Raw genomic sequence first — 230,686 nt, 5'->3', positions numbered from 1 at the left:
CGCAGGTGGTGAGGCCCTTCAGGCCGTGGAGGGCGTGCATGGCCTCGCCGGCCTCCTCGGCGACCTTGCCGACCTGGAGGCTCTTGAGTTCCTCGTCGGGCAGGTGGGCGCCGGCCGTTCGGCAGACGGCGGAGAGCTTCTCGATGTCGTCCCACAGGGTGTCCACGGCGGACCTCCGGTCGATGGTCGATAGGTCGGTTATCGCTGGGCGGGGCGTCCGAGCTGGCGTACGGTCCATCCGGCCATGCGCCAGGCGTCGGCGTCGATGAGGTTGCGGAGGTCGACGAGGACCGGGTCCGCGACCAGGGAGGCGAGGGCCTTGGGGTCGGCCTCGCGGAAGTGGGGCCACTCGGTGGCCAGGACGATCAGCTCGGCGTCCCGGACGGAGTCGTCGAGGGTGTCGGCGTAGTCGAGTTCGGGATTGCGGCGCAGCGCGGTGTGCACGGCATGCGGGTCGTGGACGGTGACGGTGGCGCCGCGCTGGTGCATCAGGGCGGCCACCGCCAGGGCGGGCGATTCGCGGACGTCGTCGGTGCCGGCCTTGAAGGAGGCGCCCCAGACGGTGACGCGGACGCCGTCGACCGGCCGTCCGAGGGTCTGCTCGATGAGCTTCAGGGCGGCGGCGGGACGGGATTCGTTGACCTCTTCGGCGGCCCGCAGGAGGGTCGCCGCCTCGGTGGCGCCGAGGGTGCGGGCGGAGGCGGTGAAGGCGCGGACGTCCTTGGGGAGGCAGCCGCCGCCGTAGCCGGGTCCGGCGTTCAGGCCGCCGCGGCCGATGCGCGGGTCGAGGCCGATGGCCTCGGTGAGCTGCTGGACGTCGGCTCCGGCCGCGGCGCACATGTCGGCGACGCCGTTGATGAAGGAGATCTTCATGCCGAGGTAGGCGTTGGCGGCGCCCTTGATGAGTTCGGCGGTGGCGGGGTCGGTGACGAACAGCGGGATGCCGTTGGCCAGGAGCGGCGCGTAGACCTCGCGTACGGCGTCCTCCGCGCGGGGCGAAGGGACGCCGACGACGATCCGGTCGGGCCGCAGCGTGTCGTCGATGGCGTGGCCCTCGCGCAGGAACTCGGGGTTCCAGACGACCTCCACCTCCTCGCCGGCCGGGGAGAGCCGGGCGAGGAGGGCGGCGAGGTCGCGGGTGGTGCCGACGGTGACCGTGGACTTGCCGATGATGACGGTCGGGCGGGTCAGGTGCGGGGCGAGGGCGCGGGCGGCGCCGAAGACCTGGCCGGTGTCGTAGCTCCGTCCGTCGGCGTCGATCGGGGTGCCCACGGCGAGGAAGTGGACGTCGGCGAACTCGGCGGCCTCGGCCAGCCTTGTGGTGAAGCGCAGCCGCCCGGAGGCGGTGTGGGCGGCGAGGAGTTCGGGCAGCCCCTCCTCGTAGATGGGACTCTCACCGGCGTTGAGACGGTCGATCCTCGCCTGGTCCAGGTCCACGCCGATGACCTCGTGGCCGATCTCGGCCATAGCAGCGGCGTGCGGGATGCCCAGGTGGCCGCAGCCGATGACGGATACGCGCATGGGGCCGACGCTCCTTTCCCTGTTCTCGCCCACCCGGGGAGTCCGGGCCGGCCGGGTGCGTCACGCTAGCGCCCGCATCCGGCGCAGCCCTCTTCGTGCAGGTGGATCAACCGGTCTGCTGCTTGAGGAGGTTGACGAGCGCGGGCAGCGCCTCGGCGGCGGTCGCCCGGCACACCAGGTCACCGTCCTGGGGCCCTTCCAGCGGGTACGGCAGGAACGCGCCGTCGTGCCAGAACCCCTCCGGGTCCAGGTAGACGACCTTCATGCCGCGCTCGCGGGCACGGGCCTGGACCCTGCGCCGGTCGGCGTGCAGGCCGACCACCAGAAGGGCCTTGGCGTCGTTGACCCACTCCACGTCGGGCACGGCCTGGTCGTAGCGGCGCATGAAGCACTCGTCGAGCCCGGCACGGGCGGCCAGGACGTCGAAGTTGTGGGTGATGACCGGCCCGACGAGGTGACCGGCGTCCTTCAGTTCCTTCAGCGCCCACAGGGCCGGGGTCGGCTCGGCCAGGAAGCAGGCGCGGAACATCTCCACGAACTCCGCCGTCTTCTCCTCCGGCTCGGTCAGCACCTCGTGCAGCAGGGCGTCCGCGGCCGGGGAGAGGGTGAAGCGGTGCTCGCGCGGCTCGTGCCCCTGCCGGTCGGTGACCCGGTAGATCTCGTGGAGCCGGTGCAGGGGCGGGATGCCGGCCTCGACCGACGTGCCGCAGCCGATCTCCACCTGGAACGGCCGCAGGTCCGCGAGCACGGACAGGTCCGGTATCCGCGTGGCCGTCCCCGGCCGGTCCTTGACCCGGATCCCGGTGGACAGCACGTTCCAGGGGAGCTGCCGCACCGAGGGCGGGGGCGCGTACGCGGCGGAGGTGATCCGTACGTCGAGCGTCCGGTATCCGCCCGGGAGCGCGCGTCCGGCGGCGGCGTCCTGCGGGTGGACGTCGTGCTCGGTGATCCGGCACCTCAGGTCCCGCCGTGTCCAGAGGGCTCCGCCCGGCGCCGTCTTCCAGCCGCCGACGGCGAGCGAGGCCCACAGGGCGTCGTGGTGGGCGGTGATCTCCCCGGCCGGGGCGGACGCGGAGTGGTAGAGGTACAGGTCGGTCAGGCCGATCGCCGGGGCGGCGGTCGTCGGCACCAGGCCGTACCGGTACCGGTAGTGGATGATCCGCCGCCGGGCGTCCCCGGAGCCCGCCCAGCCGGACTGGCCGGCGGTGGCCTTCTCCTGGGTGCGGCGCCAGATGCCCTCCTCGACGTAGCGGGGACGGTCGGCGTCGCCGAAGTACGCCTTCCAAATCTGCTGCTGATCGGGGTCGAGCTGGTCGACGACGATGTACGGGATGTCCACGAACCCTCCCTGGGGAATCACGCGTGGATGTTCCAGGACCGTGCGAGAGGTACGAGCCGCCCCACCCCCGGCAGCCGAAGCCACGGGGGCCGCATGGGAGCGGGGCGGTTTCCTGCGCGCCGCCCGGACGGGAGGGCGGCGTGGAGGGCTCCGGCGGCCGGGCACGGGGAGGCAGCTCGGGCGCCGGAGCGGTCTCAGTGGCCGAAGGCGCGTCTCAGCGGCTGGGGACGAGGTGAGGCAGGCTCGCGTCCGGAGCCGCGACGGCGGGCCGGTGGCTCATGTCGCCGACGAGCTGGACGGCCTGGTCGCGAAGGGCCCAGGCCGGCCCCACCAGACCGGCGAGGGCCAGAAACACGAGCGCGAACCGGTCGCTGCGGTCATGCCGTACGAGGGTGGCAGACCGCGCCTGACGGCGACGGGTCCCGCTCACGAGGTGCCGCCCAGGGCGTTCTCGTGCGTGTCGAGGAGGCGGCTGGTCTGCGCGTACAGCCGCTCCAGCTCCACCGAGGTGAGGACGAGGGCCGCCTCGCAGGTCGAGCCGTCCTCGAAGTGGAACTCGACGGGCACCGAGCCCTGGCGGGCGCGCGGGTCGTAGATCGCGTCCCGGCCGGGCATCAGCGTCGCGTGGGTGGCTCGCGCCGGTACCGGGCGCAGCGTCGTGCCGTCCGCCGGCGCGGTCCAGGCGGGCCCACCGCCGGGCGGACGCAGGTGGTAGGTCGTGGTGGAGCCCTCGCCCGGCAGCGCGACGACGACGCCGACACGGCCGTCCCGGGCGGTGTCGGCGGCAAGGTCTCCGAGCTGAGGGAGGAAGGGAGCCGCTGTCCCTAACTCGGCTCCCTGCGAGGGAAGATGGGGAAGAAGTCGTCCGGTCATGCTCCGAAGGTAAGGACGGGAGAACCCCTGAATATGAGCCGGAGGAATACGACCCCTGTCCGCCTCCGGTCCGCCCCTATCCGTCCAGGTGGAAGCGGTCGGACATGCGCCGAAGCTTCTCGCGCGTGGCGGATCGCTCGGCGTAGACGATGCCGCGGAGCGTCGAACGGGCGATGGGGTGGTTCCGTACGAGCTGGGGCGCGATCCGCTCGGCCCGCTCCAGCTCGCCGAGGGCCTTGTCCCGGTTGCCGTCCCACAGCCACGCGCGCGCGATGTCCATGTGGTGGTGACCCTGGCGGGAGTGGGGCAGCGCCCCGACCAGCTCGGGGCTGGTGCGGCGGTTAATCTCAAGAGCCTTGCCCTGCTCGCCCATCTCCAGGGCGACGCTGATCGCGTGGATCTGCACGTTCCCGGCGGAGAACGTCAGCGAGTGCCGGTCGTACACCGGCGCCCCGGCGTACGTGTCCATCCGCTCGGCGGCGTCCTTCGCGTACCCGATCCGGTCCTCCGCCTCCGAGGCGCGTCCGGCGCGGGCGGCCGAGACCGCCGCCCGGAGCTGGAGGGTCCCCCAGGCCCGTACGGCCAGCGGATCGCCTTGCTCGTACGCCTGCTGCACCGACCCGATCGCCTTGTCCGAAAGCGTCAGCGCGTCCGCCCAGTCGGCCGTGGCCCACATGTCCCACACTCGCATCCAGTCCGCGACCGCCGGCAGCACCGGGTCCCCGGAAAGGCGGGCCGACCACGCGGCCCGCTCGCAGGCCATCGCCACCAGCTCGGGGTGGCCGAGGGAGTGGGCGGCGGTGTGGGCGAACTTGCAGCACACCGCGTAGATCGCGTACGCCTCCTCCCGCCCGTGCCCCTCCGACACCTCCGCCAGAGCCCGGGCCTCGCGGAACAGGTCGGGCAGGATGCGGAGGATCGCTACATTGGAGGCGGTGTCCCGCAGCCGGTGCAGCCGCGTCACCTCCCGCCACAACTGCGGCGCCGGCCGGGGCGTGCCGTCGAAGACGGGGGCGAGGTCGTAGCGGCGCAGCTCGCGCAGGATCGAGGAGGCGGCGACCTGCCACTGGTTGTCGTCCGGGGAGCTGCTGTACGGGCGCCCGATCAGGTCGTTCGGATGGACGTGCAGCTCGGCGGCCACCTGGTTGAGCAGCCCGACCCGGTCCAGCTCGATCAGGCCCCGCTCCATCTTCGACACCCAGCCCTGCGACTTCCCCAGGGCCGTCGCCAGGTCGGCCTGCGGCATCCCGAGCCGCAGCCTCGCCCTGCGAACGCGCCGACCGATCTCCTCGGCTTCCTCCAGCATCAGGACACCTCCCCAACCGTCGGACGTCCGTGCGGGGTGCGCCGGTCTGTCCGTGCAGAGTTCGTCATCAGCACGGTACCGAGGACACTGCGTGCGCGTGGGAGAGTTGCCGAGCCGACGGTCCTGCGCGGCGCTTCCCTTCTCGGGGATCGCTCCCGGCTCCGCCCGGAAGCGATCCCGAAGACCTTCTGCCATTCCTCGTCGGCATGATGCCGGGCTCTGTCCCTCCGAAACCTCCCGCGCCCGCTCACGCACCCACACCCGCACGAAGAAGCGCCCCGCCCGGTAGAAACCGGTCGGGGCGCTCAGCCGCAGGTCAGGAGGTTTCTCCTGCCCCGCCTTTCGGTAGGCCGTGTGGGACTCGAACCCACAACCAACGGATTAAAAGTCCGCTGCTCTGACCAATTGAGCTAACGGCCCGTGGACAAAGACACCCGTGCAGCATAGCCCGAGAGATCCCCGGAGCCGATCGGGTATCCGACACCGGCCCTGCCGGGCGCCGGTCGACGGGTGTCGGAGCCAGGCGGAGAGGTCGGGTGCCGGGGTTCGACAGGTAGGGCCGGTATCCATGAGTGCCGGCGGCTGTCGGCCGGCACCGACGGAGACCGGAGGCCGGTGCCGGTACGGATCGCGTTTCCGTACCGGCACCGGCACCGGCACCGGCCCCGGTCGTCAGGACAGCGTCTTGTACATCTGCCAGCCGCCGCCGATCTGCGCCCGGCCGGCGAAGGCGCCCGCGCCGGTGCCCGCGTACCGCCACAGCACGCCGGCCGTGTCACGGGCCACGAGGTCCGCCTTGCCGTCGCCGGTGAAGTCGCCGATGCCCGCGAGCGAGTCGTACGCCTGCCAGCCGCCGCCGATCTGCGAGCGGGCCGACAGCGTGCCCTTGCCCGTGCCGTAGTAGCGCCACAGCACGCCGGCCGTGTCCCGGGCGAGCAGGTCGCCGATCTTGTCGCCGTTCAGGTCGCCCGCGCCGACGATCGTGTCGAACATCTGCCAGCCGCCGCCGATCGGCGTCCGCGCCCCGAACTTGCCCGTGCCGTTGTCCGGGTAGAGGAACAGCTCGCCGGCCGGCGTGCGCGCGAGGAGGTCCGCCCGGCCGTCGCCCGTCAGGTCGCCCGGAGCGGTGAGGCTGTTGAACATCTGCCAGCCGCCGCCGAGCGCCGTCCTCGCCCCGCTCGGCGCGAACGCCTTGCCGCAGCCGCCGTCGTACCGGGCCAGCGCGCCCGCGGCGTCCCGCACCAGGAGGTCGTTGCAGCGGTCGCCCGACAGGTCTCCGAACGGCACCACCGTCGAGGTCGCCGGCCAGCCCGCCGCCGAGGCGCCCGTGTCGAGGCCGCCGGTCCCCGTGCCGGTCCGCACGACCAGCGTCCCGTTCGGCGCGAGGGCCAGCAGGTCCCCCTTGCCGTCGCCGCTGACGTCGCGCCAGGCGGGCAGCGGCTTCTGGGGCGCGGCGGGCGCGGTGGTCGCCGTGCGCAGCTGGAAGGCGTCGCCGACGCTCTGCTCCCACGCGGCGACGGGCCGGCCGGCCGCGTCGGCGGTCACCCGGCCGAGCGCGTAGCCCTCGGTGTTGGTGCTCAGCGGCGTCGGGGTGGCGGACCAGGCGCCGTTCACCCGGGAGGACGCCATCACCTTCCGGTGTTCGCCGATGCCCTGCGTCCAGATCGCGTGGACGCCGCCGTCCGGGCCGACCGCGAGGTCGAACTGGTCGTCCGGGACGTAGCCCGTGGACAGGGACTTCACGGGGGACCAGGTGCCGGTCGCCCCGGACCGGGTGACGGTCCGGGCGTGGAAGCCGGAGGCCTCGTCGTACGGGACGCTGAGCAGGGTGACGTCGCCCTCGGGTCCGACGACGACCTGCCGCCAGCCGCCGGCCGTGAAGCCGCCGGTCGGCTCCTCGGCGCTCCAGGCCGTGCTTCCGGCCGCGCGCTGGGCGAACGCCTGGGTCGTCTCCGAGCCGCCGGGGGCGTTCCGGTTCGACCAGACCAGCACGGCACGCCCGTCCTCGCCGAGCGCGAGGGTCGGGGCGCTCGCGTAGACGTCCGGGTTCGAGACGGTGACCGGCGCGGTCCAGGCCGTGCCGTCCGCGGGCAGTTCGGTGACCTTCACCGCGCCCTTCTCGCCGCCGTACTGGCCGAAGGCCACGGTCGCCGTGCCCTGGTCCGAGACGGCCAGCTCCGGCTCGTAGACCAGTTCGGCGTCCGGGAGGTCCTCGCTCAGCCGGACCGGGTCCGACCAGGCCTGGCCGGGGGCCGTACGGACCGACGCGTACACGGCGCTCGTGCGTCCCGACGGCTTGCCCCACACCGCGACGAGCCTGCCGGACGGGGAACCGGCCACCTTGACGCCGAGGGAGCCCGGGGCCGGGACGTCGGTCACGGCGGACCAGGTCGTGGCGCCGGCATCGAGCACGGACATCCGGAACGTGTCGCCCGCCGCCCAGGGGGTGCCCCCGGACCACGACGCGACGACGGCGCCGTCCGCGGAGACGCCGAGCCGGGCGCTCTGGGGGTACTCGGCGGTCGTGCCGAGGAGCTGCGGGGCGCCCCAGACCGTGCTGCCCGCCGGGCGCACCAGGGCCTTCAGCTCGTACGTCTTGTGGTCGGCGGTCCCCCGGTAGGTGAGGGCGACGACCGCGCCGTTCTCCGCGGTCACCAGGTCGAGCACGCCGTCCTGGCCGGTGCCGTCCGACAGCGGTGTGGACGCCGCCCACGGGTCGAGGGCCGTGGAAGCGGCGGCGGCGGAACCGGCCGGGGCGGCGAAGGCGGAGGGCGCGGCGGTCGCCACGACGCCGATGCCGACGACGGGTACGAGCGCGGCGCCGAGTACGCGGCGAAGAGCGGCCCTCCGGGGCCGAACGTGGTGGTTCACGTCGTCTCCATGCATGAGATGGGCGCACGGAGGGGACGCGGCACCTCGTGCCGCGGTCGGCAACGCGCGATCGCGTGCCCCGTCCTTGCGAACCCCCCGTGCAAGTGAGGGGAGCGTAACAGCCCCTTCACGCAGGGGAAAAGAGATTTTCGAACGGGTTCAAAGGAACAGGGCCCGTACGGCACCGGAGTGCTGTACGGGCCCTGTTCAGGGTCCTGCGGGGGCCTCGCGCGGGAGGTCAGCCGTTGCGCTTCCAGCGCGGCTTGTCGTCGCGGCGGAAGGAGCCGCCGGCCGGGCCGGAGCCGCGGTGGTCGTCGCGGCGGCCGTACGGGCGGTCGCCGCCCGAGCGGAAGCCGCCGGCCGGACGGTCGTCGCGGCGGTCGCGGTTGAACGGACGGTCGCTGCCGCGGTGGCCGCCGGAGGGGCGGTCGTTGTCACGGCGCTCGAAGGAACGGCCGCCGCGGTCGTCGCGGTTGAAGCCGCCGGAGGGGCGGTCGTCACGGCGGAAGCCACCGGACGGACGGTCGTTGTCACGACGCTCGAAGGAACGGCCGCCGCGGTCGTCGCGGTTGAAGCCGCCCGACGGACGGTCGTCACGGCGGAACCCGCCGGACGGACGGTCGTCGCGACGGAAGCCACCACGGTCACCGCCCCGGTCGTCGCGGTTGAAGCCACCGGAGGGGCGGTCGTCGCGGCGGAACCCGCCGGACGGACGGTCGTTGTCACGACGCTCGAAGGAACGGCCACCGCGGTCGTCGCGGTTGAAGCCGCCCGACGGACGGTCGTCACGGCGGAAGCCACCGGACGGACGGTCGTCGCGACGGAAGCCGCCACGGTCACCGCCCCGGTCGTCGCGGCGGAACCCACCGCGGTCGCCGCCACGGTCGCCACCGCGGTCGCGGCGCTCGAAGTTGCCCCGCTCGTCGCGGAACGACGGACGCTCCTCGCGGCGCTGCTGCTCCTCGGCACGCGCGGCGCGCTCGGCCTCGACGGCCGCGGCGGCGACCTCGGCCTCGGCGGCCTCGGTCACCTCGGCCACGGCGGCCTCCGGGTCCTCGCCGCGCTCGCGGGCGGCACGGGCCACCAGGCGGTCGGCCTCCTCGCGGAGCTCGACGGCGCGGCGCTGGAGGCGCTCCAGCTGCTTGGTGAGGTCGACGACCTCGCGCTCGGCCTGCTTGGCGGAGTTGTTCGCGGAGTCGGCCTGGACCTCGGTCAGCGAACGGGCGCCGGTGATCTCGGCGACCTCCGGGTCGAAGGCGCCGGCCCCGCCGACGATGTGGCGCGAGGCGTCGACGCCCGCGTCCTCCATCAGGCGGAAGATCTGGCGGCGCTGGTGCGGCAGGGCCAGGGAGACCACGACGCCGGAGCGGCCGGCACGGGCGGTGCGGCCCGAGCGGTGCAGGTAGTCCTTGTGGTCGCCGGCCGGGTCCACGTTCAGGACCAGGTCGATGCCGTCGACGTGGATGCCGCGGGCGGCGACGTCGGTCGCGACGAGCGCGTTGACGTAGCCGTCCTTGAAGTCGGCCAGGGTCCGCGTGCGGGCGCCCTGGGTCATGCCGCCGTGCAGCGCGTCGGCCTTCACGCCCGACTCGCGGAGCTGCTCGGCGATGCGGTCGGCACCGAGCTGGGTGCGGACGAAGATGATCGTGCGGCCCTTGCGGGCGGCGATCGCGGCGGTGACCGGGGCCTTGTCCTTCGGCTTCACGACGAGGACGTGGTGGGTCATCGTGGTGACGGCGCCGGCGGACGGGTCGACCTCGTGCGTGACGGGGTCCACCAGGTAGCGCTTGACCAGGCTGTCGATCTCGTTCTCCAGGGTGGCGGAGAAGAGGAGGCGCTGGCCGCCCTCGGGGATCTGGTCGAGCAGCTCGGTGACCTCGGGCATGAAGCCCAGGTCGGCCATCTGGTCGGCCTCGTCGAGGACCGCGATCTTCACGGCCTCCAGGGAGCAGGCGCCGCGGTTGATGATGTCGCGGAGGCGGCCCGGGGTGGCGACGAGGATGTCGACGCCGCGCTCCAGGGCGTAGATCTGGTTGCCCATGGACGTACCGCCGCAGACGACCTTCATCTTGAGGCCGAGCACGTCGCCGTAGGGCTGGAGGGCGTCCGCGACCTGCATCGCGAGCTCACGGGTCGGGGTGAGGATGACGCCGCGGGGCTTCTTCTTGTCGGTGTGGCCGCCCGCCAGGGTGGCGAGGAGCGGCAGACCGAAGGAGAGGGTCTTGCCGGAGCCGGTGCGGCCGCGGCCGAGGATGTCCTTGCCGGCCAGGGCGTCCGGGATGGTCGCCGCCTGGATCGGGAAGGGGGTGGTCACGCCGTTCTGCGCGAGCTTGCGCACGACGCCCTCCGGCAGACCGAGGTCCGCGAAGGTGATCGTGGGCTCGGCGGGCTCCTCGGACTCCTCGGCGGAGTCGTCGGCCCGGAGCTCGGCCTCGGCCTCGGCGAGGGCGTCGGCCTCGATCAGGGCCTGGGCCTCGGCCTCGATCGCGACGGTCTCGGTGGCCTCCGCGGCCTCGACGATCTCGTCGTTCTCGGGCATGACGGCGTGGTCAGAACTGAAAATGGACATGCGAAATGCGAAACCTTCCGGAGTCTCGGCACGCGCCCGTCAACTCCGTGTTTTCGCAAATCGACCGCCTCGATGCGGTCCAGCCACGGCTAGGGAGAGTACGCGCCACACGGCGCTCTTCTGTGTCGGCGCCGGGCAATGGGATCAAACGATCTACCACCATACGCACTCTCCCCCACCTATGGCAAATCGGACTCCGTCACACCGGTCCCACCTGCGGGGACGCCACCGGTTCGGAGGCCACCTCGGCGCCCTCCTCCGCCCCCGCCGCCCGCATGGCGCCCAGCTGGACGTCCGGGCCGGGCACCGGCGGATCGGTCGGGTCCGAGGTCGGCTCGGGCGTCGGCTCCGGGGTCGGGGCCGGCGGCTCGGGCGTGGGGTCGACGGGCGGCGTCGGTTCCGGGGCGGGCGTGCCCCCGCCGCCCGGCCCCCCGGTCCCGCCGCCGGCTCCGCCGCTCCCGCCGCCCGCGCTCCCGTCCCCGCTTCCGCCGGTCCCGCCGCCGCTGCCCGTACCGCCGCCCGCCGTCTCGTGGCCGCCGCCGGACGGCTGCGGCTTCGCCGTCCCGCCGGACGGGCCGACGCCCGGCGGGAGCGAGCCCTCCGCGGAGTGCGCGCTGCCGGACGGCGAGCCGCTCGGCACCGGCGCCCCCTCGCCCGATCCGGTCACGTCCGGCCCACCCCCGTCCGACCGGCCGCCCCAGGAACCGCCGCCGTCCGGAAGCCCCCCGCCACCGTCGGACTCGGCCGCCACGCCCCGCTTCCCGCCGGACGCGCCGGGCCCCGGCTTCGCCCCGTCGTCGCTCACGCTCATACAGCCGCTCAGACCGGCACAGGCCGCGACGGTCAGCGCGGTGGCGATCCATCTCGCCGGGGTGGGCAAATGGCGCACGGGGGGCACCTCCAGGGCACAACAGGCAGGAACGGAACGCGTCGCACTGCCCAACTCCCCTGCCCCCGCAAGGGACACGGGCCCCCGCCCAAGGGAAACGGAGCCCGCGCCCCCATTCGTGGAGCCGCTCCCGCCCCGCGCGGGGCCGCTCCCCGCGCGGAAGACCGCCCCCTCCGGCCGCACGCGTCAGCCGTGGCCGCCGACCGCAGAGCGCCCTGGCCGTCGGCCGTGACGCCGTGCGCGTCAGCCGTAGCCCAGCGCGTGGAGCCGCTCGTCGTCGATCCCGAAGTGGTGGGCGATCTCGTGCACCACCGTGATCTCGGTCTCCGCGACCACGTCCTCGCGGGACTCGCACATCCGCAGCGTCGGCCCCCGGTAGATCGTGATCCGGTCCGGCAGGACCCCGGCGTACCACTCGCCGCGCTCGGTCAGCGGCGTCCCCTCGTAGAGCCCGAGCAGCTCGGGATCGTCGGAGGGCGGTTCGTCCTCCACGAACACGGCGACGTTGTCCATCAGCCGCGTCAGCTCCGGCGGGATCCGGTCCAGGGCTTCGGCGACGAGCTCCTCGAACTCCTCACGCGTCATCTCCAGCACGCGCCCATTCTCCCCCGGGTGGAAACCGTTTTGGCGATAGCGGCCGACATCCCATATGCTTCTCACGTCCCCGACGCGCTGATGAAGCGCCCAGGTGAGCCCCTAGCCCTCATCGTCTAGTGGCCCAGGACGCCGCCCTTTCAAGGCGGTAGCACGGGTTCGAATCCCGTTGGGGGCACGCAGTACCGTGTGCGAGACTAGTGATCGCGCACAAGCTTGGCTCTGTGGAGCAGTTGGTTAGCTCGCCACCCTGTCAAGGTGGAGGTCGCGGGTTCAAGTCCCGTCAGAGTCGCTGAAGCTGGAAACAGCTTCGTGGCTGGGTAGCTCAGTTGGTACGAGCGATCGCCTGAAAAGCGATAGGTCGCCGGTTCGACCCCGGCCCCAGCCACAAACAGAAGGCCCCGTTCGAAAGAACGGGGCCTTCTTCGTGTACCGGGAGATCCGAGAAGCCACGAAGGATACGGCGAAGGACCCGACGAAGAACACGGCGAAGGATCACGACGGCAGGACGAGGAACGGCGGCGGTACGGGGAAGGCGCCCGCGCCCCTCCCCCGTGCGCGTCACGCCTCCTCGCGCTCCTCCGTACGGCTCCTCCACCGGCCCCGCAGCGCGAACAGCAGCGCCACGGCCACGAGCGCGGCGAGCAGCGCCCAGTCCGGCACCGCCCGGCCGAGCGCGGCCACCCGCTCCTCCACGGCGAACGAGTCGTCCACCGACAGCGGGCCCGGCAGCGCGGTCGTCCCGTCGAAGACCAGGAACAGCGCGCCCAGGAGCACGAAGAAGAGGCCCGAGAGCACCGAGGTCGAGTGGAGCGCGAACCGGCCGACGCGGAGGGGCCGTCCGCGCAGCCAGCGCCGCCGGCCCAGGTCGTACCGCTCCCAGAGCAGCGCCAGGACGAACAGCGGCACCGCCATCCCGAGCGCGTACACCGCGAGGAGCAGGCCCCCGTACGCCGGGCTGCCGCTCAGCGCCGCCACCGTCAGGACGCTGCCGAGGATCGGGCCCGCGCAGAAGCCCGCGAGGCCGTAGACCAGGCCGAGCGCGTAGACGGAGACCGCCGACGTGGGCCTGATGCGGCCGCTCGCCTCCGCGATCCGGCGGGAGGCGAAGCCCAGGCCGAGGATCTGGAGGACGCCGAGTCCGATGATCATCCAGCCGCCGACCGTGACGAGCAGGTCCCGGTGGCCGTAGAAGAACCGGCCCGCGAAGGAGCCGGCCGCCCCGAGCGGGACGAGGGTGGTCGCCAGGCCCGCGTAGAGGATGCCGGTCCTGGCGACCAGCTTCGCGCGCGTGTCGACGGAATACGCGAAGAAGGCCGGCAGGAGCAGGGCGCTGCACGGACTGAGCAGGGCGAGCAGCCCTCCGAGGAAGGCGGCGAAGTAGCCGATGCCGGAGGTCACTGCCCGGCCCCGGAAGCGGCGCCGGTCCCGGACGGGGTCCCGGACTGGGTCCCGGACGGGGTCCCCGCGGCGGAGGGCTTCGCGGGCTGCTTCTTCGCCGTCTTCGCCGTCCTGGCCGCCGCCTCGATCGCCTCCGTGAAGGCCTCCAGGGGCTGCGCGCCCGCGATCGGGCGCCCGTTGACGAGGAAGGACGGGGTGGAGGTGGCGCCGAGCGAGTAGCCCTGCTCCTGGTCCTCGCCGACGGCCGCGCGGGCCGCCGCGCCCTCGGAGTCCTTCGCGAACCGGGCCGCGTCGGGGACGCCCGCCTCCTTCGCGAGGGCGGCGAGCCGGTCCTTCCCGAAGCCCTTCTCCTTGGCGCCCTCCGCGTAGGCGGCCCTGTGGAACTCCCAGAACCGGCCCTGCTGCCCGGCCGCCCAGGAGGCGCGGGCGACGGCCTCGGACTCCTCGCCGAAGATCGGGAAGTTGCGCCACTCGATGCGCAGGGTCCCGTCCTTCACGTACTTCTCCACCAGGACCGGCTCGGTGTCCCGGGCGAACTTCCCGCAGTAGCCGCACTTGAAGTCGGCGTACTCGATGAGCACCACGGGCGCGTCGGCCCGGCCCAGGGCGAGCCCGTCGGAGGCGTCGCGGCGCGCGTACGCCTCCAGCTCGGGGTAGACGCCGGCGGCCGGGTCGGCGGAGACCTCCGCGACGGCGGACGAGCCGGAGGCACCGGGGGACGCGGGCTTGGTGGCGGTGTACGAGACGACGCCGAGCAGCATGGCGGCGGCCGCCACCCCGGCGACGATCGCGACCGGCCGGGACTTGGCGGAGGTCTTGGAGGAGGACGTGGACATGCGGAAGCGCTCCTGAGGCGTGAGGAGTGGGGAAGGAAAGGGGAAGGACGGCGGAGGAGGGCCGTCCGTCTACACCCTCAGGACCGACAGCTCCACCGGCGACGGCGGTACGAGGTCGGGCGGCTCCCGCCCCGGCGCCGGTTCCCGGCCGTCCGCGGCCACGCACCGGGCCCCGCCCGGCGCCCGGTCGGCGGCGAGGGCGGGCAGCAGCTCCGCGAAGCCGTGCGCGCGCGGCGGTACGACGGGTCCGTCGGCGCCCGCGACGACGGACCGGCCCGGATCGCAGCCGGGCACACCGTCCCCCGGAGCGGAGACCGGAGGACCGGCGGAGGGCACGGAAGGACCGGCGGGAGCGGAAGCCACGGGACCGGCGGGAGCCGCGGAAGGACCGGCCGAAACGGAGACCACGGGGCCGGCGGGAGCGGAAGCCGCGGGACCGGCCGAAGCGGGAGCCACAGAAGCCACAGGACCGGCGGCGGCCGTGGACGCGGAGGCCACGGGGCCGGCGGAAACGGCGGAAACCGCCCGCTCCCCCCGCACGCCCCCCACCAGGAGCCCCAGCCCCAGCACCAGGAGCGCGGCGAACGCCGTCGGCGCGCGGGTGGTGCGGAACATGCGAAACCTCTCCGGTCCGGTCGGCGTGCCCGAAATAGTACGCACTTCCCCCCTCCTCCCTCCCCGCCGGGAGCCGCGCCCCGCCCCTCCGTAAATCGGTTCGCCGCTTCTCGTCCGCAGGTGCGATCCTGGATTCCGTATGTCTACTTCCTTCGCCGCCCTCCAGTCCGTCCTGGCCGGGGTCTCGCTGCGGGACTCCCACCGGCTCGGCCGCCGTCTCGAAGGCGCCCGCCGCATCCGCAAGCCCGAGGCCCGCGCGGCCGTCCTGGACGAGATCGCCGCAGAGGCGGCCAAGGCCAAGGAACGCGTCGACGCGCGCGCCGCGCGCGTGCCCGCCGTCACCTATCCCGAACAGCTCCCCGTCTCGCAGAAGAAGGACGAGATCCTGGAGGCGATACGCGACCACCAGGTCGTGATCGTCGCCGGTGAGACGGGCTCCGGAAAGACCACCCAGATCCCGAAGATCTGTCTGGAGCTGGGCCGGGGCGTCCGGGGCATGATCGGGCACACCCAGCCCCGCCGGATCGCCGCCCGCACGGTCGCCGAGCGGGTCGCCGACGAGCTGAGGACCCCGCTGGGCGAGGCCGTCGGCTGGAAGGTCCGCTTCACCGACCAGGTGAACCCCGAGGCGACCTTCGTGAAGCTGATGACGGACGGCATCCTGCTCGCGGAGATCCAGACGGACCGCGAGCTGCGCGCGTACGACACGATCATCATCGACGAGGCCCACGAGCGGTCCCTCAACATCGACTTCCTGCTCGGCTACCTGGCCCAGCTCCTCCCGAAGCGCCCCGACCTCAAGGTCGTGATCACCTCCGCGACCATCGACCCGGAGCGCTTCTCCCGCCACTTCGGCGACGCCCCGATCGTCGAGGTCAGCGGCCGTACGTACCCCGTCGAGGTGCGCTACCGGCCGCTCCTCGAAGAGGACGGCGAGGAGGCCGACCGGGACCAGATCACGGCGATCTGCGACGCCGTCGACGAGCTCCAGGGCGAGGGCCCCGGCGACATCCTGGTCTTCCTCTCCGGCGAGCGCGAGATCCGCGACACGGCGGACGCCCTCCTCAAGCGGAAGCTGCGCAACACCGAGGTCCTCCCCCTCTACGCGCGCCTGTCGCACGCCGAGCAGCACCGCGTCTTCCAGGCCCACTCCGGCCGCCGGATCGTCCTCGCCACCAACGTCGCCGAGACGTCCCTGACCGTCCCCGGCATCAAGTACGTGATCGACCCGGGCACCGCCCGCGTCTCGCGGTACTCGCACCGGACGAAGGTGCAGCGGCTGCCGATCGAGCCCGTCAGCCAGGCCAGCGCCAACCAGCGCAAGGGCCGCTGCGGCCGTACGTCCGACGGCATCTGCGTCCGGCTGTACTCGGAGGACGACTTCCTGTCCCGTCCCGAGTTCACGGACGCCGAGATCCTCCGGACGAACCTGGCCTCGGTCATCCTCCAGATGACCGCCGCCGGTCTCGGCGACATCGAGAAGTTCCCCTTCATCGACCCGCCGGACCACCGCAACATCCGGGACGGCGTGCAGCTCCTCCAGGAGCTGGGCGCGATCGACCCGGCCGAGAAGGACCCGAAGAAGCGGCTCACCGAGCAGGGCCGGAAGCTGTCCCAGCTCCCCGTGGACCCCCGGCTCGCCCGGATGGTCCTGGAGGCGGACCGGAACGGCTGCGTCCGCGAGGTCATGGTGATCGCGGCGGCGCTCTCCATCCAGGACCCGCGCGAGCGGCCGGCGGAGAAGCAGGCGCAGGCCGACCAGCAGCACGCCCGGTTCAAGGACGAGACGAGCGACTTCCTCGCCTACCTGAACCTGTGGCGGTACGTGCGCGAGCAGCAGAAGGAGAGGGGTTCCAGCTCCTTCCGCCGGATGTGCAAGCAGGAGTACCTGAACTTCCTGCGGATCCGCGAGTGGCAGGACATCTACGCCCAGCTGCGGACGGTCGCGAAGCAGATGGGGATCCACCCCAACGAGGAGGACGCGCCGGAGCAGTCCGTGCACGTGTCCCTCCTGGCGGGACTCCTGTCCCACATCGGTCTGAAGGACGTGAAGGACGCCGGGGGGGAGGGCGGGAAGAACACAGCGAAGAACGACTACCTCGGCGCCCGCAGCGCCAGGTTCGCGATCTTCCCCGGCTCCGCGCTCTTCAAGAAGCCCCCGCGCTTCGTCATGTCCGCCGAGCTGGTGGAGACCTCGCGCCTCTGGGCCCGGGTGAACGCCCGGATCGAGCCCGAGTGGATCGAGCCGCTCGCCCAGCACCTGGTGAAGAAGACGTACAGCGAGCCGCACTGGGAGAAGGACCAGGCGGCCGTGATGGCGTTCGAGAAGGTGACCCTGTACGGCGTCCCGATCGTCGCCGACCGCAAGGTGAACTACGGGCGGATCGACCCGGAGGTCTCCCGGGACCTGTTCATCCGGAACGCGCTGGTCGAGGGCGACTGGCGCACCCACCACAAGTTCTTCGCCGACAACCGCAAGCTGCTCACCGAGGTCGAGGAGCTGGAGCACCGGGCCCGGCGCCGGGACATCCTGGTCGACGACGAGACGCTCTTCGACTTCTACGACAAGCGGGTCCCCGAGCACGTCGTCTCCGGCGCGCACTTCGACTCCTGGTGGAAGCACAAGCGTCACGAGGAGCCGGAGTTCCTCGACTTCGAGCGCGAGATGCTCATCAACGAGAAGGCGGGGGCGGTCACCAAGGACGACTACCCGGACTCGTGGCGGCAGGGCCCGCTCAAGTTCCGGGTGACGTACCAGTTCGAGCCGGGCGCGGACGCGGACGGCGTGACCGTCCACATACCGCTCCAGGTGCTCAACCAGGTGACGGACGAGGGCTTCGAGTGGCAGATCCCGGGCCTGCGGGCCGAGGTCGTCACGGAGCTGATCCGCTCCCTGCCGAAGCCGATCCGCCGCCACTACGTCCCGGCGCCCAACTTCGCGGGCCGCTTCCTCGACGCGGTCGTGCCCGTGCAGGAGCCGCTGACGACGGCGCTGGCGCGCGAGCTCCAGCGGATGGTCGGAGTGCCGCTGACGGCCGAGGACTTCGACTGGGCGAAGGTGCCCGAGCACCTCAAGGTGACCTTCCGGATCGTCGACGAGCGGCGCCGGAAGCTGGCCGAGGCCAAGGACCTGGAGACGCTGCGGCTCGCGTTGCGCCCGAAGGCCCGCCAGGCCCTCTCCAAGGCCGCCGCGGCGGCCACGGGCGGCCCGGACGGCTCCGGCCCCTCCCTGGAGCGCTCGGGACTGAAGGACTGGACGATCGGCACGCTCACGAAGGTCTTCGAGACCAGACGGGCGGGCCAGCCGGTCAAGGCGTACCCGGCGCTCGTGGACGAGGGCGACACCGTGGCCGTGCGGCTCTTCGACACGGAGGCCGAGCAGGCGCTCGCGATGTGGCGGGGCACCCGGAAGCTGATCATGCTGAACATCCCGGTGAACCCGGCGAAGTTCGCCTCGGACAAGCTGACCAACCAGCAGAAGCTGGCCCTGTCCTCGAACCCGCACGGTTCGATCCAGGCCCTCTTCGACGACTGCGCGACCGCCGCCGCAGACAAGCTGATCGCGGACCACGGCGGCCCGGCCTGGGACGAGGAGTCCTTCCGGAAGCTGTACGACAAGGTCCGCGCGGACCTGGTGGACACGACGGTGCGGACGGTGGGCCAGGTCCAGCAGATCCTGGCGGCCTGGCAGGCCTGCGAGCGGCGCCTGAAGTCCACGGGCAGCCCGGCGCTCCTTCCGAACCTCCGGGACGTGCGGGCGCAGCTGGACTGGCTGATGCCGGCCGGCTTCGTCACCCGTACGGGCCTGAAGCGGCTCCCGGACCTGATGCGCTACCTGGTGGCGGTGGACCGGCGGCTCCAGCAGATGCCCACCGGGGTCCAGCGGGACACCACCCGGATGGAGAAGGTCCAGGAGATGCAGGACGAGTACGCCTGGCTGCTCGAACAGCTCCCGAAGGGGCGGCCGGTGCCGGCCGAGGTCACCGACATCCGCTGGATGATCGAGGAGCTGCGGGTGAGCTACTTCGCGCACGCCCTGGGGACGGCGCACCCGGTCTCGGACAAGCGGATCGTGAAGGCGATCGACGCGATGGTCCCGTAGCCGGACCGGCGCGGACCGGCGGGAAACGCCCTGCCGGATCCGTGCGGGCCGGTGACCGGGGCCTCGCGGTCGGTGAGTTCGACCGGACCCGCTGACCTGCTGTACAGTCTCTCTCGCAGCCGCTTGAACGAGGGCTGCGAGCAAGGTCCTGTGGAGCAGTTGGTTAGCTCGCCACCCTGTCAAGGTGGAGGTCGCGGGTTCAAGTCCCGTCAGGATCGCCTCGAAGAACGAAGGCCCGCATCGTGAGATGCGGGCCTTCGTTGTGTTCGCACGTCTTGACGGGGGCCCGTGCCCGCCGGTACTCCGGACTTCAGGGAATCGGGGGCCCCGACTGGAGGTGGTCGCGCATGGCCGCGGCGTCCGCAGCACGGCACGACACACGAGCACTGCTGCGCGCCCATCTGGCGGCCGCGTCGCGGTACGGGCACCTCACGCGCCACTGCGTGGTCTGCCACCGCCTCCTGAGGCTCGCCATGGAGGTCCCGGAGGCCTCCGAGGCCGAGGAGCAGGCGTCGGCGGCGGAGGACGAAGGTCCCGTCGACCCGTGACCAACGGCGGGCGGGACGCCCTCCTCGAAGTGGCAGGCTTGACCTTGGCAAGGGCCCGCGCGTGTGACGGGTGTCACTGAAAGAGTTTCAGAAACCACTTCACTTACACCCTCCCTACACCGGTCCCATTTAATCGGTGCAATTGCACGACTGTCCGCCGGGCGGAGTCGGGCACAAAAAATCGCGCTGGACCCGGCGGAGTCCAGCGCGATCATGTGGCGAAGACCTGTTGGGGCAGGTGTGCGCCGGCAGAGCTAGGGGTGGGCCAACGGATTGGGGGATCCGACGGGGCCCGGTGTTACGGGGTACTGCGGGGTGTCACGCGACCTCAGGCCTCGCTGCGCTGCTGCGGAATGCCCGCCAGCAGCGCGCGGACCTCGGCCTCGCGGTACCGGCGGTGCCCACCCAGGGTGCGGATGGACGTGAGCTTGCCCGCCTTGGCCCAACGGGTCACCGTCTTCGGGTCCACACGGAACATCGTGGCGACCTCGGCAGGGGTCAGCAGCGGCTCGGCATCAGGGGTGCGAGCGGTCATGAGCGGCCTCCTCGGGAGAACCGAACCAATCTCGGTTCTTTCCTCTAAATTCTGCACCTTGACCCGCGTTGCCCGAAATGGCAGAAGCGGGCCGAGTCGGTTATAGGACGAACGGCTTGTCCTCGGCACTACAACTACACCATCCGTCCAGCCACGTCGGCCAAACCGATGGAATTGCCCTCGCAGGTGTTCATCAGCGGCGGAAGTCGATGGACCATGCCATAACGGACAGTCACGCGTCTGTGACGATCAGTCACAGGGCGATCAGGAGTCCTCAGACCCCCCATAGAGTGCAATGCTGAGCGTTCCGCCCAAAGTTGGGCGGAAGGAACCCTCCCCGGACTCCTTGTCCTATTTTGGCACGAGGATGGGTGATCGGCGCAAGGGTGCGTTAAGTGCTGTCCGTCACGCTTGAGCCAAAGGCCCGGATCGGGACCAACGTCCCCCGCCGAACGGGAGCCGAAGTCCCCGTGGACCGGGGAGGAGAGCGCGGAGGGACCCGGGAGCCGTCGGCTCCAGGGGCCTTGAAGATCATTTACACCGGTCGGACATGTCTTGTCGATACCGACCTGACGAAGATGCCCGACTGATGTCAGTTCGCGCACGGAGGCTTCCGGCCACGGTTACCGGTTCTCGACGGCCGGACCGCTCCGGACCGGCCACGGTTGCCGATCGACGACGGCCGGGCCCCCGCTGTCGACGGCCGGGCCCCCTCGACGACGGCCGCCTCCTCTCGACGACGGCCGGCTCGTCAGGAGGGCGCCCCTCCCCTCCACGAGGGCGTCAGTTCGCGAACCGCAGGTCCCTGATCGCCCGCCAGCGCTCGGCGAGCCGTCCGTACGCCTCGCTCGCCGCCTCGCCGTCCCCCGCCCGCAGCGCGGCGATCCCCTCCGCCAGCCGGGCCGCCGACCGCTCCTCCGCCAGCCACTCCTCCGGCACCGCGTGCACCAGGCCGCCGAAGTCCAGCTCCACCATGGCGCGCGGATGGAACTCCTCCAGCCAGCGCCCCACCTCGATCAGGGCCTCCGTCATGGGACCTTCGTCGATCGACTCCCGCAGCGCCCGCAGGGCCCGGGCGAGCCGGCGCCGCGCCTGGGCCATCGTCGTGCGGTACCGCAGCACCGGCGCCCGGCCCGGCTCGTCCCCCTCCTTCGGGACACCCGGCTCGTACTGCCGGTCCTCGTCGCCGAAGAGGGCGAACCAGCGCACCGGCACCTGCCACACCGCCGTACGGATCCACGGGCGCGCGTCCGGGTTCCGCGCCAGCCAGCGCTCGTGGTCCGCCGCCACCTGGGCGCGCACCACCGGCGGCAGCATCGCGTCGAGCACCGGCCCCGGATACCCCTCCGCCACCAGCTCCTCCAGGGCCAGCCAGCCGCGCAGCCGGGTCCGCCACGGGCAGATCACCACCACCCCGTCCAGATGGGCGACGAAGGCCTCGCCGCTCTCGTGGACCGGCACCGGCACCGGGGGCGTCGGCAGCAGGTCCGCGAGCGACCGGCGCAGCTCCTCCTGCGCCCCCGGGGTGCGGGGCCGCCGCGCGTACCGGGCCCAGTGGGACCGCTCCGGCTCGGGGAACGCGGCCAGCGGCTCGTACACCCGCAGGTAGGACGCGTAGGGGACGGGGACCGAGGAGGGGACCGACATGTCGCGATCCTTCCACGGAGGCACTCCCCGAGGGGGTGATCCTGCGCACGGAGGCTGATCTACGCCCAGGTAGCGCTTACCCTCTTGCCGAACCGGTCCCTCCCCCACCCGCAGGGAGGGCCCGAAACCGCCGCTTCGTACTTGGGAGTCACCACCGTGACCGATGTGACCGGCGTTCCTGTCGATCCCGCAGACGTGCTGCACACCCTCTTCCGTTCGGAACAGGGTGGCCACGAGCAAGTCGTGCTCTGCCAGGACCGCGCGACCGGCCTCAAGGCCGTCATCGCCCTCCACAACACCGCCCTGGGCCCGGCCCTCGGCGGCACCCGCTTCTACCCGTACGCCACCGAGGCCGAGGCGATCGCCGACGCGCTCAACCTGGCGCGCGGCATGTCGTACAAGAACGCCCTGGCCGGTCTCGACCACGGTGGCGGCAAGGCCGTCATCATCGGCGACCCGGAGCAGATCAAGACGGAGGAACTCCTCCTCGCCTACGGGCGCTTCGTCGCCTCCCTCGGCGGCCGGTACGTCACGGCCTGCGACGTCGGCACCTACGTCGCCGACATGGACGTCGTCGCCCGCGAGAACCGGTGGACCACCGGCCGCTCCCCCGAGAACGGCGGCGCCGGCGACTCCTCCGTGCTCACCGCCTTCGGCGTCTTCCAGGGCATGCGCGCCTCCGCGCAGACCCTGTGGGGCGACCCCACGCTGCGCGGCCGCAAGGTCGGCGTCGCGGGCGTCGGCAAGGTCGGCCACTACCTCGTCGAGCACCTCCTGGAGGACGGCGCGGAGGTGTACGTCACCGACGTGCGCGAGGAGTCGGTGCGCCGGATCACCGACAAGCACCCGCAGGTGAAGGTGGTCGCCGACACCGACGCGCTGATCCGCGTCGAGGGCCTGGACGTCTACGCGCCGTGCGCGCTCGGCGGCGCCCTGAACGACGACACCGTGCCGGCCCTCACCGCGAAGATCGTCTGCGGCGCGGCCAACAACCAGCTCGCCCACCTCGGCGTCGAGAAGGACCTGGAGGAGCGCGGGATCCTCTACGCGCCCGACTACGTGGTCAACGCCGGCGGCGTGATCCAGGTCGCGGACGAGCTGCACGGCTTCGACTTCGACCGGTGCAGGGCGAAGGCGACGAAGATCTTCGACACCACGCTCGCGATCTTCGCACGTGCGAAGGAAGACGGGATTCCGCCGGCCGCGGCGGCCGACCGGATCGCCGAGCAGCGCATGGCGGAGGCGCGGCGCGGCTGAGCCGGGCCGGGGGGCGGCCCGCCTCCGGAAGGGCGCCGGGGAGACTTCCCTCACCCTTGTCGGCGGGTCGTACCCCCAGAAGAGGTTAAAATCGCGACTGACCAGCGAGGAAAGGGCACCTCGAAGGTTCTGTACCGGGGTATGTGATGCGCACGGCGTACCGTAGACCCACGGAAACAGGTACCGTTGAAGCCCTACGGGCCGGTCTCTCCTTCGAGAGCCCGCTCCGAATCATGAACGCGTGTCAAGACTCTGGGGCCATCGAGCCCCGTCACCGAGGGGGTCGAGCCATGGGGCGCGGCCGGGCAAAGGCCAAGCAGACCAAGGTCGCCCGCCAGCTGAAGTACAGCAGCGGCGGGACGGACCTGACGCGTCTGGCCAATGAGCTGGGCGCTTCGACTTCGAGCCAGCCGCCGAATGGCGAGCCGTTCGAGGACGACGACGAGGAAGACGACCCGTACGCCCAGTACGCGGATCTCTACAACACGGACGACGAGGACGACGACGACCAGTCCGGTCCCTCTTCGTCCTCCTCGCGTCGCGCTTGACCTTCTGAACCACCGAAACCCGGTCCGGTACACCCGGCCGGGTTTCTGTGCTGTCCGCGTGCGCATACGGAAACAGCGGCGGAGACGGCGATCGGGGGCGCCCCTGAGGGCGCCCCCGATGCGTACGTCGTCTACGGGTCAGTTCGCGTAGTCCCCGACCAGCTCGGCGCCGGTGGTGCGGTCGCCGCGCTCGGTGATCTCGCCCGCGACCCAGGACTCGACCCCGCGGTCCGCCAGAGTGGCCAGGGCCACGTCCACGGACTCGGCCGGCACGACGGCCATCATGCCGACGCCCATGTTCAGGGTCTTCTCCAGCTCCAGGCGCTCCACCTGTCCGGCCTTGCCGACCAGGTCGAAGATCGCGCCCGGGGCCCAGGTCGACCGGTCGACGGTGGCGTGCAGGCCGTCCGGGATCACCCGGGCCAGGTTGGCCGCCAGGCCGCCGCCCGTGATGTGGCTGAAGGCGTGGACGTCCGTGGTCCGGGTGAGGGCCAGGCAGTCGAGCGAGTAGATCTTCGTGGGCTCCAGGAGCTCCTCGCCCAGCGTCCGGCCGAGCTCGTCGACCCGCTGGTCGAGGGCCATGCCGGCGCGGTCGAAGACCACGTGCCGCACGAGCGAGTACCCGTTGGAGTGAAGGCCGGAGGAGGCCATGGCGATGACCGCGTCACCCGTGCGGATGCGGTCCGCACCGAGCAGCCGGTCGTACTCCACGACGCCCGTGCCCGCGCCGGCGACGTCGAAGTCGTCCGGGCCGAGGAGGCCCGGGTGCTCCGCGGTCTCGCCGCCGACCAGGGCGCAGCCGGCCAGGACGCAGCCCTCGGCGATTCCCTTGACGATCGCCGCGACCCGCTCCGGGTGGACCTTGCCCACGCAGATGTAGTCGGTCATGAAGAGCGGCTCGGCGCCGCAGACGACGATGTCGTCCATGACCATCGCGACCAAGTCGTGGCCGATGGTGTCGTAGACGCCCATCTGACGGGCGATGTCGACCTTCGTGCCGACGCCGTCGGTGGCCGAGGCGAGCAGCGGGCGCTCGTAGCGCTTGAGAGCGGAGGCGTCGAAGAGGCCGGCGAAGCCGCCGAGGCCGCCCAGGACCTCGGGGCGCTTCGTCTTCCTCACCCACTCCTTCATCAGCTCGACGGCGCGGTCGCCCGCCTCGATGTCGACGCCCGCGGACGCGTAGCTGGCGCCGCCTTCGGCACTGAGGGACTCAGACATGCTGGGAACTTTCGTGTCGTACTGCGGTTGCAGCGGGGTCTTACGGGCTGTTGACGGGCGTTGACGCGCCGCTACGGACGACGGAGCGCGTCGGAGGCCGCGGTGGCGGCCGGGCCGGCGGCCAGCTCGGTCTCCAGGAGCTGCTTGCCGAGCAGCTCGGGGTCCGGGAGCTCCATCGGGTACTCGCCGTCGAAGCAGGCCCGGCAGAGGTTCGGCTTCTGGATCGTGGTCGCCTCGATCATCCCCTCCAGGGAGATGTACGAGAGCGAGTCCGCGCCCAGCGACTTGCCGATCTCGTCGACCGACATGCCGTTGGCGATCAGCTCCGCGCGGGTCGCGAAGTCGATGCCGAAGAAGCAGGGCCACTTGACCGGCGGGGAGGAGATCCGGATGTGGACTTCGGCCGCACCGGCCTCGCGGAGCATCCGGACCAGGGCCCGCTGGGTGTTGCCGCGGACGATCGAGTCGTCGACGACCACGAGCTTCTTCCCCTTGATGACTTCCTTGAGGGGGTTCAGCTTCAGCCGGATGCCCAGCTGGCGGATGGTCTGGGAGGGTTGGATGAAGGTGCGCCCGACGTAGGCGTTCTTCACCAGGCCGGCGCCGAAGGGGATGCCCGAGGCCTCGGCGTAGCCGATGGCGGCCGGGGTGCCGGACTCCGGGGTCGCTATCACCAGGTCGGCCTCGACGGGCGCCTCCTTCGCGAGGCGGCGGCCCATCTCCACGCGGGAGAGGTACACGTTCCGGCCGGCGATGTCGGTGTCCGGGCGGGCCAGGTACACGTACTCGAAGACGCAGCCCTTGGGCTTCGCTTCCGCGAACCGGGAGGTGCGGATGCCGTTCTCGTCGATCGCGATCATCTCGCCCGGCTCGACCTCGCGGACGTAGCTGGCGCCGCAGATGTCGAGGGCGGCGGACTCGGAGGCGACCACCCAGCCGCGCTCCAGGCGGCCGAGGACCAGCGGGCGGATGCCCTGCGGGTCGCGGGCCGCGTAGAGCGTGTGTTCGTCCATGAAGACGAGGGAGAAGGCGCCCCGGACCTCGGGGAGGACCTTCGCGGCGGCCTGCTCGATGGTGAGCGGCGCGCCGTCCTCGTCGACCTGGCCCGCGAGGAGCGCGGTGACCAGGTCGGTGTCGTTGGTGGCGGCGACCCGGGTCGCGCGCCCTTCCTTCTTGGGCAGGTCCGCGACCATCTCGGCGAGCTGCGCCGTGTTCACCAGGTTGCCGTTGTGGCCGAGCGCGATCGAGCCCTGGGCGGTCGCCCGGAACGTCGGCTGCGCGTTCTCCCACACGGAGGCCCCGGTGGTCGAGTAGCGGGCGTGACCGACCGCGATGTGACCTTGGAGGGAACCGAGAGAGGTCTCGTCGAAGACCTGGGACACGAGGCCCATGTCCTTGAAGACGAGGATCTGGGAGCCGTTGCTGACCGCGATTCCCGCGGATTCCTGGCCCCGATGCTGGAGGGCGTAGAGCCCGAAGTACGTGAGCTTTGCGACCTCTTCACCCGGAGCCCAGACACCGAAGACGCCGCAAGCGTCCTGGGGGCCCTTCTCACCGGGAAGCAGGTCGTGATTGAGTCGACCGTCACCACGTGGCACGTTTCCGAGTGTAGACGGGCTCGACCACTGGTCCGAATTGAGGAAAAGCGGGATCGGCCGCACTCGTGCGATCGCACGAAATGATCATCTCGTGCTTGGAGAGGGCTACAAACCAGGCGGGGGAAGGGATTCCGGCTCCGGGGCCGTGGAAAGCGGACGCTCGTACCGTCCCCGGAGCCGTCCCGCGATGTGACGGAGTTCGCAATCGGAGCGGATTCGAACCCCGGACGCTACGCGCGTCCGGCCGGTTCGGCGGTGGCGGTCAGTCCTTCTCCGGAGGCGTCGGCGAGCGTCAGGGTCCGGTGGTCGACCCGGTAGGTGAGCGGCCCGTCGAGGAGCTCGTACAGCTTGGTCTCCAGCTTCATCTGCGGGCCCGTGCACATCATCCGGGTGGTGGCCGCCGGGCCCTCGACGGTGAGGGTCGTGCCGTCGGTCTTCGCGGTCGCGGAGAAGTTGTTGCAGCCCAGGTTCCCGGTGACCTTGCCGTCCTCGCCCAGGACGATCCGCGCCTTGCCCTCGCTGCCGGCGGGCAGGGAGGACGCGGTCTTCCCGGAGAGCAGGCCGTCGACCTTCCACGCGGTGCCGCGCAGCGGGGCGGGGCGCTCGGCGGTGAGCGCGAGGACGTTCCGCCCGTCGGGGGAGGTCAGGGTGAGCGTGTCGTTCTTCAGCGTGCCCTTCAGCTCGCCGGAGAACGCCTCGACCAGCTCCTTCTCGAACCTCATCCGGTCGTCGGAACAGGCGATCTCGGTCATGGGCCCCGGGGAGGCGGTGAGGGTGTCGCCCTTCACGGCGACGGTGGCGTTGAAGGTGTTGCAGCCTCCGCTGCCCGTGACGCGCCCGTCCTTCCCGAACGCGACGCGGGCGTCGCGCGGGGCGTCGGACGCGCTCCCGTCGACGGTGACTTCGTCGACGGTCCAGTGCGTGCCGGTGAGCGGAAGGTCCGGGGAGACGGTGCCCGCCCCGGACCCGGAGCCTTGACCTCCCTCCGTGCCGCACGCGGTGAGCAGGAGGGCCGGGAGGAGCGGGACCAGGACGACGAGTGCTCGTGGCTTCGACATGGAAATGGGACGGACGAGCGGACGAGTCGGTTCCACGGCCCCCGCCGGCCCCCGGCGGACCTGCGGCGACCGGCCGTCAGCCCACGCCGTCAGCCCATCAGGGGCAGCAGGTCCGCCAGGTCGGCGCGTTCGCCGCTCGCGCTCACCAGGGCCGCGTCCAGCTCCGTCGCCCACTCCACGCGCCCGGTCGCGAGCCGGATCCAGGTCAGGGGGTCCGTCTCGACCACGTTGGGCGGGGTGCCCCGGGTGTGCCGGGGGCCCTCCACGCACTGGACGACGGCGTACGGCGGGACCCGCACCTCGACCGCCCCTCCGGGAGCCCGCGCCGCGAGGACGTCGGCGAGGAGACGGGTGCAGGCGGCGAGCGCCTGCCGGTCGTACGGGATGCCGGCGCCGGTCGCCTCGTTCAGGTCGTCGGTGTGGACGACGAGTTCGACGGTCCGGGTGACGAGGAAGTCCCCGAGCGTCATGGCCCCGAAGCTCAGCGGCAGGAGCCGCCCGTCGGACGCGCCCGCCACCGCCTCCTCGTAGTCGTCCTGCACGCGCGCGTAGAGCCCGTGCAGGTCGGAGGCGTCGGTCCCGCGCGCGTCCGCGTCGATCCGTTCGGCGGCCGGGGCGGTCCTGGACGGCCAGTCGAGCAGGGCCAGTTCCCTCGCGGCCGGCGCGGGAGCGGCGAGCAGCCGGGGCACGGAGTCGACCATCCGCGCGAGGTGCGCCGCCAGGTCCCGCACGGTCCACTCCCCGAGCCGGGTCGGCCCGTCGAGCTGGACCGGCGTGAACGCCTCGACGGCCGCCCGTACGTGCCGGAACTGGGCGTGGACCGCGGCCCGGGTCTTGGCGGAGTCGTAACTGCGGGTGCGCTTCTTGGCCGGTGGCATGGGGTGAGGGTAGTCGGCGACGGTGACGGTCGACGGCGGACGCGTCGGGGACGGAGACCGGGCGGGTGGGGCTCGACGGGTGGGGGCTCGACGGATACGGGCTCGGCAGGTGGGGGTTCGATGGGCGGAGCCTCGATGGGCCGGGGCCCGGCAGGTGAGGGCTCGACGGTTGGGAACTCGGCGGGTGGGGCCGCCAGGGGCGGAGGCCCGGCAGGTGGAGGCGGTTCGGACACGGGAGGCCTGGCAGGCGGGGTGGCGGGCGGAGGTCAGGCGGGGCGGCGGGGTGGCGGGCGGAGGTCAGGCCGTCGGGCGGGCCGGGCCCGGTATCGCCTCGAACGTCTCCCCGTTCTTCGGCACGCCGACACCGCGCCAGGTGAAGGGCACGCCCCTGGCCGTGTCCAGGTCGGGGCCGTTCATGAGGTGGAAGTGCACGTGCGGTTCGGTGGAGTTGCCGGAGTTTCCGCACCGGGCGAGCTCCTGGCCGGCCGTCACCCGGTCGCCCGCCCGGACGGCGAGCGAACCCCGCCGGAGGTGGGCGTACACCGCGTAGGTGCCGTTCCCGAGGTCGAGTATCAGGTGGTTCCCGACGATCCGCCGGGCTCCCGCGAGGACGCGGGCGGTGGCCTCGAAGAGCAGCAGATAGAGGAAGCCGGGCAGCGAGTTGCGGCTGAGGTGGTCGCGCTGGCCGTCCTCGGCGTGCGCGACGGTCGCGTCGGCGACCGCGAACAGCGGGGCGCCGAAGGCCGGGAAGTCCTCGTTCCGGCGGGTGACCGGCCACAGCCACGCGAAGGAGGGACGGGGCCGCTCCCCGTCTCCCGCCTCCGCCAGGATGTCGATGGCGTACGTCTGGCCGTACTGGTGGGTGCCGTGGCTGGGCGTCCGGTCCGCCGGGCTGTTGAGCGCCGACCAGCGCCCCGCGACCGGCGGATCCACCTCGACCGGGGGCAGCGCCGCCGCCCCGACCTGCTTCCGGGTGTGCAGGGCGAGCGCGATCCCGACCGCCACGGCGGCGACCAGCGGCAGCCAGCTCACCGCGTACGAGTAGGGCAGCCCGACGGTGAACGAGACGATCAACTGGACGAAGAACAGCAGCCAGAGCGTGCGGTGGAGCACCACCGCGGACTTGCGCGTGAACATGGGCGTTCCCCCTGAACGATCGTGGTCGACGGCTGTGACCGGAGGACGGGCGGCTGTGGTCGAGGGCTACGGGTGGGCCGCCGTGAAGGCCACCAGGAGCGGGACGACCCGGGCCGCCGGGACCTCGTAGCGACCGCGCCCGGTCGTGTGGAGCCAGCCCGCGGCGGTCAGTTGGCGCAGGTGGTGGTAGATCTGGCCGGTCGTGCCCGTCTCCGGGAGCTCGGCCAGCTCGGCGGCGGTGTGGCGGCCGCCGAGTATCTCCCGCAGCAGCCGGAGCCGTACGGGATGGCCGAGGGCGGCGAAGGAGTCCGCGGTCTCGGCCCAGTCCTCGTCGAGCAGCCGCTCGGTGAACGCGCCGAACTGCCACTCGTACCGCTCCTCGGTGGGCAGGCGGACCGAGCCCGTGAACAGCACTCCTCCGTCGGCGCCCCGCGGCCCCGCCTCGGCCAGTTCGCCCTTGAAGCCCTCCAGGGCCCAGAGGCGTCCTCCGGCGGTCTCGGGGCGCCCGGGGGCCTCCATCCCCTCCAGCGCCGCGATGCGCCGCTCCAACTCGGTGAACCGCTCTTCCAGCTCCATGCCCATAGATTACGTAACTACGTAACTCCGTGCAAGGGTGAATCCGGGGCGGCCGGGAAGAGGACGCGGAAGGGGACGACGAAGCCCCCGCCCGGACCCGAAGGTCCGGACGGGGGCTCCCTTACGTACTGCCGCTCGCCACTCCGAGGAGGCGATCGTCAGGCCAGCAGGCCCGGGATCGTCGCCTCGTGGGCCGTGCGCAGTTCCTCCAGGGAGAGCGCGAACTCGCCCTGCACGTCGACCGCGTCCCCGTCGACGACACCGATCCGGGTCGCCGGCAGGCCCCGCGCACCGCACATGTCGGTGAAGCGGAGCTCCTCGCTGCGCGGGACGGCGACGACCGCGCGGCCCGCCGACTCGCTGAAGAGGAAGGTGAAGGCGTCCAGGCCCTCCGGGACGACCAGGCGCGCGCCCTTGCCGCCGCGCAGGCAGGACTCGACGACCGCCTGCACGAGACCGCCGTCGGACAGGTCGTGCGCCGCGTCGATCATGCCGTCGCGGGAGGCCGAGATCAGGATCTCGCCGAGCAGCTTCTCCCGGTCGAGGTCCACGGCCGGCGGCAGACCGCCGAGGTGCTGGTGGATCACCTCGGACCAGGCCGAACCGCCGAACTCCTCCTTGGTGTCGCCGAGCAGGTAGAGGAGCTGGCCCTCTTCCGCGAAGGCGATCGGGGTGCGGCGGTTGACGTCGTCGATCACGCCGAGGACGGCCACGACGGGCGTCGGGTGGATCGCCACGTCACCGGTCTGGTTGTAGAGCGAGACGTTTCCGCCGGTCACCGGAGTGCCCAGCTGGAAGCAGCCGTCCGCGAGACCGCGGGTGGCCTCGGCGAACTGCCACATCACGTCCGGGTCCTCGGGAGAGCCGAAGTTCAGGCAGTTGGAGATCGCCAGCGGCTTGGCGCCGGAGGCGGCGACGTTGCGGTACGACTCCGCGAGCGCGAGCTGCGCGCCCGCGTACGGGTCGAGCTTCGCGTACCGGCCGTTGCCGTCGGTCGCCATGGCCACGCCGAGGTCGGTCTCCTCGTCGATGCGGACCATGCCCGCGTCCTCGGGCTGCGCCAGGACCGTGTTGCCCTGCACGAACCGGTCGTACTGGTCCGTGATCCAGGACTTCGAGGCCTGGTTCGGGGAGGAGACGAGCCTGAGGACCTGGTCCTTCAGCTCCGCGCCGTTCGCGGGCCGGGGCAGCTTGCCGGCGTCGTCGGCCTGGAGCGCGTCCTGCCACTCCGGACGGGCGAACGGACGCTGGTAGACCGGGCCCTCGTGGGCGACCGTGCGCGGCGGCACGTCCACGATCTGCTCGCCGTGCCAGAAGATCTCCAGGCGCTCGCCCTCGGTCACCTCACCGATGACGGTGGCGATGACGTCCCACTTCTCGCAGATCTCCAGGAAGCGGTCGACCTTGCCGGGCTCGACGATCGCGCACATGCGCTCCTGCGACTCGCTCATGAGGATCTCCTCGGGCGAGAGCGTCGCGTCGCGCAGGTGCACGCGGTCGAGGTCGACCCGCATGCCGCCGGAGCCGGCGGAGGCCAGCTCGGAGGTGGCGCAGGAGAGTCCGGCGCCGCCGAGGTCCTGGATGCCCGCGACCAGCTTCTCCGCGAAGATCTCCAGGGTGCACTCGATGAGGAGCTTCTCCTGGAACGGGTCGCCGACCTGGACGGCGGGGCGCTTGGTCGGCTTCGTGTCGTCGAAGGTCTCGGACGCGAGGACCGAGACGCCGCCGATGCCGTCGCCGCCCGTGCGGGCGCCGTACAGGATCACCTTGTTGCCGGCGCCGGAGGCCTTGGCGAGGTGGATGTCCTCGTGCTTCATCACGCCGATGCAGCCGGCGTTGACCAGCGGGTTGCCCTGGTAGCAGGAGTCGAAGACGACCTCGCCGCCGATGTTGGGCAGGCCCAGGCAGTTGCCGTAGCCGCCGATGCCGGCGACGACACCGGGCAGCACGCGCTTGGTGTCGGGGTGGTCGGCCGCGCCGAAGCGCAGCGGGTCGACGACCGCGACCGGGCGGGCGCCCATGGCGAGGATGTCGCGGACGATGCCGCCGACGCCGGTGGCCGCGCCCTGGTAGGGCTCGATGTACGAGGGGTGGTTGTGCGACTCGACCTTGAAGGTGACCGCGTACCCCTGGCCGACGTCGACGACGCCCGCGTTCTCGCCGATGCCGACGAGCATGGCGTCGTTGGCGGGGACCTTCTCGCCGAACTGCTTCAGGTGGACCTTGCTGCTCTTGTACGAACAGTGCTCCGACCACATGACGGAGTACATGGCGAGCTCGGCGCCGGTGGGACGGCGGCCGAGGATCTCGCGGATGCGCGCGTACTCGTCCTCCTTGAGGCCGAGCTCCTTCCAGGGCTGCTCGCTGTCCGGCGTCCCGCTCGCGTGCTTGACGGTGTCGAGGCTCATCAGGCGTTGACCAGCTTCTTGAGGATCGAGGTGAAGAAACCGAGACCGTCCGTCTTTCCGGTGCCGATCAGCGGCTCGACGGCGTGCTCGGGGTGCGGCATGAGGCCGACCACGTTGCCGGCGGCGTTGGTGATGCCCGCGATGTCGCGCAGCGAGCCGTTGGGGTTGACGTCCAGGTAGCGGAAGGCCACCCGTCCCTCGGCCTCCAGCTCGTCGAGCACGCGCTCGTCGGCGACGTACCGGCCGTCCATGTTCTTGAGCGGGACCTCGATCTCCTGGCCCTCGGTGTAGTCCGAGGTCCAGGCGGTCTCCGCGTTCTCCACCCGCAGCTTCTGGTCGCGGCAGATGAAGTGGAGGTGGTTGTTGCGCAGCATCGCGCCCGGCAGCAGGTGGGCCTCGGTGAGGATCTGGAAGCCGTTGCAGATGCCGAGGACGGGCATGCCCGCCTTCGCCTGCTCGATGACCGTCTCCATCACCGGCGAGAAGCGGGAGATGGCTCCGGCCCGCAGGTAGTCGCCGTAGGAGAAGCCGCCGGCGAGGACCACGGCGTCGACCTGCTTGAGGTCCTTGTCGCGGTGCCAGAGCGAGACGGGCTCGGCGCCCGCCAGGCGGGCGGCGCGCAGCGCGTCCTGGTCGTCGAGCGTTCCGGGGAACGTGACGACGCCGATGCGTGCGGTCACGACGAGGCCCCGGCGGTCTCCGTGGACTCCACCTTCACGGTGAAGTCCTCGATCACGGTGTTGGCGAGGAAGGTTTCGGCCATCTCGTGGATGCGGGCGAGGGCGGCGTCGTCGACCGGCCCCTCCACCTCCAACTCGAAGCGCTTCCCCTGACGGACGTCGGCGATTCCGGCGAATCCCAGGCGGGGCAGTGCACGCTGCACCGCCTGCCCCTGGGGGTCGAGGATCTCCGGCTTGAGCATGACGTCGACTACGACGCGTGCCACTGGCACTCCCGGTGGTGTGTTGCGAGGGCGGTTCCTTCAGCGTACCTGCCTCCAAATTCTACGCGGGTAGAGATCTGAAGGATCCTACAAAAGACGGGTTCCCGACGACCTCTCCGGCCACGTCACGCCCGACCCTCCACGGCAAAATTCACGTGAAATATTGCGGACCGCATTGCGCCGGGACACGCTGAAACAATTGGTAGGGCTTCACAATGCGACACCTGCCGCTGTAGAAAGGCTTCAAGAAGAAAGCAGCATTGTTCCGGCACAGCCGAACGGTCGGCATCGTCGCACGTCAGGAGCGCCACAAGCGCTCCCCACGACCTCGGCGGCCGCAGGAAAGGACCGATATCCGTGGCTCAGCGTGTGGTGGTCACCCTCTCCGATGACATCGAGGGCGGAGAAGCAGCTGAAACGGTCGCGTTCGGCCTCGACGGGAAGATGTACGAGATCGACCTGAATGCTGCCAATGCAAAGAAACTCCGCAAGGCCCTCGCGCCCTACCTCGCGGCCGGCCGCAAGATCCCCGCGCGGATCGGCGCGGGCGCCGACGGCCGGATCACGGCCGCGACGTACACGCACACCGACCTGGCCCCCGACCCGGCGGCGGTCCGCGCCTGGGCCCAGTCCAACAAGATGGACGTGCCCGCCCGGGGCCGGATCCCCAAGCGGGTCTACGAGGCTTTCCGCGAGGCGAGCTGAGGCGGGCCGCCCGTCGGGCGGAGCGCGGGAACCGAGGCGGGGTGCGTCCGGTGGGACCGGGGCGTCCGGGCGGGCCGGGGATGCCCGGGCGGGGCCCAGGGCGTCCGCGGGACCGGGGGCGTCCGGCGGGGCCGAGGATCTCCGGCGGGACCGGGAGCGTCCGGCGAGGCCGAGGGTGTCCGGTGGGACCGGGGGCGTCCGACGGGAAGGGCCCCCGCCCCCGTCGGCCCGTCCGTCCTCGCAGGCCGAGCCGATTTGCATTGCACCCCGGGTGATCGGCTAGAGTCTGGATCACGCCGAGGGGCGAGGCCGGAAGGCCCCACTCCAAGCAGCGTGCGGGTGTAGTTCAGTAGCAGAACAGCCCCCTTCCAGGGGGAAGGCGCAGTGTGCAATTCCTGTCACCCGCTCTGCATCGCATGACCGTCCACTCTTGTGGATCAGGTACAGTGGTGCTCGCACCGCCCGGTGAAAGCCGGTCGGGAGCAATGCGGACGTGGCTCAGTTGGTAGAGCATCACCTTGCCAAGGTGAGGGTCGCGAGTTCGAATCTCGTCGTCCGCTCAGAGTACGAAGGCCCCGGTTCTCAGGAACCGGGGCCTTCGACGTGTTCCCTCTTCCGCGCCCTCGTCCTCATGACATTTGTCAGCAGGGATCATGACAGTGCGCACTGCCGGGGAGGTGCGGACGCCGGGAGTCTGGACGCATGACACCTGCGATCGAGGCGACCGACCTGCGCCGTACGTACGCCGAGGGATCCGGCCGGAAGTCCGGCGGCGGCTTCGAGGCCGTGCGCGGAATCTCCTTCGCCGTCCCCCGGGGCGAGATCTTCGCCCTCCTCGGGACCAACGGCGCCGGCAAGACCTCCACCGTCGAACTCCTGGAGGGCCTCGCCGCACCCAGCGCCGGCACCGCCCGCGTCCTCGGCCACGACCCGTACCGCGAGCGGTCCGCCGTCCGCCCCCGGATCGGCATCATGCTCCAGGAGGGCGGCTTCCCCTCCGACCTCACCGTGGCCGAGACCGTACGGATGTGGGCGGGCTGCACCAGCGGCGCCCGCCCCGTCGGGGAGGCGCTCGCCGCCACCGGCCTCACCGGCCGGGAGCGCGTCCGGATCAAGCAGCTCTCCGGCGGCGAGCGGCGCAGGCTGGACCTGGCGCTCGCCCTGCTCGGCCGCCCCGAGGTGCTCTTCCTCGACGAACCCACCACCGGCCTCGACGCGGAGGGCCGCCGCGACACCTGGGACCTCGTCCGGCAGCTGCGGGACGGCGGCACCACCGTGCTCCTCACCACGCACTACCTGGAGGAGGTCGAAGCCCTCGCCGACCGCCTCGCGATCATGAACCGGGGCGAGATCGTGCTCTCCGGCACACCGGCCGAGGTCACCGCCGCGCGTCCCGCCCGGATCCGCTTCACCCTCCCCGAGGGCGTCCTGGCCGCGCACCTCCCGCTGCGCCTGCGGGCCGCCGAGAGCGGCGGCCGCGTGGAGATCCGCACCCGCGACCTCCAGGAGGACCTCTCCGTGCTCCTCGCCTGGGCAGGCGACGGCGGCATACGGCTCGACGGGCTCGACGCCCGCTCCGCCTCCCTCGAAGAGGCGTTCCTCGACATCGCCTCGCGCGAAGGATCCGCGCGGGACGGCCTGGACGGCTCGGACGATCCGACCCGGGACGGCCCGCAGGGCGCCCCGCCGCACGACACCGCAGCCCGCACCGACCGGCAGGAGGCCGACGCCCGATGAGCACCGCCACGACCACGCCCCCGGCCGCCGGGCCCGTCTCCACCGTCCGCAGCCGGCTCACGGCTCTCGGCCGGGCCGAGCTGACCCTCCTCGTGCGCAACCGGAACAATCTCTTCATCGCCCTGCTCATGCCGCTCCTCATGGTCTTCCTGCTGCGCTCCTCGCTCAGCCAGCTCGACGCGGAGACCCTGCCGATGGGCGCCGGGGCGGCCACCCTCATCGGCGGCACCGGCATGGTGCTGCTCCTCGTCGCCTACATGAGCCTGGTCTCCGCGCTCGTCGCCCGCCGCGAGGAGCTGGTCCTCAAGCGGCTGCGGACCGGCGAGGCGAGCGACGCGGAGATACTCATCGGCTGCGCCCTGCCCGCCACCGCCATCACGCTCGCGCAGTGCGCCGTCCTCACGGCCGGCGGCATCGCCGTCCTCGACGTGTCCGCCCCCGCCCGGCCCGACCTGCTGCTGCTCGGCGTCGCCGCCGCGATCGTGCTGCTCGCCGGGCTCGCCGCGCTCACCACCGTGATCACCCGCACCGTCGAGAGCGCCGGTCTGACGACCCTGCCGCTCTTCCTCATCTCCTGTTTCGGCTCCGGCCTCTTCGTGCCCCGCGACGCCCTGCCCCCGCTCGCCGCCGACCTCTGCGGGCTGCTGCCGCTCAGCGGCGTGATGGAGTTCGTGCGGGCCGGCTGGCTCGGTACCGCGCAGGCGGAGAGCCTGGTGGGCGCCGGGCTCAATACAGTGGCCTGGGGCGTCCTGACGGCGTGGGCGGTCCACCGGTGGTTCCGCTGGGAACCGCGACGCTAGACCTCGGGAGGGGGCGGCCTGATGTCCAGGCTGACGGGATGGTGGTCCCGGCGCAGCAGCGCCGAGAAGGTGGAGCTGTACACGCGGTGGACCTTCCACCTCTTCGTGCCGATCGAGCTGTTCGTGCTCGGCGGCACCCCGTTCAACCACGACGGGGAGAGACCGCTCCCCCCGCAGGCCGCGGTCGGACTGCTCCTGTGGATCGGCGTCCACGCCGTGCTCTGCGCCTTCCTCGCCTCCCGCGCCCTGGACCACACGACCGGGAAGCGGGAGCGGCCGGTCCGGCTCGCCGTCGCGGTGGCCGGCGTCACCCTCGCCGTCGACCTCGCCCTGAACCTCCTGTGGGCGGGCGGAGCGCTGCCCGATCCGGCGGTGAACGTGAGCGTCCTCGCCGGGACCTCGATCTTCACGCTCTGCGCCCTCGTCCTCTGCCTCGGCCCGGTGCGGCACGTGGTGTACGCGGTGCTCGGCACCGCCGTCGCCACCGGAGCCCCGATGGCGGCGGTGGGCAACGGCCTCGACATGGCGGCCGGTTCGGCGGTCGGCATCCTCGTCGGCGGCGTCTTCATCTCCATGACCAGCGGCTTCTCCTCCTGGCTGCTCCGGATCGTGCAGGAGCTGGAGCGCTCCCGGGACCTCAAGGCCCGGCTGGCCGTCGCCGAGGAGCGGCTCCGCTTCGGACGGGACCTGCACGACGTCATGGGGCGGAACCTGTCGGTGATCGCGCTCAAGAGCGAGCTCGCGGTGCAGCTCTCCCGGCGCGGACGCCCGGAGGCCGTGGACCAGATGGTCGAGGTGCAGCGGATCGCGCAGGAGTCGCAGCGGGAGGTGCGCGAGGTCGTGCGCGGCTACCGCGAGGCCGACCTGCGGGTCGAGCTGGAGGGTGCGCGCGGAGTGCTGGGGGCCGCCGGGATCGACTGCGCCGTGGACGCCCCGGCGCTCGACCTGCCGTCCGAGGTGCAGTCGGCCCTGGGCTGGGTCGTCCGGGAGACCACGACGAACGTCCTGCGCCACGGGGACGCGCGCCGGTGCGCGATCGTCCTCCGGGCCGAGCCGGGGGCGGTGCTGCTCACCGTCGAGAACGACGGGGCGGAGGAGGCGGGCGCCGGAGACGGGACGGGGACGGCCGACGCCTTGAGCAGGGCGGGGCGCGGGTCCGGGCTCGCCGGGCTGCGGGAGCGGCTGGGCGCGGTGGACGGCACCCTGGACGCGGGCCCGGCGGCGCCGCACTCGTTCCGCGTGACCGCCCGCGTCCCGCTGCCCCGCACGGGACGGAGCGGGGCGGCGCGGACGCCCGCGGTCCCGGCACGGGCCGTGCGTGGGGAGAACGAGGAGTACGGGGAACACGGGGGGCACGAGAGGCACGGCAGGCACGAGAAGGAGGAGACGGTCGCGTGACCGTACGCGTACTGCTCGCCGACGACGAGCATCTGATCCGGGGGGCGCTCGCCGCCCTGCTCGCCCTGGAGGACGACCTCGTGGTCGTCGCCGAGGCCGCGACCGGACCCGAGGCACTCGCCATGGCCCGCGCCCACCGCCCCGACGTCGCCGTGCTCGACCTGCAGATGCCGGGCATGGACGGTGTGATGGTGGCCACTGCCCTGCGGGACGAACTCCCCGACTGCCGCGCCATGATCGTGACGAGCCACGGGCGCCCCGGGCACCTGAAGCGAGCCCTTGCCGCGGGCGTCCGAGGCTTCGCCCCGAAGACCGTCAGCGCCCAGCGGCTCGCGGAGATCGTCCGTACCGTGCACGCCGGAAACCGTTACGTGGACCCGGAGTTGGCGGCCGACGCCATAGCGTCCGGAGACTCGCCGCTGACCGTCCGGGAGGCCGAGGTGCTCGAACTCGCCGCCGACGGGGCGCCCGTCACGGAGATCGCCCGGCGCGCCTCGCTCTCCCCCGGGACCGTCCGGAACTACCTCTCCTCGGCCGCCGCGAAGCTCGGTGCCGAGAACCGTCACACGGCGGTGCGTCTCGCGCGGGCGAAAGGTTGGGTATAGTGGGCTGCGCGCTACGGCGCATGCGGACGTGGCTCAGTTGGTAGAGCATCACCTTGCCAAGGTGAGGGTCGCGAGTTCGAATCTCGTCGTCCGCTCCACGAAGAAGCCCCCGGTCGGACCGACCGGGGGCTTTCTCGTTCCCGGCTAGCTCCAGGCGTTGCCGGTGAGGAGTTCGTAGGCCTCGGTGTACTTGGCGCGGGTCGCGTCCACGACCTCCTGCGGGAGGGCCGGCGGGGGCTGCTCGCTCTTGCGGTCCCAGCCGGAGGCCGGGGAGGTCAGCCAGTCGCGCACGAACTGCTTGTCGTACGAGGGCTGGGCGCGGCCCGGCTGCCACTGGTCAGCCGGCCAGAAGCGCGAGGAGTCCGGGGTGAGGACCTCGTCGGCGATGACGAGCCGGTCGCCGTCCGGGGTGCTCTCGAAGCCGAACTCGAACTTGGTGTCGGCCAGGATGATCCCGCGCTCGCGGGCGATGTCCCGGGCCCGGGAGTAGACGGCGAGGGTCGTCTGGCGTAGCAGCGCGGCCGTCTCGGCGCCGACCTGGCGGGCGACCTCCTCGTACGACACGTTCTCGTCGTGGTCGCCCACGGCGGCCTTGGTGGCCGGGGTGAAGATCGGGGCGGGCAGCTCGGAGCCGTCGCTCAGGCCCTCGGGGAGCGCGAGGCCGCAGACCGTGCGGGACGCGTCGTACTCGACGAGGCCGGAGCCGGTGAGGTAGCCGCGGGCGACGCACTCGACCGGGACCATGTTCAGGGACTTGCAGACCAGGGTGCGGCCCGCCCAGTCGGCGGGGGCGCCGGCGGGCAGCTCGGTGGAGAGGACGTGGTGCGGGACCAGGTCGGAGAGCCGGTCGAACCACCACAGGGAGAGCTGGGTGAGGACCCGGCCCTTGTCGGGGATCTCGGTGGGCAGGACCCAGTCGTACGCGGACAGGCGGTCGCTCGCCACCATCACGAGGTCACCGGCCTCGTTCCGGTACAGGTCGCGCACCTTGCCCGTGTGGAGATGGGTGAGGCCCGGGACCTGGACGGGCTCGGGCTTTTCTACGAATCCGGACACGGTTCCTCCGCGTAGGTTGATCCAGGAGCGCTTCGATTCTCTCGCACCCGCGTGGACCACCGGTGGGCGGCCTCTCCGTACGGGCCTCCCGGCCCCTCCCCGTACCGGTCAGTCCCTCTTGCAGATCCGGTCGAGGAGGTTGGCCGTGGCGCGCTGGACCCGGGAGTCGACGTGGCCGGGCCGGTCGAGGGCGGGCGACCAGGCGAAGGTGCCGGAGGCGAAGACCCAGGCGCCGGACGGGGCCCGGTAGAGCGAGGTCTCCTGGTGGCGCAGCGCGCCGTCGCCGTCCCGGTAGGGCGAGTGGGCGAGCAGGATGCGGCTCTCGTGCTCGGGGAGCGCGGTGCGCGGGAAGTACCGGTCGGCCTCGCTCGCGACCAGGCCGGGGATCTCGTCGCCGTCCCCGGCGCCGGTGGCCTCCCAGAGCCAGTGCCCGGCGTTGCGCACGACCAGCGGATGCGGTTCGGGCACCCGGCCCGCGTACTGGACGCCGAGGAGCTGCTGCTCGGGCCGGTCGACCTCGCGCCAGAGCGCGGGACGTCCGGGGCCCTGGCGCTTGCGGCAGGTGAGGAGCCGGTCGGGCGCGCCGGAGGCCGAGGGGCCCAGCTCCACCTGCCAGTACATGGTGTTGGCGGAGAGGAAGACGAGGGAGGTGCCCTGGTCGCGGGCGCGTTCGGCGGCCTGGCGCATCGGCGCCGACCAGTACTCGTCGTGGCCGGGGAAGACCAGGCCCCGGTAGCGGCCCGGGTCGACGCGGCCCGCGTGCAGGTCGCGGGTCTCGGCGTACGCCAGGTCGTAGCCGTAGCGCTCGGCCCAGCGGATGAAGTCGTAGGCGTGGCCGACGTGCAGCGGCAGCCCCGCGCCCGCGTAGGGGCGGTCGAAGGAGACGGTGACGGCCGCGTCCTCCTCGCCGAGCAGCCGGCCGTCCTCGTCCCAGGCGTGGTAGAGGCTGGCGCCGGTGTGCCCGTCCTCCGGATAGAGGTTGTACGCCTGCCAGGTCACGTCCGGGAGGACGAGGAGCAGGTCCGCCGGGTGGTCGTCGCGGACCGTGAAGGGGATGTGGGAGCGGTGCCCGTCGGCGGTGGTGAGGACGGCGACGTACGCGCCGATCGCCCAGTAGCCGGGGACCTGGAGCCGCCAGGACTGCCACCAGTGGTGACAGGAGACCGTGCGGTCGACGATGAGCGGGGCGGGCTGGACGATCCCGGAGAGGCGCGGGCTGGTGATGATCTTCGCGGCGCCGTGACCGCCGTAGTGACCGATCCGATAGATGTCGACCGAGAACTGCTGCGGCGGGTCCACCGTGATGTGGAAGTCGATCGAGTCGCCCGGCGCGACGGCTCCGCCGGACGCGAAGCCCTTGATCTGGCGCCGGACGTCGTCGGCCGTGCGGGGGCCGCCGGTGCCGCCCCGGGCCAGGACCTCGTCCGCGTACCAGGGCACCATCTGGCCGGTGTCGTCGAAGTAGTTGTCCGAGCCGCGCAGCCAGGGCAGCGGGCCCTGGCCGAAGGGATCGGAGACGGCGTGCGCGAGCGCGCCCGACTCCCACCGCCTGATCTGATCCGCCCCCATGCTGCGCCCCTCCCTCGACTCCCCCGGTCGGCCGGTCAGTGCCCGTGGATTCGTGCTTCTGTCAGTGATGGCCTCCAGCACATCACATAACGCACGCACTCCGTCACCGTTCGTCGTGAATTGACGAGAGTGGAAGACGAGATTCCGCATGTGCCGTCGGTCTATGCCGGGGGCTCGCGACGGAACCGCGTCCGGGGCGCTCCGGAGTACGGGGTCGGCGGCGGGCCGGGCGGGCAGGTCGGGCGTAGGGCCGGCGGTGGCGCCGACGGCGGGTCAGACGAGCCGTACGGGCTTCTCGGGGCGGACGCCGGTGCGCGCGAGCCAGTCCCGCAGCGGCTCGGGGTCGCCGTCCTCGACGAGGGAGAGGACGCGGGGGCCGAGGTCCGTCGCCCGCTCGCCGCCGAGGAGCAGGGCGGGTCCGTCGAGCCAGTCGAGCCCGGGGGCCGCCTCGGCGGTGTCCACGGCAGCGCAGCAGACCATCGCGGTGACGTGGTCGGCGAGCAGGTCGTGGCCGCTGCGGGGCGGCTGGAGCGGGAAGAGCGGCAGGGGGCCGTCGGGGCCGCTGACGCCCTCGTACGCGGTGGCCCGGTCCGCCGCCGGGGCGGCGGCCGCCTTCTGGCCCCGGGCGCTCTCGGCGGCGAACCGGGCCTCCCGCGCGGCCTCCTCACGGGCGAGCAGGGCGCTGAGGGCCCCGGCGAGCGCGTCGGCGGCGGGGTTGACCGGGAGGTCGTCGTCGAGGTCGTCGCAGTCGTCGCGGTCGTCCGGATCGCCGAAGTCGACGAGGCCGTCACGCCCGGCGAGGTCTGCGGGGTCGGTGCGGTCTGCGAGGTCGGCGGGGTCTGCGGGGCCGGCGAGATCGGCGAGGTGGTCGCGTCCGTCGGGGTCGGCGGGGTCGGCGGGGTGGTCGCGTCCGTCGTGGCCGGCCGGGGCGGTGGCGGCTTCGGCGGGTGCTCCCGGGGCCGGTGCGGGTGCCGTCGCCGTGGACGCGGCCGTCGGCGCCGTCGTCAGGCGGTCGATCACGCGGGTCAGGGTCGGGCCGTCGGCCGGGGGCGGGGCGCCGGGGGTGGCGGCGGCCGCGTCGATGCCGTCGAGGACCCGGTGGAGACGGGCCGCGTCCGTGCGCCACTTCCGGTCGACGACCTCTTCCGGGTACTGGCTCCACTCCACCGGCGACCAGTCGGGGCCGGGCGCGGCCGGGCCGCCGTGGAAGAGGCGGGCGGCGAGCAGCGAGGTGGCCTCGTCGACCGCGCCCGGCTCCTCCAGGAGGTCGCAGGCCGGGCGCTCGCCGAACCGGGAGGAGAAGCCGTCCGCGAGCCGGTCGCGGCGGGACAGCTCGGTCAGGGCGGAGACCACGCCCGCGTCGAGCTTGGCGGGCCAGCGGCCCATCCGCCAGGCGGGCAGCGCGACCCGGGTCAGGAGGCGGTCCCAGCCCGCGTAGGCCAGGCCGACCTGCTCCTGCGCCACGATCCGTACGCCGTAGTCGACCTCCTGGGCGCGCTCCGATCCCGCGGCGGCGACTCCGCGCTCCATCTCGGCGGCGTGCCCGCGACAGGCGCGCAGCAGCACGCGGGCGACCTGCCCGACGCCGTGGGCGCCGAGGCGGCGGACCGGGTCGAGGCCGGGGTCCCGGGGCACGGCGATCGCGGCGTCCAGGCCGCGGACGAAGCGGCGGGCGGCGGCTATGTCGGGATGGGCGGCCGGGCCCGTGCCGGCGACGACGGGGGCGAGGACCGCCCGCAGCTCGCCGACCCGCATCCACCAGAGGAAGGGCGAGCCTATGACCAGGACGGGGGCGGCGCCGGCTCCGCCGCCCGCGCGGCGGGTCCGGTGGGCCCGGTGCGTGCGGTCCTCCAGCCAGCTGTCGCAGTCCGGGGTCAGGGCTATCGCGGCGGGTGCCGGGACGCCGAGCCGGTCGGCCAGGTCCCGCACCAGCCGGTACAGGTCGGGGGCGGCGGTCTCGGCCAGCTCCACCGTCGGCGTGGCGGCCGGGCGGGCCCGGGCGACGACGAGGGCGACGGCCGTGGCGGCGAGGAGGACGACGACCGCGAGGACGGTCACGATCCAGCGGGCCGTGCCCCATCCCGTACCCGAGAAGTGGCCGGTGACCTCGCCCGCGTACAGCACGACGGCCACCGCGGCGGGAAGCACCGCGAGGCCCAGTGCCCTGCCGCGGACGCGGAGGACGGCGAGGGCCCGGGAGCGCGCGGCGCGCGCACCCCACTCCTCGCCGACGGCGGAACCGGTGCCGGACACGCCGCTCATCATCCCCTCCTGCCCTGGTCGGGACTGCCTGTGGCGGTGTTGGTCACTCCCCCACTGTGGCACCCGTCACTGACATCGCAATGCCGGTGGGCCAAGTGCCGGAACGCCTGCGCCGCACCCTAGTTGGGGTGGTGGCGGGCGTCATCCGGATGGCTCATCCGTCACTCGATGGAATGGCTTTGGGCAAAGGTGATGGCGATCGTGGGGCCGTGCGGTGCACCGCACGGCCCCGTGGAGCGGTCGTGCGAGAATCAGGCCCCGGCGGCCTTCCGCGCGATGTCCGTGCGGTGCTGGGAGCCGTCGAGCCGGATGCGGCCGACCGCCGCGTAGGCGCGCTCGCGGGCCCGCGCCAGGTCCGTTCCGGTGGCGGTGACCGAGAGGACACGGCCGCCCGCGCTCACCACGGCGTCGCCGTCCCGCTTCGTACCGGCGTGCAGCACGTACGCGTGCGGGGCGTCGAGCTCCGCGATCTCCTCCAGGCCCGTGATCCGGTCGCCGGTGCGCGGGGTGTCCGGGTAGTTGTGGGAGGCGACGACCACGGTGACGGCGGCGTCGTCCCGCCAGCGGAGCGGCGCCTGGTCGGCGAGCGTGCCGTTGGCGGCGTTCAGCAGGACGCCGGCGAGCGGGGTGGCGAGCCGGGCCAGGACGACCTGGGTCTCGGGGTCGCCGAAGCGGGCGTTGAACTCGATGACCCGGACGCCGCGGCTCGTGATCGCCAGACCGGCGTACAGCAGGCCGGAGAAGGGGGTGCCGCGGCGGCGCAGCTCGTCCACGGTCGGCTGGAGGACGGTCTCCATGACCTCGTCGACCAGCTTCGGGTCGGCCCAGGGCAGCGGGGAGTAGGCGCCCATGCCGCCGGTGTTGGGGCCCTCGTCGCCGTCGAGCGCGCGCTTGAAGTCCTGCGCGGGCTGGAGCGGCAGGACGGTGGTGCCGTCGGTGATGGCGAAGAGGGAGACCTCGGGGCCGTCGAGGTACTCCTCGATGACCACGCGGTCACACGCGAGCGCGTGCGTCCGGGCCTTCTCCAGGTCGTCGGTGACGACGACGCCCTTGCCGGCGGCGAGGCCGTCGTCCTTCACCACGTACGGGGCGCCGAAGGCGTCGAGCGCCTCGTCGATCTCCTCGGGAGTGGTGCAGACGTAGCTGCGGGCGGTGGGCACGCCGGCGCCGGCCATGACGTCCTTGGCGAAGGCCTTGGAGCCCTCCAGCTCCGCCGCCTCCCGCGAGGGGCCGAAGACGGGGACGCCGGCCGCGCGCACGGCGTCGGCGACGCCGGCGACGAGCGGGGCCTCCGGGCCGACGACGACGAGACCGGCGTCCAGCTCGGTGGCGAGGCGCGCGACGGCGTCGCCGTCCAGCTGGTCGACGGCGTGCAGCTCGGCGACCTCCGCGATTCCGGCGTTGCCGGGCGCGCAGTGCAGAGCGGTGACGTCGGGATCGAGGGAGAGAGAGCGGCACAGGGCGTGTTCGCGGGCGCCGCCGCCGATGACGAGGACCTTCACGCAAGCCAGAGTAGCCCGCGGGACGGGATGCCCTTCGTACGGGCCACCGAGCGAGACGCCCCTACTCGTTCGTGTATTCCTCCACGACCGTGGCGCCGAGCTCGCGCACGATCAGGTCGTGCCCGGAGAGGGCCGAGTCGACGAGGTCGGGATCGTCCTCCTCCGGAACGTCGTCCTCCGGCGCCACGGGCCGCGGCGCGGGCGGGGCGTACGCGGGCGGGGACGGGTCCTTGGCGGGCGCGGGCTGCTGCGGCCGGGCGGGAGCGGGGGCCGCCTGCGCGGGCGGGGGCGGCGGGGCCTGCTGGAAGGAGGGCGCCGGGGCGGGGGCCGGGGCCGCCGGACGGCCGCCGAAGTTGGCGGCGGCGGGCGGCGGTGCGGCACCGCCCGAGGGGTCGACGATCGCCTCGACCTTCCAGTTCACGTTGAACTGCTCGGCAAGGGCCTGCTTCAGGACGTCCTCGCTGCCGCTGCTCGCGAAGTTGTCCCGGGCGCCGGCGTTGAGGAAGCCGAGCTGGAGGGTGGTGCCGTCGAACCCGGCGACCTGCGCGTTCTGGCTGAGCAGGATCCACGTGAAACGGCGCCGGTTCTTGACGGCGTCGAGGATCTGCGGCCACAGGTTCCGCACCTGGGCGGTGTCTCCGCCGGTGGGAGCGGGGGTGGAGGCTGGCGCGGGCGTGGGCGCGGCGGCGGGCGCGGGGGCCTGCGGGGCCGGGGCGGAGGCTCCGGGCCAGGCACCGGGGGCGCTGCCGCCGCCGGGCGCCGCGGCCCCGGGCCAGGCACCGGGCCGGGGCCCGCCCGACGCGGCGGGCGCGGGAGCCTGCGGCTGCGGCGGCGTCTGTACGGGTACGGGCGGGGGCGGCGGCGGGGCCATGGGGGTGTGGGCGTCGGGTCCGGGGACGTATCCCATGGCGGACGCGGGGGGGCCGGCGGGTCCGGGGGTGAAGACGGGCGCGGGGGCGGAGGCGGCGGTGGTCGTGGCGCCGCGCTCCAGCCGGTCCAGGCGCGCCTGGACGGAGCGCTCGTCGTCGTAGGCGGCGGGCAGCAGGACGCGTGCGCAGATCAGCTCCAGCTGGAGCCGGGGGGAGGTGGCGCCGCGCATCTCGGTGAGGCCGGCGTTCACGAGGTCGGCGGCCCGGCTGAGCTCGGCGGCCCCGAAGACGGACGCCTGCGCCTGCATGCGCTCGACGACGTCGACCGGGGCGTCGATGAGGCCCTTCTCGGCGGCGTCCGGCACGGCGGCCAGGATCACCAGGTCGCGCAGCCTCTCCAGGAGGTCGGCGACGAAGCGGCGGGGGTCGTTGCCGCCCTCGACGACCCGGTCGACGACCTCGAAGGCGGCGGCGCCGTCACCGGCGGCGAAGGCGTCGACGACGGAGTCGAGCAGCGAGCCGTCCGTGTAGCCGAGGAGCGAGGTGGCCATGGCGTAGGTCACGCCGTCGTCGGCGGCGCCGGCCAGGAGCTGGTCCATGACGGACATCGAGTCGCGCACGGAACCGGCGCCGGCGCGCACGACGAGGGGCAGCACGCCCTCCGCGACGGGAATGCCCTCGCGCCCGCAGACGTCGCCGAGGTACTCCCGGAGGGTGCCGGGCGGCACGAGCCGGAAGGGGTAGTGGTGGGTCCGCGAGCGGATGGTCCCGATGACCTTCTCGGGCTCGGTGGTGGCGAAGATGAACTTCAGGTGCTCCGGGGGCTCCTCGACCACCTTCAGGAGGGCGTTGAAGCCCGCCGAGGTGACCATGTGGGCCTCGTCGATGATGTAGATCTTGTACCGGCTGGAGGCGGGCCCGAAGAAGGCCTTCTCCCGCAGGTCGCGGGCGTCGTCCACGCCGCCGTGCGAGGCGGCGTCGATCTCGATGACGTCGATCGACCCCGGCCCGTTCCGCGCGAGGTCCTGACAGGACTGGCACTCGCCGCAGGGCGTGGGCGTCGGGCCCTGCTCGCAGTTCAGGCAGCGGGCGAGGATGCGCGCGCTGGTCGTCTTGCCGCAGCCACGGGGCCCGCTGAACAGGTACGCGTGATTGACCCGGTTGTTCCGCAGGGCCTGCTGCAGCGGGTCGGTGACATGCTCCTGACCGATGACCTCGGCGAAGGACTCGGGGCGATAGCGGCGGTAGAGCGCGAGAGACGACACGTGTACGAGGTTATAGGCGCGCACCGACAACTCGGGAAAAACGTGGGGGGGCGGGGGCTCGGGGCGGTGGGGGCCGGCCGGCGGGCGGCGCGGGGCCGACTGGTCCTGGCCCGGCGGCTGGCTGGTCCTGGCTTGACTGGTCCCGGCCCGGCGGCCGGTTGGTCCTGGCCCGGCTGGTCCCGGCTTGGCCGGTCCTGACGGTGGCACCGGCCCCAGCCCTGCTCCTGAGCCCCGGGAGCCCGGGAGTTCCCGGGAACGCAAGCGCCCCCCACGCACCCGCCAGAGCCGACCTACCCTTGCTGCCTTCCGGCCCTGGGGGAGTTCAGTCAGATAGCGCCGCGTGAGGGGCTCCGCCCAGACTACCCGATGCCGACGGCACCGGGACCCCACACCTCCCGTCCGGAACCCTCGGCCGACCCCACCTGCGATCGGGTTCGCGAGCACCCCCCTCGGTCATGTAATGTTCCCGGCGGAGGATTCGCCTAGAGGCCTAGGGCGCACGCTTGGAAAGCGTGTTGGGGGCAACCCCTCACGAGTTCGAATCTCGTATCCTCCGCCAGTGCCTCACCGGGCACGATGTCGAAGGGCCCCACCGTTCGCGGTGGGGCCCTTCGACGTTTTCCGTCCGTCAGCACCTTCAGTGAGCCGCGCCACATTGGGCGGGGTACGCAGGGCCGCCGCGCCCCTTCGGTTGACGGATATGCGGGCTGCGAGGGAAGCAGCTGGTTGACGGTGTCGGCGGGGAGCGCCAAAGGGGCGATTGAAAACCAGGGCACTCACGCTTCATGGGCACCCCAGCGATCACCCTCATGGAGTAGGGGCAGCCAGGAGCGTTTCATTCACTGGATCAGAGGGTTGTGGGCAGGGAGGGACGTTCCTGCGGCGTTCGACAGGTAGCGATGCGGATACGTTCTGTGACGATCAGTCGGCACGCGACCCAACAGAGGTTATTCATGAAGAAGTTGGCTGCAGCAATGGTAACTGCAGGACTGTTCTTCGGGGGGATGGGGACGGCAATGGCCTCCTCGGAGAGCAAGTTGGTTCTGAGGACGCCAGGAGCTGCGCTTGTCGGCACGTACCAGTGGCAGCCCACAAGCAAGGCTCCGAGTGGGCTTCACGTAAAGGGAACGCTGCGTGACGAAGCCCCGAACGACGGCCACAACGTCTACCTCCGGTCCAAGGTGGAGGGCTACTCGTGGCGCCAGCTCAAGGGCGTTCAAAGGAAGAGCATCAAGGTCGACAAGGTGTTTTACGACGGCGCGGTTCTGAAGACCAAAGAAGTTCGACTGCAGGTGTGCCTTGACCGCGGCTCCTTCCGGCCGGACAGCTGCTCAACCGAGCAACTGTTCGCACGGCGGTAATCGACCCTTGGGGAGCCGCCGGAAGGCGGCCCCCGTTCTTCAGGAGGCACACCAAATGGATGTCATCCTTCACGCCGAAGGCGTGGACCTCTTCTACGGAACCCAGCAGGCCGTCTTCGGTGTCGACTTCACCCTCAAGCGCGGCGAAGTAGCCGCCATCATGGGCAGCAGCGGGTCGGGCAAGTCGTCCCTGCTGTACTGCCTCGCCGGGGTTCTGCCGCCCACCAACGGGTCGGTGACCTTCGACGGGGAGCGGCTGTCCTGTCTTTCCGACGGGGATCTCAGCGCGCTGCGGCGCACGCGGTTGGGCTTCGTCTTCCAGTACGGGGAGTTACTGCCGGAGCTGACCGTCGAGGAGAACGCGGCGCTTCCTCTCCGGCTCGCCGGGATCAGCAAGGACCACGCTCACGTCATGGCTGGCCAGGTGTTGAAGCGGCTCGGGATGAGCGAACTGGCGCGGCGCAGGACCTCGAAGCTGTCGGGTGGCCAGAGTCAGCGCGTGGCGGTCGCCCGGGCCTTGGTCCACCGGCCGGACGTGGTGTTCGCGGATGAGCCCACCGGGGCGCTCGACAGCGTCAACGCGGCTGCTGTGCTGGACGAGTTTCTTCAGCTTGCGCGGCGGCAGAAGACTGCGGTGGTCATCGTCACCCATGATGCGGACGTCGCGGCGAAGGCCGATACGCAGTACACGATGACGGACGGTGTTCTGGCGCAGCGGGTGGCGGTGTGAACCCGTTCCTCCTCGGGATGCGCCTGCTGTGGAGCAGCGGACGCAGGGGGCGGATCCGTTTTCTTTTGATGTCGCTCGGGTCGGCGCTCGGGGTGGCTTGTCTTGCCGTCGTATTGACCATTCCGTCAATCCTTGCCGCTCATGACGCTCGTACGGCCGCCCGGGAGCCGCGGCCGGGTACAAGCAATGTCGTTTACCGCGAGCTCCGGGACCCCTACGGTTCGCAAGTACTCCATCGAGTTTTCGTTGCTCTCACCGCCCCTGGCCCGACACCAATTCCACCGGGCATCGAAAGGCTTCCCAGCCCTGGTGAAGCAATTGTTTCGCCGAAACTGGGCGAGGTCTTGGCAGCCAACCCAAAGGCAGCTGGGCTTGTCCCGGGCCGTGTGACCGACACTGTCTCACCAGAGGGGCTGGGCAGCTCCGATGATCTGTACGCCTACATCGGCACCACCCCAGCCAGCCTGCCCGAAGCAGAGACGCTCGGCAGCTTCGGCACAGGGCGAACATGGCAGCCGGTCGTTGAGCCCTCGACCCTGGAAATCCTGCGGTTCGTCCTCGGGTGCATCGTGCTACTGCCCTTGGTCATCTTTCTGTCCGTATGCGCACGCCTCTCCGGTGAGTCTCGTGCACGCCGGCTTGCAGCCCTTCGACTTGTTGGACTCAGTGTGAAAGACACACTGCGAGTGAACGCCGGGGAGAGCGTGGTCGCTGCTCTCGCTGGAGCCGTAATCGGGATCATCGGGTATCTCGGACTCAACGAGGTGATGGCTCGGGTCGGGTTGCCTGGACTCCACTGGTACCCAGAGGACGGTCATCCCGACGGGATGACCGTGGCTGTATGCCTGGTGGGCTGTCCGGCACTTGCTTGGATCGTGGGGCAGTTCAGTGCGCGACGGGCCGCAGTGTCACCGATCAGCGTGCGACGGACCGGTGAACGGAAGCTGCCGAAGAAATACGCCTCTTTGCTACTGATTCCCGGGCTCGGAGTGATCAGCGGGTACTGCGCACTTGGTCTGATGGGACGAGACCCGTCGGAGGGATCAGCCAATTCTGTGCTGGTTCCCAGTGCCGTGCTGATGACCGGCGCCGGACTTGCCTTCGGGCTGGCACCGATCACCGCGTGGTTGTCACAGCGGTTGGCGGGGATGGCGAAGTCGCTGCCGGTGGCGTTGGCAATGCGGCGTACGGAAGTGGATCCGGGATCATCCTTGCGGGTGGTCGCCGGGCTTGTGCTGTTGGTCTTCGGGGCTTCGCTTACGCAGGGAGTGCTCGTTGAGCTGGACCAGATCAGTCGGCGAACAGCTCCCATTCAGGAGTACAACATCCTCTTGAACGAGATCTCACCTGCGCAGCGGAAGGCCATGGCCGAGGTCCACGGTGTACAGGCGGCGGTCATCTCGTACAACTCCTGGGATCCACTGGACGGAAGTGATGTAGGACACGCCGACCTGGTGGTCGGCACCTGCGCGCAGCTTGCCATCTATACAGAGCGGGCCACGGGCTGTGTAGACGACCGAATCATGCAGTTGCGGGACGATCGCACCACATACGAGTACGACCCGAAGGCCGGAGAGCGGTATCCCTTCGCGCTGAAGGATGGCCGGAAAACCATGTTCGCCGTACCTGACGAGCGAATCGATGTGCATCCCTGGGATCTGTCCGTCTTCGAGTCGGGCACTCTGCTCGTACCTCCCTCACTCGTTCCCTCCGACTTGGCGGACACCGACGGCACCCTCACCCTCTTGAGCGACGCCGACCCCACCACCATCCGCTCCGTCCTCGACAGCATCGGAGCCATCGCCCCCACCGCGTCCGTGGAACCCGTCGGTATCGTGATCGACTCGCTCGCGCAGTTGACCGTGATTCGGAGTCTGCTGGTGGTCGGGATGGTGCTCGGGCTGGTCATCGGGGTGGCCGCGTTCGTCGTGTCCGTGGCCGATCGGGCCATGGAGCGGCGGGGGCAGGTGACCGCGCTCGCGTTGTTGGGGGCTCGGGCCGGGACGTTGCGGGTGGTGCAGGTCGTGCAGGTGGTGTTGCCGTTGGTCGTGGGGCTGGGGGCGGCGATCGTGGCCGGGTGGCTCGCCGAGTCCAGTTATCTGATCACCGGGGGCGGAGCGGTGCACTGGGACTGGGAGGGGCTGCCCCTGCTCCTCGTCTGCGCGCTGGGCGTCGTGCTCGCCGCCGCGCTCGCCTCCGTGCCCATGGTGCGGCGGCACGTCGATCCCGAGCACATCCGGCGGGACTGACCGGGAAGGGAGCGATGAGTTTCCGGTGGGCCGGCGGTCTTCCCTGCGACAACCGCCCGAACCGGTACAGGAGATCACCGTGGCCGAGAACGTCGTCAAGGGTCCCGCCAGCTACTTCCCCTCCATCGAGAAGAAGTACGGCCGTCCGGTCGGCGAGTGGTTGGAGGTCGTCCGCTCCTCCCCGCTCGACAAGCACATGGAGCTGGTCTCCTGGCTGAAGGCCGAGCACGGCCTGGGTCACGGGCACGCCAACGCGCTCGTGGCCCACGTCCGGGCCGAGAAGGGGAAGCGGTGATCCCTCACGCCGCCAGTTCGTGCTTCGTGCGGCGTTCGATCCCCTTCGCCAGCGCCGGCGTCCCCGCCGCCGCGGCCGCGCCCGCCACCAGGGCCGTCCACCACAGCACCGCCGGGCCCAGGGCCGTGTACACGGTGACGCCCAGGGTCAGGGCCGCGAAGCGGGCCGTGCCCCACGTCCAGCCGAAGGCGCCCTGGTAGCGGCCGCGGGCGTGCGCCGGGGCCAGGTTCGCGACGACGCTCGCCGCGATGCCGGCCACCACCACCTCGCCGAGCGACCAGACCACGACCGACACCGCGTAGCCGGCCACCCCGTCCGCGAGGCCGGTGAGCGCCACGCCCACCGCGATCAGCGCGCTGCCCGCGCTCTGCACCGCCAGCTGCGGCAGCCTCGCCAGCCACGCCGTCGCGAACGGCTGGAGCGCCACCACCAGGACCGCGTTGACCGCTGCCATCGCCCCGTACACCGCCGGGGAGAGGCCGCTGTCGCGGATCGCGAGCGGCAGGGCGACCTCGGTGAGCGAGTAGACGAAGAGCTGGACGCCGAAGAGGGGCAGGGTCAGGAGGGCCAGGCGGTCCCGGAGGACCACTCCGTAGCCGATTCCGTCCTCCGCCCTCCGGTCGTTCCTCGCGGGGCGCTCCGGTTCCCTCAGGCGGAACGTCACCACCAGCGCGTACAGGAGCATCGAGCCCGCGTCCACCGCGAACAGCAGCCAGTAGCCGCGGGCCGCGAGGCAGCCGCCCAGCACTCCGCCGACCGCCGTCCCGATGTTCACGCCCCAGCCGAAGAGGGCGTACGCGCGCCGGCGCCGTTCGCTGTCGACCGCGTCCGCGAGGAGCGCGTACGCGGCCGGCGAGACGGTGCTGCCCGCCGCGCTGATCAGCAGCGCGGCCGCCGCCATCGTCCAGACGCCGGGGGCGAGGAACAGGGCGCCCTGCGCCGCCGCCGCGCCGATCAGGCCGATCAGCATGGTGGGACGGCGGCCGATGCGGTCGGCGAGGACGCCGCCGACGGCGGGGCCGAGGAGGTGGCCCGCGCCCAGGGCTCCGAGGACGTAGGAGGTCTCGGAACCGGTCACTCCCCGCGACGCGAGGAAGAAGACCAGGAACGGGGTGACGAGGTAGCCGAGGCGGTTGACGATCGTTCCGGCGAAGAGCGTCCAGACGACGGGCGGGAGATTGCGGAAGGTGGAGGGCATGGGGGGAGGTTGCTCCCCGCCCGGGCCGCCCCTCGAATGATTAAGGTGGGGCCGAATCCATTCGGGGTTCGGTCGCCGTCTCGTCGCTCCGGGGGTACGCACGCATGGAAACCGAGCTCAGTTTCTCCGCCGCCGACCTCGCCCAGACCCGGTTCGCCGTCTCCCCGCTCTGGGAGGTCGTCACCAGCTTCCGGGTCCTCGCCCAGCGGTCCGACTCCGCCCCGCACCAGCGCTGGGCCGCCCAGGTGCGGCCCCGGATCGTCCGCGCCGGGCTCGACCGCGGACGGCTCGCCGCCCTCGTGCCCGCCCACGGGTACCTCGCGGACTTCCTCAACCCCACCCCCGCCGGCCCCTTCCCCGCCCTCGGCGCCGAACTCGACGCCGTCCGCCGCACCCCCGCCGGGCAGGTGCGCGAGGAGCTGCGGATGCTGGCCGCGGACGGAGGCGGCGGGCGGCTCCAGTCCCTGTACGACGACCCCGAGGCCGTCCTGCCGAAGGTCGCCGAGGAGATCGAGACCTACTGGGAACTCGCCCTCGCCCCCTACTGGGCCCGCATCCAGAAGGTCCTGGAGGCCGACGTCTTCCACCGGGCCCGGCAGGTCGCCGAGCACGGTTCCGCCCGCGTCCTGGGCGAACTCCACGAGACCGTGCGGTGGGACGACGGCACCCTGCGCCTCGTGCGCCGCCACTGCGCGCTCACCCGCGACAAGACCGGGTCCGGGCTGCTGCTCGTGCCCTCCGTCTTCGTCTGGCCCCGGGTCCTCACCCGCTCCGTCCACCCCGACCCGCCCCAACTCGCCTATCCGGCGCGCGGGTTCGGATCCGTGTGGGAGTCCCGCACCACCGCCTCCACCGACGCCGTCGCCGCCGTCCTCGGGCGTTCCCGGACCCTGCTCCTCGCCTCGCTCGACACCCCGGCCTCCACCACCCAGCTCGCCACCCACTCCGGGCTCTCCGCCGCCGGCGTCTCCCAGCACCTCATCGCCCTGCGGAACGCCGGTCTCGTCACCGCCCACCGCAGCGGACGCTCCGTCCTCTACGCCCGCACCTCCGTCGCCGACCAGCTCCTCGGCCCCTAAGGGTGTGCCGAAAGTCCCGCCCGCCCTTCGGGCAGACGGCGCCCCTTTCGGCACACGCCCCGGTCGGCGGCCCCGGCGCCCCACCCCTCCCCGGCGGTCTACTTACGGGTGTCCAGGCCCGGCACCCCCAGGTCGGAGAGGCCGTCGAGGATCAGGTCGACGCCGACGGCGGCGAGCAGGAGGCCCAGGAGGCGGCCGAGGAGCTCGATCGTGGCGTGGTGGGTGTGGAGCAGGACCCGGGTGAGGAGCAGGACGCAGACCAGGTCGAGGGCGATGACCGCCACGTACGCCCCGACGACCGTCGAGCGCCAGCTGAAACCGGAGCGGGCCGCCGCCTCGATGAGCACCGCCGTCAGGGCCAGCGGACTCACCACGTACGGCATGAGCAGTTCGCGCACCCCGCTGACCAGGTCCGGGGCATCCTGGTGGGCGCGGTCGGAGCCGAGGTGCATGCCGAGGACGAGGCCGACGGCGTAGAGGAAGAAGATGGCGCCGCCCGCGAGCTGGAGGGCGGGGGTGCTGATGTGGAAGAGGTCGAGCAGCCAGGGGGCCGTGATGCCGGCGAGGAGGCCCACCAGGACGGCCGCGCCCGAGGAGATGAGGGCGATGGTCCGCAGTTGTCCGGCGGGGTGGACCTGGGCGAGGCCGGCGAAGGAGAGGAGCACCTTCGGCGGGCCGACGACGGAGAAGAAGGTGATGAAGGCGGCGGAGAAGGTGAATGCGTTCACCTCCGCATCATGGGGCGGCCGGGTGGTTTATCCCGTTCTTCGGGTTCGCGCCCGCGCGGTGCCGCGCCTGGCGGGCCGGCTCCGGCTGTGCTGCGGGGACGGGCGCGTGCGTGCCGAGCCGAGGAGTGCGCCATGAAGTACCTGCTGATGGTCCAGGGGTCGCAGGCCGACCACGAGGCGATGGCGGGACGCGGCTCCGCCGGCGGTCCCGTCTGGGACCGGGCGGAGCTGCGGGCGATGTTCGACCGCATGAACGCGGTCGACGAAGAACTCGCCGCGAACGGCGAGCTGCTCGACGCGCAGGGCCTCGCCGCTCCGTCCACCACCCGTTTCGTGACGGTGGACGACGACGGGAACGCGGTCGTCACGGACGATCCGTACGCGGCGGCCGAGGGCGTCGCCGCCGGCTACTGGCTCCTGGAGTGCGCCTCCTCGGAGCGCGTGATCGAGATCGCCGCCCGGGTCGCCCGCTGTCCGGCCCCGGCCGGCTCCCCGGTGTACCCGGTGGTCGTCCGGCCGGTGGACGAGGCGGGTCCGGACCCGGGCCGGGCCCGGATCGGGTCGCCTCGCCGGACCCGGGCCGGGCCGCCCGGCCGGGCCGTGGGAGCGATCGGGCCCCGGTACCGATCGAGCCGTGGGACCCACCACGCCCCGGCATCGGGTCGCCCGGCCCTCCACCTCTTCCACCTGTTCGTCAAGTTTTCACATCGTCCACGCGACCTCCCGTTGCGGACGCTACGGTTCCCCTGGGACGCAGATCACATCGCGAGGGTCCGGGGGGACACGTGCACGAGATGCCCAAGGGGGCCAACATCGGGCTGGCCGCCCTCGGTGAGGACACCGGTTCGGTGGTCGTCGGGCTGAGCTGGAGCAGTGCGGCGGGCGACGGCGACGCCGACGTCTCGCTGCTGCTCCTCGACGACGGCGGCAAGGTCCGCGGCGACGCCGACTTCTACTTCTACAACCGCCCCGCCGCCGAGGACGGCAGCGTGCAGCTCCTGGGCAAGGTCCCGACGGAGAACGGCAGCGAGGACCGGATCAGCCTGGACCTCACGGCGGTCCCCGAGGACGTCGTCAGGATCGTGGTGGCGGCGAGCCAGGACGGCGGCGCCCGCTTCGGCGACCTGGACGACCTGCGCCTGACGCTCACGGACCGGTCGGGCGAGCCGCTGCTCGGCTTCTCCATCACGGACGCCACGGTCGAGACGGCCTTCATCTTCGGCGAGCTCTACCGGCGGAACGAGGAGTGGAAGTTCCGCGCCGTCGGCCAGGGGTACGAGACCGGGCTCGCCGGGCTCGCCACCGACTTCGGCATCACCGTCGAGGAGGAGGAAGAGCCTTCCGGCGAGGACGGTGGAATCGGCGAGGGCACCGGTCCCGACGAAGGCGGTGGGCCCGGCGGGGGCGGGGCGTACGTCGAGGACGGGGAGCGCGACGGGGACGCCGGCGGTACCGGCGGAGCCGTCGGCGCCGTCACCGTTCTGGCGCAGCGCGCCCCCGGCGCCGCATCCGCCCCCGCCCCCGATCCCGCCCCGCCCGCCGTCCGGCGCCGTGGCACCCGTACGGCCAAGAAGAAGGTCACGATCCCGAAGGCCGCGAAGAAGTCGCTGGCGGAGAACGACTCCTGGAGGCCCGCCCGGCTCTTCCCCGTGCCCTCCTACAAGAGCGACCGGGAGCGCGAGGTGCGCGCCACGTCCGTGCTGCTCTCCGTGATGGCGGAGGTCCCGGAGTTCGGCCGGCGCCTCACCGCCGGGTTCGGGGCGCCCGCGGGCCGGATGCAGACCTTCACCGAGGTCTCGCTCCCCCACGGGGACAGCCCGAGGCGCCCGGACGGCGTCATCCGCACGGAGCGGGCCGGGAAGCTCTGGACCGCGCTAGTCGAGACCAAGACCAACGGCAACCCGCTGAAGTCGGAGCAGGTCCAGAACTACATGGACATCGCCGCGCGGCGCGGGTACGAGGCCGTCATCACCCTGTCCAACGACGTGGCCCTGGAGGGCAGCCCCCTCGTCACGGTCAAGACGGACGGGCGGCGCAAGCACAAGGTGTCGCTGTGGCACCTCTCGTGGGCCGAGGTCGCCCACCAGGCCCAGATGCTGATCCGGCACGAGGGCGTCGGGAACGCGGCGCACGCCTGGCTCCTCCAGGAGCTGCTCCACTACCTCCAGCACGAGAACTCCGGCTGCCACGGCTTCCAGAACATGGGACCGGCCTGGGTGCCCGTGCGCAACGGCATCGACACCGAGACCCTGTGCCAGGGCGACCCCCGCGCGGTGGAGGTCGTGGAGAGCTGGGAGCGCCTGATCCGCCAGGTCTGCCTGCGGCTCGGCGGCGAGCTGGGGCAGAAAGCGCTGCCCGTGCAGCGGGCCCGGCGCGGCACCGACCCGAAGTCCCGCCGCGCCGAGCTGGCCGACCGGCTCTGCGAGGAGGGGCGGCTGTCCGCGGAGGTGCGGGTCGACGGCGCGCAGAGCATCCTGTCGGTCACGGCCGACCTCCGCACCGGGAAGATCCGCACGTCCATGGACGTGCCCGCCCCGGACGGCGCCTATCCGCTCTCGGTCGCGAAGCGCCTGCTGCGCGTCCTGGAGGAGGCCCCGGCCGACCTGCACGTGGAGACCCTGCTCGACGGGCGGAACGGACCGCGCGGAACGCTGGAGCGGCTGCGTCCGGAGCCGGGCGACCTGCTGCCCGGGGACGGCGCCGCCATCACCGGCTTCCGGCTCTCGCTCTTCAAGGGGATGGGCAGCGGCCGGGGCGGGGCGGAGACGGGGTTCATCCGGAGCGTCGACGACGCCGTGGACCGCTTCTACGGGTCGGTCGTCACCCACCTGGGCCAGTTCGAGCAGCGCCGGCCCGGCCGGACGCGGCAGACGGCCGAGCCCTCCGGGACCGGGTGAGCGTTCCGGGCCGGGTCCGGCCGAGCGTTCCGAGGCCGGTCGAGCCTTCCGGGAGCGGCCAACGGCCCTGGCCGGGTCCGGCCGAGCCTTCCGGGGCAGGCTGAATGGCCCGGGGCCGGTCGGCAAGTCGGTCGGCAGGTCGGCAGGCAGGTCGGCAGGCAGAGTCGGCCGGAAGCCCGCTCCGGCTCTCCCTCCCGTCGCCCGCCACCCGGCCACCCACCGGCGTCCTCCTCCACGGGTCGGCCAGGTGTCATCCTTGGACCACGACGGAGCCCCGGGCCGGGGAGTAAAATTACCCCCTGGGGTATCTGTGGAGGAGACGTTGTGGAACTCGATCTCGCGGGCGCGGAGCTCAAGGCCGTACTGAACCGGCTGCGCCGGGCACAGGGTCAGATCTCCGGGGTGATCCGGATGATCGAGGAGGGCCGGGACTGCGAGGAGGTCGTGACCCAGCTCGCCGCCGCCTCCCGCGCCCTCGACCGGGCCGGCTTCGCGATCATCGCGACCGGGCTCCAGCAGTGCCTGACCGACATCGAGGGCGGGCGCCAGGACGGCGAGGACCGCGACGCCATGCGGGCCCGCCTGGAGAAGCTGTTCCTGTCCCTGGCGTGATCCCCCGCGGGGCGCCGGGGGCCGTCAGGCGTCCGCGAGGCCCTTCAGGCGCTTCGCGATCCGGGTGAGGCGCTCGCCCTGGTAGCGGGCGGCGGCGAGGACGTTCTCGTCGGGGACGCCGTGGGCGCCCGGGTGGGCGGTGCCGTAGGGGTTGCCGCCCGCCGCGTACACCGACGGGTCGGTGAAGCCGGGCGAGACGATGACCGAGCCCCAGTGGTGGAAGGTGTTGTAGAGGGCGAGCAGCGTCGACTCGTTGCCGCCGTGGACGTTGTGGGCGCTGGTGAAGGCGGTCGCGGGCTTGTCCGCCATGACGCCGCGCTGCCACAGGCCGCCCGACGTGTCGATGTACTGCTTGAGCTGCGCGGCCACGTTCCCGAACCGGGTCGGCGAGCCGAAGGCGTACGCGTCCGCCCACTCCAGGTCGTCGAGGGTGGCGACCTCCAGGTCTCCGGTGGCGTCCACGTGGGCGCGCCAGGCCGGGTTCGCGTCGATCGCGGCGTCCGGGGCGAGCTCGGGCACCCGGCGCAGACGCACCTCGGCGCCCGCCTTCTCCGCGCCCTCGGCGACGGCCCGGGCGAGGTGGTGGACGGTACCCGTGGCCGAGTAGTGGATGACGGCGACCTTGACGGACATGACGAACTCTCCTCGATGCCTTCGGTGTCTTCTATGTCTTTGATGTCTTCGATGCCCTCGGGGCCTTCCCGGTCGGGACCGGATCGACCCGCAGAAACGGATTGCTATCCGCTTCCTTGGTCGAAGCTAAGCGGATCTCTATCCGTTTCGCAAGGGGGGCGGGTATGCTCGATCCCGGGGCAGGGACGCAGGGCAGAAGGGCAGGAGTCCGCAGAGATGAGCACCGAGAACCAGCGGGCCGGCGAGCGGGCGGCGGCGCCCGCGCTCGGCCTGCTCCCCACGCTCGACGCCCCCGCCCCCGAGCGCGCCGACGCGGCCCGCAACCGGCGCAGGATCCTCGACGCGGCCGCCCGGATCGTCGCCGAGCAGGGCCCCGACGCCGTCACCATGAACCAGGTCGCCCACGCCAGCGGCATCGGCGTCGGCACCGTCTACCGCCGCTTCGGCGACGTCTCCCAGCTCCTGTGGGCGCTCCTCGACGACCGCGAGCGCCAGTTCCAGGAGGCGTACATGAGCGGCCCGCCGCCGCTCGGCCCCGGCGCCCCGGTCGCCGAACGGCTCGACGCCTTCCTCGACGCCCTCGTCGACCGGGTCGCCGAGCAGCGCGAGATCCTGCTCGCCGCGCACTCCGCCGCGCCCCGCGCCCGGTACCACAGCGGCGCGTACCGGGTGATGCACACGCACGTCGCCCTGCTCGTCGGACAGCTCAGGCCGGGTTCGGACGGCGCCCTCCTCGCCCACCTGCTGCTCGCGCCCTTCTCCCCCGACGTCATGCACCACCTGGCCGTCGAACAGGAACTCCCGGGCGAGCGCCTCAAGGCGGGCGTACGGGAACTCCTCACCCTGCGGGAAGGCTCCTGAGGGCCGGGCCGGGCACGCGTCCTCCGCGCGACCGCCGTGTCCACACCCCGGAAGCCGTCTGGACCTCCGGGCCCCCCGGGCCGCACGATCACGCCATGACGACCGAAAGCGACTTCCGCGCCAAGACCTTCCTGATCCTGCACGGGTTCCAGAACCACCGGCCGGCCGGCCACTGGCAGCACTGGCTCGCCGGGCGGCTGCGGGAGGGCGGGCACGAGGTCCGCTACCCGCAGCTCCCCTCGCCGGACGCGCCCGTGCTCGCGGAGTGGCTCGACGCCCTGGAGGAGCACGGGAAGCGGCCCGTCCGGGGCGAGTTCGTGGTCCTCGCGCACAGCCTGTCCGTCCTGCTGTGGCTGCGGGCCGGGGCCCGCAGGCCGGACGCCGACCGGGTGCTGCTCGTCGCCCCGCCCTCGCCGCCGGTGACCGCCTCGATCCCCGAGATCGCCGCCTTCGCCGACGGCCTCGACCTCACGGAGACCGGCCTCTCCGCGCGCCTCGTGTACGGGGACGGCGACCCGTACTGCCCCGAGGGCGCCGACCTGCACTACGGCCGCCCGCTCGGCCTGGACCTCGACCACGTACCGGGCGGCGAGCACCTCAACCCCGCCAACGGGTACGGGGACTGGCCCTCGGTCCTGGAGTGGTGCGAGGACCCGTCGGTGCGGGTGGAGGGCCGGTAGGGCACGCCCCTCGGGGCCGCCGGAAACCCCCTGCCGGGACCGCAACCGACAAAAGCCTTGAACGGGCTCAAGTCGTAAGGGAATTGAGAATTCCAGATTTCAATCCTGTTCGACCCGGCAGGAATTGTGGCGAATCTGTTCACAGAACACCTCCGAGATCGCTAACTTCCCCTCAACCTCGTCCGTACCGGGAAGGACTTCTGTGAACGCATCCCAGCGCCGAGCCGCGGCCATCCTCGCCGCCGCCGCCCTCGCCGCCCCGCTGGTCCTCGCCTCCCCCGCCACCGCGGGACAGGACCCCACGGCCGCACCCGCCCGCGATGCCGCCAAGCTGGCGAAGAAGCTGGTCCGCGACACCACCGCCAAGGACGCCTACAGGCACCTGCAGAAGTTCCAGGCGATAGCCGACTCGGCCGGCGGTCACCGCGCGGCCGGTTCGCTCGGGCACGACGCCTCGGCCGCGTACGTGTACACGCAGCTCAAGAAGGCCGGATACAACGTCTGGTACCAGAAGTTCGACTTCGAGTACACGGAGACGCTCGCCGAGAAGGCCTCCGTCGTCTCCCCCGCGCCCCGCGCGTTCGACATCAAGGCCATGACCTACACCAAGTCCACCCCGGTCGGCGGCGTCAGGGCCGAGCTCGTGGCCGTGCCGGTCGACGCCGACGCCACCACCGGCTGCGAGCCGGGCGACTTCGCCGCCGGCGCCTTCACCGGCAAGATCGCGCTCATCAAGCGCGGCGGCTGCGCCTTCGCGGTGAAGCAGCAGAACGCCGCCGCGGCCGGAGCCGTCGCCGCCGTCATCTACAACAACGCCGACGGCGTCCTCTCCGGCACCCTCGGGGACGCGGCCTCCGGGAAGATCCCCACCGGCGGCATCACCCTGGCCGAGGGCACGGCGCTCGCCGCCGACCTCGCCAAGGGCCCGGTCACCCTCTCCCTGGAGATCCGCCAGCTCCAGCAGATACGTTCCACCAACAACGTCATCGCGGAGACCAAGGCCGGCAACGCCGCCAACACCGTGGTGCTCGGCTCCCACCTCGACTCCGTCACCGCGGGCCCCGGCATCAACGACAACGGCTCCGGCTCCGCCGGCCTCCTCCAGGCCGCCCTGAAGCTGGCCGAGTCGAAGGACAAGGTCCGCAACAAGGTCCGCTTCGCCTGGTGGTCGGCGGAGGAGAACGGCCTCCTCGGCTCCGAGCACTACGTGCAGAACCTCACGGCGCTCGACAAGAAGGAGATCAAGCTATACCTCAACTTCGACATGATCGCCTCGCCGAACTACGGCCTGTTCGTGTACGACGGCGACGACTCGGACGGCGTCGGCGCCGGCGCGGGCCCCGCGGGCTCGGCCCAGCTGGAGCGCGACATCAACGAGTTCCTCGACAAGAACGGCCACCCGCACGAGGGCACCGACTTCACCGGCCGCTCCGACTACGGCCCGTTCATCGAGGTCGGCATCCCCTCCGGCGGCACCTTCACCGGCGCCGAGGGCATCAAGACCGCGGGCCAGGCGGCCAAGTTCGGCGGCCAGGCGGGCGTCGCGTACGACGTGAACTACCACGCCAAGGGCGACGACCTCAGCAACATCAACCTGAAGGCGTTCGACGTCAACATCGACGTCATCGCCAACGCCGTGGGCACCTACGCCCACGACATCTCCTCGCTCCGCAAGCCGGTCGTCTCCGTCCCGACCACCGGTGACGCGGGCAGCGGCGGCGGCCTGCACGACGACCACCACGAGGTCACCGAGTAAGCACGCGCGAGCCGGCCCGCGGGGGCTCTCCTCCGGCGGACCGCCGCCGGAGGAGAGCCCCCGCCCCGTTCCCGACCGCCCGTCCGGGTGACGGGCGGCGGCCGGGGAGCGGGAGGCCCGGAGCGGAGGGGCCGGAGCGGGTGCGGACCCCTCCGGGCCCCTCTTCACGGGGGCGGCGGCGGTCCACTCGCGCGCGTGGCGGCGCCCGGATTCCTATTCGTCCCCCTTTGCACCGGCATCCCGGCGGGCGGGCGTGGCTGCGCCGGGAGCCGCTCGCCCGGTAGGCTTTCCGTGTGATCTTCAAGCGCATCGGAAACGGAAAGCCGTATCCCGACCACGGCCGGGAAAGCACCCGGCAGTGGGCGGACGTCGCCCCGCGCCCGGTCCGCCTCGACCAGCTGGTCACCACCAAGGGCCAGCTGGACCTGGAGACCCTGCTCGCGGAGGACTCCACCTTCTACGGCGACCTCTTCGCGCACGTCGTGAAGTGGCAGGGCGACCTCTACCTCGAGGACGGACTGCACCGCGCCGTCCGCGCGGCGCTCCAGCAGCGCCAGGTGCTGCACGCCCGCGTCCTCGAACTGGACTGACGGGCGCCCGGGAGGGTGGCCACTGACCCTTTCGGGGGCAGTTCCACCCCATCCGGACGCGATCACATGATCATCAAGTAGGCATCGCCGACGGGCGGCATTACGCTGCGTTCATGAGCATGCTCACTCCCCCCGGCATGGGCGGAAAGTACCGCATCACGGGGGATGTCTACCCGCGCATGCGCCGCCCCCACCGTCGGCGCAGGATCGTCCTCGCGGCCACCGCCGCCGCGGTCGTGCTCGGCGCGGCCGGCTGGGGCACGCTCCAGCTCGTCGACGTGTTCTCCGGCGACGCGGGCGCGAAGGCGGCGGCCGGGAAGACGGCCGACTGCAAGCCCGCCCCCACGCCGACCGCCGCACCGGCCGCAGCCCTGCCCAAGCCCGCGCAGATCACGGTCAACGTCTACAACGCGACCCCGCGCGGCGGACTCGCCAAGACGACGGCCGACGAGCTCAAGAAGCGCGGCTTCAAGGTCGGCAAGGTCGGGAACGCGCCCGTCGCCTACGACAAGAAGGTCCCGGGCGCCGGACTGCTCCTCGGCGCGCCCGCCGCCGCCAAGGGCGCCTTCCCGGTCCTCGGCACCCAGCTCGCGGGCGCCACGACCAGGACGGACACCCGGGCCACGGCGGACGTGGACCTGATCATCGGGACCGCCTTCAAGAACCTGTCCCCGAAAACGACGGCGGACGCGGCCCTGGTCGCCCTGACCAGGCCCGCGCCCGCTCCGACCGGGAAGTGCTGAGGGCCGTGACCGCGCCGGGGGCCCGACCGGCCCCCGGCGGCCGTACGGACCCGGCGGCTCCCGCCGCGGCCCGGAGGCCTATTCGGCCGAGCCGTACATGCGGTCGCCCGCGTCGCCGAGGCCCGGGACGATGTAGCCGCTCTCGTTGAGCCGCTCGTCGACCGAGGCGGTCACGACGGTGACGGGGGTGCCCGCGAGCTCGCGCTCCATGACCTCGACGCCCTCCGGGGCGGCGAGGAGCACGACCGCGGTCACGTCGTCCGCGCCGCGCTTGATCAGCTCCTGGATCGCCGCGACCAGCGTGCCGCCGGTCGCCAGCATCGGGTCCAGGACGTACACCTGGCGGCCCGAGAGGTCCTCCGGCATCCGCGTGGCGTAGGTCGACGCCTCCAGCGTCTCCTCGTTGCGGATCATGCCCAGGAAGCCGACCTCGGCGGTCGGGAGCAGCCGGACCATGCCGTCGAGCATGCCGAGGCCGGCCCGCAGGATCGGCACCACCAGCGGGCGCGGGTGCGACAGCTTCACACCGGTCGTGGTCGTGACCGGGGTCTCGATGTCGACCTGCTCGGTCCGCACGTCCCGGGTGGCCTCGTAGGCGAGCAGGGTGACCAGCTCGTCGGCGAGACGGCGGAAGGTCGCGGAGTCCGTGCGCTTGTCGCGCAGGGTGGTGAGCTTGTGGGCGACCAGAGGGTGGTCGACGACGTGGAGACGCATGACTCAACAGTAGCCCGCCCCGCACTGGCGTCGATCCGCGCCACTGGGGGAAGGTGGGGGCACACGGACCCGGTGATGGGGTGGTGTGGCAGATGTCCGACCTGGAAGGACCGGCCGAGGGACCCGCCGAGGGGGCGGGCCGGACGCCGGTGACGGAGACCGACGCGGAGCGGCGCAGGCGCCGCGCCCAGTTCCTCCGCGAGCTGCACGAGGCGAAGGCGCTGCGCGAACGCGTGCAGCCCCGGCGCGCCCGGGCGGCCCGGATGCGGCAGGCGATGCGGATGCGGACCTTCCGCTGGTGAGGCGGCGCGACGGGCGGTACGGGCGGTACGGACGGGGCCCGGCGCGACCGTCCGGCCGTGCGCCCCGGAACGCGTGCGTCCCGCCGGATGCGGTGTGACCGGGGGAAACGGGCCCGGACCAGCGGCGACCGGCCGGGACCGGCCGTGCGCCCCCCGAGTGCGCCGGGGTCGCACGCCCGCCCGATAGCGGGGACGTTCAGACTGATGCACGACGCAAGAGCCGAAGACCTCTCCTGTGGGCGCCGTTTCTGTCACGATGCCGAGGGGGCGGGGCTCAGGACCGCGCCACCGGAACGTCACACCTCTGATCAGTGGGAGAGAGTCAGGTGTACTTCGCCGCACTGCTCGCGCGCACCGAAGACGGGTGGGAAGCGAGCGACACGGAGCTCGACGACGTGGAGAACCTGTCGGATCTGGTCGAGCTGGCCCGCGACGCCTCGGACGACGACACGGTGATCGTCTTCGTCGAGCAGGAGGACGCGTGGTTCGGGATCGTCCGGATCGAAGGGGAGGAGGACCCCCGCATCTACGTGTCGGACGGTGCCGCCGCGTCCCGTTCCTCGTACGGGGAGATGCTCACCCGGGAGATCCTCGGTGACGATCTGGACGACCTGGTCGACGAGCTGGAGTCGCTGGACCTGGACGGCACGGAGGACGGGGAACCGCTCGACGCCGACGGGGACGAGGACGACGAGGCGGGCTCCGTGGCCGCCGAGGCCGTCCCGGCCGCTCCGGTGGGCGACCGGCTGATCCTGGCGGACCTCGGCCTGCCGCCGGCCGATCTGCTCGCCCTGGAGACCGACGCGCTCGCGGAGATCGCGGACGCGCTGGGCGCGGGCGAGGTCCTGGAGGCCGTCCGCTAGTGGTTCCCGCGGTACCTGTTCCCGACGCCGGGACCGGCTCCACGGCCGGTCCCGCCAGGGATCCCCTGCGGGATCCCTGGCGGGACGCCATGCTGCTCGCCCTCGACGAGGCGGAGGCCGCCGGGCCGGCCGGCGACGTGCCGGTCGGCGCGGTCGTGCTCGGCCCCGACGGGAAGGTCCTCGCGCGGGCGCACAACGAGCGCGAGGCCGTCGGCGACCCCACCGCGCACGCCGAGGTGCTCGCCCTGCGCCGGGCGGCCGCGGTGACCGGGGAGTGGCGCCTGACGGGCTGCACGCTGGTCGTGACCCTGGAGCCGTGCGTGATGTGCGCGGGCGCCCTGGTCCAGTCCCGGGTGGAGCGGGTGGTGTTCGGCGCCCCGGACGAGAAGGCGGGCGCGGCGGGCTCCCTCTGGGACCTCGTGCGGGACCGGCGGCTCAACCACCGTCCCGAGGTGATCCACGGCGTGCTCGGCGAGGAGTGCGCCCGGCGGCTCACGGCCTTCTTCCGCACCCGCTGACGTCCCTGCCGACGCCCCTGCCGACCCCGCTCCGACCTCGCTCCGACCCTGCTCCGACCTGCGACGGGATACGGATTTCATCGCAGCGCCAGTTTCGGCTAAGCTCTCTCTCGGTAGCGTGTCCGAGCGGCCGAAGGAGCTCGCCTCGAAAGCGAGTGTGGGGAAACTCACCGAGGGTTCAAATCCCTCCGCTACCGCTTCGATCGAAGGGCCCGGCGCTGATGCGCCGGGCCCTTCGGCGTGCGCGGACCCGCAGGGGTTGCCCGTACGGGAAAGGCCCCGGCCCGCGTGCGTGCGCGGGCCGGGGCCTTCCGGCGGGGTGAGGTCGGTCGGGGGAAGCGGCATCGGGGGGACAAGCCGCTCCCCCCGGTGAGAACCGGGCCCTCAGGTCCGTGCCGCCGTCGGGGGAGGCCTCGCGGCGCGGCCCCCGCAGTGCGGGCCGGTTCCGGGGCCCCTCGGATTCCTGCCGTACCCTCCGGGCCCGACATCCATACTGCGCGCCCGGCACCCTTCCGGCGGACGGCAAAAGTCCTCGTTCTCCGGGCCCTTGGTCCGTAAAGGCTCGGTTAGAGTGGCGCGGTCGTACGGCGGGGGAACAGGGGAGGGCTGGAAATGGCGCAGGCGAAGAAGGTCGCGCTGTACGCGGTCGTGGTCTTTGTGCTGTACACGATCGTCACGTCCCCGGCGAGGGCGGCGGACCTGGTCCAGGTAGGGTTCGAGGGCATTTCCAGCGCCGCCCAGGGTGTCGGCGAGTTCATGACCGAACTCATCAATTAGGAGCCCTCCGTGATCCGCCATCTGGTCCTGTTCAAGCTCAACGACGGCGTCGCCCGTGACGAGCCGCGCGTCGTCGCGGGCGTCGAGGCCTTCCGGGCGCTCGGCGAACAGATTCCGGAGCTGCGGTTCTGGGAGTGCGACTGGAACATCACGGACCGGCCGATCGCGTACGACTTCGCCATCAATTCGGCCGTCGAGGACACCGACGCCCTCCAGCGCTATCTGGAGCACCCGGCCCACCAGGCGGGTGTCGCCCAGTGGCGGGAGTTCGCCACCTGGGTGATCGCCGACTACGCCTTCTGACCCCAGGTCACGACCGAGGCCCCCCGTCGTCGCGACGGGGGGCCTCGCCGTTCTCCGGGCCCTCGCCCGCCCCCCTGCCCGCACCGCGCCGACCCCCCATCCGGCCCTCTCTTCCCGCACTCCGCGTCCTCAACACGTGGTTATGGGGTGCTTGCACACAGTGGACATGTCTTGTGATGCTATGACCGCTTTTGACGGATGAGTTGACCGTAGTTGACACCAGTCGACCAGCAGGACCAGCCAAAGGGGTGTCGTGAACGTGCCGGCCAGTACAGCACCTCAAGTACCGCCCCAGCACGAGACAGGCGGCCCGGAGGCCCCGCGCACGCGCCCCCAGAGCACCCGCGGCGCCGACACCCGCGCCCTCACCCAGGTCCTCTTCGGGCAGCTCAAGGGCCTGGAACCGGGCACCCCCGAGCACGACCGGGTGCGCGGCGCCCTCATCGAGGCCAACCTGCCGCTCGTCCGCTACGCGGCCGCCCGCTTCCGCTCCCGCAACGAGCCCATGGAGGACGTCGTCCAGGTCGGCACCATCGGCCTGATCAACGCCATCGACCGCTTCGACCCGGACCGGGGCGTGCAGTTCCCGACGTTCGCCATGCCGACCGTGGTCGGTGAGATCAAACGCTACTTCCGGGACAACGTGCGGACCGTGCACGTGCCCCGCCGGCTGCACGAGCTGTGGGTCCAGGTCAACGGCGCCACCGAGGACCTGACGACCGCCCACGGGCGCTCCCCCACCACCGCCGAGATCGCCGAGCGGCTGCGGATCGGGGAGGACGAGGTGCTCGCCTGCATCGAGGCCGGGCGCTCGTACCACGCCACCTCCCTGGAGGCGGCGCAGGAGGGCGACGGGCTGCCGGGACTGCTCGACCGGCTCGGTTACGAGGACCCCGCGCTCGCCGGGGTGGAACACCGCGACCTGGTCCGGCACCTTCTCGTACAACTGCCCGAACGGGAACAGCGGATCCTGATGCTGCGCTACTACAGCAACTTGACGCAGTCTCAGATCAGCCAGGAACTCGGCGTCTCCCAGATGCACGTGTCAAGGCTCCTCGCGCGGAGCTTCGCACGATTGAGATCCGCAAACAGGATCGAAGCGTAACCGGAACGGGTAGACCGGTTCGGAGCAGTTCCGTGTGGCACCAAATGCCGTACACCCCTTGTTTCCTGCGGATTTGCACGGGCATTGTGTCGACAAGTCACTACAGCGTGTTGCCGACATGTGACATTCTGCTGGAACCGCGTTTGCCGCAGCCCCGCCGCCGGTATTCAGGTGGTGGCTGCGTTCCTCAGATGGTCGCGGCACCGCGACCGTCCGCGACCTCAAGGGGGTGGCATGTCCACAGAACTGGACAGCTCCAAGGTGCTCACGCTCACGCCCGTTCCCGTCGTTCCCGTGCCCACGCAGACGACGGCGCCGACGGCGCCCGAGAGCACGGAGCCCGCGCCGCCGCCGATGCCCGTCACGACCGGCGCCCTCGACACCCGCACCCTCTCCCGCTCCCTCTTCCTGCGGCTGCGCGCCCTGGACACGGAGGGCGCCGCCGCCGACAGCCCGGAGCGGACCTACGTCCGCGACACCCTCATCGAGCTCAACCTCCCCCTCGTCCGGTACGCGGCCGCCCGCTTCCGCTCCCGCAACGAGCCCATGGAGGACATCGTCCAGGTCGGCACCATCGGCCTGATCAAGGCGATCGACCGCTTCGACTGCGAACGGGGCGTGGAGTTCCCGACGTTCGCCATGCCGACCGTCGTCGGCGAGATCAAGCGCTTCTTCCGCGACACCTCGTGGTCGGTGCGGGTCCCGCGCCGCCTCCAGGAGCTGCGCCTCGCCCTCACCAAGGCCGGCGACGAGCTCGCCCAGAAGCTCGACCGCTCCCCCACCGTCCCCGAACTCGCCGCCGTGCTGGGGGTGTCGGAGGAGGACGTGGTCGACGGCCTCGCCGTCGGCAACGCGTACACCGCCTCCTCGCTCGACTCCCCCTCGCCCGAGGACGACGGCGGCGAGGGCTCCCTCGCGGACCGCCTCGGCTACGAGGACACCGCCCTCGAAGGCGTCGAGTACCGCGAGTCGCTCAAGCCGCTGCTGGCCAAACTCCCGCCCCGCGAGCGGCAGATCATCATGCTGCGCTTCTTCGCCAACATGACCCAGTCACAGATCGGCGAGGAGGTCGGCATCTCCCAGATGCACGTCTCGCGCCTGCTGACTCGCACCCTGGCCCAGCTCCGGGACGGCCTCATCTCCGACTGACCGCCGCCCGGCGGCCCCTTCGGACGGCCCCTTCGGACGGCCCCTTCGCACGGGCGGTCGCGCCGGCGAGGGGGCCGGTCGCCGTCCGGCCCCGACCGCTGTCCGGCGGCCACCGGGAACCGCACCCCGGTCAGGCGTTCCGAGAGCTCGCACAGCCGGCGGCCCGCCTCCGGGCCGGCCGCCGCGCCGGAGAGCCGCACGCGGGTCGGGCCGCCGCGCAGTTCGGCCGGCCCGCCGCGGGCATGGCGCCGGCCGCCTTCGACGCCGTACCGCGCCGGTGGAGCGAGGGCGAGGGCGCGGAGGGCCCGGACGCGCTGATCGAGCGGACCTCCGAGGTGCTCGCCCCGTCGCCGGACTCCGTGACGCCGTGGACGGCTCCGCGACGGCGCGGACGGAATCCGTCGCCGGACTCCGTGACGGCGCGGGCGGCTCCGTGGAAGCGCCGCGAGGGCCCATCGGCGAAAGGGCAGGGGAAAGGCGGGCCGGTCCGCGCGGTGCGGAGCCGGCCCGCCCTGGATGTGCGGGACGTGCGGGTCGTGCGGGTCGTGCAGGTCGTGCAGGTCGTGCAGGTCGTGCAGGTCGTACGGCGGGTGTGGGACCTGCGGAGCGGTCGTCAGCCGAACGCGAGCCAGGCGACGGCCGCCAGGATCACGACGGCCGCGACCACGCCCGCGATCAGGCCGACCCGGGGGCCCGAGGAGGCGGCGACGGCCTGCGGCTGCTGCTGCGGGGCGCCCTCGTCGACGAAGGCGCGGAACATCTGGGTGCTGCCGGCGGGGTCGTGGGAGCCTTCGGGGCCCTGGCCCTGGCCGTACGGTGCTTGGGGGTTGTGTGCCATGGGCCAGGACCCTAGCGAAGTCGGCCGGGCCGCCCAACCCCGGCCGCCCCGGGGCCCGCGCGAGGGGCCGCACACGGCCCCCGGGTCCCCCTTTGCCGATTCTTTAGCGCCGTTTGACCGATTTAGTTTGCCTGGAGCAACCATCCATCTCTATGGTTGCCCTAAGCAACAAGATATGTGGAGCACCCGGTGGACCACGCGGTGGAGTGCGCAATGGACAGAGGCAACCGGTACGAGAACCTCGCCCGCCAGGTGAGCGCCATCGGAGCGGTGAAGCGCGGACTCGCGCGGACCCTGCCCGCCGAGTGTCCCGGCGGCTCCGCGATCGTCCTCGCCCTGCTGAACCACCACGGGGACATGCGGATGGGCCGCGTGTCCGAGCTGATGGCCGTCGACGTGTCGGTCAGCAGCCGCCATGTGGCCCACACCGTGGACCGCGGGTGGGTCGAGCGCCTGCCCGACCCCGCCGACCGGCGCTCCCGCATCCTCCACCTGACCCCGGCGGGCGAGTCCATGCTCGCCGTCCTCGACCGACGGCTGACCGACATGCTCGCCCGCACCCTCGTGGAGTGGTCCGACGAAGACGTCGAACTGCTCACCACCCTGCTCGCCCGCCTCCGCGATTCCTTCGGGGACTGCCGGGCCCACCACGCTTGAGAACGAAGGAAGTCCATGGCTAGCACCACACCAGAGACCGGTGTGCGCGGCGGGAGCGCCAAGGAGGGGGACCTCGCCTCCGGCGGCGCCCCGATGACGCACAAGCAGATCATGGAGGCGCTCTCCGGGCTGCTGCTCGGCATGTTCGTCGCCATCCTGTCCTCGACGATCGTCTCCAACGCCCTGCCGCAGATCATCACCGACCTGGGCGGCGGACAGTCCGCCTACACCTGGGTCGTGACCGCGGCCCTCCTGTCGATGACCGCGACCACTCCCCTCTGGGGCAAGCTCGCGGACCTCTTCTCCAAGAAGCTGCTCGTCCAGATAGCCCTGCTCATCTACGTCGCGGGCTCGGTCGTCGCCGGCCTCTCGCAGAGCACCGGCATGCTCATCGCCTGCCGCGTCGTCCAGGGCATCGGCGTCGGCGGTCTCACCGCCCTCTCCCAGATCATCCTGGCCGCGATGATCGCCCCGCGCGAGCGCGGCCGGTACAGCGGCTACCTGGGCGCGACGTTCGCCGTCGCCACCGTCGGCGGCCCGCTGCTCGGCGGCGTCATCACCGACACCGACTGGCTCGGCTGGCGCTGGTGCTTCTACGTCGGCGTGCCCTTCGCGATCATCGCCCTGGTCGTCCTGCAGAAGACCCTGAAGCTCCCCGTCGTGAAGCGCGAGGTCAAGGTCGACTGGGCCGGTGCCCTCTTCATCAGCGCCGCCGTCTCCCTGCTCCTCATCTGGGTCACCTTCGCGGGCGACAAGTACGACTGGATGTCCTGGCAGACGGTCGTCATGGTCCTCGGCGCCGTCGCACTCGGCGCGGTGTTCGTCCTGATCGAGTCGAGGGCGAGCGAGCCGATCATCCCGCTCCGCCTCTTCCGCAACCGCACGATCACCCTCGCCTCGCTCGCCTCGCTCTTCGTGGGCGTCGCGATGTTCGCCGGCACGGTCTTCTTCAGCCAGTACTTCCAGCTGGCGCGCAACGAGTCGCCGACGATGTCCGGCGTCCTCACCATCCCGATGATCGCGGGCCTGTTCGTCTCCTCCACGGTCTCCGGTCTGGTCATCACCAAGACCGGCCGCTGGAAGGCGTGGCTGGTCAGCGGTGGCGCCCTGGCCGCCGGCGGCCTCGGCCTGCTCGGCACGATCCGCTACGACACGGAGTACTGGCACATCGCGCTGTTCATGGCGCTGCTCGGCCTCGGCCTCGGCATGATGATGCAGAACCTGGTGCTCTGCACCCAGAACCAGGTGGCCCCCGCCGACCTCGGCTCCGCCTCCTCCGTCGTCACCTTCTTCCGCTCCCTGGGCGGTGCGGTCGGCGTCTCGGCGCTCGGCGCGGTCATGGCCCACCGGGTCACGGACTACGTCAAGGAGGGGCTGACCGAGCTCGGCCCGAAGGCCGCGGCCGCGGTGGGCCAGGGCGGCACGGGCGGCGCCATCCCCGACATGGACAAGCTGCCGGCCCCGATCCGCACGGTCATGGAGGACGCGTACGGCCACGGCGTCGCGGACGTCTTCCTCTACTCGGCGCCGTTCGCGCTGCTCGCCTTCCTGGTGACGCTGTTCATCAAGGAGGTCGCCCTCAAGAGCGGCACGGCGAAGACGGACGAGAAGACGGGCGCCGGCGCCGCGAAGGCCCCGGCCGACGCCAAGGTCTCGGCGGACGCCCGGTAGGACCGGCGAAAAGACTCCCGGCCGCGCTTCGAGCGGAGGCGCGGCCGGGTCGGGTACGGAGCGGCGGGCAGGGGACGGCCCGCCGCTCCGTCGTTCTCATTCCCGTCTCCGGTTCGTCCCCGTTCCCGGCTCATTCCCGTCTCCGGTTCGTCCCCGTTCCCGGCTCATTCCCGTCTCCGGTTCGTCCCCGTCTCCGGTTCGTTCCCGTTCCCTGGCCACCATCGCCTCGATGCCGGAGACCAGGACGTCCAGGGCGAAGGCGAAGTCCCGCTCCCAGATGTCGCTGACGCTGCCGTGCGAGGCCCGTTCGTCGAGGATGTCCTTCATGTCCTCGACCTTCGGCGAGAACTCCGGGTCGTCCCGGAAGGCCGTGAGCGCCTCGCGGTAGAAGTCTTCCTGCGACATGCCGGCGGCCGCCGCGCGCGCGCCGAACTGGCCCTCGATCGTGCCGTACCCGTACACGAACTGGAAGACCGCCGCCATCGCGCCCGGCACGCCGTGCAGGGGCAGCCCGGAGTCCCGGACGGCCTGCTGGATCCGGTACCCGACGGCGAGCGCGTTCGGCCCGATGTTGAGGTACGAGCCGACGCACGGCGAGAGCCACGGGTGCCGGACCAGCATCCCGCGGTAGACGAGCGCGAGCACCCGGATCCGGTCCTGCCAGGTCTCCGCCGCCTCCACCGCGCCGAGGTCGACCTCCCGGTAGACGGCGTCCAGCGCGAACTCGACGATGTCGTCCTTGGTGTCCACGTACCAGTAGAGCGACATGGCCGTGACGCCGAGCTCGGTCGCGAGCTTGCGCATCGACAGCCCGGCCAGGCCCTCCTCGTCGAGCATCCGGATCGCGGCGGCCACGATCCGGTCCCGGTCGAGCCCGGCCGGACCGCCCCCGGCGCGCGGGGTCCGCTCCTCCAGCCAGACGCTGGAGCGCGCCGGGTTCTCGGCCCGATCGGCTGCCTTGACCATCGCGCTCCTCCGTCTGTCAGCGGTTCGTGACCATGCTAGGCAGCCGCCGCCGGATCCGGGACCGCGCTCCTCTCCGTCCGCTCGGCCCGCCGGAGCAGGGCCGCGGCGAGGAGGCCGCCCGCGAGGACGGCGATCGCGCCGACGAGCTGGCTGGTCTGGAGGCCGGAGGCGAACGCGTCGGAGACCCGGGCCCGTTCGGCGTCGTCGCCGGCCGCCGCGAGGGCCGCGGGCAGCGAGGTCGCGGTGACGGTGACGAGGGCGGCGAAGCGCGCGTTGAGCACGGCTCCGAGGACGGCGACGCCCAGGCCGTTGCCGAACTCGGCGAGGGTGCCGTTGACGCCCGCGCCCACACCGGCCTTCTCCGGCGGGATCGCGCTCATGATGGCGTTGGCCATGGCCGGGTTGGAGACCGCGAGGCCGACGCCCATCAGGACCAGGCCCAGGAGCATCCCCCAGTAACTGCTGTTCGTCCCGCCGCCGATCAGGGCGATCGAGGCGAGGCCGGCCGCGACGAGGGTCATGCCGACGGCCACGGTGGGCGCGGTGCCGAGCCTCACCACGATCCGCGGGCCGACGCCGGTCAGGTTGAGCGCGACCACGGTCAGGGCGAGCGGCGCCATCCGCAGACCGGCCTCCAGCGGCTCGTAGCCGAGGACGAACTGCAGGTGCTGGGTGAGCAGGAAGAGCGAGCCGCCCATGCCGAACATGACCAGGATCGCGCCCGCGACCGCGCCGACGAACTTCTGGTCGCGGAAGAAGTGCATGTCGAGCATCGGGTACGGGACGTGCAGCTCCCACCGGGCGAAGGCGGCGAGGACGGCGACTCCGACGCTCGCCGGGACCAGCACCTCGGCGGAGGTCCAGCCGTGCTCGGGGCCGGTGATGATGGCGTACACGGCGGCGGTCATGCCCACGGTGGAGAGCAGCGCGCCGACCAGGTCGGGCCGCTCGCCCCGGGGGTTCTTGGACTCGGGGACCAGCTTGACCACGGCGATCAGGCCGACGAGCGCGACCGGGATGTTGATCAGGAAGATCATGCCCCACCAGAAGTGGCTGAGGATGGCACCGCCGATCAGCGGCCCGGCGGCGAAGCCGAGCGAACTGACGGTGGCCCACAGCGCGATGGCCCTGACCCGCTCGGAGTCGTCGAAGATCTGCATGACGACGGCGAGCGTGGTGGTCATGAGCAGCGCGCCGCCGACGCCCATGCCCGCGCGGGCGGCGATCAGCTGGGCGGTGGATCCGGCGAGTCCGGCGGCGAGCGAGCCGAGGCCGAAGAGCGCGAGTCCGGCGGCGAGGAGCTTCTTGCGGCCGTAGCGGTCGGCGGCGTTGCCGGCGGTCAGGAGCAGACCGGACTGGACGAGCGAGTACGCGTTGATCATCCACTGGATGTCGGCGGTGGAGGCGTGGAGCTCCGAGGTCAGCGAGGGGATGGCGACACCGAGCACGGTGTTGTCGAGCAGCACGGTGAGCTGGGCCAGGCAGATGACGCCGAGGATCAGCCAGCGCTGCGGGTGGCCGCCGGTGGCGGCGGACGGTTCGTTCGCGGCGGTCGTCGCCGTCATGGGCAGAACTCCTTGTACGGTGTACGAGAGCAGGGCTCGTACACCGTACAAGGGCTCCCTTACGCTGTATAGCGGTTATTTCCGGCCATGATCCGAGGTCACTTCCTGCTGGTCAGGTCGTAGAAGGCGGCGCTGCCGACCGTGACCTTCTCGAAGGTCTCCGAGACCCAGGCGGAGATCTCGGAGTTGCCGCCCATGCCGCCGCCCATGCCGCCGGTGCGCCCACCGTTCTCGCCCGTGTCCTCGCCGCCGCTTCCGATGAAGTAGTGGATCTTGCCCTCGGCGACGTACTGCTTGAACTGCGCGAGGGTCGGGGACGGGTCGCTGCCGTTGAAGCCGCCGATCGCCATGACCGGCTTCTCCGTGGCGAGCTGGTAGCTGGCGGCGTTCTGGGCGCCGACCGTGGCCGCGACCCAGGTGTACGAACCGGCGTCCTTCAGGAGCGCCGCCTCGGCCTCCGCACCGACGTTCGCGCCGTTGAGGAGACCGCCCATGCCGCCACCGCCACCGCCGAAGCCGGGGCGCTCGCCACGCGCGCCTTGGGCGTTGCCCTGGGGTGCCCCCTGCGGCATGCCCTGGGGCGAGGCGCCGCCGGGCATCTGGCCCTGGCCTTGTCCTCGGCCCTGTCCCTGGCCTTGTCCCTGGCCGCCGGGGCCGCCGGGCATCTGGCCACCCTGGCCACCCTGGCCACCCTGGCCTCCCGGACCTCCCGGGAACGCCGCCCCGCCCTCCGGCATCCGGCCCCCGAAGCCGCCCGGCATGCGTCCGCCGAAGCCGCCCGGGCCCCGGCCGCCCGCCGGGCCCGCCGTCACGATGGAGCCCTGGTGGCCGGTGTCCACCGTCGCCAGGGTGTACGCGAAGGGGCCCGCGAGGCCCGCCGCCAGGCCCAGGCCCGCCGCCGCGAGCCCGAGGCGCCGGTCGACCCGGCCCGCCACCAGCAGCCCGAGGGCCGCCGCGAGGCCCGCCACCAGGACCGCCCAGCGCAGCCACGGCAGCCAGTCCGGCGTACGGCCGAGCAGCGTCCAGGCCCACCAGGCCGACACCGCCGCCGTCACCGCGAGCGCCGCCGAGGCCGCGAACCGGGTCCGCTCCTCCCACAGCACGGAGGCGCCCATGCCGACGAGCGCCGCGACGTACGGGGCCAGGGCGACCGTGTAGTACTCGTGGAAGATGCCGGCCATGAAGCTGAAGACCGCGAGGGTGATCAGCAGCGCGCCGCCCCACACCAGGAACGCCGAGCGCGCGGTGTCCGTGCGGGGCGCCCGCCGGGTGACGACGAGCCCCGCGACGAGCAGGAGCAGCGCGGCCGGGAGCAGCCAGGAGATCTGGCCGCCGACCGAGTCGTTGAACATCCGTCCGATCCCGGTCTCGCCCCACCGGCCGCCGCCGCCCATGCCGCCACCGGGGCCGCCTCCGCCGCCCACGCTGCCGGTCTCGTTGCCGTTGATCCGGCCGAGGCCGTTGTAGCCGAAGGTCAGCTCCAGGAAGCTGTTGTTCTGCGAGCCCCCGACGTACGGACGGGAGGACGCCGGCCACAGCTCGACCAGGGCCACCCACCAGCCCGCCGAGACCAGCATCGCGAGCCCGGCGAGGGCCAGGTCGCGGATCCTGCGCCCGATCCCGTCCGGCGCGCACACCGCGTACACGAGGGCGAGCGGCGGCAGGATCAGGAAGGCCTGGAGGGTCTTCGCCAGGAACGCGAAGCCGAAGGCCACGCCCGCCCCCACCAGCCACTTCGCCGCGCCCGGCCCGCCCTCCAGGGCGCGCAGCACCCCGTACGCGGCGACCGTCATGAGCAGCGCGAGCAGCGCGTCCGGGTTGTTGAAGCGGAACATCAGGGCGGCGACCGGCGTCAGCGCGAGGACCACGCCCGCGATCAGGCCCGCGCCCGCGCCGAACCGGCGCCGGACGGCCGCGTACAGGACGCCGACCGTGGCCACGCCCATGAGCACCTCGGGCACGAGGATCTGCCAGGAGCCGAGGCCGAAGAGGCGGACGGAGAGGGCCATCGGCCAGAGCGCGGCCGGCGGCTTGTCGACGGTGATGGCGTTGGCCGCGTCGAGGGAGCCGAAGAAGAAGGCCTTCCAGCTCTCCCCGCCGGCCTGGACGGCCGCGGAGTAGAAGGAGTTGGCGTAGCCGGAGGCGCTCAGGTTCCACAGGTAGAGCACGCCGGTCAGGGCCAGCAGGCCGAGGAGGGCGGGGCGGACCCAGGGGGCGTCCTCGGCGCGTCCGCGCCAGAGACGGGCGAGCCGGTCGCTCCCCCGGGCGGCGGGTGCCGTGGGGCTCGGGGTGGTCATCGTTCGTTCCTTGCGGTGGCCCGCTCGGGGAAGACCCAGAGCCGGAAGAGGAGGAAGCGCAGGACGGTCGCGGCGAGGTTGGCGACGATCAGGACGGCCAGCTCGGTGGAGTGCGAGGGGTCGCCGGTCGCCGCGCCGAGGGCGGCGAGCGAACCGCTGGTCAGGGCCAGGCCGATGGCGAAGACCACGAGCCCCTGCGCCTGGTGGCGGACGGCCCGGTCCCGGCCCCGGACCCCGAAGGTGAGGCGCCGGTTGGCCGCCGTGTTGGCGACGGCCGAGACGAGGAGCGCGGCGGCGTTGGCGAGCTGCGGGCCGAGGCCGAGCCGGAAGGCCGAGTACAGCGCCAGGTAGAGGAGCGTGGACAGGGCTCCGACCGCGCAGAAGCCGACGAGCTGGCGGGCGAGGCCGCCCGGCACGCCGCTGAGGTCGCGGTCCCGGGGGTCGTCCCCGAACGGCCGGGCGAGCCGGTCGAGCGGCAGCGAGCCGGTCGCGAGGGCCCGTCCCACCCGCCAGACGCCCTTCAGGTCGTCCGTCGCCGTCCTCACGATGTGCACGGTCGAGTCGGGGTCGTCGACCCAGTCGACCGGCACCTCGTGGATCCGCAGGCCGGCCCGCTCGGCGAGGACCAGCATCTCGGTGTCGAAGAACCAGCCGGTGTCCTCGACCATCGGGAGCAGCCGCTCGGCGACCTCGCGCCGTATGGCCTTGAACCCGCACTGCGCGTCCGAGAACCGGGCGGCGAGCGAGGAGCGCAGGATCAGGTTGTACGCGCGGGAGATGAACTCGCGCTTCGGGCCGCGGACCACTCGCGAGGAGCGGGAGAGCCGGGAGCCGATCGCCAGGTCCGAGTGGCCGGAGATGAGCGGCGCGACCAGCGGGAGCAGCGCGTTCAGGTCGGTGGACAGGTCCACGTCCATGTAGGCGAGGACGGGCGCGTCCGACGCCGACCACACCGTGCGCAGGGCCCGCCCGCGCCCCTTCTGTTCGAGGCGCACGGAGCGCACCTCGGGCACCTCGCGGGCGAGGGCCGCGGCGACGGCGGGCGTCGTGTCGGTGGAGGCGTTGTCGGCGACGGTGATGCGGAAGCCGTACGGGAAGGTCCGGGAGAGGTGCGCGTGGAGCCGGCGGACGCACGGCTCCAGGTCCTTCTCCTCGTTGTAGACGGGGATCACCACGTCCAGGACGGGCCGTCCGGCGACGTCCACGGGCAGGTGTTCCCGGGCGGGCAGGGCGCCGGGCACGGGCCGCGCGATCGTTGGGGTTCGCATGCCCCAGACACTCGCCGGGGCGGCTGTCACGGCTGTGTGCTGAGCCTGTGCCCCGCCTGTGAGTCTCCGCCCGGGCCGTCGCCCGCGTCCTGTCCGGCCCTGATCCGCCGGACACGCCCCGGGGGGCGCCGTGTCGATCAGGCGGGGTCAGGAAACGGCGCGGGACACCGCGAGCCCGGCGAGACGCCCTCCAGGGGCAGCCGGACGCCGAAGGCGGTCCGGCCGGGGGCGCTCTCCACCGTCACCTCGCCGCCGTGGGCGAGGACGACCGCGCGGACGATCGCGAGGCCGAGGCCGGTGGAGCCGGCGGTGCGGGAGCGGGAGGCGTCGCCGCGCGCGAACCGCTCGAAGACGGAGGGCAGGAGCGCCTCCGGGATGCCGGGCCCGTCGTCCTCGACCTCCACGAGCGCGTCCGTCCCCTCCGTGCGGACGCGGGCGGTGACCTTCGTGCCGGGCGGGGTGTGGGTGCGGGCGTTGGCGAGGAGGTTGAGGAGCACCTGCCGGATCCGGGCGCCGTCCCCCCGCGCCTCCGCCCCCTCCTCGGGGAGTTCGAGGCTCCAGTGGTGGCCGGGCCCGGCCGCGCGGGCGTCGCTCACGGAGTCCAGGACGAGGGCGACGAGGTCGACGGGCTCGTCCGCGAGGGGGCGGCCGGCGTCGAGCCGGGCGAGCAGCAGCAGGTCCTCCACCAGGCCCGTCATCCGGGTCGCCTCCGACTCGATGCGGCCGAGGGCGTGCCGGGTGTCGGGGCCGCACTCCTCGCGGCCCCGCCGGGTCAGCTCCGCGTATCCCCGGATCGAGGCGAGCGGGGTGCGCAGCTCGTGGCTGGCGTCGGCGACGAACTGCCGGACCCGGGTCTCGCTCCGCTGGCGCGCGTCGAGGGCCGAGTGGACGTGGTCGAGCATCCGGTTGAGGGCCGCACCGACCTGGCCGACCTCCGTGCGCGGATCGGCCTCCGTCTCCGGGACCCGCTGGTGGAGCGCCACCTCGCCGCTGTGCAGCGGGAGCCGGGCGACCTGGGACGCGGTGGCGGCGACCCGCCGCAGCGGACGCAGGGCCACCCGGACGAGCACGGTCCCGGCGATCGAGGCCGCGACGAGCCCGGCGCCGGTGACGCTCAGCTCGACCAGGACGAGGGTGGAGAGGGCTCCGTCGACCTCGGTGAGCGGGATGCCGGTGAGGAAGGCGCCCCGGCTGCCCTCCGCGTACGCGACCCGGTACGAGCCGAGGCCGCCGGGAAGTTCCACGGTGTGCGGCCCGCCGTCGCGCGGGACGGCGGCGAGGGCGGTCCGCTGCTCCGCGTCCAGTTCCTCGACGGGGAACCTCGGTCCGTCCGCACCGCTGCTCCCGGCCACCTCGGTCGAGTACCCGGCGGAGGTGATCTCCCCGTCGGTCAGGACCGCGCCGAGGGTTCCTATCGGGGCGCCCGGACCGCCGAGGAAGGCGAACGGCTCCCGGCTCCGGCCGGGGTCGGGCACGGGCAGGACGACCGGCGGCCCGGCGGCCCGCTGGGAGAGCCCCCGGACCTGTTCGTCGGCCTGGTCGTACAGGTACGAGCGGAACGCGATCGTCGTGACCGTGCCGATGACGGCCGCGACGACCGCGATCAGCGCGACCGCCGACACGACGAGCCGGGTGCGCAGCGACCAGGGCCGCCGCGCGCCCCGGCCCGGTGGCGTGCCTCGTGTCACCGGCGGCTACTCCCCCGGCTTGATGAGGTAGCCGGCCCCGCGCCGGGTGTGGATCATCGGGGAGCGTCCCGCGTCGATCTTCCGGCGCAGATAGGAGATGTAGAGCTCGACCACGTTGGCCTGGCCGCCGAAGTCGTACGACCAGACGCGGTCGAGGATCTGTGCCTTGCTGAGCACCCGGCGCGGATTGCGCATGAGGTAGCGCAGCAGCTCGAACTCGGTCGCCGTGAGGTGGATCGAGGTGCCGCCCCGGGTGACCTCGTGGCTGTCCTCGTCGAGGGTCAGGTCCCCGACGGTCAACAGCGATTCGCTGCGCGCCTGTGCGGCCCCGGACCTGCGGATGAGGCCGCGCAGCCGGGCCACCACCTCCTCCAGGCTGAAGGGCTTGGTCACGTAGTCGTCGCCACCCGCCGTGAGCCCGGCGATCCGGTCCTCCACGGCGTCCTTCGCGGTCAGGAAGAGCACCGGCACGTCGGGCAGTTCGCGCCGGATCGAGCCGAGCAGGCTCAGCCCGTCGATGTCGGGCAGCATCATGTCGAGGATCACGGCATCGGGCCGGAACTCGCGCGCGGAGCGCAGGGCGGCGGCCCCGTCCCCGGCGCTCGTGACCTGCCATCCCTCGTAGCGCAGGGCCATGGAGAGCAGCTCGGTGAGCGAGGCCTCGTCGTCGACGACGAGGACCCGGACGGCGGTTCCGTCGGCGCGGAGCATGTCGGCGCGGGTGCCGGTACGGACGCCGGCACGACCGCTCGTGCGGTGTGGGGTGACGGTCATGGGCTCCACGCTGACCGCCCCCGCTGAAAGGCCCCTTTCGCTTTCCTGTGAATTCCCTGAGAAACGTCCATCGACGGCCAGGCGTCCACGGGGCCCGTTTCACGTGAAACGGCACGCTCCGTGGCTCATCGCTCCGGTTTCACGTGAAACATCGCGGCGCCGTTCTCGTACAGCACCTTGCGGAGCCAGTCGTCCCCGAGTCCGAGCCGTTCGAGGGCGTGGAGCTGGTGGGCGTACGGATAGGGGATGTTGGGGAAGTCGGAGCCGAGGAGGATCCGGTCGCCGAGGCCGATCAGCCGCTTGCGCTCCTCCTCGGGGAAGGGCGCGAGCCGCTCGCTGAAGTCGGTGAACGCCATGGTGGTGTCGAGGTGGACCCCCTCGTACCGCTCGGCCAGGGAGAGGAAGTCGCCGTACTCGGGCATCCCCATGTGTGCGACGATCACCCGCAGTCGGGGGTGGCGGGCGAGGAGCCGTCCCATGGGGCCGGGGCCGGTGAAGTTCCCCGGGGCCGGTCCGGAGCCGCAGTGGACGACGACGGGGGTGCCGCTGTCCGCGAGGCTGCCCCAGACGCCGTCGATCCGGGCGTCGTTCGGGTCGAACCCTCCGACCTGGAGGTGCACCTTGAAGACGCGGGCCCCAGCGTCGAGCGCCTCGTGGACATAGCCGTCGACACCCGGCTCGGGGAAGAAGGTCGCGGTGTGCAGACAGTCGGGGGTGCGGGCGGCGAAGTCGGCGGCCCAGGAGTTCAGCCAGGCGCCCATGCCGGGCTTGTGCGGGTAGAGCATCGCGGTGAAGGCGACCGCGCCGAACCCGCGCAGGAGGGCGAGCCTGCGGTCCTCCTCCTCGCGGTAGGTGATGGGCCAGTCCAGGCCGGTCAGCGGGCCGACGGCGTCGAAGTAGGCCCAGACCTTGTCGAGGACGTTCTTCGGCATGAAGTGGGTGTGCACGTCGACGAGTCCGGGGAGCGCGAGCCGCGTGAGGAGCGCGGGGATGTCGACGACACCGACCGCCCCGTCCGTGCCGTCACCCGCGCTCATGCCCGTAACTCCGCTCGACCCTGCCGATGTGGACGCTGTAGCTGTCGTACCAGTGCTTCCGCCCGTACGCCTTGGCCTCCTGGTGCTCGGCGTGGAGGCGCCAGGCGTCGAGGGACTCCAGGTCGCGGAAGTAGGCGACGGTGATGCCGATGCCGCCGGGGGTGCGGGCGGACTCGTATCCGAGGTAGCCGGGGACCTCCCGGACGATCTCCTGCATCCGGGAGGCGGTCTCGGCGTACCCCTCGGGCGCGTCGGGGCGGACCGAGGTGAAGACAGCGGTGTAGTAGGGCGGTTCGATGCCCGCCACCAGTTTCGGGGTCATGCGATCACCCTCGCCGGGGCCGGGCCGGGATGTCCACGGCCCCCGGCCAAAGGGATCCAAGACTTTACGAAGCGGGTCCGGCGGCGAAAAGCGCCGGAGGGAGCCCTTCGGGAAGCCGCCGGGAGACCGCCGGGGGAGCCGGCCCGGAAGCCGCACGGGGCGTGGTTCGGGGCGTGGTCCGGAAGCCGCTCGGGAAGCCGTCCGGAACGTCGCTCAGGCATCCGTCCCGGAAGCCGTCCGGGACGTGGTGGAGGGAAACAGCCGGGGAAGCCGCCCCGGGAGCCGTTTCAGAAGAGCTCCCCCTGCTCGTCCGGGTCGTTCGCGGGAACCGCCGCCGTCACCGGCACGGAGAAACCGTCCCCCGCTTCGGCCTTGCCGAGGACCCAGCCGCCCATGAGCCGGGTGTCGAGGGCGAGGCAGCGCCCGTCGGGGACGAGGAGGTGCAGGTCGGGCCCGGCGGCGGCGAGCAGCCGCCCGGTGACGGTGCCGCCGTCGGTCAGCTCGGTGACCGTGCCGGCGAGCGGCGGCAGGCCGTCGAGGCGGAAGGCTCCGACGTGGTCGCGCGGGGCGAACCCCAGCGGCTCCAGGGTCTCGGTCCAGCCTCCGACCCCGCGGGCCCTCCGGTACAGCTCCTCGACCTCCCGGGCCCGGTCGGCGGCGGGCGGCAGGGCGTGCCGGGCGGCCCGCTTGCGCTCGTACGCGACCCGGTCGGGCACGCCGAGCGCCTGCCGCAGGACCTCCTCGGTGCGCCGGGCCGCCATCAGCGGCCCCCGGCCGAGCCAGCTGAACGCGACGGCCCCCTGTTCCAGGAGCCGGGCCTCGCCCCGGGCCTCGGCGGTGATGCCCACCTTGGTCATGCCGGGCCCGAACCAGGCCAGGTAGACGCGGTACGGCTGGGGGTCGTCGGCGACGGTGTCGGCCGCGACCGAGTGGGCCCGGTCGAGCCGCGCGCACTCCGCGCACCGCCCACCGGTGGCCCGGCCGGGCACGGCGGCCGCCAGCGGACAGGGGTTGCCCCGGGCGCCGGGGCAGCGCCGCTCCCCGAGGGCGCGGAAGGCGAGCGGCCCCCCGTACGCGAGCGGGCTGACCTTCCCGCCCCGCCACCTCAGCCCCGGTGCTCCGCCGCTCCAGGTGATCCCCCGGCACCGCCACTCCACGCCCACGCCTCCCGCGCTCCCGACCGCCTCGGACCTCCAGTCTCCGCCACCCGCGACGGGCGGCGCCCGGATCAGGGCAGCACGTAGATCCGGGTCCCGTCCGGGTCGGGCTCTCCGACCTGCCGCATGCAGCCGCGTTCGAGCAGGAGCCGCACGCAGTCGCGGACGCGCTCGCCGGAGAGCCCGGTGCGGCGGGTGACGTCCTGGGTCCGGTAGCGCACCCCGCCCCGGACGAGCCCGGGGGCGAGACAGTCGGCGACCGTCCGCACGTCCCCGGTGATGGCCCAGGACTCGACGAGCTCCTGCGGGCTGAGCGCGACGGCGGAGCCGGTGCGCTGGCGGGGCACGGCGAGCCGCTCAAGGGATTCGGCGACCCTTGAGAGGCTCTGCCGGGTCTCGCGGAGCAGCTCCGCGTACTCGACCTGACCGGTGTGGGCGAGGGCCCGCTCGTCGATCCGGCCCTCCAGGCGCACGAGGACGTCGACGAGCTCCGGCGGCAGCAGGAACCCGGCGTGCACCGGGGAGGGTTCGAGCCCGTACCCGCCGTACCGCTGGACCGCCGCCACGACCTCGGCCACCCACGCCCGGAACGGCCCGGCCTCCGGCCTGCGACAGGCGCCGACGAGCTGGACGAGCCCCTGGAGGCTCACCATCCGCGCCGACGCGCGGATCCCGCTCCGGCGGAGGTAGGCGTCGTCGCCGGCGATCTCCCGCGCGGACGCCAGGCACTCCCCGGGCAGCTCCACCGTCCGCAGGGCCTCCCTCGTCCCCGCGTACCCCAGCCGCTTCGCCACCTCGGCCACCGGGAACCAGTGGGCCCCGTCCGGCGCGGTCAGCCTCCGCAGGCGCTCCCCGGTGGCGGCGTACACCACGTCATCGATGTCGATCGCGTCCATCGATCATCACCTCCGCCTCGCAAGTTAGTCCGAAGGCATATTCAACTGACATGCAAATAAGACGGATTCACCCAAAAGGGGAGGACCCCCGGGATTTCCCCGGGGGTCCTCCCCTTTCCGTGCCGCCTACTTGGCGACGAACTGCGTGAGGATCGCCTGCACTTCGTAGATGTCGACGCCCTTGGTGAAGGTCTTCTGCACGGGCAGCTGGCTGCCCGAGATCCAGATCTTCAGCTCGGCGTCGAGGTCGAAGGTGCCGGCGGTCTCGACCGCGAAGTGGGTGATGCTCCGGTACGGGATCGAGTGGTACTCGACCTTCTTGCCGGTGATCCCCTGCTTGTCGACCAGCACGAGCCGCCGGTCGGTGAAGAAGATCGTGTCCCGTATCAGCAGGTACGCGGCGTGCACCTGCTCCCCCGGACCGAGCAGCCGCGCGAAGTCCTGCTGCGCCTGCGCCGGGTCGATCGCGTGCGCGTTCCCGAAGAGTGCCATGGTCCAACCCCCTGGGCGACGGAAGCCCCTGTGCGACGAAAGAACGGTCCGTCGACCCTAGCCGCTCCCGCCGCCGGGGGACGCGGGGCCGCCGGGGCGCGGGAGCGGAGGAGAGGACGGGAGGGGCGGGAGGGGCGGGACGGGTCAGAAGGTCACGGTGCCGCCGTCGCGGTGGAACCAGCCCCGGAAGCCCCAGTTGATCCAGCCGCCGTCACCGGTGTTCTTGAAGGTGCCGCCCGCCCCGAAGATCCACACGCCGTAGTAGACCTTCCCGAACTTGACGTTGGCGTAGAGCTTCACGTCGCGGAGGCCGTTCTCGTACCCCTGGCTCAGGTTGAACACCATGACGTTGTACCGGCCGCCGGCCGCGTCGAAGACCCTGTCCACCGCCTGCTGGACGTAGGACCCGCGGTCGTCGGTGTCGATGTTCTTCAGGGCGCTCTCGACGGCGCCCTTGAACGGGGCGTCGCCGTGCACGGAGACGATCGGGACGGTGCCGAGGGCACCCGCCTCGCCGGGCTTCGCCGCCTGCGCCCCGACGGTGGCGGGGGCGGAGAGCTTGGCGGGGCCGGGGGCCGGGGAGCGTTCGGCGGCCTGCGCGGGGAGCGCGGCGACCGCGGTGAGGGCGAGGGAGGCGAGGGCGACACCGGCGAGCGAGGTCATGCGACGCATGAGGGGAACTCCTGTTCGAATGAAAGGGGAGGGAAGGCCGGAGGAAACGAACCGGGGGAGGGCGGGAGGGGGCTCGGTCGTCACCAGGACCGGTAGAAGGTCACGGAACCGCCGTTGCGGTCGAACCAGCCCTTGAAGCCCCAGTTGATCCAGCCGCCGTCGCCGTGGTTGGTGAAGCTCCCGGACTCGAAGACGACGACCCGGTAGGTGCCGTAGTCGCTCTTGACCTTGACGTCGGACCTGATGCCCTGGAGGTTCATCGAGTAGCGGTTGGCGTCGTTGATGACCATGACGTTGTACCGCTGGCCGGCGTCGTAGAAGGACCCCTCCATCAGGGACTTCACGTATCCGTCGCGGTTCTGCTTCTTCTCCAGGGCGTCGACGGTGATGTTGTAGATCTTGCTCGCGATGTCGACGACCGCGACGATCACCTCGACCGCGACGGCGAACCCCTGCGTCTTCGGCGGCGCGGCGAGGCCGGCGGCCCGGACCTGCCCGGCGCCCGGGACGTCGACGGGAGCGGGGGTGGCGTACGAGGCCAGGGGCTTCGGGGCGGCGGAGACCGAAGGAGCGGGAGAGGCGGGAGCGGCGGAGGCGGCGTACGAGGCGGTCGAGGGCAGCAGGACGCCCGCGGCGACGATCGCGCTGATGACGGCGTAGGCGGCGCGCTTGTTGTTCTTCATCTCTGATGCACTTCCTTGCGTGGCGGGTTTCGACGTTCTTCGTCGAACGGGAATCGAGCGGGAAATGTTCTTTCGGGCAGAACGAATTGCCCTTTCGGCCGTGCCGCGTCGTGCGCGGCGGCCGGGATGATGGGATCCCGTACGGGACCGGTGGAGAAGTCGCGAATACCGGCTTCCGCGCCGCCCCGACGTGCGGCGGCTTTTCCGGAAGGCGGAACGCGCGTCACCAGGAGGTGGTGAGGTGGTCGAGTGCGTCGTCGGGGAGCGGGCGCCCGGCCGGGCGGGCTCTCGGGGGCTCGGGGGTCCGGCGTCCGGCGGACCGCCCCGTCACCAGGGCGAGGGCGCATCCGGCGCCGATGCCGAGGAGCGCCGCGAGGCCGAGGAGCCGGTGCGCCCCGTTCGTACGGCGGTCACGTGAGCGGGAGCGCGGGGCGGGAGGGCCGCCGCGGACCCGGCGGTTCCGGTGGGCCCCGGCCGTTCCGGCCGTCACACGAGGGCTTTCGGGCAGGTGGAGGCGGGGGCGCCCCACTCGGTGTCGCCCGGCTTCTTGCACCGCTCGGTGCTCTCCGCCGGGGTCCGAACGGATTTCCCGTCCGCGGTCGCGGTCGCGGCCACGGCCGGAGCCGGTTCCGGGGCCGGGGAAAGCGCGCCGATGCCGGTCCCGATCACGCTCGCCGTCAAAGCCGCGGCGCACATGAATCGAAAGAGCTTCATGGTGTTCTCCCTGGTCCGGATTTCCGCTTTCGGGGGTTCCCCCTTCGGTGATTCAAGGATCGCCCGGCAGGAATGCCCGGACCAGGCTTCCGGGCCGTCAGCAACGTGCATGGCACGAAAGGGAGGGGGCAAAGATGGACAACCACTCAGAAACAGGCACCCTGATCGAGGTGCGACCCGGCGAGGAGCCCGACTCCGCCTTGCCCGGGCCGACTTCGACCCCCGGCACCGCCTTGCCCGGACCGGCTCCTGCCCCTAGTACCGCCTTGCCCGGACCGGCTCCAGCCCTCGACTCCGCCTTACCCGGGCCGACTTCGACCCCCGACTCCGCCTTGCCCGGACCGACTTCGACCCCCGGCGCCGCCGTCGGCGGGGCGGAGGGCTTCGCCCCCGCGGCGGTCGGTCTGTACACCCACCTCCTCCGCCACGGCCCGGCCCCGCTCGCCGCCCTCGCCGACGCCCTCGGCCTGACTCCGGAAGGCGTCCGGAAGGCGTCCGAGGAGCTGTCCCGGCACCGCCTCCTCACCCGCGCGCCCGGCGATCCCGACGGCCCCTGGCACCCCATCAGCCCCTACGCGGCGGCGGCCGAGATCGTCGGCCCGGAGGAGGGCAGGCTGCGCCGGCGCCTGGAGGACCTGGAGCGCACACGGGCCCGGCTCGACTCCCTCGCGCCGCTGTACGAGGACGCCCGGCGCGGCGGAACGGACTCGGCGGCCGTCGAGACGGTCTCGTCCCGCGACCGCGTGATGCTCCTCATCTCCGACGCGGCGGCCCGCTGCACCGAGGAGGTCCTCACCGTGCAGCCCGGCGGCGGACGCCCCGCGGGCCACCTGGAACGGGCGCTCCCGCGCGACCTGGAGATGCTGCGGCGCGGCGTGCGGCTGCACACGCTCTACCAGCACACCGCGCGCTACAACCCCGGCACCCAGGAGTACGTGGCCGCGGTCGTCGAGGCCGGCGCCGAGGTGCGGACGCTGGGCGAACTCTTCGGCAAGATGGTCGTCTTCGACCGGTCCCTGGCCTTCCTGCCCGTCTGGGACGACCCGGACTCGGCGGTCGTCCTCCGCGAGCCCTCGGCCGTCGCGTTCCTCCGCTCGGTCTTCACCCACGTCTGGAACCTGGCCGAACCGTTCTCGACCTCGTACACCACGGCGACCTCGATCCAGCTCCGCGACTCCATCGCGGCCCGCCTGATCACCGGTGCCAAGGACGAGCAGATCGCCCGCAAACTCGGCATGTCCCTGCGCACCTGCCGCCGCCACATCGCCCAGCTGATGGAGGAACTCGGCGCCGAGAGCCGCTTCCAGGCGGGCTACCTCCTGGCCCTCCAGACCCGAGACCCCACCCGCCCCGCCCCACCGGAAACCTCGACGGGCCCGTGACCCGGCGGAACCCACGCTCCGAGGAGCCCCGCCCCTGCCCGGGTCTCCTTCCGGGCCCGGCCGGTTCCGCATCAGACAACGCGAGAGGCCCCGGACGCCATGTCCGGGGCCTCTCGACTCTGTGCACTCGGCAGGATTCGAACCTGCAACCTTCTGATCCGTAGTCAGATGCTCTATCCGTTAAGCTACGAGTGCTTGTTTTCAGTTCTTGTCTTCGCTCCCCGGTCTTTCGACCCGCTCGCGGCGACAGGAAGAACATTACATGACTGCCGCCGTCATGTGAAATCCGATTGCCCCACCCCTTGTGACCTGCGAAAACGTCCCGACAGGCGTCGCGGGGGCAGGTCCGGGAACGGCCGAAGCCCCGGCCTTGGGGGCCGGGGCTTCGGTAGGGGCGGAGGCGGAGGGATTTGAACCCTCGATGGGCTTTAAGACCCAAACCGCATTAGCAGTGCGGCGCCATAGACCGGACTAGGCGACGCCTCCATGCACCTCGCGCATACGCGGGTGGTGCGTGCAGATGATGACACAGACGAACCGGCTGTCACCAATCGATTCTCACCGTACTAGTCCTCCGGGGTCCAGGGCAAAGCCCACCGGCGCGCGTGCGGACCCGCGCGCCCGCCGGGCGCACTCCCCCGTCCGCGCAACGCCGCCGCGTCCGGAGCGTTAGACCGGACGGGCGCGCCGTGCGCCCGCGCCCGCCGAGTCCGCCGTGCACCCGCGCTCCTGGAGATCCGCATGCTGCGCCGTATCGCCCTCGCGTCCCTCGCCACCGCCGCCGGTGCCGCCGGCCTCGGCCCCCTGCCGCCGCTGCCGCTGTTCCCCGCGCCCGCGCCCGACGCCCTGACCGTGGCGATCTCCGGGAGCGGCCACCCCGAGGCCGACGGCACCTTCGAGCTGACGTGCGGCGACCGGCCCGGCGGCGACCACCCGGCCGCCGCGCGCGCCTGCGAGCGCCTGGAGCGGCTCGCGGCGGCGGACGAGGACCCGTTCCGACCGGTCCCCGAGGGCCGGATGTGCGCACAGGTGTACGGCGGGTCCGTCCTCGCACGGGTGACCGGCACCTGGCGGGGCCACGAGGTCGACGCCCGCTTCTCCCGCGCGAACGGCTGCGAGATCGACCGCTGGGAGAATCTGGAACCCCTTCTTCCACTCGTCCGGCGCTGACGTCCGGCCGTTCCCCACACCGCCTCCCGGGGGCGGCGTACGCGGATGACGTGGGGAGATGCCGTGTGGGGACGGCGGTCGGGGGCGGCGTCAGGAAGGGCCGGCCGGTGGCTCCCTTAGACTCCCTTGAGTGACAGGCCACGGCCCGAGGGGCAAGATGGAGCCGGCCGGTCCACAGGCCAAGCGCGTGCAGTGCGTCAGGGAGGAAGCGTCGTCGTGAGCAGCAGGCCATCCCGAGGCGCTGCTCGCCTCGCAGCCATACTCGACGCCCTCCCCGACGGCCTCGTGCTCGTCAACTGCAACGGCACGGTCGTCAACGCCAACACCATCGCCCTCGGCATGTTCGAGACCCCCGGCACCGCCCTCGTCGGGCGCGGCCTCCTCGACCTGCTGCCCGACTTCGACTCGCGCCTCATCCCCGGCTCCATGCGCCGCCCGGACAACACCGACGAGCGCGGCCGCACCAAGCCGACCCGGATGGTCGCCCGCCGCACCGACGGCAGCGAGTTCCCCGTCGAGGTGACCAGCGCCAGCCTGGAGGACGGCCGCGAGGCCTACGACTCCTACGGCGGCTACACCGGCGACGAGCTGCTCATGCTGGTCGTGCGGGACCTCACCGGCACCCTCGACACCGAGGCCGAACTCGCCCGCTCGCAGCGGCAGACCGAGATGATCCTGCGCGCCGCCTCCGAGGGCGTCGTCGGCACGGACACCGACGGCCGCGTCGTCCTCGTGAACCCCGCCGCCGCGCAGATCCTCGGCCACCGCGCCGGCGAACTCGGCGGCCGGGAGCTGCACCCGCTGATCCTCGCCAAGCGCGCCGACGGCGAGCCCTTCCCGTACGAGGAGTCGCCGCTCGCGGACACCCTCAAGTCCGGGCGGAAGCACCGCGTGCGCGGCCAGGTCCTGTGGACGAAGAAGGGCGAGCGGGTACCGGTCGACCTGACGACCGCTCCGGTGCGGGACGGCGACCAGCTCGTCGGCGCGGTGATGACCTTCGCCGACCGCAGGCCGTACGAGCAGCTCGCCGAGCAGCACGCCGCCGAGCTGGCCGACCGCGCCGAGCGCGCGGCGGCGGAGCGGGAGGCGCAGCAGGAGCGGTACGCCTCGCTCGCCGCCCGCCACGAGCAGCTCACCGCCGTCCTCGCCGAGTCGCTGCGCGGCCCCCTGGAGGAGCTGCGCACCCAGCTCGGCGCCCTCGCCGCCGACGACGCCGGGCAGCTCTGGCCCGAGGCCAACCAGGTCCTCCACCACCTCGCCGCCGGATACGCCCGGATGACGGCGCTCGTGGACAACGTCCTGGGCTACCAGCGCCTCGACGCGGGCGCCGAGGAGCTCGACAAGCGCGTCACGCTCCTCGACGGGGTCGTGTCCGCAGGCATCGACGGGGCCGTCGAGCTGATCGGGCCCGGCCGCGCGCAGTTCGCCGTGCACACCCCGCCCATCGAGGCCGAGGTGGACCCGGCCCGGCTCGCGACCGCCCTCGCGCACCTCGCCGCGGACGTCGCGGGCGTCGACGCGACCGGCCGGAACCGGGCCGCCGCCCCGGGCGCCGCGCCCGCCGACTCCACCGTCGTCGTGGCGGCCGCACAGCGCGGCGACGTCGTACGGATCGAGGTCCGCGGCCCGTACGCGGGCGGCGACCCGGTCCACGGGCCCGTCGTGCGCGGGATCGTGGCGGCGCACGGCGGCGTCGTGCAGACCCACGAGGTGCCGGGCACGAGCGGCGGCGCGTACGTCCTCGAAGTGCCGGTCGGCGCGGGCCGGGGCACGGTCCCCGCGCAGGCGCCCGCGCCCCGGAACGACCGGGCGGGCGGCCGGGAGGCCCTCACGCTGCCCGCGCAGGCCTCGGGCCCGGTCGACGAGGCCCCGGTCGACGAGGCTCCGGCCGCCCCGGTCCCCGTTCCCGCCCCGGGCACGGCACCGGACGCGGAGGCTCCCGGCGGCGGGCGGCGACGGGCCCGGCGCGGCTCGACGGACGCCTTCCTGGAGAGCGCGGTCCCGGCCGGGGGCGACGCCCCGTCCGGCGCCGAGCCCAGCGGGCGCCGCCGTGCCCGTACGGGAGGGACCGCCGCGGCGGACCTGATCCCGGCCCAGCAGAACGCGATCGCGCCCCCCGCCCCCGTCGCCCCGGCCGGCCCGCCCGTCGAGCCCACCGGGCGCCGTCGGGGACGGCCCGCCGAGGGCTCCGTCGTGACCGCCGCCGAAGGCGCGCAGGGGCGTGCCGCGCTCGGTGCGGCCGTGCCGCCGCAGGGCGTCCCCGTCGGCCCCTCGGGCATCCCGGGGCCCGCCCCGGAGTCGGCCTCCGCCCTGGCCCTGCCGGCCGTCGCCTCCGAGGAGCCCCCGGCGCAGCCGAGCGGGCGCCGCTGGCGCGCGCTGGCCGCCGCGCAGGAGCGGGCGGCCGCGGCCGAGGCCGGTCCCCGGACCCCGTTCGCGCTGCCGCCCGCCGACGCCGACCGCGAAGTGCCCCTGCCCGCCGCGCCCGTGGCCGTTCCGCCGCCCGGTCCCCTGCCGGTCTCCGACGAGGCGCGGCACGAGGCCGTACGGGGTGTCCCGGAGGCGGACCACACGCCGCCGCAGCCCCACCCGCACGCCCGGACGCCGCTGCCGGCCCAGGCGACCGGCGCCTCCGCGGGCGCATCCGTACCCGCGTCCGCCGAGCCGACCGGGCGGCGGCGTGCCGTCGCGACCCCGCCGCCGGAGCGGGAACCGGAGCCCCGGCAGGCACCGCGGCCCCTGCCGCAGCCCCAGTCCCCGGCGCAGCCCGGCAACGGGACCGGCACCGGCTCCGTACCGCTGCCGCCCGAACTGCCCATGTCGAGGGAGTCGACCCAGGGACGGGCGTTCAGCGTCCGGACCCTCGGGCAGGGCGCGCCCTTCGTCCCCCCGACCGCCCCGGCTCCCCCGGCTCCGGCGCCCGTCCCCACCGCTTCCGGGAACTCCGGTGCTCCCGCCGCGCCCTCCAACGGATCCGGGCGGCGGCGCAGGCTCGCCACCCCGCCCGAGGTCGACCCGCCGGCCCCGGCGGCGCTCCCCGCGCCCGCCGGAACCGAGGCCGGGCCCCATCCTCAGCCGCGGGCCCGGGCGGAGGCGGAGATCGCACCGCCCTCCCTCTCCTCCGCTCCCGCCACGCCTTCCGCGCCCTCCTCGTCCGAAGGACGGGCGTACGCCATAGGAGCGCCCGCCGAGGGCTCCGCGGAGGGGCCCGAGCCGCTGGACGGTCCCGGCGGCGCGGTCGAGGTCGCCAACCGGCCCGCCCCGCGCCCCGTCGACGACGAGCTGCCCCCGGAGCCCCTCGACAACCCGCGCCGGCTGCTCGTCTGGCCCGCGCCCGACGTCTCCACGCAGCAGGCGCTGAGCGACCGCGGCTACCGGCCGGTGATCGTGCACTCCCGCGAGGAGGTCGACGCGCAGATCGCCGCCTTCCCGGCCGCGCTCTTCGTCGACCCGCTGACCGGACCCATCACCCGCACCGCGCTCCAGTCGCTGCGCCGGGCGGCCGTCGCCGCCGAGGTGCCGGTGCTGCTCGCGGCCGGGCTCGGACAGGCGACCCGCGAGGCGGCGTACGGCGCCGATCCGGCCGTGCTCCTCAAGGCGCTCGCGCCGCGCGACAGCGAACAGCACCCGTCCCGGGTCCTGCTGATCGAGGAGAACGAGGACATCGCGGAGGCGCTCGCGGCCACCCTGGAGCGGCGCGGGATGCAGGTGGCGCGGGCGGCCACGGACTCGGAGGCGGTCACGCTCGCCACGCAGACGCAGCCGAACCTGGTGGTGATGGACCTGATGCAGGTGCGCCGCCGCCGGGCCGGGATCATCGACTGGCTGCGGGCGAACGGGCAGCTCAACCGCACCCCGCTCGTCGTCTACACCTCGGCCGACCTCGCCGGGGAGGAGCTGCCGAAGCTGTCCTCCGGCGAGACGGTCCTCTTCCTCGCCGAGCGCGCGAACAGCGCCGAGGTCCAGGCCCGGATCGTCGACCTGCTCGCGAAGATCGGCACCAACTAGTACGGAACGGCACGAAGGAGGGGGAGGGCGCCGGGCGCCCTCCCCCTCCTCGCTTCCCGGCCGGTTCGCGGGTCACCTCACCCGCAGCGCTACAGCCGGGTCACGTCCAGCTCGCCCTCCGCGTACTGCTTGCGGATGACCTTCTTGTCGAACTTGCCGACGCTCGTCTTCGGCACCGCGGGCACGACCGCCCAGCGCTCCGGGAGCTGCCACTTGGCGATGCCGCCCTCCGCGGCGAGGAAGGCCCTCAGCGTCTCGTAGTCCGCCGTCGAGCCCTCCTTGAGGACGACGGTCGCGAGCGGGCGCTCGCCCCACTTCTCGTCGGGCACGGCGACGACGGCGGCCTCGGCGACCTCCGGGTGCGCCATCAGCGCGTTCTCCAGCTCGACGCTGGAGATCCACTCGCCGCCGGACTTGATGACGTCCTTGGCGCGGTCGGTGAGGGTGAGGAAGCCGTCGGTGCTGATCACGCCGACGTCACCGGTCTTGAGCCAGCCGTCCTCGCTGAACTTGTCCTCGGGGCGGAGCGGTTCGCCGTCGACGCCGCTGTAGTACGCGCCCGCGATCCAGGTGCCGCGCACCTCCAGCTCGCCGGCCGACTCGCCGTCCCAGGGCAGGTGCTCGCCGCCGGGGCCGACGAGCCGCGCCTCGACGCCGGCGGGGAAACGTCCCTGCGTGACGCGGTAGGGCCACTCCTCGTCGGCGGTGAGGCCGGCCGGCGGGTGGGCCATCGTGCCGAGCGGGGAGGTCTCGGTCATGCCCCAGGCGTGGCAGAGGCGGACGCCGAGCTTGTCGTACGCCTCCATGAGGGAGGGCGGACAGGCCGCGCCGCCGATGGTGACCTGGGCCATGGAGGAGAGGTCGCGCGGGTTGGCGGTGACCTCGGCGAGCAGGCCCTGCCAGATGGTGGGGACGGCCGCCGCGTGGGTCGGCCTCTCGCGCTCGATCATGTCGGCGAGCGGGGCCGGCTGGAGGAAGCGGTCCGGCATGAGCATGTTGATGCCGGTCATGAAGGTGGCGTGCGGCAGTCCCCACGCGTTCACGTGGAACTGCGGCACCACGACCAGGGTCGTGTCCTTGGCGGTGAGGCCCATCGACTCGGCCATGTTCACCTGCATCGAGTGCAGGTAGATCGACCGGTGGGAGTAGACGACGCCCTTCGGGTCGCCCGTGGTGCCGGAGGTGTAGCACATGGCCGCGGCCGTGCGCTCGTCGAGCTCCGGCCACGCGTACGCGGTCGGGCGGCCGGCGAGCAGCTCCTCGTAGTCGTGCACGCGCGGGGCCGCGCCGTCCAGGACGGAACGGTCGCCGGGGCCCGCGACGACGACGTGCTCGATCGTCGGCAGGTGCGGGAGCAGCGGGGCGAGGAGGGGGAGCAGCGAGCCGTTGACGATCACGACCCGGTCGGCGGCGTGGTTGACGATCCACACCAGCTGCTCGGGGGGAAGGCGGAGGTTGAGGGTGTGGAGGACGGCGCCCATGGAGGGGATCGCGAAGTACGCCTCGACGTGCTCGGCGTTGTTCCACATCAGGGTGGCGACCCGCTGGTCGCCGGTGACGCCGAGTTCGTCGCGCAGGGCGTTGGCCAGCTGGTGCGCGCGGGCCCCGGTCTCAGCGAACGTGCGGCGCTGCGGCTCGGACTCGCCCGTCCAGGTGGTGATGGTGGACCGTCCGTGGATCCTCATCCCGTGTTCGAGGATGCGGCTCACGGTCAGCTGTACGTCCTGCATGGTGCTGTACACGGGGCGTCCTCCCGGTGGGCGCTACGTGGCAGTAAGGGTGTGGAGATTCTGCGCACGTACCAAGCGGTATGTCACTACCTGGGAGTACGGAAATTGCCAGTGATTACTGGCGACGGGAGGAGGACGGGGTGCGTACGAGGCGGTTCCTCATCTCACCGGGGTCAGCTCAGGGTCCTCGCGGAGCTTGCCGAGCGCTCTGGACACCGCGCTCTTGACCGTGCCGACCGACACCCCGAGCACCTCGGCGGTCTGGGCCTCGCTGAGGTCCTCGTAGTACCGCAGGACCACCATCTGGCGCTGCCGCTCCGGCAGCTTGAGCACCGCGCGCCACATGGCGTCGTGCAGCGCCTGCCGCTCGGCCGGGTCGGGCGCCGGAAGGCCGACCGGCTCGGGCAGCTCCTCGCACACGAACTCGTCGACCTTGCGCTTGCGCCACTGCGACGTGCGGGTGTTCAGCAGCGCCCGGCGGACGTAGCCGTCCAGGGCCCGGTGGTCCTCGATCCGCTCCCAGGCCACGAAGGTCTTGGTGAGCGCGGTCTGGAGGAGGTCCTCCGCGTCCGAGGGGTTGGCGGTCAGGGAGCGGGCGGTGCGCAGGAGCACGGGCCCGCGCGCCCGTACGTACGAGGAGAAGCTCGTGTACGACGCGTACTGCGAGGCACCGGCGCAGACGGGGCCAGAGGGTGGCGGAGTCATGACTCCACGCTAGGAGCGGCGGGGGTCCGGCGGATCGGCCCCAGGTCCCGAACCACCGTCCGCCTCAGGTTGTAGGGGTGGGGATGCCCGGACCTCCTCTGGGTGGAGGCCCCCGAGACCCGGCTCAGGGTCGGGGCAGGAGCCGCGTCCCGGCGGGCGGAGGGACGGGGCCGGAGGGCGGGGAACCCGCGCGCGCCGTGGTGAGGCGGGCGACCGGGGCGTCCACCGCGTTGCGGTCGATCACGAGGCGGTGGCCGCCGTACGTCTCGGTGACGTTGCCCGCGTACTGGTGGATCCGGGCGTGCGGCGTCCAGGCGGCCGGGGCCAGGGTGGCCTCGGTGGCGAGCGCGGGCGTCCCGAGCCAGCGCGCGAACCACATCACGGCCGGCAGGTCCGCCGTGCCGGCCCTCCGCTGCTCCTCGATGTCCCGCACGCCCGTGTCCGCGCTGCTGTAGAAGCCGGGGAGGTAGCCGAGGCGGCGCACCTCCCGGTTCCAGCCCCGGACGAAGGAGAGCGTGATCGCGGCGCACTGGGCGTCACCGCGCCGGTAGGCCTCGATGTCGAGGTAGAGCGGGCTGCTCGTGCCCAGGCCGAGGGCCCGCGCGGCCCGCACCGCGTCGCCCGCCTCCCGGGTGCCCTGGCCCCAGGGGTCGGAGCCGATGGCGAAGGGCTTCTTGGCGGGGGCCTCGACGCACGGCGCCTGGGAGCCGACGAAGAGGGGCAGCAGCCGCCAGCCCATCGCCTGCACCGAGGCGACCCAGCCGGAGTCCAGCTCCCGCTGGCCGGGGCAGCCCCGGCCGCGCCCGGCGAAGTAGATCCCGACGGCCCCGTACGGCGAACCGCGCCAGGCCCTCATGGTCTCGACGGAGGGCGCCTCGCAGGTGTCGAAGGCCTTGCCGGTGAAGTGGACGGGGGTGGCGGAGGCGGCTGCCCCGGGAGCGGCGGGGGCCGCGGCGGGAGCGGGAGCGGCGGCGGGAGCGGGAGCGGCGGCGGGAGCGGGAGCGGCGGCGTTCCTGCTCGCGGCTGCCACCGTGACGGCCGGAGCCGGGACGGGGGGCGGAGCCGGGGCGGCGGCCGGAGGCGGGGCCGCGGCCGGTGCCGCGAGCGGGGTCGGAGGCGGGGCGGCGGTCGGTACGGGCGCGTCGAGGAGCGCCGTCCCGGCCACCGCCGCCATCAGGACGGCGACCACGGCCCGCGCCCCTGCGAAGGGGGGCGCGGACCGTGGACGCGCCGGTGCGGGAGTCGGGGCGGACCGGGGCCGGGGCGGCGTGCTTGTGCTCATGACGCGAGTGAAGATCCGCCCGCCGCGCCCGGCCACCGCTGGAGCCGCCGCCTCCGCCGTACGCACCGGGGAACGACCCGTACGTGGGAACCCCGGCGCGAGGGCCCCGGTCCCGTCTCCGGTGGCGCGACCGCCCGCGCACCGGTACCGAAGTGCCGCCGCGCGGGCCGTCCTTCGCGCTGCCGTACCCCCCCTCGGGCCGGCCCTCCCCGCTCCGGCCGTCACCACGGCGGGAAGTCGAGCACCGGGAGGGACCGGACGGCGCGGGTGGAGGCGGCCGGGGTGGAAGCGGCGCCGGCGGAGGCGGGGCGGACGGGGTCGGTGCGGGTGAGGTCGGTGCGGGTGCCTGTCATGACTCTTCCTCCGGGAAACGAGAACCGAGAACCGAGAACGGGTAACCGAGAACCGGGGCTGCTGGGAGCCCGCCGAAATACCTGAAGCGTGGAGCGTGACTGAAATATCTGTGTTTCCGGGGCAGTTGGCCCGCCGCCCCGGCCGTTGTGCTCGACGTCGCGAATGCAGACTTGCCCACGGAATCCCCGGCGAACCGGCCCGGAGCGGACGTTCCCCCTCAAGCGTGAGGACAGCCGGATAAACCCGGTCGGGAAGAGAGAAGAAGCAGCTCGCGGGGGCGCGGGGAATTCGCGTTTCGGCGCGGTCGGGACTCCCGGAGTCCTAGGAGACGCCCCCCACGTCCCCCGCGTCCCCCACGGCCTCCTCGAAGGCCTGGTACGCCGTCTCGTCGAAGAGCACGAACCGCACCTCCTCGACCTCGGTGCGGGTCGCCCGCACGGTCTCGACGGCGATCCGGGCGCCGTCCGCCATCGGCCAGCCGTAGACCCCGGTGGAGACGGCCGGGAACGCGACCGTGCGGGCCCCCAACTCGTCGGCCACCCGCAGGGATTCCCGGTAGCAGGAGGCCAGCAGCTCCGAGCGGTCCTCGTCCCGCGACCAGACCGGGCCCACCGTGTGGATCACGTGCCGGGCGGGCAGCCGCCCCGCCGTGGTCGCCACGGCCCGCCCGATCGGCAGGCCCTTGCCGTGGTGCGAGCGGCGCAGCGCGCGACAGGCCTCCAGGATCTCCGGCCCGCCCCTGCGGTGAACGGCCCCGTCGACTCCGCCGCCCCCGAGCAGCGAGGAGTTCGCGGCGTTGACCACCGCGTCCGCCGCCTCGGCGGTGATGTCTCCCCGGACGAGCACGATCCGCATCCCCCGCTCCTCTCCTGCCTGGGTCCTCCGGACCCTACGCCGCCCCTCGCGAAGCGGCATCGCCCTTACCACCCGCCCGATCGGGAAACGGCTCCCGAGCCGGCACCGAACCGGCCCGGAAGCGGCTCCGAACGGCCTCCCGGGTTCGGCGAGAGGCCCCGCGCACAAAGCGACGCGCACGCGGGCGCGTGAACAGATGCATACGTACGGGATGACACGGGCCGAAGCGGCGTCACACGTACGGGTGGGTATCAGAGGCCCCCGGAGCGGGTACGGGGCCGCCGTGACGACCAGGACGGCGAATCCGCGCGAGGTCGGTCACTGCGGGTGAAATAGCCGGTGGGAAAGGCGTTTCCGGCTCTCATGGATCAGCGGCATGCGCGTGTCTAACCCCGAGCCGACGCCTAAATTGTTCAGAATGTCACTTACTGCCCCAGTTGAAACTACGAAGTTTCGTTGCCGAGGAGCGTGTCATGCAGGTTCGCAGGTGGCTCCCTGACCAGCCCACCAGCATCGGCCGCCATGACTGGCCGGACGAGGGCGGCGAGGGAACTCATCTGCGACTGCGGGCCGGCTCCATCGTCGTACTCGACCGACAGGCCTGGCGCGTCCTGGAGATCACCGGATACCCCGGCGACCACTGGCCGGAGGCCTACGAGAAGGCCTGGCGGGACCACGTGGAGCTGTGGTGGCACGCCAACGAGCTGCGACGGGCCAACAACCAGGCGGTCAAACCCGCCCCGGAGCGCGCGGAGTTCTACAAGCGGCCGGTGGTCCTGGTGCTGCGCAACGACAACCTGCCCCGGTCCGCGCCGAAGCACTGGTGCGCCCCCGCCAGCCAGGACTGGCAGGTGCTCCCCGAGCACTACGCGGTCTGCCGCGCCTGTGGCGAACTGCCGCCCTGCCACCACGGGGAGTACCCGCGCGAGGAGGGTCCGCGCAGGCCCGAACAGAGCGGCGGCATCCCGTTCCTGGTGCCGAAGGGCTGCTGCATGGGGTGCGCCGAGCAGATCAAGCCCCGTATGAGGACGGTCCGTTTCCCGGGGCCCAACCTCTGGTACCCGGACCTGGGCGAGGACACGGCGGTCTTCCACGCGCGCTCCTCCTGCGAGGACCAGGTGGAGTCCTACCGCGCGCGGTGGCAGCAGGAGTACGAGCCGCCGTCCGCGCGCCCCGACACGTCCGCGTTCCCCGGCTTCGACCACTTCGTGCTCCCCCGGGCCCGCCAGTCCGCGCCGCAGGGCCCGGTGGCGCAGCTCCAGGCCCCGCAGCCCCAGCCCCCGCACCCGGGACAGGCGGTGCAGGCCGCACAGCCGCAGGCTCCGCACCCGCAAGCGCTGCACGCGCCGGCGATGCCGCAGTCCCAGGCCTCGCAGCAGGCCCCCCAGGCCCCGCTCCCGGCCTCGCACGTCCTCCTGTCGGCCACGGGGCCCCGTCCGGCCGAGGAGGCGCACGCCTCCGCCCTCACGACGGGGACGACGGGCTCGGGCACCTTCTCGCCCTCCTTCGAGGGCTACCGCCAGGACCCCGAGCCGTACCCCGACCCCTACCCGGCGGCCGACCCCTACCCGGCGGCCGACGCGTACCCGACGACCGATCCCTACCCGGCGGCCGACGCCTATCCGGTCTCGGCTCCGGCCCCGACGCCGGACCAGGGTCCCGCGGGGCACGCGGTCCGGGCCGCGGAGGAGCTGAGCCGCACCCTGACCGACCGCCCGGCCTTCCACAACGCGGAGCAGGCCGCCCGCGTCATCGAGGAACTCACGGCGGCCGTGCGGAACATCGCGCTCTGCCTCAACAACCCCCCGGCCCGCAACCACTCCTGACCGCGTCCCGCCCCGGCTCCACGGGGACGCACGACGGCCCCCGACCGGTTTCTCCCGGTCGGGGGCCGTGGCGTCGGCGGTGGGTGTGGGATTTGAACCCACGGAGACATCGCTGCCTCGACGGTTTTCAAGACCGTTCCCTTAGGCCGCTCGGGCAACCCACCTCCGCTCCGGACCACCCGGGGTGGAGCGGGCTACAGCGTACCGGCTGGACGACCCGCCCGCGGAAGCCCGGCCACCGGCTCCGGGCGGCGGCCTCGCGCCCGCCGTCCGGAGCCCGGCCCGGAGCCGCCGCGCGCAGACGCGTCAGCTGTCGCCGGTGCGCTCGCCCAGGACGACGGTGGTCGTGGCGGTCCTGCCGTCGCGCTCGTAGGCGATCTCCACCGAGTCGCCCGGCTTGTGGGTCCAGATCTCGCTGATGAGGGAGGGCCCGCTGTCGATCTGGTGGCCGCCGAAGGCGGTGATCACGTCGCCCGGCTTCAGGCCCGCCTTCGCCGCGGGGCCGTTCGGGGTGACCGAGGGCGTGCCGCCGGTGCCCCGGGCGGCGATCTCGGCGCCCTCGCCCTTCTCGTTCATGTTCACGGTCGCGCCGATCACCGGGTAGACCGGCTTGCCCGTCCTGATCAGCTGCTGGGCGACGTTCTTCGCCTGGTTGACCGGGATCGCGAAGCCGAGGCCGATCGAGCCCGCCTGGGACTGGCCGAAGCCGCTGCCGGCCGACTGGATGGCCGAGTTGATGCCGATCACCGCGCCGCTCGCGTCGAGCAGCGGGCCGCCGGAGTTGCCCGGGTTGATCGAGGCGTCCGTCTGCAGGGCGCTCATGTACGAGTTGCTGGCGCCGGAACCGTCGCCCGAGGCGACCGGACGGTTCTTGGCGCTGATGATGCCCGTCGTCACGGTGTTGGACAGGCCGAACGGGGCGCCGATCGCGATCGTCGAGTCCCCGACCGCCACCTTGTCGGAGTTGCCCAGCGGGAGCGGCTTGAGGCCCTTCGGGGCGTTCGTGAGCTTCAGCACCGCCACGTCGTAGCCCTCGGCCCGGCCGACGACCTCCGCGTCGTACGACTTGCCGTCGGAGAAGGTCACGGAGAGCGTGCCGCCGTCCGCCGCCGACGCCACCACGTGGTTGTTGGTGACGATGTGGCCCTCCTGGTCGTACACGAAGCCCGTGCCCGTGCCGCCCTCGCCCTGGGAACCGCCCGACTTGGCCTGGATGGTGACCACGCTCGGCAGCGCCTGCGCCGCGACCGCCGCGACCGTCCCCGGGTCGCGCTTGAAGGAGGCCGGGGCCTCGCCCGAGGAGACCGTGGTCGAGCCGGCGCCGTTGTCGCCGCGCTCGGCCGCCCAGTAACCGATGCCGCCGCCGATGCCGCCCGCGAGGAGCGCCGCCGCCAGGACGGCCGCCACGAGCCCGCCGGTCCGCTTGCGCGGCGCGGCGGGAGCCGGGGGTACGTGCGCGTGCTGGGCGCCCCAGGAGGGGACGGCCGGCGGGGGCGGCGGCCAGCCGCCGGCGGGGGCGGCGTGGGCGGCGTGGGTCTCGGGGGCCATGGGGGCCGCGTGGACCGTCGGCGCCTCCCCGGCCGCCGGGGCTTCCTGGGCGTTCGCGTGCGCCGGGTGCGCCGGGCCCGTCGGGTGCGCCGCGTCCGCCGGACGCGCGGCGGACGGCCCGGAGGCCGGGGCCGGACCCGCGCCCGGGGCCTCGGTCGGGGCCGGAGGGGCCGACGGGGGTACGGGAGGCGTCGGAGGGACGGACGGGGCAGCCGGATCTCCCTGAACCGCCTTGCCCTCGTTCTCGGTGCTCACAGCTCGCTCTCCTCGTTGACTGCGTTGACTGCCGGGTCTGCCGGGTCTTCCGGCACTGCGCGGACGGAACCGCGCGTACTGCTGGACTGATGGACTGCTTCGACCGCCTGCCCGCGTTCGGCCGTGGATACCCGTGAGTACCCGCCGTCCGAGCGCGCGTGCCTGCGTGTGACTGTCGTCGACCGCGTGAGGTTGTGGTCGCTCCGGCTCCAGGGTGCTGCGACCAGCTTTTCCCACCGGACGTCAGGCCGCTGTAAGACGGAGCTGTGCGTTCTCCCTCCATCCTTTATAAAGGACAGAACGGACAGCCTCGGCGTGCCCGCCACGCCCCGCCAATGGCACCATGACGCGGTGACTCACGCACGGCAGCAACCGAACCGCGTCCCCGTCCAGGTCGTCGCCCACCGCGGAGCGTCCGAGGACGTACCGGAACACACCCTGGCCGCCTATGTGAAGGCCATCGAGGACGGCGCCGACGCCCTGGAGTGCGACGTCCGGCTCACCGCCGACGGGCACCTCGTCTGCGTGCACGACCGGCGCGTCGACCGTACCTCCAACGGCCGCGGGGCGGTCTCCACCCTCGAACTGGCCGCCCTCACCGAGCTCGACTTCGGCACCTGGAAGGGCCGGGGCGAGTCGGCGGAGAGCCCCGACCGGCGGGCTCCCGGCTCCACCTCCGTCCTCACCCTGGAACGCCTCCTGGAGCTGGTCGCCGACACCGGGCGCCGGGTCGAGCTGGCGATCGAGACCAAGCACCCCACGCGCTGGGCCGGCCAGGTCGAGGAGCGGCTGCTCCAGCTCCTGAAGAGGTTCGACCTCCACGCGCCCGCGTCCCCCGAGGACTCCCCCGTACGGGTCATGAGCTTCTCGGCCCGCTCCCTGCACCGGATCGCCGCCGCCGCGCCGACGCTGCCCACCGTCTCCCTCGCCCAGTTCGTCTCGCCCCGGCTGCGCGACGGGCGGCTCCCCGCGGGCGCGCGCATCGCGGGCCCCTCCATCCGGATCGTCCGGCACAACCCCGCGGTGATCCTGCGGCTCCAGAAGGCGGGGCACCAGGTCCACGTCTGGACGGTGGACGAGCCCGAGGACGTCGAGCTCTGCGAGCGCCTTGGCGTGGACGCGATCATCACCAACCGCCCGAAGCAGGTGCTGACCCAGCTGGGGCGCGACTGATCCCTTCCGTTTTCCCTCCCTTCCGTCCCATCCGTCACAGGGGACAAAGGGAGCATCAGGGGTTACAGGGAGTGCACCGGCGCGTTCCGTCCGTACGCGATCGTCACGAGTGCCTCATCCCACGCCGATTGGCCGGTTTCCGGTCCAGGTCATCGGGGCATTCACACCGTGGCGTGGGGCAAAGGAGGTCTCGGGGGTGGCGTTGGTGGTGGCACAGGAGGTGCCCACGTCGTCGAGCATGGCCGTACCCCATGGCCCTGCGGGCGTGGGTGAGGCGCGGCACCGGATGCGGGACGAGCTGTACCGCAGCGGGGTCGCGGAATCGGTCGTCGACGACGCGGTGCTGATCCTGTCCGAGCTGCTCAGCAATGCCTGTCGGTACGGCAGGCCGCTGGGACGGGCGGATCGTGGTGAAGGCGACGTGCGGGCGGCCTGGCGGGTCGACCCGGGAGGCGGCCTGCGGGTCGAGGTCACCGACGGCGGTGGTCCGACGCGGCCCGTCCCGTCGACGCCCTCGGTCACGGCGCGGGGCGGTCGCGGACTGAACATCATCAGCGCGCTGGCCCGGGACTGGGGCGTGCGCGACAGCGCGACCGGCGAGGTCACCGTCTGGGTGGTCGTCACCGAGGGACACCGCCGCGAGGACTTCGCGACGCACGTGGGCGGCGGTTCGAGCTTCGACTTCCTGGACGCGTACGACGACCTGGACTGATCGTCCGCGGCCCGGACCGGCCTTCGCGGTGCGAGGGCCGGGGCCGCACGGTCGGGGTCGGCCCCTGTCGTCCGTACCGAGTCCGGGGCCGGGGCCGGGTCCGGGGCTTCGCCGCCGAGGTCGGCCCCGCGGTCCGGACCGGGTCGCACGCCCCGGGGCCGCACGGTCCCGGCCGGCCCCCGTGGAAGGGCGGGCGTCCCGGGTTCTTCGGAGCGGCCGCCTCCGCCGGGCGTGCGGCCCGCCTGAGGGGCGGTGGTGGCCGGGGCGGCTAGGCTCGCGCCCGAAACAGCACCGCTGACAAGCACCGCCGCGATCGGGAGAAAGCCACACCATGGCCAAGAAGCGCCCCCAGACGAAGGCCGGCAAGGCCGGCCAGGCACAGGTCACGAGCGGGGAGATCCCGGTCGTCGGCGCGCGCGAGCCGTGCCCGTGCGGTTCGGGCCGCCGCTACAAGGCGTGTCACGGCCGGGCCGCCGCGCACGCCGTGACCGAGCTCGTCCAGCGCCCCTTCGAGGGCCTGCCCGGCGAGTGCGACTGGGTCGCGCTGCGCGAGCTGGTGCCCGCCGCCACCGTGCCGCTCACCCTGAAGGGCGGGCTGCCGGAGGGCGTGCCGTCCGTGACGCTCGCGACCGTGCTGCCGATGGCGTGGCCGGCGCTCCGCCGCGACGACGGCTCCGTCCTGCTCGCCCTGCAGAACGACTCCACCTCCGGCGACCTCGCCCGCGACCTCGCCGACACCCTCCAGCGCGCCCTGGAGGCCGAGCCGGGCACCCCCGTCCCCGCGCGCCGCGTGCCGGCCGAGGGCCCGCGCCTCCAGGACCTGCTGGACGCCGACGCCGCGTTCGCGCCCGAGGTGCACACGGGCTTCGAGTTCTGGATCCCGCAGTCGGCGGACGGCGCCGACCCGGAGGTCACCGCCTCCCTGGAGCGGGCCAACGCGGCCGCGATCCCGACCGTCCGCCTGACGGGCGTCGACTCCGCTTACTGGTGCGAGACCCCCGACAAGAACCACCTGCGCTGGGTCATGCCGTACCCGGAGGAGAAGCTCCTCGACGCGCTCGCCCGGCTCCAGGCCGCCGGCGGCACCTCCCTCGGCCCGGACACCCGGCTCGTCGGCTCCTTCCGCGCCCACGGCCTCGTGGTGCCGGTGTGGGACCTGCCGACGTCCATGACCGCCGAGGACTGCGAGAAGCCGGCCGCCGAGTTCTTCGAGCGGCTGACCGGAGCGCTCGCCTCGGACGCTCCGCTCACGGCGGAGGAGCGGCGGGCGCGCGGCGGCCTCACGAACCGTCAGGTCACTCTCAGCTGATACCCCAGGTGGTATCGGTCACTGACAGACCGACCAGTCGGTGACTTCCACCACAACCCGGTCTTCGGACAGGTAAATCCCTGTCCGAATAACCGAGATCGAATTTGCGAACAGCAGATCTCTTGTTACCGTTCTGGAAGCCCGGTCGCTGGTGCATCCCCCGTCGCCAGCGACCGGGCCTTTCCATGTCCGCTTCCGGCCCGGCCGGGGCGTCCGACGCTCAACTTCCTTCCCGCTCCGCAGTGTTACTACCTGCTCGCAGCAGCAGCGGAGTGCCGCCCTCCCCGCCCGCGCCGGCGAATTCCGCCACCGCCGTATACACCGTGACCGCGCCCGCGACGTGCTCCCGGGGCGTTTCGCAGGTGCCCGGTTCGTCCTGCGCAGGAACCGGGCACCGCACGTGAACGGTCCGCCCGCCGGGGGCCATGAGGGTCAGAAACGCGTCGAGTTCCCGACCCGTGGCGTTGCGGTAGTACGTGCGCGCCCAGACATCGCCCCCCTCGTTCAGGACACACGTCTGCGCCTCCGCCCCTCCGGGAGAGGCGAGTTCCGGCCCACAGCGCGCGACCCGCTCGGGAGCGGCCGACGCGACGGCGACCGGAGGGACGGAAGGAGCGGGAGGGGCTGCGGAGGTCTCGGGAGCGGTCGGTTCCGACGTACGGGGCCCGAGGCCGAGGCCCTTCCAGAGGCCCCCGGCCGCTCCGTCGTCCCCGGCCTTCCCGTCGCCTTCGCTCCGGGCGCCGGGAGGTCGTGCGGACTCGCCGGCCGGCCCCGCCGTCGCGACGAGCGGCAGCAGCACGGCGACCGTGACGGCGGCCCCGAGTGCGACCACGCGGAGGTTCACCGGAGTCATCGGGCCCACCTGCTCCTGCTCGGCTGGAGATCCTGAACGGTGGGGCGAACATAGCGGCGGACGGCGGGCACCCGGACGGCCGCGCACCCGTTTCCCGTACGAGTCGGACCGGGACGCACCCGTTCGGGTGAACGCCCACCGCACGTCGCCCCGCCCCGCCCCACACCACCCGCCGACCGCCGACCTCCGCGACGAAGGGCGGCCCGTGCTCGGCGTTCTTCCACGACAGGGTGGCGGCGCGTCCTCAGTACGCCAGCCGGCTCCCGCCGCCCGGTGTGCTGGTGCTCGCCTCCACCAGGGCGTCGACCACCGCCTCGACGTCCGGCAGCCACGGGCGGGCCGAGCCCGCGAGGGGGGCCCGCTCCCAGCGGACCTGCCCGGAGCCCGCGACCGAGGGCGGCAGGAGCAGATAGCCGCCCTCACTGTGGAACCGCAGCGAACTGGGCACGCTGTCCTTCGCGTACAGCAGCTCGCCCAGCCGTTCCAGGTCGTACGGGGCGACGAGGATCGACCACCGGGTGGGGGTGGCGACCACCGGCCCGAGGCGCATGCCCGTCGCGTCGAGCGCGGCGAGGGCCCGGGCACCCGCCGGGGCGGGGAGGCTGACCGCGCAGGGCGCGCCGCCGCCGGTGGCGAGGACCACCGGGGCGTCCGGGCGCGCGGTCCACCACCAGCGGACCATGCGCTCGTCCGTGGTGGCGGCGAGCAGCCCGGGGTCGTAGGGGTGTCCGCCGGGCACGACGCAGCCGGGGTCGGGACAGGAGCAGGCGGGCTCCGCGTCCGTACGGGTCGCCGTCATCAGGTCCGCGGCCGTGCGGGCCAGCGTCCTCAGGCCCGTGGTCGCGCGGGTCGCCGTTCTCAGGTCCGCGCCCGGCAGGACGGGCCAGTTCCATTCGACGGCGAAGGTGACCGCCGCGTCGAGGCGTGCGGTCCTCTCCTTGCGCCGGAACCGGAGCCTGCGTCGCCTTCCGAGGATCTCGCGCATGAGCGCTCGTTCCTTTCCGTTGAACGCCGAATTCCCATGACAACACGTGCAGATTCATTCACCGTGCGTATCAACGCATACCGGGTCGGCGGGTGCCGGACCGCAGAGAAGCGGGGCCGGTCGGGCCGGAAAAACCGCGTACTACCCGGTGGAGCCGGATGGAGCCCAGTGGAGCCAGGTCGGAGCCAGAGCGGTTCAGAACACGTTCCCCGCCAGACGGTGGCGGGCAGCGGCCTGCGGCATGGAAGACGCCGGGGTCCCGCGTCACGTTCCGGGGCAGCTTCAACTGCCCCCGCCGGTCACCGTTTACGTACCCCGCACGCTCGGTATGACGCGCTTTCAAACGACGCCAGTCGACCGCAAAAGGTGCACACCGGGGGCAATTTTCGGCCAACTTCCCGCTTACTTCAACCCTCTCGCACAACCTCACGGACACCACTTTTCCCGTGGGGACAATGCTGGACATCGCTCCTCTTGTGCGTGTACATGTGGGTACATCGAGCGGCGCAGAATGACATGGGGGTTTGCGATGCTATGGCGTCAAACGCACCGGTCGGAAAGCCGACCGACATGAGCGCCCCACGTCCGCCGAAAGTGGCTGGAATCGATTCAACGGTTCCCGCGCCACCGCACACTGCGGCGCCCCTGACCGGGGTCCCCTCGGCCGCGTCCCCCTCCGACGCGGCCCTCCCGCCCGGAGTCCTGATCCAGGACCGGCTGGCCTCCTGGGTCTCCGACCTCACCACCCTCCACGAACTCACCGAGCGCCTGATCAAGACCGACTCCCTCGACGAAGCCCTGCGCGAAGTGCTCGGAGCCGGTGCCGCCCTCGTCGGCGCCCGCCGCGGCATGGCGGTCCTCGAACCCGCCGACGGCCTCGGCCCCACCAGCACCATCGGGCTCGGTCTCGCCCACGCCGACCTCGGCACCATCGAGACCGTCCCGCGCGGCTCGGGGAGTTACGGCCGCCTCCTCGACGGCCTGCCCGAAGCCGGACCCGCGCCCTCCTCCGCCCGCCCCGCGCGCGTTCCCGAGCCGATCGCCATCCGCGACGTGCGCACCGAGGAGGGACTCGACCCGCGCCACCGCGAGGTCGCCGCCCGCCTCGGCTACGCCGCCAGCTACGCCCTGCCCCTCGCCACCGAGGAGGCCGGCCGGCTCGGCGCGGCCGTCTGGCTCTACGACGAGCCCGCCGAACCCGACGAGCGCCGGCGCCACCTCATCGGCCTCTACGGCCGCTTCGCCACCGAGCACCTGGCCCGCCTCCTCCAGGTCGAACGCGCCCGCGTGCGGGTCGCCACCGTCGCCGAGGAGCTGCTCCCGAGCCGGCTCCCCCGCGTCCCCGGCGTCCGGCTCGCCGTCCGCCACCGCACCGGCCCCCAGGGCGGCGGCGACTGGTACGACGCGCTGCCGCTGCCCGAGGGCGCCCTCGGGCTCGCCGTCGGCTCCGTCTCCGGGACCGGCCCCAGCGCGCTCGCCGCCATGGGCCGGCTGCGCGCCTCCCTGCGGGCGTACGCGGTGATGGAGGGCGAGGACCCGGTCGCCGTCCTCTCCGACCTGGAACTCCTGCTGCGGCTCACCGAACCCGCCCGCTCCGCGACCGCGCTCTTCGCCTACGCCGAGCCCGCGCAGCGCCGGATCGTCCTGGCCGGTGCCGGACACGCCCCGCCGCTGGTCGTCGGCGACCACCGCACGGAGTTCGTCGAGACCTCGCTGTCGGCTCCGCTCGGGATGCTGACGTGCTGGGAGGCGCCGAGCGTGGAGCTGTCCCCCGCGCCGGGAGAAACGGTGCTGCTCTACACGGACGGGTTGTTGCGCCGTACCGGCGAGGCCACCGACCGGGCCTTCGCCCGGCTCCACGCGGCGGCCGCGAGCGTGCCGGTGGCGGACCGGTCCGACCCGGGCGCCGTCGCCGACCACGTGCTGCGGACCCTGCTGCCCCAGGGGATCGACCCGGCCGTGGAGGGCGAGGACGTGGTGCTGCTCGCGGCCCGTTTCGACTGAGGACGCGCACGCGTGCCGGGTCCGCCGAGTAAGCGGACCGTGACGTTCCGGTAATGGGCCTTCCGGCCCTGGGCCCCCTTCCGCACGACCGTACGATGGTGGGGGTTCAGTGTCGTACCAGAGGAGGCAGACCCGTGGCCGAGGAGCTCACCCCGGAGACCCCGGAAGAGACCGAAGACCAGCCGATCAAGCAGCGCAAGAACGGCCTTTACCCGGGCGTGTCCGACGAGCTGGCCGAGAACATGAAGTCCGGCTGGGCCGACACCGAGCTGCGCGGCCTGGAGCCGATCGCCCAGGCCGACCGGACCGCCGAGCGCCGCGCCGCGCTCTCCGCCCGCTTCCCGGGCGAGCGCCTGGTGATCCCGGCCGGCAAGCTGAAGACCCGGTCGAACGACACCGAGTACGCCTTCCGCGCCTCCACCGAGTACGCGTACCTCACCGGCGACCAGACGCAGGACGGCGTCCTCGTCCTGGAGCCGACCGGGGACGGCCACGAGGCCACGATCTACCTGCTGCCGCGCTCCGACCGCGAGAACGGCGAGTTCTGGCTCGACGGCCAGGGCGAGCTCTGGGTCGGCCGCCGCCACTCCCTCGCCGAGGCCGAGCAGCTCCTCGGCATCCCGGCGAAGGACGTGCGCGAGCTCGCCGACGCGCTCAAGGAGGCCACCGGCCCCGTCCGCGCCGTCCGCGGCCACGACGCCGGCATCGAGGCCGCGCTGACCGACAAGGTCACCGCCGAGCGCGACGAAGAGCTGCGCGTCCACCTCTCCGAGGCCCGCCTCGTGAAGGACGCCTTCGAGGTCGCCGAGCTGGAGAAGGCCTGCGCCTCCACCGCCCGCGGCTTCGAGGACGTCGTCAAGGTCCTCGACAAGGCCGAGGCCACCAGCGAGCGCTACATCGAGGGCACGTTCTTCCTGCGCGCCCGCGTCGAGGGCAACGACATCGGCTACGGCTCCATCTGCGCCGCCGGCCCGCACGCCACCACCCTGCACTGGGTGCGCAACGACGGCGACGTGCGCTCCGGCGACCTGCTGCTGCTCGACGCCGGCGTGGAGACCACCGAGCTCTACACCGCCGACATCACCCGCACCCTGCCGATCAACGGCCGGTACACCGACCTCCAGCGCAAGATCTACGACGCCGTGTACGAGGCGCAGGAGGCCGGCATCGCCGCGGTGAAGCCCGGCGCCGCCTACCGCGACTTCCACGACGCCGCCCAGCGCGTCCTCACCGAGAAGCTCGTCGAGTGGGGCCTGGTCGAGGGCCCGGTCGAGCGCGTCCTGGAGCTCGGCCTCCAGCGCCGCTGGACCCTGCACGGCACCGGCCACATGCTCGGCATGGACGTCCACGACTGCGCCGCCGCGCGCACCGAGGCCTACGTCGACACGACGCTCGAACCGGGCATGTGCCTGACCGTCGAGCCGGGCCTGTACTTCCAGGCCGACGACCTGACCGTGCCGGAGGAGTACCGGGGCATCGGCGTCCGGATCGAGGACGACATCCTCGTCACCGAGGACGGCAACCGGAACCTCTCGGACGCGCTGCCGCGCCGCTCCGACGAGGTCGAGGCGTGGATGGCCTCGCTGAAGGGCTGACCACCGCGTACGTTGGAACACGAAGGGCCTCCGCCGACCGACCGGCGGGGGCCCTTCTCCGTGTCCCGGGGGCTATGCCATGAGGAGGGACGGGGCGTCCTTCCACTTCAGGATCTTGTCGAAGCTGACCACCGCACCGCCCCGGCCCGAGCGGTTGCCGAACTGCACGTGGTCGGAGAGCTCCTCGATCAGCCGCATCCCGCGCCCGTGCTCGGCGTCCGAGGGGGCCGCGGGAACCTCCGCGTACGGGAAGCCCGGGCCCGAGTCGGCCACCTCGATGCGACAGGTCTCGCCGTCCAGGTACGCCGTCACCCGGTACGCCCCCGGCAGCGCCCCGTCCTGCCGCGCGTCGGGATCCGCGCCCCCGCCGTGCTCGACCGCGTTCGCGCACGCCTCGGTCAGCGCCACCGACAGCTCGTACGACACGTCGGGATCGACCCCCGCCGTCTCCATCGTGCCCAGCAGTAGCCGGCGCGCGAGCGGCACGCTCGCGGCTTCGCGCCGCAGATGGAGTGACCACCAGATGCTCATGCTCCAGCCTCCCGGCATCGGCTCGGCGGACCAGTGGTCCAGCAGCACGACGTACCGGTACCTATTGCCGGGCGGGCGCCTCCGTAAGCCCCCGGGAGCGTCAAGAGCGCTCGTTCGGCGGATGCCCGGAGTCCGCGGGCCGGTGTATGTCACCCCGAAGAGACCCAAGAACGACCTTCCGGACCTGCCGTACCGCGGTGGGGGGCGTGGTGCGATGATGGGCCCGCCATGTCTGCCCCCGCGCTCGCTCCACGGCTGCTGAGGGCCGCGGTGTTCACCGCGGTCTGCGTCGTGCTGTCCGCGCTGGGCCACGCCCTCGCGGCGTGCGCGGGCGTCGCCCCGTGGTCCCTGGCCGCCGGTTTCCTCGGCGTCTTCGGGGTCGCCGTCCTCTTCGGCGGACGCGAACGCTCCCTCGGCTCCGTCGTCGGCGCCCTCGCCGCCGGGCAGCTCGGCCTGCACGTCCTCTTCGGCCTCGGGCAGCACCGGCTCGCCCTGGGCGCCCAGGCCGACGACGCCCTCGTCCGGATGGCCGCACGGCTGGTCTGCGGGGCGGGGGCCACGTCCCTCACCCCCACCGACGCCACCAGGATCCTCACCGACGCCGGACTCGACCCGGCCGCCGCCCACGCCCACGCGGGGCACGGCGCGGCCGTCGCACCGGCCGTCCCGGCCGACAACCTGCTGCCCGACCTGCCCATGCTCCTGGGGCACCTGCTCGCCGCCCTGGCCACGGGCTGGCTGCTGCGGCGCGGCGACCGCGCCCTCGGCCGGCTCGTCGAACTCTCCGGGCAAGGCGCGGTGGAGCTCGCGGAGCATGCCCGGGTCAGCTCGCTGCGGGCCGCGCTCCGTCTCGTACGGGCCCTGCTCGCCGGGCTGCCGTCGGCCGCGCGCACCGCGCCCCGGCGGACCCTCCGCACGGCCTTCGACTCCTCGCCGCCGCCGGTGGCCGAGGCGCTCAGAGACACGGTGATCAGGCGCGGCCCGCCGGCCGCCGACTGCGTCCTCGCAGCCTGACGCGGTCCGCTCGACAGGAGCGGGACCGCGTTCGTCCGCACGCCCGACCGGGCCTCCGCCCCGGCGTGCCGGACGTCACCGTCCTGTTCCGTTCCTCTCCGAACCGGAGTGTCCTCGCCATGAGCGTTTCCCGTACCCCCGCCCGCCGCGCCTCCGTCCGCCGCGTCTCCGCCGTCCGCGCCGCCCTCGCCGGGGGCATCGCCCTCTCCTCCGTCGCACTCCTCTCCGGCACCGCCTTCGCGCACGTCAGCGTGCAGCCGCAGGGCGAGGCCGCCAAGGGCGGCTACGCGACCGTCAACATCAAGGTGCCGAACGAGCGCGACAACGCCTCCACCGTGAAGCTGGAGGTCAGCTTCCCGCTCGACCACCCGCTCGCCTCCGTCATGCCGCAGCCCGTCCCCGGCTGGAAGGCCGAGGTCACGAAGAGCAAGCTGGACAAGCCGCTGGAGCTGCACGGCAGGACGATCAACGAGGCCGTCTCCAAGGTCACCTGGACCGCCGAGGGCACGGGGATCGGCCCCGGTCAGTTCCAGCAGTTCCCGCTCTCCCTCGGGCAGCTTCCCGAGAACGCCGACGAGCTCGTCCTCAAGTCGGTCCAGACGTACTCCAACAAGGAGGTCGTGCGCTGGATCGAGGAGCAGAAGGAGGGCGCGGAGGAGCCGCAGAACCCGGCTCCCGTCCTGAAGCTCTCCGCCGCGTCCGACGACCACCACGGCGGCGCCGCGCCGTCCGCCACCGCCTCCGCCTCCGCGGGGGAGAAGGACGGTCACGACGACAAGGCGGGCGACAAGGCGCAGAAGGACACCGCGTCGGCCTCCTCCTCTTCCTCCTCCGACACCACCGCCCGGATCCTCGGCGTCGTCGGCATCCTCGTCGGCGTGGCCGGCGTGGCGTTCGGCGTCCTCGCCGGCCGTCGCCGCTCGGCCTGACGGCCGTACTTCCTCCCGAAGGACACGGAAAGAAACAGCATGTCCGCACAGAAGACGCACACCCCCGAGTCCCAGGGCGGTCCGGCTCGTCCGGGCCGCCCCGGCCGGCGCACCCCGCTGGTCATCGCCGCCGCCGCGATCGTCGCGGCGATCGGCATCACCGCGGCCGTCGGCCTCGGTGACGGCAAGACCTCCGGCACGGGCAAGGGTCCCGTCGCCCAGGTCTCCGGCGGCACCGACTCCACCGTGGCCGCGACCGTCCTGGACCGGCCGTACGACAAGCCCGCGCTCGTCCTCACCGACACCAAGGGCGAGAAGTACGACCTGCGCGAGCGCACCAAGGGCAAGCCGACCCTGATCTACTTCGGCTACACGCACTGCCCCGACGTCTGCCCCATGACGATGAGCAACATCGCCATCGCCAGGAAGCAGCTCCCCAAGGCCGACCAGGACGAGCTCCAGGTCGTCTTCGTCACCACCGATCCCGAGCGGGACACCTCCGCCGAGCTCGCCAAGTGGCTGCCCGCCGCGGGCGACCCGTCGTTCACCGGCCTCACCGGCGAGTTCTCCGCCATCCAGGCGGGGGCCCGGCAGATGGGGATCGGCATCGACCCGCCGAAGAAGGAGAAGGACGGCAAGGTCGTCTCCATGCACGGCGCCCAGGTGATCGCCTTCTCGCCCACCACCGACCAGGGCTACGTCCTGTACGGCGAGGACACGACCGCCGAGCAGTACGCCGAGGACCTGCCGAAGCTCGTCAAGGGGGAGAACCCGTGAACCGCCGCACCACCGCCCTGTCCGCCGCCGTGGCGCTCGCCGCCTCGCTCGCGCTGACCGGGTGCTCGTCCTCGTCCGACGCGGCCGGGGACGGGAAGCCGGATCTGAAGGTCAGCGGCGCGTTCATGCCGCAGCCGGTGATGGACATGGCCGGCGGCTTCCTCACCATCACCAACGACGGCGACACGGCCGACCGGCTGACCTCCGTCACCAGCCCGATCTCGGACGACGTGACGATCCACGAGACGAAGAACCAGAAGATGCAGGAGGTGAAGTTCTTCGACATCCCCGCGAACGGGAAGCTCTCCCTGGCACGCGGGGGCAACCACATCATGTTCATGACGCTGAAGGAGAAGCCCAAGCAGGGCGACAGGGTCAGCGTCGAGCTCCACTTCGAGAAGTCCGACCCGATCAAGGTCGACCTTCCCGTCGAGGCCGCCAACCACAACCCGAAGCAGCACTGAACGCGTTGACGGAGTTCGCACAGGACCGGTTCGGACGGAGCCGGTTCACACAGAGCCGGTTCGCACAGGACTGACGGAGTGACCCAGAGATGACAACCACCGCCCCGCGCCTCGGTACCGCCCTGGCACGGCTGCTGATCCTCGCGGCCGCGCTCCTCGGCACGCTGCTCGCCGGCGCCGCGCCCGCCTCCGCGCACGCGGCGCTCACCGGCAGCGACCCGCAGGACGGGGCGGTGGTCGCCACCGCCCCCAAGGAGGTCAACCTCACCTTCTCCGAGCAGGTCGCCATGAGCGCCGACTCCATCCGGGTCCTCGACCCGGCGGGGCGGCGGGCCGACACCGGCGAGATACGCGACCTGTGCAGTGGCTCCATCGTCCGGTACGGGGTGGAGCTCCGCGCCGGACTGCCCGACGGCACGTACACCGTGGCCTGGCAGACCGTCTCGGCCGACAGCCACCCCATCGCCGGCGCCTTCACCTTCTCCATCGGCGCCCCCTCCGCGACCTCCGTCGCCCTGCCGGACCGGGAGCCCGGCGGCGGGCTCGTCGGCGCCCTCTACGGCATCGCGCGCTACCTCTCGTACGCCGGTTTCGCCGTCCTCGTCGGCGGCGGCGCCTTCGTCCTGGTCTGCTGGCCGCGCGGCGCGGGCGTCCGCCCGGTGCAGCGGACGGTGGTGCGGGCCTGGCTCACCCTCACCGGCGCCACGCTGGTGATGCTGCTCCTGCGCAACCCGTACACCGGCTCCGGCGAACTCGCCGACGCCTTCGACCTGGCGGGCCTGAAGAGCGTCCTGGAGACGAAGACCGGGGCCGCGCTCACCTCCCGGCTGCTGCTGCTCGGCGCGGCCGCCCTCTTCGTGGCCGTCCTCTTCGGCTCCTACACCCGGCGCACCGACCCGAAGGAGAAGAAGGACCTCGTCTTCGGCCTGGGCATCGGAGGCACCGTGGTGGCCGCCGGGATCGCCGGCACCTGGGCCCTGGCCGAGCACGCCTCGACCGGGATCCAGCCGGGCATCGCCATGCCCGTGGACATCCTGCACCTCCTCGCCGTGGCCACCTGGCTCGGCGGCCTCACGGTGCTGCTCGTCGCCCTCTACCGGACGCCCTCCGTCGAACGCGCCGCGGTCGAACGCTTCTCCAAGGTCGCCTTCGCCTCCGTGGCCGTCCTCGTGGCCACCGGTGTCTACCAGTCCTGGCGCCAGGTCGGCTCCTGGTCCGCCCTGACCGGCACCCGCTACGGACAGCTCCTCCTCGTCAAGATCGGCCTCATGGGCGTCCTCGTCGGGATCGCCTGGATCTCCCGCCGCTGGACCCAGCGGCTCGCGGACCTGCCCCCGGCGGAGAAGGCGGACGAGGGAGAAGAAGGGGAGGAGAAGGACGAGGAGGCGGTAGGGGGAACCGAGAGCGGCGAGGCTTCCGAGGCCGACGCGGCCGAACAGGCCGACACGGCTTCCGGAACCGCGCCCGACGCCGACCCCGGGGCGGGTACCCGCCCCGACGCCGACCCCAGTGCCGACTCCGGTGCCGACTCCGGTGCCGGTACCCGCCCCGGCGCCGACCCCGGCATCGCCCCCGAGCGGGCCGCCCAGCTCGCCCGGCAGCGGGCCGCCGTCGCCACCGCGCGGCGCAAGCGGGAGCGGGACGCCGACCCCGAGCGGTCCGGACTGCGCCGCTCGGTGCTGACCGAGGCCGCCGTCGCCGTCGTCCTCCTCGTCGTGACCACCGTCCTCACCGCGACCGAGCCCGGCCGTACCGAGGAGGAGGCCGGACGGTCCACCGCCGCCTCCGGTCCGGCCGCCGTGCCCGACCGGCCCGTCGACATCCGGCTGCCCTTCGACACCGGCGGCGCCGACGGCAAGGGCGTCGTCCGCCTCAGCCTCGACCCCGGCCGCACCGGCGCCAACGGGCTCCACCTCTACGTCGAGCGCCCCGACGGCAAGCCGCTGGACGTCCCCGAGATCAAGGTCGCCCTCACCCTGGAGGCCAAGGCCGTGGGCCCGCTGCCCGTCGCGCCCGACCGCATCCAGGCCGGACACTGGAGCGCGAGCGGCGTCCAGATCCCGATGCCCGGGGAGTGGCGGATCCAGGTGACCGTCCGCACCTCCGACATCGACCAGACCACCATCGACAAGAACGTGAAGATCGGCTGACCCCCCGTGAGCGAGAGCGACACCACCGAGCGCGACAACCCCAGGCCCTCCCGGACCGGCACCTCCGGCCCCGAGACCCCCCGGGTCGAGATCTCCCGGCGGCGGCTGCTCGGCACCGTCGGTGCGGCGGGCGCGGCCGGTCTGGCCGTCGGCGTGGCCGGCGGCGCCGGGATCTCGGCGGCCGTGTCCGGCGACGGCACCGCCGCCGCGAACGGCTCCGGCGGCCCGGCGGCCCTCACCACCGTCGGCTCGACCGAGGTGATGTTTCACGGGAAACATCAGGCGGGCATCACCACCCCCCTCCAGTCCCGCGGCCATCTGATCGCCTTCGACCTCGCTCCGGGCGCCGGGCGCAAGGAGGCGGTCGCCCTGATGCGCCGCTGGTCGGCCACGGCGAAGACGCTGATGTCGGGCGAGGCCCCGGCCGGGGACACCGGGGTCGCGCTCGACGCGGGCCCCTCCTCCCTCACGGTCACCTTCGGCTTCGGCCGCACCTTCTTCGACCGCACCGGGCTCGCCGCCCGGCGCCCCGCCGGCCTCGACCCGTTGCCGGCCTTCTCCTCGGACGCCCTGGACCCCCGGCGCTCGGAGGGCGATCTGTGGGTGCAGATCGGCGCCGACGACGCCCTCGTCGCCTTCCACGCCCTGCGCGCCGTCCAGAAGGACGCGGGGGACGCGGCCCGGGTGCGCTGGCAGATGAACGGCTTCAACCGCTCGGCCGGCGCCACCGCGCGGCCGATGACCACCCGCAACCTCATGGGCCAGGTCGACGGCACCCGCAATCCGAAGCCCGCCGACCCCGACTTCGACCGGCGGATCTTCGTGCCGGCCGGGGCCACCGGCGCCCAGGAGTGGATGGCCGGCGGTTCGTACGCGGTGGTGCGCCGGATCCGGATGCTCCTGGACGACTGGGAGAAGCTGCCGCTGGACGGGCAGGAGAAGGTGATCGGGCGCCGGAAGTCCGACGGGGCCCCGCTCACCGGCGGCACCGAGACCACCGAGCTCGACCTGGACAGGCGCGGCCCCGACGGCGGGACGGTCATCCCCGACAACGCCCACTCCCGGATCTCCGCCCCCGAACAGAACGGCGGGGCGGCGATGCTGCGCAGGCCGTTCTCCTTCCACGACGGCATCGGCCCGGACGGGACGCCGGACGCCGGTCTGCTCTTCATCTGCTGGCAGGCGGACCCGCTCCGGGGCTTCGTCCCGGTCCAGCGCAAGCTCGACCGGGGCGACGCGCTGTCCCCCTTCATCCGCCACGAGTCGAGCGGCCTCTTCGCGGTGCCGGGCGGCCCCGCCGAGGGCGAGTACGTGGGCCAGCGCCTCCTGGAGGCGTGAGACCGCCCGGGCGGCGAACGACGCGGAACGCCCGGGCGCCGACCGGGCGGGGCGCCGGTGTACGGGTGACGGGACAGGGCGCCGGCGGACGGCCGCCGACGGGGAGCGGCATCCGGCGGACGGCCTTCGGCGGCCCCCGGGGACCATTAGGGTGACGGTATGTCCGCCACCCGGTACACCTATCTCGGCCCCGAAGGCACCTTCACCGAAGCGGCGCTGCGCACGCTTCCCGAGGCCGCGACACGGGAACTCGTCCCCATGGTCTCGGTCCCGGCCGCCCTCGACGCCGTACGGAACGGGGAGGCCGCCGCCGCGCTCGTCCCGATCGAGAACTCGGTCGAGGGCGGGGTGACCGCGACCCTGGACGAACTGGCCTCCGGCGAGCCGCTGGTGATCTACCGCGAGGTGCTCCTGCCGATCGCCTTCGCGCTGCTCGTGCGGCCCGGGACCCAGCTCTCGGAGATCAAGACGGTCACCGGCCACCCGGTGGCGCAGCCGCAGGTCCGGAACTGGCTGCGGAAGCACCTGCCCGACGCGGTGTGGGAGTCGGCCGCGTCCAACGCGGACGGCGCCCGGCTGGTGCGGGAAGGCCGCTTCGACGCCGCCTTCGCCGGGGAGTTCGCGGCGGCGACGTACGGGCTCGAAGCGCTGGTCACCGAGATCCACGACGCGGAGAACGCCGAGACCCGCTTCGTGCTGGTGGGCCGGCCGGCCCGGCCCGCGGCCCCGACGGGCGCGGACAAGACCTCGGTGGTGCTGTGGCTGGGTGACGATCATCCGGGTGCCCTCCTCGAGCTGCTCCAGGAATTCGCGGTGCGCGGGGTGAACCTGATGCTGATTCAGTCCCGTCCCACGGGGGCGGGGATCGGGAACTACTGCTTCGCCGTGGACGCCGAGGGCCACGTCGCGGACCGTCGGGTCGGCGAGGCGCTGATGGGGCTCAAGCGGATGTGCCCCAAGGTGCGGTTCCTCGGCTCGTACCCGAGGGCGGGCGTCGCGGTCGAGGACGTGCGGGCGCTGCGGCGCGGCACTTCGGACGAGGAGTTCATGGCGGCCTCCGACTGGTTGGCGAGGGCCCAGGACGGTCGGGCCTGACCCGAGAATGGCGGATCGCCCTCGGAAGCGTGCGCGGTCGTCCACAGGTGCGAACCACTAGTCCTACCTGCATACTTTTCAGTTACCCACAGAGGTTATCCACAGGTATTCCACCGAACCTGGGGACAAGTCGACACCGCACTCCGGCAAGGTCGACAAATCACCCCAGTCACTCCCCTTCGGCCAGAACGCCATCCACAGCGCTCCTCCCGCGCCTCCGTCAGCATCCCCCGACAGACCCACCCTTCGGAGTGAGGGATTCCCACCCGAATGAGTGTCTCGATGCGGTTTGATCACGGATTTCCCAGGCGGAGAGAGGGAAAAGCCTGGGACTCTTTCCATAGTCCACAGATCTTCCACACAGCCTGTGGATAACTAAATGCGTTCGCCCCGCGCCCGGCATTTCCGGATGCGGCAATTCGGGCGAAACGGCGCACGCACCCTTATCCGGTGGGGTCGCGCGAACGCGCACCGGTAGCCTGGTGGGGTGATTGACCTTCGCCTGCTCCGTGAGGACCCCGACCGTGTTCGCGCCTCCCAGCGCGCCCGTGGAGAGGACGTCTCCCTCGTCGACGCCCTGCTCTCCGCCGATGAGCGGCGCAGGTCGTCCGGCGTCCGCTTCGACGAGCTCCGATCCGAGCAGAAGGCGCTCGGCAAGCTGATCCCCAGGGCCACCCCGGAGGAGCGCGCCGAGCTCCTGCAGAAGGCCGAGCAGCTCAAGACCGACGTCAAGGCCGCCGAGGCCGAGCAGAACGAGGCCGACGAGACGGCCAAGCACCTGCTGCTCCGGCTCGGGAACATCGTCCACACGGACGTCCCGGTCGGCGGCGAGGAGGACTTCGTCGTCCTGGAGACGCACGGCACCATCCGCGACTTCGCGGCCGAGGGCTTCGAGCCCAGGGACCACCTGGAGCTGGGCGAGGCGCTCGGCGCCATCGACGTGGAGCGGGGCGCCAAGGTCTCCGGTTCGCGCTTCTACTACCTGACCGGCGTCGGCGCGCTCCTGGAACTGGCCCTGGTCAACGCGGCGATCGCCCAGGCCACCGAGGCCGGCTTCATCCCCATGCTGACCCCCGCGCTCGTCCGTCCGCGCGCCATGGAGGGCACCGGCTTCCTCGGCCAGGCCGCGGAGAACGTGTACCACCTGGAGAAGGACGACTACTACCTCGTCGGCACCTCCGAGGTCCCCCTCGCCGCGTACCACATGGACGAGATCATCGACGCCGACAAGCTGCCGCTGCGGTACGCCGGCTTCTCGCCCTGCTTCCGCCGCGAGGCCGGCACGTACGGCAAGGACACCCGCGGCATCTTCCGCGTCCACCAGTTCGACAAGGTCGAGATGTTCTCGTACGTCGCGCCCGAGGACGCGGAGGACGAGCACAAGCGCCTCCTGGACTGGGAGAAGCAGTGGCTGACCGGCCTGGAGCTGCCGTTCCAGGTCATCGACGTCGCCACCGGTGACCTCGGCGCCTCCGCCTCCCGCAAGTTCGACTGCGAGGCGTGGATCCCGACCCAGGGCAAGTACCGCGAGCTGACCTCGGCGTCGAACTGCGACAGCTTCCAGGCCCGCCGCCTCTCCGTCCGGATGCGCGACGAGCAGGGCGGCAAGAAGACGGTGCAGCCGCTGGCGACCCTGAACGGCACGCTGTGCGCCGTACCGCGCACGATCGTGGCGCTCCTGGAGAACCACCAGCTCGCCGACGGTTCGGTGCGGGTGCCCGAGGTGCTCCGGCCCTACCTCGGCGGCCGTGAGGTCCTGGAGCCGATCGCCAAGTGAGCCCCTTCCCCTACCGCCTGGTCGCGACGGACCTCGACGGGACGCTGCTGCGGTCCGACGAGTCCGTCTCGGACCGTACGCGGGACGCGCTCGCCGCCGCGACGGCGGCGGGCGCCGCCCACATCGTGGTCACCGGCCGGGCGGTGCCCTGGACCCGGCACATCCTCGACGACCTCGGCTACGAGGGGATCGCGGTGTGCGGGCAGGGCGCGCAGGTCTACCACGCCGGTGAGCACCGGCTGCTGACCTCGCTGACCCTGGACCGGCAGCTCGCCGGGCTCGCCCTGTCCAAGATCGAGGCCGAGGTGGGTCCGCTGGCCCTCGCCGCGAGCCGCGACGGACTGGAGGGCGAGGTCCTGATGGGCCCCGGCTACCGGGTCCACGAGGGTCCGCTGCCGTACGTGCCGTACGAGGACCCGTCGGAGCTGTGGTCGGCGCCGCTGACCAAGCTCTACATCCAGCACCCGACGCTGACCGACGACGAGCTGACCCGAGCCGCCCGCGCCACGGTCGGCGGTCTCGTGGACATCGTCATGGCGGGCCCCGGCATCGTGGAGATCCTCCCGCTCGGCCTCAGCAAGGCGACGGGCCTCTCGCTCGCCGCGCGCCGGCTGGGCGTGAAGGCGGCGGAGACGATCGCCTTCGGCGACATGCCCAACGACATCCCGATGTTCGGCTGGGCGGCCCGCGGCGTGGCCATGGGCAACGCGCACGCGGAGCTGCGGGCGGTGGCCGACGAGGTGACCGCCTCGAACGAGGAGGACGGCATCGCGGTCGTCCTGGAGCGACTGCTGGCCGGCTGAGCCGGCCCGAAGCGTTCGAAAAGGAGGGGGGCGGCCCGCGCGGACCGAGTCCGCGCGCTCGAAGCGGCCGCCCCTCTCCTCCGGGAGATCCCCCGTGTCCCCCGTACGACTAGTGTGCGCCGGGTCGCTGTTCGTGTGCGACCGGTTTTCCGCGCGTCAGCGGACGGCAGGCGACGCCGACGGCCAGGGCGATCGCGTGGCCGAGGTCGGTGTACGTGCGGTCGGTGACGAGCGGGACGGCGAAGAACGCGGTCACGCCCGCGAGGTAGAACCAGCGCCAAGGGCGGGCGAGGCGGTGGGCGAGGACGCCCGCGGAAGCGGCGAGTCCGTAGCTGACCCCGATGTCGACGACGTGCGCCATGCTGCGCGGGACGTCGTGGAGGCGGATGGCCGCCAGGACCACCTGCTGGCTGACGAGCGTCGCCGTGACGTGCGCGGCGGCGACGGCGAAGAGCCACTTCGCGGTGCCGAGCCACCGCTCCACGGGGGCGTGCAGCAGCTCGAAGAGCGCCGCGTACAGCACGATGCCGGCCGGGTCCTCGATCCAGAACGCGCTGCCGATCAGCGCCCGCACCGGATGGTGCGCGAGCTGGTGGAGGTTGCTGCTGTTGCCGTGGAGGAAGTAGTCCTCGACGCCGGTGGGGGCGAGTGCGAGGACGAGGCTGGTGAGCGCGATGACCGCCAGCCACACGTGCGTGCCGGGTGACGAACGCACCCACGACCTGATCGGCCGGGACGGTTCGCCACCCGGAGGGGTTCCGCTCGGCGCCTTCTCGTACGGCGCCCGTTCGCTCGGCACCTCTCAGTGCCTATCACCCGGACCCGTCGGGGCGCGGGAGGCGCCTCAGAAATTGATCATGTGTCCGGCGATCCCGTGGATCGCCTCCTTCACGGCCTCGCCCAGGGTCGGGTGCGCGTGGACGTTCCGGGCGACCTCGTGGACCGTCAGGTCCCACTGCTGGGCCAGGGTCAGCTCGGGCAGCAGCTCGGTGACGTCGGGGCCGATCAGGTGGGCGCCGATGATCTCGCCGTACTTCGCGTCCGCGACGATCTTGACGAAGCCGGTGGCGTCGCCGAGGCCGTGCGCCTTGCCGTTCGCGGTGAAGGGGAACTTCGCGACCTTGACGTCGAAGCCCTTCTCGCGCGCCTGCTTCTCGGTCCAGCCGAAGCTGGCGATCTGCGGCTGGCAGTAGGTGGCGCGCGGGATCATCGGGTAGTCGAGCTCCATCGTCTCGGCGTCCGCGATGGTCTCGGAGGCGATGACGCCCATGGCCTCGGCGGTGTGCGCGAGCATCAGCTTCGCGGTGACGTCGCCGATGGCGTAGATGTGCGGCACGGAGGTGCGGCAGCGGCCGTCGACGTCGATCGCGCCGCGCTCGGTCAGGGCGACGCCGGTGTTCTCCAGGCCGTAGCCGGTGACGTTCGGGGCGAAGCCGATCGCCTGGAGGACCTTGTCGGCCTCCAGGACCTTCTGGGCGCCGTCCTTGCCGGTGACGGTGACGCGGACCTGCGGGCCGGACTCGTCGATGGTCTCGACGCGGGTCGAGGTCAGGACGTCGATGCCGAGCTTGCGGTACTGCTTCGCCAGCTCCTTGGAGACGTCCTCGTCCTCCAGCGGGGCGATGCGGTCGAGGAACTCGACGATCGTGACCTTGGTGCCGTAGTTGTTGAGGACGTACGCGAACTCGATGCCGATCGCGCCGGCGCCGGCGATGACGATCGACTTCGGGGCGTCCTCGGCGAGGATCTGCTCCTCGTACGTGACGACGCGGTCGGTGCGGGAGGTGCCCGGCAGCAGACGCGGGGTGGCGCCGGTGGCGATGACGCAGTTGTCGAAGGAGATCGTCCGCGTGGTGCCGTCGGACGCGGCCACCTGGAGGGTGTTCGCGTCGAGGAAGGTGCCCCGGCCGTCGAACTCGGTGATCCCGTTCTTCTTCATCAGGTAGTGGACGCCCTTGACGCGGCCGTCCGCGACCGTGCGGCTGCGGCGGAACGCCTCCGTGTAGTCGAAGGAGACGGTGCCGTCGACCTTGATGCCGAAGGTCTTGGCCTCGTGGTTGAAGATGTGGGCGAGTTCGGCGTTGCGCAGCAGCGCCTTGGTGGGGATGCAGCCGACGTTCAGACAGACGCCGCCCCAGTACTTCTCCTCGACGACCGCGACCCGCTTGCCGAGCTGGGCGGCGCGGATGGCGGCGACGTAACCGCCGGGGCCGGCTCCGAGTACGACGACGTCGAAGCGGTCTGACATGACTGACTCCCGAGGGTGGTGGGGGTGTGCGGTCCGCGTACGGCCCCACAGTAGCTCCGTGTCCTCGGGATGCTGAGTTGTAGGATGACCGGGCAACAGGGCGAATGGAGAGGTCGGAACGGCATGGCACTCAGGGCGGCGGGGCGGACCTCGCTGGTGGACTCCGCGGTGGAGCAGCTCCGCGGTCAGCTCGCGGGCGGGGAGTGGGCGGTCGGCGACCGCATCCCCACCGAACACGAACTCGCGCAACAGCTCGGCGTGGGCCGCAACACCGTCCGCGAGGCCGTCCGGGTCCTCGTCCACGCCGGGCTCCTGGAGTCCCGGCAGGGCAACGGCACCTTCGTCCGGTCCGCCGCGGACCCGGCGGCCGTCCTGCGCGGGGTCCGGCACGCGGGCGCGGCCGACGTGCTCGAACTCCGGGTCGCCCTGGAGGCCGAGGCCGCCCGGCTCGCGGCGGCCCGGCGCGACACCCACGACCTGCTGCGGCTGCGGGCCGCCCTGACCACCCTGCGGGAGGAGGGCGACCGGGACGCCGACGCGGACCTCGCCTTCCACCTGGCGGTCGTCGGCGCGACCCACAACGCGGCCTTCGTGGAGGTGTACCGCTTCTTCTCCGCCCAGGTCCACGAGGTCCTGGTGGAGGCGCTCGGCGACCGGGAGATGCCGCCGGTCGACATCGACGCCCACGAGGCCCTGGTGGCCGCCGTCGAGGCGGGCGACCCGGAGACGGCGGAACGCCGGGCCCGCGAACTGCTGCGGGCGCCGATGGAGACGGTCGCGGCGCTGACGGGGCGGTCCCGATGAGCACCGGAGCACGTACGTCCGGAGCGGGTCCGTCCGGAGCGCGTACGTCCGGAACCCCCGCGCCCGGACCGCGTACGTCCGGTACGGAGGCGGGTGCGGCGGCGCCCGTGCTCGTCGACGCGGAGGCCGGGGTCCGGCCCTCGGTGACGGGGGCGGCGGCCCGGCGCGCCCTGCTCGCGCATCCGGTGCTGCTCCTCGTCGGGATCGTGCTGGCCTCGCTCAACATGCGGGCCGCCCTGGCGAGCGTGGCGCCCCTGGTCGGCGAGATGTCCGCCGCCTTCGGGCTCTCCGCGGCGGCGAGTTCGCTCGTCACCTCGGTGCCGGTGCTCTTCCTGGGCGCGGGCGCGGCGGTCGCGCCGTGGCTGGGCCGCCGGTTCGGCGCCGAACGCGTGCTGTTCGCGGCGCTCCTGCTGCTCGGCGCCGGCGTCCTCGTGCGCGTCCTGCCGTCCGTGTACGCGCTGTACGGCGGCGGGGTCCTCGTCGGAACGGCGATCGCCCTGCTCAACGTGCTCATGCCGGGCCTGATCAAGCGCGACTTCCCGGACCGGGCCGCGGCGATGACCTCGGTCTACACGGGCGCGATGATCACGGGCGCCACGGTGGCCGCGGCGGCGGCCGTCCCCCTGGAGAAGGCCCTGGGCGGCGGCTGGGAGGCCTCCCTCGGCTTCTGGTCGCTGCTCGCCGCGGTGGCGGCGCTCGCCTGGCTCCCCCAGGTTCTGATCGCGCGCGGCCGTACGGGGCACGCGGTACGGGCCGTCCCGGCCGGCGGCGCCCGCCCGGTGAACGTCTGGCGCTCGGCGCTCGCCTGGCAGGTCACCCTCTTCATGGGCCTGCAGTCCCTCTGGACGTACGTGCTGATCGCCTGGATGCCGACGATCCTCGTCGACCACGGAATGGACCGCTCCACCGCCGGCGTGGTCTTCGCCTTCAACAACCTGGTGCAGGTGGCGGGTGCCTTCGTGGTGCCGCTGCTCGCCGGGCGGATGCGGAGCCAGCGCCCGCTGATCGTGCTCGTCACCACGCTGGTCGCGGCCGGCTACGCCGGTCTGATGGCGGCGCCGGTGGAGGGCGCCTGGCTCTGGTCGGCGCTTCTCGGCGTCGGTCAGGGCGGCGCGGTCGGACTCGCCCTGACCCTGATCGTGCTGCGCTCCGGGGACGCGGTGACCGCGGCCGGGCTCTCGGGGATGTCCCAGACGGTCGGCTATCTGCTCGCCGCCGCGGGCCCGCTGGCCGCCGGCACCCTCCACCAGGCCACCGGCTCCTGGACCCCGCCGATCTGCGCGGTCCTCGGCGTCTGCGCGGCGGCCCTGGCCGTGGGGCTCCTCGCGGCCCGGAACCGCACGGTCTGAGGAACGGGCCGGGCCGCCGGGCCGGGAGAGGAAAAGAACGGACGGGAGGGGCGGTACGGCTCCGGGCGGGCCTCCCGGCTCCGGGGGCGACGACCCTCGGAGCCGTACCGCTTCCGTGTCCGGCGCCGGGCCTACTCCTCGCCCGCCAGGGTCAGGCGGCGGAGCTTCTGGCCGGCGAACCAGGTCGCCGCGACCGTGACCGCCACCAGGAGGACCACCGCCGTGGGGAGCCCGACCTCGGAGGTGACCAGGCCGTCGCCGGTGACCTTCTCCGCGAGGGCGAGCGCCCACTGCTGGACGCTCAGGGTGCGGGCGCCGGCGATCAGGGAGCCGAAGAGGGCCTCCCACACCAGGGCGTAGACCAGGCCGATCACCACGGCGTGCCGGCTGACCGTGCCGAGCAGCAGGAACAGGGCGCTGTAGGCGATGGAGGCCACGAGCGCCGCCACCGTGTACGCCACGGCCACCTGCTGGCCGTTGCCGTTGAGGATGAACCCGGCGATCAGCGTCGGCACCGCCGAGAAGACCATCGTCACCGCGATCGCCACGATCAGCTTCGTGAAGATGATCGTGGGCCGCTTCACCGGCTTGGACAGCAGGTAGACGATCGAGCCGTCGTCGATCTCGGGGCCGATCGCGCCCGTGCCGGCGATGACGCCGATCAGCGGCACCATCGTGGCCAGGGCGAAGCCGCCGAGGACGTCGGCCGCGACCTGGTCGTCCGCGCCGTTGAACATGCGGACCGCCGCCGAGATGACCAGCAGCATGGCGGGCAGCAGGAAGAGGATCAGGGCCCTGCGGCGGCCGAGGAGGGCCCGGTAGGTGAGCCGGGCAACTGTGGGGTTGTACATCGGTCGGGCTCCTTTCAGGCCGCTACGAGGTACGAGAAGACCGATTCGAGGGACTCGTCCGAGGGCGAGACCGTCAGGAGACGGATCCCCCGCTCGCGCGCGACCTTCGGCAGCAGTTCCGTGAACCGCCCGAAGTCGACCGCCTGGATGCGCAGTCCGCCGTCCGCGTGGTCGACCTCGATGCCGGCCGTGGACGGGTCGGCGATCAGCGCGGCCGCGAGGGCCCGGTCGTCGCTGGAGCGGACGAGGTAGCGGTGCGGCCGGTCCGTCATGAGGCGGCGGATCTTGCGGAAGTCGCCGGAGGCGGCGTGCCGTCCGGCCACGATCACCTCGATGTGGGAGGCGAGCTGCTCGACCTCCTCCAGGATGTGCGAGGAGAACAGGACCGTGCGGCCGGCCGCGCCCATCCGCCGCAGCAGGTCCATCAGCTGCATGCGCTGGCGCGGGTCCATGCCGTTGAACGGCTCGTCGAGCAGCAGCACGGACGGGTCGTGGACGAGGGCCGAGGCCATCTTCACGCGCTGCCGCATGCCCTTGCTGTACGTGGAGACCTTGCGGTCCTGCGCGTACTCCATCTCGACCGTGGCCAGGGCCCGCTGGGCCTCCTTGGCGCCGAGGCCCTGGAGCTCGGCGTTGGCCACGACGAACTCGCGGCCGGTGAGGAAGTCGTACATCGCCTCCCGCTCGGGCACGACGCCGATGTCGCGGTAGACCGACTCGTTCCCCCAGATCTTCTGCCCGTCGAGGGTGACGGTGCCGGTGGAGGGGTCGAGGAAGCCGCCCATCATGTTGATCAGGGTGGACTTTCCGGCACCGTTGGGGCCGAGGAGGCCGGTGACGCCGGGCCCCACCTCCATCGTGACGTCGTTGACGGCCACGACGTTCCCGAACCAGCGGGAGACGTGATCGATGTGAAGGGTGCTCATGGGCGCGGCCCCTTCCTTTGAGGAGTGGTGGCGGGCGACGGGAGGACGGTCACAGCCCGACCTTTCGGTAGCGGCGCATCAGGATGCCGTACGAGCCGGCGATCAGCGCGAGGACGACCAGCAGGTAGACCACGCCGACTCCGGCGCTCGGGCCTCCGAGCTCGGGGAACATGGGCGGTGCGCCCAGGAAGGCGGTCTGCACGCCGTCGACGAGGGTGATCGGCGAGAACAGGCCGAGCCACTCGATGGCGCCCGGGTTCTCCGTGGCGTAGGCGATGCCCATGAGCGTCGAGACCGCGCCGTACGAGATGGTCAGGACGCCGATGACGGCGGCGACGCCGAAGCCGCGGCGCGGAGTCAGGGCCGCCATGACGAGGCCGATGCCGCCGAAGAGCAGCGAGAGGAGCGCCACGGAGACGATGCCCTGGCCGAACATCTTGGCCTGCTCGGCGAAGTCCATCTTGGCGAGCATCGAGCCGATCCACATGATCAGCAGCGGGACGGCCGTGAGGATGAAGAGCGCCGACGCCATCGCCCCGTACTTGGCGAGGACGTAGTCCGCGCGCTCGATCGGGCGGGAGAAGTACAGGGGCACGGTCCTGAACCGGAGGTCGCGGGAGACGGACTGCGGCGCCTGCGAGGCCAGGAAGATGCCGATGACGACCTGGAGGAAGATCGCGTACTGCGTGTACTCGATCGAGAGCTTGGTCTGCTTGGTGGCGACCGCGACGGCGACGATGATCAGCGCCGGGGCGCACATCACGCCGGCGAGCAGCATCGGCAGCACCTTGGACTTGGCGCTGCGGCCCAGTCCGTACGCGCCCCGCAGGGACTGCGAGAAGAGCGACCGGCGCGCGTACGCCCGGCCGAGGCGCGGGCCTTCGTAGGACCGGTATCCGATGTTGTGGATCCGGGTCGTGTCGGGAGCGGCCTGGGAGGGCTGGGGGATCCTGGTGCTCATCGGGCCGGCACCTCCTCGTGGGGCGTGGACGCCTCGGCGGCCTCCGGACGGAAGACCTCGGCGATGTGGTGGCGGCGCTGCTCCATGCGGACGAGCCCGAGGCCGAGGTCGGCGACGGTGTCGCGCACGAGGTCGTACGTCTCCTCGCCGGCCGCCTCCAGGAGCAGGACGTGGCCGGCGCCGGGCAGGCCGTCCTCCGTGCCCGGGTGGAGGGTGACGCCGGCGGCGGCGAGGGCCGTGCGGAGGGCCGCCGTGCCGTCGGGCTGTGCGTCGGAGTCGGTGACCTCGACCGCGAGGGTCGTGGTGATCCGGGTGAAGTCGCTGGTGGAGCTGGAGCGCAGGAGGCGTCCGCCGTCGATGACGACGACGTGGTCGCAGGTGCGCTCCAGCTCGCCGAGGAGGTGCGAGGTGACGAGGACGGAGATGCCGAAGTCGGTCCAGATCCGGCGGATCAGTCCGAGCATCTCGTCCCGGCCCACCGGGTCGAGACCGTTGGTCGGCTCGTCGAGGAGGACCAGCTTCGGGTCGTGGACCAGCGCCTGGGCGAGCTTCACCCGCTGCTTCATGCCGGTCGAGTACCCGCCGATGGGGCGGTAGCGCTCCTCGTACAGGCCGACGTGGCGCAGGGTGTCGGCCGTCCGCTCGCGGGCGGCGGTCGCGGGCAGCCCGGACATGCGCGCCATGTGGACGACGAACTCGGTGGCCGAGACGTCCGGGGGGAGGCAGTCGTGCTCGGGCATGTATCCCACGCGCTCGCGGATCTGGGCGCCGGAGGTGCGGACGTCGAGGCCCAGCACCTCCGCGTGGCCCTCCGTGGCGGGGGAGAGTCCGAGCAGGATCTTGATCATCGTGGACTTGCCGGCTCCGTTGGCACCCACCAGTCCGGTCACACCGGGCCCGATGTCCAGGGAGAGCCGGTCGAGAGCGGTCACCCGGGGGAACCGCTTGCTGAGGCTTTCGGTCGCGATCACAGTCACACCACGAAGGTAGTGGTGTGCGCCACACGTGTCGTCAGACCAACGGCTCGACCTCTGTCCGACCAGAGGAGTACAAGCCCGTAGGGGCGGAACGACGAAAGTCGTCACCCCTTGATCGGCCGGTACCCCCTCGGGGGACTTCCGGCGTATTCGCCGTCGAGTTTTCCCCAGGCCGTCGTCCGACCCCTTGACTCAGCCGCCGAGCATTGTCACATTCATCGATGTCAAGTTACGAACGCGTAGCGCAGCCGGGCGCTCACAGGGGACGGAGGGTGGCATGGCAACGGCAGTGACAGGTGAACTCTCGGCGGAGCTGCGGGGGTTCAAGGAGGTGCAGCGGCTCTCCTACGCGTGCGCGGAAGCCGTAGCGGCGCAGCTGAAGCCGGGCGTGACCGAGCGCGAGGCCGCCCGGATGCAGCGGGAGTGGCTGTACGAGCGGGGCGTCCGGGACTGGTTCCACCGGCCGTTCGCCTGGTTCGGGGACCGCACGGCCTTCGTGGACTTCAGGATCCCGCTCCAGTTCTTCCCGACGAACCGGCGCCTGGAGGCGGGGATGCCGTTCATCCTCGACATGGCCCCGGTGTACCAGGGCTACACGGCCGACATCGGTTACAGCGGCTGCCTCGGGCTCGATCCCCTGCACGACCGGCTGCTCGCCGACCTGGCGGCCCACCGCGAGCTGATCCTGCGCGAGGTGCGCGAGCGCCGCACGCTGCGCGAGATATACGAGGACGTGGACCGGCTCATGGTCCGCCAGGGGTACGCGAACCGGCACCGGGCCTACCCCTTCGGCGTCATCGCCCACAAGATCGACCGGGTGGGGGAGCGCCGCTGGTCGCCGACGCTCTTCGGCTTCGGCACCCAGGCGCTCAAGGGCCTGGCGAGCGACGCCCTGCACGGGCACCGAGACGGCTGGTCGCCGCTCTGGTCGCCGTACAAGTTCTCCGACCACCCGCCCACGCCCGGGCTGTGGGCGGTCGAGCCGCACCTCGGATTCCGGGGTACGGGCGCGAAGTTCGAGGAGATCCTGGTCGTCACCGACTCCCGGGACCCCGAGCAGAGCGCGTTCTGGCTGGACGACGATCTGCCGCACGTGCGGCGCTGGAACGAGGGAGCGGTCTGATGACGGAGCTCAAGGGAGCCCGGGAGCGCCGGGTCCGTACGGGCGGGATCGAGCTGTGCGTCGCCGAGCTCGGCGAGACGGGCCGGCCGACCGTCCTGCTCGTGCACGGCTACCCGGACTCCAAGGAGGTGTGGTCGGAGGTCGCGCTCCGGCTGGCCGAGGAGTTCCACGTGGTGCTGTACGACGTCCGGGGCCACGGCCAGTCGACGGCCCCGGCCCCGCTGCGCGGCGGTTTCACCCTGGAGAAGCTGACGGACGACTTCCTCGCGGTCGCCGACGCCGTCAGCCCGGACCGGCCGGTCCACCTCGTCGGCCACGACTGGGGCTCCGTGCAGTCCTGGGAGTTCGTCACGGTGCCGCGCACCGAGGGCCGGATCGCCTCCTTCACCTCGATGTCGGGGCCCTCCCTCGACCACTTCGGGCACTGGATCAAGCGCCGGATGACCCGGCCCACCCCGCGCCGGATCGGACAGCTCCTCGGCCAGGGCGCCAAGTCCTGGTACGTGTACATGCTGCACGCCCCGGTGCTGCCGGAGCTGGCCTGGCGCGGGCCGCTCGGCAAGCGCTGGCCGGGGATCCTGGAGCGGGTCGAGAAGGTCCCGGCCGGCGACTACCCGACGTCCTCGCTGCCGAACGACGCGGCGCACGGGGCCTGGCTCTACCGGGACAACGTCCGGGCCCGGCTCTCCCGGCCACGTCCCGACGCGTACGCGCACGCGCCCGTGCAGCTGATCGTGCCGACCGGTGACGCCTTCCTCTCCGACCGGCTCTACGACGACCTGGGCACCTGGGTGCCGGAGCTGACCCGGCGCACCCTGCCCGCCAAGCACTGGGTGCCGCGCACCCGGCCGGACCAGCTGTCCTCCTGGATCGCCGAGTTCGTCAGGACCCACGAGGAGCCGGCGGCCGGGGCGTCGAAGCCGGTCGCGGCGGCGGCGAAGAGCGGGGTGCGCCCGGAGTACGCGGAGCGGTTCGGCGGCCAGCTCGTCCTGGTGACCGGGGCGGCCAGCGGCATCGGGCGGGCCACCGCCTTCGCGTTCGCGGAGGCGGGCGCCCGGGTCGTGGCCGTGGACCGGGACGCCGAGGGGGCCGCCCGGACGGCGGAGATGGCGCGGCTGATCGGCGCCCAGGAGGCCTGGGGCGAGGCGGTCGACGTCTCCGACGAGCAGGCGGTGGAGAAGCTGGCCGCCAAGGTGGAGGACGAGTACGGGGTCGTCGACGTCCTGGTCAACAACGCGGGCATCGGGCTCGCCGGCTCCTTCTTCGAGACGTCGAGCGAGGAGTGGGGGCGCGTCCTGGACGTCAACCTGTGGGGCGTGATCCACGGGTGCCGGCACTTCGGGTCGCGGATGGTCGCGCGGGGCCAGGGCGGCCACATCGTGAACACCGCCTCCGCCGCGGCCTTCCAGCCGTCCCGGGCCCTGCCCGCGTACAGCACGTCGAAGGCGGCGGTGCTGATGCTCAGCGAGTGCCTGCGCGCGGAGCTGGCCGACCGGGGCATCGGGGTGTCCGCGATATGCCCCGGCATCGTCAACACCAACATCACCGCGACCACGCGGTTCGCCGGAGTGTCGGACGCGGCGGAGGAGAAGCGGCGGCAGAAGAAGGCGTCCCGGCTGTACGGGCTGCGGAACTACCCGCCGGAGAAGGTCGCGGACGCGATCCTGGGGGCCGTCCTGCACGACCGGGCCGTCGTGCCGGTGACCCCCGAGGCCCGGGGCGCCCGCTTCCTGTCCCGGCTGAGCCCCGGCGCGCTGCGGGCCCTCGCGCGGTGGCAGCCGCCGGCGTAGAAAGCCGGCGGGAGACGGAGGAAAGGACGGCGCACAGGGACGACGGGGGGGGGACGGGCACGAGGACGGCACGGGGAGACGACGGGGGGGCGGGCACGAGGACGGCGCGGGAACTCGGCGGGGGACGGGAGCGGGCGCGGCGCGGGGAGCGGCGGTCGTACGATCCCTCGCAGGACGGGCCCTGCGGCGGCGGGGTGGCGGAAGCGGTCGGTGGGAGCGAGTTTGTCCGAGCAGTCAGCACAGCCGGAGTACCGGATCGAGGACCTCGCCCGGCTCAGCGGGGCCACGGTCCGGACGATCCGCGCCTACCAGGACCGCGGCCTGCTGCCCCGCCCGGAGCGGCGGGGCCGGACGAACGTCTACGGGGACGCGCACCTCGCGCGGCTCCGGCGGATCGCCGACCTCCTCGACCGGGGCTACACCCTGGCCTCGATCAAGGAGCTCCTGGAGGCGTGGGACACCGGTCGGGGGCTCGGCGGGGTGCTCGGTCTGGTCGCGGAGGTCCACGGGCCGTGGACGGACGAGGAGGCGGCCCGGATATCGCGCGCGGAGCTGGACGCCCGCTTCGGCGGCACACCGGACGAGACGGCGATCCGGGAGGCCGTGGAGCTCGGCGTACTGGAGCGGATCCCGGACCGGGAGACGGAGGAGTACCTCGTACCGAGCCCACAGGAGCTGGCGGTGGCGGCCGAGCTGTACGCGGCCGGGGTGCCGTTGCCGGCGATCACCGGGCACCTGAAGGAGCTGCGGGGGCAGGTCGAGCACATCGCCTCCCGGTTCCTGGAGTTCACGACCGAGTACGTCTTCGCCCGCTATCTGGAGCACCGGCCGCCGACGGACGCGGACGCGGCCGAGGCCGCGGCGATGGTGCGGCGGCTCAGGCCGCTCGCCCAGCAGACGGTGGACGCCGAACTGGCTCGCGCCATGCGTCTGTTCGCCACCCGCCACCTCCGGATCCACCTGTCTCCGGAGGCGCCGCCCGCGCAGGACGACGATCCGCGCCCGGTGGCACTGCCCGCCGGTACGGTCCGGGCCGTACAGGGGCTGGTCGGGGCGGAGGGGGTCGCGGCCTTCGTCGCGGCGGCGACGGAACGGGAGCTGCACAAGAGGACGTTGGACGCCCTCACCGCACAACACCACGAGAAGACATAGGGGACAAAGCCCCCAATTGCCCTGAATGGAAGGTCTTGTTGTCCACAGAAAGAGCAACTCCCCTGTGGATAACTCGGCTTGGCTGTGGATCAAACCTGCCAACGAGAATCTTCGGAAATCATTGGCCGGGGCGACACCGGCTTCGGCATCCTGACCGGATGACCCCAGGACCGCCCATGGACGAACGCCGCACGGTGAAGGTCTCCAAGTACCTCTCCAAGCACCTGCGCCACCAGCCCGAGCGCATCGGTCTCGTCCTCGACGCACAGGGCTGGACCGAGATCGACGCGCTGCTCCGGGCCACCACCGAGCACGGTTTCCCGATCTCCCGCGAGGAACTCGACCACGTCGTCGCGACCAACGACAAGAAGCGCTTCGCGATCGAGGGCACCCGCATCCGCGCCAGCCAGGGCCACACCGTGCGGGTGGACCTGGACCTGCCGGCCGCCGAACCGCCCGCGTACCTCTACCACGGCACGGTCGCGGACCGGCTTGCCCCGATCCGGTCCGAGGGGCTTCGGCCCATGGCCCGCCACCACGTGCACCTCTCCCCCGACCGGGAGACCGCGACCCGGGTCGGCGCACGCCGGGGCCGGCCGGTCGTCCTCGGCGTCGACGCCGGAGCCATGCACCGCGCCGGACACGTCTTCCACGTCAGCGCCAACGGGGTCTGGCTGACCGACGCCGTCCCGCCGGAGTTCCTCCGCCTCCCCTCCTGACCCCACCGGCGGGAGGAGCGGAAACCGTGGGACATGATCCTTTCCATGACCCACCCCCACCTCCCCAGCACCGAAGCCGCCGTCACCGCGATCCGTGAGGTCGCCCGGGAGTTCGCCCTGGAGATGACGGTCACCGACGACATCGGCGCGGACCGGACCTCCCGGCGCACCTCGGCGGACGCGTTCGCCGTCCTCGACCCGGACGGCTCCCTGCCGCACGAGGCCTTCGTCGAACTGGGCGGCTCCCCCGTCGTCACCGTCCAGATCTTCCCGGAGGAAGACGCCAGGATCACGGTGGAGGGCATCGAGTTCGCGGACGTACCCCGCGACGCGGTCCCGGCCTTCCTGCGGTCCGTCCACGGCGGCCTGGCCCATCTGAAGGGCCGGTTCTTCCCGCCCGGCTGGTGGCTGGTCATCCCGCTGCCCGGCGACGAGACCTACCGGGAACTCGTCCCCGGGGCCTCGCTCACCCCGTGGATGAACAGGAACGTCCGCTGACGCCGGCCCCTCCGGCGGCCCGCGGAGACTCCCGCGTGCCGGACGAATCCGTCGCAGGTCCCGGGGAACACTGGCCGGATGGGAGAGATCCGGGTCGGAACCTGCTCGTGGACGGACAAGGCGCTGGTGGCGAGCGGCTGGTACCCGACGGGGCAGCGTGACGCGGAGGGCAGACTGCGCCACTACGCCACGCGGTTCCCGGTGGTGGAGGTCGACTCCACGTACTACGGGCTGCCCAGTGCCCGCAACAGCCGGCTGTGGGCCGAGCGCACCCCCGAGGGCTTCCGCTTCGACGTGAAGGCGTTCTCGCTGCTCACCGGCCACCCGACCCGGCCGGAGGCACTGCCCGCCGACCTCCGGCCGTCCTTCGCGCGGCAACGGGGGCGGGACGGCGTCGACCCCGGCCTGCTCGACGAGGTGTGGGACCGGTACGGCGCGGCCCTCGAACCGCTGCGGGAGGCCGGGCGCCTGGGGACGCTGCTGTTCCAGTTCCCGCACCGGCTCGTACCGGGGGGGCCGGCGGTGGAGTTCCTGCGCCGGTGCCGCGAGCGCGCCGCCGGATGGCCGGTGGCCGTGGAGTTCCGTAACCCCGGCTGGTGGCACGAGGAGAACGCCGACGCGACGGCCGCCCTCCTGACGGAGCTGGACGCGGCCGCCGTGGCCGTGGACATGACCCAGACCCTGCCCACCTCCGTTCCTCCGGTCGTGCGGGTCACCTCCCCGGACCTCGCCCTGGTCCGCTTCCACGGCCGCAACACCGCGTGGGGCACCGGCACCAAGGAGGAGCGGTTCCGCCACGACTACACGCCCGACGAGCTCTCGGAATGGGTCCCGCGCGTCCGCGAGATGTCCGAACGGGCGCGGGAGGTCCACGTCCTCTTCAACAACTGCTGCGGCGACGCGGCCGTCCGCGCGGCGGCGTCGATGCGACAGCTGCTCGGGCTCTCGTAGGGTCGTCCCATGCGACTGAGCACTGTGTTCCTGCCGATCGACCGCTGGCACGAGGGAGGCCGCGCCAAGTGGCGGCGCGCCGAGGAGCTCGGCTTCCACGCCGCGTACACCTACGACCACCTGTCCTGGCGGACCTTCCGGGACGGGCCGTGGTTCGGCGCGGTGCCCACGCTCTCCGCCGCCGCGGCGGTCACCGAGCGGATCCGGCTCGGCACGCTCGTCACCTCGCCGAACTTCCGGCACCCGGTGACGCTCGCCAAGGACCTGATCACCCTGGACGACGTCTCCGACGGGCGGATCACGCTCGGCATCGGCGCGGGCGGCAACGGCTTCGACGCCACCGCGCTCGGGCAGGAGGCGTGGACGCCGAAGGAGCGGGCGGACCGGTTCGGGGAGTTCGTGGCGCTGCTCGACCGGCTGCTCACCGAGGGCGCGGTGACGGAGCGGGGCGCGTTCTACGCGGCGGACGAGGCGCGGAACGTCCCGGGCTGCGTCCAGCGGCCCCGGCTGCCGTTCGCCGTGGCCGCGACCGGCCCGCGCGGGATGCGGCTGGCCGCGCGGTACGGGCAGGCATGGGTGACGACCGGCGACCCGAAGCTGTACGAGGAGGGGACCCCGGAGCAGTCGGTGGCGGCGCTGCGCGGCCAGATCGACCGGCTCGGCACGGCCTGCGCCGAGTCCGGGCGGAACGTCGCCGAGCTGGACAAGATCCTGCTCACCGGCTTCACCCCGGACCGCGACCGGCCGCTGGAGTCCGTGGAGGCCTTCGTGGACTTCGCCGGGCGCCACCGCGAGCTGGGCTTCACCGAGATCGTGGTCCACTGGCCGATTCCGGACTCCGAATTCGCCGCCGACCAGGCCGTCTTCGAGTCCATCGCCACGGAGGCCCTCTCCCGGCTGGGATGACGCACGGCTCTTCGGCCGTAACCCTCGGTCAGGGCTCCCGCAGGGTGCGGCGCCTCTTCTGGGCGGGCAGGGCCGGGAGCCCGGTACGGGCCGGGGTGGGCAGGGCCATGACACCCGGCGGTCCCAGGGCGTCGGCCAGACCCGCCAGGACGTCGCCCACCAGGACCGGCTCGCGCGCGGGCTGGTCGGCTCCGGCCCGCTCGCACGCGGAGCAGAGCGCCATGCCCAGGCTCGTGACCCACGATCCGTACGGAGCGCCGCAGAAGTCGCACTCCTCGCTCCGCCGCCCCGCGACCATGCCCCCGCCCCTCAGAGACGCCGTCAGCCCTTCGGAGTCTTCCCCGCCGCCCGTAAAACGAACGGATGTTTACGGCCATGTCGGAACGAGCCGGATGCGGCACGGCCACGGAACGGTGAGCCGGGCGGGCGCGCGGACGACGGAGACCGAGGCCCTTTCTCCTGGTGGGACTCCTGGCGGGAGGGGACGGACAGGGGCGGACGGGGCCCGCCGCGAGGCGTCGCGACGGGAAACCCGCCCCTACGGCTCGAATCCGGCCTCCCCCTCCCTTTCACCCACTCATATGTGCAGCTCCTCGCACGCCCGTGCGCGTCGTGCGGAAGAATGGGACGGTGACCTCTCCCCGTTCTCCGCGCTCCCCGCGGTCTCCGCGTCCTTCCGTCCCGGCGCCCCGGCTGATCGCCACCGATCTCGACGGCACGCTGCTCCGCGACGACAAGACCGTCTCCGAGCGCACGGTCGCCGCCCTCGCCGCAGCCGAGCGGGCGGGAATCGAGGTCTTCTTCGTCACCGGCCGCCCGGCCCGCTGGATGGACGTCGTCAGCGAGCACGTCCACGGACACGGCATGGCGATCTGCGCCAATGGCGCCGCCGTCGTCGACCTCCACTCCGGAGGCGCCTTCCTGGAGATCCGCCCGCTGGAGCGGCCGGTCGCCCTCGACGTCGTCGAGGCCCTGCGCGCCGCCGCGCCCGGCACCTCCTTCGCCGTGGAGCTCACCACCGGCATCCACTACGAGCCGCACTACCCGCCCTTCTTCCTCGACCCCGGAGCAACCGTCGCCACCGCCGAGAAGCTCCTCTTCGAGGAGGAGACCGGCGCCGCGGCCCCCGTGCTCAAGCTGCTCGCCCAGCATCCCGAGCTCGACCCCGACGCGTTCCTCGCGGTGGCCAGGGCGACCGCGGGCGACCGGGCCGCCTTCACCCGGTCCAGCCCGACCGCCCTCATCGAGATCAGCGGGCTCGGCGTCTCCAAGGCCTCCACGCTCGCCCTGTGCTGTGCCGAGCGCGGCATCACGGCCGAGGAGGTCGTCGCCTTCGGCGACATGCCGAACGACATCGAGATGCTCACCTGGGCGGGCCGCTCGTACGCGATGGGCAACGCCCACCCCGACGTGATCACCGCCGCCTCCGGCCTCACGACCGGCAACAACGAGGACGGCGTGGCCGTCGTCATCGAGCAGCTCGTCACCGAGGCCCTCGCCGGAACGGCGGGTCCGCAGCACTAGGGCGTGTGTCGAAAGTCCCGCCTGCCCGGCGGCGCCCGGCACGCACTCCCCCGTAGCCCTTCGGGCACGGGGGCACCCCCGGCCGCGTCGTCGGGATCACCCCGATACAACCAGTATCGGGGCGACCCTCCGCCTTGCGATCGCACGCACCGGACACCGCCGGGCCTGCCCTCCGGGCAGACGCCGCTGCTTTCGACACACGCCCTAGGAGGTGTCTTGTCGATCAGGCCGGACACCGCGAGCCCGGCCTGATCGGCGAGACACCCCTGGGGGGTGTCCGGCGGCCTGGAGCCGGGCAGGTCGCGACACCCGGTGGACCAGGTCGGACGGACCCGCGCGAACGGACCACGGCGTACAGGGTCTCCCCGGGCCCTGGTCACGCCCCGCGCCGGTCACGGCCGGCCCTACAGCGGCGCCTCCCACACCACCGTCGTCCCCCCGCCGTCCTCCCCGAGTCCCGGCCCGCACCAGCTCGCGCCGCCCAGGGACTCCGCCCGGCGCGCCAGGTTCCGCAGGCCGCTGCGCCGGCCGCCCGCCGGGATGCCGACGCCGTCGTCGGCGACCGACAGGCGCACCCCGGCGGAGCCGTCGGGCAGGGTGGCGCCGGCGTCGACCACCACCTCGATCCGGCTCGCGTCGGCGTGCCGGAACGCGTTGGAGAGCGCCTCGCGCAGCGCGGCGACGAGGTTCTTGCCGGTGAGCTCGCCGACCGTCGAGTCGAGTGCGCCGAGGAAGCGGTGCGCGGGCTTGAAGCCGAGCGGCACGGCCGCCATGTTGATCTCCCGCAGAACCCGGGTGCGCAGCCCCGACGGGGCCTCGGCGGGCCCCTGCTGGAGCGCGAAGATCGCCGTACGGATCTCCTGGATGGTCACGTCCAGCTCGTCCACGGCCTTGCCCACGCCCTCGCGCACCGCCGGCACGATCGACCTGCGCTGGGCGCTCTCCAGCATCATGCCGGTGGCGAAGAGCCGCTGGATGACCAGATCGTGCAGGTCACGGGCGATCCGGTCGCGGTCCTCGTACACGGCGAGACGCTCCCGGTCCCGCTGCGCGTCGGCCATCATCAGGGCGAGCGCCGCCTGCGAGGCGAACTGGGTGGCGAGCGTCCGCTCCATCTCCGTGAACGGGCGGCCGTCCCGTGCGCGCGGCATCGCGAGCGCCCCGAGCACCCGCCCGCCGCTCTGCAGCGGAAGGATCATGCTCGGCCCGTAGACCGAGGTCATCGGGCTGGTCATGCGCGGGTCCGAGGAGGCGTCCGGGACGAAGACCGCCTCGCCCTCGAAGAGCTGCTCCACCACGTCGCTCTCGGGCGGGATCACCACGCCCAGCCACTTCGTGGACCGGGGCGAGGAGATGGCGACGACCTCCAGACCGCCCTCCTCGGCGGGGAGCAGCACGATGCCGGCGTCCGCGTCGGCGAGCCGGCGGGCCTGCTCGGCGACGACCGTGAGGGCGTCGTCGGCGTCGCCGCCGGAGAGCAGGGCGGTGGTGACGGCGACCGAGCCGTCGATCCACCGCTCGCGCTGCCGGGCCGCCTCGTACAGACGGGCGTTGCCGATGGCGATGCCCGCCTCGGTGGCGAGCACCCGGACCATGTGCACGTCGTAGTCGTTGAACTCGTCCCCGCCGCGCTTCTCCGCGAGGTACAGATTGCCGAAGATCTCGCCCTGGACCCGGATGGGGACGCCGAGGAAGGAACGCATCGGCGGATGCCCCGGCGGGAAGCCCGCCGCGCGCGGGTCCTTCGAGAGGTCGGCGAGGCGGATGGTCTGCGGATCGCGGATCAGCGCGCCGAGCAGCCCCGCGTGGCCGTCGGGACGGCGTCCGATCCGGCGGGCCGTGACCTCGTCGACGCCGAAGGTGACGAAGTCGGAGAGGCCGTCGCCCTCGTCGTCGACGACGCCGATCGCCGCGTACCGCGCGTCGGCGAGTTCGGCGGCGGTCTCGCAGATGCGGTCGAGGGTGGAGTGGAGTTCGAGCCCGGTGCCGACCGAGCGCATGGCCTCCAGGAGCTGCGGTACGCGGGCGGTGAGCTCCGTGGAGAGCCCCTGGAGGCTGCGGGTGGCCCGGGTGGCGGCTTCCAGGGGGTCCGGGGCGTCGGACTCGGTGGCGGTCATGGCTTGAGCCTAGTAAGTCCTATTTAGCGAGAAAAGTCAGCCGTCCCGGCCGTCACGGCGGACAGGGCGGCCCCGGCGAACAGGACGGCCACGGTGGACAGGGTGGTCACGGTGGTGACGGCCGCGTGAGGGTGGCCGCGGTGGCGGTGACACGGGACGGCGGCTGCGGTGGCGGTGATCACGAGACGGCAGCCACCGTGACGGCGGTCGCCAGCAGGTCGGTCGCCCGTTCCTGCTCCAGCATCCGGCGCAGCGGCCCCTCCTCCGCCGCGAGCTCGGCGTACGAGCCGCGCTGCACGGTCCTGCCCCCGTCCAGGACGAGCACCTCGTCGACGGCGTCGAGACCGTGCAGCCGGTGGGTGATGAGGACGGTGGTGCGGCCCTCGGTGGCCCGGAGCAGGTCGTCGGTGAGCGCGTCGGCGGTGGCGAGGTCCAGGTGCTCGGCCGGTTCGTCGAGGACGAGGACCGGGAAGTCGGCGAGGAGGGCCCGCGCGAGCGCGAGCCGCTGCCGCTGACCGCCGGAGAGCCGCGCGCCGTGCTCGCCCACGAGGGTGTCGAGCCCCTCGGGCAGCCCGTCCACCCAGTCGAGCAGCCGGGCCCGGCGCAACGCCTCGCGCAGCTCCCCGTCGTCCGCGCCGACCTTGGCGAGCCGCAGGTTCTCGCGGACGGAGCTGTCGAAGAGGTGCGCGTCCTGGGCGCAGAGGCCGACCAGGCGCCGGACCGCGTCCCCGTCCAGCTCCCCCGCGGGCACGCCGCCGAGCCGGTACGTGCCGTGCTCCACGTCCAGGAACCGCAGCAGCACCTGGGCGAGCGTGGTCTTGCCCGAGCCGGAAGCGCCGACGACGGCGACCCGCCGACCGGCCTCCAGGGTGAGCCCGAAGCCGGTGAGCGCCGGACGCTCCTGCCCGGCGTACCGGGCGGAGACCCCGGAGAGTTCGAGCGGGAACGGACCCACCGGGGGAGCGGCGGGCGTGTGCGGCTCGTGTACGGGCACGGGGGCGTCGAGCACCTCGAAGACCCGCTCGGCGCTGTGCTTGACCCGCTGCCGGTACTGGACGGCGAGCGGCAGCCCGGTCACGGCCTCGAAGGCGGCGAGCGGGGTCAGGACGACCACGGCGAGGGACACCCCGTCGAGCCGCCCGTCCCGTACGGCCTGGACGCCGACGAGCGCGGCGGCCGCGACCGTCAGGCCGCAGACCAGGGCGGAGAGCCCGGCCCCGAGCGCGGTGGCGGCGGCCTGCCGGGAGGCGATGCCGGTGAGGACGCGGTCGGCCTCCCGGGCCCTTTCGGTACGGCTCCGCAGGGCGCCGGCCACCGTCAGCTCGGCGCAGCCGCGCAGCAGGTCGGCCACGGAGGTCGCCAGGGCGCCGCGCGCGGGGGCCAGCCGCCGTTCGGCCCGGCGGGCGAGGGCCCCGCCGGCCGCCGGGACGGCGATCCCGGCGACCAGCAGGCCCGCGGCGAGGACGGCACCGGCCTCGGGCAGCAGCCAGGCGGTGAACCCGGTGGCCCCGACGCCCACGGCGAGCGCGGCGCCCACCGGGAGCAGCCAGCGCAGCCAGTGGTCCTGGAGTGCGTCGACGTCCTGGACGAGCCGGGCGAGCAGGTCCCCGCGCCGGGTGCGCCGCAGCCCGGCCGGGGCGATCCGCTCCAGGCGCAGGTAGACGGAGACCCGCAGGTCGGCGAGCATCCGCAGGACGGCGTCGTGCGAGACGAGCCGCTCGGCGTACCGGAAGACGGCCCGGCCGATGCCGAAGGCGCGCGTGGCGGTGACCGCCATCATCAGATAGAGGACGGGGGGCTGTTCGGAGGCCCGGGAGATGAGCCAGCCGGAGACGGCCATGAGCCCGACGGCGGACCCGAGGGCGAGGCTCCCGAGCAGCAGCGCGAGCGCCATGCGCCCCTTGAGCTCCCCGGCCATGTCCCGGACCCGCCGCAGCACGCCGCCCGGAACCGCGGCGTCGGAGGTGCCTCCCGCCGCGGCGACGGCGTCGGCGGCGTCGGCGGTGGCCGTCTCGGCCGTGTCGGTCACCCCGGTCACCCCGGCCACCCCGATCGGACCGGCCGGACCGGTCGCGGTCGCGGTCGCGGTCGCGGACCAGACCACCGCTTCGGCCGTGCCCGGCGCCCCGGCTCCGACCGTGTCACCGGTCGGCGGCGACGCCACCGGTGTCCCGGTGTTCGTTCCGAGGCCGACCACCCGGTCCGCCACCGCGAGCAGCGCCGGACGGTGGACCACGAGCAGGACCGTCCGGTCGGCCGCGAGGCGCCGGACCGCGTCGACCACGCCCGCCTCCGTCTCGCCGTCGAGCGCGGCCGTGGGCTCGTCGAGCAGCAGCAGGGGCCGGTCGGCCAGGAAGGCGCGGGCGAGCGCGAGCCGTTGCCGCTGCCCCGCCGAGAGTCCGGTGCCGTCCTCGCCGAGCGGGGTCTCGATCCCGTCCGGCAGCTCCGCGACGAACCCGTCCGCGCCCGCGTCCCGCAGGGCCTCCCGTACCGCCCCGTCGGAGGCGTCCGGGCGGGCGAGCCGCACGTTCTCGGCGATCGTCCCCGCGAAGAGGTACGGGCGCTGCGGCACCCAGGCGATCCGCGACCGCCACGCCTCCGGATCGAGCCCCGCGAGGTCCTCGCCGCCGACCCGGACGGTGCCGCCCGGCTCCGGGGCGGTGAACCCGAGGACCACGTCGAGCAGCGTCGACTTGCCCGAACCGCTCGGCCCGACCAGGGCCACCGTCTCACCCGGCTCGACCGTCAGCGTCGCCGCGTCGAGCGACGGCTCGGCGCGCCCCGCGTGCCGTACCGTCACGGCGTCCAGTTCGAGGCGCACGGTGTCCGGGACCGCTCCCGTTCCGCCGTCCCGTACCGGCCGCTCCAGGACGTCGAAGATCTCCTCCGCCGCCGCGAGCCCCTCCGCCGCCGCGTGGTACTGCGCGCCCACCTGCCGCAGCGGGAGGTACGCCTCGGGCGCCAGGATCAGGATGACGAGCCCGGTGTAGAGGTCGAGGTCGCCGTGGACGAGCCGCATGCCGATGGTCACGGCGACGAGGGCGACCGACAGGGTGGCGAGGAGTTCGAGGGCGAAGGAGGAGAGGAAGGCGATCCGCAGCGTGCGCATGGTCGCCTGCCGGTACTCGGAGGTGATCGCGCGGATCGACTCGGCCTGGGCCTTCGCCCGGCCGAAGATCTTGAGGGTGGGAAGACCGGCCACCACGTCCAGGAAGTGGCCGGAGAGCCGCGAGAGCAGCTTCCACTGCCGGTCCATCCGGGCCTGGGTGTACCAGCCGATGAGGACCATGAAGAGCGGGATGAGCGGCAGCGTGACGACGATGATCGCCGCCGAGACCCAGTCCTCGGTGACGATCCGGGCCAGGACCGCCACCGGCACGACCACCGCGAGGCCCAACTGGGGCAGGTAGCGGGCGAAGTAGTCGTCGAGCGCGTCCACGCCCCGCGTCGCGAGGGCGATCAGCGAACCGGTCCGCTGCCCGCCGAGCCATCCCGGCCCGAGAGCGGCGGCACGGCCGAGGAGCCGCCCCCGGAGCTCGGACTTGACCGCCGCGCTCGCCCGGTGGGCGGCGAGCTCGGTCAGCCAGGAGACCAGCCCCCGCGCCACCGCCACTCCGGCGAGCAGCAGCAGGGGCGTGGCCAGGGCGGAAACCGGGCGGCCCTCCTGGAAGGAGCCCACCACGACCTCGGCGATGAGCATCGCCTGGGCGACGACCAGCGCCGCCCCGACGAGGCCGAGCACGACCACCGCGCTCAGGAAGAGACGGGTGGCACGGGCGTACCGGAGCAGACGCGGATCGATCGGTTTCACGTGAAACATGCCCCTCTCTGAGCGCCGGCCGACCCTAGTGGGCGGCGTCGGCGATGTGCTGCGTACCGATCCGCTTGCGGAACACCCAGTAGGTCCAGCTCTGGTAGAGCAGCACCAGCGGGGTCGCGATCGCGGCGCACCACGTCATGATCTTGAGCGTGTACGGGCTCGACGACGCGTTCGTGACGGTAAGGCTCCACTCGGGGTTGAGCGAGGAGGGCATGACGTCCGGGAAGAGCGCCAGGAAGAGCATCGCCACCGAGGCGGCGATCGTGATGCCCGAGAGCGCGAACGACCAGCCCTCGCGTCCCGCCCTTATGGCGACGATCGCGCCGACGAGCGCCACCGCCGCGACCACCATCGCCACGAAGCTGGCGGCGCCGCCCGTGTGGACCTGGGTCCAGATCAGGAAGACGAGCGCGACCACCGCCGTGACCAGGCCCAGCTTGAGCGCGAGCGCCCGGGCCCGCACCCGGATGTCACCGTCCGTCTTGAGCGAGGCGAAGACCGCGCCGTGGAAGGTGAAGAGGGTGAGCGTGACCAGTCCGCCGAGGAGCGCGTACGGGTTGAGCAGGTCGAAGAAGGTGCCGACGTACTCCATGTCCGCGTCGATCTTCACGCCCCGGACGATGTTGCCGAAGGCCACTCCCCAGAGGAACGCGGGGAGCAGCGAGGTCCAGAAGATGGCCTGCTCCCAGTTTCGCTGCCAGTTCTCCTCGGGCCGCTTCGCCCGGTACTCGAAGGCCACGCCCCGGATGATCAGGCAGACCAGGATGAGCAGCAGCGGCAGGTAGAAGCCGGAGAACAGCGTCGCGTACCACTCGGGGAACGCGGCGAAGGTGGCACCGCCGGCGGTGAGCAGCCACACCTCGTTGCCGTCCCAGACGGGCCCGATGGTGTTGATGAGGACCCGCTTCTCGGGCCGGTCACGGGCCAGCAGCTTGGTCAGGATGCCGATCCCGAAGTCGAAGCCCTCCAGGAAGAAGTAGCCGGTCCAGAGGACGGCGATGAGTACGAACCAGACGTCGTGAAGTTCCATGCCTCGGTCTCCTGAGCCTCAGTACGAGAAGGCCATGGGCCGGTCGGGGTCACGGGTGTCCCCGCCGATCTTGGTGGGCGGGTTGAGGTCGTCCTCGGTCAGCTCGGGCGGCCCCGCCTTGATGTACTTGACGAGGAGCTTGACCTCGATGACCGCGAGGACGGCGTAGAGCAGGGTGAAGCCGATCATCGAGGTGAGGACCTCGGCCTGGGAGACGCCGGGGGAGACCGCGTCCCGGGTGCGCAGCACGCCGTAGACGACCCACGGCTGGCGGCCCATCTCGGTGAAGATCCAGCCCCAGGAGTTGGCGATCAGCGGGAAGAGCATCGTCCAGAGCGCGACGATCCAGTACCACCTGCCGATCCGGGGACTGAGGGCCTTGCTCTTGAAGAGGACCAGGTTCGGCACCTCGTCCTCGCCCGTCCGCAGCCCCGGCGCCAGCATGAACTTCTTCCGGGTCAGCCAGAGGCCGATCATCCCCAGGGTCAGGGAGGCCATGCCGAAGCCGATCATCCAGCGGAAGCCCCAGTAGGCCACGGGGATGTTGGGCCGGTAGTCGCCGGGCCCGTACTTCTCCTGCTCGGCCTTGTTGATGTCGTTGATGCCGGGGACGTACGAGCTGAAGTCGTCGTTCGCGAGGAAGGACAGCAGGCCGGGGATCTCGATGGCGACCTTGTTGTGGCCCTTGTCGACGTCGCCGTAGGCGAAGATCGAGAAGGGGGCGGGCGCCTCGCCGTCCCAGAGGGCCTCGGCGGCGGCCATCTTCATCGGCTGCTGCTTGAACATGACCTTGCCGAGCAGGTCGCCGCTGATGGCGGTGCCGAGTCCGGCGATGATCAGGGTGACCAGGCCGAGCCGCAGCGAGGTCCGCATCACGGGGATGTGCTTCTTGCGGGCCAGGTGGAAGGCGGAGATGCCGACCATGAACGCGCCGCCGACCAGGAAGGCGGCCGTGATGGTGTGGAAGAACTGGGCGAGGGCCGTGTTCTGGGTGAGCACGAGCCAGAAGTCGGTGAGCTCCGCCCGGCCGCGCTCCTCGTTGATGCGGTAGCCCACCGGGTGCTGCATCCAGGAGTTGGCCGCCAGGATGAAGTACGCGGAGAGGACGGTGCCGATCGAGACCATCCACATGCAGGCGAGGTGGATCTTCTTCGGCAGCTTGTCCCAGCCGAAGATCCACAGGCCGATGAAGGTCGACTCGAAGAAGAAGGCGATGAGCGCCTCGAACGCGAGCGGGGCACCGAAGATGTCGCCGACGAAGCGCGAGTAGTCGGACCAGTTCATGCCGAACTGGAACTCCTGAACGATGCCGGTGACGACGCCCATGGCTATGTTGATCAGGAAGAGCTTGCCCCAGAACTTCGTCGCCCTGAGGTACTTCTCGTTCTCCGTCCTCACCCAGGCGGTCTGGAGGCCGGCGGTGAGCGCCGCGAGGGAGATCGTCAGCGGGACGAAGAGGAAGTGGTAGACGGTGGTGATGCCGAACTGCCAGCGCGCCAGGGTCTCTGGCGCAAGAGCGAGGTCCACGTCGTTTTCTCCTTACATCGCCGTGGTCACATCGGCGATCCGCCCTGGCAATCCACCCCATAGGCGGACGAACCGGGGCGCGCTTGTGAACGCGTTCACATTCACAAGCATTATGGCTCATATGAAATCCGTACTTGTCTCCGGGGGCCCTTTCCAGGGAGTCTCTTTCCTCACACGCGAACGGCCCCCGCGAGCGGTTGCTCACGGGGGCCGTCGAAACGCCTCTCGGCTCCGCCCGGGCCGGCTCGGCCCTGCCTGGCTCGGCCCGGGCCGGCCCGACCCGGATCAATTCAGTCCGGCTCGGCCCAGCTCGGATCAGCCCGGCCCGGCCCGGCCCGGTCCGGCTCAGCCCAGCTCAGCTCAGGTCGACCCAGTCCAGCTCGGATCAGGCCGGCTCGGATCAGCCCAGCTCGGCCCGGCCCGGCCCGGCTCAGAGCTCCTTGCGGAAGGCCTCCGCCGCCTGGAGGAACAGGTCGTTCGCCTCGCCCTCGCCGATCGTGACGCGCACGCCCTCGCCGGCGAACGGGCGCACCACGACGCCGTGCCGCTCGCACGCCGCCGCGAAGTCCGCCGTCCGCTCGCCGAGCCGTAGCCAGACGAAGTTCGCCTGCGTGTCCGGAACGGTCCAGCCCTGCTCCACCAGGGCGGCGCGGACCCGCTCGCGCTCGGCCACCAGCGAGCCGACCCGGCCGAGCAGCTCGTCCTCGGCCCGCAGCGAGGCCACCGCCGCGTCCTGCGCCAGCTGGCTCACGCCGAACGGCACCGCGGTCTTGCGCAGCGCCGCCGCCACCGGCTCGTGGGCGATCGCGAAGCCGACCCGCAGCCCGGCCAGGCCGTACGCCTTGGAGAAGGTGCGCAGCACGGCGACGTTGGGCCGGTCGCGGTACAGCTCGATGCCGTCCGGGATCTCGGGGTCCCGCACGAACTCCTTGTACGCCTCGTCGAGCACGACCAGGACGTCGGAGGGCACCCGGTCGAGGAAGCGCTCCAGCTCCGCCCGGCGCACCGCGGTGCCCGTGGGGTTGTTGGGGTTGCAGACGAAGATCAGCCGGGTCCGGTCGGTGATCGCCGCCGCCATCGCGTCGAGGTCGTGCACCTCGCCGTCGGTCAGCGGCACCTGCACCGAGGTGGCCCCGCTGATCTGCGTGATGATCGGGTACGCCTCGAAGGAGCGCCAGGCGTAGATCACCTCGTCGCCCGGGCCCGAGGTCGCCTGGAGCAGCGACTGCGCGACCCCGACCGAGCCGGTGCCCGTGGCCAGGTGCGAGACCGGCACGCCGAAGCGCTCGGCCAGCTCCTCCATCAGGCCGGTGCAGGCCATGTCCGGGTACCGGTTGAAGTTGTGGGCGGCGGCCAGCGCGCCCTCCAGGACCCCCGGCAGCGGCGGGTAGGGGTTCTCGTTGGAGGACAGCTTGAAGGCCACGGGCCCGCCCGCGGCGGCCGGCTTGCCCGGCTTGTAGGTGGGGACGCCGTCCAGCTCGGCGCGCAGCTTGGGGCTGCCGGTGCTCGTCCCGCTGGTCTCGCTCACAGTGTGGCCTCCTCGACCGTCCGTACCGCCAATACTGCTCACCTTAAGAGGATTCGCCTCCGCTGCGAATGGCCTGTGGACAACAGGAGGGACACGGCTTTCCGACCGGCCGCCGGGGCGGCCTCGATCCGGCTTCCGGACCGGCTTCCGGACCGGCTTCCGGATCGGCGCGGAGGGCGGGGGCGCGCGCCCGGGTGGCGCGCGCCGGTGGCGGGCGCCGTGGCGCGCATCCCCCGTAGAGGTGAGTTGAGACCTCTTCGAGACTTCACCCTCTCGCCAGGTCCACGCCACCCAACAACCACAACCAACAGACAGAATGCAGCAAATGCCTTTGATTCAAAGGCATTTGGTAGAACTGGATCATGCAGAAACGTACCTGTCAACGCCTGCATATGCGACCGCCCCGACCGCCCCTCATCGCCCTACTATCGGCTCGCCATGACAGCAGCAGGGAAGCACCAGGTGAGCCGGGCACAGACCCGGGGAAGCCGGCAGGGCCGGGCGGGCATCCGGGACGTGGCCGCCGCCGCCGGGGTCTCCATCACGACTGTCTCCGACGCGCTCAACGGGAAGGGCCGGCTCCCCGACGCCACCCGCCGCCACGTCCGCGAGGTCGCCGATCGGCTGGGCTACCGCCCGTCCGCGGCGGCCCGCACGCTCCGTACCGGCAAGTCGGGACTCATCGGCCTGACCGTGACCACGTACGGGGATGAACCTTTCACCTTCACCGAATTCGCGTACTTCGCGGAGATGGCCAGGGCGGCCACATCGGCCGCGCTCGCCCGGGGCTACGCCCTGGTCATCCTCCCCGCCACCTCCCGCCATGACGTCTGGTCGAACGTCGCCCTCGACGGCACCGTCGTCATCGACCCCTCCGACCACGACCCCGTCGTCACCGAGCTGGTCCGCCAGGGCCTCCCCGTCGTCTCCGACGGACGCCCCGCCGGCACCCTCCCGGTCACCGCCTGGGTCGACAACGACCACGAAGCCGCCGTACTCGACCTGCTCGACCACCTCGCCGACGCCGGCGCCCGCCGCATCGGCCTCCTCACCGGCACCAGCACGGACACGTACACCCGCCTTTCCACCACCGCCTACCTCAACTGGTGCGCGCGGGTGGGTCAGGACCCCGTCTACGAGGCCTATCCGGCGCACGACCCGTGCGCGGGCGCCCTCGCGGCCGACCGGCTGCTCGCCCGCCCGGACCGGCCCGACGCCGTGTACGGCCTCTTCGACCCCAATGGAACCGACCTCCTCGCGGCCGCGCGCCGCTACGGCCTGCGCGTCCCGGACGACCTCCTGCTGGTCTGCTGCAGCGAGTCGGCCGGTTACGCCACGACCGAACCGCCCCTCACGACGCTCTCGCTCAAACCGCGCCGGATCGGCACGGCCGTCGTCCAGCTCCTCATCGACGCCATCGAGGGGGTCGAGACCGACGGGCCGGTCGAGCAGGTGATACCGACCGAGCTCATCGTCCGCACCTCCTCGCAGCGCCGTCCGCCCCGCACGACGGTCAGCCCGCCGCGCTCGCCCGCGAAGGACTGAGCGGGAGGGAAGCGACGCGTAGGTCCGGACCTCCTGAACCGCGGAGGTCCGGATCTCTTGAACCACGGAGGTCCGGCCCTCCTCACGAGAACGCCGAGAACGCCAAGGACATCAAGGACGTCGAAGACGTCTTCGAACACGCCGTTCCCGTCCCTGCCCGTGGGCGGGAGCGGCGAAACCGATCATCGCACCTGCCCCAACCCTGGACTGGACCTTCCTAATTCGGGCGAAACGACCGGTGAACCCGGAGTGGACCCGGATTCACCACCCCTGGTGCGTCACACAGGAGGACGCTCATTCCTATGATGGGCGGACGACACCGCGGACCACCCCGACCAGGCCGGTCCGCGATGTGCAGGGCATCGCGACGGTGGTGGAGGGGTCGATGACTCAGGGGGCCGGTCAGGAGCCCGTGGTACGCACGGCGACATTGCGTGACTTCCGCGTACCGCCGTACGCGCGCGTGCCCGTGCAGAGCCATGTGGTCGAGCCGTCGGGCCCGGAGCCGCTGCCGGCGTCCGCGCCGACGGAGCACGCGCACGCCGAACATCCGGCGCACCACCACCCGGCCCCGGCGCACCACTCCGCCCCGGGCGCCCCCCCGGAGCCGCACGTCCACCCGGAGCCGCACTCCCCCCCGGTCGAACAGCCGACCCCGGCCCCGACCTCGGCCCCGGACCCACGTCCGGCCGCCGCTGCGCCACTGCCCCCCGTCGCGCCCTCCCCGGTCGAGGCCGTGCCGGTCCCGGCGTCGATGCCGGCGCCGCACCCCCCGGCCGCCGAGGCCGCGCCGCAGCCGCCCGCGCCCCGGACGTCCCCGCCCCCACCGCAGGAACCCGCGCCCATGCCCGCCGACCCGACCCTCCACCTCGGTCACCGCGCCACCGTGCCCCCGTACCCGGCCGCCGCGACTCCCGCGGCGCCCGCCGCCTCCGACCACCCCGGGAACGCGTTCCCCGAGGACGAGCTGCCCGAGGGGTACACGCCGACCGAGCGCGACCTGCCCGTCATCAACCGCGGCGACACCGTCCAGGTGAAGGTCTCCCCCGTGCCCGCCGGCGAGGCCCCGGCCGGCGACGGCCCCGGCCCCCTCTACGTCGTCGGGGACGTCCACGGCTACCTCGACGAACTCCTCGCGGCCCTCCGCGCCCAGGGCCTCATCGACGAGAACGGCGGTTGGGCCGCGGGCAACGCCCGCCTCTGGTTCCTCGGCGACTTCACCGACCGCGGGCCCGACGGCATCGGCGTGATCGACCTGGTCATGCGGCTCTCCGCCGAGGCCGCCGCCGCCGGCGGCTACTGCAAGGCCCTCATGGGCAACCACGAGCTGCTGCTCATCGGCGCCAAGCGCTTCGGCGACACCCCGGTCAACTCCGGCGCGGGCACGGCCACCTTCCAGGCCGCCTGGCTGCTCAACGGCGGCCAGAAGCAGGACATGGACCGGCTCCAGGACGTCCACCTCCAGTGGATGTCCCGGCTCGACGCCGTGGTGCGGGAGGACGACCACCTCCTCGTGCATTCGGACACCACCGCGTACCTCGAATACGGCGAGACCATCGAGGACGTCAACGACACGGTCCACGAGATCCTCACCCGGAACGACGCGGACGAGGTCTGGGACGTGTTCCGGAAGTTCACCAAGCGCTTCGCGTTCCGCGACGACGGGGGACCGCAGGCCGTCCAGGAGCTGCTCTCCACCTACGGCGGCAGCCGGATCGTGCACGGCCACAGCCCGATCCCGTACCTCCTCGGCCAGGTCGGCACCGAGGACGGCGAGGACGGCGGCGGCCCGGTCGTCCACGGACCGCACGTGTACGCCGACGGGCTCGCGATCGCCATGGACGGTGGAGTGACCATGGCCGGAAAGCTACTGGTGGTCCAACTCCCGCTGAACGACTGACCGAAAGTCCGGCCTATCACCCTGCGCATCCGGGGAGGGCGATTTCCGGAAACACCCTGTCAGCCCGCCGCGTCGCCGCAATACCATCGGGTGCATCCGTAGCAGGCTCTCCTCCGTTTCCGCCCGCCCGGCCGCCTTTTCGCGGCCGTCACGGGCCTACGGAGCATCGGGGGATGCACATGAACGTGGCTCCGCACCTGCTGACCGAGGACCGCGCCGAGTACGAGCGGGTCCTCGACGACGCACTGAGCACCGCCCACGCACGTCCGGAACTCGCCGGGGTCGGCACCCGGCTCACGGTCGCGCAACTACGCGCGATGACGCTGAACGCGACGGCGCTCGTCACCTCCGCGGCCGCGAACGAGTACGACCACTTCGTCAAGGTCCGCGAGCAGAACCGCGCGGCCGTCGGGGCCCGCCCCCCGGCCGCGTACGACCGTCCCGGCCCCGGCGCGGGCGTCGTCGCGATCTTCACCGTCATGGTCCCCGTCCTCGCGGGCGCCGCCGCCGTCATCTTCCTGCTGGTCGGAGCGGTGCTGCACGCCCTGGCCCCCACCATGGCGTTCGGCGCGACCCTGCTCACGGCCGGTCTGGTCTTCGGCTCCCTCGCCGCCGCCGGACTGCTCTGCGCGGCCGCCGGACTCCTCGTGACGGCCCTGCGCAACAGCCCGGTCGAGGTGAGCACGGGCGGCCCGCCCCCCGCTCCGGACGACGAACTCTCCCGCGCCCGCGAGGCCTGGCGCCACGCCCTCCTGGAACGCGGCATCCTCCCCTTCCTGCGCCACGCCCTCGCCGCCACGAACCCTTCGGAACCTTGACGACCGCACTCGGACCCCACCCGCCGCATCCGTCCTGACGTCCTGACGTCCTGACGTCCTGACGTCCTGACGATGCGTCGGTCCTCCGGTGGACCCGGATCATCGTGCGGCAAAGGGAATCCATGCGCCTGTCCAGCTTCCGTACGCCGGGGGAGCGCGGCCGACCTCGCGGGCCTGGACCTCGACCTCGACCTCGACCTCGACCTCGACGAGAACGAGCAGCGCGGCGTCCCGCACTACGTGTCGGTCAGCCACACCAACCCCGGGCCGGAAAACCTCTGCCCCGACCAGGACGACCAGGTCCACCTGCTCACCGAGGGCGGTCGGCAGATACCGGGGAAGACCCCCTTCGGCTCCGGCACGAAGATCCCCGGCTGTCCGTCCGACTGGGTCGCCCGGATGGTCCCGCCGGGCGACAAGGTGACGGAGTGCAGCATCCACCCGGTGACGGACGAAGGCGACAAGCCGTTCGCGGTGGGCTTCGCGGAGGCGGGCCGGCCGGGTCTGGTGACCTGGCGGGCCCCCTCCGCTGAGACGGCCGGATCAGCCGGCCGAGCCACCGCCCGTCTCCGCCAGCGGCAGGTACACGCGGTTGCCGCTCGCCGCGAACTCCTTCGACTTCTCCGCCATGCCGGCCTCGATCTCCTGCTCAGTGCCGCCGTGTTCGCGGCGGATGTCCTGGGAGATCTTCATCGAGCAGAACTTCGGGCCGCACATCGAGCAGAAGTGCGCGGTCTTCGCGGGCTCCGCCGGCAGCGTCTCGTCGTGGAACTCGCGGGCGGTGTCCGGGTCGAGCGCCAGGTTGAACTGGTCCTCCCAGCGGAACTCGAAGCGCGCGTCCGAGAGCGCGTCGTCCCACTCCTGCGCGCCCGGGTGCCCCTTGGCGAGGTCCGCCGCGTGGGCCGCGATCTTGTACGTGATGACACCGGTCTTCACGTCGTCGCGGTTGGGCAGACCCAGGTGCTCCTTGGGCGTCACGTAGCAGAGCATCGCCGTGCCCCACCAGGCGATCATCGCCGCGCCGATGCCGGAGGTGATGTGGTCGTACGCGGGCGCCACGTCCGTGGTCAGCGGGCCGAGGGTGTAGAACGGCGCCTCCTCGCAGATCTCCTGCTGGAGGTCGATGTTCTCCTTGATCTTGTGCATCGGGACGTGTCCCGGGCCCTCGATCATCGTCTGGACGTTGTGGCGCTTGGCGATCGTGTTCAGCTCGCCGAGCGTCCTCAACTCCGCGAACTGGGCCGCGTCGTTGGCGTCGGCGATCGAGCCGGGGCGCAGGCCGTCGCCGAGCGAGTACGTGACGTCGTACGCCGCGAGGATCTCGCAGAGCTCCTCGAAGTGCGTGTAGAGGAAGTTCTCCTTGTGGTGCGCGAGGCACCAGGCGGCCATGATCGAGCCACCGCGCGAGACGATGCCGGTCTTGCGGCGCGCGGTGAGCGGCACGTACGGCAGGAGCACGCCGGCGTGCACGGTCATGTAGTCCACGCCCTGCTCGGCCTGCTCGATCACCGTGTCCTTGTAGATCTCCCAGCTCAGCTCCTCGGCCCTGCCGTCGACCTTCTCCAGGGCCTGGTAGAGCGGCACGGTGCCGATGGGCACGGGGGAGTTGCGCAGCACCCACTCGCGGGTGGTGTGGATGTTGCGGCCGGTGGACAGGTCCATGACCGTGTCGGCGCCCCACTTGGTCGCCCAGGTCATCTTCTCCACCTCCTCCTCGATGGAGGAGGTGACGGCGGAGTTGCCGATGTTGGCGTTGACCTTCACCAGGAACCGCTTGCCGATGATCATCGGCTCGATCTCCGGGTGGTTGACGTTCGCCGGGAGCACGGCCCGGCCCGCCGCGATCTCCTCCCGCACGACCTCGGGGGAGATGTTCTCGCGGATCGCGACGTACTCCATCTCCGGCGTGATCTCGCCACGACGGGCGTACGCGAGCTGCGTCACCGCCTGGCCGGAGCGGCCCCGGCGCGGCAGACGGGGGCGGCCGGGAAAGACGGCGTCGAGGTTCTTGAGGCCGCCGCCGCGCGGCGAGGTGTGCTTGATGCCGTCGTCCTCGGGGCGGACCGGGCGGCCCGCGTACTCCTCGGTGTCGCCGCGCGCGATGATCCAGTTCTCGCGCAGCGGCGGCAGGCCCCGCCGCACGTCGGTGTCGACGGTGGGATCGGTGTACGGGCCGGACGTGTCGTACAGCGTGACGTCCCTGCCGTTGGTGAGGTGCACCTGACGGACCGGAACCCGCAGGTCGGGGCGCGAGCCCTGGACGTATCCCTTGTGCCAGCCCGGCGTGCGCCCGGCGGACTGGTCGTTCTGCTCGGAGGCAGGCGTGCGTGCGTCCTGAATGGTCATGAGACCGATCTCCCTACGCCGGCATTACCCGGTAACAGGTTCGGCGGTCGGCGCAGCCTCCTCCCGTACGTACATCGGTACGCGCGTACGGTGATCAGCGCCCTCTCAGCCCGGTGCTCCGAGCTCCCGCGTGTGCAAAGGTGTCACCACGCTAGCGCCATCCCGGGCGTGCTGAACAGTGGGCCCCCGCCGTTCTTGCGATGATCGGTCGGTGACTTCCCCCCAGCAGACTCCCGAGCCGCACGACCACTCCCACGGCCCGGGCCCGTCCGACGGCCATGGATCCGGCCACGGAGCAGGGCACGGCCCCGGTCATGGAGCCGGACACGGGCACAGCCACAGCCACGGGCCCGCCGCCCCCGTCTCCCGGCACCTGCGCAAGGTCATCGCCGCCGTCCTGGTCCCCTTCGCCACCGCCGTCATGATCGGGCTCGTGGTCCTGTGGCCCGGCGGCGCCCCGGCGCACGAACGCACCGGCGTCGGTTTCGACCGCCAGACCGAGCAGGGCAGGGTCGTCTCCGTCGAGCAGGTCGACTGCAAGGTCGTGAACGCCGGTCAGGTCCCACCGACCGGAGACACCTCCACCCCGGAGGGGCGCGAGGCGGTCGAGGCCCAGCAGGGGGACTGCAAGAGGGCGAAGATCGAGGTCACGACCGGGCCGAACAAGGGGCGCGAGTTCACCGAGATCGTGCAGCCGGGCGCACCGCGCCAGTTGGAGGAGGGACAGGGCGTGGTGGTGGCGTACGCCCCCGACGCCCCGTACGACCTCCAGTACTCGGTGACGGACGTGAACCGGAAGGTGCCGCTGGCGGTGCTCGCAGGCATCTTCGCCCTCGCGGTCGTGGCGGTCGGACGGATGCGGGGGCTCATGGCCCTGGTCGCGCTCGCCGTGAGTTTCCTGGTGCTGATGTTCTTCATCCTGCCCGCGATCCTGCAGGGGTCGAACCCGCTGGTGGTGGCGGTGGTCGGGTCGAGCGCGATCATGCTGATCGCGCTCTACATGTGCCACGGCCTCTCGGCCCGCACCTCGGTCGCGGTGCTCGGCACACTGATCTCGCTGCTGCTCATCGGGCTGCTCGGCTCGCTCTTCATCGGCTGGGCGTCGCTCAGCGGCAACACCGACGACAACACCGGCCTGATCAAGGGCCTCTACCCGGAGCTCGACATGTCCGGTCTGCTGCTGGCCAGTGTGATCATCGGTTCTCTCGGTGTGCTCGACGACGTGACGGTCACCCAGACCTCGGCCGTCTGGGAGCTGCACCAGGCCGATCCGGGTATGGGGCCGCGCGGCCTGTACCGGGCGGGGATCCGGATCGGCCGCGACCACATCGCCTCGGTCGTGAACACGCTGGTACTCGCCTACGCGGGCGCCGCCCTGCCGCTGCTGCTGCTCTTCTCCATCGCGCAGAGCAGCATGGGGACGGTGGCCAACAGCGAGCTGGTGGCCGAGGAGATCGTCCGGACGCTGGTCGGCTCGATCGGTCTGGTGGCGTCCGTGCCGGTCACCACGGCGCTCGCGGCGCTCGTGGTCTCCGCCGACCGCGCGGAGGGCGTCGGCCGCCCGGGGACCGGCGGCCGGAAGCCCTCGTCCGCGCGGGGCGGACGGCGCCGCCGCGCCAAGTGACGCGCGCGGTCCGTGTACGCGGCCCGTCCGTCCGGTTCGTGTACGCGGCCCGTCCGTCCGGCTCGTGCGTGCGGTACGTGCACGCGATGTGCGCGTGCGATGCGTGCGTGCGGTCCGTTCCTACGACCCGTCGGCGTGCCGGCTCGGGGGGTCGGCTACGCAGAAGGTGCGGGTGGGGACGGCTCGGTGACGGCGTGTCCGTTCCTCAGGCCGGGCCGGCGTTCTCCTCGGCGAGGATCCGGCCCAGTGCCGCCTCCAGGTTGTCCTCGAAGTCACCGAGCGTCCGTTCCTGACCGAGCGGAACCAGCTTGTCCGTGCGGTCGAGGAAGGCGACGAGCGGTGGCGCGCTGGCCCGGAACAGGGCGCGGTCACCGCCGACCTGGAGCCGGATGGATACGTCCGAGAGCCGCTCGGGCTCGGTCGGGGCGATGTGCACATCGCCGTCCCCGCTCGGGCGGTTGATCCCGTCGAGCAGCAGTTCGCGGCCGAAGGCCCAGGTCACGGGTGCGTCCCCGGGGAGGTGGAACGTCATCCGCACCGCGTAGGGATCCCGGGTCTCGTACCGCAGTTCGACCGGGATCTTGAAGGAGAGCTCCTCGGAGACGAGGAAGCTCATCAGGACCTCGGCCTGAACCGACTCTCGCATCATGTACCCCGCAGTAGATGAAGCAGTTGTGTAAACACAGCTGCTGAAAGCTGTGACCGAAACGGCCAGGAATGATCCCCCGTGGCCCTCTTGACGCAATCGTGCTGTAAGCACTAGCAGATCACAAGGAGTGATTTTTCAGATACTGATAGAGAACGCCAGCGACTTGAAGAGCTTCCCGATCTCCGTGCGTAGTTGCTCGATCGCTGGGAGCAACCGTTCTTGCTGGTGGAGAGGGAGGGAAATGGCCATCGCGGCCGCCGTGGAGCCCACTGTGAGGGGGATTGCGGCGCAGACCGTGCCGAGCGCATATTCCTGACGCTCCACCAGGGGTTCCATTCTCCCCAAACCGCCCAAACGATCCAAAAGCACACTCCGGTTACTCACCGTGTACGGGGTGATGGATTCCACCGGGTGGCGGTCAAGGTGGTCTTGACGACTTTTCGGATCAAGTTGGCTCAAGATGCACTGCCCGATCGCGTGGGCGTGCGCCGTCTCGCGGAAATCGGCCCATTCCTCCACTGCGGGGGCGGAGGAGGTGTCGGCGACGGCGACGAGCTCGACCTCCCCCTCCCGGTAGACGGCGAAGTAGATCGGGACGCCGATCTCGTCCCGCCAGCGGGCGAGGGAGTTTTCGATCTTGGTGCGACGATTCTGCACGGCTCCGCCGGCGGCCAGCCCGATGGCGGCGTCCCCCAGGACGAACACGCCCTTCTCCCGGAGCAGATAGCCCTCGTGCGTCAGGGTACGGAGCAGGTGGTACGTGGTGGGCAGCGGGAGCGCGGTCTCGCGGGCGAGCTGTTTCGCCGGGGCGCCGTCCGGATGGGAGGCGACGGCCTCCAGGAGTCTCAGCGCGCGCTGCACCGAGCCGATCAGGGTAGGAGCGGTCGTCTGCGTAGCCATGGCCAAAGGTCACCCCCAGGCGTGACGACGGATGCGTCGCACCCGCCCGCGGGGGCCGCCCCCGCGCCCGCCGGGCCTGGGAAACCGCTGGTCAGTAAGGAGGTCTATGCCTGTAGTCCCCATCGCGGCGGAGAGATTCCACTGTAGTGGCAGCCCTCGGGCCCCCACCCCGTTTAGTCCGGCCCGTTCCCTCGCCCGGGCTAACGCTCTCCCTTGCGCCCCTACCGATGAGGGCTTGTGCTGTCGGAGCGGGGCGGCCGGTCCCCCGCGGCCGGCACTCGGCCCTCGACGCTCAGCCCTCGACCCTCTGCGGTCGGCCCTCGGTGGCCGGCCCTCTGCGGTCTGCTCTCGGCGGTCGGGCGCGCGCCGTCAGGCTTTCGCTACCAGTCCTCGCGCGACCGGCCGGAGGAGCTGAACTTCCTTACGACGTAGATCAGTCCGGCGACGAGGGCCACGAAGAGCAGCACCTTGAAGAGGAGACCGATCACGAAGGTCAGGACGCTGGTGATCAGTCCGCCGAAGACGAGCAGGGCGAGGGCGGGTATGGCGACCCACTTCACCCACCAGGGCATTCCCGCGAGCATCTCCCGTGCGGCCATCGTCCTACCTCGCTTCCGAAGATCCGTCCCGCGCACTCCGCGCCGAACACTCTCAAGGCTAGGCGTCGGAAGGGACTGTCGGGGGCCGCGGGGCCCCCGCTCTCCCCTGATCCGCCCCCTAGGGGCCAGGGGCGTGCCGACCCCTCGAACCCCGATCCGGATCCCGGGGCGCACCCCGGTCCGCTCAGCCCTCCGGAGGCGAGAAGACCACCATGACCCGCAGGTCCTCGCTGATGTGGTGGAACTTGTGCTCCACCCCGGCCGGCACGTAGACCACGCTGCCGCGCGCCACCTGGGTCGTCTCCGTCCCGACCGTGATCGCCGCCCGGCCGCTCACCACGAAGTACACCTCGTCCTGGCGGTGCGGCTGCTGCGGGTCGAGCTCCCCGGCGTCGAGCGCGTACAGACCGACCGACATGTTCCGCTCCCGCAGGAACTGGAGGTACGCGCCCTTGTTCGCGGCACGCTCCGCCTCCAGTTCGTCCAGCCGGAATGCCTTCATCGCCCGTCAGCCCCTGCCCTCGGCCCGATCACGTCTGCCACGATCAGACACATGATGAATTTCCTAGTCAAGACGCTCGCGAACGCGGGCGCCCTGGGAGTCGCCATCTGGCTCCTCCAGGACATCACCCTGACCGGTGAGAGCACCGGCAAGAAGGTCCTGACCCTCATTCTCGTCGCACTGGTCTTCGGCCTGGTGAACTTCTTGGTGAAGCCGGTCGTCCAGCTGTTCACGCTTCCCCTCTTCGTCCTGACGCTCGGGCTGTTCACCCTCGTGGTGAACGCCCTGATGCTGCTCCTCACCTCCTGGCTGGCCGACAAGCTCGACCTCAGCTTCCACGTGGAGGGCTTCTGGACCGCGGTCCTGGGCGGCCTGATCATCTCCGTCGTCTCCTGGGCACTGAACGTCGTGCTCCCCGACCAGGACTGAGTGGGCACCGTGACGCACCAGGAACACGCCTCCGGACCCGACCGGAAGACCGCCGGGCTGGGCGACGGGACCCGCGCGGTGCGGGCCGGGCTGCCCGAGCCGGTGAAGTACGAGCCGACCCTCCCGGGACCGGTGTTCGCCGCCCACTTCCACCTGCCGGGCGAGCCGACCGGCCCGTACACCTACGGCCGCGACGAGAACCCCACCTGGACCCATCTGGAGCGGGCGATCGGCGAGCTGGAGGCACCGGGGGAGGAGGGCGTCGAGACGCTGGTCTTCGCCTCCGGCATGGCCGCCATCTCCGCCGTCCTCTTCTCCCAGCTGAAGTCCGGCGACGCGGTGGTCCTCCCGACCGACGGCTACCAGGCGCTGCCCCTGCTCCACGAGCAGCTGCGGGCGTACGGCATCGAGGTCCGCACCGCGCCGACCGGGGGCGACGGACAGCTCGCCGTCCTCGACGGGGCGCGGCTGCTGTGGATCGAGACCCCGTCCAATCCCGGGCTCGACGTCTGCGACGTCCGCCGCCTGGTGCGCGAGGCGCACGCCGCGGGCGCGCTCGTCGCCGTCGACAACACCCTCGCCACCCCGCTCGGCCAGCGGCCCCTGGAGCTGGGCGCGGACTTCTCCGTCGCCAGCGACACCAAGGGCATGACCGGCCACGGCGACGTACTGCTCGGCCACGTGAGCTGCCGCGACCCCGAGCGGGCCGCCGAGGTGCGGCGCTGGCGCAAGATCGTCGGGGCCATTCCCGGGCCCATGGAGGCCTGGCTCGCCCACCGCTCCCTCGCCACGCTCCAGCTGCGGATCGACCGCCAGTGCGCGACCGCCCTGGAACTGGCGCGCACGCTCTCCGGACGGACCGACGTCACCGGGCTGCGCTACCCGGGACTGCCCGGCGACCCCTCGCACGCGGTGGCCGCCCGGCAGATGCGGCGCTTCGGGCCGGTGGTCTCCTTCGAACTGGCGGACCGGGAGCGGGCCGATCGGTTCCTGGAGGCGCTGCGGCTCGTGGACGACGCCACCAGCTTCGGCGGAGTGCGCTCCACGGCGGAGCGGCGCGGGCGCTGGGGCGGGGACGCGGTCTCGGAGGGCTTCATCCGCTTCTCCGTCGGCGCCGAGGACCCCGAGGACCTGATCGCCGATGTGCTGCGCGCCCTCGACGAGGCCGGTTCCGCCGGCTGAGCAGCGGGTACGGGTCTCCCCACGTGGAGCGGGGCGCTCCGAACCTCCCCCCTCGTGGCTCGGAACGCCCTCGGCTCCACGCGCGGAAACCGTCTGCACAAGGCTAGTTGACCGTGCGTCAGTGTCCAATCACGGTAGCGACAGAGACCTATCGACTTATTTATAGTTGGACGGTCCTGGGGCGCCGTCAGCCGACCGCCCGAGTCGAACGGCCCCACGGCCGGGAGGGGGCGGACATGGATCTTGCCCTACTACGGACGTTCGTCACGGTGCACCGGGCCGGCTCCTTCACCCGGGCCGCGGCCCTCCTGGGCCTCTCCCAGCCCGCGGTCACCAGCCAGATCCGGACGCTCGAACGCCAACTGGGGCGGCCCCTCTTCCTCAGACGCGCGCGCGGCGTCACCCCGACCACCATCGGGGACGAGCTGGCCCACCGCGCCGCCCCGCACCTGGACGCGCTCGTCGAGATCACCGAGACCGGGCTCGACGAGGAGAGCGGCATCCGGACCCTCCACGTCGCCGGTCCCCCGGAGTTCACCGCGCTCCGCGCACTGCCCGCCCTCACCCCCCTGGTCGGCCGGGGCCTCGCCGTGCGGACCTCCTTCCCCGTCACCACGGAGGAGATCCTCGACGGCCTCGCCGCCGGTCACCACGACCTCGCCATCACCACCGCGCGCCCGCGCGGCGGCCTGCTCGTCTCCACCCCGCTCTGCGACGAGGAGCACGTCCTGGTCGCGGCGCCGCGCTGGGCCGCCCGGCTCTCCCCCGAGGTGCTCCTGAGCAAGGGCGCCGTGGTCCTGGAGCAGCTTCCGGTAGTCGAGGTGCACGAGTCGCTGCCGTTCGTCTCCCGCTACTGGGCGAGCGTCTTCGAGACCAGGCCGGCCGCCGCCGCCACCGTGATCGCCCCCGACCTGCGGGCGGTGCGCGACTCCGCCGCCTCCGGGTCGGGGCTCGCCGTCCTGCCGCGCTACCTGTGCGAGGAGGCCCTGGAGCAGGGTCGGCTCGTGGCGCTCCTCGACCCCCCGGTGCCTCCGCTGCGGACCTACTTCCTGGTCGTGCGGACGGGAACGCTCGCGCTCGCGCACCTCGCCAGGGCGCACGAGGCGCTGCTGAGCGCCGCCGGGGACTGGTGAGACGCGGGGGACCGTCGCGTTTCAGCCCCCTCCCCACGGGCCATTTTCTTCACATGACCGAACGGCCCGTGATCAAGCGCACCGCACGCGCCATCCTCCTCGACGGGGACGACCTCATCCTCATCAAGCGGACCAAGCCGGGGATGGATCCCTACTGGCTCACGCCCGGCGGCGGCGTGGAGCCCACCGACTCCACCGTCGTCGAAGCCCTGCACCGCGAGGTGCTCGAAGAGCTGGGCGCCAAGATCACCGACGTGGTGCCCTGTTTCGTCGACACCGTCGAGCACATCGTCGACGGCGGGATCTCCGGGGTGAAGGTCCAGCACTTCTTCGTGTGCCGGCTCGGCTCCATGGACACCTCCCTGCGCCACGGTCCCGAGATGGAGGAGCCCGTCGGCGAGTACGAGATCGTCCGGGTGCCCTTCACCCGGGTCGGCATCGCGGCCGTGCACCTCGTTCCGCTCTCCCTGCGCCACTACCTGGACGGCAACATCGAGGGCGTCCGCGCGATGCACGCCCCGGACCTGGGCTGACCGGACCCGATCCGGACCGACGAGGGCGGGCGGGCCCGGACCGACTGCGACGGACCGCGCGGACCTGATCCGACCGAGGTCAGGCCGACAGGGATCGGGTCGGCAGGGGTCAGGTCGGCAGGGATCGGGTCGAGCGGATCCGGGCCGGCCGAGGTCGGGTCGGGTCGGCAGGGACCGGGTCAACCGGAGGCCGCGGGGGCCAGCTCGGCCAGGAAGTCGTGGCGGATGCGCTCCGAGGGGACTCCCGCGCCCCGCAGCGCGTCCACCCCGCGCCGGACCATGCCCAGCGGACCCGAGAGATAGGCGTCGCGCTCCCCCCAGGGCCCGTAACGGCAGACGGCGTCCGGGAGGCGCCCCTGCGCCTCGGTGACCGGGTGGACGGAGAGCCACGGAAAGGTCTTCTGGAGCCGCAGCATCGTGTCGATGTCGTAGAGGTCGTGACCGCTGCGCGCCCCGTAGAAGACGTCGACCGGCCTTCGGTCCCCGTACTCGGCAACGTCCTCGACCAGGGCTTTGATCGGCGCTATCCCCGTGCCGCCGCCCAGGCAGAGCAGTCCGGTGTCCGTGGAGTGGTCGACCGTCATGGAGCCGCCCGGCGGGCCGAGCCGCAGCACGTCCCCGGGGCGCGCCCGGTGGACCAGCGCGTTGGACACCCATCCGGCCGGTACGGCCTTGACGTGGAGGGAGAGCAGTCCGTCCGGCCGCGGCGCCGAGGCGAAGGAGTAGTGACGCCAGATCCGCGGCCACCACGGGGTCTCCAGCGTCGTGTACTGCCCGGCGAGGAAGGGGTAGGGCCGGTCGGGCCGGAGCGTGACGACGGCGACGTCCGGGGTGCGCAGGTCGTGGGAGACCACCTCGGCGTGCCACCAGGCGGGGGCGGACCGCTCGTCCTCCGCCGCCGCGTCGATCATGATCTGGGAGATCGTCGTGTACGTGCGCACCCAGGCCGCCTGGGTCCGGTCGTCCCAGGTCCTCGTCGCGTACCGGGCGAGGGCGCCGAGCAGAGCCTCACCGACGGCCGGGTAGTGGGCGGAGTGGGTGCCGTACTTGCGGTGCCCCCTGCCGAGGTTCTCCAGGTACGCGGTGAGGACCGGGGTGTCGTCCAGGTGCTCGGCCGCCGTCAGCAGGGCTTTGAGGAGCCGGTCCCGCTGGGTGTCCATGGCGACGGGGAACATGTCGCGCAGCTCGGGGTTCCGTACGAAGAGCAGGGCGTAGAAGTACGAGGTCACCCGGTCGGCCACCGGGGCGATCTCCTCCAGGGTGCTGCGGACGAGAACCGCGTCGGCGGAGGGCCCTCGGGGTGCCGGGGTTCCCTTCCCGTCCACCACCGGGGGTTCGTGCTCGTCCGCGTCCTTCACGTCCGTCGTGGGGGTCGGAGCATCCATCATGTGCCTCGCCTTGTCCGGCCGGGCTTCCGTAAACGCAGCATGAGGGGTCCGACCGCCTTCGGGGACGGAAAGTGGCGTTCCGGTCCATAGAGCCGGGTTTCTGACTAAGCTCCGCTGTTTTGGGGCACGCTTCTTCCTCCGGTCAGGCCGGGTTTCACGTGAAACATCGCCCACGTGCCACAGGATGGGATGAAAACCCCTCTCGAACACCGTCCGGATCCGGTAAAGCGGTGGACGGAAGATCAACGCGTCGGACAGCCTGAAAGGCATGCCGATTCCTCCCGCCGCCCTCGCACAGCTCCCCGTCCGGCGCCTCACCCACAAAGACCTCCTCGCCTGCGCCGACCTCTCCGAGAACCGGCAGTGGCCCCGCGAAGAACACAAGTGGGGCTTCCTGCTCACCGCCGGCCACGGATACGGAATCGACGACCCCGAGGGCGAGGGGCTGCTCGCCTGTTGCGTGGTCACCTCGTACAGTCCGGAGCTCGCCGCGATCGGCATGGTGCTCGTCGCCGAGCGGTACGCACGCCAGGGGGTGGGACGCCGGCTCATGCGGCACGTCCTGGAGGAGTTGGGGGACACCCCGATCACCTTGCACGCCACGGTGAACGGACAGCCCCTCTACGAACAGCTGGGCTTCACGGAGGCGAGCCGCGCGGAGATGGTCCGCGGGCGCTTCACCTTCACCACGCCCGCTCCGGCCGTCCCGGTCCGCCCGGCGACGGCGGAGGACCTCCAGGCGATCCTCCGCCTGGATCTTGAGGTCTTCGGGCTCGACCGCACCCCTCTGATCGCCCGGCTCCCCGCCTTCGCGGACCACCTCCGGGTCGCGGAGGAGGACGGCGAGATCACGGGCTTCGCGGCGGCCTGGCCCAACATGGACACCCATGTCGTCGGGCCGCTGATCGCCCGGGACCCGGCCACGGCCAAGGCCCTGATCGCCTCCCTGGCCACCGCCACCGACCGCCCCCTGCGCACCGACATCGACGTGCGTCACGCGTCGCTGCTGAGCTGGGTGAAGGAGAACGGCATCGACTCGATCACCACGAACGCGGTGATGGTCCGCTCCGTGCCGGACCTCCCCGGCGACTGGCGCCGCCGCTTCGCCCCCCTGACGGTCGCGGCCGGGTAGTGCGGGCCGTTCCGGCGCGATGAACCGGAGCCGGGCGGCTCGGCCCTGCCCGGCTCCGGGAGGAGGCTTCGGGACACAGACTCCGGGACACACACTCCGAGTGCCGGCTGCCCGGGACAGATTTACTTGCAGACGCCCATTATTGCATCTCATCCTTTATCCTGGTTCTGAGCCACCCCGGCGCCGAGGAGAGACCGATGGAGAGAACATGACCGCGACGGACCCCGCACTCACCGCGCTCTCCCAGCGCTGGTGCGCCCTCTCCCTGCTGCACGGCAGGATCGAGTCCCACCTCGAACGCGCCCTGGAGTCCCGTCACGGCCTGAGCGTGCGGGAGTACTCGCTGCTCGACGTCCTCAGCCGCCAGCACAGCGGCCCCGGCGGCCACCTCCAGATGAAGCAGGTCGCCGACGCGGTCGTGCTCAGCCAGAGCGCCACCACCCGCCTCGTCACCCGCCTGGAAGACCGTGGTCTGCTCACCCGGTACCTCTGCGCCACCGACCGGCGCGGCATCTACACCGACGTGACCGAGGAAGGCCTGAAGCTCCTCGAAGAAGCCCGCCCCACCAACGACAGCGCCCTGCGCGAAGCTCTCGACGAGGCGGCCAAGAACCCCGAGCTGGCCCCGCTGGTCCAGGTCGTGGAGGGCGTGGGCGTCCCCGCCTGAGCCACGGACCCACCCTCGGATCGGCTTCGGATCGACCTCGATGCCGGCCGCGGGCCGACCCCGGCACACAAGCGGCCGAGCGTACCCTGCGTTCCATGAGCGATCTTGAGATACGTCCGACCACCACGGAAGACCTCCCGGCCGTCGTCGCGATGCTCGCCGACGATCCCCTGGGCGCCCAGCGCGAATCCCCCGACGACCTGACCCCGTACCTCGGCGCCTTCGAGCGGCTGACGAACGACCCGAACCAGCACCTCGTCGTGGCCGTCCGCGAGGGCAAGGTCGTCGGCACGCTCCAGCTGACGATCATCCCGGGCCTCTCCCGCCGGGGTGCCGTCCGCTCGATCATCGAAGCCGTCCGCGTCCACGCCGACGAGCGCGGCAGCGGCCTCGGGACACAGCTCATCGAGTGGGCCGTCGAGGAGTCCGGCCGACAGGGCTGCAGCCTGGTCCAGTTGACCTCCGACGTCACCCGCACCGACGCCCACCGCTTCTACAAGCGACTCGGCTTCGAGGACTCCCACGTGGGCTTCAAGAAGACCCTGTGACCCTCCTTCGACGGAGCGCCGTTTCACGTGAAACGCCCGGTTTCACGTGAAACAGCCCTCACCGGGGCTCGGACAGCCCCACCGGGCCTCAGAGGCCGCGCCACCCCGCCTCGTCCACGCCTCCCGGCACCGCTTCCCCCGGCTCGTACGGCTCGCGGGTGAAGACGAAGGAACCGAGGTCGAGGTGGCTCACGCTCCCGTCGGGGCGGCGCACCACCCGGAGCATCTCCCCCTCGTAGTAGCCGTTCAGCCCGACCCAGCCTCCGTCGGGCAGCGCGCGGAACCGCGCCCGCCGTCCGGCGCCCCGCAAGGGTTCGAGCACCACACCGCGCTCGGGACCGATCCTCAGCCCGTAGACGTACGTTCCCCAGTACCAGGGGCCGGTCAGGGACAGCAGCTCCTCGTCGACCTCCGCCGCGGGAAGGGGGCGCCACGGCTCCGGGAGCCTCGGCTCCGCCTCCGCCACGATCCGCACGAGATCGGCGGCCACGGCGCCCACCAGCGGCCCCGAGGTGGCGTTGGAGAGGGCGATCCCCGCGAGACCGTCCTCCACGCTCACCCACAGGCAGGCGACGAAGCCCGGCAGGGAGCCGGTGTGTCCGATCAGGGTCCGGCCGTCCCTGCGGAGCAGCTGGAGCCCGAGCCCGTAGCCGCCCTCCCATTCGCCCTCGCCGCCCGGGGAGGCGGGAGCGCGCATCTCCGCCACGGAAGCGGCGTCGAGCACCCGCTCGTCCCCCTTCGCGAGGAACGCGGCGAACCGGGCGAGGTCGGCCGCCGTCGACCAGAGCTGGCCCGCCGGAGCCATCAGGCCGAGGTCCTCGGACGGTTCGGGCAGCATCACATCGGCCCAGGGGTGCACCGCCCAGCCGCCGGCGTGGGGAGCCACCGGATCGGCCGTCGTACGGTGCATCCCCAGCGGCTCCAGGACCTCGCGCCGCAGCGTCTCCTCCCAGGGCCGCCCACGGAGCTTCTCGACCAGGGAACCGAGCAGCGTGTAGCCGGGGTTGGAGTAGTGGTGGCGCCTCCCCGGCGGCCGGAGGAGGGGCCGCTCCCCCAGGACGTCGGAGAGCTCCGGGCGCAGCGCGGCGGACGAACGCTCCCACCACTCGCCGGGAGTCTCGGCCGCAAGTCCTCCGCTGTGACCGAGGAGTTGAGCGATCGTCACCTCACCGACGCCCGTTCCCTCGAGGTGCAGCTCCAGCGGATCGTCCAGCCGGAGGGCTCCTTCGTCCCGCAGGCGCATCACCAGGACGGCGGTGAACACCTTGGTGATCGAGCCGATCCTGAACTGCGTGTCGGCGTCCGGCGCGTGACCGTCCACGCAACTGCGCGAACCACTCCACACCAGCGTCCCCTCACGGACCACCGCCCCCACGAGGGAGGGTGCCCGCCCCTCGGCCTGGGCCACCGCGACCCGGTGCAGCAGGGCCCGCTCGGTTCCGGGCAGCAAAGCTTCGAAAGATGTCGTCATGGCCCCCATCCAACGCGATCCCGCGCACCGGAGGTCCCACCCGGACCACAGCCCCGGTGCTCGAACCGCCCCGGTGCCCGGGCCGGGGCGGGACAGGACCGTCCGCAGCGGTTCGACATGCTCGGCCCCTGCCCCGAAGCCGAACCGGCTTCGTCATGATGGAGGGGTGAGTCATCCCGCTCCGTGTCATGCGGCAGCGCTGTGGCCTGCGGCTCTCGGATCTGTCTCCTCGGATGTCGGGGTTGAGCAGTCCCGCGACGCCGGCGGACCCCTGGAACCGGGCGGATCACTCGTCTTCGCCGTCGAAGGCATGGGGTGGGATGGTCCACCGCATCACCGTCTCGCCTGTTTCGCCGGCTTCGAGCGTGACCGGATAGACCTGTCCGGCGTCCCGCTCGCCGCGGTGTCTGGTGGAGTGGTCACCCTGGTCCCAGAAGATGGCCTCCTCCCGACGACGCTGCCGCCTTGGCGCGCTCGGACAAGGGCCGGCCAAGCTCCGGCCAGTGGTCGATCCAACCGGCCATGCCGAACACCAGAACACCGGACGGCGCATCGACGGTTCCCAGGTCGACGAAGATTTCAGACATGCGCCGATGATGTCTTCGCCTACGGCGGCTGTCCGCGCCGGGTGTCCGTGAAAGTGTAGGGTCTCGCGGCTCGTGTCACAGGTCACCGCTGTGACCTGTGACTCCCAGACCTGTCTCACCACCTGTCGGGGCTGATCAGTCTCACCACGGTGGCGGATCCCCAGAGCTGGGCTCGTCAATCATCTTCGTCATCGAAGCCGTAGGACGTCACGTTGAGTGATGCGTCAGCTGACACGGCGCGGCCTCGAAGCGCCCGGCTCCCGCGAGTGGGTCGGCCTTGGCCTCGACGCACTAACTCGCTGTGAGGCGTTAGCCGCCCCACAGCGAGAGATTCCTCAGAACCTGGTGCTGCCCCGGTGGTGGCGAAGCGGCAGCATCAGGCGTGCTGCAACGGTATTTTCGTACCAGTTGACGATGTTGGGCTTGGTGGACCACTTAAGGGGTAGCACCCAGAAGCTGTCCCACTCGCCAAGCTTTGACGGCTCCGCTAGGTGCTGCTTAAGCCGGATGCCCGCCGCACCTGTCCAGGACCTGATGGGACGAGTCTGCCCGGCGTAACAGGCGAGGCCTTCGTGGTTCACCGCGACGTAGACGGCCTTCTCCTCGTCGCCGTCGTACGGCATGTCGAGGCTATGGGCGATGGGACGGCTGGCCAGGAGGTTGTCACCGGCGAGACCAGCGAGATACCGGTAACGGGTCGCGGTCATGGTGACAACCCCGGTCCATGGCGGAGTGCTCACTACTCGTGGTCCTCCGCGGTCATCCGGTTCAGGGCCTTGGCCATCGCCTCGAGCTGCTTGATCGGCCCGTCGGTCTGGTCAAAGGGCAGGAGCGTCGGGGAAGGATCCTGGCTGCGGATCGCCCGGTAGTTCCGGAACGCCTCGTCAGCCAGAACAATCCTGCGGCACAACTCGTTGAAGGCGTTCTCCTCCGCGGAGGCCGAGGTCTTCTCGGCGCTGCCCTGCACCGCGATGCGCACCGCGTGGCGCAAGCGGGCGTCGCGCGCGGTCACCGAGACCGTCGAGTCGTCGTAGGTCTCGACGTTGGTCGTCCCGTCAGGGACTTGAACCCCGAGCAGCGGGACGCCGGCGCGGTTCCGCTTGATGTTCTCGGCCAGCAAGCGCAAGCCCCACGGGAAGGACGTCAGCTTGTCGACGATGCTCGCGACGCTGGAGCGATCGATGAGGTCACCGACTTCCTTCTCGCTGGAACCCTTAGGGCTCGTCAGTCCACCGCCGATCACCAGCGCCACCATGCCGAGGACCCCGAGCAGCCGGGCGTACCGCCCAGGCTCCCCGGTTACGACCTCCTTCTTGCCTGCCGGGGCCAATTCCTTCAGCGCGAGCTCCAGTACCGCATCGACGGTGCGGTCATCGTTGACCTGCGCAGGCTGCCAGGGCTGGTCCACCAACGACTGCCAGACGCAGCCCGAGTTGAGTGCGGTGCGGCTGCGTTCCACGTCGTAGACGCTCATCACGGCGCCGTAGGAACGCAGGATCAACTCACTGGCGACGGCAGAGCGGTGCGAGAGCATCACCTTCCGCTTGCCGAACTTCTCCCGCATCGCCTTGTTGAGCTTGGTGGAGTTCTGCGCGCACAACGCAATCACCATCATGGCCCGCAGGTCGCGCAGGTTGGGGTCGAGACCGTACTCCTCCATGATCGCGGAGATGCCCTCCCGGCCGATCAGCAGCTCGACCTCGTCGTCATCGAAGTGTCCACTCTGCTGCGCCGCGAGGACTATCTCTTCGGCGATGACCGCGTTCTGGGCGCCAGTGTCGAAGGTCTTGACCCCGACGTTCATCCGCACTAGCAGCGACCGAACGGCCGAGGCGAACCGCTGCATGCCGTAGGTCTCAGGATCATCGTCCTCGTAGCCGACGATCACCTGAACCGGCGCCGTGAGGGCATTAAGCGCACAGACGGCTGCATTGCGCTCCCTCATGTCCTTGAGCGACGTGCGCGCCGGGAGGGCGAGACGGTCCTCGTTCACCTTGATGATCTTGCGAGTCAGGTCGCGCCGCTCATTCAGGTCGCAATCCATCAGCATGGACGGCAGCAGCGTCGGGCGCTCATCCTCGTACTGCTTGCGCAGCCGCTGGGGCAGCCAGTTCGGGTCAATCTTGATCTGCGCGTAGGCGCTGGCCAGCCGGCTGTTGCCGTCCACACTGACCTGCTCCTGCTCGTTGCTCCCCTCGGTGTAGCGCAGGGTCGTGAAGACCGTGGTGAGCGAGCGGTGGATGATATCGGGGCCGATATCGTGCTGCGGGTTGCTCTTGCGGACGGCCTGGCAGTTGCGGTCAGTAGCCTCCAGCAGGGTGCCCTTGGAAGCCGTGTAGACGAGCTTCGCGAACGTGCCGTCCGACTCCGGCATCGGGACCGCAATGTGCCCGATCCGCCGACCGTCCTTGTTCACCGTCTTGGCGTCGAACGACGGATCAGCGGCATAGATCAGCTGATCCCCGAGCCGGTCGTTACTCGGGGTCAACGTAAACAGAGTCACGAACTGGCGGGCCTCGATGATCGACAGCCAGCCAGTGCCGACCCGGTGGCGGGTGACGTGGAACCCGTTGGGCTCCACGCAGGACATTGCCAGCCGGCGGAGCGAGTCCGGATCCAGATGCACACCCCTAAGCGCGCTGACCTCACCTGCGGTCTTTGCGGCCGATCGCGGGTCCATCACCCGCAGCGTCGGCGTGCCATTGACGGTGGTGGTGGCTGCTACCGGAATCAGCTGGAGCTGTGCTTCAGCGGCATCAGCGTCGAGGTCGTCAATCGGGTCGCCAGCCGTATTCCCGGCAAGAGACACAGAATTGATGGTCACTGGAAGCGACCTTTCATAGGCGTCCGGAAGTCCGCGTGCAGCGGAGCCATCGGGGCCCACGCACTCGCTGTCCACACTCGGGGACACTCGGTGCCCGGCGCTTCGGCGACACTTGTGAATGTTCGCACCGCGACGGCTCCGAGGGCCATCGGCATCTTCTTCAGGGCCGCAGCGCTAAAGATAAGGCGGTACGCCGCTTCACGAGTGACGTCTCGTCAGACTATCGGATGGCTCCCAGAGCAAGGAAGGGCTTCGCCGGCAGGGGACTGGCACCCTGCCGCGATGCTCGCATCTCGTGCTTCTCGGGGTACGACTGGGGGCCTGGTCCGAGGCCGCGATCAGTCCGCTCCGAGGGGCTGTCCCATCGCCTGGGCGCTAACCGTGGCCTTGACCTTCGCCCCGGGATAGCGCCCCTCCAACTCCTTGACCAGGCTCTGCACCCGGCGGGGTGTCTCCCCCGGGCTGACGCCCTGAAGCACGGGAAGTGGCGGCGATTCAACGCCGTTGGACCAGGACCCTTCGATGACCAGGTCCGGACCGATCATCCGGGATCCTCGTTCCCGGGCCTCTTGGGCTGCCCAGTCTGGCGGCGCCGTTCTCGACACCCTCAAGGTCAAGACGTGGCCGGCGTATGGTCCCTCTCGGACAGGCTCGGGAATCGCTGGCTGTGCGCGACGCGGCTCCAGTGGGTGTCCGCGGCCGATGGGCCACAGCCTGGGGGCGTGGAGCTCGCTGATGTAGGGCTGGAGGTACGGCCTGCCGGTTTCTGGATTGATGGTCTTACGTGCCTGCTCGATCCAGCGCTCGAACTTGCGGGAGGGCTGCGCACGCTCACCCTCGGCTTCCACCAGAGGGAGGTCGTAGACCTCCGAGATGGCGCGCTTCGGGGAGAGTCCGAGCTTGAGCGCGTAGTTGTACATCGTGGCGATGCTGGCCGCTCGCAGCCGCACGCCGTCCGCCTTCTTCTTGTGCGGCGTGGGAAGGGCCAGGGAGACCACCCAAATCGAGCTGCGGGGGAGTTCCTTGGCTGCCTCAGCCGCCTTCCTGATACGCCGGACCAGTTCGGGGTCGTCGGTCGGTCGCCGGGCATTGCTCCGGGTCCGAGGGGGCGGGACGTCCCGGACGGTGCGCGCGCTCCAGGTCGACCAGTCGATGTCAACCTCGATCACCCACCCCGGCCACCCATAGAGATTCCGCAGGGTAACGCCAGTCTCGGTGAGGTCCAGTTCGATCTCACCGAACCGCATCCCGAATGCCATACGGCCACTATCTCGCAAGCTCGCGTCCGGCACCGTCGCGGTCGTCCGGAGAACACCCCCGATTTTGTCGGGCAGGAACTCCTGGCGATCGCAACCATTCTCGTGCCATGACCAACAGCAGCTCCACCCAGACGCCTTCCGCCCAGCCTCAGCAGTCCTACCCGGCTTCCGCAGGCCCGGCCGCCGCGGCCCTGTTTCCTCTCCTGATCCTGCTCTTCGTCCTCGTCATCCTCATCATCGGAGCCGGCCTGCTCTACGTGACGCTCGCGCACCCCTCGCTCGCGACCCCGCTCACAGTCGCGGTCGCCGGCGTGACCCTCGTCGTCACGATCGCAGGTGCGATCGCCGCCTTCCTCGCCATCTCCAGGAGGTAGCTTCTCTGCGCGCAACCAGCGTGCTCTCTGCGCTGGTTGCGGATGGGCAGTGCCAAGGTACTTCCCACCGCTGTTCGCATGCCGCCCCCACAGTCAGAGCACGGCAGTACGCTCGTTCTCCACGGTGACTAAGGGTGGGTTACGCATGGACGACGGCGCTCCGATCAACGTCAGCAGCCTCCTCAACGGGGACGACCCTATTGAGGAGGCCAGCGAGGACTTGCTGCAGCGGTCCGATCTCGCGGACGCGTTCGCCGCAGAGATCCACAACACAGCCGCGAGGTACGGCGCCGTTTTCGCGCTTACGGGAAGGTGGGGGTCTGGCAAGACCTCGTTGCTGAACCTCACGGCCAGCGCTCTGGAGTCGTTCGACGACGTACAGGTCGTGAAGTTCAACCCGTGGTTCTTCTCTGGCACCGACCAGCTCATGCAGTTCTTCTTCGACGAACTGGCCGGACAGCTGCGGGACGGCCGGACGCGGAAGGACAAGCTCAAGACCGCAAGCCGTGCTGTCGCCGAGCGTCTGGGAAATTACTCATCCGCCCTGTCACCGCTGAAGTTCATTCCTGGTGCTGGCGCCCTTCTGGACGGTGTAAGTGCCCTCTCCGAAGGAACTTCCAAGCTCTTGGGTGACGAGCAGACGAGCGTCCACCAGCAGCGGGCTGAGATCACTGAGCTTCTCGCGAACCTGCCGGGGCGGATCGTCGTCTTCGTCGATGACATTGACCGCTTGTCGCAGCAGGAGATTCGAGACCTCTTCAGGCTGGTGCGTCTAACGGGCTCGTTCCCGAACGTTGTCTACGTCCTGTGCTTCGACCGTAGTGTTGTGGAGTCAGCACTGACGGATGGAGCTGTCGAAGGATCTGCTTACCTCGAGAAGATAGTGAAGATCTCGATGGAGGTACCGCCCCTCCCCACTCAGGCCCTCTCGCCGGTTATCGCTTCCGGACTGGCCGAGTCGCTCGACGGTATCGATGCCGGACCACTCGACGAAAAACGCTGGCCGGACATCTTCGTGCAACTCATTCTCCCGATGTTCTCCACCATCCGAGATGTGAAGCGGTACTTGGCCTCGGTGCCCTTGGCGGTCCGCAGCCGCCACGCAGAAGTGAGCCTGGTGGACATCCTTGCGCTTGAGGCGCTTCGGGTCCGCTACCCCGCAGCGTATGAACTCCTGCCGCCCGCCGCAGACTTGCTGACGGGAACCTCCTCGATCGGCCAGCGCAACACGGAACAAACGCCACGCGAGAAAGCTTTCGCGGACGAGTTCATCCAACTCTTGGGTGGACAAGCCAAGTCGGTCATCCAACTGCTGTTCCCCTCTGCCGACCGGCTCTTCGGCGGTTCTGCTTACGGTTCGGATTGGATCTCGACCTGGGAACGGGACCGGCGCGTGGCCTGTGGCAACGTGCTGGGTATCTACCTTCACCGGCAACTTCCCGCAGGACGGGCGCCCGTCTCGTATGTCGACTACGCCGTGGGCACGATCGGCGATGAGGCGGCGCTCACCGAGGCGTTGGAACAGGTGCCGGACCCCCTGCTGGACGACGTCCTCAAGCGCCTTGTCCCTCATCTTTGGGAGGTGTCCGAGGATCAAGTGCTGCCCTCAGCTACGGCGCTGATGCGTCAACTGCCCCGTATCCAGTTGGGACCAACTGGGATGTTCTCCCCAAGCGGTGAGTGGGCTGTCCTGGGCCCGGTAATTACCCTGCTCCGCACACTTGATGGAGAACCTGCCGACCGCGCCGTCACCAGCCTCTTCCACAGCATCGCGCACCTTTACGGAAAGGTCTTCTTGCTCGACCTCATCGGGGGCCACTCGAACGGGCCGGGGCTGGTCTCAGAAGAAACCGAGCGTTCCCTGAGGCAGGACCTCTTCGCCCAGCTCTACGCAGCCAGCCCTGAGGATCTTGCGCGCGAAAGGATGCTGCTACGGACGGTGGTCGTAGCGACGGCCGACACAGACAGCCCTTCGGCCGCAGAGTGGCTCGCCAATTCCGAGGTCGTCGCACGCCTGATGGAGAGTGCGGTGACGTCAACACGCAGCCAGACTATGGGCAGCGTGGCGGTGAGAACGGAAGCGCGGCTGGTGTGGGACTCGCTAGTGAGCGTCTTCGGTGGCGATGCTGTTCTAGCTGAAGCCGTCGTATCCCTTCGCCGCTCCCTCGACGAGGGTGCGATCGAGTCGACCGAGGAACTGACGACCGCTCTGGCACTCTATGAAAAGTACTCGGCAGGGTGGCGTCCTGAGTTCTGACCAACGTCATGCTTGCACGCGACGCCTGTAGCCGAATTCCCGCCTGCTCGATCGGCCAGTTACTGTTCATCGCGTTGATGTGTCCGGATCGCCCTGAGTATCTTCCTCCCCAAAGGGGTCAGTGACATCGACCGTCCCCGTTCGGCTCTCACTAAGAGCGGCCCGCCGAGCTCTCGTTCGATGCGGTTGATCTGAGCAACGAGGGTGAACGTGTTAAGACCGAGGCCTCTCGCTGCGGTACCGAGGCTGGGGTAGGCAGACGCAGCCGCGAATCGGCTCAACCGTTCGCTGGCCCCCTGGCCACCGAACGCCGGCCGGAGGATGCGTGGTGCTCGGCTGGCCTGGTCGGTTGCCCGAAGTGCCTTGCTGTGGCTGGATCCTCCGCGTGGTCGCAGCGGAACGTTGTGGGTCTTGGCCCAGCGGGCCATGTTCGCGGTGCTCATGCCGGCTTCTCGGGCGAGGTCCGGCAGGGTCCGGCGGCGGTGGACGTACTGCTCGATGAGCCAGGCCCGTTCGACGGTGCCGCGGCGCTTGTAGTCCTTGGGGCCCTCGCGGAGCGGGATGCCGTACTCCTTGGCAAGGTCGGTCAGCACTCTGCGGGAGAAGCCGGTGAGGGTGGCGATCTGCTGGAGGGACCGGTGTTCGTCGAGGTAGAGCCGGGTGAAGCGCTGTGCCGGAATGGCTTGCCGGGCTTGCTGCCGGATGCGGCCGGTGGCTCTGGCGGCGCTCTTTGTCAGCGGGGTTGCAGGGGCTGGGTGTTCGTCGAGGACATGTCGGATGGCCTCGACGGTCGTGCCCAGGACCTGGGCGGCGTGCTGAACGGGGTGCTGGCGTTCGCGGACGAGCTGGTGCAGGCGGGGTAGGTCGATATGCGCCGGGTCGGGGCCGGGAAGGGAGAGCCCTGCCAGCAGGGTGGCGGGCGGCTGCCAGGTCACGGGCTCGTCGTGGATGTGGTGTGAGGCCAGGAAGATGAGAGCTTCCCGCTGGAGGGCATGCACGAGTTCGGGGGTCTGAAGCGCGGTGAACCGCAAGGACGTCGCCCGGAACTCTGCGCTGTCGAGCCCGCCCAGGTCGTCGGGGAGAGACTCGGCGGGCAGGCCGCTGAGACGTTGGAAGAGCTGGCTGCGGGCGATGCGTTCGCGCCGTCCGGTTCCCGGTGGTGTTCCGGTGCGGCGGCAGATCTCCAGCCAGCGGTCATGAGGAAGCAGGCCGGTGTAGTCCAGGAGTCGGCGCCGGCCGTAGTCGATGGGGGTGCTGGTGGCGTCGAGGTGGTCGGCAAGCCGGTCCAGGGCAGTGGCGATGTCCGGCCATTGCGGAAGGTCGTCGAGCTCCTGGAGGAGGCGGGAGACCTCAGTGCCGTCAATGGCGCCGCCGATCAGCCCCGCTGCCTGGTCCAGGGATGTGCGGCTGTTAGGAATCAGCAGCAGGGCAGCGAGGACGGGGGCCAGAGCCCGCGCGTGGACTCCTTCGGATGGTGCGAGCCGGACCGTCCAGGACGGCCAGAACATCGTGGGGATCTTCCTGGCTCGCTGTTCGATGTCCCGAGTGGTTCTGGCCGGTCGGCGGGGCGTCTCGGTCGCGACACGGTAGCGGACGTACTCGCTGGGACGCAGGGAAGGAGCGAGGGCAGCCAGGTGCACGGACTGCAGCACCGGGCTGATACCCCTGCCCCAGCTGTCGATGCTGGTCACCGAGATCTGCGTGAGTTCCTCGCGTACTGCTTCCAGCAGGCCCCGCAGGGCCTCGCCGGCCGGTTGGATTCCTGGTTGCTCCAGGATGCCCAGGGCCATGGTGACCGCGACGGCCGTGTCCGCGGCTCGTGGCGGTGCCATGAACCCCGGACGTTCCATCGCCTGTCCGGTGTGCGGGGAGACCGCATCGGTGCTGAGGTGCACTTCTGCGATGTCAGCGGGGATCTGTTCTCGTAGGACAGCCGCGGGCAGGTCGCTCAGGACGCGGATGCCCAAGGCCCGGATGTCGGCCAGCACTGCCGATGCCGGCTGGGGAGAGGTCCGGTAGGGGCCGAAGGCTGCCGTTGCCCCGTCGATGATCTCCATCACGCGGTTCTGCGCCGTGAGAACCGGATGGCCAAGAGGCAGGAGAAGCGTCGAAGCGCGGGTCAGGTCCGTGCCGCAGCCAGCCGAGATCGGGCGGGTTGGGCGGGTCGGTGGATTGCCGCAGAGTTCAGGCCGGGGGACGGACCGGCCTGAACGGGGCCGCTGCCGCGGCACCCTCCCGCAGTGCGGGCAGCAGTCCGCCAGCAGCCTGCGGTGCCGGGTGCAGGCGAAGGAGAAACCGAGCCTCCAGGACAATTGCCATCGCCCATCACTGGCAAGAAGGCACTCCGGGCAGAAACGGGATCCCCCTCCGCGGCCCCAGAGGACGTGGCGTGACACGGCCCGGCCTCCGGCACTCATGTGGAGGGCCCGTCCGTCGTAGTGCGCCAGGGTCAGGGCAGCGACTGTCTCCGGGGACGTCCCGGTGGCGTGCGCGACGGCGTTGGTCTGCTGCTCGTCGAGGACGATCGTCCAGTCCGCCGGGATGCCCCGGAACTGGTTTCCGGCCCGGTGACGGACCGGAAAGCCGAGGTGCAGCAGGACATCACCGAGTGCGGTGTCCATCCGTCTGGCCATCGCCTCCAGCCATGAGTCCAGGGCCTCGCCGGGCAGTGGAGGCAGCCGAATCGGCAGGGTGCGGGCCGGCGTTCTCATGCGGGTCGTCGCATCCGGGGCCGCGGGCGGCTGGTCAGCCGCTTCTTCTCCAGCGCGGCCTGAAGTTCGAGGCGGGCAGCCTCGGACGCCTCGTCGTTCTTCACCCGGTCCATGAGCTCCTGGTCGAGACATTCGGCGCCGGTGCGGACTGCCCGCTGGCAGCTGCGGTTGATCAGCGTCATCAGCGAGCCGATGTGTCCGGTGCTGCGGGCGAAGAGGTAGTCCGACAGATCGTCCGCGAGCATGCCGGGGTGCTTGTCGGTGAGCACGACGCGCTGTTCGAGGGCCAGCAGCATCTGCCGCCATTCCCGGCGCCCGGCCTCCGTATCGATGGTGAACGGGCGAAGTCCGAGGCGGGTGGTGCGGCGGCCGGTCTGGGCCAGAGCGGTGTCGCGCCCGTTCGTTCCCTCGCCGAACAGGCCCTTCTTCGCGAGCTCGACCCCCACCATCAGCAACGTCACCGGAAACTCGTTAGCGATCCACTTCAGGTGGTTGCTCACCTCGATGCCGCTCTTCTGTCCCCATTTCAAAAAGTGCAGATCGTCCAGCACCACCAGGCGGACATCACAGGACAGCACGCAGTCCAGCACCCGCCGCCCGAACTGGGCGGTGGTCCCCCGCATCTGTCCGGGGTGGCCGAAGAACTCCAGCATGGCCCGGTTGAGATCCTTCATTCCGGTATTCCCGGTCAGCCCGACCCGGCAGACCGGGATCCGCTCGTGCCCCTGGCTCGTGAACGCTCCCGACTCCTCGATTTCCCGCTGGTGGAAGTCGCGGGCGAAGGCCAGCACCGAGGTCGTCTTGCCCAGCCCCGGGAACGCGTCGACGGCCACTGCCCCTTTGGCCTTGTCGCCGTCCTGCTCGTTGCTGTCGACGATGTCCCATAGGTCTTCATGGAGTTCTGTCAGTTGGGGCGTCTTGACCGGGCCGATGTTCGCGTGCCACTGCCGGCGCTGACGGTCGTAGTCCGCCCGCGCCTGTGTGGGCAGGGACGTCAGTTGTTTTCGAGTCAGCAGATCGGGCCGGCTGCGGCGGGGGCTCTCGGCGAACGCCTTGAAGTCCTCCTTCCGCGACAAGGCAAGACTGCCCGGCTGCGGAACGCTGCCGGCGTTCACACGTCCTCCAGGGCATCGGCGTAGAAGTCGCTCTCCCCGGCGATGTCCTCCAGATCGACCTCGTCGTCATCCCCTATCTCCGTCACCACGTCGGGCTCCCGCAGTTCCGCGGTCTGCTCGTCCTGACCCAGGGCCTTGCGTACGGACGGAAGCGAGACGACCGTCTCCGCCTCACTCTCCGGAAGTTCGATGGCGGCCTGCTCGCGCGAGAGCCGCAGGGCCATGCGCCGCTCGGCGATCGTGGTGCCCAGGCCGAGATTCCACCGCTCCAACAAGTCAGCGACGGCAAGCCGGTCGTCGGGAAAGCGATACTTCGAGGCAGCCAGTTGGCGGGCGAACGTCAACGCGTCCTCGCTCAGCGGCATCTCGGCCGACGGCGCGTGCTCCCAGACCAGCGTGCGCCAGGCCCGGGTAGCCGGATCTCGGAAGTAGATCCGGGTGATGTCGTCGGGGTCCACCTGGAAGGGCCAGCCGTTCTTGACCGGGCTGTCGTAGGGGCTGCGGACTCCCGGCTCGGGCAGGCCGGGGCCGCTGTAGCGGCGGCGGCCGATCTCGACCCCGTAGTGCTGGACCGTGCGCCACTTCGTCTTCAGGAACTCGAACGCGAGATCGCGATCCCGGGGAACCTCGATGTAGCCCGCGCGGGCCATGCCGTGCTCGAACATCTTCGCCGGGGACATCCTCAGACCCGGCAGGCCCGGATCGACCAGGCTGGAGTGCGGCCGGCAGTGATAGACCGCCGCAGTCCACTCCCGGATGATCGCCTCAAGCTCGTCGAGGAAGAAGAACGCGTCGTCCTCCGGGTTCTCGCCCCGCGAGTGAATGTCGGGCCCCTTGTAGCCGGGCAGCACCTGCAGCAGACCCTCCCGCAGGGTCCGGAAGTAGCGCTCGACCGGCCCCTTGTCGCGGCCCGTCCGGAGTCGGGCCGGCTGGATGGAGATGCCCATCCGTCGGCAGACGCTGGTCAGATGCTCCGAAACATAGACCTTGCCGTGGTCGACAACCAGCGTCTCGGGAACCAGAGGCGGCGAGGCCAGACCCGGTCCGCTGGCGCCCTCGACGTCGACCAGGACGGTGCGGGGGATGCCGTGCTCGGGCCAGACCGCGTGCCGTGGCCAGTCCTGCCCCGCCGGCCGCGGCCGAAAGGACTGGAACAGCACCGCACTGACATCCACCGCCTTCGTCGAGACCGGCGTGAGCCGGATCCCCGTGATACAGCGGGAGTACCAATCCATCCCGACACTCAACTCAGCCTGCACCCACTTCAGCGTCAGCGGGTCGAACGCGAAGACGTCCAGGCGGGTGGAGTCCATCAGGAGGTACTCGCCAGGCCTCGTCGGCCGCAGCTTCCCGTACGAACCCTTCGGCCGACTGGCGATATCCCGGTTCCGCTTTGTACTCAGCCGGAACAGCGGATGGCGTCGCTCCAGCTCCTCCAGCAGCCGAAACGCCGTCGCCCGACTCGGCTGCGGAACCACCCCCTCGCCGAACCGAGCGATCACCCGAGCCCGGGTCCGCTCGATCACCATCGTCCGGGACGGCCGCGACTGGTCAGCGTGCTCGACCATTACCTCCACCGCGGTCTCCACCCACCGGTCATCGACCGAGATCCTTGACCGTTCCGACCGCGTCCTCCTCAGTGCAAGCCCGGCCTCACCATGCTGAAGAAACCCAGCGACCCAGCGCTCAATGGTGCGGGTCGTCACGCCAAGTTCCGCCGCCTTCGCTGCCTTCCTCGCTTCCATTGGCACTGCCGTGGCGTAGGCGGCCTTCGGCTCGTCGCCGGCCGCCAACTCCCCGCTGCCGGAGCGATAACCGGTCAGCACCTCGCGGACGTGCCCAGCTCGCTCCAGGACCTTCTGTCTCTCCTCCGCATCGAGCTGCCCGAGGACCACGGAGGCGATCTCGCCTTCATCATCCGCGGACGGTCCCGGGCCATCAGGACTGATCACAGCACGGTCAGAGAACAGCAGTTCCTTGAGCGACAGCCGCAGAAGCCGCCCGTGGCCATCCTTCAGAACTACTTCGTTGCCCGCCGTGGTCGCGGCCATCTCCACCACCTCGACGGATTCCCCGTCGTAGCGGAAGCGCGTACCAACTCCGACTCGAGTCGCCGCCCTGTTCACGCTGGCCTCCGCAGGATGTGCGAAGGGCCAAGGGGCCGGTTGAGATCGGTTACGAAAGCCTGTGTCCAGAGCAAATGGTTGATAGCGGAACGGACTTGTGGTTCTGGATGATCCGGCAGACACCCCATGACCTGTCCCAGAAGGAGCCCATCGAGATCTGCCTCCCGCAGCGCTTCCAAAATCTCGGGGTTGAACAGCCAATCCCTGCGGTAACCCGCGAGGAACCGGATGTTCTCCAGCTCTGCGGCCGGAGGCTCACTCCAGACCTCGTACTTCCAGCCCCGCGATTCCACCGCCCTCCGGGTCCAGTCGAAGGTGAACGCCACCTCCGGCTTGGCCAACCGCTGCAGCGGCTTGACGTCGACAACTACCGGCACCTGCCTGGTGAGCAGGAGATAGTCCGGGATGTGCCGACGCACCTTCCCCTCCAACACCGTCTGCAGCAGAAAGGGCTGGGCCACGATGGCGCGTACGGACGGATCAAAATCGGCGAAGAGCAGACGCGACAGCTCAAGTCGTGACTCGTAGATCACGTGGTCGCGCATCGTCGCCGACCAGTAGGTGCCCGAGTAGTGCCTCTGGTCCCTGTACCAGCGAAATGTCCGCCACGGATGAGCCGTCTGCAGCAACGCCGGTACCACAGAGGCCCAGGAACACTCTTCCACCCCGCCACCGTGCCCGCGAAAGCTGACCGTCGCTTCCATCCCCACTCCCGAGTTGGAGTTGCCCTCGGCAGCACGATGCTCCCGTCCAACATGCCGACGGGAGTACACCTGCAACGCTTTCACTCGAACGAGGTACGGCAGCGACCTGCGAATCTCAGTTCGGTGTCGGATCCGACTTCAATCCGACACCGACCGTGAGATTCCGACACGAAATTTGAGACCCTACAAAAAGGCCCGTCAGGTCTGGGCCATGTCCACGAAGCGGGAGTAGTGGCCCTGGAAGGCGACGGTGATCGTGGCCGTCGGGCCGTTTCGGTGCTTGCCGACGATGATGTCCGCCTCGCCCGCGCGCGGGGACTCCTTCTCGTAGGCGTCCTCGCGGTGCAGCAGGATCACCATGTCGGCGTCCTGCTCGATCGAGCCGGACTCGCGCAGGTCGGAGACCATCGGCTTCTTGTCGGTGCGCTGCTCGGGCCCACGGTTCAGCTGGGAGAGCGCGATCACCGGCAGTTCCAGCTCCTTGGCGAGGAGCTTGAGGTTTCGCGACATGTCGGAGACCTCCTGCTGGCGGCTCTCCTGGCGCTTCGAACCGCCCGACTGCATGAGCTGGAGGTAGTCGATGATGACGAGCTTGAGGCCGTTGCGCTGCTTGAGCCGCCGGCACTTCGCCCGGATCTCCATCATCGACAGGTTCGGCGAGTCGTCGATGTAGAGCGGGGCCTGGGAGACGTCCGGCATCCGGCGGGCCAGGCGCGTCCAGTCCTCGTCGGTCATCGTGCCGGAGCGCATGTGGTGGAGCGCGACCCGGGCCTCGGCCGAGAGCAGGCGCATCGCGATCTCGTTGCGGCCCATTTCGAGGGAGAAGATGACGCTGGGCAGGTTGTGCTTGATGGAGGCCGCGCGAGCGAAGTCCAGGGCGAGCGTCGACTTACCCATGGCGGGACGGGCCGCGATGATGATCATCTGACCGGGGTGCAGGCCGTTGGTCAGCGAGTCGAGGTCGGTGAAGCCGGTCGGCACGCCGGTCATCTCGCCGCTGCGGGAGCCGATCGCCTCGATCTCGTCGAGCGCCCCCTCCATGATGTCGCCGAGCGGCAGGTAGTCCTCGGTGGTGCGCTGCTCGGTGACCGCGTAGATCTCGGCCTGGGCCGAGTTCACGATCTCGTCGACGTCCCCGTCGGCCGCGTACCCCATCTGCGTGATCTTGGTGCCCGCCTCGACGAGACGGCGCAGGACGGCGCGCTCGTGGACGATCTCGGCGTAGTACGAGGCGTTGGCCGCGGTCGGCACCGACTGGACCAGGGTGTGGAGGTAGGACGCTCCGCCGACCCGGGTGATCTCGCCGCGCTTGGTGAGCTCGGCGCCGACCGTGATCGGGTCGGCCGGCTCGCCCTTGGCGTAGAGGTCGAGGATCGCCGCGTACACGGTCTCGTGCGCGGGCTTGTAGAAGTCGTTGCCCTTGATGATCTCCACGACGTCCGCGATGGCGTCCTTGGAGAGCAGCATGCCGCCGAGGACGGACTGCTCGGCGTCGAGGTCCTGCGGGGGGACGCGCTCGAACCCGGAGAGTCCGCCGTCCCAGGGGCCTTCACCGCCCCGCTCGTGCTGGTCGTCGCGCCTGCGGCCGCGGCCGCGTTCGCCTCGGGTACGGGTGGGCAGCCGGTCGCTCGGTCCGCTGTCGGCCCAGGGGTCGTCCAGGGCCTCGGGAACGCTCACCAAGCCACCTCCTCCGTCCGCTCCGCGGACCTAGCCGTGCCACTCTTTCACGCCACGGACCTGTTCAGAGGGTGGCTTCGCGACCGCTTCCAGGAGGTCGGGCGACGGACCAGGGTAGGCCTGTGGAGAGCTCCAGCCAATCCGGTTATCCACAGGCCCTGTGGGTGAACGCCCAGATGCTGTGGAGAACTCGCCGGATCCTGTGCACAGAGCGGGGGACAGCCTTGTGGACAAACTCATACCACTCTCCACACCATCCACATGACCTGCGCTTTTACCATCCACCGGCTGTGGGGGAGAAAAACTTTTCCTCCCAAGCCAAGATCAGAACAAACGGCCCACAAACGGAGCCCTCCGTCTTCCACAGGTAAGGGTCTCACTCCTCTTGTATCTCTTACCTGTGGAAGATTAGATTGCTTGCATGAGCCAGGCTCCTCCGACCTCCAAGGCCGTCCGCCGTCAGCACGACCGCGAGATCGTCTCCCTCGCCCTGCCGGCCTTCGGCGCCCTCGTCGCCGAGCCGCTCTTCCTCATGGTCGACAGCGCCGTCGTCGGCCACCTCGGCACGCCCCAGCTCGCGGGTCTCGCGATCGCCGCGGCGCTGCTCTCCACCGCCGTCAGCGTCTTCGTCTTCCTCGCCTACGCCACCACGGCGGCCGTCGCCCGGCGCGTGGGCGCGGGCGACCTGCCGGCCGCCCTCCGACAGGGCATGGACGGCATCTGGCTCGCCCTCCTGCTCGGAGCCGCCGTCGTCGCCCTCACCCTGCCCACCGCGCCCTGGCTCGTCGGCGTCTTCGGCGCCTCCGACACCGCCGCCCCCCACGCCGTCACCTACCTACGGATCTCCAGCCTCGGCATCCCGGCCATGCTGGTGGTCCTGGCCGCCACCGGCGTCCTGCGCGGCCTCCAGGACACCCGTACCCCGCTCTACGTGGCGATCGGCGGCTTCGCGGCCAACGGCGCGCTCAACATCGGCCTGGTCTACGGGGCCGGGCTCGGCATCGCGGGCTCCGCCTGGGGCACGGTCATCGCCCAGTGCGGCATGGCCGCCGCGTACCTCGCCGTGGTCGTGCGGGGGGCCCGCCGCCACGGCGCCTCCCTGCGCCCCGACGCCTCCGGCATCCGGGCGTCCGCCCGGGCCGGCGTCCCGCTCCTCGTCCGTACGCTCTCGCTCCGGGCCGTCCTGATGATCGCCACGGCCGTCGCGGCCCGGCTGGGGGACACGGAGGTCGCCGCGCACCAGATCATCCTGTCCCTGTGGAGCCTGATGGCCTTCGCCCTGGACGCGATCGCCATCGCGGGCCAGGCCATCATCGGCCGGTACCTCGGCGCGGACGATCCGGACGGCGCCCGGCAGGTCTGCCGCCGCATGGTCCAGTGGGGCGTGGTCTCCGGAGTGGTGCTCGGCGCGCTCCTGGTCGTCGCCCGCCCCTTGTTCGTCCCGCTCTTCACCGGTGACACCGCGGTCCAGGACGCCCTGCTCCCGGCCCTGCTCGTGGTCGCGGTCTCGCAGCCGATCGCCGGGGTGGTCTTCGTTCTCGACGGTGTCCTGATGGGCGCGGGCGACGGCCCCTTCCTGGCCTGGGCCATGCTGCTGACCCTCGCCGTCTTCGCCCCGGTCGCCCTTCTGGTCCCGGTTCTCGGCGGTGGGCTCACGGCGGTGTGGTGGGCGATGGCACTGATGATGTCGGTCCGGATGCTGACGCTGTGGTTCCGCTCCCGCTCGGGCCGCTGGATCGTCACGGGCGCCACCCGCTGACCACCCGGACCACGAGCCTGCGGCCAACCGCCGGCTTCCGGCTCCGTACCGCTCGTTTCACGTGAAACGGCGGAAGGGCCGCACCCCGGGGGGTGCGGCCCTTCCTTCCTGCACACGTACATGTACAAGCACTGCCGGGGGCAGCGTTACGCGGCGACGACCTCGACGCCGAGCTTCGCGGCAACCTCGGGGTGCAGACGCACGGACACCTGGTGCGAGCCCAGGGTCTTGATCGGCGAACCGAGCTCGACGCGACGCTTGTCGACGTCCGGGCCACCCGCGGTCTTGATCGCCGAGGCGATGTCGGCCGGGGTCACGGAGCCGAAGAGACGGCCGGCGTCGCCGGAGCGAACGGCCAGGCGCACCTTCGTGCCCTCGAGCTGGGCCTTGATCTCGTTGGCCTGCTCGATGGTCGCGATCTCGTGGATCTTGCGGGCGCGGCGGATCTGCGCCACGTCCTTCTCGCCACCCTTGGTCCAGCGGATCGCGAAACCACGCGGGACCAGGTAGTTGCGAGCGTAGCCGTCCTTGACGTCGACGACGTCGCCGGCGGCACCGAGGCCAGAAACCTCGTGGGTCAGGATGATCTTCATTAGTCGGTCACCCTTTCCTTATCGCGCGGTGGACGTGTAGGGCAGCAGCGCCATCTCACGGCTGTTCTTGACGGCCGTGGCGACGTCACGCTGGTGCTGCGTGCAGTTGCCGGTCACGCGGCGGGCACGGATCTTGCCGCGGTCGGAAATGAACTTCCGCAGCATGTTCGTGTCCTTGTAGTCCACGTACGCGGTCTTGTCCTTGCAGAACGCGCAGACCTTCTTCTTAGGCTTGCGCACAGGCGGCTTCGCCATGGTGTTTCTCCTGTGTGATCAAGAAGTTTTGGGTACGAGCTGCTTCGAGGGCGTGCCCTAGAAGGGGGGCTCGTCCGAGTAGCCGCCGCCGGAGTTTCCACCCCAGCCGCCACCGCCGCCACCGCCGCCGGCCTGCTGGCCGCCGCCGGAGGGAGCACCGGTCGCCCACGGGTCGTCGGCGGGAGCACCGCCGCCGCCCTGCTGGCCGCCGCCGGAGTTTCCACCCCAGCCGCCACCGCCGCCGCCCTGCTGGCCACCACCGCCGCCGTATCCGCCCTGGCCGCCGCGACCGGTGGTCTTGGTGACCTTGGCCGTGGCGTTCTTGAGGCTGGGGCCGACTTCCTCGACGTCCAGCTCGTAGACCGTGCGCTTGACGCCCTCACGGTCCTCGTAGGACCGCTGCTTCAGCCGGCCCTGCACGACGACGCGCATGCCTCGCTGGAGCGACTCGGCGACGTTCTCCGCCGCCTGACGCCAGACCGAGCAGGTGAGGAAGAGGCTCTCGCCGTCCTTCCACTCGTTGGTCTGGCGGTCGAAGGTGCGGGGGGTGGACGCGATACGGAACTTCGCGACCGCCGCACCGGACGGGGTGAAGCGCAGCTCGGGGTCGTCGACAAGATTGCCGACGACCGTGATGACGGTCTCGCCTGCCATGGGGGAACCTCTCGGCGGGATTGCTTCTGGCTGCTGTGTTGCTACTCGAACCCGATGACCTCTGAGCGGGAAAAGCTCAGTGGGTCTCGGGGCGGAGGACCTTGGTCCGGAGGACCGACTCGTTCAGGTTGAGCTGGCGGTCGAGCTCCTTGACGACCGCAGGCTCGGCCTGCAGGTCGATGACCGAGTAGATGCCCTCGGGCTTCTTCTTGATCTCGTAGGCGAGACGACGACGGCCCCAGGTGTCGACCTTCTCGACCTTTCCGTTGCCCTCACGGACGACGGAGAGGAAGTTCTCGATCAGCGGGGAGACAGCGCGCTCCTCGAGATCGGGGTCGAGGATGACCATCACCTCGTAGTGACGCATGTGGAACCCACCTCCTTTGGACTCAGCGGCCACGGTCGTTCCGTGGCAGGAGGGTCGTGATGCGTGAACAACGGTATCCGCCGCCACTGACAGTCCCCCTCGCCGAACGCGTCGGACGAGGAGCACGGCCGGGATCCCGGGAGGGAACTGGGCAGACACCGGTGCAGACCGTACAGCGTACCCGCACAACCGCTTCCGGTTGAAATTCCCTGGTGAAGGGACGCAATCTGTACACAACGGATGTCGGCGGCGCTACGATGCGCCGCCTTCCGGCAAGCACGCCAGGAGGTGCCCCATGGCACAGGCAATGCGACGCGACCCCGGCCACTCCCTCTTCGCCACCGACGGCAAGCCCCACCCGCTCCAGGACACCCTGGTCGGCGTGACGCTGGTGCTCGGCGTCCTCGCCTTCGTCACCGCGCAGTTCCACAGCCTCCACCTGCTCAGCTCGTGGGCGGGCCTGGTGGGGATCCTGACCGGCGGATACGGCCAGTTCATCTCCGCGACGACCCGCGAGCGCTTCCTCCTGATCGTCGGCCTCGGCGCGGCGGCGGTCGGCTTCTACCTCGGCATGGCCCACGGCGGCCTCTTCGGCTGACCGCGGGCCCCGGAAGGCCGATCGCGGGCCCCGGAAGGCCGAATCCGGTCCGTAAGGCCGGCTCCGGACCGGAAAGGGGCCGGCCCCCGGCCCCGGAAAGCCGCCGGGCGGCCCGGGAGGACCGCCCGGCGGAACCGGACCCGTCCGGCCGACGCCCAGGGCCGATCGGACGAGGCCCCCGGCACGTCAGGGCCCGTACAGACATACGGGGCGCTCCCGGGTCACAGTAGGCTTCGGCGCGAGAGCCGGAGCCCCTGACCGATGGGGACACACCTGCCGAGGAGCGCCCCGCATGAGCCTGACCCTGAGGACCATCAGCCGTGAGCAGCATCTGGCGTACATCCAGAGCCAGCCCGCGGCGAGCCACTGCCAGGTCCCGGCGTGGGCTGACGTGAAGACCGAGTGGCGCTCGGAGAACCTCGGCTGGTTCGACAAGGACGGCGAGCTCGTCGGCGCCGGCCTGGTGCTCTACCGCCAGCTCCCGAAGATCAAGCGGTACCTGGCCTACCTGCCCGAGGGCCCGGTCATCAACTGGTACGCGCCCAACCTCGACGACTGGCTGCAGCCGATGCTGGCGCACCTCAAGCAGCAGGGCGCCTTCTCGGTGAAGATGGGCCCGCCGGTCGTCATCCGCCGCTGGGACTCGGCCGCCATCAAGTCCGGCATCCAGAACCCGGACGTCAAGCGCCTCAAGGACGTCGAGGCCAGCCACATCGAGCCGCGCGCCTTCGAGGTCGCGGACCGGCTGCGGAAGATGGGCTGGCAGCAGGGCGAGGACGGCGGCGCCGGCTTCGGCGACGTGCAGCCCCGCTACGTCTTCCAGGTCCCCCTCGCGAACCGTTCGCTCGACGACGTCCTCAAGGGCTTCAACCAGCTCTGGCGCCGCAACATCAAGAAGGCCGAGAAGGCCGGCGTCGAGGTCGTCCAGGGCGGCTACGAGGACCTGGCCGAGTGGCAGCGGCTGTACGAGATCACGGCCGTCCGCGACCACTTCCGGCCGCGCCCGCTCTCGTACTTCCAGCGCATGTGGACCGTCCTCAACAGCGAGGACCCCAACCGCATGCGGCTGTACTTCGCCCGCCACAACGGGGTGAACCTCTCCGCCGCGACCATGCTCGTCGTCGGCGGGCACGTCTGGTACTCCTACGGCGCCTCCGACAACATCGGGCGCGAGGTCCGGCCCTCGAACGCGATGCAGTGGCGGATGCTGCGCGACGCCTACGCGATGGGCGCGACCGTCTACGACCTGCGGGGCATCTCGGACTCGCTCGACGAGACCGACCACCTCTTCGGCCTCATCCAGTTCAAGGTCGGCACGGGCGGCGAGGCCGTCGAGTACGTCGGCGAGTGGGACTTCCCGCTGAACAAGCTGCTGCACAAGGCGCTCGACATGTACATGTCCCGACGCTGACGGACACGGGGCGGTGCGGCCCAGGACGCCCCGCCCCCGGTTCCGTACCCTCGTAGTCACCTGACACCTCCGCGACACACCGCAGCCACCAGAAAGGTTCCGGGCCGGCCATGGCGCTCTCCCTGTACGTCGACACCGCTCGCTGGCGGGCGCACCAGAAGTCGGTCATCGACCAGTTCCCCGGTCTCATCCCCGTCTGCAAGGGCAACGGCTACGGCTTCGGGCACGAGCGGCTCGCGGACGAGGCGGCCCGGTTCGGCGCCGACATGCTCGCCGTGGGCACCACGTACGAGGCCGCGAGCATCAAGGACTGGTTCAGCGGCGACCTGCTGGTCCTCACCCCCTTCCGCCGGGGCGAGGAACCGGTTCCGCTGCCCGACCGGGTGGTGCGCTCCGTGTCCTCCGTGGACGGCGTCCACGCCCTGGTGGGCGCCCGGGTCGTGATCGAGTGCATGAGCTCGATGAAGCGGCACGGCGTCCGCGAGGAGGAGCTCCACCAGCTCCACGCCGCCATCGAGGACGTGCGCCTGGAGGGCTTCGCCCTCCACCTCCCGCTGGACCGCCCGGACGGCACCGACGCCGTCGAGGAGGTCATCGCCTGGATGGACCGGCTGCGGAACGCCCGGCTGCCGCTGCACACCATGTTCGTGAGCCACCTGCGCGCCGAGGAGCAGGCCCGGCTCCAGCAGCAGTTCCCGCAGACGCGTTTCCGGGCCCGCATCGGCACCCGGCTCTGGCTGGGCGACTACGAGGCCACGGAGTACCGGGGCGCGGTCCTCGACGTGACCCGGGTCGCCAAGGGCGACCGGTTCGGCTACCGCCAGCAGAAGGCCGCGTCGGACGGCTGGCTGGTCGTCGTCGCCGGCGGCACCTCGCACGGCGTGGGCCTGGAGGCGCCCAAGGCGATGCACGGCGTCATGCCGCGCGCCAAGGGCGTGGCGCGGGCCGGCCTCGCCACCGTCAACCGGAACCTGTCGCCGTTCGTGTGGGCGGGGAAGCAGCGCTGGTTCGCCGAGCCGCCGCACATGCAGGTGTCGATCCTGTTCGTGCCCGCCGACGCCCAGGAGCCCCGGGTCGGCGACGAGCTCGTGGCGCACCTGCGCCACACCACGACGCAGTTCGACCGGCTCGTCGAACGCTGACCACCCGGTCCGGGGCTCCGGGAGCCCCGGACCGTCGACGGCCGTTCAGCCCCGGGAGGCCTGCTCCTCCGGAGCGCCCCACCGCACCCGCTGCGCCTCCTCGGAGGCCGGCGCGGCGTGCCCCGCGCCGCCCGCCACGAAGACGTCCTCCGCGTCGTCCAGGACGCCCCCCGAGGGGTCGTCCGAGCCGTCCTGCCGGACCGGGTCCTTCTCGGGCGCCAGGACATCGCGCACGACCACCGCGCACAGGTACAGGGTGCCGAGCAGGTGCAGGACGATCGTGAACTGGTAGCCGTCCGCCGGCAGGCCCTGCTTGTTGCCGCCCATCGTGAACGCCAGGTACATCCAGACGCCCAGGAAGTACACGACCTCGCACGCCTGCCAGATCAGGAAGTCGCGCCAGCGCGGCCGGGCGAGCACCGCCAGCGGGACCAGCCACAGCACGTACTGCGGCGAGTAGACCTTGTTGACGAGGACGAACGCGGCGACGGCCAGGAAGGCCAGCTGGACGAAGCGGGGCCTGCGGGGGGCCATGAACGCCAGGTAGGCGAGGGCGATCACGGCCATGCCCATCAGCAGCAGCGCGTACAGGTTGGCCCGGTCGGGCGTGATCGTGGTGCCCGTGCGCTGGCTGACGAGCAGCCAGACCGAACCGAAGTCGACGTTCCGCTGCCTGCTGAAGAGGTAGAACTGCTTCCACCCCTCCGGCGCGAGCAGCATCACCGGCAGGTTCACGACCAGCCAGGCCCCCGCGAAGCCGAGCACCGCGGCCCCGTACGCCCGCCACTTCCCGGCGCGCCAGCAGAGCAGCAGCAGCGGGAGGAGCAGCAGGACCGGGTAGAGCTTGGCGGCCGTGGCGAGGCCCAGCAGGACCCCGAAGGCCAGCGGCCGGCTCCGCGCCCACATCAGGACGGCGGCGGCGGTCAGCGCGACGGCGAGCAGGTCCCAGTTGATCGTGGCCGTGAGCGCCAGCGAGGGCGCGAGGGCGACCAGGAGCCCGTCCCAGGGACGCCGGCGGTGCGTCCGGGCCACGCAGACCGCGAGGACGGCCGCGCAGACCATCAACAGGCCCGCGTTGACCAGCCAGTACGTCTGCTCGCGTTCCGTCGTGTCGCCGCCCGGTGTCATCCAGGCCGCGACCTCCATGAAGAGCCCGGTCAGGACGGGGTACTCCAGGAACGGTATGCCGCCGGGCAGCCGGTCGAAGTAGGGGACCAGGCCGTCCGCGAAGCCCCGCCCGGAGAAGAGGTGCGGGATGTCCGAATAACAGGCGTGCGTGTACTGGGAGGTCGTCCCCCGGAACCAGGCCCAGTTGTAGCAGGGCAGCTTCTGCACCATGCCCAGGGCGAACATGCCGATGGCCACGAGGGCGACCACCCGCACCGGGGACAGCCGTCCGGTGCCGGGCAGGGCCCGGCGTCCGTAGGGACCGCCGATCAGTTCGCTGCCCGCTTCGGCCACCTCGTCCCGGTGGGTGGGGATGACCGTCTGCGAGCGCTCCCGCGGCGCGCTCGACTTCTGGAGGCTCGGCATGGGGGACATCCTGCCGTACGTCTCCGGGAAAACGGCGGGGGCCGCCGCGGCCGGATCCGTACGGAAGGTACAGAGCGGCCGCGGCGGCCCCCGAGGAGTGCCCCGGGCGGGGCGGCGGGACTTCCCCCACGTGCCCTACGGCACCCAGGCCCCGCCTCCGGGCCTGTTCCCGCCCGGCCTGCCGCCTCCGTCGTCCGTCGGCGTGTCGGTCGGGTTCGGGTCACCGGTGTTCGTCGGCGTGCCCGTGGGCTGCCCGGTGTTGCCGCCCGGGTCGCCCGGGTGGTTGCAGTCCCAGTCCCAGATGTCGCAGGACGGCTTGTTCGTCGGCGGCGTCCTGGTCGGCGTGGGAGGAGTCGTCGACGGGGTGGTCGGGGGAGTCGTCGACGGCGTCACGGTCTCGGTCGGCGTCGGGGTGGCCGTCGGCGACTCGGTCATCGTCGGCGTCGGCGTCGGGCTCGACGCGCCGCCGCCGTAGACGGCCTTGGCGTCCTCCAGGGTCCCCGGCTTGGGGAACTTGACCTTCGGGTCCTTCGCGACGGCCGTGGTCATGTAGTCGTTCCAGATCCGCGAGGGGAACGACGAACCGTGGATCTTCGGCTGGTTGCCCGTGCCGTACATCTTCTCGAACTTGCGGTCCTTCTTGGTGTCGTCGTCGTCGTAGCGGTACATGTCGATCGCGGTCGACAGTTGCGCGGTGTAGCCGACGAACCAGGCCGAGAGGTTGTCGTCCGTCGTACCGGTCTTGCCCGCCACGTCACGACCGGGGATCGCCGCCTTGCGGCCGGTTCCCTTGGGGTTCTCCACGACGTCGCGGAGCACATCGGTGACGTTGCTGGCGACGGCCGGGGTGAAGGCCAGCTTGGTGTCCGACTTGTGCTTGTGGAGCTCGACGCCGTCCTTCTCCACCCTCGTCACCGAGTAGGGGTCGTTCTGCTTGCCCTGGTTGGCGAAGGTGGCGTAGGAGCCGGCCATGCGGATGGCGCTCGGGCTGGAGATGCCGAGGGAGAACGAGGGGACCTCGCCCTTGACGAGCGAGTTCTCCAGCAGGCCGGCGTCCACGGCTGCCTTGCGGACCGTGCCGATGCCCACGTCCATGCCGAGCTGCACGTAGGGCGAGTTGGCGGAACGGATCATGGCCTCGCGCAGCGTCATGTTGCCGTAGTCCGCGTTGTCGTCATTGGTCTGGCGCCACTCCTCGCCCTTCTCGTTGTGCCAGATCTCGCCGTTGTACTTCCGGACCGCCAGCTTGTTCTTGCCGGAGTAGAGGCTCTTGTCCGGGTCCACGATCGTGCGGGTGGAGGCGTCCTGCTCGGCTTCCAGCTCCTTGTCCCGCACGCCGTCCCGCATCGCGGCGGCGAGCACGAAGGGCTTGAATGTCGATCCGACCATGGCGCCGGTGGCGTCGGCGTTGTTGTTGAAGTGCTTGGTGGCGTCGACGCCGCCGTAGAGCGCGACGATCGCGCCGGTCGCCGTGTCGACGGAGGCGCCGCCGAACTGGACGTTCGTGTCCGTGGTGGGTCGCTTCTCGGGGTCGATGTACTCGTCGTAGACCTTCTTGACCGACTTCTCGAGCGCGGCCACCTTGTTCTTGTCGAAGGTCGTGTAGATCTCGTAGCCGCCGCGCTCCAGCTCCGCCTCGCCGAGGTTGAACTGGCTCTTGATGTTCGCCTTGGCGGTCCTGACCAGGTAGCCGATCTGACCGCTCAGCTTGGCGCTCTGGCCGGGCTTCTGGATCTTGGGGAACTCCGTGTACTGCGCCCGCTCCGCGGACGTGATGTGCTCGTCCTTCTCCATCTCGTCGAGGATCCACTTCCACCGCTTGGTGGCCCGCTCGGTGTTCTTCTCGGCGGTGGCGTTGGGGTCGATCTCGGGGTAGCCGGCCGGGTCGTAGTACGTCGCGCCCTTCAGCACCGAGGCGAGCAGGGCCGCCTGGCTGGGGTTGAGGCTGCCGGCGTCCGTGTTGAAGTAGGCCCGGGAGGCCGCCTGGATTCCGTAGGCACCGCGCCCGTAGTACGCGGTGTTCAGGTAGCCGGCCATGACCTTCTCCTTGCCGACCTCGTTGCCGACCTTCAGGGCGATGAAGAATTCCTTCGCCTTGCGGGTGAGGGTCTGCGACTGGTCGTCGAGGAGGTTGTTCTTCACGTACTGCTGGGTGATCGTCGAACCGCCCTGGGTCTGGCCGCCCTTGGCCATGTTCCAGATGGCGCGTCCCATGCCCTTCGGGTCGATGCCCGAGTCGTCCCAGAAGGTCTTGTTCTCCGCCGAGACCACCGCGTTCTGCATGTTCTTCGAGATGCCCGAGAGCGGGACGATCTGGCGGTTGGCGCCGTCGCCCGTAGCGACCATGACGGAGCCGTCGGCCCAGTGATAGATGTTGTTCTGCGACTTCGCGGTGTCGGCCTCGTTGGGGATGTCCACCTGCGAGTACGCGAAGGCCGCCGCGCCCATCAGGCTCACCGCGAAGAACAGGAACGTGCCCGTCACGAGCCGCCACGAGGGCAGCCAGCGCCGCCAGCCGTACTTGTCGTGGCGCGGATAGTCGATGATCCGCTTCTTGCCGGGTCCGCGCCCCTCGGGGCCGCCCCCCGGGCCGCGCCCCCCGCCGCCGCCACCGCGTCGGCCGCCACCGGATCCGCCGGGGCCGCCGGGACCGGATCCGGCTCCCTTCCTGCGGCTGCCGCGCTGGGCGGCGCGACGGGCCTCCGCGCGTCCGCCGTAGGGACGCTGTTCTCCACCATGGGCGGAAGGCGCCCCGTAGGAAGCCGAAGGGGCCTCCGTACCGGCGTCTCGAACCGGGGCCGACCTGCGGCCCACCGGCTGCTGGGCAGCGCGCCGTGCCGCCGCGCGTCCACCCGTCGGTGGCTGCTGCTGCGGCGCTTTGCGACGATGCTCGCTCATCGAACGACTACTCCTCGGGCAGGCGAGTACGCCTGGAAGCGGCAGTTGAGTTCCGGTCCCCCCGAAATGCGCACGGCCGGGACCCATCGGAGGTCCCCCCGTACCGCAGCCGGTCACCCGCAGCACTGACGCCCCACGGCGTCGCTCGGTTCCCGGTGGTCTGCATCCGCACAGACTACGCACGGCCAAAAACCACCTAGAGCCGGACTTCACCCCAAATCAGGCAAGTCACCTGCTGTGAATTGAGGATGTGACGCCGGTCACGACGGGTCCACTTGTCGCCACAGAGTGACCGTTCTATCGTGCTGATGTATCGAGTCGATACATCAGCACGGCATAAGGGCATCGGCGGAAGGAGGAGGCGACGGATGAGCAGACGCTCCGGCATCCTCGAATTCGCCGTCCTCGGCCTGCTGCGCGAGGCTCCGATGCACGGATACGAGCTGCGGAAGCGGCTCAACACCTCGCTGGGCGTCTTCCGGGCCTTCAGCTACGGAACGCTGTACCCCTGCCTCAAGACGCTGGTCGCAAACGGCTGGTTGATCGAGGAACCGGGCAGCGCTCCCGAGGACACCCTCGCCGCGTCGCTCGCGGGTCGCCGGACCAAGATCGTCTACCGGCTGACCCCGGAAGGTAAGGACCACTTCGAGGAGCTCCTCTCCCACACCGGGCCGGACTCCTGGGAGGACGAGCACTTCGCCGCCCGCTTCGCCTTCTTCGGGCAGACCGAGCGCGAGGTGCGGATGCGCGTCCTCGAAGGCCGCCGCAGCCGGCTGGAAGAGCGCCTGGAGAAGATGAGCGCCTCTCTGGCCCGGACGCGCGAGCGCCTCGACGACTACACGCTTGAGCTGCAGCGCCACGGCATGGAGTCCGTGGAGCGCGAAGTGCGCTGGCTGAACGAGCTCATCGAGAGCGAGCGGGCGGGACGGGATCGACGATCCGGTCCCGGGACCGCCGCTCTGCACGACAACGATTCTGGAGAAACGGGCGGCCTGCCCCGGCACGGGGGCAGTACCCGGCCGGATCCGTCCGACGACACCACCACGTGAATCCCGCGCACAGCAGGGCTTCACACGATCACACAGGGAGCAACCGGAATGGGTTCGGTTCGCGTAGCCATCGTCGGCGTGGGCAACTGCGCCGCCTCGCTGGTCCAGGGCGTCGAGTACTACAAGGACGCCGACCCGGCGGCCAAGGTCCCCGGACTGATGCACGTCCAGTTCGGCGACTACCACGTCGGTGACGTCGAGTTCGTCGCCGCCTTCGACGTCGACGCGAAGAAGGTCGGCCTCGACCTCTCCGACGCCATCGGCGCCAGCGAGAACAACACCATCAAGATCTGCGACGTCCCGAGCAAGGGCGTCACGGTCCAGCGCGGCCACACCCTCGACGGCCTCGGCAAGTACTACCGCCAGACCATCGAGGAGTCCGCCGAGGAGCCGGTGGACGTCGTCCAGATCCTCAAGGACCGCCAGGTCGACGTTCTCGTCTGCTACCTGCCCGTGGGCTCCGAGGAGGCCGCGAAGTTTTACGCGCAGGCCGCCATCGACGCCAAGGTCGCCTTCGTCAACGCCCTCCCGGTCTTCATCGCCGGCACCAAGGAGTGGGCGGACAAGTTCACCGAGGCCGGTGTCCCGATCGTCGGCGACGACATCAAGTCGCAGGTCGGCGCGACCATCACGCACCGCGTGATGGCGAAGCTGTTCGAGGACCGCGGTGTCCGTCTCGAGCGCACCATGCAGCTCAACGTCGGCGGCAACATGGACTTCAAGAACATGCTGGAGCGCGAGCGCCTGGAGTCCAAGAAGATCTCCAAGACGCAGGCCGTCACCTCGCAGATCCCCGACCGCGAGCTGGGCGAGAAGAACGTCCACATCGGTCCGTCGGACTACGTGGCCTGGCTGGACGACCGCAAGTGGGCGTACGTGCGCCTCGAGGGCCGTGCCTTCGGCGACGTTCCGCTGAACCTGGAGTACAAGCTCGAGGTGTGGGACTCCCCGAACTCGGCCGGTGTCATCATCGACGCCCTGCGCGCCGCGAAGATCGCCAAGGACCGGGGCATCGGTGGCCCCATCCTCTCGGCGTCCTCGTACTTCATGAAGTCCCCGCCGGTGCAGTACTTCGACGACGAGGCCCTCGCCAACGTCGAGAAGTTCATCAAGGGCGAGGTCGAGCGCTGATCACGCCGCACGCCTGACGATCGGGGGCCCCGGGCACTGCCCGGGGCCCTCCTCGTGTGTGAGTCTTGCTGCCATGTCCGTCGTACGTGATCTGCGCGTACTCCTGCGCCTGACGAACTTCCGCCGCCTGCTCGCCGTCCGACTGCTCTCCCAGTGCGCCGACGGCGTCTACCAGGTGGCCCTGGCCACGTACGTCGTCTTCTCCCCCGAGAAACAGACCTCCCCCACCGCGATCGCCTCCGCCATGGCGGTGCTCCTGCTCCCGTACTCGCTCGTGGGGCCCTTCGCCGGTGTGCTCCTCGACCGCTGGCAGCGCCGCCAGGTCTTCCTGTACGGGAACCTCCTACGCGCCCTGCTCGCGTGCGGGACCGCGATGCTCGTCCTCGCCTCCGTGCCCGACTGGCTCTTCTACGCCTCCGCGCTCTCCGTCACGGCCGTCAACCGCTTCGTCCTCGCGGGGCTCTCGGCCTCGCTCCCGCGCGTCGTCGACGACGAACGGCTGGTCGTGGCGAACTCGCTCTCCCCCACCGCCGGCACCCTCGCCGCGACCGTGGGGGGCGGCCTCGCCTTCGGCGTCCGCCTGCTCGCCGACGGCTCCGACGCCGCCGTGGTGACCTTCGGCGCCGTCCTCTACCTCTGCGCGGCCCTCGCCTCCCTGCGGATACCCCGGGAGCTCCTCGGGCCCGATCCGGGCCTGGTGTCCCAGCGCCTCGGCACGGCGCTGCGGTCGACGGCCCGCGGTCTGGCCGAGGGGCTGCGGCACCTCGCCGAACGGCGGCCCGCCCTCCGGGCGCTCGCCGCGGTCGGGCTCATGCGGTTCTGCTACGGCGCCCTGCTCGTCACCGTGCTCATGCTCTGCCGCTACACCTGGAGCTCCACCGAGTCCGAGGGCCTCGGCCTCCTCGGGCTCGCCGTCGCCCTCTCGGGAGCGGGCTTCTTCGTCGCCGCGGTCCTCTCCCCGTGGGCGATCCGGCGGTTCGGTCCCTTCGGCTGGATGACCGTGTGCACGGCGATGGCGGCCGTGCTCGAACCGGCGCTCGGCCTGACCTTCGCCCCCGTCCCCTTCCTCGTCGCCGCCTTCCTGCTCGGGCTCGTCACCCAAGGGGCCAAGATCGCGACGGACACGGTGGTGCAGACGTCCGTGGACGACGCCTACCGGGGCCGGGTCTTCTCGCTCTACGACGTGCTCTTCAACGTCGCCTTCGTCGGCGCAGCAGGGGTCGCGGCGCTGATGCTGCCGTCCGACGGGCGTTCCGCCCCACTGATCGTCCTGGTGGCCGTGATCTACGGATCGATCGCCGTGGCCCTGTACGGAGCGCGCGAAGAGGGGTGATGTTTCACGTGAAACGCCACCCCTCGCCACGTACCAGTCGAGTGGGCCGGTGTTTCACGTGAAACACCGGCCTACCCGACGAGCTCCGTTCAGCCCTGTGTCGCCCACCACTCCTTGAGCGCGGCGACGGCCTGGTCGTGCTCCACGGGCCCGTTCTCCAGCCGGAGCTCAAGCAGGAACTTGTACGCCTGGCCGATGGCCGGGCCGGGGCCGATGCCCAGGATCTCCTGGATCTGGTTGCCGTCGAGGTCGGGACGGATCGCGTCCAGCTCCTCCTGCTCCTGGAGCTGGGCGATGCGCTCCTCCAGGCCGTCATAGGCGCGGGAGAGCGCGGTCGCCTTGCGCTTGTTGCGCGTGGTGCAGTCCGAGCGGGTCAGCTTGTGCAGACGCGAAAGCAGCGGACCGGCGTCCCGCACGTAGCGGCGGACGGCCGAGTCGGTCCACTCACCGGTCCCGTACCCGTGGAAGCGGAGGTGCAGCTCCACGAGACGCGAAACGTCCTTGATCATCTCGTTGGAGTACTTGAGCGCGGTCATGCGCTTCTTGGTCATCTTCGCGCCCACGACTTCGTGGTGGTGGAAGGAGACCCGTCCGTCCTTCTCGAAGCGACGGGTGCGCGGCTTGCCGATGTCGTGCAGCAGGGCCGCGATGCGCAGCACCAGGTCGGGGCCGTCCTCCTCCAGGTCGATCGCCTGGTCGAGCACGGTCAACGAGTGCTCGTAGACGTCCTTGTGCCGGTGGTGCTCGTCGCTCTCCAGCCGCAGCGCCGGCAGCTCGGGCAGCACGTGCTCGGCGAGGCCGGTGTCCACGAGGAGGCCGAGGCCCTTCCGCGGGTGCGCCGAGAGGAGGAGCTTGTTGAGCTCCTCGCGGATGCGCTCGGCGGAGACGATCTCCAGCCGGCCGGACATCTCCTTCATGGCGGTGACGACCTCGGGGGCGACCTCGAAGTCCAGCTGTGCGGCGAACCGCGCGGCCCGCATCATGCGCAGTGGGTCGTCGGAGAAGGACTCCTCCGGCGTGCCCGGCGTCCGCAGCACCCGGGCGGCCAGGTCCTCCAGGCCGCCGTACGGGTCGATGAACTCCTTCGCGGGGAGGGCCACGGCCATGGCGTTGACGGTGAAGTCACGCCGGACGAGGTCCTCCTCGATCGAGTCGCCGTAGGAGACCTCGGGCTTGCGCGAGGTCCGGTCGTACGCCTCCGAGCGGTACGTGGTGACCTCGATCTGGAAGCGCTGAACGGTGTCCCCGACGCGGGCGTCCTTCTGGCAGCCGACCGTCCCGAAGGCGATGCCGACCTCCCACACGGCGTCGGCCCACGGGCGGACGATCTTCAGTACGTCCTCGGGGCGCGCGTCGGTGGTGAAGTCCAGGTCGTTGCCGAGCCGGCCGAGCAGGGCGTCCCGCACCGAGCCACCGACCAGCGCGAGGCTGAACCCGGCCTCCTCGAAGCGGCGGGCGAGGTCGTCGGCGGCGGGGGACACGCGCAGCAGTTCACTGACCGCGCGGCGTTGCACCTGGCTCAGTGCAGTCGGGGTGTCTTCGTTGGCGTTCGGCACAACAGAAAAGGGTACGTGCCCCGGCTCACCCCGACGTCCTCGTTTTCCGGGAGCGGAGCCGCCCCGCTTCCCGGGCGCGGGGGCGTCGGTCCGCGCGCACCGGCGGCCGGTCGAAGATCGCCTGGAGCAGTCCCCGGCACTTGCTCCCAGCATGCCTCGTTACCATGCCTGGACACAGCAACCGGGAACCCCCGACACCACAGACAACGACGAGGACGGGCGAACGCGTGGCCGAGGCGGCAGACATCAAGGGGACCGCTCCCTCACCTGCCCGCCGATGGCTGCGGCGCACACTCAGCGTCACCGTCGGAGCACCCCTCCTCGCCGGACTGCTCCAGGCCCCGGTCTCCGCCTCCCCGGCGACGGCCGCTCCCGCCGCGGTCACCGCCCCTTCGACGATCACCGCCGAGGACGCCACCGGGTCGAAGACCGTCGACGTGTCGATCGACACCCTGACACCGAGCGCCCCCGTCGAGGGCGACACCGTCACCCTCACGGGCACGGTCACCAACCAGGGCAAGAAGCCCGTCACCGACGCCTCCGTCGAACTGCGCGTCGGTCCCCTGATGACCAGCCGCAGCGAGATCGAACAGGTGACGGGGCGCACGGGCTACCGGGGCGACAGCGACCCCGCTCCCGTGCCGGACGCCCCCACCGCCAAGATCCCCAAGCTGGGCGCCGGCCTCAGTGCGGACTTCTCCCTCTCCGTGCCGGTCGCCGACCTCGGACTCGACGGGGCGGGCGTCTACCAGCTCGGCGTCTCCCTCACCGGGCAGACTCCGGACCGCTCCTACCCCCGGGTGCTCGGCATCGAGCGGACCTTCCTGCCGTACCAGCCCGAGCCCACCGAGAAGAAGACCCAGCTCACCTACCTCTGGCCGCTGATCGCCTCGGCCCACGTCTCGGCGGAGACGGCCACGGACGACCAGCAGACCCCGGTCTTCGAGGACGACGCCCTGGCGGCCGAGCTGCGTCCGGGCGGGCGCCTCGACCAGATGGTGGCGCTGGGCAAGGACCTGCCGGTCACCTGGGTGATCGATCCCGACCTGCTGGCCACCGTCGACGCCATGGCGAACGGCTACCGCGTCAAGGACGGCTCCCTGCACGTCCCCGGCACCCACAAGGAGCTCGCCGGGCGGTGGCTGGGCGCGCTGGAGAAGGCGGTGCAGGGGCACAAGGTCGTCGCCCTCCCCTTCGCCGACCCCGACCTCGCCTCCCTGGCACACCGTGGCAAGGACGTCCCCGGCTCCCTGGGACACCTTCAGTCCGCGACCGCCCTCGCCGGAATGACGGTCGAGACCGTCCTCCACGTGCAGCCCTCCACCGACTTCGCCTGGCCCGTCGAAGGGGCCGTCGACCCCGCCATCGTGGCGGTCGCGACCTCGGCCGGCGCCGACAAGGTGATCGCCCGCAGCGACAGCGTCCGCGACGAACTCCCCTACACGCCCACGGCGGCCCGCCCCCTGGGCAACGGCAGCACCACGGCCGTGGTGAGCGACGCGCTCCTGTCCACCGCCTTCGAGGGCGACATGGTCCGCTCGGAGAACTCCACGCTCGCCGTTCAGGACTTCCTCTCCCAGTCGCTCGCGATCACCCTGGAGCAGCCGGAGAAGCAGCGGAGCGTCGTGGTCGCCCCCCAGCGGGTGCCGACCGTCGCCCAGGCGCAGACGATGGCGACCGCCCTGCGCGGCCTCTCCGGCCGACGCTGGAGCCAGCCGAGCGACCTCGTCGCGGCGGCGACGGCCAAGCCGGACCCGGACGCCTCCACCGCGGTGCCCGCCGCCTCGCGGTACCCGAAGAAGCTGCGCGACCGGGAGCTGCCGGTCCAGGCCTTCCGCGACATGAAGACCACCCGGGACGAGCTGAACGACTTCAAGGTCGTCCTGACGTTCCCGGACCGCGTCGTGACCCCGTTCGGCAACGCGGTCAACCGCGAGATGTCGACGTCCTGGCGCGACCGGACCAGGGCCGCCGCGATCTACCGGGACAACGTCCAGGGCTATCTTCAGCGCCTCACCAAGAGCGTCCAGCTGGTCGACAAGTCCGACCTCACGCTCTCCGGCCGCAGCGCGACGATCCCCGTCACCGTCCAGAACAAGCTGCTGCAGGGTGTGGACCACCTGGTGCTGCGCCTCGTCTCCAACAACAGGAACCGGTTGCAGATCAACGGCGAACGGACCGCCGAGCTGCCCGTGAAGGTCGGCGCCGGGCACAGCCAGTCGGTGAAGTTCGACGCCACGGCCGCCGTGAACGGCCAGGTCCCGGTGACGGCCCAGCTCTACACCGAGGACGGCACTCCCTACGGGAAGCCGATGTCGTTCACCGTGAAGGTCTCCGAGATCACCCCCACGGTGATGCTGGTGATCGCCGGAGGCGTCCTCCTCCTCGTCCTCGCCGGCGTGCGGATGTACACCCAGCGCAAGCGACTGGCGGCCCAGGCCGCGGAAGCCGAAGCGGCCGAAGGCACCGGGGCGACCGAAGAGACCGACGGGGCCGGGGAGTCGGAAGGTGCCGGAGCGGACGGGCCGGTCGCGGAGCCGGGGAAAAACGGCGCGGACGGACCCGAGCAGCCGAGTGACCCGACACCGGACACCGGGCCCGAAAGCGGCGACCCGTCGGCCACGGGTGAGAAAGTGGACCGTTGAGCGATGTCGTGGCCGGTCGGCCGGGGACGATGAGGTGGGGTAACCATGAACGCGCCGTACGACGGTGACCGCGGCCAGGGCGCGGGCGGCACCGCGCCGTCCGGTGGGACGCCCGCGGCACCCTCCGGTCCCGGCCACCCGCCGGCCCCTCAGCAGGGCGACCCGGCGCAACAGCAGCCCGGGCAGGGCCCGTACGCGCAGGACCCCTACGCCCAGGACCCGTACGCCCAGGGCGCCTATCCCCAGGACCCCTACGTCCAGGACGCCTACGCCCACGATCCGTACCGGGCGCGGGACCTCTCCGCGCAGGACCCGGTGAGCGAGGCGCTCTACGACCGCGCCGCGCACCCGCCGCCGCCCCCCGGCACCTACCAGGACCCCCAGGCGCTCTACCAGCAGCCGGCCGTGCCCCCGCACGCCCCCGACCCCCGCGTGTGGGCGCAGACCCCGGCGCCGGAGCCCGACGGCCCCTCGCGCCACCTGCCGTACGGCGACGACGCGCGCACGGTCCAGTTCACCGGAGTCGACGACCTGGTGACCCGGGCGAGCGAGGAGGCGCCCGAGCCGGACGCCTTCGCGCACCTCTACCGGGACCAGCAGGCGCCCGGCCAGGTGCCGCCGCCCACCCCTGAGCCCGATCCGCTGCCCGCGCCCGCCCCCAAGAAGACCGGCCGTGCCTCCGGACTGCTCAAGTCGAGCGCGGTGATGGCGGCCGGCACGCTGGTCTCCCGGCTCACCGGCTTCGTCCGCAGCCTGGTGATCACCGGTGCGCTCGGCGCGGCCCTGCTCGGCGACGCCTTCACCATCGCCTACACCCTGCCGACGATGATCTACATCCTCACCGTCGGCGGCGGTCTGAACTCGGTCTTCGTCCCGCAGCTCGTCCGCTCGATGAAGAACGACGAGGACGGCGGCGAGGCCTTCGCCAATCGCCTGCTCACCCTGGTGATGGTGGCGCTCGGCGTGATCGTCGCCCTGGCCGTCTTCGCCGCGCCGCTGCTGATCCGGCTCATGTCGAACACCATCGCCGACGACGCGGCGGCCAACAGCGTGGCCGTCACCTTCGCCCGCTACTGCCTGCCCACGATCTTCTTCATGGGCGTGCACGTGGTGATGGGGCAGATCCTCAACGCCCGCGGCAAGTTCGGCGCGATGATGTGGACCCCGGTCCTCAACAACATCGTCATGATCGTCACCTTCGGCCTGTTCATCTGGGTGTACGGCACCTCCGCCGAGTCCCGGATGGGCGTGCAGACCATTCCGGACGAGGGCATCCGCCTGCTCGGCATCGGCACCCTGCTCGGCCTCGTCGTCCAGGCCCTGGCGATGATCCCGTACCTGCGCGAGACGGGCTTCCGCTTCCGGCCCCGCTTCGACTGGAAGGGTCACGGGCTCGGGAAGACGGTCAAGCTCGCCAAGTGGACCGTGCTCTTCGTCCTGGCCAACCAGGCGGGCGTCCTGGTCGTCACCCAGCTCGCCACCGCCGCGGGCGAGGAGTCCGGGAAGAACGGCGCGGGTTTCCTCGCCTACTCCAACGCCCAGCTGATCTGGGGCATGCCGCAGGCCATCATCACCGTCTCCGTGATGGCCGCGCTGCTGCCGCGCATCTCCCGTGCCGCCCACGACGACGACCCGGGCGCCGTCCGCGACGACATCTCGCAGGGCCTCCGGAACTCGGCCGTCGCGATCGTCCCGGTCTCCTTCGCCTTCCTGGCGCTCGGCGTCCCGATGTGCACCCTGCTCTACGCCTCCAGCGGCATCGAGGCCGCCCAGGGCATGGGCTTCATCCTGATGGCCTTCGGCCTCGGCCTGATCCCCTACTCCGTCCAGTACGTCGTGCTCCGCGGCTTCTACGCCTACGAGGACACCCGGACGCCCTTCTACAACACGGTCATCGTCGCCGCCGTCAACGCGGCGGCCTCGGCGATCTGCTACGTCCTCCTGCCCGCCCAGTGGGCCGTCGTCGGCATGGCCGCCTCCTACGGCCTCGCCTACGCGGTCGGCGTCGGCGTCGCCTGGCGCCGGCTCCGCAACCGGCTGGGCGGCGACCTGGACGGCACCCACGTGCTGCGGACCTACGCCCGGCTCTGCATGGCCTCCGTGCCCGCCGCGATCGTCGCCGGTGCCGTCGGGTTCGGCCTCCTGAAGCTCCTGGGCGAGGGCGCGCTCGGCTCGCTCGTCGCCCTGGTCGTCGGCGGGGCCGTGCTCCTCGGAGTCTTCTTCGTCGCGGCCAAGCGCATGCGGATCACGGAACTGAACACCCTGGTCGGCATGGTCCGCGGCCGCCTGGGACGCTGAACCCGAGGTCCCGCACAACCATCGACGGGGACCGCGTGTCGTGCATAGCGTCCGACTGTGGGCACAATTGGCTTGGCTGTTGGATGTGGCGCAACGGAGGGGGAGGCAGGAACGACGGTGGCGGAACGTAGCACGGCCGCCGTCGACGTGGCCGACAACAGCGGTGACGACCCGCTGGCCGCCAAGGCGGACAAGGCCGCGACCGACGGGGTGGCGGAAGAACAGAAAACGGCGGGCAAGACCGCCGAGGCCACGGACAACGAGGCGGTCGAACGACAGAGCGGTGAACGGTCCTCCCTCCCGGCTCCGGAACTGCACAGCGGCCACAAACTGGCCAGGCGCTACCGGCTGGAGGAGTGCGTCACCCGTCTGGACGGCTTCAGCAGCTGGCGGGCCGTCGACGAGAAGCTCCGGCGCGCCGTCGGGGTCCATCTGCTGCCCGCCGACCACCCCCGGGCGCGTTCGGTCCTGGCCGCGGCCCGCTCCGCCGCCCTCCTGGGCGACCCCCGGTTCGTCCAGGTCCTCGACGCCGTCGAGGAGAACGACCTCGTGTACGTCGTGCACGAGTGGCTGCCCGACTCCGTCGAGCTGACCGCGCTGCTCGCCGCCGGCCCGCTGGAGGCCCACGACGCCTACCAGCTCGTCAGCCAGGTCTCCCAGGCCATGGCCGCCGCCCACCGCGAAGGCCTCTCCCACCTCCGGCTCACCCCGAGCGCGGTCCTGCGCAGCTCCACCGGCCAGTACCGGATCCGCGGACTCGCCGTGAACGCCGCCCTGCGCGGCATCACGGCCGAGCGTCCGCAGCGCACCGACACCGAGGCCATCGGCGCCCTGCTGTACGCCTCGCTCACCCAGCGCTGGCCGTACGACAGCGACGCCCACGGCCTCTCCGGGCTGCCCAAGGGCGTCGGGCTGCTTCCCCCCGACCAGGTCCGCGCCGGCGTCCACCGGGGCCTCTCCGAGATCGCCATGCGCGCCCTCGCCAACGACGGTGCCACCGCCTCGCGCCAGGAACCGCCCTGCACCACACCGGACGAGCTGGCCAGGGCCGTGTCCACGATGCCCCGCGTGAAGCCGCCGGAGCCCGAGTTCGCCGCTCCGCCCGAGTACCAGCGCACGACGTACCAGCAGGGCACGTACGGGCGTCCACAGCCGCACCCGGCGGCCACCCAGACGGTCGTCCTCCCGCCGCCCCCGCTCCAGAGCCGCACCGGCAGGGCGCTGAAGTGGACCGTCTCGGCCCTGCTGATCGCCGCCCTGGGCCTGGGCAGCTGGCAGATCGCCGACCGGCTCCTCGGCTCGAAGGAGAACGGCCCCGAGACGCCGGAAGCGACCCCGACGGTCGTGACCGACGAGAAGCCGGTGCAGCCCAAGCCGATCTCCATCGCATCCGCGTACGACTTCGACCCGCTGGGCGGCGGTTCGGAGAAGCCCCAGGCCATACCGAAGGCGTACGACGGCGACCCCAGCACCTACTGGTACACCGACAGCTACTACTCCGCCCGCTTCGGGAACCTGAAGAGCGGCGTGGGCATCGTCCTCGACCTGGGGAAGGCCCAGAGGGTCAGCTCGGTCGACCTGTCGTTCCTGGGGCAGACCTCGGCGGAGCTGCGGACCGCACCCGCGGACGCGGTGTCGGCGCCGACCATGCCCGATCGGTTCGCCACCCGGGCGTCCGCGTCCGGTACCGACATGACGCTGAAGACCACCGGGCCCGTCACCACCCGCTACGTTCTGATCTGGCTCACCGAACTGCCCGCCAACGACGGGGGCTTCCGCGGCAAGCTGACGGAAATCAAGATCCTGGGCTGACGACCGCACAGGGAGGGGGCTCACCGTTGGACGATCCGATAGACGAGGCCACCGACGACCGGGAGCTCCTGGCCCGTCACGTCGCCGGGGACCACGATGCCTTCGGTGAGCTGGTGCGGCGGCACCGCGATCGGCTGTGGGCGGTGGCCCTGCGGACCCTGGGGGACCGCGAGGAGGCCGCCGACGCCGTCCAGGACGCTCTCCTCTCGGCCTTCCGCGCCGCCCACACCTTCCGCGGCCAGTCGGCCGTCACGACCTGGCTCCACCGGATCACGGTGAACGCCTGCCTCGACCGGGCGCGCAAGGCCGCTTCCCGCAGAACCTCGCCCGTCGACGACGACGACCGCTTCGAGCAGCTCCTCGGTCCCCACGAGTCGGCCGAGGCACCCGTGGAGCGCCGGGACCTCCACCGCGAGGTCCTGGCCGCGCTCGCCTCGATCCCCGCCGATCAGCGGGCCGCCCTCGTCCTGGTCGACATGCAGGGTTACCCGGTCGCGGAAGCGGCCCGTATCCTCGGCGTTCCCGCCGGAACCGTGAAGAGCCGCTGCGCGCGGGGCCGGGCACGCCTCCTTCCCCTGGTCACTCATCTGCGTGCCGACACCGTGGGTAACGAGGTCGTCGAAGGGGGAAGGAACCGGACGCCGGGGACATCCGTCCCACCGGTGCCGGGGCCGACGGACACCGGACCGACTGATCCAGCTGCTGTGAAGGGCGGAGGTGGGCGCACGTGACTTCCACGGCCGACAGGGCTGACACCACACAGCACCCGGACGTCTCGGAGATCTCCGACCTGACCGAGGGGCTGCTCTCGCCGTCCCGTTCCGCGACCGTGCGCCGACACGTGGACGGCTGTCCCCTCTGCGCGGACGTGCGGTCCTCCCTGGAGGAGATCCGGAGCCTGCTCGGCACCCTGCCCGGGCCGCCCCGGATGCCCGCCGAGATCGCGGGCCGGATCGATGCCGCCCTCGCCGCCGAGGCCCTTCTCGACGCCACCGCCCCGGACAACGACGACGCCCCTGTTTCACGTGAAACATCGCGTCCCTCCGTGGAGCCGTCCCGCTCCTCCTCCCCTGCCCCGGGCCGTCCCGCCGGACGTCCCCGCGCGGCCACCGGTCCGGGACGCCCCCGCCGGCACCGCCGCCGGATCGCCCTGCTCTCCACGATCGGCGCCGCTTTCGGTGCCGTGGTGCTCGGAACGAGCCTGTATCTCAGCCAGGCGGGCGACACGGTCGGGGACGGCGTCGCGAACGGTGTGAGGAGGGCCGACGCCTCCGTCGAGGCCGCTGCCGCCCCCTTCTCCGGGTCACCGGTCGAGAAGCGGGTCCAGGACCTCCTGGTCCCGGACAGGACGCTGAGGACCCCCCAGGGCGTCGGACCCGAATCGATGTCCTCCGACACCGGCGCCACGTCCCCCCGGCGGAGCGGCGACGCTGCCGTCCCCGCCTGCGTCCTCGCCGGCACCGGCCGCACCGACACGGTGCTGGGCCACGAGCGGGGCGAGTACCGGGGGAAGTCCGCCTACCTGCTCGTCCTGCCGGACCCCACCGACACCACGCGGGTCCGGGCCTACGTGGTCGACGCCTCCTGCGCCGACCGGGCGGAGAGCGGGGCACCGGCCGCCGAGGTCCTCCTCAGCAAGAGCTATCCCCGCTCCTGAACCCCTCCCTCCCGCCCCTGTCACGTGCCGCGCGGCGGTCTCGGGAATGCACGCCCCTTAGGATCCGTTGGGTGGGGTGAGCGACCGAGACAACCGCCCCCGTAGGCAGTGGCAGTCTGCAGAGACGAGGAAGAAACCCGTGAGCGACGTCCGCAATGTGATCATCATCGGCTCGGGGCCCGCGGGATACACCGCTGCGCTCTACACGGCCCGAGCGTCGCTGAACCCTCTGGTCTTCGAGGGTGCGGTCACCGCCGGTGGCGCCCTGATGAACACCACCGAGGTCGAGAACTTCCCCGGCTTCCGTGACGGCATCATGGGCCCGGACCTGATGGACAACATGCGGGCCCAGGCCGAGCGCTTCGGCGCCGAGCTCGTCCCCGACGACGTCGTCGCCGTGGACCTGACCGGTGAGATCAAGACCGTCACCGACACCGCCGGCACCGTGCACCGCGCCAAGGCCGTCATCGTCACCACGGGCTCCCAGCACCGCAAGCTCGGCCTCCCCAACGAGGACGTCCTCTCCGGCCGCGGCGTCTCCTGGTGCGCCACCTGCGACGGCTTCTTCTTCAGGGACCAGGACATCGCCGTCGTCGGCGGCGGCGACACCGCGATCGAGGAGGCCACCTTCCTCTCGCGCTTCGCCAAGACCGTCACCATCGTCCACCGCCGCGACACCCTGCGCGCCTCGAAGGCCATGCAGGACCGCGCCTTCGCCGACCCGAAGATCTCCTTCGCCTGGGACAGCGAGGTCACCACGATCCACGGTGACCAGAAGCTCAGCGGCGTGACCCTGCGCGACACGAAGACCGGTGTGACCCGCGAGCTCCCGGTCACCGGCCTCTTCATCGCCGTGGGCCACGACCCGCGGACCGAGCTCTTCAAGGGCCAGCTGGACCTGGACGACGAGGGCTACCTCAAGGTCGCCGCTCCGTCGACGCGCACGAACCTCCCGGGTGTCTTCGCTGCCGGTGACGTCGTCGACCATACCTACCGCCAGGCCATCACGGCCGCCGGTACCGGCTGCTCCGCCGCGCTCGACGCCGAGCGCTTCCTGGCCGCCCTCGCCGACACCGAGAAGGTGGCCGAGCCCGAGAAGCTGGCCGAGACCCCCGTGGTCTGACCCCAAGCGTTTCCCCACCCACACCCCGCGAGTTCAAGGAGGCCGCTGTGGCCCTGAAGTCTGTGACCGACGCCACCTTCGAAGAGGAAGTCCTCAAGAGCGACAAGCCCGTTCTGGTGGACTTCTGGGCCGAGTGGTGCGGTCCGTGCCGTCAGATCGCCCCGTCGCTCGAGGCGATCGCCGCCGAGCACGGCGAGATCGAGGTCGTGAAGCTCAACATCGACCAGAACCCCGCCACGGCCGCCAAGTACGGCGTCATGTCCATCCCGACGCTGAACGTCTACCAGGGCGGCGAGGTCGTGAAGACCATCGTCGGTGCCAAGCCGAAGGCCGCCATCCTGCGCGATCTGGGCGACTTCGTCGAGGCTCCCAAGGCCTGACGCCTCTTCGCTGTTTCACGTGAAACATTCAGGTGGAACGACAGCGGCCCGCTCCCTCGCCGGGGCGGGCCGTTCCCGTATCCGGAGCCGGGATTCCCGCCTCCGGCGTCTCCCGGGGCCTCCGGCCTAGAGAGGCCGCAGGGCGGGTTCCTTCTGCACGACTCCGAGCAGGCGGTCCAGGGCCATCTCGACGTCCTCCTTCCAGGAGAGCGTCGTCCTGAGGTCCAGCCTCATCCGGGGGAAGGCGTGGTGCGGCCGGACGGTCTTGAAGCCCACCGCGAGCAGATGTTCGGCCGGCAGCACACAGGCCGGCTCCTTCCACCGGGCGTCTCCGAATGCCTCGATCGCCTTGAAGCCCCGCCTCAGCACGTCCTTGGCCACGGTCTGCACCATCACGCGCCCCAGCCCCTGGCCCTGGTACCCCGGCATGATCCACGCCGTCATCAGCTGGACGGCGTCCGCCGCCACCGGGCTCGTCGGGAAGGCCGTCGACCGCGGCACATAGGCCGGAGGAGCGTAGAGGACGTATCCGACCGGCACCTCGTCGACGTAGACCACCCGCCCGCAGGAGCCCCACTCCAGGAGGACGGCCGAGATCCAGGACTCCTTCTCCGGCTCCGCGCGCCCCGCCTTCACGGCGGCCTCACCGCTGACCGGGTCGAGCTCCCAGAAGACGCAGGAGCGACACCGAGTGGGGAGGTCCGGAAGGTTGTCCAGCGTGAGCGGTACGAACCGACGCCCCACGGCTGATCCTCACTTCCCTCGCCTTCGCGTACGCATGTGCCTCTCGGAATCGTATCGATCGGACGATCAGGAGGACACCGCCCACAGGCAAAGGGCGGCCCACGGCCCGGTGGAACCGGATCGTGGGCCGCCCTCGCGTGACCTCGGTGAAGCGGGCGGACAGGGGTCAGCCCCTGGCGCCCTGTTCGACGCCCTTCTGGTCGAGGACCCGGCCCTCGCCGGGGGCCAGGGTCGAGAGGATCCGCTCCAGGTCGTCCATGGAGGCGAACTCGACGACGATCTTGCCCTTCTTCTGTCCCAGGTCGACCTTCACCCGGGTCTCGAAGCGGTCCGAGAGCCGGGTGGCCAGGTCCGTGAGGGCGGGCGAGACGCGGGCACCGGCGCGCGGCTTCTTCGGCTTGACCGCGCCGGCGGACTCCTCGGAACCCAGGAGGCTCACGATCTCCTCGACGGAACGCACCGAGAGGCCCTCGGCGACGATCCGGGCCGCCAGCTTGTCCTGGCTCTCCACGTCCTCCACGCCGAGCAGGGCCCGCGCGTGGCCGGCAGAGAGCACCCCGGCGGCGACCCGGCGCTGCACCGGGGGAGAGAGGCGCAGCAGCCGCAGCGTGTTGGAGATCTGCGGGCGGGAGCGTCCGATCCGGTCCGCGAGCTGGTCATGGGTGCAGCCGAAGTCCTTGAGCAGTTGCTCGTAGGCGTGTGCCTCTTCGATCGCGTTCAGCTGCGCCCGGTGGAGGTTCTCCAGGAGCGCGTCCAGGAGCATCTTCTCGTCGTCGGTCTCCCGGACGATCGCCGGGATCCGTTCCAGGCCCGCCGTCGTGGAGGCCCGCAGACGCCGCTCGCCCATGACGAGCTCATAGCGGTCGCCGTCGACCTTGCGGACGACCACGGGCTGGAGCAGACCGACCTCCTTGATGGAGGTGACCAGCTCCGCGAGGGCGTCCTCGTCGAAGATCTGTCGCGGCTGGTGCCGGTTGGGCACGATGGCGTCGATCGGGATCTCGGTGAAGTACGCCCCGGCAGGAGCCTTCGGCTCGGCCGTCTTCACGGCCTCGGCCCATGCCACCGCCGACTCGGGAGACGGAGCGCTCTGCGGGATCAGCGAACCGAGCCCACGCGGCCCCAATCCCCTACGTCGCTCACTCACTGAATTCCCTCCGACATGCTGCGCTGATGGTTCTGGTGCCCGACACGTGCGTGCCGGGCGTCATAGTTCACGGTGACGCCCCGAAGGGCGATCTCACGAGCCGCTTCGATGTACGACAGAGCACCGCTGGAGCCCGGATCGTACGTGATCACCGTCTGGCCGTAGCTCGGTGCCTCCGAGATGCGGACGGACCGGGGGATGCTGGTCCGCAGCACCTCCTCGCCGAAGTGGGTGCGGACCTCTTCGGCGACCTGGGAGGCGAGCCTCGTCCGGCCGTCGTACATGGTGAGCAGGATGGTCGAGACGTGGAGCGAGGGATTCAGATGCCCACGGACCAGGTCGACGTTCTTCAGGAGCTGTCCGAGGCCCTCCAGGGCGTAGTACTCGCACTGGATCGGGATCAGCACCTCGGCCCCCGCCACCAGGGCGTTGACCGAGAGGAGGCCGAGCGAGGGAGGGCAGTCGATCAGGATGTAGTCCAGCGGCTGCTCATAGGCCTGGATCGCCCGCTGGAGACGGCTCTCACGCGCCACCAGCGACACCAGCTCGATCTCCGCACCGGCGAGGTCGATGGTGGCGGGGGCGCAGAAGAGGCCTTCCACGTCCATGACGGGCTGCACCACTTCGGAGAGCGGCCGGCTGTCCACCAGGACGTCGTAGATCGAGGGGACGCTGGCGTGGTGGTCGATACCGAGCGCCGTGGAGGCGTTGCCCTGCGGGTCCAGGTCGACGACCAGGACACGGGCACCATGCAGGGCCAGGGAGGCGGCGAGATTGACCGTCGTGGTCGTCTTGCCCACGCCCCCCTTCTGGTTGGCGACCACCATGACGCGAGTCTGGGCCGGGCGGGGAAGTCCCTCACCGGCACGCCCCAGGGCCTCTACTGCCAGCTGGGCAGCGCGACCGATGGGGGTGTCGTCCATGGGGGGCGGCGTTTCCATGGGAGGTGATGTTTCACGTGAAACATCACCTCCCACCGATTCGGTTCGGGGACCGGGGACCGGATCGGTCATCGGTCCCGCGATGTTGGCGTCGGACCGCAAGGATTCACTCTCCTCGACTTCGGGCTCGCGATGAGGAGAGCCTGCCATGCTTTCGGGGTCGCGAACCAGCGAGGTCGGGGGTTCTGTGGAGGAATCCACCTCTGTGGACATCCCCGTAACCCTCGCGGGTGGATTCACGCGGGGCCTACGGTCCCTGGGCGTGGCGGCCGCCCGACCACGGCCGATGATCCCCTGCAGCAGTGAGCGATGTTTCACGTGAAACACCATGCCCGTGCCACCCCGCCGGGACGGGCCGACACTCCGAAATCGGACGTATGCGACGCCCGGCGGCGTCAGCCGGCCCTGCCGTCGGGCCCCGTCAGCGGCGTCGGCGGGTCTTGCTCGTACGGGCGGCCTTGGCCCGCTTGGCCGCGAACCGCACACCGCCGGGGCTCTCGCCGACCTCCACCCGGACGACCGTGGACAACGGATCGACGATCCCCTCGCCCACGTGCAGCACCGAGGTCTCCACCACACCGAGCCGGGAGAGGGCGGCACGAGCGCCGTCGATCTCCTCCTGCGCGGTGTCGCCCTTGAGCGCCAGCATCTCTCCGTACGGACGCAGCAGGGGAACGCCCCAGCCGGCCAGCCGGTCCAGCGGAGCCACCGCGCGCGCGGTCACCACGTGCACGGGCGTGATCTTGCCGAGCATCTCCTCCGCACGTCCCCGGACCACGGTGACGTGGTCGAGGCCGAGCAGCTCGACGACCTCCTGGAGGAAGTTCGTCCGACGCAGCAGCGGTTCCAGGAGCGTGATCTTCAGGTCCGGCCGGACCAGGGCGAGGGGAATGCCGGGCAGACCGGCGCCCGAGCCGACGTCGCAGACCGTGACGCCCTCGGGGACGACCTCCGAGAGGACGGCGCAGTTCAGCAGGTGGCGCTCCCAGAGCCTCGGGACCTCGCGCGGGCCGATCAGACCACGCTTCACCCCCGCGTCCGCGAGGAGCTCGGCGTAGCGCACTGCCTCCGGGAAGTACTCACCGAAGACTGTCCGTGCCTGCTCCGGCGCCTCGGGGAGCTCCGCTGCCTCCGTCACGGGAACCGTCCTTCCGTACCGCACGCATGACGTGCGAGCGCACTGTGGTGGCTGAACTATCAGGCTGACAAAGATCGGCCCCGCCTGTGCACAGACGGGGCCGAGACTACGTGAGGGGTCAGGCCGGGAGGACGACGACGAAGCGCTGCGGCTCCTCGCCCTCGGACTCGCTGCGCAGACCGGCGGCGGCGATCGCGTCGTGCACGACCTTGCGCTCGAACGGCGTCATCGGGTCCAGCTTGACCGGCTGGCCGCCGGCCTTCACCTCGGCCGCGGCCTTGGCGCCCAGTTCGGCGAGCTCGGTGCGCTTCTTGGCCCGGAAGCCGGCGATGTCGAGCATCAGACGGCTGCGGTCCCCGGTCTCCCGGTGCACGGCCAGACGGGTCAGCTCCTGGAGCGCCTCCAGGACCTCGCCGTCGCGGCCCACCAGCTTCTGGAGGTCACGGCTGCTGGAGTCGCTGATGATCGAGACCGCTGCCCGGTCCGCCTCGACGTCCATGTCGATGTCGCCGTCGAGATCGGCGATGTCGAGCAGGCCTTCGAGGTAGTCGGCCGCGATCTCACCCTCCTGCTCCAGGCGGGTCAGGGTGTCGCCACCCTCGGCGGCGGCGGAGGTGGTGCCTTCCGTCACGGACGGGCTCCTTCTTGCGTCGGGGGAGGCTTACTTCTTGGAGGAGGGGTGCTTGGGCCGCTGCTGGCCCTTGCGCTGACCGGTCTTGCCCTGCTGACGGGAGCCGCCGGAGTTGGCGCGGCTCGGACGCGTGGGCTTGTCGCCCTGGACCTCGTCCTTCGCGGCGGTGACGTCGGAGGCGCCGGTCCCGGCCGACCCCCGGGGCTTCTTCTCCAGCGAGGGGGACGCCTTCTCGGTGACGGGCTCGGAGACCTCGTCGGTGTCCTTGGCCGCGGTCGGCTGGACCGCGGCGGCCTGGCGCTGGGCCTTGGTCTGGCGCTTGGGCTGCTGGCGCTTGGCGGCGGCACCGCCCTCGGCCTCGGCCGCGATGGTGTCGCTCTTGATCACGGTGCCGTCGGCCTGGGCGGCGTAGCCGGCCTTGGCGAGGCCTCCGAAGAAGCGGCGCTCGTTCTCGTTGCGGTCGCTGCCCTTGGCGACGACGACCTTGACGACGCTCTTCCGGCGACGGCCGCGGACCTCACCGTGGTGGGTGATGCTCTTGAGCAGACGCTGGAGGTAGGCGTCCTGGGCCTTGCTGCCCGGCGTCGGGTTCTGGTTGATCACGTACATCTGCTGGCCCATGGTCCACACGTTGGTGGTCAGCCAGTAGACGAGGACACCGACGGGGAAGTTGATGCCCATGACGGCGAAGATCACCGGGAAGATGTACATGAGCATCTTCTGCTGCTGCATGTACGGGGTCTTCACCGAGAGGTCGACGTTCTTCATCATCAGCTGGCGCTGGGTGAAGAACTGCGAGGCCGACATCATGATGATCATGATCGCGGTGACGATCCGGACGTCGGTCAGCGAGGCGTTGAGGGCCTCGACCTTCTCCGGGCTGTCCATGAACTTCGCCGCGATGGGGGCGCCGAAGATGTGGGCCTGCCGGGCGCTGTCGACCAGCGCCTGGTTCATGACGCCGATCTCCTTGCCCGACGCGATGTTGGACAGCACGTGGTACAGGGCGAAGAAGAACGGCGACTGGGCCAGGATGGGAAGGCACGAGGAGAGCGGGTTGGTGCCCGTCTCCTTGTACAGCTTCATCATCTCTTCGGACTGACGCTGCTTGTCGCTCTTGTAGCGCTCCTGGATCGCCTTCATCTTCGGCTGGAGCGCCTGCATGTTCCGCGTCGACTTGATCTGCTTCACGAAGAGCGGGATCAGGCAGATGCGGATCAGGACCACGAGGGACACGATGGACAGGCCCCAGGCCCACCCGGTGTCGGGGCCGAAGATCGCTCCGTACACCTTGTGGAACTGGACGATGACCCAGGAAACGGGCCAGGTGATGAAGCTGAACAGACTGGCAATCGTGTCCACTAATCAGGCTCCTTGAGCATTGGGCGAGGTCTCTGCGGCCGGGCTCGTCTCGGCGGTGGACCCGCCCTTGTCGCCGCGCAACGCGTTCCTCAGCATTTCGTGCCAGCGGGGGCGCTTCCGCGGGGGAACGTGGTCCACACCGCCGGGCGACCACGGATTGCACCGCAGGATGCGCCAGGCGGTCAGGGCCGTGCCCTTGAGCGCGCCATGCCGGTCGATGGCCGTGAATCCGTAGTGGGAACACGACGGGTAGTACCGGCAGACGGGGCCCAGCAAGGGGCTGATCGTCCACTGGTACAGCTTGATGAGAGCCAGCAGCGGGTACTTCATCGCGTGCCCCCTCCCAGGAGCCGCCGGAGAGCGGCGTCCAGGTCTCGGGCCAGCTGTGCGTGATCGGCGTCGCCGGCTCCGGGCAACGCCCGTACCACCACCAGGCTACCGGGGGGCAGGGCGGAGAGGCGGTCGCGGACGAGGTGACGCAGACGACGCTTCACCTGGTTGCGTACGACCGCACCGCCCACGGCCTTGCTCACGACGAAACCCGCACGCGTCGGGGAAGCGCTCTCCCCAGGCGCGTGCGGGTCCGTTGCACCGCTGTGCAGGTGGACGACGAGGAGCGGGCGACCGGCCCGGCGCCCTCGGCGTACCGCGGTTGCGAAGTCCTCGCGCCGCCTCAGCCGATTCTCGGTAGGCAGCACGTCATGACCTGTTTAAGTGGATCAGGCGGACAGGCTCGCGCGACCCTTGGCACGGCGGTTCGCCAGGATGGCGCGGCCGGCGCGGGTGCGCATGCGCAGGCGGAAGCCGTGGGTCTTCGCGCGACGACGGTTGTTCGGCTGGAAGGTGCGCTTGCTCACTCGGGGGCTCCAGAAATGATTCGGGTGGTGGCGGGACATCGCCTGGCTGTCACCGTGCGCCCACGAGTAGCTCGCAATACGCCCGAGTGCACCGCTTCGTGATCACGGAGAGTGATCTTTGCCCATCGGAGGCAGGCGGCAGCAGCCATCGACAACTCGACCTGGTTACGGTACGCGCGGCTACGCCATCCGGTCAAACCGACCTGTCGCCACCCCCCATTGTGCACAGGCTGTGGACAACAACTTGAACCGCGTCAGTCCGCCCGACTACCGTGGGCGGACTCCACAATCTTTTCCGTTCTGTCCTCACCTGTCCTCAACGGACCGGTCTTCCGGACTTCGATCCACCGTCCCCGAGAACCACACCTTCGTGGGACCTGCGAGAAAGCGTGCCCTGTGGCTGACGTACCTGCCGATCTTGCCGCAGTGTGGCCGCGGGTCCTCGAACAGCTCCTCGCCGAGGGCCAGCAGGGGATCGAGCCCAAGGACAAGCAGTGGATCGAGCGCTGCCAGCCGCTCGCCCTGGTCGCCGACACGGCCCTCCTGGCCGTGCCCAACGAGTGGGGCAAGCGGGTCCTGGAGGGCCGGCTCGCCCCGCTGATCAGCGAGACCCTCAGCCGCGAGTGCGGCCGGCCGATCCGGATCGCGATCACGGTCGACGACTCCGTCGGCGAGCAGGCGCCGCCCGTGCCCACCGTGCCGCAGCCGCAGCAGCCCCGCTACGACGAGCGCGACCGGTCCGACGCGTACGACAAGTACGACGGCTACGGGCACCGGCCGATGTCCGACGACGGGCTGCCGACCGCCCGTCCGGCCTACCCGGACTACCAGCAGCCGCAGCGGCCGGACCCCGGCGCCTGGCCGCGGACCCAGGAGGACCTCTCCTGGCAGCAGCCGCGCCTCGGCGGCTACCAGGAGCGCGCGCCGTACACCGGGCCCGAGCAGTCCCGGCAGACGCGCTACGACGAGCCCTCCCACGGCTACGAGCAGCAGCGGCCCGAGCGCGCCGAGCTGCCCGACCCGCCGGGCCACGCCGCGCGTCCCGGTCCCCGGCCGGGCGGCGGACCCGTCCCCGGCCCCGGGGGCGTCCACGGCGCCTCGTCCTCCGGCTCCTCCGGCCAGGGCTCCGGCGCCCCGGGCGAGCAGCACGCGCGCCTGAACCCCCGGTACCTCTTCGACACCTTCGTGATCGGTTCCTCGAACCGGTTCGCGCACGCGGCCGCGGTCGCGGTGGCCGAGGCGCCCGCGAAGGCGTACAACCCCCTCTTCATCTACGGGGAGTCGGGGCTCGGCAAGACCCACCTGCTGCACGCGATCGGACACTACGCGCGGAGCCTCTACCCGGGCACGCGCGTGCGGTACGTGAGCTCCGAGGAGTTCACCAACGAGTTCATCAACTCGATCCGTGACGGCAAGGGCGACACCTTCCGCAAGCGCTACCGCGACGTGGACATCCTGCTCGTCGACGACATCCAGTTCCTGGCGAGCAAGGAGTCGACGCAGGAGGAGTTCTTCCACACCTTCAACACCCTGCACAACGCGAACAAGCAGATCGTGCTCTCCTCGGACCGGCCGCCCCGGCAGCTGGTGACCCTGGAGGACCGGCTCCGCAACCGCTTCGAGTGGGGCCTCACCACCGACGTGCAGCCGCCGGAGCTGGAGACGCGCATCGCGATCCTCCGCAAGAAGGCGGTGCAGGAGCAGCTCAACGCCCCGCCGGAGGTACTGGAGTTCATCGCCTCCCGGATCTCGCGGAACATCCGCGAGCTGGAGGGCGCGCTGATCCGGGTGACGGCCTTCGCGAGCCTCAACCGGCAGCCGGTGGACCTCGGGCTCACCGAGGTCGTCCTCAAGGACCTGATCCCCGGCGGCGAGGACAGCGCGCCGGAGATCACCGCTCCCGCGATCATGGCGGCCACCGCGGACTACTTCGGCCTGACGGTGGAGGACCTCTGCGGATCCTCGCGCAGCCGCGTCCTGGTGACGGCCCGCCAGATCGCCATGTACCTGTGCCGCGAGCTCACGGACCTGTCGCTGCCGAAGATCGGCGCGCAGTTCGGCGGCCGGGACCACACGACGGTGATGCACGCGGACCGGAAGATCCGTGCCCTGATGGCGGAGCGGCGCTCCATCTACAACCAGGTCACCGAGCTGACCAACCGCATCAAGAACGGCTGACACCCTCGACGGCGGCCGACACCGCCTCCGGCTTCCGAAGGGCGCCCCGGGACTCCTCCCGGGGCGCCCTTCGGCGTTTCCGGGGGCCTCCCGGGGGGTGTCGACGGCCGACCACAGGCTGGGGACGGGCCGGCGAGAGGCCGACGGCGGGTCGGCGGCGGGTCGGCGGCAAGGGGGAGCTGTTCGATTGCGACGTTCCGCTGGCGGGTTCTCCACAGATTGCGGGATGATCACCCGTCCACAGGGTGGGGACTGCGAAGTTATCCGGATTTTGTCCACAGGGCTGCCTGGTGACAGGACATCACACCAGATCAGACCCTTGGGGAATTGTTGGCAAACGTTATCCACAGACTGTGGACAGAGCTTTCGTCCACAGGAGGCCTCGACGGTTGTCCACCGGCCGCCCACAGAGGACGGTCGGTTGCCCACAGCTTCTCCACAGCGCTGTCCACTGTTCGGCAACGAAACGCCCGTCCTCACCTCGTCGAGTGAAAGCCGTCACACCAAGGGAGACGATTGGGCTGTGGGGAACCTGGGTAAAGCTGGGGACAGCGCTGGGGAGAACTCCCTGTGTCCTGTGTATGGGGTGTGCAGAACTTTCGCGTGTCCACAGAGACCCCTGGTTTTCCACCGGTTCCGCCCACAGGCGCAGTGGATAAAAAACTGGGTCTGACCTGCGTGGACGGGGTTATCCACGGTTTCCACAGGCCCTACTACTACTCCCACCTAGAGTTAGCTCGGAATCCGCTTTGAAGCGGGGCCTGTGCACAACTCGGCGCCGGAGCTCCGACCGCCCCTCGTCCCGACTTGACCCCGAGCAGCACCGACTGTCGGCGGCGTACGTCAGACTGGTTCCCGCAGTCGACGAAGAGCCAGCAACAGCAGGAGGCGGTTCCGGTGAAGATCCGGGTGGAGCGCGATGTACTCGCGGAGGCGGTGGCCTGGGTGGCCCGCAGCCTCCCGGCCCGTCCGCCGGCGCCCGTACTCGCGGGCCTTCTGCTGAAGGCCGAGGACGGCGCCCTGAGCTTCTCCAGCTTCGACTACGAGGTCTCCGCGCGGGTCTCGGTCGAGGCGGAGGTCGAGGAGGACGGCACCGTCCTCGTCTCCGGCCGCCTGCTCGCCGACATCTGCCGCGCCCTCCCCAACCGCCCCGTGGAGATCTCCACGGACGGTGTACGGGCGACCGTGGTCTGCGGCTCCTCCCGCTTCACCCTCCACACCCTGCCCGTGGAGGAGTACCCGGCGCTGCCGGAGATGCCCACCGCGACGGGCACCGTTCCCGGCGAGGTCTTCGCCTCCGCCGCCGCGCAGGTGGCCATCGCCGCCGGCCGCGACGACACGCTCCCCGTCCTCACCGGCGTGCGCATCGAGATCGAGGGCGACACGGTCACCCTGGCCTCCACCGACCGCTACCGCTTCGCGGTCCGCGAGTTCCTGTGGAAGCCGGAGTCCCCGGACGCCTCCGCGGTCGCCCTGGTGCCCGCGAAGACCCTCCTGGACACCGCCAAGGCGCTCACCAGCGGCGACACGGTCACCCTGGCGCTCTCCGGCTCCGGCAAGGGCGAGGGCCTCATCGGCTTCGAGGGCGCGGGCCGCCGCACCACCACCCGCCTCCTCGAGGGCGACCTGCCGAAGTACCGGACGCTCTTCCCCACCGAGTTCAACTCGGTCGCGGTGATCGAGACCGCCCCCTTCGTCGAGGCCGTCAAGCGCGTGGCCCTGGTGGCCGAGCGCAACACCCCGGTCCGGCTGAGCTTCGAGCAGGGCGTGCTGATCCTGGAGGCGGGCTCCAGCGACGACGCACAGGCTGTGGAGAGGGTCGACGCCCAGCTGGAGGGCGACGACATCTCGATCGCCTTCAACCCGACCTTCCTGCTCGACGGCCTGAGCGCGATCGACTCCCCGGTCGCCCAGCTCTCCTTCACGACCTCCACCAAGCCGGCGCTGCTCAGCGGCAAGCCCGCCGTGGACGCCGAGGCGGACGAGGCCTACAAGTACCTGATCATGCCGGTGCGCCTCAGCGGCTGATGCCCGGCGGCCGTCCCCCGGGAGACCGCGGTACGCCGGGGACCTCGGCGGCTGATCCGCCTGCTCCGCGGCCTCGGTGGGGCTTCGCCTGAGCGGCCGACCCCACAGGTGTGCACCCGCGTCCGGGCGTAGGCTCGGACGCGGGTACGAACCGCACACGACGCTTAAGGAATCTCTGATGGAGCTCGGTCTCGTCGGTCTCGGCAAGATGGGCGGCAACATGCGCGAGCGCATCCGCCGCGCAGGCCACACCGTCATCGGATACGACCGCAACCCGGACCTCGCCGACGTCCACAGCCTCGAAGAGCTTGTGGGCAAGCTCAAGGGTCCGCGCGTCGTATGGGTCATGGTCCCGGCGGGCGCCGCGACCCAGTCCACCATCGACGAGCTGGCCGACCTGCTCTCCCCCGGCGACGTCGTCGTGGACGGCGGGAACTCGCGCTGGACGGACGACGAGAAGCACGCCGAGGAGCTGGCCGCCAAGGGCATCGGCTTCGTCGACTGCGGCGTCTCCGGCGGCGTCTGGGGCCTGGAGAACGGCTACGCGCTGATGTACGGCGGCGACGCCGAGAACGTGGCGAAGGTCCAGCCGGTCTTCGACGCGCTCAAGCCCGAGGGCGACTTCGGCTCGGTCCACGCGGGCAAGGTCGGCGCCGGCCACTTCGCCAAGATGGTCCACAACGGCATCGAGTACGCGATGATGCAGGCCTACGCCGAGGGCTGGGAGCTCCTGGAGAAGGTCGACTCCGTCACCGACGTGCGCGAGGTCTTCCGCTCCTGGCAGGAGGGCACGGTCATCCGCTCCTGGCTGCTCGACCTGGCCGTCAACGCCCTGGACGAGGACGAGCACCTGGACGCGCTGCGCGGCTACGCGGAGGACTCCGGCGAGGGCCGGTGGACCGTCGAGGCCGCCATCGACAACTCCGTGCCGCTGCCCGCGATCACCGCGTCCCTGTTCGCGCGGTTCGCCTCGCGCCAGGACGACTCCCCGCAGATGAAGATGATCGCCGCGCTGCGCAACCAGTTCGGCGGCCACGCGGTCGAGAAGAAGAAGTAGTCCACAGGCTGTGCACCCGGCGGTGCGCAGCAGCCGGGGAAGGTCGGCGCCCAACCATGCACGTCACGCATCTGTCGCTGGCCGACTTCCGCTCCTACGCCCGGGTCGAGGTCCCGCTCGACCCGGGCGTCACCGCTTTCGTAGGCGCGAACGGCCAGGGCAAGACCAATCTGGTCGAGGCCGTCGGCTACCTCGCGACCCTCGGCAGCCACCGCGTCGCCTCCGACGCCCCGCTGGTCCGGATGGGGGCGGAGCGCGCGGTGATCCGGGCCGCCGTCACCCAGGGCGAGCGGTCCCAGCTGATCGAGCTGGAGCTCAACCCGGGCCGGGCCAATCGCGCCCGCATCAACAGGTCCTCGCAGGTCAGACCGCGTGACGTGCTCGGAATCGTGCGGACCGTGCTGTTCGCGCCCGAGGACCTCGCCCTGGTGAAGGGCGACCCCGGCGAGCGCCGGCGCTTCCTCGACGAGCTGATCACGGCGCGTTCGCCGCGCATGGCGGGCGTGCGCTCCGACTACGAGCGCGTGCTCAAGCAGCGCAACACGCTCCTGAAGTCGGCCGCGATGGCACGGCGGCACGGCGGCCGGGGCATGGACCTGTCGACCCTGGACGTCTGGGACCAGCACCTGGCGCGGGCGGGCGCCGAGCTGCTCGCCCAGCGGCTCGACCTCATCGGCGTGCTGCAACCGCTCGCGGACAAGGCGTACGAGCAGCTCGCGCCCGGCGGAGGGCCGGTCCTCCTGGAGTACCGGCCCTCCGCCCCGGGCCCCGGGAGCACCCGCGAGGAGTTGTACGAGCAGGTCCTCGCCGCCCTCGCCGAGGTGCGCAAGCAGGAGATCGAGCGGGGCGTCACGCTCGTCGGACCGCACCGCGACGAGCTGCTGCTCAAGCTCGGGGAGCTGCCCGCGAAGGGGTACGCGAGCCACGGCGAGTCCTGGTCGTACGCGCTCGCGCTGCGACTGGCCTCGTACGACCTGCTGCGGGCCGAGGGCAACGAGCCGGTCCTCGTCCTCGACGACGTCTTCGCCGAGCTGGACGCGCGCCGGCGCGAGCGGCTCGCGGAGCTGGTGGCGCACGGCGAGCAGGTCCTGGTGACGGCCGCCGTGGACGACGACGTGCCGGGCGTCCTGGCCGGGGCCCGGTACGCGGTGGCCGGGGGAACGGCGGAACGCGTATGACCGTGGAGCGCGCATGAGCGAGGAAAACCTTCCCCAGCCTGTGGACAGTGCCGCGGCCCCCGGGACCGCGGTGCCCGAGCCCTCCGGCGTCGACCTCGCCCGGGTCGCGCTGCGGGCCGCCAAGGAACAGGCGAGGGCGCGGGGCGCGGCCGCGCAGCAGAAGAAGCAGGCCCGGCGCGGCGGCGGACTGCGCTCCGGCGCGCGCGCCGACGGGCGCGACCCGATGGCGCTCGGCGCCGCGATCAACCGGCTGATCACCGAGCGGGGCTGGGAGACGCCGGCGGCGGTCGGCGGGGTCATGGGCCGCTGGCCGCAGATCGTCGGCGACGACCTGGCGAAGCACTGCGTGCCGGTGCGGTTCGACGACGAGCCGGACGCGCGGGTGCTGACCGTGCAGTGCGACTCGACCGCCTGGGCCACGCAGCTGCGGCTCCTCGCGCCGACGCTCGTCGCGCGGCTCAACGAGGACCTGGGGCACGGGACGGTGCGGCTGATCAAGGTCCTGGGACCGGGGGCGCCGCGGCGCGGGTACGGGCCGCTGCGGGCGCCGGGGTCGACGGGGCCCGGCGACACGTACGGCTAGCACGTACGGCTGGGGGTGTGGCGAAAGTGGCGCCGTCTGCCCGAAGGGCAGGCGGGACTTTCGCCACACGTCCTGGGGGGCGCCGTGCCGATCGGGCCGGATCGGACACCGGACACCGGACACCGCGAGCCCCGCACGATCGGCGGGACACCCCCCAGGACGTGCCCGGCGGATCGTGGCCGGGGACGCGACCCTGATCCGCCGGAGACGCCCCGGGCCCCGGCGGCCGGTCCCCCTGGGGCCGGCGCCCCTTTGTGTGCGGTGCCTGCCCCCGGGGGGCTTCGTTCCCGTGGTGCGGGTACGAGCGGGTACGGGGGGAGGGGCGCCGTGCGGGCGTGCGCGGTGCCCCGGCGGAACGCGTGCCCGCGACGGGGTGGAGTGCTCCTTGACAACGTTGGTCACCCCGCGCCCACGCCGCGCTACGGCCCGAAGCGCTGGGTGGCCGTCAGGGGGCCCTGGAGCCCCTGTCCGGATATGGGGAGTCGTCTCGCTCCCGCTCAGGGCGGCACATGCGGACTCAGGTACCGGCAAACCCCCATGAGTGTCAGAGCTACCGGTAGACTGGAGACAATCCCGCCACCCTGCGGAACATGTCGAACGACGCAGCCGCTCCCGTATGCCCGGAGAACGGCCTGTGCTGTGCCAGAAAGGGCGCTTCGTGGCCGATTCCGGCAACCCCAACGAGAACAACCAGTACACCGCCAGCAACATCCAGGTCCTCGAAGGCCTGGATGCCGTGCGCAAGCGCCCTGGCATGTACATCGGCTCGACCGGTGAGCGCGGTCTGCACCACATGGTGCAGGAGGTCGTCGACAACTCGGTCGACGAAGCCCTGGCCGGCCACGCCGACACCATCGACGTGACGATCCTGCCCGACGGCGGCGTCCGCGTCGTCGACAACGGCCGAGGCATCCCCGTGGGCATCGTCGCCTCCGAGGGCAAGCCGGCCGTCGAGGTCGTCCTGACCGTGCTGCACGCGGGCGGCAAGTTCGGCGGCGGCGGCTACGCCGTCTCCGGCGGTCTGCACGGCGTCGGCGTCTCCGTCGTGAACGCCCTGTCCACCAAGGTCTCCGTCGAGATCAGGACGGACGGCCACCGCTGGACGCAGGACTACAAGATGGGCGTCCCGACGGCCCCGCTCGCCCAGCACGAGGCGACCGACGAGACCGGCACGTCGGTGACCTTCTGGTCCGACCCGGACATCTTCGAGACCACCGAGTACTCCTTCGAGACGCTCTCGCGCCGCTTCCAGGAGATGGCCTTCCTCAACAAGGGCCTCACCATCACGCTCACCGACGAGCGCGAGTCCGCGAAGGCCACGGTCGGCGCCGACGACCCGGACGCCGAGGCCGCCGCCGAGCCGGCCGCCCGCACGGTGACGTACCACTACGAGGGCGGCATCGTCGACTTCGTGAAGTACCTCAACTCGCGCAAGGGCGAGCTGATCAACCCCACCGTCATCGACATCGAGGCCGAGGACAAGGAGCGCATGCTCTCGGTCGAGATCGCCATGCAGTGGAACTCCTCGTACAGCGAGGGCGTGTACTCCTTCGCGAACACGATCCACACCCACGAGGGCGGTACGCACGAGGAGGGCTTCCGCGCCGCGCTGACCACGCTGGTCAACAAGTACGCGCGCGACAAGAAGCTGCTCCGCGAGAAGGACGACAACCTCACGGGCGACGACATCCGCGAGGGCCTGACCGCGATCATCTCGGTCAAGCTCGGCGAGCCGCAGTTCGAGGGCCAGACGAAGACCAAGCTCGGCAACACCGAGGCGAAGACCTTCGTGCAGAAGGTCGTCCACGAGCACCTGACGGACTGGTTCGACCGCAACCCGAACGAGGCCGCGGACATCATCCGCAAGGGCATCCAGGCCGCCACCGCGCGCGTGGCCGCCCGCAAGGCGCGCGACCTGACCCGCCGCAAGGGCCTCCTGGAGTCGGCTTCCCTGCCGGGCAAGCTCTCCGACTGCCAGTCGAACGACCCGTCCAAGTGCGAGATCTTCATCGTCGAGGGCGACTCCGCCGGCGGCTCGGCCAAGTCCGGCCGCAACCCGATGTACCAGGCCATCCTGCCGATCCGCGGCAAGATCCTGAACGTCGAGAAGGCCCGCATCGACAAGATCCTGCAGAACACCGAGGTCCAGGCGCTGATCTCCGCCTTCGGCACCGGCGTGCACGAGGACTTCGACATCGAGAAGCTCCGCTATCACAAGATCATCCTGATGGCGGACGCCGACGTCGACGGCCAGCACATCAACACCCTGCTGCTGACCTTCCTCTTCCGCTTCATGCGCCCGCTGGTCGAGGCCGGCCACGTCTACCTCTCCCGCCCGCCGCTCTACAAGATCAAGTGGGGCCGGGACGACTTCGAGTACGCCTACTCGGACCGGGAGCGGGACGCGCTGGTCGAGCTCGGCAAGCAGAACGGCAAGCGGATCCGCGAGGACTCGATCCAGCGCTTCAAGGGTCTCGGCGAGATGAACGCCGAGGAGCTGCGCGTCACCACCATGGACGTCGACCACCGCGTGCTCGGCCAGGTGACCCTGGACGACGCGGCCCAGGCCGACGACCTGTTCTCGGTGCTGATGGGCGAGGACGTCGAGGCACGCCGCTCGTTCATCCAGCGGAACGCCAAGGACGTCCGCTTCCTCGACATCTGAGTCGGTCCCCGCTGACCGTACGAAAGGACTGACGACCAGCAATGGCCGACGAAAACACCTCCGGCACCACCGAAGAGCAGGAGCCCGTGCTGCGGATCGAGCCCGTCGGGCTCGAGACCGAGATGCAGCGCTCGTACCTCGACTACGCGATGTCCGTCATCGTGTCCCGCGCGCTGCCCGACGTACGGGACGGCCTCAAGCCCGTCCACCGGCGCGTGCTCTACGCGATGTACGACGGCGGCTACCGGCCGGAGAAGGGCTTCTACAAGTGCGCCCGCGTCGTCGGTGACGTCATGGGCACGTACCACCCGCACGGCGACACCTCGATCTACGACGCGCTCGTCCGCCTCGCCCAGCCCTGGTCGATGCGGCTGCCGCTCGTCGACTCCAACGGCAACTTCGGCTCCCCGGGCAACGACCCGGCCGCCGCCATGCGCTACACCGAGTGCAAGATGGCGCCGCTGTCGATGGAGATGGTCCGGGACATCGACGAGGAGACCGTCGACTTCCAGGACAACTACGACGGCCGCAACCAGGAGCCGACGGTCCTGCCGGCCCGGTTCCCGAACCTGCTGGTCAACGGCTCGGCCGGCATCGCGGTCGGCATGGCGACCAACATCCCGCCGCACAACCTGCGCGAGGTCGCCGAGGGCGCCCAGTGGTACCTGGCCAACCCCGAGGCCGGCCACGAGGAGCTGCTCGACGCGCTCGTCGAGCGGATCAAGGGCCCGGACTTCCCCACCGGCGCGCTCGTCGTCGGCCGCAAGGGCATCGAGGAGGCGTACCGCACCGGTCGCGGCTCCATCACGATGCGCGCGGTCGTCGAGGTCGAGGAGATCCAGAACCGCCAGTGCCTGGTGGTCACCGAGCTGCCGTACCAGACCAACCCGGACAACCTCGCGCAGAAGATCGCCGACCTGGTGAAGGACGGCAAGATCGGCGGCATCGCCGACGTCCGCGACGAGACCTCGTCCCGGACCGGCCAGCGCCTGGTCATCGTGCTCAAGCGCGACGCCGTCGCCAAGGTCGTCCTGAACAACCTGTACAAGCACACCGACCTCCAGACGAACTTCGGCGCCAACATGCTGGCGCTCGTCGACGGCGTGCCGCGCACCCTCTCCCTGGACGCGTTCATCCGCCACTGGGTGACGCACCAGATCGAGGTCATCGTCCGCCGGACCCGCTTCCGGCTGCGCAAGGCCGAGGAGCGCGCCCACATCCTGCGCGGCCTGCTCAAGGCCCTGGACGCGATCGACGAGGTCATCGCGCTGATCCGGCGCAGCGACACGGTCGAGGTCGCCCGCACGGGCCTGATGGACCTGCTGAGCATCGACGAGATCCAGGCCAACGCGATCCTGGAGATGCAGCTCCGCCGGCTCGCCGCCCTGGAGCGCCAGAAGATCGTCGCCGAGCACGACGAGCTCCAGACGAAGATCGACGAGTACAACGCGATCCTGGCCTCGCCCGAGAAGCAGCGGACGATCGTCAGCGAGGAGCTGGCCGCGCTCGTCGAGCGCTTCGGCGACGACCGCCGCTCCAAGCTCGTGCCCTTCGACGGCGACATGTCCATCGAGGACCTGATCGCCGAGGAGGACATCGTCGTCACCATCACGCGCGGTGGCTACGTGAAGCGGACGAAGACCGAGGACTACCGCTCGCAGAAGCGCGGCGGCAAGGGCGTGCGGGGCACGAAGCTGAAGCAGGACGACATCGTCGACCACTTCTTCGTCTCCACCACCCACCACTGGCTGCTCTTCTTCACCAACAAGGGCCGGGTCTACCGGGCCAAGGCGTACGAGCTGCCGGACGCCGGCCGGGACGCCCGCGGCCAGCACGTGGCCAACCTCCTCGCCTTCCAGCCGGACGAGCAGATCGCCCAGATCCTGGCGGTCCGCGACTACGGCGTCGCGCCGTACCTGGTGCTCGCCACCAAGGCCGGCCTGGTCAAGAAGACCGCGCTGAAGGACTACGACTCGCCCCGCTCCGGCGGCGTCATCGCGATCAACCTGCGCGCGCTCGACAACGGCGAGGACGACGAGCTGATCGGCGCCGAGCTGGTCTCGTCCGAGGACGACCTGCTGCTCATCAGCAAGAAGGCGCAGTCGATCCGCTTCACCGCCACGGACGACGCGCTGCGTCCGATGGGACGCGCCACTTCGGGTGTCAAGGGCATGAGTTTCCGCGAGGACGACGAACTGCTCTCGATGAATGTCGTCCGGCCGGGTACGTTCGTCTTCACCGCGACCGACGGCGGGTACGCGAAGCGCACCCCCGTCGACGAGTACCGCGTCCAGGGCCGTGGCGGCCTCGGCATCAAGGCCGCCAAGATCGTGGAGGACCGCGGCTCGCTCGTGGGCGCGCTGGTGGTCGAGGAGACGGACGAGATCCTCGCCATCACGCTGTCCGGCGGTGTGATTCGCACGCGAGTCAACGAAGTCAGGGAGACCGGCCGTGACACCATGGGCGTCCAGCTGATCAACCTGGGCAAGCGCGACGCCGTCGTCGGCATCGCGCGGAACGCCGAGGCCGGCGGCGACGACGAGGTCGACGACGCCGACGAGGCCGAGGGCGTCGTCGAGGTGTCCGAGACCGAGGTGGTCGAGGGCGGGACAGCCGAGGGCACGGAGTCCTCGGCCGGGGAGCACGAGGAGTAAGAGCGTGAGTGGAGCCACGGGCGCCGGATCGGCGGCCGCCGGAGCTTCTTCTGCAGGTGCCGGCGCGAGCGGCGCCCGTGGTTCCGCCACGGACTCCCAGGGGGTTGCGGTGACGGACACTCGGGGGCAGCAGCCCTCGTACGACAGCTACAACGGGCCGCTGCCCGGCGAGCGGCCCGGGGGGCAGCCCACCGGGCCGTACCACCCGCCGCAGGCCTACGGCGCCCCGACGACGGGCGGCACGGCGGGCGGCAAGACCGGGGCCGTGCGCCGGCCCCGTACGGGCGCCCGCACGACGCCCCGGACGCGCAAGGCACGGCTGCGGGTGGCGAAGGCCGATCCGTGGTCGGTGATGAAGGTGAGCTTCCTGCTCTCCATCGCGCTCGGCATCTGCACGGTCGTGGCCGCGGCCGTGCTGTGGATGGTCATGGACGCCATGGGCGTCTTCTCGACGGTCGGCGGGACGATCAGCGAGGCCACGGGCTCGAACGAGTCCAACGGCTTCGACCTTCAGTCGTTCCTGTCGCTGCCGCGGGTGCTGATGTTCACCTCAGTGATCGCCGTGATCGACGTGGTCCTGATGACCGCCCTGGCGACGCTCGGCGCGTTCATCTACAACCTGTCGGCCGGCTTCGTGGGCGGCGTCGAGCTGACGCTGGCCGAGGACGAGTAGGGGCCGGGCGGGACGCGCGGGGCCACTCCCGGGAACGGATTTTGGGACTGGCCCCCACGTGCGCTAATCTTCAGGAGTCAGCGCGCGGGACACACCGCAAAGCGCGGCGGGGCTATAGCTCAGTTGGTTAGAGCGCATCCCTGATAAGGATGAGGCCACAGGTTCAAATCCTGTTAGCCCCACATTTCAGATCGGCCCGGACGGTTCAACCGTCCGGGCCGATTCCCTTTGCCCCGGGGTGAATCGGGGACGTCGTGGGTTTGAAACTCGCACAGGTCACCGATCGGTATCGGTCGATGTGTAGAGTGGGCGTCAGAAGTCTCCTACGTCAACGAAAGACGAGGTCGCGCGGTGAAGAAGCTTCTCCTGGTCGCACTGGCCGCCATCGGCGGGCTCCTCGTGTACCGCCAGATCCAGGCGGATCGCGCCGAGCAGGATCTGTGGACGGAGGCGACCGACTCCGTGCCCGCAGGTTCGGGTGTCTGAGACGAAGACCGTCTGTGGGTGAAGCCCCGGCCGCACTTGTGCGGGCCGGGGCTTCGCTCTGTTCCGGGGCCGTCCGGATCCCGCCGGGCCCTGTCGGTGGTTTGCCTGGGCGAATATGTTGCTTGCTCAAGCGAAGAGGAAGCGACGAGGACGTGACGAGGGGGAGCGCGTGAAGAAGCGGGCCGGCATCGGCAGGAGGGCGGGGGCCCTGATCGCGGCCGCCGTGGCGGTGGGAACGGCGGCGGGGACGCCCGCCCAGGCACGGGCGCACACCGAGGCGCAGCCCCAGGCCCGGATCCAGAACCAGACCCAGGCCCGGATCCAGAACCAGCCCCAGGCCCGGATCCAGACCCAGGCCCAGGCCCAGGTCCGGGCCGTCGGCGGGGAGGCGCTCCCGCCGTACACCTTCGACTCCGCCGCCCAGCCGGTCCGGGGCGCCGCCTCCAGCTCGGACGCGCAGGAGCTGAAGGCCGGGGGGACCTACCGCGACACGCTCCGGAAGAACGGCAAGGTCTACTACCGGGTCGTCCTCGACGGAAAGCGGAACACGTACGTCTCCGTGGTCGCCGCCCCGAAGCCCGGCGGCAAGGTCGAGTACGGCGACGGCTTCAAGGTCAGCATCCAGGACGGCTCCGGCACCGAGTGCGGCTACCAGCAGGCGAGCTTCTCCTCGGCCCGGTACACCCGTCCCCTCGCCGCCTCCGCCCGCCGCACGGTCGACCCGGACAGTTCCAGCTGCCAGCAGCCGGGCAACTACTACGTGCTCGTCGAGCGCACCACGAAGACGGGCTCCGACCAGTCCGACTGGGACGTCGAGATCCGGCACCTGGCCGAGCCGCTCCTGAAGAAGGCGGGGCCGACCGAGCTGCCGGA

The 230,686-nt window shown here is 71.6% G+C and carries 199 protein-coding genes, 14 tRNA genes, 1 other RNA gene and 1 riboswitch (2 of these 215 cut by a window edge); of the genes, 106 read left to right on the top strand and 108 right to left on the bottom strand.

The window, feature by feature from the left end; all coding sequences use genetic code 11:
* The 11 genes from ACIQKA_RS17900 to ACIQKA_RS17850 all read right to left on the bottom strand — a co-directional run.
* On the bottom strand, positions 1-166 hold the 5' portion of the coding sequence (locus ACIQKA_RS17900; RefSeq protein ID WP_391095246.1) for a MazG-like family protein. Its footprint begins 161 nt before the window's first position; the window shows 166 of its 327 coding nt (coding positions 1-166); it begins with the start codon at positions 164-166; its stop codon lies beyond the left edge, outside the window.
* 32 nt (positions 167-198) lie between these two features.
* Positions 199-1,521, bottom strand: a complete 1,323-nt coding sequence (locus ACIQKA_RS17895) for a nucleotide sugar dehydrogenase (RefSeq protein ID WP_391095248.1) — start codon at positions 1,519-1,521, stop codon at positions 199-201.
* Positions 1,522-1,627: 106 nt separating this feature from the next.
* Positions 1,628-2,860, bottom strand: a complete 1,233-nt coding sequence (locus ACIQKA_RS17890; protein WP_402541493.1) for a hypothetical protein — start codon at positions 2,858-2,860, stop codon at positions 1,628-1,630.
* A 214-nt stretch (positions 2,861-3,074) separates the two neighbouring features.
* Complete coding sequence (locus ACIQKA_RS17885; RefSeq protein WP_391095250.1) at positions 3,075-3,290, bottom strand: hypothetical protein; 216 nt, start codon at positions 3,288-3,290, stop codon at positions 3,075-3,077.
* Positions 3,287-3,733, bottom strand: a complete 447-nt coding sequence (locus ACIQKA_RS17880) for a hypothetical protein (protein WP_391095252.1) — start codon at positions 3,731-3,733, stop codon at positions 3,287-3,289. The genes ACIQKA_RS17885 and ACIQKA_RS17880 overlap by 4 nt, the downstream gene beginning before the upstream one ends.
* Before the next feature lie 76 nt (positions 3,734-3,809).
* Positions 3,810-5,039 carry a helix-turn-helix domain-containing protein gene (locus ACIQKA_RS17875; RefSeq protein WP_391095253.1) on the bottom strand — a complete coding sequence of 410 codons (1,230 nt, stop codon included), beginning with the start codon at positions 5,037-5,039 and terminating at the stop codon, positions 3,810-3,812.
* A gap of 346 nt (positions 5,040-5,385) precedes the next feature.
* Positions 5,386-5,459: transfer RNA gene (locus tag ACIQKA_RS17870), tRNA-Lys, on the bottom strand.
* Positions 5,460-5,711: 252 nt separating this feature from the next.
* On the bottom strand, positions 5,712-7,910 hold the full coding sequence (locus ACIQKA_RS17865) for an FG-GAP repeat domain-containing protein (RefSeq protein ID WP_402541465.1): 2,199 nt from the start codon (positions 7,908-7,910) through the stop codon (positions 5,712-5,714).
* 238 nt (positions 7,911-8,148) lie between these two features.
* Positions 8,149-10,479: a DEAD/DEAH box helicase gene (locus tag ACIQKA_RS17860; RefSeq protein ID WP_383149258.1), complete on the bottom strand. Its 2,331-nt coding sequence runs from the start codon at positions 10,477-10,479 to the stop codon at positions 8,149-8,151.
* A 199-nt stretch (positions 10,480-10,678) separates the two neighbouring features.
* Positions 10,679-11,368, bottom strand: a complete 690-nt coding sequence (locus ACIQKA_RS17855; RefSeq protein ID WP_402541464.1) for a hypothetical protein — start codon at positions 11,366-11,368, stop codon at positions 10,679-10,681.
* A 243-nt stretch (positions 11,369-11,611) separates the two neighbouring features.
* On the bottom strand, positions 11,612-11,962 hold the full coding sequence (locus tag ACIQKA_RS17850) for a metallopeptidase family protein (protein ID WP_053648331.1): 351 nt from the start codon (positions 11,960-11,962) through the stop codon (positions 11,612-11,614).
* Between the two features lie 105 nt (positions 11,963-12,067).
* Between ACIQKA_RS17850 and ACIQKA_RS17845 the strand changes: the two genes are divergently transcribed.
* The 3 genes from ACIQKA_RS17845 to ACIQKA_RS17835 all read left to right on the top strand — a co-directional run bounded on the left by ACIQKA_RS17845 (position 12,068) and on the right by ACIQKA_RS17835 (position 12,350).
* Positions 12,068-12,140 (top strand) — tRNA-Glu (locus tag ACIQKA_RS17845).
* 40 nt (positions 12,141-12,180) lie between these two features.
* Positions 12,181-12,254, top strand: a tRNA-Asp gene (locus ACIQKA_RS17840).
* Positions 12,255-12,276: 22 nt separating this feature from the next.
* A tRNA-Phe gene (locus ACIQKA_RS17835) sits at positions 12,277-12,350 on the top strand.
* Between the two features lie 173 nt (positions 12,351-12,523).
* Here the strand turns inward: ACIQKA_RS17835 and ACIQKA_RS17830 are convergent.
* From ACIQKA_RS17830 to ACIQKA_RS17820, 3 genes are all read right to left on the bottom strand, one after another.
* Positions 12,524-13,363, bottom strand: coding sequence for a cytochrome c biogenesis CcdA family protein (locus tag ACIQKA_RS17830; RefSeq protein ID WP_383433805.1), 840 nt, complete (start codon positions 13,361-13,363; stop codon positions 12,524-12,526).
* Complete coding sequence (locus ACIQKA_RS17825; protein WP_402541463.1) at positions 13,360-14,199, bottom strand: DsbA family protein; 840 nt, start codon at positions 14,197-14,199, stop codon at positions 13,360-13,362. The genes ACIQKA_RS17830 and ACIQKA_RS17825 overlap by 4 nt, the downstream gene beginning before the upstream one ends.
* A gap of 69 nt (positions 14,200-14,268) precedes the next feature.
* Complete coding sequence (locus tag ACIQKA_RS17820; RefSeq protein ID WP_402541462.1) at positions 14,269-14,562, bottom strand: hypothetical protein; 294 nt, start codon at positions 14,560-14,562, stop codon at positions 14,269-14,271.
* A 391-nt stretch (positions 14,563-14,953) separates the two neighbouring features.
* On the opposite strand from ACIQKA_RS17820, the gene hrpA reads away from it, so the two are divergent.
* The 3 genes from hrpA (at position 14,954) to ACIQKA_RS17805 (ending at position 19,464) form a co-directional block, all read left to right on the top strand.
* Positions 14,954-18,916 carry an ATP-dependent RNA helicase HrpA gene (gene hrpA / locus ACIQKA_RS17815; RefSeq protein WP_383149268.1) on the top strand — a complete coding sequence of 1,321 codons (3,963 nt, stop codon included), beginning with the start codon at positions 14,954-14,956 and terminating at the stop codon, positions 18,914-18,916.
* 144 nt (positions 18,917-19,060) lie between these two features.
* Positions 19,061-19,134 (top strand) — tRNA-Asp (locus tag ACIQKA_RS17810).
* Positions 19,135-19,263: 129 nt separating this feature from the next.
* Positions 19,264-19,464, top strand: a complete 201-nt coding sequence (locus tag ACIQKA_RS17805) for a DUF6274 family protein (protein WP_383149270.1) — start codon at positions 19,264-19,266, stop codon at positions 19,462-19,464.
* Between the two features lie 328 nt (positions 19,465-19,792).
* Here ACIQKA_RS17805 and bldC read toward each other — a convergent pair whose 3' ends face one another.
* Together bldC and ACIQKA_RS17795 are read right to left on the bottom strand one after the other, a co-directional pair.
* Positions 19,793-19,999, bottom strand: a complete 207-nt coding sequence (gene bldC / locus ACIQKA_RS17800; RefSeq protein WP_003949541.1) for a developmental transcriptional regulator BldC — start codon at positions 19,997-19,999, stop codon at positions 19,793-19,795.
* Positions 20,000-20,782: 783 nt separating this feature from the next.
* Positions 20,783-21,646 (bottom strand): hypothetical protein, encoded by an 864-nt coding sequence (locus ACIQKA_RS17795; RefSeq protein ID WP_383149272.1) that lies wholly within the window; start codon positions 21,644-21,646, stop codon positions 20,783-20,785.
* A gap of 156 nt (positions 21,647-21,802) precedes the next feature.
* On the opposite strand from ACIQKA_RS17795, the gene ACIQKA_RS17790 reads away from it, so the two are divergent.
* Both ACIQKA_RS17790 and ACIQKA_RS17785 read left to right on the top strand, forming a co-directional pair.
* Positions 21,803-22,903, top strand: a complete 1,101-nt coding sequence (locus ACIQKA_RS17790) for a Leu/Phe/Val dehydrogenase (RefSeq protein WP_383433819.1) — start codon at positions 21,803-21,805, stop codon at positions 22,901-22,903.
* A gap of 290 nt (positions 22,904-23,193) precedes the next feature.
* Positions 23,194-23,451, top strand: coding sequence for a DUF3073 domain-containing protein (locus tag ACIQKA_RS17785; RefSeq protein ID WP_383149276.1), 258 nt, complete (start codon positions 23,194-23,196; stop codon positions 23,449-23,451).
* Positions 23,452-23,589: 138 nt separating this feature from the next.
* On the opposite strand, the gene purM is transcribed toward ACIQKA_RS17785, so the two are convergent.
* The 9 genes from purM to purS form a co-directional block, all read right to left on the bottom strand.
* Positions 23,590-24,669, bottom strand: coding sequence for a phosphoribosylformylglycinamidine cyclo-ligase (gene purM, locus ACIQKA_RS17780; protein ID WP_383149277.1), 1,080 nt, complete (start codon positions 24,667-24,669; stop codon positions 23,590-23,592).
* Positions 24,670-24,740: 71 nt separating this feature from the next.
* The gene (gene purF, locus ACIQKA_RS17775; RefSeq protein ID WP_366373069.1) at positions 24,741-26,267 is read right to left on the bottom strand and encodes an amidophosphoribosyltransferase; all 1,527 of its coding nucleotides are present in this window, start codon (positions 26,265-26,267) and stop codon (positions 24,741-24,743) included.
* 230 nt (positions 26,268-26,497) lie between these two features.
* Positions 26,498-27,325, bottom strand: a complete 828-nt coding sequence (locus tag ACIQKA_RS17770; RefSeq protein ID WP_402541459.1) for an META domain-containing protein — start codon at positions 27,323-27,325, stop codon at positions 26,498-26,500.
* A gap of 89 nt (positions 27,326-27,414) precedes the next feature.
* Positions 27,415-28,203: a sterol carrier family protein gene (locus ACIQKA_RS17765; RefSeq protein WP_383433828.1), complete on the bottom strand. Its 789-nt coding sequence runs from the start codon at positions 28,201-28,203 to the stop codon at positions 27,415-27,417.
* Positions 28,204-28,500: 297 nt separating this feature from the next.
* Positions 28,501-29,340, bottom strand: a complete 840-nt coding sequence (locus ACIQKA_RS17760; protein WP_402541458.1) for a M23 family metallopeptidase — start codon at positions 29,338-29,340, stop codon at positions 28,501-28,503.
* A 66-nt stretch (positions 29,341-29,406) separates the two neighbouring features.
* On the bottom strand, positions 29,407-29,916 hold the full coding sequence (locus ACIQKA_RS17755) for an ArsR/SmtB family transcription factor (RefSeq protein WP_383149286.1): 510 nt from the start codon (positions 29,914-29,916) through the stop codon (positions 29,407-29,409).
* 158 nt (positions 29,917-30,074) lie between these two features.
* Positions 30,075-32,324: a phosphoribosylformylglycinamidine synthase subunit PurL gene (purL, locus tag ACIQKA_RS17750; protein WP_383433834.1), complete on the bottom strand. Its 2,250-nt coding sequence runs from the start codon at positions 32,322-32,324 to the stop codon at positions 30,075-30,077.
* On the bottom strand, positions 32,324-33,004 hold the full coding sequence (purQ, locus tag ACIQKA_RS17745) for a phosphoribosylformylglycinamidine synthase subunit PurQ (protein WP_366373075.1): 681 nt from the start codon (positions 33,002-33,004) through the stop codon (positions 32,324-32,326). The genes purL and purQ overlap by 1 nt, the downstream gene beginning before the upstream one ends.
* Positions 33,001-33,276: a phosphoribosylformylglycinamidine synthase subunit PurS gene (gene purS / locus ACIQKA_RS17740; protein ID WP_078489458.1), complete on the bottom strand. Its 276-nt coding sequence runs from the start codon at positions 33,274-33,276 to the stop codon at positions 33,001-33,003. The genes purQ and purS overlap by 4 nt, the downstream gene beginning before the upstream one ends.
* Positions 33,277-33,624: 348 nt before the next feature.
* Here purS and ACIQKA_RS17735 point away from each other — a divergent pair, with 348 nt between their 5' ends.
* The 8 genes from ACIQKA_RS17735 (at position 33,625) to ACIQKA_RS17700 (ending at position 38,610) form a co-directional block, all read left to right on the top strand.
* Complete coding sequence (locus ACIQKA_RS17735; protein WP_383433837.1) at positions 33,625-33,972, top strand: Lsr2 family protein; 348 nt, start codon at positions 33,625-33,627, stop codon at positions 33,970-33,972.
* Positions 33,973-34,307: 335 nt separating this feature from the next.
* Positions 34,308-34,379 (top strand) — tRNA-Gly (locus ACIQKA_RS17730).
* Between the two features lie 80 nt (positions 34,380-34,459).
* Positions 34,460-34,532: transfer RNA gene (locus tag ACIQKA_RS17725), tRNA-Gly, on the top strand.
* 142 nt (positions 34,533-34,674) lie between these two features.
* Positions 34,675-35,709, top strand: coding sequence for an ABC transporter ATP-binding protein (locus tag ACIQKA_RS17720; protein WP_383149292.1), 1,035 nt, complete (start codon positions 34,675-34,677; stop codon positions 35,707-35,709).
* Positions 35,706-36,509: an ABC transporter permease gene (locus ACIQKA_RS17715; protein WP_402541455.1), complete on the top strand. Its 804-nt coding sequence runs from the start codon at positions 35,706-35,708 to the stop codon at positions 36,507-36,509. Before ACIQKA_RS17720 ends, ACIQKA_RS17715 begins: the two co-directional genes overlap by 4 nt.
* A gap of 21 nt (positions 36,510-36,530) precedes the next feature.
* Positions 36,531-37,907 carry a sensor histidine kinase gene (locus ACIQKA_RS17710; RefSeq protein WP_402541454.1) on the top strand — a complete coding sequence of 459 codons (1,377 nt, stop codon included), beginning with the start codon at positions 36,531-36,533 and terminating at the stop codon, positions 37,905-37,907.
* Positions 37,904-38,512, top strand: a complete 609-nt coding sequence (locus ACIQKA_RS17705) for a response regulator transcription factor (protein WP_366373080.1) — start codon at positions 37,904-37,906, stop codon at positions 38,510-38,512. Before ACIQKA_RS17710 ends, ACIQKA_RS17705 begins: the two co-directional genes overlap by 4 nt.
* A gap of 22 nt (positions 38,513-38,534) precedes the next feature.
* Positions 38,535-38,610, top strand: a tRNA-Gly gene (locus ACIQKA_RS17700).
* Between the two features lie 46 nt (positions 38,611-38,656).
* On the opposite strand, the gene ACIQKA_RS17695 is transcribed toward ACIQKA_RS17700, so the two are convergent.
* The 6 genes from ACIQKA_RS17695 to ffs all read right to left on the bottom strand — a co-directional run bounded on the left by ACIQKA_RS17695 (position 38,657) and on the right by ffs (position 47,388).
* On the bottom strand, positions 38,657-39,568 hold the full coding sequence (locus ACIQKA_RS17695) for a phosphoribosylaminoimidazolesuccinocarboxamide synthase (protein WP_383149296.1): 912 nt from the start codon (positions 39,566-39,568) through the stop codon (positions 38,657-38,659).
* Between the two features lie 108 nt (positions 39,569-39,676).
* The gene (locus ACIQKA_RS17690) at positions 39,677-41,137 is read right to left on the bottom strand and encodes a N,N-dimethylformamidase beta subunit family domain-containing protein (RefSeq protein ID WP_402541451.1); all 1,461 of its coding nucleotides are present in this window, start codon (positions 41,135-41,137) and stop codon (positions 39,677-39,679) included.
* 273 nt (positions 41,138-41,410) lie between these two features.
* Entirely contained in the window at positions 41,411-43,399 is a 1,989-nt protein-coding gene (locus tag ACIQKA_RS17685) for a hypothetical protein (protein WP_402541450.1), read from the bottom strand.
* A 251-nt stretch (positions 43,400-43,650) separates the two neighbouring features.
* Complete coding sequence (purD, locus tag ACIQKA_RS17680) at positions 43,651-44,901, bottom strand: phosphoribosylamine--glycine ligase (protein ID WP_383441307.1); 1,251 nt, start codon at positions 44,899-44,901, stop codon at positions 43,651-43,653.
* A gap of 61 nt (positions 44,902-44,962) precedes the next feature.
* Entirely contained in the window at positions 44,963-47,035 is a 2,073-nt protein-coding gene (locus ACIQKA_RS17675; protein WP_402541449.1) for a DNA polymerase III subunit gamma and tau, read from the bottom strand.
* A gap of 254 nt (positions 47,036-47,289) precedes the next feature.
* An RNA gene (ffs, locus tag ACIQKA_RS17670) (signal recognition particle sRNA small type) lies at positions 47,290-47,388 on the bottom strand.
* Between the two features lie 118 nt (positions 47,389-47,506).
* On the opposite strand from ffs, the gene ACIQKA_RS17665 reads away from it, so the two are divergent.
* From ACIQKA_RS17665 to ACIQKA_RS17645, 5 genes are all read left to right on the top strand, one after another.
* Positions 47,507-47,594, top strand: a tRNA-Ser gene (locus ACIQKA_RS17665).
* Positions 47,595-47,988: 394 nt separating this feature from the next.
* Positions 47,989-48,396, top strand: coding sequence for a hypothetical protein (locus ACIQKA_RS17660; RefSeq protein ID WP_390109728.1), 408 nt, complete (start codon positions 47,989-47,991; stop codon positions 48,394-48,396).
* Between the two features lie 55 nt (positions 48,397-48,451).
* Complete coding sequence (locus ACIQKA_RS17655) at positions 48,452-49,126, top strand: ABC transporter ATP-binding protein (RefSeq protein WP_383149307.1); 675 nt, start codon at positions 48,452-48,454, stop codon at positions 49,124-49,126.
* 386 nt (positions 49,127-49,512) lie between these two features.
* The gene (locus tag ACIQKA_RS17650) at positions 49,513-51,375 is read left to right on the top strand and encodes an FtsX-like permease family protein (protein WP_402541448.1); all 1,863 of its coding nucleotides are present in this window, start codon (positions 49,513-49,515) and stop codon (positions 51,373-51,375) included.
* A 79-nt stretch (positions 51,376-51,454) separates the two neighbouring features.
* Positions 51,455-51,670, top strand: a complete 216-nt coding sequence (locus ACIQKA_RS17645) for a DUF4287 domain-containing protein (protein WP_383149311.1) — start codon at positions 51,455-51,457, stop codon at positions 51,668-51,670.
* 4 nt (positions 51,671-51,674) lie between these two features.
* On the opposite strand, the gene ACIQKA_RS17640 is transcribed toward ACIQKA_RS17645, so the two are convergent.
* A complete protein-coding gene (locus ACIQKA_RS17640; protein WP_402541446.1) occupies positions 51,675-52,868 on the bottom strand; it encodes an MFS transporter in 1,194 nt (397 codons plus the stop codon).
* A gap of 104 nt (positions 52,869-52,972) precedes the next feature.
* On the opposite strand from ACIQKA_RS17640, the gene ACIQKA_RS17635 reads away from it, so the two are divergent.
* Positions 52,973-53,947, top strand: coding sequence for a DUF5937 family protein (locus ACIQKA_RS17635; protein ID WP_402541444.1), 975 nt, complete (start codon positions 52,973-52,975; stop codon positions 53,945-53,947).
* Between the two features lie 98 nt (positions 53,948-54,045).
* Here the strand turns inward: ACIQKA_RS17635 and ACIQKA_RS17630 are convergent, their stop codons facing one another.
* Positions 54,046-54,675, bottom strand: coding sequence for a MarC family protein (locus ACIQKA_RS17630; protein WP_383149316.1), 630 nt, complete (start codon positions 54,673-54,675; stop codon positions 54,046-54,048).
* Positions 54,676-54,807: 132 nt separating this feature from the next.
* Between ACIQKA_RS17630 and ACIQKA_RS17625 the strand changes: the two genes are divergently transcribed.
* From ACIQKA_RS17625 to ACIQKA_RS17615, 3 genes are all read left to right on the top strand, one after another.
* The gene (locus ACIQKA_RS17625) at positions 54,808-55,539 is read left to right on the top strand and encodes a YciI family protein (RefSeq protein WP_402541443.1); all 732 of its coding nucleotides are present in this window, start codon (positions 54,808-54,810) and stop codon (positions 55,537-55,539) included.
* Positions 55,470-57,572: a TerD family protein gene (locus tag ACIQKA_RS17620; RefSeq protein ID WP_402541492.1), complete on the top strand. Its 2,103-nt coding sequence runs from the start codon at positions 55,470-55,472 to the stop codon at positions 57,570-57,572. Before ACIQKA_RS17625 ends, ACIQKA_RS17620 begins: the two co-directional genes overlap by 70 nt.
* 324 nt (positions 57,573-57,896) lie before the next feature.
* Positions 57,897-58,184: a metal-sensitive transcriptional regulator gene (locus ACIQKA_RS17615; RefSeq protein ID WP_383149320.1), complete on the top strand. Its 288-nt coding sequence runs from the start codon at positions 57,897-57,899 to the stop codon at positions 58,182-58,184.
* A gap of 24 nt (positions 58,185-58,208) precedes the next feature.
* Here ACIQKA_RS17615 and wrbA read toward each other — a convergent pair whose 3' ends face one another.
* Entirely contained in the window at positions 58,209-58,817 is a 609-nt protein-coding gene (wrbA, locus tag ACIQKA_RS17610) for an NAD(P)H:quinone oxidoreductase (protein WP_383149322.1), read from the bottom strand.
* 216 nt (positions 58,818-59,033) lie between these two features.
* Between wrbA and ACIQKA_RS17605 the strand changes: the two genes are divergently transcribed.
* The 5 genes from ACIQKA_RS17605 (at position 59,034) to ACIQKA_RS17585 (ending at position 63,447) form a co-directional block, all read left to right on the top strand.
* Positions 59,034-59,678 (top strand): TetR/AcrR family transcriptional regulator, encoded by a 645-nt coding sequence (locus tag ACIQKA_RS17605; RefSeq protein WP_383433921.1) that lies wholly within the window; start codon positions 59,034-59,036, stop codon positions 59,676-59,678.
* Between the two features lie 95 nt (positions 59,679-59,773).
* The gene (locus ACIQKA_RS17600) at positions 59,774-60,358 is read left to right on the top strand and encodes an alpha/beta hydrolase (RefSeq protein WP_391095307.1); all 585 of its coding nucleotides are present in this window, start codon (positions 59,774-59,776) and stop codon (positions 60,356-60,358) included.
* Between the two features lie 202 nt (positions 60,359-60,560).
* Positions 60,561-62,114 (top strand): M28 family metallopeptidase, encoded by a 1,554-nt coding sequence (locus tag ACIQKA_RS17595; protein ID WP_383149327.1) that lies wholly within the window; start codon positions 60,561-60,563, stop codon positions 62,112-62,114.
* Between the two features lie 293 nt (positions 62,115-62,407).
* A complete protein-coding gene (locus ACIQKA_RS17590) occupies positions 62,408-62,704 on the top strand; it encodes a type II toxin-antitoxin system VapB family antitoxin (protein ID WP_030209440.1) in 297 nt (98 codons plus the stop codon).
* A 113-nt stretch (positions 62,705-62,817) separates the two neighbouring features.
* Positions 62,818-63,447 carry a LytR C-terminal domain-containing protein gene (locus ACIQKA_RS17585; RefSeq protein WP_383149329.1) on the top strand — a complete coding sequence of 210 codons (630 nt, stop codon included), beginning with the start codon at positions 62,818-62,820 and terminating at the stop codon, positions 63,445-63,447.
* Positions 63,448-63,525: 78 nt separating this feature from the next.
* Here the strand turns inward: ACIQKA_RS17585 and upp are convergent, their stop codons facing one another.
* On the bottom strand, positions 63,526-64,161 hold the full coding sequence (upp, locus tag ACIQKA_RS17580; protein WP_383149330.1) for a uracil phosphoribosyltransferase: 636 nt from the start codon (positions 64,159-64,161) through the stop codon (positions 63,526-63,528).
* 92 nt (positions 64,162-64,253) lie between these two features.
* On the opposite strand from upp, the gene ACIQKA_RS17575 reads away from it, so the two are divergent.
* The 8 genes from ACIQKA_RS17575 (at position 64,254) to ACIQKA_RS17540 (ending at position 69,178) form a co-directional block, all read left to right on the top strand.
* Positions 64,254-64,463, top strand: a complete 210-nt coding sequence (locus tag ACIQKA_RS17575) for a hypothetical protein (RefSeq protein ID WP_383149332.1) — start codon at positions 64,254-64,256, stop codon at positions 64,461-64,463.
* Positions 64,464-64,789: 326 nt separating this feature from the next.
* On the top strand, positions 64,790-65,326 hold the full coding sequence (locus tag ACIQKA_RS17570) for a hypothetical protein (RefSeq protein WP_383149333.1): 537 nt from the start codon (positions 64,790-64,792) through the stop codon (positions 65,324-65,326).
* 89 nt (positions 65,327-65,415) lie between these two features.
* Entirely contained in the window at positions 65,416-65,844 is a 429-nt protein-coding gene (gene tadA, locus ACIQKA_RS17565) for a tRNA adenosine(34) deaminase TadA (protein WP_366373103.1), read from the top strand.
* Positions 65,845-65,956: 112 nt separating this feature from the next.
* Positions 65,957-66,041, top strand: a tRNA-Ser gene (locus ACIQKA_RS17560).
* Positions 66,042-66,456: 415 nt separating this feature from the next.
* Entirely contained in the window at positions 66,457-66,621 is a 165-nt protein-coding gene (locus ACIQKA_RS17555; RefSeq protein WP_163013800.1) for a hypothetical protein, read from the top strand.
* Between the two features lie 9 nt (positions 66,622-66,630).
* Positions 66,631-66,924, top strand: coding sequence for a Dabb family protein (locus ACIQKA_RS17550; protein WP_030209426.1), 294 nt, complete (start codon positions 66,631-66,633; stop codon positions 66,922-66,924).
* A gap of 259 nt (positions 66,925-67,183) precedes the next feature.
* Positions 67,184-68,029: an RNA polymerase sigma factor SigF gene (locus tag ACIQKA_RS17545; protein WP_383149335.1), complete on the top strand. Its 846-nt coding sequence runs from the start codon at positions 67,184-67,186 to the stop codon at positions 68,027-68,029.
* A gap of 234 nt (positions 68,030-68,263) precedes the next feature.
* Complete coding sequence (locus ACIQKA_RS17540) at positions 68,264-69,178, top strand: RNA polymerase sigma factor SigF (RefSeq protein WP_383149337.1); 915 nt, start codon at positions 68,264-68,266, stop codon at positions 69,176-69,178.
* Between the two features lie 613 nt (positions 69,179-69,791).
* Here the strand turns inward: ACIQKA_RS17540 and ACIQKA_RS17535 are convergent.
* The gene (locus tag ACIQKA_RS17535) at positions 69,792-70,016 is read right to left on the bottom strand and encodes a hypothetical protein (protein WP_383149339.1); all 225 of its coding nucleotides are present in this window, start codon (positions 70,014-70,016) and stop codon (positions 69,792-69,794) included.
* A gap of 213 nt (positions 70,017-70,229) precedes the next feature.
* Between ACIQKA_RS17535 and ACIQKA_RS17530 the strand changes: the two genes are divergently transcribed.
* The gene (locus ACIQKA_RS17530) at positions 70,230-70,673 is read left to right on the top strand and encodes a MarR family winged helix-turn-helix transcriptional regulator (RefSeq protein WP_366373111.1); all 444 of its coding nucleotides are present in this window, start codon (positions 70,230-70,232) and stop codon (positions 70,671-70,673) included.
* A 15-nt stretch (positions 70,674-70,688) separates the two neighbouring features.
* On the top strand, positions 70,689-72,344 hold the full coding sequence (locus ACIQKA_RS17525; protein ID WP_402541441.1) for an MDR family MFS transporter: 1,656 nt from the start codon (positions 70,689-70,691) through the stop codon (positions 72,342-72,344).
* Between the two features lie 96 nt (positions 72,345-72,440).
* Here ACIQKA_RS17525 and ACIQKA_RS17520 read toward each other — a convergent pair whose 3' ends face one another.
* The 15 genes from ACIQKA_RS17520 to ACIQKA_RS17450 form a co-directional block, all read right to left on the bottom strand.
* The gene (locus ACIQKA_RS17520) at positions 72,441-73,310 is read right to left on the bottom strand and encodes a TetR/AcrR family transcriptional regulator C-terminal domain-containing protein (protein WP_390109752.1); all 870 of its coding nucleotides are present in this window, start codon (positions 73,308-73,310) and stop codon (positions 72,441-72,443) included.
* Positions 73,311-73,345: 35 nt separating this feature from the next.
* The gene (locus tag ACIQKA_RS17515) at positions 73,346-74,875 is read right to left on the bottom strand and encodes an MFS transporter (RefSeq protein WP_402541440.1); all 1,530 of its coding nucleotides are present in this window, start codon (positions 74,873-74,875) and stop codon (positions 73,346-73,348) included.
* A 98-nt stretch (positions 74,876-74,973) separates the two neighbouring features.
* Positions 74,974-77,172, bottom strand: a complete 2,199-nt coding sequence (locus tag ACIQKA_RS17510) for an ArnT family glycosyltransferase (RefSeq protein ID WP_402541438.1) — start codon at positions 77,170-77,172, stop codon at positions 74,974-74,976.
* Positions 77,169-78,440, bottom strand: a complete 1,272-nt coding sequence (locus ACIQKA_RS17505; RefSeq protein ID WP_402541437.1) for a glycosyltransferase — start codon at positions 78,438-78,440, stop codon at positions 77,169-77,171. Before ACIQKA_RS17505 ends, ACIQKA_RS17510 begins: the two co-directional genes overlap by 4 nt.
* A gap of 137 nt (positions 78,441-78,577) precedes the next feature.
* On the bottom strand, positions 78,578-80,128 hold the full coding sequence (locus tag ACIQKA_RS17500; RefSeq protein WP_402541435.1) for a sensor histidine kinase: 1,551 nt from the start codon (positions 80,126-80,128) through the stop codon (positions 78,578-78,580).
* Between the two features lie 6 nt (positions 80,129-80,134).
* Positions 80,135-80,902, bottom strand: a complete 768-nt coding sequence (locus ACIQKA_RS17495) for a response regulator transcription factor (RefSeq protein WP_402541434.1) — start codon at positions 80,900-80,902, stop codon at positions 80,135-80,137.
* A gap of 125 nt (positions 80,903-81,027) precedes the next feature.
* Positions 81,028-81,939 (bottom strand): amidohydrolase family protein, encoded by a 912-nt coding sequence (locus tag ACIQKA_RS17490; RefSeq protein WP_402541433.1) that lies wholly within the window; start codon positions 81,937-81,939, stop codon positions 81,028-81,030.
* A complete protein-coding gene (locus ACIQKA_RS17485) occupies positions 81,926-82,261 on the bottom strand; it encodes an antibiotic biosynthesis monooxygenase family protein (RefSeq protein WP_383149355.1) in 336 nt (111 codons plus the stop codon). Before ACIQKA_RS17485 ends, ACIQKA_RS17490 begins: the two co-directional genes overlap by 14 nt.
* A gap of 287 nt (positions 82,262-82,548) precedes the next feature.
* A complete protein-coding gene (locus ACIQKA_RS17480; protein ID WP_402541432.1) occupies positions 82,549-83,418 on the bottom strand; it encodes a DUF2797 domain-containing protein in 870 nt (289 codons plus the stop codon).
* Between the two features lie 71 nt (positions 83,419-83,489).
* The gene (locus ACIQKA_RS17475; protein WP_383149358.1) at positions 83,490-84,314 is read right to left on the bottom strand and encodes a BRO family protein; all 825 of its coding nucleotides are present in this window, start codon (positions 84,312-84,314) and stop codon (positions 83,490-83,492) included.
* 126 nt (positions 84,315-84,440) lie between these two features.
* Positions 84,441-84,806, bottom strand: a complete 366-nt coding sequence (locus tag ACIQKA_RS17470; protein ID WP_030204774.1) for a PH domain-containing protein — start codon at positions 84,804-84,806, stop codon at positions 84,441-84,443.
* 144 nt (positions 84,807-84,950) lie between these two features.
* Positions 84,951-85,478: a stress protein gene (locus ACIQKA_RS17465; protein WP_383429925.1), complete on the bottom strand. Its 528-nt coding sequence runs from the start codon at positions 85,476-85,478 to the stop codon at positions 84,951-84,953.
* Between the two features lie 80 nt (positions 85,479-85,558).
* Positions 85,559-86,161, bottom strand: coding sequence for a hypothetical protein (locus ACIQKA_RS17460; protein WP_402541430.1), 603 nt, complete (start codon positions 86,159-86,161; stop codon positions 85,559-85,561).
* A 223-nt stretch (positions 86,162-86,384) separates the two neighbouring features.
* Positions 86,385-86,651 carry a hypothetical protein gene (locus ACIQKA_RS17455; RefSeq protein ID WP_383149364.1) on the bottom strand — a complete coding sequence of 89 codons (267 nt, stop codon included), beginning with the start codon at positions 86,649-86,651 and terminating at the stop codon, positions 86,385-86,387.
* Entirely contained in the window at positions 86,648-86,875 is a 228-nt protein-coding gene (locus tag ACIQKA_RS17450; RefSeq protein ID WP_383149366.1) for a hypothetical protein, read from the bottom strand. The genes ACIQKA_RS17455 and ACIQKA_RS17450 overlap by 4 nt, the downstream gene beginning before the upstream one ends.
* 332 nt (positions 86,876-87,207) lie before the next feature.
* Here ACIQKA_RS17450 and ACIQKA_RS17445 point away from each other — a divergent pair, with 332 nt between their 5' ends.
* Positions 87,208-88,257, top strand: a complete 1,050-nt coding sequence (locus ACIQKA_RS17445) for a LuxR C-terminal-related transcriptional regulator (RefSeq protein WP_402541429.1) — start codon at positions 87,208-87,210, stop codon at positions 88,255-88,257.
* Positions 88,258-88,379: 122 nt separating this feature from the next.
* On the opposite strand, the gene ACIQKA_RS17440 is transcribed toward ACIQKA_RS17445, so the two are convergent.
* Positions 88,380-88,452 (bottom strand) — tRNA-Arg (locus tag ACIQKA_RS17440).
* A gap of 200 nt (positions 88,453-88,652) precedes the next feature.
* Positions 88,653-88,743: transfer RNA gene (locus tag ACIQKA_RS17435), tRNA-Ser, on the bottom strand.
* A 255-nt stretch (positions 88,744-88,998) separates the two neighbouring features.
* Between ACIQKA_RS17435 and ACIQKA_RS17430 the strand changes: the two genes are divergently transcribed.
* Entirely contained in the window at positions 88,999-89,427 is a 429-nt protein-coding gene (locus ACIQKA_RS17430; protein WP_383149400.1) for an SSI family serine proteinase inhibitor, read from the top strand.
* A gap of 216 nt (positions 89,428-89,643) precedes the next feature.
* Positions 89,644-93,432: a PAS domain-containing protein gene (locus ACIQKA_RS17425; protein WP_402541427.1), complete on the top strand. Its 3,789-nt coding sequence runs from the start codon at positions 89,644-89,646 to the stop codon at positions 93,430-93,432.
* A gap of 89 nt (positions 93,433-93,521) precedes the next feature.
* On the opposite strand, the gene ACIQKA_RS17420 is transcribed toward ACIQKA_RS17425, so the two are convergent.
* The 5 genes from ACIQKA_RS17420 to ACIQKA_RS17400 all read right to left on the bottom strand — a co-directional run bounded on the left by ACIQKA_RS17420 (position 93,522) and on the right by ACIQKA_RS17400 (position 98,358).
* Entirely contained in the window at positions 93,522-95,174 is a 1,653-nt protein-coding gene (locus ACIQKA_RS17420; protein WP_390109781.1) for a long-chain fatty acid--CoA ligase, read from the bottom strand.
* A 147-nt stretch (positions 95,175-95,321) separates the two neighbouring features.
* Complete coding sequence (locus ACIQKA_RS17415; protein WP_383429915.1) at positions 95,322-95,867, bottom strand: SigE family RNA polymerase sigma factor; 546 nt, start codon at positions 95,865-95,867, stop codon at positions 95,322-95,324.
* A gap of 124 nt (positions 95,868-95,991) precedes the next feature.
* The gene (locus ACIQKA_RS17410; RefSeq protein ID WP_402541426.1) at positions 95,992-97,056 is read right to left on the bottom strand and encodes a DUF1906 domain-containing protein; all 1,065 of its coding nucleotides are present in this window, start codon (positions 97,054-97,056) and stop codon (positions 95,992-95,994) included.
* Between the two features lie 314 nt (positions 97,057-97,370).
* Positions 97,371-97,502: a hypothetical protein gene (locus ACIQKA_RS17405; RefSeq protein WP_383429912.1), complete on the bottom strand. Its 132-nt coding sequence runs from the start codon at positions 97,500-97,502 to the stop codon at positions 97,371-97,373.
* Positions 97,503-97,824: 322 nt separating this feature from the next.
* Positions 97,825-98,358: an O-acetyl-ADP-ribose deacetylase gene (locus tag ACIQKA_RS17400; protein ID WP_402541425.1), complete on the bottom strand. Its 534-nt coding sequence runs from the start codon at positions 98,356-98,358 to the stop codon at positions 97,825-97,827.
* Positions 98,359-98,831: 473 nt separating this feature from the next.
* Between ACIQKA_RS17400 and ACIQKA_RS17395 the strand changes: the two genes are divergently transcribed.
* Entirely contained in the window at positions 98,832-100,184 is a 1,353-nt protein-coding gene (locus tag ACIQKA_RS17395) for a hypothetical protein (protein ID WP_402541424.1), read from the top strand.
* Between the two features lie 77 nt (positions 100,185-100,261).
* Here the strand turns inward: ACIQKA_RS17395 and ACIQKA_RS17390 are convergent.
* Positions 100,262-100,348 (bottom strand) — tRNA-Ser (locus ACIQKA_RS17390).
* Positions 100,349-100,490: 142 nt separating this feature from the next.
* On the bottom strand, positions 100,491-101,987 hold the full coding sequence (locus ACIQKA_RS17385; RefSeq protein ID WP_391095341.1) for a trypsin-like peptidase domain-containing protein: 1,497 nt from the start codon (positions 101,985-101,987) through the stop codon (positions 100,491-100,493).
* Positions 101,988-102,338: 351 nt separating this feature from the next.
* On the opposite strand from ACIQKA_RS17385, the gene ACIQKA_RS17380 reads away from it, so the two are divergent.
* From ACIQKA_RS17380 to ACIQKA_RS17370, 3 genes are all read left to right on the top strand, one after another.
* A complete protein-coding gene (locus ACIQKA_RS17380; RefSeq protein WP_402541423.1) occupies positions 102,339-103,160 on the top strand; it encodes a glycerophosphodiester phosphodiesterase in 822 nt (273 codons plus the stop codon).
* A gap of 109 nt (positions 103,161-103,269) precedes the next feature.
* Complete coding sequence (locus ACIQKA_RS17375; RefSeq protein WP_383149419.1) at positions 103,270-103,872, top strand: ATP-binding protein; 603 nt, start codon at positions 103,270-103,272, stop codon at positions 103,870-103,872.
* A gap of 331 nt (positions 103,873-104,203) precedes the next feature.
* On the top strand, positions 104,204-105,181 hold the full coding sequence (locus ACIQKA_RS17370; RefSeq protein ID WP_383149420.1) for a DUF5926 family protein: 978 nt from the start codon (positions 104,204-104,206) through the stop codon (positions 105,179-105,181).
* 220 nt (positions 105,182-105,401) lie between these two features.
* On the opposite strand, the gene ACIQKA_RS17365 is transcribed toward ACIQKA_RS17370, so the two are convergent.
* Together ACIQKA_RS17365 and ACIQKA_RS17360 are read right to left on the bottom strand one after the other, a co-directional pair.
* Positions 105,402-106,034 (bottom strand): hypothetical protein, encoded by a 633-nt coding sequence (locus tag ACIQKA_RS17365; RefSeq protein WP_402541422.1) that lies wholly within the window; start codon positions 106,032-106,034, stop codon positions 105,402-105,404.
* A gap of 244 nt (positions 106,035-106,278) precedes the next feature.
* Positions 106,279-107,019 carry a bifunctional DNA primase/polymerase gene (locus tag ACIQKA_RS17360; protein ID WP_391095345.1) on the bottom strand — a complete coding sequence of 247 codons (741 nt, stop codon included), beginning with the start codon at positions 107,017-107,019 and terminating at the stop codon, positions 106,279-106,281.
* Positions 107,020-107,553: 534 nt separating this feature from the next.
* On the opposite strand from ACIQKA_RS17360, the gene ACIQKA_RS17355 reads away from it, so the two are divergent.
* Both ACIQKA_RS17355 and ACIQKA_RS17350 read left to right on the top strand, forming a co-directional pair.
* On the top strand, positions 107,554-109,023 hold the full coding sequence (locus tag ACIQKA_RS17355; protein WP_391095347.1) for a SpoIIE family protein phosphatase: 1,470 nt from the start codon (positions 107,554-107,556) through the stop codon (positions 109,021-109,023).
* A gap of 134 nt (positions 109,024-109,157) precedes the next feature.
* On the top strand, positions 109,158-110,618 hold the full coding sequence (locus tag ACIQKA_RS17350) for an aminopeptidase P family protein (protein ID WP_383149426.1): 1,461 nt from the start codon (positions 109,158-109,160) through the stop codon (positions 110,616-110,618).
* A gap of 72 nt (positions 110,619-110,690) precedes the next feature.
* Here ACIQKA_RS17350 and ACIQKA_RS17345 read toward each other — a convergent pair whose 3' ends face one another.
* A complete protein-coding gene (locus tag ACIQKA_RS17345; RefSeq protein WP_391095348.1) occupies positions 110,691-111,149 on the bottom strand; it encodes an ATP-binding protein in 459 nt (152 codons plus the stop codon).
* A 228-nt stretch (positions 111,150-111,377) separates the two neighbouring features.
* On the opposite strand from ACIQKA_RS17345, the gene ACIQKA_RS17340 reads away from it, so the two are divergent.
* The 9 genes from ACIQKA_RS17340 to ACIQKA_RS17300 all read left to right on the top strand — a co-directional run bounded on the left by ACIQKA_RS17340 (position 111,378) and on the right by ACIQKA_RS17300 (position 121,496).
* Positions 111,378-112,163, top strand: a complete 786-nt coding sequence (locus tag ACIQKA_RS17340; RefSeq protein ID WP_383429897.1) for a hypothetical protein — start codon at positions 111,378-111,380, stop codon at positions 112,161-112,163.
* Positions 112,164-112,282: 119 nt separating this feature from the next.
* On the top strand, positions 112,283-113,092 hold the full coding sequence (locus ACIQKA_RS17335) for a YcnI family protein (protein WP_383429895.1): 810 nt from the start codon (positions 112,283-112,285) through the stop codon (positions 113,090-113,092).
* A gap of 39 nt (positions 113,093-113,131) precedes the next feature.
* Positions 113,132-113,869, top strand: a complete 738-nt coding sequence (locus tag ACIQKA_RS17330; protein ID WP_383149433.1) for an SCO family protein — start codon at positions 113,132-113,134, stop codon at positions 113,867-113,869.
* On the top strand, positions 113,866-114,333 hold the full coding sequence (locus tag ACIQKA_RS17325) for a copper chaperone PCu(A)C (RefSeq protein ID WP_383429893.1): 468 nt from the start codon (positions 113,866-113,868) through the stop codon (positions 114,331-114,333). The genes ACIQKA_RS17330 and ACIQKA_RS17325 overlap by 4 nt, the downstream gene beginning before the upstream one ends.
* A gap of 89 nt (positions 114,334-114,422) precedes the next feature.
* Positions 114,423-116,483, top strand: a complete 2,061-nt coding sequence (locus tag ACIQKA_RS17320; RefSeq protein WP_402541421.1) for a copper resistance CopC/CopD family protein — start codon at positions 114,423-114,425, stop codon at positions 116,481-116,483.
* 90 nt (positions 116,484-116,573) lie between these two features.
* Positions 116,574-117,821, top strand: coding sequence for an iron uptake transporter deferrochelatase/peroxidase subunit (gene efeB, locus ACIQKA_RS17315; RefSeq protein ID WP_383149528.1), 1,248 nt, complete (start codon positions 116,574-116,576; stop codon positions 117,819-117,821).
* Between the two features lie 159 nt (positions 117,822-117,980).
* Positions 117,981-118,916: a prephenate dehydratase gene (pheA, locus tag ACIQKA_RS17310; RefSeq protein ID WP_383149437.1), complete on the top strand. Its 936-nt coding sequence runs from the start codon at positions 117,981-117,983 to the stop codon at positions 118,914-118,916.
* A 487-nt stretch (positions 118,917-119,403) separates the two neighbouring features.
* Positions 119,404-120,693: a serine--tRNA ligase gene (serS, locus tag ACIQKA_RS17305; protein ID WP_383149439.1), complete on the top strand. Its 1,290-nt coding sequence runs from the start codon at positions 119,404-119,406 to the stop codon at positions 120,691-120,693.
* Positions 120,690-121,496: an HAD family hydrolase gene (locus tag ACIQKA_RS17300; protein WP_383149441.1), complete on the top strand. Its 807-nt coding sequence runs from the start codon at positions 120,690-120,692 to the stop codon at positions 121,494-121,496. Before serS ends, ACIQKA_RS17300 begins: the two co-directional genes overlap by 4 nt.
* Before the next feature lie 109 nt (positions 121,497-121,605).
* Here ACIQKA_RS17300 and ACIQKA_RS17295 read toward each other — a convergent pair whose 3' ends face one another.
* Together ACIQKA_RS17295 and lpdA are read right to left on the bottom strand one after the other, a co-directional pair.
* Positions 121,606-122,211 carry a rhomboid-like protein gene (locus tag ACIQKA_RS17295; RefSeq protein WP_402541420.1) on the bottom strand — a complete coding sequence of 202 codons (606 nt, stop codon included), beginning with the start codon at positions 122,209-122,211 and terminating at the stop codon, positions 121,606-121,608.
* 129 nt (positions 122,212-122,340) lie between these two features.
* Complete coding sequence (gene lpdA, locus ACIQKA_RS17290; protein WP_383149443.1) at positions 122,341-123,744, bottom strand: dihydrolipoyl dehydrogenase; 1,404 nt, start codon at positions 123,742-123,744, stop codon at positions 122,341-122,343.
* A gap of 123 nt (positions 123,745-123,867) precedes the next feature.
* On the opposite strand from lpdA, the gene ACIQKA_RS17285 reads away from it, so the two are divergent.
* Both ACIQKA_RS17285 and ACIQKA_RS17280 read left to right on the top strand, forming a co-directional pair.
* Positions 123,868-124,548, top strand: coding sequence for a FadR/GntR family transcriptional regulator (locus ACIQKA_RS17285; RefSeq protein WP_383149445.1), 681 nt, complete (start codon positions 123,868-123,870; stop codon positions 124,546-124,548).
* Positions 124,549-124,655: 107 nt separating this feature from the next.
* Positions 124,656-125,897, top strand: coding sequence for a CynX/NimT family MFS transporter (locus ACIQKA_RS17280; RefSeq protein WP_402541419.1), 1,242 nt, complete (start codon positions 124,656-124,658; stop codon positions 125,895-125,897).
* Positions 125,898-126,028: 131 nt separating this feature from the next.
* On the opposite strand, the gene ACIQKA_RS17275 is transcribed toward ACIQKA_RS17280, so the two are convergent.
* Genes ACIQKA_RS17275 through ACIQKA_RS17260 form a run of 4 tightly spaced genes read right to left on the bottom strand, consistent with a single transcriptional unit; the run spans position 126,029 to position 129,606 of the window.
* The gene (locus ACIQKA_RS17275) at positions 126,029-126,748 is read right to left on the bottom strand and encodes an ABC transporter permease (protein WP_366373157.1); all 720 of its coding nucleotides are present in this window, start codon (positions 126,746-126,748) and stop codon (positions 126,029-126,031) included.
* A gap of 14 nt (positions 126,749-126,762) precedes the next feature.
* Positions 126,763-127,674: an ABC transporter ATP-binding protein gene (locus ACIQKA_RS17270; protein ID WP_383149449.1), complete on the bottom strand. Its 912-nt coding sequence runs from the start codon at positions 127,672-127,674 to the stop codon at positions 126,763-126,765.
* Between the two features lie 49 nt (positions 127,675-127,723).
* Positions 127,724-128,635 carry an ABC transporter permease gene (locus ACIQKA_RS17265; protein ID WP_383149450.1) on the bottom strand — a complete coding sequence of 304 codons (912 nt, stop codon included), beginning with the start codon at positions 128,633-128,635 and terminating at the stop codon, positions 127,724-127,726.
* Positions 128,632-129,606, bottom strand: coding sequence for an ABC transporter ATP-binding protein (locus ACIQKA_RS17260; RefSeq protein WP_383149529.1), 975 nt, complete (start codon positions 129,604-129,606; stop codon positions 128,632-128,634). Before ACIQKA_RS17260 ends, ACIQKA_RS17265 begins: the two co-directional genes overlap by 4 nt.
* Before the next feature lie 283 nt (positions 129,607-129,889).
* Here ACIQKA_RS17260 and ACIQKA_RS17255 point away from each other — a divergent pair, with 283 nt between their 5' ends.
* The 7 genes from ACIQKA_RS17255 (at position 129,890) to ACIQKA_RS17225 (ending at position 136,751) form a co-directional block, all read left to right on the top strand.
* The gene (locus ACIQKA_RS17255; protein ID WP_383149452.1) at positions 129,890-130,735 is read left to right on the top strand and encodes a M24 family metallopeptidase; all 846 of its coding nucleotides are present in this window, start codon (positions 129,890-129,892) and stop codon (positions 130,733-130,735) included.
* Positions 130,735-132,525: an SDR family oxidoreductase gene (locus ACIQKA_RS17250; protein WP_402541418.1), complete on the top strand. Its 1,791-nt coding sequence runs from the start codon at positions 130,735-130,737 to the stop codon at positions 132,523-132,525. Before ACIQKA_RS17255 ends, ACIQKA_RS17250 begins: the two co-directional genes overlap by 1 nt.
* A 222-nt stretch (positions 132,526-132,747) precedes the next feature.
* Positions 132,748-133,677, top strand: a complete 930-nt coding sequence (locus tag ACIQKA_RS17245) for a MerR family transcriptional regulator (RefSeq protein ID WP_402541416.1) — start codon at positions 132,748-132,750, stop codon at positions 133,675-133,677.
* 176 nt (positions 133,678-133,853) lie between these two features.
* Positions 133,854-134,396 carry an RNA 2'-phosphotransferase gene (locus tag ACIQKA_RS17240; RefSeq protein ID WP_391095370.1) on the top strand — a complete coding sequence of 181 codons (543 nt, stop codon included), beginning with the start codon at positions 133,854-133,856 and terminating at the stop codon, positions 134,394-134,396.
* Between the two features lie 45 nt (positions 134,397-134,441).
* On the top strand, positions 134,442-134,894 hold the full coding sequence (locus ACIQKA_RS17235; protein WP_390109816.1) for a hypothetical protein: 453 nt from the start codon (positions 134,442-134,444) through the stop codon (positions 134,892-134,894).
* Between the two features lie 78 nt (positions 134,895-134,972).
* Entirely contained in the window at positions 134,973-135,845 is an 873-nt protein-coding gene (locus ACIQKA_RS17230; protein ID WP_383149459.1) for a DUF72 domain-containing protein, read from the top strand.
* Positions 135,846-135,854: 9 nt separating this feature from the next.
* Positions 135,855-136,751 (top strand): LLM class flavin-dependent oxidoreductase, encoded by an 897-nt coding sequence (locus tag ACIQKA_RS17225; RefSeq protein WP_383149461.1) that lies wholly within the window; start codon positions 135,855-135,857, stop codon positions 136,749-136,751.
* A gap of 28 nt (positions 136,752-136,779) precedes the next feature.
* On the opposite strand, the gene ACIQKA_RS17220 is transcribed toward ACIQKA_RS17225, so the two are convergent.
* Positions 136,780-137,049 carry a hypothetical protein gene (locus tag ACIQKA_RS17220; protein WP_402541415.1) on the bottom strand — a complete coding sequence of 90 codons (270 nt, stop codon included), beginning with the start codon at positions 137,047-137,049 and terminating at the stop codon, positions 136,780-136,782.
* Positions 137,050-137,381: 332 nt separating this feature from the next.
* On the opposite strand from ACIQKA_RS17220, the gene ACIQKA_RS17215 reads away from it, so the two are divergent.
* On the top strand, positions 137,382-138,275 hold the full coding sequence (locus ACIQKA_RS17215) for a Cof-type HAD-IIB family hydrolase (protein ID WP_383149464.1): 894 nt from the start codon (positions 137,382-137,384) through the stop codon (positions 138,273-138,275).
* A 404-nt stretch (positions 138,276-138,679) separates the two neighbouring features.
* Here ACIQKA_RS17215 and ACIQKA_RS17210 read toward each other — a convergent pair whose 3' ends face one another.
* From ACIQKA_RS17210 to hisC, 5 genes are all read right to left on the bottom strand, one after another.
* Entirely contained in the window at positions 138,680-140,392 is a 1,713-nt protein-coding gene (locus tag ACIQKA_RS17210; protein ID WP_402541413.1) for a GAF domain-containing sensor histidine kinase, read from the bottom strand.
* A gap of 178 nt (positions 140,393-140,570) precedes the next feature.
* On the bottom strand, positions 140,571-144,212 hold the full coding sequence (cydD, locus tag ACIQKA_RS17205) for a thiol reductant ABC exporter subunit CydD (protein ID WP_402541412.1): 3,642 nt from the start codon (positions 144,210-144,212) through the stop codon (positions 140,571-140,573).
* Positions 144,213-144,237: 25 nt separating this feature from the next.
* The gene (gene cydB / locus ACIQKA_RS17200) at positions 144,238-145,242 is read right to left on the bottom strand and encodes a cytochrome d ubiquinol oxidase subunit II (RefSeq protein ID WP_383149470.1); all 1,005 of its coding nucleotides are present in this window, start codon (positions 145,240-145,242) and stop codon (positions 144,238-144,240) included.
* Between the two features lie 18 nt (positions 145,243-145,260).
* Complete coding sequence (locus tag ACIQKA_RS17195) at positions 145,261-146,769, bottom strand: cytochrome ubiquinol oxidase subunit I (protein WP_383149471.1); 1,509 nt, start codon at positions 146,767-146,769, stop codon at positions 145,261-145,263.
* A gap of 430 nt (positions 146,770-147,199) precedes the next feature.
* Positions 147,200-148,297, bottom strand: a complete 1,098-nt coding sequence (gene hisC, locus ACIQKA_RS17190) for a histidinol-phosphate transaminase (RefSeq protein ID WP_391096705.1) — start codon at positions 148,295-148,297, stop codon at positions 147,200-147,202.
* A 438-nt stretch (positions 148,298-148,735) separates the two neighbouring features.
* On the opposite strand from hisC, the gene ACIQKA_RS17185 reads away from it, so the two are divergent.
* The 3 genes from ACIQKA_RS17185 to ACIQKA_RS17175 all read left to right on the top strand — a co-directional run bounded on the left by ACIQKA_RS17185 (position 148,736) and on the right by ACIQKA_RS17175 (position 152,560).
* Positions 148,736-149,842, top strand: a complete 1,107-nt coding sequence (locus ACIQKA_RS17185; RefSeq protein ID WP_383149475.1) for a LacI family DNA-binding transcriptional regulator — start codon at positions 148,736-148,738, stop codon at positions 149,840-149,842.
* Between the two features lie 754 nt (positions 149,843-150,596).
* On the top strand, positions 150,597-151,742 hold the full coding sequence (locus tag ACIQKA_RS17180; RefSeq protein ID WP_402541490.1) for a metallophosphoesterase: 1,146 nt from the start codon (positions 150,597-150,599) through the stop codon (positions 151,740-151,742).
* Positions 151,743-151,915: 173 nt separating this feature from the next.
* Positions 151,916-152,560, top strand: a complete 645-nt coding sequence (locus tag ACIQKA_RS17175; protein WP_383149479.1) for a hypothetical protein — start codon at positions 151,916-151,918, stop codon at positions 152,558-152,560.
* A 99-nt stretch (positions 152,561-152,659) separates the two neighbouring features.
* Here the strand turns inward: ACIQKA_RS17175 and ACIQKA_RS17170 are convergent, their stop codons facing one another.
* Together ACIQKA_RS17170 and thiC are read right to left on the bottom strand one after the other, a co-directional pair.
* On the bottom strand, positions 152,660-152,866 hold the full coding sequence (locus ACIQKA_RS17170) for a hypothetical protein (RefSeq protein WP_402541410.1): 207 nt from the start codon (positions 152,864-152,866) through the stop codon (positions 152,660-152,662).
* Between the two features lie 237 nt (positions 152,867-153,103).
* Positions 153,104-154,906, bottom strand: a complete 1,803-nt coding sequence (gene thiC / locus ACIQKA_RS17165; protein WP_391096704.1) for a phosphomethylpyrimidine synthase ThiC — start codon at positions 154,904-154,906, stop codon at positions 153,104-153,106.
* A riboswitch (TPP riboswitch) is annotated at positions 154,900-155,046 on the bottom strand. It overlaps the preceding gene by 7 nt.
* Before the next feature lie 71 nt (positions 155,047-155,117).
* Between thiC and ACIQKA_RS17160 the strand changes: the two genes are divergently transcribed.
* Positions 155,118-156,530, top strand: coding sequence for a YibE/F family protein (locus ACIQKA_RS17160; RefSeq protein ID WP_391096703.1), 1,413 nt, complete (start codon positions 155,118-155,120; stop codon positions 156,528-156,530).
* Positions 156,531-156,735: 205 nt separating this feature from the next.
* On the opposite strand, the gene ACIQKA_RS17155 is transcribed toward ACIQKA_RS17160, so the two are convergent.
* The 4 genes from ACIQKA_RS17155 to ACIQKA_RS17140 all read right to left on the bottom strand — a co-directional run bounded on the left by ACIQKA_RS17155 (position 156,736) and on the right by ACIQKA_RS17140 (position 159,180).
* Entirely contained in the window at positions 156,736-157,176 is a 441-nt protein-coding gene (locus ACIQKA_RS17155; RefSeq protein ID WP_030206856.1) for an SsgA family sporulation/cell division regulator, read from the bottom strand.
* A gap of 138 nt (positions 157,177-157,314) precedes the next feature.
* A complete protein-coding gene (locus ACIQKA_RS17150; RefSeq protein ID WP_383149484.1) occupies positions 157,315-158,079 on the bottom strand; it encodes an IclR family transcriptional regulator in 765 nt (254 codons plus the stop codon).
* 380 nt (positions 158,080-158,459) lie between these two features.
* Complete coding sequence (locus ACIQKA_RS17145) at positions 158,460-158,678, bottom strand: DUF5326 family protein (protein WP_030206851.1); 219 nt, start codon at positions 158,676-158,678, stop codon at positions 158,460-158,462.
* Between the two features lie 184 nt (positions 158,679-158,862).
* Positions 158,863-159,180 carry a cupin domain-containing protein gene (locus ACIQKA_RS17140; RefSeq protein ID WP_030206848.1) on the bottom strand — a complete coding sequence of 106 codons (318 nt, stop codon included), beginning with the start codon at positions 159,178-159,180 and terminating at the stop codon, positions 158,863-158,865.
* 51 nt (positions 159,181-159,231) lie between these two features.
* On the opposite strand from ACIQKA_RS17140, the gene ACIQKA_RS17135 reads away from it, so the two are divergent.
* The 4 genes from ACIQKA_RS17135 (at position 159,232) to ACIQKA_RS17120 (ending at position 162,457) form a co-directional block, all read left to right on the top strand.
* Complete coding sequence (locus tag ACIQKA_RS17135; protein ID WP_383149487.1) at positions 159,232-159,609, top strand: phage holin family protein; 378 nt, start codon at positions 159,232-159,234, stop codon at positions 159,607-159,609.
* A gap of 9 nt (positions 159,610-159,618) precedes the next feature.
* On the top strand, positions 159,619-160,791 hold the full coding sequence (locus ACIQKA_RS17130) for a cystathionine gamma-lyase (RefSeq protein ID WP_391096702.1): 1,173 nt from the start codon (positions 159,619-159,621) through the stop codon (positions 160,789-160,791).
* Between the two features lie 236 nt (positions 160,792-161,027).
* Entirely contained in the window at positions 161,028-161,924 is an 897-nt protein-coding gene (locus tag ACIQKA_RS17125) for a LysR family transcriptional regulator (protein WP_383429855.1), read from the top strand.
* Positions 161,925-161,977: 53 nt separating this feature from the next.
* Entirely contained in the window at positions 161,978-162,457 is a 480-nt protein-coding gene (locus ACIQKA_RS17120; RefSeq protein WP_383149492.1) for an NUDIX domain-containing protein, read from the top strand.
* 179 nt (positions 162,458-162,636) lie between these two features.
* Here the strand turns inward: ACIQKA_RS17120 and ACIQKA_RS17115 are convergent, their stop codons facing one another.
* Complete coding sequence (locus tag ACIQKA_RS17115) at positions 162,637-164,064, bottom strand: globin domain-containing protein (protein WP_383149532.1); 1,428 nt, start codon at positions 164,062-164,064, stop codon at positions 162,637-162,639.
* Positions 164,065-164,113: 49 nt separating this feature from the next.
* Here ACIQKA_RS17115 and ACIQKA_RS17110 point away from each other — a divergent pair, with 49 nt between their 5' ends.
* The 3 genes from ACIQKA_RS17110 to ACIQKA_RS17100 all read left to right on the top strand — a co-directional run bounded on the left by ACIQKA_RS17110 (position 164,114) and on the right by ACIQKA_RS17100 (position 166,192).
* Entirely contained in the window at positions 164,114-164,977 is an 864-nt protein-coding gene (locus ACIQKA_RS17110) for a GNAT family N-acetyltransferase (RefSeq protein ID WP_402541408.1), read from the top strand.
* Between the two features lie 208 nt (positions 164,978-165,185).
* The gene (locus ACIQKA_RS17105) at positions 165,186-165,644 is read left to right on the top strand and encodes a MarR family transcriptional regulator (RefSeq protein WP_366373185.1); all 459 of its coding nucleotides are present in this window, start codon (positions 165,186-165,188) and stop codon (positions 165,642-165,644) included.
* A 95-nt stretch (positions 165,645-165,739) separates the two neighbouring features.
* On the top strand, positions 165,740-166,192 hold the full coding sequence (locus ACIQKA_RS17100) for a GNAT family N-acetyltransferase (RefSeq protein WP_390109850.1): 453 nt from the start codon (positions 165,740-165,742) through the stop codon (positions 166,190-166,192).
* Between the two features lie 88 nt (positions 166,193-166,280).
* Here ACIQKA_RS17100 and ACIQKA_RS17095 read toward each other — a convergent pair whose 3' ends face one another.
* From ACIQKA_RS17095 to ACIQKA_RS17075, 5 genes are all read right to left on the bottom strand, one after another.
* Entirely contained in the window at positions 166,281-167,663 is a 1,383-nt protein-coding gene (locus tag ACIQKA_RS17095) for a serine hydrolase domain-containing protein (RefSeq protein WP_402541407.1), read from the bottom strand.
* A 419-nt stretch (positions 167,664-168,082) separates the two neighbouring features.
* The gene (locus ACIQKA_RS17090) at positions 168,083-168,250 is read right to left on the bottom strand and encodes a hypothetical protein (RefSeq protein ID WP_402541405.1); all 168 of its coding nucleotides are present in this window, start codon (positions 168,248-168,250) and stop codon (positions 168,083-168,085) included.
* Between the two features lie 335 nt (positions 168,251-168,585).
* A complete protein-coding gene (locus tag ACIQKA_RS17085; RefSeq protein WP_376390479.1) occupies positions 168,586-168,957 on the bottom strand; it encodes a hypothetical protein in 372 nt (123 codons plus the stop codon).
* 32 nt (positions 168,958-168,989) lie between these two features.
* Entirely contained in the window at positions 168,990-171,074 is a 2,085-nt protein-coding gene (locus tag ACIQKA_RS17080) for a hypothetical protein (protein ID WP_383433298.1), read from the bottom strand.
* Positions 171,075-171,412: 338 nt separating this feature from the next.
* On the bottom strand, positions 171,413-172,333 hold the full coding sequence (locus ACIQKA_RS17075; protein ID WP_402541403.1) for a hypothetical protein: 921 nt from the start codon (positions 172,331-172,333) through the stop codon (positions 171,413-171,415).
* A gap of 107 nt (positions 172,334-172,440) precedes the next feature.
* On the opposite strand from ACIQKA_RS17075, the gene ACIQKA_RS17070 reads away from it, so the two are divergent.
* Both ACIQKA_RS17070 and ACIQKA_RS17065 read left to right on the top strand, forming a co-directional pair.
* Entirely contained in the window at positions 172,441-172,707 is a 267-nt protein-coding gene (locus ACIQKA_RS17070; protein WP_402541401.1) for a hypothetical protein, read from the top strand.
* A gap of 145 nt (positions 172,708-172,852) precedes the next feature.
* Positions 172,853-174,964 carry a P-loop NTPase fold protein gene (locus ACIQKA_RS17065; protein WP_402541400.1) on the top strand — a complete coding sequence of 704 codons (2,112 nt, stop codon included), beginning with the start codon at positions 172,853-172,855 and terminating at the stop codon, positions 174,962-174,964.
* 59 nt (positions 174,965-175,023) lie between these two features.
* On the opposite strand, the gene ACIQKA_RS17060 is transcribed toward ACIQKA_RS17065, so the two are convergent.
* The 5 genes from ACIQKA_RS17060 to dnaB form a co-directional block, all read right to left on the bottom strand.
* Positions 175,024-177,675, bottom strand: coding sequence for a TniQ family protein (locus tag ACIQKA_RS17060; protein WP_402541399.1), 2,652 nt, complete (start codon positions 177,673-177,675; stop codon positions 175,024-175,026).
* Positions 177,672-178,790: an AAA family ATPase gene (locus tag ACIQKA_RS17055; RefSeq protein WP_402541398.1), complete on the bottom strand. Its 1,119-nt coding sequence runs from the start codon at positions 178,788-178,790 to the stop codon at positions 177,672-177,674. The genes ACIQKA_RS17060 and ACIQKA_RS17055 overlap by 4 nt, the downstream gene beginning before the upstream one ends.
* A complete protein-coding gene (locus ACIQKA_RS17050; RefSeq protein ID WP_402541397.1) occupies positions 178,787-180,916 on the bottom strand; it encodes a transposase in 2,130 nt (709 codons plus the stop codon). Before ACIQKA_RS17050 ends, ACIQKA_RS17055 begins: the two co-directional genes overlap by 4 nt.
* The gene (locus ACIQKA_RS17045) at positions 180,913-181,620 is read right to left on the bottom strand and encodes a TnsA-like heteromeric transposase endonuclease subunit (protein ID WP_402541395.1); all 708 of its coding nucleotides are present in this window, start codon (positions 181,618-181,620) and stop codon (positions 180,913-180,915) included. Before ACIQKA_RS17045 ends, ACIQKA_RS17050 begins: the two co-directional genes overlap by 4 nt.
* A 198-nt stretch (positions 181,621-181,818) precedes the next feature.
* On the bottom strand, positions 181,819-183,279 hold the full coding sequence (dnaB, locus tag ACIQKA_RS17040; protein ID WP_402541488.1) for a replicative DNA helicase: 1,461 nt from the start codon (positions 183,277-183,279) through the stop codon (positions 181,819-181,821).
* Positions 183,280-183,718: 439 nt separating this feature from the next.
* Here dnaB and ACIQKA_RS17035 point away from each other — a divergent pair, with 439 nt between their 5' ends.
* Complete coding sequence (locus ACIQKA_RS17035) at positions 183,719-185,056, top strand: MATE family efflux transporter (RefSeq protein ID WP_402541394.1); 1,338 nt, start codon at positions 183,719-183,721, stop codon at positions 185,054-185,056.
* Between the two features lie 146 nt (positions 185,057-185,202).
* On the opposite strand, the gene rplI is transcribed toward ACIQKA_RS17035, so the two are convergent.
* The 4 genes from rplI to rpsF form a co-directional block, all read right to left on the bottom strand.
* Entirely contained in the window at positions 185,203-185,649 is a 447-nt protein-coding gene (gene rplI / locus ACIQKA_RS17030; protein ID WP_053640001.1) for a 50S ribosomal protein L9, read from the bottom strand.
* 18 nt (positions 185,650-185,667) lie between these two features.
* Positions 185,668-185,904, bottom strand: a complete 237-nt coding sequence (rpsR, locus tag ACIQKA_RS17025; protein WP_005315025.1) for a 30S ribosomal protein S18 — start codon at positions 185,902-185,904, stop codon at positions 185,668-185,670.
* Between the two features lie 57 nt (positions 185,905-185,961).
* Positions 185,962-186,558: a single-stranded DNA-binding protein gene (locus ACIQKA_RS17020; RefSeq protein ID WP_383149505.1), complete on the bottom strand. Its 597-nt coding sequence runs from the start codon at positions 186,556-186,558 to the stop codon at positions 185,962-185,964.
* Positions 186,559-186,634: 76 nt separating this feature from the next.
* The gene (rpsF, locus tag ACIQKA_RS17015) at positions 186,635-186,925 is read right to left on the bottom strand and encodes a 30S ribosomal protein S6 (RefSeq protein ID WP_015034882.1); all 291 of its coding nucleotides are present in this window, start codon (positions 186,923-186,925) and stop codon (positions 186,635-186,637) included.
* Positions 186,926-187,220: 295 nt separating this feature from the next.
* On the opposite strand from rpsF, the gene ACIQKA_RS17010 reads away from it, so the two are divergent.
* The 3 genes from ACIQKA_RS17010 to ACIQKA_RS17000 all read left to right on the top strand — a co-directional run bounded on the left by ACIQKA_RS17010 (position 187,221) and on the right by ACIQKA_RS17000 (position 190,076).
* Positions 187,221-187,523, top strand: a complete 303-nt coding sequence (locus ACIQKA_RS17010; protein WP_383149507.1) for a hypothetical protein — start codon at positions 187,221-187,223, stop codon at positions 187,521-187,523.
* Positions 187,524-187,815: 292 nt separating this feature from the next.
* A complete protein-coding gene (locus ACIQKA_RS17005) occupies positions 187,816-188,934 on the top strand; it encodes a lipid II:glycine glycyltransferase FemX (protein WP_383149508.1) in 1,119 nt (372 codons plus the stop codon).
* Between the two features lie 110 nt (positions 188,935-189,044).
* Positions 189,045-190,076, top strand: a complete 1,032-nt coding sequence (locus ACIQKA_RS17000) for an alanine racemase (protein ID WP_402541393.1) — start codon at positions 189,045-189,047, stop codon at positions 190,074-190,076.
* Positions 190,077-190,121: 45 nt separating this feature from the next.
* Here the strand turns inward: ACIQKA_RS17000 and ACIQKA_RS16995 are convergent, their stop codons facing one another.
* Both ACIQKA_RS16995 and ACIQKA_RS16990 read right to left on the bottom strand, forming a co-directional pair.
* Positions 190,122-191,609, bottom strand: coding sequence for a glycosyltransferase family 87 protein (locus ACIQKA_RS16995; RefSeq protein WP_402541392.1), 1,488 nt, complete (start codon positions 191,607-191,609; stop codon positions 190,122-190,124).
* 135 nt (positions 191,610-191,744) lie between these two features.
* Positions 191,745-194,507 carry a transglycosylase domain-containing protein gene (locus ACIQKA_RS16990; RefSeq protein ID WP_402541391.1) on the bottom strand — a complete coding sequence of 921 codons (2,763 nt, stop codon included), beginning with the start codon at positions 194,505-194,507 and terminating at the stop codon, positions 191,745-191,747.
* A 368-nt stretch (positions 194,508-194,875) separates the two neighbouring features.
* Here ACIQKA_RS16990 and ACIQKA_RS16985 point away from each other — a divergent pair, with 368 nt between their 5' ends.
* The 3 genes from ACIQKA_RS16985 (at position 194,876) to ACIQKA_RS16975 (ending at position 198,020) form a co-directional block, all read left to right on the top strand.
* Complete coding sequence (locus ACIQKA_RS16985; protein WP_383149514.1) at positions 194,876-195,556, top strand: helix-turn-helix transcriptional regulator; 681 nt, start codon at positions 194,876-194,878, stop codon at positions 195,554-195,556.
* Positions 195,557-195,604: 48 nt separating this feature from the next.
* On the top strand, positions 195,605-196,687 hold the full coding sequence (locus ACIQKA_RS16980) for an inositol-3-phosphate synthase (RefSeq protein ID WP_383149516.1): 1,083 nt from the start codon (positions 195,605-195,607) through the stop codon (positions 196,685-196,687).
* Positions 196,688-196,760: 73 nt separating this feature from the next.
* The gene (locus ACIQKA_RS16975; RefSeq protein WP_402541390.1) at positions 196,761-198,020 is read left to right on the top strand and encodes an MFS transporter; all 1,260 of its coding nucleotides are present in this window, start codon (positions 196,761-196,763) and stop codon (positions 198,018-198,020) included.
* An 89-nt stretch (positions 198,021-198,109) separates the two neighbouring features.
* On the opposite strand, the gene ACIQKA_RS16970 is transcribed toward ACIQKA_RS16975, so the two are convergent.
* Positions 198,110-199,576, bottom strand: a complete 1,467-nt coding sequence (locus tag ACIQKA_RS16970) for a CCA tRNA nucleotidyltransferase (protein WP_391096659.1) — start codon at positions 199,574-199,576, stop codon at positions 198,110-198,112.
* A 227-nt stretch (positions 199,577-199,803) separates the two neighbouring features.
* Here ACIQKA_RS16970 and ACIQKA_RS16965 point away from each other — a divergent pair, with 227 nt between their 5' ends.
* The 7 genes from ACIQKA_RS16965 (at position 199,804) to trxA (ending at position 209,491) form a co-directional block, all read left to right on the top strand.
* Positions 199,804-202,221 carry a DUF6049 family protein gene (locus ACIQKA_RS16965; protein ID WP_402541389.1) on the top strand — a complete coding sequence of 806 codons (2,418 nt, stop codon included), beginning with the start codon at positions 199,804-199,806 and terminating at the stop codon, positions 202,219-202,221.
* A 45-nt stretch (positions 202,222-202,266) separates the two neighbouring features.
* Positions 202,267-204,519: a murein biosynthesis integral membrane protein MurJ gene (murJ, locus tag ACIQKA_RS16960; protein WP_383151703.1), complete on the top strand. Its 2,253-nt coding sequence runs from the start codon at positions 202,267-202,269 to the stop codon at positions 204,517-204,519.
* Positions 204,520-204,636: 117 nt separating this feature from the next.
* Complete coding sequence (locus tag ACIQKA_RS16955; protein ID WP_402541388.1) at positions 204,637-206,331, top strand: protein kinase family protein; 1,695 nt, start codon at positions 204,637-204,639, stop codon at positions 206,329-206,331.
* Entirely contained in the window at positions 206,328-207,062 is a 735-nt protein-coding gene (gene sigM / locus ACIQKA_RS16950; protein ID WP_383151713.1) for an RNA polymerase sigma factor SigM, read from the top strand. Before ACIQKA_RS16955 ends, sigM begins: the two co-directional genes overlap by 4 nt.
* Positions 207,059-207,988, top strand: coding sequence for a hypothetical protein (locus tag ACIQKA_RS16945; RefSeq protein WP_402541386.1), 930 nt, complete (start codon positions 207,059-207,061; stop codon positions 207,986-207,988). The genes sigM and ACIQKA_RS16945 overlap by 4 nt, the downstream gene beginning before the upstream one ends.
* A 139-nt stretch (positions 207,989-208,127) precedes the next feature.
* Positions 208,128-209,111 carry a thioredoxin-disulfide reductase gene (gene trxB / locus ACIQKA_RS16940; RefSeq protein WP_383151700.1) on the top strand — a complete coding sequence of 328 codons (984 nt, stop codon included), beginning with the start codon at positions 208,128-208,130 and terminating at the stop codon, positions 209,109-209,111.
* A gap of 47 nt (positions 209,112-209,158) precedes the next feature.
* Positions 209,159-209,491: a thioredoxin gene (gene trxA, locus ACIQKA_RS16935; protein WP_383151699.1), complete on the top strand. Its 333-nt coding sequence runs from the start codon at positions 209,159-209,161 to the stop codon at positions 209,489-209,491.
* A 126-nt stretch (positions 209,492-209,617) separates the two neighbouring features.
* On the opposite strand, the gene ACIQKA_RS16930 is transcribed toward trxA, so the two are convergent.
* From ACIQKA_RS16930 to rpmH, 9 genes are all read right to left on the bottom strand, one after another.
* The gene (locus tag ACIQKA_RS16930; RefSeq protein WP_383151698.1) at positions 209,618-210,235 is read right to left on the bottom strand and encodes a GNAT family N-acetyltransferase; all 618 of its coding nucleotides are present in this window, start codon (positions 210,233-210,235) and stop codon (positions 209,618-209,620) included.
* Between the two features lie 166 nt (positions 210,236-210,401).
* Positions 210,402-211,382, bottom strand: coding sequence for a ParB/RepB/Spo0J family partition protein (locus tag ACIQKA_RS16925; RefSeq protein ID WP_383429829.1), 981 nt, complete (start codon positions 211,380-211,382; stop codon positions 210,402-210,404).
* Positions 211,379-212,473 (bottom strand): ParA family protein, encoded by a 1,095-nt coding sequence (locus ACIQKA_RS16920; RefSeq protein ID WP_383429827.1) that lies wholly within the window; start codon positions 212,471-212,473, stop codon positions 211,379-211,381. Before ACIQKA_RS16920 ends, ACIQKA_RS16925 begins: the two co-directional genes overlap by 4 nt.
* A gap of 271 nt (positions 212,474-212,744) precedes the next feature.
* Complete coding sequence (gene rsmG, locus ACIQKA_RS16915) at positions 212,745-213,461, bottom strand: 16S rRNA (guanine(527)-N(7))-methyltransferase RsmG (protein WP_033208766.1); 717 nt, start codon at positions 213,459-213,461, stop codon at positions 212,745-212,747.
* 118 nt (positions 213,462-213,579) lie between these two features.
* Positions 213,580-214,092, bottom strand: a complete 513-nt coding sequence (locus ACIQKA_RS16910) for a protein jag (RefSeq protein WP_383151695.1) — start codon at positions 214,090-214,092, stop codon at positions 213,580-213,582.
* Positions 214,093-214,122: 30 nt separating this feature from the next.
* Complete coding sequence (gene yidC / locus ACIQKA_RS16905; protein ID WP_402541385.1) at positions 214,123-215,454, bottom strand: membrane protein insertase YidC; 1,332 nt, start codon at positions 215,452-215,454, stop codon at positions 214,123-214,125.
* Positions 215,455-215,457: 3 nt separating this feature from the next.
* Entirely contained in the window at positions 215,458-215,784 is a 327-nt protein-coding gene (gene yidD / locus ACIQKA_RS16900) for a membrane protein insertion efficiency factor YidD (protein ID WP_383429821.1), read from the bottom strand.
* A complete protein-coding gene (gene rnpA, locus ACIQKA_RS16895; protein ID WP_376230925.1) occupies positions 215,781-216,152 on the bottom strand; it encodes a ribonuclease P protein component in 372 nt (123 codons plus the stop codon). Before rnpA ends, yidD begins: the two co-directional genes overlap by 4 nt.
* A 21-nt stretch (positions 216,153-216,173) precedes the next feature.
* Positions 216,174-216,311: a 50S ribosomal protein L34 gene (gene rpmH / locus ACIQKA_RS16890; RefSeq protein WP_015659252.1), complete on the bottom strand. Its 138-nt coding sequence runs from the start codon at positions 216,309-216,311 to the stop codon at positions 216,174-216,176.
* A 396-nt stretch (positions 216,312-216,707) separates the two neighbouring features.
* Here rpmH and dnaA point away from each other — a divergent pair, with 396 nt between their 5' ends.
* The 11 genes from dnaA to ACIQKA_RS16835 form a co-directional block, all read left to right on the top strand.
* Entirely contained in the window at positions 216,708-218,489 is a 1,782-nt protein-coding gene (gene dnaA / locus ACIQKA_RS16885) for a chromosomal replication initiator protein DnaA (RefSeq protein ID WP_390109881.1), read from the top strand.
* An 897-nt stretch (positions 218,490-219,386) separates the two neighbouring features.
* Positions 219,387-220,517 carry a DNA polymerase III subunit beta gene (gene dnaN, locus ACIQKA_RS16880; protein WP_030205035.1) on the top strand — a complete coding sequence of 377 codons (1,131 nt, stop codon included), beginning with the start codon at positions 219,387-219,389 and terminating at the stop codon, positions 220,515-220,517.
* A gap of 178 nt (positions 220,518-220,695) precedes the next feature.
* A complete protein-coding gene (gnd, locus tag ACIQKA_RS16875) occupies positions 220,696-221,574 on the top strand; it encodes a phosphogluconate dehydrogenase (NAD(+)-dependent, decarboxylating) (RefSeq protein WP_383151691.1) in 879 nt (292 codons plus the stop codon).
* 56 nt (positions 221,575-221,630) lie between these two features.
* Positions 221,631-222,752: a DNA replication/repair protein RecF gene (gene recF / locus ACIQKA_RS16870; RefSeq protein ID WP_383151690.1), complete on the top strand. Its 1,122-nt coding sequence runs from the start codon at positions 221,631-221,633 to the stop codon at positions 222,750-222,752.
* Between the two features lie 13 nt (positions 222,753-222,765).
* Positions 222,766-223,335: a DUF721 domain-containing protein gene (locus ACIQKA_RS16865; RefSeq protein WP_383151689.1), complete on the top strand. Its 570-nt coding sequence runs from the start codon at positions 222,766-222,768 to the stop codon at positions 223,333-223,335.
* 634 nt (positions 223,336-223,969) lie between these two features.
* Positions 223,970-226,000, top strand: a complete 2,031-nt coding sequence (gene gyrB / locus ACIQKA_RS16860; protein ID WP_366373217.1) for a DNA topoisomerase (ATP-hydrolyzing) subunit B — start codon at positions 223,970-223,972, stop codon at positions 225,998-226,000.
* 41 nt (positions 226,001-226,041) lie between these two features.
* A complete protein-coding gene (gyrA, locus tag ACIQKA_RS16855; protein WP_383151688.1) occupies positions 226,042-228,654 on the top strand; it encodes a DNA gyrase subunit A in 2,613 nt (870 codons plus the stop codon).
* A gap of 109 nt (positions 228,655-228,763) precedes the next feature.
* The gene (locus ACIQKA_RS16850) at positions 228,764-229,327 is read left to right on the top strand and encodes a DUF3566 domain-containing protein (protein WP_383151687.1); all 564 of its coding nucleotides are present in this window, start codon (positions 228,764-228,766) and stop codon (positions 229,325-229,327) included.
* Between the two features lie 108 nt (positions 229,328-229,435).
* Positions 229,436-229,509 (top strand) — tRNA-Ile (locus tag ACIQKA_RS16845).
* A gap of 169 nt (positions 229,510-229,678) precedes the next feature.
* On the top strand, positions 229,679-229,813 hold the full coding sequence (locus tag ACIQKA_RS16840) for a DLW-39 family protein (RefSeq protein WP_003958712.1): 135 nt from the start codon (positions 229,679-229,681) through the stop codon (positions 229,811-229,813).
* Between the two features lie 169 nt (positions 229,814-229,982).
* Positions 229,983-230,686 carry the 5' portion of a hypothetical protein gene (locus ACIQKA_RS16835; protein ID WP_402541384.1) on the top strand. It continues 706 nt past the right edge of the window, so the window shows 704 of its 1,410 coding nt (coding positions 1-704); it begins with the start codon at positions 229,983-229,985; the stop codon falls past the right edge of the window.

Origin of the sequence: Streptomyces sp. NPDC092045 (genome assembly GCF_044756005.1) — a bacterium.
Classification (GTDB): Bacteria; Actinomycetota; Actinomycetes; order Streptomycetales; family Streptomycetaceae; genus Streptomyces.
This window is presented reverse-complemented; position numbering and strand designations above follow the sequence as displayed.

Coding starts and splice junctions, on each gene's coding strand:
- ACIQKA_RS17895 (WP_391095248.1), bottom strand. CDS start 1,521: ATGCGCGTATCCGTCATCGGCTGCGGCCACCTGGGCATCCCGCACGCC.
- ACIQKA_RS17880 (WP_391095252.1), bottom strand. CDS start 3,733: ATGACCGGACGACTTCTTCCCCATCTTCCCTCGCAGGGAGCCGAGTTA.
- ACIQKA_RS17875 (WP_391095253.1), bottom strand. CDS start 5,039: ATGCTGGAGGAAGCCGAGGAGATCGGTCGGCGCGTTCGCAGGGCGAGG.
- ACIQKA_RS17860 (WP_383149258.1), bottom strand. CDS start 10,479: ATGTCCATTTTCAGTTCTGACCACGCCGTCATGCCCGAGAACGACGAG.
- ACIQKA_RS17825 (WP_402541463.1), bottom strand. CDS start 14,199: ATGTCCACGTCCTCCTCCAAGACCTCCGCCAAGTCCCGGCCGGTCGCG.
- hrpA (WP_383149268.1), top strand. CDS start 14,954: ATGTCTACTTCCTTCGCCGCCCTCCAGTCCGTCCTGGCCGGGGTCTCG.
- ACIQKA_RS17805 (WP_383149270.1), top strand. CDS start 19,264: ATGGCCGCGGCGTCCGCAGCACGGCACGACACACGAGCACTGCTGCGC.
- bldC (WP_003949541.1), bottom strand. CDS start 19,999: ATGACCGCTCGCACCCCTGATGCCGAGCCGCTGCTGACCCCTGCCGAG.
- ACIQKA_RS17795 (WP_383149272.1), bottom strand. CDS start 21,646: ATGTCGGTCCCCTCCTCGGTCCCCGTCCCCTACGCGTCCTACCTGCGG.
- ACIQKA_RS17785 (WP_383149276.1), top strand. CDS start 23,194: ATGGGGCGCGGCCGGGCAAAGGCCAAGCAGACCAAGGTCGCCCGCCAG.
- purM (WP_383149277.1), bottom strand. CDS start 24,669: ATGTCTGAGTCCCTCAGTGCCGAAGGCGGCGCCAGCTACGCGTCCGCG.
- ACIQKA_RS17770 (WP_402541459.1), bottom strand. CDS start 27,325: ATGTCGAAGCCACGAGCACTCGTCGTCCTGGTCCCGCTCCTCCCGGCC.
- ACIQKA_RS17765 (WP_383433828.1), bottom strand. CDS start 28,203: ATGCCACCGGCCAAGAAGCGCACCCGCAGTTACGACTCCGCCAAGACC.
- ACIQKA_RS17760 (WP_402541458.1), bottom strand. CDS start 29,340: ATGTTCACGCGCAAGTCCGCGGTGGTGCTCCACCGCACGCTCTGGCTG.
- ACIQKA_RS17755 (WP_383149286.1), bottom strand. CDS start 29,916: ATGGAGCTGGAAGAGCGGTTCACCGAGTTGGAGCGGCGCATCGCGGCG.
- purL (WP_383433834.1), bottom strand. CDS start 32,324: ATGAGCCTCGACACCGTCAAGCACGCGAGCGGGACGCCGGACAGCGAG.
- ACIQKA_RS17720 (WP_383149292.1), top strand. CDS start 34,675: ATGACACCTGCGATCGAGGCGACCGACCTGCGCCGTACGTACGCCGAG.
- ACIQKA_RS17715 (WP_402541455.1), top strand. CDS start 35,706: ATGAGCACCGCCACGACCACGCCCCCGGCCGCCGGGCCCGTCTCCACC.
- ACIQKA_RS17710 (WP_402541454.1), top strand. CDS start 36,531: ATGTCCAGGCTGACGGGATGGTGGTCCCGGCGCAGCAGCGCCGAGAAG.
- ACIQKA_RS17690 (WP_402541451.1), bottom strand. CDS start 41,137: ATGGGGGCGGATCAGATCAGGCGGTGGGAGTCGGGCGCGCTCGCGCAC.
- ACIQKA_RS17685 (WP_402541450.1), bottom strand. CDS start 43,399: ATGAGCGGCGTGTCCGGCACCGGTTCCGCCGTCGGCGAGGAGTGGGGT.
- ACIQKA_RS17660 (WP_390109728.1), top strand. CDS start 47,989: ATGAAGAAGTTGGCTGCAGCAATGGTAACTGCAGGACTGTTCTTCGGG.
- ACIQKA_RS17655 (WP_383149307.1), top strand. CDS start 48,452: ATGGATGTCATCCTTCACGCCGAAGGCGTGGACCTCTTCTACGGAACC.
- ACIQKA_RS17640 (WP_402541446.1), bottom strand. CDS start 52,868: ATGCCCTCCACCTTCCGCAATCTCCCGCCCGTCGTCTGGACGCTCTTC.
- ACIQKA_RS17635 (WP_402541444.1), top strand. CDS start 52,973: ATGGAAACCGAGCTCAGTTTCTCCGCCGCCGACCTCGCCCAGACCCGG.
- ACIQKA_RS17625 (WP_402541443.1), top strand. CDS start 54,808: ATGAAGTACCTGCTGATGGTCCAGGGGTCGCAGGCCGACCACGAGGCG.
- ACIQKA_RS17620 (WP_402541492.1), top strand. CDS start 55,470: ATGCCCAAGGGGGCCAACATCGGGCTGGCCGCCCTCGGTGAGGACACC.
- wrbA (WP_383149322.1), bottom strand. CDS start 58,817: ATGTCCGTCAAGGTCGCCGTCATCCACTACTCGGCCACGGGTACCGTC.
- ACIQKA_RS17605 (WP_383433921.1), top strand. CDS start 59,034: ATGAGCACCGAGAACCAGCGGGCCGGCGAGCGGGCGGCGGCGCCCGCG.
- ACIQKA_RS17600 (WP_391095307.1), top strand. CDS start 59,774: ATGACGACCGAAAGCGACTTCCGCGCCAAGACCTTCCTGATCCTGCAC.
- ACIQKA_RS17585 (WP_383149329.1), top strand. CDS start 62,818: ATGAGCATGCTCACTCCCCCCGGCATGGGCGGAAAGTACCGCATCACG.
- upp (WP_383149330.1), bottom strand. CDS start 64,161: ATGCGTCTCCACGTCGTCGACCACCCTCTGGTCGCCCACAAGCTCACC.
- ACIQKA_RS17575 (WP_383149332.1), top strand. CDS start 64,254: ATGTCCGACCTGGAAGGACCGGCCGAGGGACCCGCCGAGGGGGCGGGC.
- tadA (WP_366373103.1), top strand. CDS start 65,416: ATGCTGCTCGCCCTCGACGAGGCGGAGGCCGCCGGGCCGGCCGGCGAC.
- ACIQKA_RS17555 (WP_163013800.1), top strand. CDS start 66,457: ATGGCGCAGGCGAAGAAGGTCGCGCTGTACGCGGTCGTGGTCTTTGTG.
- ACIQKA_RS17540 (WP_383149337.1), top strand. CDS start 68,264: ATGTCCACAGAACTGGACAGCTCCAAGGTGCTCACGCTCACGCCCGTT.
- ACIQKA_RS17535 (WP_383149339.1), bottom strand. CDS start 70,016: ATGGCACACAACCCCCAAGCACCGTACGGCCAGGGCCAGGGCCCCGAA.
- ACIQKA_RS17530 (WP_366373111.1), top strand. CDS start 70,230: ATGGACAGAGGCAACCGGTACGAGAACCTCGCCCGCCAGGTGAGCGCC.
- ACIQKA_RS17525 (WP_402541441.1), top strand. CDS start 70,689: ATGGCTAGCACCACACCAGAGACCGGTGTGCGCGGCGGGAGCGCCAAG.
- ACIQKA_RS17520 (WP_390109752.1), bottom strand. CDS start 73,310: ATGGTCAAGGCAGCCGATCGGGCCGAGAACCCGGCGCGCTCCAGCGTC.
- ACIQKA_RS17515 (WP_402541440.1), bottom strand. CDS start 74,875: ATGACGGCGACGACCGCCGCGAACGAACCGTCCGCCGCCACCGGCGGC.
- ACIQKA_RS17510 (WP_402541438.1), bottom strand. CDS start 77,172: ATGACCACCCCGAGCCCCACGGCACCCGCCGCCCGGGGGAGCGACCGG.
- ACIQKA_RS17505 (WP_402541437.1), bottom strand. CDS start 78,440: ATGCGAACCCCAACGATCGCGCGGCCCGTGCCCGGCGCCCTGCCCGCC.
- ACIQKA_RS17495 (WP_402541434.1), bottom strand. CDS start 80,902: ATGACCGTCACCCCACACCGCACGAGCGGTCGTGCCGGCGTCCGTACC.
- ACIQKA_RS17490 (WP_402541433.1), bottom strand. CDS start 81,939: ATGAGCGCGGGTGACGGCACGGACGGGGCGGTCGGTGTCGTCGACATC.
- ACIQKA_RS17485 (WP_383149355.1), bottom strand. CDS start 82,261: ATGACCCCGAAACTGGTGGCGGGCATCGAACCGCCCTACTACACCGCT.
- ACIQKA_RS17475 (WP_383149358.1), bottom strand. CDS start 84,314: ATGGACGCGATCGACATCGATGACGTGGTGTACGCCGCCACCGGGGAG.
- ACIQKA_RS17470 (WP_030204774.1), bottom strand. CDS start 84,806: ATGGCACTCTTCGGGAACGCGCACGCGATCGACCCGGCGCAGGCGCAG.
- ACIQKA_RS17465 (WP_383429925.1), bottom strand. CDS start 85,478: ATGCGTCGCATGACCTCGCTCGCCGGTGTCGCCCTCGCCTCCCTCGCC.
- ACIQKA_RS17460 (WP_402541430.1), bottom strand. CDS start 86,161: ATGAAGAACAACAAGCGCGCCGCCTACGCCGTCATCAGCGCGATCGTC.
- ACIQKA_RS17450 (WP_383149366.1), bottom strand. CDS start 86,875: ATGAAGCTCTTTCGATTCATGTGCGCCGCGGCTTTGACGGCGAGCGTG.
- ACIQKA_RS17430 (WP_383149400.1), top strand. CDS start 88,999: ATGCTGCGCCGTATCGCCCTCGCGTCCCTCGCCACCGCCGCCGGTGCC.
- ACIQKA_RS17415 (WP_383429915.1), bottom strand. CDS start 95,867: ATGACTCCGCCACCCTCTGGCCCCGTCTGCGCCGGTGCCTCGCAGTAC.
- ACIQKA_RS17405 (WP_383429912.1), bottom strand. CDS start 97,502: ATGACAGGCACCCGCACCGACCTCACCCGCACCGACCCCGTCCGCCCC.
- ACIQKA_RS17400 (WP_402541425.1), bottom strand. CDS start 98,358: ATGCGGATCGTGCTCGTCCGGGGAGACATCACCGCCGAGGCGGCGGAC.
- ACIQKA_RS17395 (WP_402541424.1), top strand. CDS start 98,832: ATGCAGGTTCGCAGGTGGCTCCCTGACCAGCCCACCAGCATCGGCCGC.
- ACIQKA_RS17370 (WP_383149420.1), top strand. CDS start 104,204: ATGGCCAAGAAGCGCCCCCAGACGAAGGCCGGCAAGGCCGGCCAGGCA.
- ACIQKA_RS17365 (WP_402541422.1), bottom strand. CDS start 106,034: ATGACTCCGGTGAACCTCCGCGTGGTCGCACTCGGGGCCGCCGTCACG.
- ACIQKA_RS17360 (WP_391095345.1), bottom strand. CDS start 107,019: ATGCGCGAGATCCTCGGAAGGCGACGCAGGCTCCGGTTCCGGCGCAAG.
- ACIQKA_RS17355 (WP_391095347.1), top strand. CDS start 107,554: ATGGCGTCAAACGCACCGGTCGGAAAGCCGACCGACATGAGCGCCCCA.
- ACIQKA_RS17345 (WP_391095348.1), bottom strand. CDS start 111,149: ATGAGCATCTGGTGGTCACTCCATCTGCGGCGCGAAGCCGCGAGCGTG.
- ACIQKA_RS17340 (WP_383429897.1), top strand. CDS start 111,378: ATGTCTGCCCCCGCGCTCGCTCCACGGCTGCTGAGGGCCGCGGTGTTC.
- ACIQKA_RS17335 (WP_383429895.1), top strand. CDS start 112,283: ATGAGCGTTTCCCGTACCCCCGCCCGCCGCGCCTCCGTCCGCCGCGTC.
- ACIQKA_RS17330 (WP_383149433.1), top strand. CDS start 113,132: ATGTCCGCACAGAAGACGCACACCCCCGAGTCCCAGGGCGGTCCGGCT.
- ACIQKA_RS17320 (WP_402541421.1), top strand. CDS start 114,423: ATGACAACCACCGCCCCGCGCCTCGGTACCGCCCTGGCACGGCTGCTG.
- pheA (WP_383149437.1), top strand. CDS start 117,981: ATGTCCGCCACCCGGTACACCTATCTCGGCCCCGAAGGCACCTTCACC.
- lpdA (WP_383149443.1), bottom strand. CDS start 123,744: ATGTCAGACCGCTTCGACGTCGTCGTACTCGGAGCCGGCCCCGGCGGT.
- ACIQKA_RS17285 (WP_383149445.1), top strand. CDS start 123,868: ATGGCACTCAGGGCGGCGGGGCGGACCTCGCTGGTGGACTCCGCGGTG.
- ACIQKA_RS17275 (WP_366373157.1), bottom strand. CDS start 126,748: ATGTACAACCCCACAGTTGCCCGGCTCACCTACCGGGCCCTCCTCGGC.
- ACIQKA_RS17270 (WP_383149449.1), bottom strand. CDS start 127,674: ATGAGCACCCTTCACATCGATCACGTCTCCCGCTGGTTCGGGAACGTC.
- ACIQKA_RS17265 (WP_383149450.1), bottom strand. CDS start 128,635: ATGAGCACCAGGATCCCCCAGCCCTCCCAGGCCGCTCCCGACACGACC.
- ACIQKA_RS17255 (WP_383149452.1), top strand. CDS start 129,890: ATGGCAACGGCAGTGACAGGTGAACTCTCGGCGGAGCTGCGGGGGTTC.
- ACIQKA_RS17250 (WP_402541418.1), top strand. CDS start 130,735: ATGACGGAGCTCAAGGGAGCCCGGGAGCGCCGGGTCCGTACGGGCGGG.
- ACIQKA_RS17240 (WP_391095370.1), top strand. CDS start 133,854: ATGGACGAACGCCGCACGGTGAAGGTCTCCAAGTACCTCTCCAAGCAC.
- ACIQKA_RS17235 (WP_390109816.1), top strand. CDS start 134,442: ATGACCCACCCCCACCTCCCCAGCACCGAAGCCGCCGTCACCGCGATC.
- ACIQKA_RS17230 (WP_383149459.1), top strand. CDS start 134,973: ATGGGAGAGATCCGGGTCGGAACCTGCTCGTGGACGGACAAGGCGCTG.
- ACIQKA_RS17225 (WP_383149461.1), top strand. CDS start 135,855: ATGCGACTGAGCACTGTGTTCCTGCCGATCGACCGCTGGCACGAGGGA.
- ACIQKA_RS17220 (WP_402541415.1), bottom strand. CDS start 137,049: ATGGTCGCGGGGCGGCGGAGCGAGGAGTGCGACTTCTGCGGCGCTCCG.
- ACIQKA_RS17210 (WP_402541413.1), bottom strand. CDS start 140,392: ATGACCGCCACCGAGTCCGACGCCCCGGACCCCCTGGAAGCCGCCACC.
- cydD (WP_402541412.1), bottom strand. CDS start 144,212: ATGTTTCACGTGAAACCGATCGATCCGCGTCTGCTCCGGTACGCCCGT.
- cydB (WP_383149470.1), bottom strand. CDS start 145,242: ATGGAACTTCACGACGTCTGGTTCGTACTCATCGCCGTCCTCTGGACC.
- ACIQKA_RS17185 (WP_383149475.1), top strand. CDS start 148,736: ATGACAGCAGCAGGGAAGCACCAGGTGAGCCGGGCACAGACCCGGGGA.
- ACIQKA_RS17180 (WP_402541490.1), top strand. CDS start 150,597: ATGCCGGCGCCGCACCCCCCGGCCGCCGAGGCCGCGCCGCAGCCGCCC.
- ACIQKA_RS17175 (WP_383149479.1), top strand. CDS start 151,916: ATGCACATGAACGTGGCTCCGCACCTGCTGACCGAGGACCGCGCCGAG.
- thiC (WP_391096704.1), bottom strand. CDS start 154,906: ATGACCATTCAGGACGCACGCACGCCTGCCTCCGAGCAGAACGACCAG.
- ACIQKA_RS17155 (WP_030206856.1), bottom strand. CDS start 157,176: ATGCGAGAGTCGGTTCAGGCCGAGGTCCTGATGAGCTTCCTCGTCTCC.
- ACIQKA_RS17150 (WP_383149484.1), bottom strand. CDS start 158,079: ATGGCTACGCAGACGACCGCTCCTACCCTGATCGGCTCGGTGCAGCGC.
- ACIQKA_RS17145 (WP_030206851.1), bottom strand. CDS start 158,678: ATGGCCGCACGGGAGATGCTCGCGGGAATGCCCTGGTGGGTGAAGTGG.
- ACIQKA_RS17140 (WP_030206848.1), bottom strand. CDS start 159,180: ATGAAGGCATTCCGGCTGGACGAACTGGAGGCGGAGCGTGCCGCGAAC.
- ACIQKA_RS17135 (WP_383149487.1), top strand. CDS start 159,232: ATGATGAATTTCCTAGTCAAGACGCTCGCGAACGCGGGCGCCCTGGGA.
- ACIQKA_RS17125 (WP_383429855.1), top strand. CDS start 161,028: ATGGATCTTGCCCTACTACGGACGTTCGTCACGGTGCACCGGGCCGGC.
- ACIQKA_RS17120 (WP_383149492.1), top strand. CDS start 161,978: ATGACCGAACGGCCCGTGATCAAGCGCACCGCACGCGCCATCCTCCTC.
- ACIQKA_RS17110 (WP_402541408.1), top strand. CDS start 164,114: ATGCCGATTCCTCCCGCCGCCCTCGCACAGCTCCCCGTCCGGCGCCTC.
- ACIQKA_RS17105 (WP_366373185.1), top strand. CDS start 165,186: ATGACCGCGACGGACCCCGCACTCACCGCGCTCTCCCAGCGCTGGTGC.
- ACIQKA_RS17100 (WP_390109850.1), top strand. CDS start 165,740: ATGAGCGATCTTGAGATACGTCCGACCACCACGGAAGACCTCCCGGCC.
- ACIQKA_RS17095 (WP_402541407.1), bottom strand. CDS start 167,663: ATGACGACATCTTTCGAAGCTTTGCTGCCCGGAACCGAGCGGGCCCTG.
- ACIQKA_RS17090 (WP_402541405.1), bottom strand. CDS start 168,250: ATGTCTGAAATCTTCGTCGACCTGGGAACCGTCGATGCGCCGTCCGGT.
- ACIQKA_RS17085 (WP_376390479.1), bottom strand. CDS start 168,957: ATGACCGCGACCCGTTACCGGTATCTCGCTGGTCTCGCCGGTGACAAC.
- ACIQKA_RS17075 (WP_402541403.1), bottom strand. CDS start 172,333: ATGGCATTCGGGATGCGGTTCGGTGAGATCGAACTGGACCTCACCGAG.
- ACIQKA_RS17070 (WP_402541401.1), top strand. CDS start 172,441: ATGACCAACAGCAGCTCCACCCAGACGCCTTCCGCCCAGCCTCAGCAG.
- ACIQKA_RS17065 (WP_402541400.1), top strand. CDS start 172,853: ATGGACGACGGCGCTCCGATCAACGTCAGCAGCCTCCTCAACGGGGAC.
- ACIQKA_RS17060 (WP_402541399.1), bottom strand. CDS start 177,675: ATGAGAACGCCGGCCCGCACCCTGCCGATTCGGCTGCCTCCACTGCCC.
- ACIQKA_RS17045 (WP_402541395.1), bottom strand. CDS start 181,620: ATGGAAGCGACGGTCAGCTTTCGCGGGCACGGTGGCGGGGTGGAAGAG.
- ACIQKA_RS17035 (WP_402541394.1), top strand. CDS start 183,719: ATGAGCCAGGCTCCTCCGACCTCCAAGGCCGTCCGCCGTCAGCACGAC.
- rplI (WP_053640001.1), bottom strand. CDS start 185,649: ATGAAGATCATCCTGACCCACGAGGTTTCTGGCCTCGGTGCCGCCGGC.
- rpsR (WP_005315025.1), bottom strand. CDS start 185,904: ATGGCGAAGCCGCCTGTGCGCAAGCCTAAGAAGAAGGTCTGCGCGTTC.
- ACIQKA_RS17020 (WP_383149505.1), bottom strand. CDS start 186,558: ATGGCAGGCGAGACCGTCATCACGGTCGTCGGCAATCTTGTCGACGAC.
- rpsF (WP_015034882.1), bottom strand. CDS start 186,925: ATGCGTCACTACGAGGTGATGGTCATCCTCGACCCCGATCTCGAGGAG.
- ACIQKA_RS17010 (WP_383149507.1), top strand. CDS start 187,221: ATGGCACAGGCAATGCGACGCGACCCCGGCCACTCCCTCTTCGCCACC.
- ACIQKA_RS17005 (WP_383149508.1), top strand. CDS start 187,816: ATGAGCCTGACCCTGAGGACCATCAGCCGTGAGCAGCATCTGGCGTAC.
- ACIQKA_RS17000 (WP_402541393.1), top strand. CDS start 189,045: ATGGCGCTCTCCCTGTACGTCGACACCGCTCGCTGGCGGGCGCACCAG.
- ACIQKA_RS16995 (WP_402541392.1), bottom strand. CDS start 191,609: ATGCCGAGCCTCCAGAAGTCGAGCGCGCCGCGGGAGCGCTCGCAGACG.
- ACIQKA_RS16990 (WP_402541391.1), bottom strand. CDS start 194,507: ATGAGCGAGCATCGTCGCAAAGCGCCGCAGCAGCAGCCACCGACGGGT.
- ACIQKA_RS16985 (WP_383149514.1), top strand. CDS start 194,876: ATGAGCAGACGCTCCGGCATCCTCGAATTCGCCGTCCTCGGCCTGCTG.
- ACIQKA_RS16980 (WP_383149516.1), top strand. CDS start 195,605: ATGGGTTCGGTTCGCGTAGCCATCGTCGGCGTGGGCAACTGCGCCGCC.
- ACIQKA_RS16975 (WP_402541390.1), top strand. CDS start 196,761: ATGTCCGTCGTACGTGATCTGCGCGTACTCCTGCGCCTGACGAACTTC.
- murJ (WP_383151703.1), top strand. CDS start 202,267: ATGAACGCGCCGTACGACGGTGACCGCGGCCAGGGCGCGGGCGGCACC.
- ACIQKA_RS16920 (WP_383429827.1), bottom strand. CDS start 212,473: ATGGCAGGCTCTCCTCATCGCGAGCCCGAAGTCGAGGAGAGTGAATCC.
- yidD (WP_383429821.1), bottom strand. CDS start 215,784: ATGAAGTACCCGCTGCTGGCTCTCATCAAGCTGTACCAGTGGACGATC.
- gnd (WP_383151691.1), top strand. CDS start 220,696: ATGGAGCTCGGTCTCGTCGGTCTCGGCAAGATGGGCGGCAACATGCGC.
- recF (WP_383151690.1), top strand. CDS start 221,631: ATGCACGTCACGCATCTGTCGCTGGCCGACTTCCGCTCCTACGCCCGG.
- ACIQKA_RS16865 (WP_383151689.1), top strand. CDS start 222,766: ATGAGCGAGGAAAACCTTCCCCAGCCTGTGGACAGTGCCGCGGCCCCC.
- gyrA (WP_383151688.1), top strand. CDS start 226,042: ATGGCCGACGAAAACACCTCCGGCACCACCGAAGAGCAGGAGCCCGTG.